Below are 229,920 nucleotides of genomic sequence, written 5' to 3'. Positions count from 1 at the left end.
CCGCCGGCTACGCCCGCTCGACCGGCACCGTGCGCGCCCTCACCCTGATGATCGACTTCTCGGACGCGCCCGGCGAGGGCAGGGCGCTCGACCGTTACGCGGAGTTCTTCCCGCAGACCGAGGAATGGTTCCGCACCAGTTCCTACGGCCGCCTCGACTACCGCCCCGACACGCCGATCCGGGACTGGCTGCGCATGCCGAAGCCGTTCGCCGAGTACGGCATAGAGCGCGGCGCCCCCTTCGACCCCGGCTACCGGAACCTGGTCCAGGACCTGGTGGCGGCGGCCGACACGAAGGTGGACTTCCGGTCGTACGACCTCCTGAACGTGCTGGTCACGCCCAACGCGGGCCCCTCGGCCCTGGACACGGTCCTGTCCGTCACCTTCGCCGGCAACGCCGAGGCCCCGGTCGCCGACGGCGTCCCGGTGGCCAACGCGTCCTTCGTCTACTCCCGCCAGGACGACGGCTCCGGCTCCTACGGCGAGACCGGCTACCGGGTCCTGCCCCACGAGAACGGTCACGTCTTCGGCCTCCCGGACCTCTACACCCAGGAGGGCGGAGGAGCCGTCGGCCACTGGGACATCATGAGCGAGGACTGGGGCGCCAACAACGACCTCCTCGGCTGGCACAAATGGAAGCTGGGCTGGCTGGATCCCTCCCAGGTGCACTGCTCCCCGGCGACCGGAACGACGGAGTACACGCTGACTCCGCTGGCCCGCGAGGGCGGCGACAAGCTGGTGGTCGTACCGCTGGACGGCACGTCGGGCTACGCCGTGGAACTGCGCACCCGCGAGGGCAACGACGAGACGGTGTGCCGGCCGGGTGTGCTGATCTACAAGGTCGACGCGGACGTGGACACCGGGATGGGCCCGGTGACGGTCTTCGACTCCCGCCGGGACAGCGGCGGCTGCACCCGCAGCCCGAACGTCCACGCCGAACTGTCGGACGCCGCCTTCACCCCGGGCGAGACCTTCGAGGATCCGCGCCGGGGCATCACGATCGCGGTGTCCGGAGCGGGCCTGAAGGGCGATCACCAGGTGCGGGTCACCCGCAGGTGACGGCCGGCCCCGACCCGCGGCGGCATTACGGTAGGCCTGCCGCGACCGCCGTACCGGAGAGCCGATGCCCGCCAACACCACGAACGACGCCGCCCACGGAGAGGCCGCCGCCGCACCGGACGCCGAGAACACCGGCACCCGCGACCCGGCTAAGGCGTCCCAGGCCGTCCCGCCGGCCGAGGCACCTCGGCCCGTCCCACTGACCGCGGCATCCCGAACCGCCCCGCCGGCCGCGGCGCCCCCGACCACCCCACCGACCGCTCCCCCGACCACTCCACCGACCGTCCCGCCGGCCGAGGCGGTCGCACCGCTGCTGCGCGGCATCGCCGTACTGCGGCGGCTGACCGAGGCGGGCCACGACGGCACCCTCAGCCTCAGTCGACTGGAGAAGGCCACCGGCCTGGCCCGCGCCACGGTCGACCGGGTCACGGCGACCCTCGCCCACATGGGGTACGTCCGCCTGGACGGCCGCGACGTGACCCTCGCCCCCCGCCTGACGGAACTCGGCAACGCCTACCTCGCCGCCCTCCGCCTCCCCGACCTCCTGTCCGCCCGTGCCGACGCCCTGGCCGACGAACTGGACGAGTCGGTCTCCCTCGCGGTCGGCGACCGGGACGGTGTCCGGTTCATCCACCAGGCCACCCGCCGCCGCGCGATGTCCCTGAGCTTCCGCATCGGCGACCTGCTGCCCGCCGAACGCACCGCGCCCGGCCCGCTGTTCGCCACGGAGTGGACGGAGACCGACTGGCGCCACTGGCACGACCGCCGGGCGGCGGACCCGCAGGACCGCACCTTCCCCGCCGTCCCCCCACGCGACCGCACCCCCCAGGGCGAGGGCGCCGACGACGGGGGCGACGACGAGGGCGAGGACTTCAAGCGCCGCACGGCCGCCGCCGCGGCCGACGACTGCTCCCTGGACGACCAACTGATCGAGCCGGGCCTGGTCGCGGTCTCGGCCCCGGTACGAGACCCCGGCACCGGCCGGGTGGCATGCGTGGCCAGCGTGGTGAGCCACACCAGCCGCCACACGGCCGAGGACCTGCGCACCACCTTGCTTCCCCGCCTGCGCTCGACGGTCGCCCTGATGGAGAACGACCTGCGCACCGCCCCACCGCCCCAACCGGGCACCCCCCGCTCGGGCCTGGCCGCCTGGACGACCGCGTCGAAACACGAACTGGGCCGGGAGTTCGTCGAATCCCTCGCCCGCGGCCTCACCGTACTGACGGCGTTCGGCGAAGGCCGCAGCGCGCTGACCCTCACGGAGGTCGCCAAGGCGACGGGCCTGGCCCGCGCGACAGCCCGCCGGGCCCTGATCACCCACGAACACGCGGGCCTGGTACGGCAGAACCCCGATCACACCTTCACCCTCACCCCCCGGGTCCTCTCCCTCGGCTTCCCGCCCCTGTCCCGCACCTCCCTCCCCCAGATCGCCCAGCACCACCTGACCGCCCTCGCCGACCGCGTCCACGAATCGGCCGCGCTGGCCGTCCTGTCGGACTCGGGCGAGGAGGTCCAGTACACGGCCCGCGCGTCGACGAGCCGCGTCATGAGCGCCCACATCACACTCGGCACCCGGCTCCCCGCCCACGCGACGTCACCGGGCCGCGTCCTCCTCGCCCTGCCGGAGGTCCGCTCCCGGGGCTACGCCCTGATCGACGAGGAACTGGAGGCCGGCCTGCGCTCCCTGGCGGTGCCGGTCCACGACCGCACGGGCCGGGTGGTGGCCGCGGTGAACGTCGCCATGCACGCGGCCCGCCGCACGGCGGCGGACTGCGTGACGGAGATCCTTCCGCCCCTGAAGGAGGCCGCCGCACACATCGAGGCGGACCTTCGTGTGGCGGGCCGCTTCCGGAAGGTGCCGACGACCTGACGCCGGACCGCCCCTCAGCCGGTCCCGGGTCCGGCCACCGCCCAGCACCCGCAGGTCCCCACCGAGGAGATCTGGGGTGCGCTCACGCGGTCGACCCGACACTGACCTGACCACGCCACGCCACGCCACGCGAGTGCACCCGGCCAGGCACCACCCCGGCCCGTGATCACGTCCACCTCCACCGAAGTCCCCCACCCGCTACACTGGCGTGCGGCGCGGTGTCACAACACGGCACCGCACGCCTTCGTAGCTCAGGGGATAGAGCACCGCTCTCCTAAAGCGGGTGTCGCAGGTTCGAATCCTGCCGGGGGCACAACGCAACAAGTCTCTGACCTGGGGGTTCCTCCAGGGAGGGGCTCTGATCGGCCTCGGACTTCTCGTCCGGGGCCGTTTGCGTGAGCGGTGCGTGAGCGGACGGAGAGTTGATCTCCGGAGTTTCTCCCAGCGGATCAGCCTCATCCGGCACGGGCTCCGGGCCGGGATGCTCCGCGTCGTCGGGCTCGACCTCCGCTTCCGACGCAGTGTTCTCGGAGGTGGCGCGGGCGCGCGGTACGAGCCGGGCTGCGGCCTCGGCGATGGCGAGATCGGCCTCCGGGGTCCACACGAGAGCCTTGGGTCGCTTGCCCGCGGTCCAACTCGACGTGCGCCGCCGGATCGAAGGTGATGAGCGGCTGGGGGATCGCAGCGTTCAGCGCGGCCCTCAGCGTGGAGCGGAGGCGTTGGTGCGTGGCCGGGCCCACGATACGACGGCAGGGCTCCGGCTCCGCGACGGCCGCCTTCATCACCCTGCGGCGTGCACGGTGCTCGCGGCCCTTCCAGGGGATCTGAGCGAGATCCTCGAACGCCTCGCGGGAGCTTGTACGGTGTCCGACTGTCTTCGTTCATCCACGGCGAGAAGGGCCCTGCTGTGCCCACTACCTTCACCGGTCTCATGCTGCTGGTCGTCCTGCTGCTACCAGGACTGACGTTCGTCACCATCCGCGAGCGTCGGGGCAGCGAGCACCGGCCTACGCCTTTCCGGGAGACCGGAGCGGTGGTGTTCTGCAGCGTTCTCACCGAACTGGTGACACTCGCGCTTTTCGCGGCAGTGCGCGGCCTCATGCCCGACCTGACGCCAGACGTCGGCCGCCTCGTGCGAGAAGGAGGCAGCTATGCCCGCGATCAGTATGTCCAACTCGGCTGGTGGGCCGGCGGTCTATTGCTGTTCTCATGTGCACTGGCGGCCGCGGCCGCAGCCGTCACAGGGAAGCGGCCTCATGCATCCGTGATGTCGGCGTGGTGGGTCATGTTCGACCGCTGGTTCCCCGGTGAAGACCCCATCGTCGGCTGCGTCCTGGAAGACGGCTCCTACATTGAGGGGCGGCAGGCGTCGTTCAACGTCAGCTCAGACGACTCCCCAGATAGGGACCTGGTGTTGGTGGAACCGTTGAAGTATCGCGCGCCCGGCGCGACCGGAGTGCAGGACTTCCCGTGGGGGGCGGCATGCATCTCGGCCCGCCGGATCGTGACCATGTTCGTCAGTTACCCCCACCCTGAGCGGGAGGCGGAGGAGGAGGCGGCGCAGGGGTCCGCCCCGGCTGCCTCGTAGGTTTGTGACCACGCGAATCGGATGAACCCGACGGCTCCGTCTGTGGCTGGCCACCTGAGCGGGGGGTACTGGGCGAATCGGCCATGGCGCATCCTTCCCCGGTCATCCACGTCCTGGCGATTGCCGTGACAACGCTCAGGACCTGTCTTCGAGGAGCCTACAGAGCTGCAGCCCTGTCCCGTACAGGTCCAGTGCAGTTCAAGCAGCCGCGCACAGGTGCTCGATCGAGGGGCGAAGCCGAACCATGGATGCCGCGTTTCGTGCCCGGAGGCTAGCTGTATGAGGCCAGGACGTTGGTTACGCCTGCGCGTAGTTGCTGGGCTGGTGGATTTCCTCCTGCTGCCCCGTGGGGCCGGTGGTAGTTGTAGTGGATGTTCCAGACGCCGAGGACGTCACGGCGTTGGTCCTCGGAAAGCCATCTGCGGGCGTGGAGGAACTCTTCGGCGATGATCCGGTTGTAGCGCTCCACCTTGCCGTTGTGGCGAGGCGTGTACGGCGTGATGCGCTGGTGGCGCGCGCCGAGCAGGGACCTGGCGAACGTGCCGGCCCGGTAGCAAGCACCGTTGTCCGTGACGACGCGTTCTATGCAGGTGATGCCGTGGGCTGCGAACCAGGCTCTCGCCCGGTGGAGGAACGCAACGGCGGTAGCGGATCTTTCGTCGGGCAGTGCTTTGGTGTAGGCGAGTCGACTGAATCCGTCTACGGCGGAGTGGAGGTAGACGTAGCCGCCGCGTGCACCTCTGTTCTTGCGACGCTCGACAGTCTTGGCTTGGGAGCTTCCGCGTCCGTGGACTCGCCAGCCGCCGCCGTCCGAGATCCGGCCGACCTTCTTCACATCGATGTGAACCATGTGCCCAGGGCGACTGGTGGTGATCTTCCGCGGTATCCGGTTCGTGTCGCCGCTGGGGTCGATGAATCGGCGCCGGTTCAGTCCGAGGGCGAGCAGAAGCCGCGATACGGTGCGACGGCTGACCGAGTGCCCCTCGGCCTGGAGCTCATATGCGATCCGGGATGCCGACCACTTCTGGTCGGGGCTTCGCGGGACAGGACGAGGCAGTTACACGAGCACGTCTCGTTGCGTGTCGGTGGCTGCCTGTCGGTTGACGGCCCAGATCATGAGTGCGCAGAGGGCGAAGGCGGCGCCGAGGAGACTGGATCCAGCCCACCCTGTGGCGGAGTACACCGCGGTGGTGCCGGTTGCTCCGACGGCGGAGCCGAAGGAGTAGAAAAGCATGTAGCCGCCGATGACGCTGCTCGTCTGGTGTGAATATGCGGCCGTGAGCAGGTGTTGATTGCTGACGTGTACTGCCTGCACCGCGAAGTCGAGGACGATCACGCCGGCGACGACCGCCCAGAGCGACCAGGACGCTTGTCCGGTCGCCAACCATGAAGCGGCCAGGAGCACAAGTGCACCGCCTGTGATGACGTCGACGCGGCCGGCGTCGGCCCCCCGCCCGGCTCGAGCGGCGCCCAGCGCCCCGGCGAGCCCGGCGATCCCGAAGAGGCCGATCTGAGTGGTGCTCAGGTGCCATGGCTCGGCTGCGAGCGGCAGAGCCAGGCCGCTCCACAACACGCCAAAGGAAGCAAACAGGAAGAATGCAATCAGTCCCCGCGAGACGAACAGGCGCTCACGGAACAGGCGCCCCAGCGAGATCAGCACCGCGCCATAAGTGGCCCGGACGGCGTGCGGGTCGGATGGCAGGAGCTTCAGCACGAAGCAGGTGAGCGCGATGAGGAGCACGGCGAATACCACGTAGATGCTTCGCCATCCCCAGAGTGCAGCGAGACTGCCCGCGAGCACGCGCGCTCCGAGAATGCCGATGATGACACCGGAGGTAACGGCGCCGAGTGTGCGGCCGCGTTCCGCTGCCGTGGACAGGTCGGCGGCGAAGGCCACAGTGGTCTGAACGACGACCGCGAACAAGCCTGCGGTGGCCAGCCCGGCAAGCAGGAGCCATAGATGGGCAGCGACTGCGGTCAGGGCCATGCCAACCGCAGCGAGGAGAAGATGCCCGGCAATGAGCTTGCGCCGGTCGAACATGTCCCCCAGAGGCACAAGAAGGGCCAAGCCGATCAGGTAGCCGAGCTGCCCCGTGGTGACGATCCATCCCAAGTCGGCTTCCGGCAGGCCCAGGTCGTCGCCGATCTGGGCCAGTACGGGTTGCGCAACGTAGATCGTCGCGACCGCGACCGCGCAGATCACGGCGAACAGCACCCTCCGGCCAGACGTAAGACTCACCAACACCCCTCCAATGAGTAGCAAATTGCAACCAAAATGAAGGTACGGCAGAATGGTTTCGATCCGCAACTCTTCAGGAGGAGTGATGGCTCGCACAGCGCCCCATGCCGAGGGGATGTCCTGGACCGACCCCGCCTGCCCCGTCGCGCGCACCCTCGACCTGGTCGGAGATCGATGGAGCCTGCTGATCATTCGTGACGCGATGGACGGTGCGCGAGCATTCACCGACTTCCAACACCGCACGGGAATCGCGCGCAACATCCTCACCGACCGGCTGCGTCGCTTGGTCGAACGAGGGCTCCTCGATCGGCAGACCGCCCCGACGGGGCGGCGACAGAACTACGTCCTCACAGAGGCGGGCCGAGACCTCTTCACCGTCATCGTGGCTGCGCGTCAGTGGGGCGAACGGCACGCCTTCGCGCCAGATGAAACTCACTCAGTTCTCGTTGATGAAAGCGGTCTCCCGCTCCCAGAGCTGCGTCCCACCGACGCGCACGGCAGGCCCGTGGATGTCGATACGACCTCTGTGCTGCACGATCGCTGACCACATGCACGATCGCTGACCACAAAGGAAGCCACCAGACACTCCCGGCGGCCGGCGACGTGTTCGGCCATCAACGCCGGGAGGCAGATCAAAGTCATAAAACGCCGCCGCGCTGTCATACCCGTCGCCTAGTGTGAGACTCCTTCGATCCTGCTCCGGAGCAAGGAAGAAACATGGCCAATCCGCGCGCATTCCTCAGCTTCGACTTTGATCACGACGAACCGCAGAAGAAGATGGCCGACACCCACATGTGCATCGTTCTGGTGGGCCGACACATGGCGACTGCCACTGGTGTGGCCAAGGAGATCGCCATGGCCAAGGAACTACTGGTCCCCGTCTTCGGTGTCTGCGTCGACGGCGCCGGAACCGGCAGCACCCCGCCGGCCGGCTCGCAGCAGAACCGCACCATGGCATGGAAGTGGGGCCGCATCGCCGCGACGGTTCGGCAGATGACGGGTGAGGGCAAGAACGGATGAAGCGGGCCATCATCGTAGGCATTGACCACTATCCGGAGGGTCAATCTCTGGGAGGCTGCGTCGCAGATGCGACAGCGCTCGAAAAGCTGCTCTCTGCCAACGCTGATGACAGCCCAAACTGGCGCACTCAATTGATCACAGGAGCGGAGGGAAGTCCTGAGGTCACGCGGGACGGTCTGCGTCACGCTCTCACCAAGCTGTTCGCTAATGCTCGTGACACGGACTTGCTCTTCTTCTTCGCTGGCCACGGGGCTCAGACGCCCTGGGGCGCTGATCTGGTCACCCAGGACGCTACAGACCATACGCTGGGTGTATCGATGAACGACCTGATCACTCTTGCCAATGATTCCCCCGCCCGTAGTGTCACATTGATACTCGACTGCTGCTTCAGCGGAGATCTGGGAAATACACCAGGGCAGCAAGCTGCAGCCGTTTCGGAGAACTTCCGCCTGAACAAGAGCATCTTGCGGGAGAACGTCACCATTATGGCCGCAAGCCGCGGAATCGAAGCATCGCAGGAGGTAGAGGGACACGGTGCCTTCACCCGCGTCCTCCTTGACGGACTCGAAGGAGGAGCCGCGGACCACCTAGGAAAGGTCACTGCGCTCAGCCTGTACGGGTTCATAAGTCCGGCCTTTGACGCGTGGCAGCAGCGCCCGGTCTTCAAGGCGAACCTCACCGAGCCCGTTGTTCTGCGTATCGGCCCGCCATGGCTGGACGCCACCATGCTGCGAAAGTTGCCTGCCCACTTCCCTGAAGCAGACAGTCGAGTACGCCTGAGCCCAGAACACGAGGGTGAAGGGAGACCTCTGCCTCCCGGAACTCCAGGCACTCCAAAACAGCAACAATTCGACTATTTCGGCCGGTTGCGCAACGCCAACCTTGTCACCACGGACGGTAAACGTGATCACTACTGGGTAGCCATGGAAAGCGGAGAGGTCTATTTGACTCCTATGGGCCGGTACTTTTGGAAGTTAGCCAAGCGGAAGGTGCTATGAAACGCATCGGGTGTACAGGACACCAGACGTTGAGCGTCGCCACACGGCAGCGTGTCGTCGAAGCCATGATGGTAGAGCTGAGCGACTTGCAAGAAGACGTCTTGGGGGTGACGTGCCTCGCAGAGGGGGCAGACCAGGCTTTCGCGCTGGCAATGCTGGCCAGAGGAGGACGGTTGCATGTTGTCATCCCGAGCAAAGACTACGAAAGCAGCTTCCGAAGCAACGAAGCGCGATCGGCCTACAATTCTCTACTCCAGCTCGCTACCTCTCGGTCAGAGATGGACTTCTCTACGGCTGGTGAAGACGCGTATTTGGCCGCAGGGCAAGAGGTAGCTGATCAGAGCGATATCCTGCTGGCAGTCTGGGACGGCAGACCAGCGGGCGGGAAAGGCGGCACCGCCGACATCGTGGCCTATGCCCGGCAGCGGGGTATGGACGTCCGCATCATTTGGCCACCGGGCTCGACAAGGCAGTAGCATAGAGGTTCGCGCAACTCACCGACGCGCCGCACGAAAATCTCATCGCTATACATACCACGGACGCACGGTTCATGATCGCGTCTCAGGTTGGCGTGGTCGGAACGGGCGCTCACCGCGATTCTGACCGCGCCGCTCACCCGGCGGGGCCAGGAACTCAAAATCTGCTGAGTTCCAGCGTCGCGGAGGTCACCGGATTCCTTGGCGCCCACTCCATCCCGGAGTACATCATCGAGTACTCCGGCGGCCAGATCCAACAGCAGTACGCGGACTTGTGGATCGGTCGCCCGTCGGAGGCCACGGCCCGCATCGCTTCGCCCAAGTCCCCTGAAAGGCAAGCTTTTCCACCTGCACAAGCACGTGCGGGCGTGCCAGACTGAACCAACGGGACTCTTCGCGAGACCGGTGTCTTGGTCGACGCCGTTCCACGCGGAGCTCTGCCCCTCTACGTCGACTTCCTCAAGCTGCTTGACACCCGGGCTGGAGGACAAACCTCACGGCATTGCTTCTACCGTCACCCCGACTCGGACATCGTCAACGGGCCGGCTACTGCGAGGGAGACAGATGCTCAAGGGTCTGCGAGCCGGCTTCGGCCGTATGAAATGCCGGGCGAGGATGCACGTCGGCGAGTGGGGGTACGTGACGGACGGCTCCTGCCAGGCGCGTCGTACGTGCCGGCGATGCGGCGATGTATCCACCAAGGAGCGTCACCGGCCCGGCGAATGGACCTACTTGGGCGGACCCGACTCGTGCGAGGCAACCCGGACCTGCCAGCGCTGCGCGCGAGTCGAGACACAGGAACGGCATCAACTCGGCTCGACCGTCTATGTTCGGGAACGGTCGTGTGAGGTCATGCAGGTCTGTCAGCGGTGTGGTTGGAAGTGCCGTGGCGCCTACTTTCAGGAGCACCAGTACGAGATCGCGTATCTCGAGGAACACTACGATCGGATCCGACCGACGGATACGTCCCTGATTCCCGACCGCTCAGGTCTCGGGCCGTGCCACTCCGCCGTGCTCTGCACCCGGTGCGGGGTCTTCACGGAGACCAGCGATGTCACGGTGCAGGTCCTGCACTCGTGGGGTGACTGGGGGCTGGGGCACCGGGGCCGACCCACGCGGGTGTGCAGCCGGTGCGGTGAACAACAGGTCGGAACCGATTCGACGACCCAATCCCCATAGGGAGAGCCGTGCCGTTCGACGCCCGAGTGATCCGCGTCATGGTCGCCTCGCCGGGTGACGTCGTCGCGGAGCGCGCGTTCATGCGTGAGCAGTGCTACCGATGGAACGCCGCCCACGCCGAGCGGGAGCGCACCGTCCTGCTCCCGCTCATGTGGGAGTACGACAGCGCACCGCTGCTGCACACCAACGGTGCGCAGGCGGCCATCAACGACCAGATGACCGGACGGGCCGACCTGCTGGTGGGAATCTTCTGGAGCCGGATGGGCACCCCCACCGCCGCCCACGACAGCGGCACCGTCGAGGAGATCACGGCGTTGCACGAGGCCGGGCGGCCGGTACTGCTGTACTTCAGCACCCGGCCGCTGCCGAGCGACGTCGACGTCGACCAGCTCACGAAGGTACGCGCGTTCCAGTCCCAGATGGAAAAGGCCGGGCTGGTACGTACCTTCGACTCACCGGAGGAATTCGGCGCCCTCACTTACGACCACCTGACCCGAGTGCTGCACGACCGGTTCGGCGCCGGCCCCGAACGTGCCGGTAACCCCACGACCGCCTCAGAGCCAGCAGCCAGGCTCGTGGCCGGCATGGAGGTGCGCGCCGACACGAAGGGCGAGCGGGTGCTGCTGGTCATCGAGAACACCGGAACCGGCGCGGCCGAGGCCGTGCGGTTCACCTTCAAGCATGGCTTCTTCGCCTCGCCGCTGGTTACCCACCGCGAACCGATGCACGGCCTGGAGGCAGGCCGCAAAGTGGCCATACCGTTGGCGTCACTGCCAGTGTCGCTATTCACCCGGGAACGCATTCCCCAACTCGAGGTGACGATGAGCTGGGTGGAACACGGCCATCGGTTCACCTCAATGCAGACGATCACAACGAGCTAGCCATACGACACAAACTCATGCAAACACCGGACGCCTTTGACCAACCTCAAAGGACATTCAGGGCTCGACTTCACTGCCAGCAAGAGCCGCGACTCGGAGCCTTCGGGAAATGGCCCACGGGAGGCCCTCAGCGAACGAGCAGGGTCGCAGCGTCCGGGGCGGTTCGTCCAGTCCCTACTGGTGGCGGGACTGGGCCAAAGTCTGCGCAAGAGCGCCGTCGTACAGCTTCGTGCCGATGATGCCCCGACGAGTCAGGACGGTCGACCACACCTTGACCACGTGCACCATCCGCCGCTGGTGGCCGAAACGTCCGCAGCATCAGACAGGACGAGGCGTCCGACGCGAGTATCGAGTCGATGACCTGAGCGCAGTCCAGACTGGTGCGGAGCCGCTTGTACCGCGACCACCACCGCAGCTCTCACTCCCCGCCCGCTGGTCGAGCACTCCCCGCCCGCTGGTCGAGAAGGACGTACGTGAGGAGAGGGAAGATCCGTAGAGCGGACAGCAGCAGACCGACCTCCCGGACGAACCTGAGGAAGCGCCATCTCAACGCGGACAGCCGCCTTCGGGTTCGGCGCCGCCCACGCGCCCGGTAGCGGGAGGGCCCTCCCCAGCACGCCGTGCGGTGCCGACATGCACCACTGCTCGCCCGGGCTCCGCAGGAGGGGCGAGCCTTCTGCGGTGGGCGCTCATACTTCTCGGCGTCTGTTGCGCCACGCATGGACGCCCGGCAGCAGCGAAGAGTCTTCGCCGACTCCTCGTCCCTCCAAGACGCCCTCAACGTTATCGAAAAAGCCGACAGCGAAGCGGCGTTGCCATGCCAGAAGGGCAGGTAGAGCTGCCAAAGAGAAGCCGTTGGTAAAAATCGCCAACGCGGCGGAAGCGCCGGCAACCGTCCCAGTCTTGACAGAAGGAAGCTTCAGCACCACGGTCGAGTGACCCGGGTCGGCATCGACGACCTCCGCGAAAACCGCGCCGCCACGACGAGCGTCGAAGGCCACCATCGCAGCTTCCGGTCTCACCTCGACGATTGGGTAACGCAACAACTCGACGGCCCCCGTCAGCGCGTCGAATGCCCGACGCCGGGTAGCCTGCAGCCGGCGCTCGTAGCGCCTGGTGGTCAGGATCGTCGACTCGCTGGGAGGAGCTGTATCTGCTTCAGAAGCGGGAAGTACCGCGTGCCGCTCAAGGGTCTCCAGGAGCCGGCCGAAGTCGTATGGCCAGTCCGGATCAGCGAGTCTGACGGCTTGCAGGTGTGAGAGCGTTTCGATCGAGGGAGGTACTTCGTGCCCAGGCGGCATCACCGCCCCTCCAACGAGCACCGGTATGAGAGCCTTACCGTTCCGGAGAGCGGTCTCCAGCTCGACGCGTACCAGGTCGCCTGGGTCATCCAGCCGCCGCTGGCCCCGGTCGTTCGGACTACCCAGCCACTGAGGCCCTAAGACCGCGATCACCACGCGAGACGCGAGTAACGCCTGCTCCAACTCCACTACGTAGTCCCGGGCGGGCAGGTTCGAATCGATGTCCAGGTAGACCCGGTCTTTTCCGAAATACCTCCGCAGGTCGGCAGCGAGCCGTCCGGTCCACGGAGCAGAGTCGGAACGTCGATAAGAAATGAAGATCGCCCGCCGCTCCTTCGCGGGCATCCGATCCTTAGGTGCTTGCACGACCGCTCCCGTCCGCGTCCCATCCGCCCGGCTCATGTGGAGGGGGCCACGAGGGCGCTGTACGAAGCCTTACGACAAGCACATCTGAAAACAAGGGGTGCAGAGGAGCGTACAGACGGCGCGCGCAAGCTCACCGCCTGCCTGCATGCGGCCGACTCACAGCATGCATCGAAGGCGTGTGCCGCTCTGGTTCGCCCCTTCGTCGGCGCCCTCGAACGGAGGGAACCACGGGTCCTGCTCGTCCAGGCGGTCCGGGAAGAAGTGACCGTACGTGTCCATGGCCAACGTCGCGGGCCGGACCCGGCGCACATCCGAGCGGGTCTCCCGGACAGCAGGCCGCCTCCGCCGCGCGCAAGACAGTGAGGCGTACGCACGGAAGCCGCCGATGCCTCTCCACCCCGCACGCGGGCGTTGCGCCCTACATGCGCCTTATGCCCCCGGTTCACTCCATCAGGGCCGACCGGCCCGTTTCGCTGCCCATCGTTCCTCCCCTCTCCCAGGATCGGTCTGCGGCAGATACGAGGGCGGCATCTTCTTTCCGATCCCCGGTGCTTGCCGCACGGGTGAAGTGACGAACAGGAGAGGGGGATCGGCATGCATCTGACTCCGCACGAGCAGGAGCGTCTGTTGATCCACGTGGCGGCCGACGTCGCCCAGCGGCGGCGTGAGCGCGGTCTGCTGTTGAACTATCCCGAGGCCATGGCGCTGTTGACGGCGCATGTCTTCGAGGAGGCACGGGCCGGGGCGACGGTCGACGCGGTGATGGAGTCCGGGCGCCATGTGCTGCAGCGTGGCGAGGTCATGGACGGCGTGCCGGAGATGATCGACAACGTCCAGGTCGAGGCGACGTTCCCGGACGGGACGAAGCTGGTGACCATCAGCGATCCGTTCGACGAGGCGCCCACCGAGGTGGACGTCCACCCCGGCAAGCCGGAACTGCTGCCGGACGAGGACGAATACCGGGTGGTCTTCAACGAAGGCGTGACGCCCGTGCCGCTGGTCGTGCGCAACCCCAAGGACCGTCCGATCCAGGTGGGATCCCACTTCCACTTCGCCGAGGCCAACGAGGGACTCAGGTTCCGCCGTGAGGCGGCCCACGGAATGCGGCTGCACATCCCGTCCGGCACCTCCGAACGGTTCGAGCCCGGTGACAAGCGCACCGTGATGCTGGTGCCGATCGCCGGTGAGCGGATCGTCCACGGGCTCCAGGCCGACAAGAGCGAAGAGGAGAAGCACCTCGATGCCGGACAAGGCTGAGAAGGACAGGCCCTGGGACCCGCTGTCGCGTTCCCGCTACGCCGACCTGTACGGCCCGACCGCCGGCGATCGGGTCCGGCTCGCCGACACCAGTCTCGTCCTGCGCATCGACGCGGACTGGTGCGGTGGCCCGGGGCGCAGCGGCGACGAGATGGTCTTCGGCGGCGGCAAGGTGATCCGGGAGTCGATGGGCCAGTCACACATCCCCCGTGACGACCCCCGCGAGCCGGTGGACACCGTGATCACCGGTGCGCTGATCCTGGACCACTGGGGGGTGGTCAAGGCCGACGTCGGGCTGCGCGACGGCCGCATCCAGGCCGTCGGCAAGGCGTACAACCCGGAGACCATGACGCCGCCCGACAACGACGACCCGCGCGCGTCGGCCTTCGTCGTGGGGCCCGAGACGGAGGTGATCTCTGGTAAGGGCCGCATTCTGACCGCGGGCGGCGTCGACACCCATGTGCACTTCCTGTGCCCGGAGCAGATCCACGAGGCGGTGGCATCGGGGGTGACGACGCTGATCGGCGGCGGCACCGGCCCGGCCGAGGGCAGCACGGCCACCACCGTCACGCCCGGCAAGTGGCACATCCAGCGGACCTTCGAAGCGCTGGACGCCTTTCCGGTGAACATCGGCCTGCTCGCCAAGGGCAGCACCGTCTCGAGGAAGGCACTGCACGACCAGGTCACGGCCGGTGCCCTCGGCCTCAAGATCCACGAGGACTGGGGTGCCACCCCGGCGGTGATCGACGCCGCGCTGACCGTGTGCGACGAGACCGGCGTCCAGGTCGCGCTGCACGCCGACTCGCTGAACGAGGCCGGCTTCGTCCAGAGCACCTTCGCCGCGACCAAGGAGGACCGCAAGGCCAAGAAGGCCAAGTACCGCAGCCTGCACATCTTCCACATCGAGGGCGCCGGCGGCGGCCACGCCCCCGACATGATCAGCCTCGCGAGCAAACCCAACGTGCTGCCCGCGTCGACGAACCCGACCCGGCCCCTCACGGTCAACACCGTCAAGGAGCACGTCGACATGATGATCGTGTGCCATCACCTCAATCCGGAGGTCGACGCGGACATGGCGTTCGCCGACTCCCGGATCCGGCCCTCCACCATGGCCGCCGAGGACCTGCTGCACGACATGGGCGCCATCTCGATGATGTCCTCCGACGCCCAGGCCATGGGCCGCATCGGTGAGATGATCATGAGGACCTGGCAGACCGCGCACGTCATGAAGTCCCGCTACGGCCACCTGCGCGAGGACGACGCGCACGCGGACAACTTCCGTGCCCGCCGCTACGTCGCCAAGTACACGATCAACCCGGCCATCACCCACGGCATCGACCACGAGGTCGGCTCCGTCGAGACCGGCAAACTCGCCGATCTGGTGTTGTGGGAACCGAAGTTCTTCGGCGTCAAGCCGCACATGGTCATCAAGGGCGGCCAGATCTCCTACGCCCAGATCGGCGACGCCAACGCGTCCATCCCCACCCCGCAGCCCTACCTCCCGCGCCCCGTCTGGGGCTTCCAGGGCCGCGCCCCGGCGGCGAACTCCTTCAACTTCGTGGCCGAGGCCGCCCTCGACGGTGAACTCTCCCGGACCGGGCTGCTCAAGCCCCTGCGCGCCATCCACTCCACACGGGAGGTCACCAAGGCCGACATGATCCACAACAACGGGGTCCCGAAGATCGACATCGACCCCGACACCTTCGACGTCACCATCGGCGGCGCCACCACTTCCGACGTCCGCACCACGGTCGACGGACAGGAAGTCGGACGCAACTACGCCACCGAACTTCCCCTGGCACAGCGCTACTTCCTGTTCTGAGCGTTCCGTCGGGTCGTGGCCCGCCCACCCGGCCGACCCCGGCACCTCCTCGCGAAAGGCGGTCCCGCCGTCCCATGAGCCGCACTGCCCTGCTCGTCCTGGCCGACGGCCGCTTCCCCGCCGGCGGGCACGCCCATTCCGGCGGGATGGAGGCCGCCATCGCCTCCGGCCGTGTCCACGACACCGCGAGCCTGGAGGCGTTCTGCCGGGGGCGGCTGCACACCGCCGGACTGGTCGCGGCCGGCCTCGCCGCAGCCGCCGCCGACGGCTACGACGCCCTCGCCCTGGACGAAGCCGCCGATACCCGCACCCCCGTACCGGCGTTGCGCCGCATCGCACGCCGCCTGGGCCGTCAACTGATGCGCGCGGCCCGGGCCACCTGGCCCAGCACCGACCTCGACCACCTCGCCCGACACCGGCCCCAGGGCGCCCACCAGCCGGTCGTGCTCGGCGTCGCCGCCCGTGCCGCCCGGCTCACTCCACTCGACGCCGCCCAGGCCGCCGCCTACGAGAGCGTCGGCGGTCCGGCGACCGCCGCGGTACGCCTGCTGAGCCTCGACCCGTTCGACGCCACCGGCGTCCTGGCGCGGCTCGCCGACGAACTCGACGCCGTCGCGGACGTCGCGACCGACGCGGCGGGGCGGACGGCGACGGAGGGGGTCGCCGCCCTGCCCGCCGCCTCGGCTCCCCTGCTGGACATCACCGGTGAACAGCACGCCGCCTGGGCCGTCCGGCTCTTCGCTTCCTGACCAGCCCTGACCGTTGCCTGGAGCATCCCTGTGCATCTCGACCACCCCGTGACCACGCCGCACCGCCACACCCACAGCGCCGAACCGCTGCTCGCCGACGGCAGCCGCCGGGCCCTGCGCATCGGCTTCGGCGGGCCCGTCGGCTCGGGCAAGACCGCGACCGTGGCCGCACTGTGCCGCACCCTGCGCGACCGGCTCTCCATCGCCGTGGTCACCAACGACATCTACACCCAGGAGGACGCCGCCTTCCTCCGCCGCGAGGCCGTACTGCCACCGGAGCGGATCACCGCCGTGGAAACCGGGGCCTGTCCGCACACCGCCATCCGCGACGACATCTCCGCCAACCTCGAAGCGGTCGAGCACCTGGAGCAGATCCTGCACCCGCTCGACCTGATCCTCATCGAGTCCGGCGGGGACAACCTCACCGCGACCTTCTCCCGCGGGCTCGTCGACACCCAGGTCTTCGTCATCGACGTGGCCAGCGGCGACGACATCCCGCGCAAGGGCGGTCCCGGCATCACCACCGCCGACCTCCTCGTCGTCAACAAGACCGACCTCGCCCCCTACGTCGGCGTCGACCTGGACACCATGAGGGCCGACACCCGCAAGCAGCGCAAGGACCTGCCGTACGCCTTCACCAGCCTCACCACCACCGACGGCGTCCAACCGGTCGCCGACTGGGTCACCGGCTGCCTCGCCGCCTGGTACGCCGCCGGAACCACCCGGTGAACGTCGCCACCGCGCAGACGCCGGCCGCGATCCCGGCGCCGGCCGGCGAACCCCTCGGGGCCGACGGCGGGCCACACGGCCGGCGCTCTGCCCAGTCCGCCCCGGCGCACCCGTCCGCAGTCGCCGCCACCGCCCGAATCCGGGCCACCCACAACGGCCGCGCCACGACGGTCCCCCTGCTGCACAGCGACGGCCCCTTCCACCTGCGCCGGCTACGGGCCCGCGGAGAACAGGCGCGTGTCTGCGTACTCGGCGCGATGAGCGGGCCGCTCGGCGGGGACCGGCTCGCCCTCGACATCACCGCCGAGACACACGCCCGGCTGGAGGTGACCAGCGCGGCCGCCACCATCGCCCTGCGCGGCCCCACCACCGCCCCGGCCACGTACGACCTACGGATCAGGGTGGGCGACCACGCGACCCTGCACTGGCTGCCCGAGCCCCTGATCAGCACCCGGAACAGCACCCTGCACCAGACGTTCACCGTCGACCTCGCCCCCACCTCCCACCTGCTCATGCGAGAAGAACAGCTCCTGGGCCGCTCGGGAGAACCGCCGGGTCACCTCACCACCCGCCTGACCGTCCGCCGCGGCGGACGACCGCTCCTCGACCAGCACACCGCCTACGGCGACCCGGCACCGGCATGGGACGGCCCCGCCGTCCTCGGAAGCCACCACGCCACCGGACAACTCCTCCTGGTCGACCCGGAGCTGGACACGCCCCAGGAACCGCACGTCATCGGCGACGACCCGGCAGAGGGATACGCGGTACTGACCCCCCTCGCCGGCCCCCAGGCCCTCATCGCCACCGCCGTCGCCCCGACACCGGCCCGACTGCGCCACCTCCTGAACACCGCCCTCGCGTACGTCCACGTGACGCCGAGGCCCAAGGCCGGAGGCGAGCAGTAGATCCGTGAAGAACGTGAACGCCGCACCGAAGGACAGGAACATGGGACGGGCACTGATCGTGGTGGACGTGCAGAACGACTTCTGCGAAGGCGGCAGTGCCGCCGTGGCAGGTGGAGCCGAAATCGCCGTGAAAGTCCGCGACCTGGTCGGGCGCGCGGCGGAAGCCGGGGCCTACGAGGCCGCCTACAGCGGTTTCGAGGGCGCCGACGAAAACGGGACGGGGCTGACCGCCGGCGTGAACCACGAAACGATCCAGCAGGCCCGCGACGAACTCCGGCGAGCGGGGGTTGATCTGTCCGGCACGCCGGTGGTCGCGGAAGCCCAGCGTCACCGCGAGGGCACACTCAGGGCACACGAGTCCAGAAAAATGAGCAGGTCACAGCCCCGCCCAGGGTGAACTCCCGAAGCGGGTGTCGCAGGTTCGCATCCTGCCGGGGGAACCAGGCAGAAGGCCCCGGACCGACCATGGATGCTGTCGGCTTCTCCGGGGCCTTCGACAGCCGCTTCCGACATCAGCGAGCGCGGTCGGCGTGCGCGCGGCCGGCGTGCGCGCGGTCGGCGCGGCTGAGCCGGAAGTAGCTGTCGGCTGCCGGGAGGAACATCAGCACCACGGCGGTGAGTACGGCGGCCACATGTACGACCCGGGAGGTCCCGAAGACCAGGTCCATCGCTCCGGCCTCAGCCAGTACCACGCCGGGAGTGCGGCCCTGAGTCAGGGCGTGGATCGGCTCGGCGACCATCGACGCCGTACCCAGCACGCCGAGGCCCAGCGCCAGAACGGTCCGGGCCCAGCCGTGGCCGCGGCGCATCCTGAGCGCGACCAGTAGCGCCCCGGCGAAGACGGGCAGCCGCACCGCGAGACCCACGGCGATCTCAGCCGCGGAACCCGAGCCGTCGGCCGCCACCCTGCCCACCGCCAGAACCGTCTCGACGGCGCCGGCGGCAACGGCCGTCACCCATAACGCGAACGCGACACGTACCGGCCCGGGTGGCATGCGGGCATCGGGCACCGCACACGTCGCGGCCGAGGCGCGGGCGTGGCCGACGGACGTGACTCCCGGCGAGGAGCGCGGCATCATGGCCTCGATTCGTGAGTTCGGGGGAACGGGTTCGATCAGCGCTCTCGATACTTCCGGCGCGGCACGGCCATGACCCGCCTGCTGGCCAGTGGAATCGTCCTGAGGCTGTCCCCACCGCCGCGGGTCTCCACCGCCGCGGGTCTCCTCCGCTGGGCTCCGCCGAGGCCCGGCGCTCCGGACGCCGCCGACTCGAAATAGACGAGGAGAGCGGGGCGTTGCGACGAGAGTTGCCCTGTGAGGAACCCTCGTTCCGGCAGGGGAGGCGTTCGCCGTGGTCCCCGAGTGGGACGGGATCACGGCGTCACGGATCAAGGGGGCTCGCTGAATGGTCAGTGTGAGTGTGGAGACCGCGGAGCAGACGGAGGAGCGGCTGCGTCGGGTGATTTCCGAGGCCGATCTCGTCGTCCACGACGGTGTCTGGTGTTTCGAGGAGTCTCCGGCCGACCAGCCGCCGGCGCTCACCGGCGACACCCTGGCGGTCGTCCGCGACCAGGAGAGTTGGAGCCGTCTGGTTCCGCTCACCCGGGAGGGCGACGGCGTCGAACGTTTCGGGATCTTCTCCTTCCACTTCGCCGGCCAGGCGGACAACAGCGGCTTCGTCGGCTGGCTGGCCACCCACCTCAAGGCCGAGCTGGGGACCGGCGTGTTCGTCATCTGCGGCAGCAACCGCGCCCGCGGCGGCATCTACGACTACTGGGGCTGCCCCGTCGACCTGCTGGACCGGGCCGTCGCGGTCGTCAGGGCGCTGCGGCCCGACTGAGAGGCCGGCGGCACGTTCCGCGGCTCCGGCTCAGGAGCGGCCGTACTCCGCCAGGGCCGGTGCCAGCAGGTCGAAGGCGCGTGGCGCCTCCCGCGTCAGCACCTCCGCGATCTCCGGGTTCGTGCGGCCGGCCAGCGTCAGTTCCTGGATGCGGTTGAACAGGACGCGGTGGACTCCGCCCAGCAGCGCCGCGGCCGTGCGGGGCGTGATGTCGTCGGGTGGGGTGGCCGTCGATTCGGCCAGCGCCGCGGTCAGCGCGTCCTCGCGCCGATCGTGGAGGCCCCGCAGGCAGGAGGTGAGGGTGGGACTGTCGGCGATCATGCGGGTGAAGGCCGGGCCGGCGAAGCCCGCGACCGGGTCCTGGGCCTCCACCGCCGCCAGGAAGGCACGGCGCAGGGCCGTCAGCGGCGTCTCGCCCGGTTCGCGCGCGGCCACGGTGCCGGCCAGGGCGGCGACGAACTGGTCCTGGTGGTCGAGGGCCAGGTCCTCCTTGCGCGGGAAGTAGTTCGTCACCGTCTTCTTGGCGACGCGCGCGGCGTCGGCGATCTCCGCGATCGTCGTGCGCTCGAAGCCCTGCTCGATGAAGAGTCTGGTCGCCTGGTCGGAGATCAACTGCCGCGTCTCGCGCTTCTTGGTCGCGCGGAGACCCAGCTCCGGTGTGTTCGGGTCCATGGGGAGAATCTTACCTTCGTAGTATTTTTATGTTGACAGTCAGAGTGCCCTCTACGTAAAGTTACTCTCGATGAACGAATTTATCGAGGGGAACGGCACCGGCGACGGCGCCGTCATCTACGTACACGGTGGCGGGTTCGCCCACACCGTGCCTGAGGCCGAGCGGGCCCTCGCCCGCCGGTTGTCGCGGGCCACCGGGCGCCCCGTTCTGCGGGTGGACTACCGGCTGGCGCCCGCCCATCCGTATCCGGCCGCCCTGGAGGACGTCCTCGCCGCCTGGCGCGGCGTGCTGGCGCGGGGCGTGCCCGCCGCACGCGTGGCGTTCTTCGGCGAGTCGGCCGGAGCGACGCTCGTTCTGTCCGCCCTGCTGGAGATCGAGCGGAGCGGCGGGCCCCGGCCCGGCGCCGCGGTCGTCGTCTCGCCCGTCACCGACCTGGCGCTCACCGGTGACTCCCTGGCGGCCAACGACGGCAAGGACGTCATCGACCGGACCGTCCTCACGTCCGTCTGCGCCCAGTACCTCGCCGGGGCGGACGCCACGAAGGCGCCGCAGTCGCCGCTGTACGGCGATCTGCGCGGGCTGCCGCCGCTGCTCGTCGCGGTCGGCGGGGACGAGGTGCTGCTGGACGACGCCCGTCGGTTCGCGCGGGCCGCACAGGCGGCCGGGGTGAGCGTCGACCTGCACGTCCACGAGGGGATGAAGCACGCCTTCCACCTCTCCGAGGAGGACGGCGCCGCACTGTTCGAGGAGGTCGGGCGCCGACTCGCCGACACCGGGACGGACCCCGATACGGACGCCGGGACGGGCACCGGGACCGGGACCGGGACGGACACCGGCACAGACGCCGGGCCCGGCACCGAGACCGACGCCGGCACGGAGTCCGTCGCCGGCACCGACGCCGGCGCCGTACGGGAGTTCACCGTCAGCGGCCCCGACGCCGGCCCCTACGCCCTCGCCGAAGGACCGGACGGTGCCCTCTGGTTCACCCTCGTCCACCAGGGCGCCGTGGCCCGCCGGGACCCGGGCGACGGGAGTGTCACCGTCCACCCGGTCGGGGCCGGGCCGACCGTGATCACGCCGGGGCCGGACGGGGCGATGTGGTTCACCGAGTACCAGGCGCACCGCATCGGCCGTATCGCCCCCGACGGCTCCTACTCCTCCTTCGCGCCCCCGACCCCCGAGGGGGGACCGTTCGGGATCGTCGCCGGGCCGGACGGGGCCATGTGGTTCACGCTGTCCGGCGCCGACCGCGTCGGCCGCGTCACCATGGACGGCGAGATCACCGAGTACCCGGCGCCCGGTGCCTTCCCGTCGGCCCTCGCGGCCGGCCCGGACGGCGCACTGTGGTGCACCCTCAACCAGCAGAACGCCGTCGGACGGATCACCACCGACGGCCGCGGCACCGCCCACCCCCTGCCGACCGAGGGCGCCGCACCGGTGGGCATCGCCGCGGGGCCCGACGGCGCGCTGTGGTTCACCGAGATCGGCGCCGGGCGGATCGGCCGGATCACCGTGGACGGCGAGATCACCGAGTACCCCCTGCCCGACCCCGCGGCCCGGCCGCACGCGGTCACGGCCGGGCCCGACGGGGCGCTGTGGTTCACCGAGTGGGGCGGCGGGCGAGTCGGCCGGATCACCGTCGACGGCCGCATCACCTCGTACGCGCTCTCCCGCCCCGACAGCGAACCGCACGGCATCGCCCGGCACGGCGGCGCCGTGTGGTGCGCACTGGAAACCGGCTCCCTGGCCAGAATCGAGGTCTCCGCATGACCGTTCCCGGCGTCGCTCCCGACCCCGGCGTCCTGCACCCGCTCGCGCAGCACCCGCGGGTCGTCCTTTTGAAGCCGCTCGTCACCGACGAGCGCGTCCAGGTCGGCGACTTCACCTACTACGACGATCCCGACGACGCCACCGCCTTCGAGACCCGCAACGTGCTCTACGCCTACGGGCCGGAGAAGCTGATCATCGGCAAGTACTGCGCGATCGCCTCCGGCACCCGGTTCCTGATGGCCGGGGCCGAGCACCCGACCATGGGGGTGTCGACGTTCCCGTTCACCATGTTCGGCGGCGCCTGGGCCGAGGCCACGCTCGACCTCGTCACCGGCATGCCCAGCCGCGGCGACACGGTCGTCGGCAACGACGTGTGGTTCGGCTACGGCGCCACCGTCATGCCCGGTGTGCGCATCGGGGACGGGGCGATCGTCGCCGCGGGGTCGGTGGTCACCGGCGACGTCCCGCCGTACACGATCGTCGGCGGCAACCCGGCCCGGCCCATCCGCGGCAGGTACGACGCCGACGACGTCGCGCGGCTCCAGCGGGCCGCGTGGTGGGACTGGCCGGTCGAGCTGGTCACCCGCCATGTCCGCACGATCATGTCGGGCAGCCCGGCCGACATCGAGGCCATCGCGACGAAGGAGCTCTCCTGACCGACACCCGCGCCACCACCTCCGCCCGGCCCGCGCGAAACTCCACGGAAGGAACCCGCTTGACCGATCAGTCGCACCGCCCCGAGACCCCCGGCACCTCCGTCACTCCTGGCACCGCCAGCACCGCCGTCACTCCCGGCACCGCCAGCACCCCCGGCACCGCCAGCACCCCCGGCACACCCGGCATCCCCGCCTTCGACGCCGCCGCCGAGTTCGACCGGCAGGTCCGCACGCTCAACGCGCTCGGCTACCCCGCGCTCTCCGGGCGCACGGAGGAGCAGTTCGCCGAGCTGGTGGCGCCCCTGCGCGCCGAGGCCGTGGCCCACGCGGGTACCCCGGACGAGGCGGACGCTCCGTACGATCCCGCCGCCACCGGCCGGGTGCCGTTCGTCCTGGTCGTCACCCGCGCACTCGCCCCGATCGAGCGGACCATGCCGCTGACCGCGCTGCACGGCGGCAAACTGCCCGGGTTCGTCGACCGCACCTTCGAGCCCGGGTCCCTGGAACGGTTCGTCGCCACCGAGGAGGCCGAGCCGCCCGGCCGGGACGGTGTCCACCTGCTGTTCGACGTCGAGCGCGGGGAGGAGTTCTGCGGGGTCGTACCCAACGACGCGATGGCCGCCGTCGCCGAGCGGGGCCGCAGTCTGCTCACCATCGAGGAGGGCGTCGCGCTGATGACGCACGCGCCGCGGATCCTGGTCAAGAACAAGTGCTTCTCGCTGGGCGGTTCACGGTCCGGCGACCGCCGCGTGCCGGCGATCTGGATCAGCCGGAAGGCCCCGAAGCTCGGCTGGTGCTGGGCGGGCAACCCGCACACCTGGCTCGGCATGGCGTCCGCGGGCGCGCGCCGGGTCTGAGCGCGGCGCGCGTCGGCTCACGCCGGGCCGGCCGCTTCCTGGCCGCCGCCATGGCCCTGGTACCGCAGCAGCAGCATCGCGGCGTCGTCGTGGTGCGGTCCCGCCGCGTGCCGCACCAGGTCCTCGCGCAGGGCGTCCAGGGCGCGGTGGACGTCGGAGTCCCTCAGGAGGTCGGCGCGTTCGGCGAGCGGGTAGAAGCCGCCGTCCTCGTCCCGGGCCTCCGTGACGCCGTCGGTGTAGAGGAGTAGCTGGTCGCCGGGGGTGAAGGGCACCGGGAACGGCTCCGGGCCGGGCCCGCCGTGTGCGGCCAGGCCCAGCGGGAGGGCGTAGGAGGGGGGGTCCGGGAAGTCGGCGCTGCCGTCGGGGTGGACGATCATCGGGGCCGGGTGGCCGTAGTTGAGGAGGACGACCTGGTGGTCGTAGCCGATCTCGGCGAGGATCGCGGTCACGAACTTTTCGTCCTCCAGCTCGCGGGCGACGCTGCGTTCCAGCCGCTCGCCGAGTTTGACCAGGTCCTTCTCGTCGTACGCCGCCTCGCGGAAGGCACCGAGGACCCTGGCCGCGGTCTCCACCGCGGCCAGGCCCTTGCCCTGCACGTCGCCCACGATCACCCGGACGCCGTGCGGGGAGGCCACCACCTCGTACAGGTCGCCGCCGATCCGGGCCTCGGCGAGCGCCGAGGTGTACGAGACGGCCGCGTGCAGCGGGCCCGCGGTCAGCGGTACCGGGCGCAGCAGGACCCGCTGGGCCGCCTCCGCGATCGACCGCACGCTGGCCAGTTCCGCCTCCCGGCGGGAGCGCATCACCGCCGCCGCGATCCCGACACCGGTCACGCCGGCCACCGACGCCATGGCGGTGAAGCCGCGGGGGCGGTCGAAGAGCCCGTTGTACAGGCCGAGGCCCACGCAGAGCAGCGTCGCGACGAGTCCGATCACCGCCGTACGCCGCCAGCCGCCGACCAGGCCGGCGAAGGCCGGTCCCAGCGACACCAGGGGCAGGAGTCCGACATCCGGCCCGGCCGTGATGTCCACGAAGGCGACCACGGCCATGGCCGCCACGGGCATCCAGGACAGCATCACGGAACTGGATGGCGACTTCTTCACGGTCATGACTACTCCGGTGTCGCAGCGCTCAAGAGCCGCCCTCTCCCTGTTCCCAGGCGTCCCTCCCCAGTCTCTTAGACTATGCAACGGTTTGATCGCGCAGGAGTTCCCGAGCGGTCCTTAACCCAATCGAGGCCCGGCGACGCGCCGGCCGGCGGAACTCGCGGCGGGGCTAGCATCCGCTCATGACGACCTCACAGAACGCGCAGCACAGCGAAGGCCTTCCCCTCGACGTCCGGATCGGCGCCCTCCAGGGCGGGTCCGCCGACCTCGCCCGGTACGCGGGCCGGGTCGTACTGGTGGTCAACGTGGCCTCCAAGTGCGGGCTCACCCCGCAGTACGCCGGCCTGGAGCGGCTGCACGAGAGGTACGCGGAGCAGGGCTTCACCGTGCTCGGCGTGCCGTGCAACCAGTTCATGGGTCAGGAGCCGGGCAGCGCCGACGAGATCGCCGAGTTCTGCTCGGCGACGTACGGCGTCACCTTCCCGATGACCGAGAAGGTGGACGTCAACGGGGAGGACCGGCACCCGTTGTACGACCGGCTGACCGGCTTCCCCGACGCCGAGGGGCACAGCGGGGACGTCCGCTGGAACTTCGAGAAGTTCCTGATCGGGCGGGACGGCAAGGTCGCCGCCCGGTTCTCGCCGCAGACCGAGCCCGAGTCGGCCGAGGTCGTGGCGGCCGTGGAGGAGCGGCTGGCGGGCTGACCCCGCTCCGGCCGGTTGACCTTGCCCCCGGGGCAGGCCGCAGCGTCGTCGTCGCCGGGCGGAACAGGCCGCCCGGTGACGGAGGATGACGACGTGGACGATGCACGCGACGACGAGTTGCTGACCATCGGGGCGTTCGCCGCGCGGGCCCGGCTGTCGGCCAAGGCCCTCAGGCTGTACGACCGTATGGGCCTGCTCGTGCCCGACCAGGTGGACGAGGCGACCGGCTACCGCTACTACCGCCCCGGCCAGGCCGAGCGAGCCCGGCTCGTGGCGCTGCTGCGGCAGCTCGACATGCCGCTCGCGAAGGTCGCGGACGTGGTCCACGCGGACGGGCCCGAGGCCGCCGGTCTGCTCGACGCCTACTGGGCGGGAGTGGAGGCCCGGGTGGCCGGGCAGCGGACGCTCGCCGGCTACCTCCGTGGACGTCTTTCGGGGAGGAGCTCCGAGGTGTACGGAAAGTTCGCGGTCGAGACGGTGGACGTGCCCGAGCAGGTGGTGATCAGCGAGACCCGGCACACGCTGGCGGGGGAGCTGCCGGCGTGGATCGGTGCCTCGCTGGGACGGTTGGAGGAGGCGGCCCGGGAGTGCGGGGGTGTGACGGCGGCGCCGTTCGTCGTCTACCACGCCGAGGTGTCGATGGAGAGCGACGGACCGGCGGAGTCGTGCGTGCCGGTCGCCGACGAGGCGGCGGCCCGGGCGTGGAGCCGGGAGCGGGGGCGGGCTTGGCAGTCGCGGGTGCGGGTGGAGCCGGCCCGGCGGCTGGCCTACACCCGCATCACCAAGGCGCAGGTGGCCCATCCGCAGATCCTGGCCGCCTTCGAGGCGGTGGAGGAGTGGGTCGCCGCCCGGGGTTGGACGGTGACGGGTCCGTGCCGTGAGGTGTACTTCGCCGACTGGGAGGCGTCGGGCCCCGAGGACCCGGTGTGCGACATCGCCTTCCCCGTGAGCGGAGCCGGCGAAGGGCCGGAGCCGAACTGAGCAGAGCCCTCTCGGCAAGGTCGGCGAACTGGTCGAGAGGGCTCCGTCGGCCGTGCTGGTGGACGGCGCGTGGAGCGGTTACTCCTTGACCGAGGTCACGAAGGCGTTCCACGCGTCGGCGGGGAAGGCCAGCGTCGGCCCCCCGGGGACCTTGGAGTCGCGGACGGCGAGTGCCGCCACGACCGGTGACTTGACCTCGACGCACGCGCCGTTTCCTCCGGAGTGGGAGGACTTGGTCCACGATTCCTGGGCGCCCTGAAGAATTGCCATGTCTGCTCCGATGGCGAGTTGCTGAGTGCGGTTTACGCCAATGACGCTTGATCTTTGGCGTGATCGACGCTACTCGCTGACCTCGCCGATCGGAGCAGCCATTCACCCGACCGGATGGCATATTCCAGGCGACTCTTCCAGTACCGCGCACTAGGGGTGTAAGATCCGCCGCCACGTCAGCGGGCGTACTCCTTCGCCACGTCCTCGATGCGCTGCCGTGACTGCTCCACGTTCAGGGCCTGCGCCCGCAGGTGCTCGTACATCACCGTGTACTTCTGCACATCCTGCGCCTTCTCCAGGTACAGGTCGCTGGTCACGCCCTCGATGTACACGACGCTCGAGTCGGCGGCGTCGGCGAACTCCAGGATCGAGTACTGGCCGTTGATGCCGGGGTGCGCCCCGACGTCGAACGGCAGCACCTGCACGGTGATGTGCGGAAGCTGCGACATCTCGGCGACGTGCTCCAACTGCTCGCGCATCACCTGCCGGCTGCCCACCACCCGGCGCAGGCACGCCTCGTCGAGGACCACCCACAGCCGCAGCGGGTTGGTGTCGGCGGAGATGCGTTCCTGGCGCCGTATGCGGACCTGGACCCGTTTCTCGATGTCGGCGACGGACGTCTCGGGCAGGGCACCCTGGATGAGTGCCTCGGCGTACGAGCGGGTCTGCAACAGGCCGGTGATGATCTGGGGTTCGTAGGTCCGCAGCGACTCCGCGTCGGTCTCCAGGCCGATGTAGACGCTGTACGGGATGTCCCCGAAGGCGTGCCACCAGCCCTGCTGCCGCGAGTCCTTCGCCATCTGCATCAGCGAGTCGACGATCCGCTGGTCCTCGACCTCGTACACCCCGCACAGGTCGCGTACGTCACGCTGGCTGATGCTGCGCCGGCCGTTCTCCAGGCGGCTGATCTTCGACTGCGAGACCAGCAGCCGCTCCGCCACCTCCTCGGCCGTCATGCCTTTGAGCTCGCGGAGCCGGCGCAGCTCCTGGCCCAGTCGGCGCCGCCTGACGGTGAGATTGACATTGGACGCCACGGGACGTGCACCTCCGGCTGCGTGACTCATGCTTGCCACTTTGCGTATCTGCTGTTCAGCAGACTGCCACCAAGGTGGTTTCTACCGCTGGCAAACGGTCGATATGCGCCGCGTACACGCCAGTTCGGGTTCCCCCCCGTACACATGGCCGCGCGGGGCGTCGGGACCGTACCGCCGTCCGGGCATGCCGGACGGGCGGTCGGTCCCGTCGCCCCGCGCGGACCTGCGGCTCCCGTGACCGGGCATAGGGGACTGACGGTGCGGCGGTGCGGTAACGCTGTGACGTGCTGCGGTGGGGTGCGGCTCAGTGGGCCACCGCACGCGCCATGGATCCGTGGCGCGGTTGCGCCGGAACACCGCGGGCGGGTTCCGGGGCGGGCCTGGCTCCCGGTCCCGCGGCCTGGCGGCCGGCCGGGGCCGGATTGCGGCGCGGCTGGGCCGCCGCGCCGTTCTGGACGTCCATCACCGCGTGCGCCACCAGTCCGCCCATGGGGTCGTGCCTGATGAGGTCCCGCAGCCGGGACCGCGACGAGCGCCCTTCGTTGCCTGGGTAGAGGTGCTTGCCGAGGCCGACCGCGTGGGCCAGCGCGGCGAGCGCCGCGGTCCGCGGGTCCGGCGGTACGCCGGTGCGGATCGCCGAGTCCAGCCGGGCCTTGATCTCCCTGCTGATCGCCGTGTCCGTCGCCTGATAGCGAGTCGTCGGCAGCACCCCGCACATCTGGCCCTCCACGGCATGCACCATGCCGCATCGCTCCAGATGCGAGAGGTAGGTCTGGCGCAGCCCCAGGCGGGGCCCGCCAATCCAGTTGACCGCCCGTACGGGAGCGCCACGCCTTCGCAGCAACTCCAACGCGCAGTCCAGTGTTGGATCTCCTGTCGGCCGTGGTGCCACCACGGCGATACGATCCCCGTCTGGGGCTATCCGTCCGGCCAGCGCCAGCTCCACCAGCTGTGCTCCGGCCAGACCGAGGTCGAGCGACTGCGGCTGTGCGGTGGTACCCGTGGTCGGGTCCAACGCCAGCAGCAGAAGCTCCTCCGGAAGTGTTCTGCGGCTCCTGCCCATCCATGCCTCCCCGCGTGGATGAAAGACAGGGTGACCCCTCTCACATTGGTCTGTCGAGGGTGCGTGACCGGTTCGTAGTGGAACCAGTAGGTATGTCGTTCTCGTCTACCGCGTGGGTTCCACCCGTACACAGGACACTGGTACATGGTTTCGGTACGGGTTCGGTAGCGCGCACGAGGCGTGCGGCGCATGGAGGAGGCATCGGTGGCGGGCGAGTCCCCCGACAGGTCGAAGCAGCGCGAGTCGTCGGAAGAACCGACGTCGGGGAGCGCGGGTCCGGTTCCCGAAGCCAGGACCGAGGCGAGCGAGACGCGTGATCCGCGGCTGGCGGTGGCACGGGAGGACGCGAAGCCGGCGGCGTCCACCGGGGCCACCGGGTCCGCCGGATCCCGTGGGGGCGTCGATACGGCGACCCGGGTGCTGTCGGTCCGCGAGACGGAGGCGGAGGACGAAGCGGAGGCGGCCTCGGATTCCGAGGCCGCCGAAAACGCGGACGCCGAGGCCCAGGCCGCCGAGGACGCGGGCGCCGCCGTCGACGACGCGCGGCCGGAGGGCCCCGCCGAGGACGGCCCCTCCGAGACGCTCGAGGCGTCCGGCACGACGCCCGGTACGTCTGACGCACCCGACGTCTCCGACGCGTCCGAGGGCGGCGGCGCCGAACCCGTCGCCGCCGGTGACGTCCGGCTGCGGGACGCCGTCGCGGCCTGGGTGGCGACCGCGGACGAGCGGGCCGCCGCGAACGCGGGCAGCGAGGACGCGGGCAGCGAGGACGCGAAGGCCGGCGCCGAGGACACGCCGGGCACGGGGCCCGCGGAGGGCTCCCGGCCGGACACCACCGCGGACGCCGCCCCGACCGGGGACGGACGCGACGCGACCGCGACGGCCGCGGACACCGACCCGGCCCAGGACCGACGCGACACGACCTCGACGGCCACGGACACCCACCCGCCCCAGGACCGACGCGACGCGACCGCGACGGCCGCGGACACCGACCCGCCCCAGGACCGACGCGACACGACCCCGACGGCCACGGACACCCACCCGGCCCAGGACCGACGCGACACGACCGCGACGGCCGCGGACACCGACCCGGCCCAGGACCGACGCGACACGACCTCGACGGCCACGGACACCCACCCGCCCCAGGACGCCGAGGGGAGCGCGGGCGGCGAGTCCGACGGCGGCTCCGGCGAGCGGCGGGACGCGGAGGAGCGCGACGCCGAAGGCGCTGCCGCCCCCGCGGACTCCGGCGCGGCCGAGGATCCCGAAGAGCCCGAGAACCCCGCGGAGCCCGCGGAGCCCGCGGAGGGCGACGCCGGCGGCCGCTCCGGCCCGACCGGGGACGAGGGGCCTCCCGTCGATCAGCCCACCGCCGTCTTCAAGGCCCTGCGGCCCTCCGCGCCCGCCGTCGACCAGCCGACCACCATGCTGAAGCTGGGCGACGCCGCCACCGCGCCCGGGAAGTCCGGCGGGAACGACAAGAAGGACAAGACCGGCAAGGACGAAGACGCCCCCGCCCGGGCCGCCGAGACCGACGCCGAGCGGACCAGCAAGTTCGTCGCCCTCCGGCACCCGGACGACCCGGCGTCCCGCAAGCCCCCGCGGGCCCCACAGGCACCGCAGGCCTCACAAGCCCCACAGACCCCAGAGATCCCACGGTCCCCGCAGCCCCCCGCCGAGGCCCCCAAGGCCGCCCCCAAGGCCGCCCCCAAGGCCGCCCCCAAGGCACCGCAGGCACCCCGTACCGGGGTCACCGCCGCCGTGCCGCAGGTCGGGCCCGAGCGGACGACGCAGCAGCCGCTGCCGCCGAAGCCGCCGCTGGACCTGCTGGCGGAGCTGACGAACACACCGCCGCCGCCGGAGACCCCGCTGCGGACGACGGTGCGCCGGGTCAAGATCTGGACCCCTCTGGTCATCCTGCTGGTGATCGTCTTCGGCGTCGTGCAGTCCATGCGCCCGCTGCCCGCGCCGGAGCTCGACCTCACGGCACAGGACAGCTTCACCTTCGAGGGCGGCAAGCCCGAGATCCCGTGGCCGTCCAGTGGACAGGCCGCGCTCGACGTGCAGGGCATCGGCACCTTCGGCTCGTCCGGCGACCAGAAGCCCGTGCCGATCGCGAGTGTCGCCAAGGTCATGACCGCGTACGTCGTTCTGCGCGACCACCCGCTCGAGAGCGGCGCCGAGGGACCGAAGATCGAGATCGACCAGACGGCCGAGGACCAGTCCGAGGCCGGCCAGGAGTCGACGGTCGACGTGTTCGCGGGCGACTCGATCTCCCAGCGCGAGGCCCTGGAAGCCATCCTGATCGCGTCCGCGAACAATGTGGCGCGACTGCTCGCCCGCTGGGACGCGGGGTCGGAGAAGGCGTTCGTGGAGAAGATGAACGCCGCCGCGAAGGACCTCGGCATGACGAACACCACGTACACCGACCCGTCGGGCCTGAACGACACCACGGTGAGCACGGCCGTGGACCAGGTGAAGCTGGCCAAGGAGGCGATGAAGTCCCCCGCCTTCCGCGAGGTCGCCGCGAAGATGTCGTACGACGACTACAAGGGCGTCAACCACTCCAACTGGAACCACCTGGTCGGCCACAACAACGTCGTCGGCATCAAGACCGGCACCACCACCTCCGCTCTCGGCAACCTCGTCTTCGCGGCGAAGAAGGAGGTCGGCGGCGAGACCCGGACCATCGTCGGTGCCGTGGTGCGCCAGCCGGCCGGCGGCAAGGACAACACCATCCTCGGTGCCGCGCTGGACTCCAGCGACAAGCTGATCCGGGCCGCGCAGGACACGCTGGAGTCGTCGGCGATCCTGAAGAAGGGGAGCGTCGTCGGGTACGTCGACGACGGGCTCGGCGGCCGGACTCCGGTCGTCGCCACGCAGGACGTCAAGGCCGTCGGCTGGCCGGGGCTGACCGTCAAGCTGACGTTCGAGGCGGACGAGGTGCCGCACACGGCCGCGGCCGGCACGAAGGTCGGCACGCTCACGGTGGGCGACGGCGAGGCGGCAGGCGCGGTGAAGGTGCCGGTCGCCCTGCAGGAGGACCTCGTGGAGCCCGCCCTCACGGCCAAGCTGACCCGCCTGGGCTGACGACCGGCCCGTGCGGGCCCCACCGACGCGGACGCTCCCGCGGGCCACCCGGCCGCGGGGGCGTTCGCGTCCCGGAAGCTCCCGGAAGGCCCCGGACGGTCCCCGCGAGGTCCCGCAGGGGAGGGAGCCAGGGCGCGGGAGTGCGTGCTAGCGTCACGAATCGGGGCAGGTCGCCGGTCGCGGAAACGGGACACGGCCGAAGCAGAAGACGGGACACGGGGAGTGCCTTCAGGTGGCCACTGCGGAGCCGACACGCGCCGACGACACCGATCCGGGCCAGGGTGCCGGCCCGCGACCACAGGTGCCCGCGCCCCGCGGGGACGCCGGGCGGAGCGGGGAGAACGGGAGGGCCGGCGACGGCCCGGCGGACGGCGGCCGTGAGCCGGACCGCGCCGGACCCGACCGCGCCGGACCCGACCGCGCCGGACCCGACCCCGCCGCAGCGGAAACCCCGTCCGCGGTGAAGGGCGCGTTCCTGGCCCTGCGCGAGCGCATGCTGCGCTACCCCGTGCTGTCCGTGACCGCCCTGGCCGGGGTCCTCCACATCGTCTGGTTCTTCACGTTCGCGAACAGTGGCGGCGACCTCGCCGCACAGGACGCGTGGGCGGAGTTCGTCGGCCGGCATCCGGACTCGGCGTACAACCTCGCCTGGTACGGCGGCATGCACCCGGTGTCGTACAGCGTCGTCTCGCCGTATCTGATGTCGATGCTCGGCGTGCGTACGACGATGATGATCGCGGGAACGCTGTCGGCCGGGCTGCTGACGATGATCCTGATCCGCAGCCGGGTGGTCCGCAATCCGCTGTGGGCGTCGCTGGCGGGCCTGTTCGGGCTGCTGGGCAACGCGGCGTCGGGGCGGGTGACGTTCGGGCTGGGCATGATGTTCGGTCTCGGCGCGGTGGCGGTGGTGTTCTGCTGGCCCTACCGCTGGCGGTACGAGCGGTGGGCCAAGGGGCTGTGCGCGGCGCCGCTGGCCGCGCTGTCCACGATGGCCTCGCCGGTCTCGGGGCTGTTCGTGGGCCTGGTGGCGGTCGCGCTGTTCCTCCAGAAGCGCCGCCCGGGCGCCTGGTCGCTGGGCCTGGCCCCGAGCGCGGTCGTCGCCCTGTCGGCCGTGCTGTTCCCCTTCTCCGGCACGCAGCCGATGGCCTTCGGCTCGGCGGTCCTGCCGGTCCTGTACGCGGCTCTGGTGTACGTGTTCGTGCCGCCCACCTGGCGCACCGTACGGATCACGTCGGCGGTCTACGGCCTGTCCGTGCTGCTGGTCTGGCTGATCAGCTCCCAGATCGGCTCCAACATCACGCGCCTCGCGATGCTCTTCGCCGGGGTGGCGCTGGTGGCCGCGCTGCCGTTCACGGTGGCGCGGACGCGCAAGTGGTACGCGCTCGTGCTCTCCCTCGTCGGCTTCGTCGGCTGGATCGGCTTCAAGTCGGCCGACGACGTCATCCACACCCAGCCGACCGCGTCCTGGGCACGCGAGCTGGCGCCGCTCCTGAACGAGTTGCAGGAGGTCGGCGCGGAGAGGGGCCGGGTCGAGGCCGTGCCCGCCCGCTCCCACCGGGAGGCGTCGGCGCTGGCGCCGTACGTGAACCTGGCCCGCGGCTGGACCCGCCAGGCCGACATGGAGCGCAACCCGCTCTTCTACGACGACACGCTCAACTCGGCGAACTACCGCGAGTGGCTGAAGCGCTGGGCCGTGCACTACGTGGTGCTGCCCAAGGGCGAGCCGGACGGTGACGGCGGCAAACGCGAGCGGGAGCTGCTGCAACGGGGGCTGCCGTATTTGAAGCAGGTCTGGGGCGACGCCAACTGGCAGCTCTTCGAGGTGCTCGACCCGACGCCGCTGGCGGAGCCGGACGCGGTCGTCCAGCGGGCCGAGCAGGACGAGTGGATCATCGACGTGAAGCAGCCGGGCCGCATCCTGATCCGGATGCCGTACTCGCCGTGGCTGAGCCTCGTCGACGCCGAGGGCAACAAGCTCGAGCCGCCCCAGGAGACCGAGGCCTCCGAGAACAGCCCGGAGGGCACGCCGAAGACGTACGAGAACGTCAACGGCTGCCTGATGGAGACGGAGGAGACCGCCGACGGCGACAAGTGGACGACGCTGATCGCGCCCGAGGCGGGCACCTACCGGCTGGCGTCCCCGTACGGCCTGAAGCGGGGTACGCCGTGCCCGGACGAGCTGAAGTAGGCGGCTTCCGGACCCCCGCGGCGTTGTTCATGTAGGTGAACCGAGGTCAGTGAGCCGAACCTTTTTACCGGCTCTTGACCCTCCCCTTCCTTGTCGTGCCCGCGTCGACGCACCCACGATGAGCGGGCACTTCGCGGCCTGCCTCGCCCTTACACCGCTCGTGCGAAGTGTCAGCGAGCTGAGCGGTGTTCACAAGGCGGACCCCGGAAGGGGGCACATGAACGGTCTCGACTGGTCCGTGCTCATCGGCTACTTCGCCGTCATGGTGGCGATCGGCGTCTGGTCGCACAAACGCGTGGACGACGTCAGCGACTTCTTCACGGCCGGCGGCAAGATGCCCTGGTGGCTCTCCGGCATCTCCCACCACATGTCGGGCTACAGCGCGGTGATGTTCACCGGGTACGCGGGCATCGCCTACACCTACGGCGTCACGTCCTTCGTCACCTGGTCCTTCCCCATCGCGCTCGGTATCGCCATCGGGTCCAGGCTGTTCGCGCCGCGCATCAACCGGCTGCGCTCACGGCTGCACGTGGCCTCTCCCCTGGAGTACCTGAAGAACCGGTACAACCTGCCCACCCAGCAGGCCCTGGCCTGGTCCGGCATGCTGCTGAAGATCGTGGACGTGGCCGCGAAGTGGGCGGCCATCGCCACGCTGCTGTCGGTCTTCACCGGCCTCTCCCTCAACCAGGGCATCCTGATCACCGGCATCGTCACGGGCGTCTACTGCACGATCGGCGGCCTGTGGGCGGACGCGCTGACCGAGCTGGGCCAGTTCGTCATCCAGTTGCTGGCCGGCATCGCGATGTTCGTCGCGGTCGTCATGAAGCTCGGCGACCACGGCGGCTTCTTCGGGGTCTGGGACGAGCCCGAACTCCAGGGCCACGCCGAACCGCTGGTCGGCCCGTACGGAGCGGTGTTCCTGCTCGCCTACCTGTTCATCAAGCTCTTCGAGTACAACGGCGGCATGCTCAACCAGGCCCAGCGCTACATGGCCACGAGCAACGCCCGCGAGGCCGAGCGGTCGGCGCGGCTGTCGGCGGTGCTGTGGCTGGTCTGGCCGCTGGTGCTGTTCTTCCCGATGTGGATGGCCCCGCTGCTGGTGGAGTCGCAGAAGGCGGACGGCTCCGACTCCTACGCCCTGATGACCGAGCAACTGCTGCCGCACGGCCTGCTGGGCCTGGTCATCGTCGGCTTCTTCTCGCACACCATGGCCATGTGCTCCTCGGACGCCAACGCCATCGCGGCCGTGTTCACCCGTGACGTGGCGCCGGTGCTGTCGACCCGGGCGCGGGCGTGGGGCCGGCGTTCCGGGCTGCTGGCGGCGCGGCTGACGACGGTCGTCTTCCTCGGGCTGTCGATGGCGGTGGCGACGCAGGTCGACTCGCCGACGTTCAAGGACATCATCACGGTCGTGATCAAGTGGGTCGCCGGTCTGATGGGCCCGATCGCGATCCCGATGATGCTCGGTCTGCTCCGGCCCTTCCGCCGCTCGGGCCCGACGGCCGCGCTGACGAGCTGGGCGATGGGTCTGCTCGCCTTCTGGCTGGTCAACTACCCGATCAACTGGAGCGTGGAGGGCGGGGTGCCGCTGGAGTACCAGGTGTCGATCCCGCTGGCCGTGTCGCTGGTCCTGTACGTCCTGATCGGCTTCCTGAAGCCGGAGGACACCCCGGAACGGCTCGCCATCATCGAGCGGGTCAACACGGACGGCGACGACGACGCCTCCGGCGCGGCGGCCGCGATCCCGACGCCCTCGGGCGGGGTGGAGGACGCGGTGGGACGGACCCGGGTGGGTGACTAGGACCGCGGCCGGTCCCCCCCCCCCGGGCGGGGGTGAGTGACCGGTGCCCCCGCCTGCCGGGGGCGCCGGTCGGGCTCAGCGCACTTCCTGGATGCGGACCTGGTTGCCGGCGGGGTCGCGGAAGGCGCAGTCGCGCACACCGTACGGCTGCTCGGTCGGCTCCTGGACGATCTCGGCGTTCTCGGCCCTCACCCGCTCGAAGACGCCGTCGAGGTCCTTGGTGGCCAGCAGGATCCAGCCGTAGGTGCCCTTGGCCATCATCTCGGCGATGGTGCGGCGCTCGGCGTCGGTGACGCCGGGGTCGACGGCGGGCGGCGCGAGGAGGAGGGAGGTGTCGGGCTGGTCGGCCGGGCCGACCGTGATCCAGCGCATCTTGCCGTTCCCGACGTCCTGGCGGACCTCGAAGCCGAGGACGTCGCGGTAGAAGGCCACGGCCGCGTCCGGGTCGTCGTGCGGGAGGACGCTCGTGTGAATGGTGATGTCCATGGCCGCCACGCTAGCCGCGGCCCGGTGACGGGCGCTCGTCGAATCCTGAAGCGTCTGCCCGACTCGCCCTTCCCGCCCCGTCCTCCCGCTGCCCGCCCGCCCCGTTTTCCGCTTCCCCCGCCCGACCCGTTTCCCGGCCGGTCGGCTAGGCCCGCGGGTAGCGGGTCAGCCACCCCGGTGACGACCCCGCGGGGCCGTGCAGCGCGGGGCCCTGGGTCATCTCCATGGCGAAGTCGTCGGCCAGTTCCAGGATCGTCGGGCGGCCCTCCAGCTCGGCCAGCCAGGCCGGCGGGAGGGCCGTCTCCCCGTGCAGCGCGCCGAGCAGTCCGCCGGTGAGGGCGCCGGTCGTGGCGGAGGGCCCGCCGTGGTTGACGGCGAGCCGCAACCCGTGCCGTACGTCCTCGCCGACGAGGGCGCAGTACACGGCGGCGGCCACCAGTCCTTCCGCCGTTCCCCGGCCGATCAGTTCGGTCACCCGTCCCGGGCCCGGCAGCCCTTGCCGTACCGCGCCGAGCGCGTGCTGGAGGGCGTCCGACACGGGCTGGTGCCCCGGTCTGGCGGCGAACAGGGCGAGTCCCCGCTGCACGGCACCGTCCAGGCTCTCCCCGCGCGCCAGCCCGTGCACGATCACCGCGTACGCGCCCGCCGCCAGGTAGCCGGTGGGGTGGCCGTGGGTCTGCGCCGCGCACTCCACGGCGAGCTGGGCGACCAGTTGCGGCTCCCAGCCGACCAGGAGTCCGAACGGCGCGGACCTGGCGGCGGCCTCGGGCCCGCGCTCGCCGGGGTTCTTCGGCGCTTCCGGCGTACCCATCGTCTCGTCGCCGAGTCCGAGCAGCAGCGCGCGTGACGCGTCCCGGCGGGCGTACAGCCACTCCTCGTGGGCCAGCCAGCCGTCGTCCTTGCGCCGCAGATCGGGCCCCCAGTCGCGCTGGGTGGCGGCCCAGCGCCGGTACGCCCGGTGCAGGTCGGTCGGCGGATGCCAGGCGCCGGTGTCCCGCCGTACCTGCGCGCGGATCAGCCCGTCCACGGAGAACAGGGTGAGCTGCGTGAGGTGGGTGACGGCACCGCGCCGGCCGTACGCGGAGGCCAGGTCGGCGAGGCCCTCCGCGCCGTGCGCCGCCCGGATGGCGTCGAGGTCCAGCCCGTCGACGGGCGCGCCGAGGGCGTCCCCGACGGCCGCCCCGAGCAGCGTCCCGCGTACCCGGCTGCGGAAGTCCTGCTGCTCGGCACGCCCCCAGACGGCACCGGCTGTCGCGCCCAACTGGACCTCCCCTCGGCACTGCCCACACGGCTGTCCTACGTACGACGTCCAGCACTGTATTCGAACGAGGGCGGTTGGTTCAGGGCCCGACGGGTGTGTAGACGTTCACGTGGCGATGTGTGCCTCGCGGCAGCAGTGGACGAAGTCCTGGACGACGGGGTCGGTGTCGTCGGCGGGTGCCCAGGCGACACCGACCGTGCTGGGGCTCACTGCGGTGACGGGACGGTAGACGACGCCGGGGCGGGTGTAGAAGCGGGCCGCGGATTCGGGGGCGAGGGCGATGCCGTATCCGTTGGCGATGGCGCTGAGCCAGTCGTCCGGCTGTTCGGTGACCGCGCCGATGCGCACCGGGTGGCCGTCGCGCTCGTCTGCGGCCAGCCAGTGCTCCCGCCACGGGCCCGTTTCGGGTGGGGCCGCCACGAACGGCTCGTCCCACAGGTCCCGGAAGGCAATCACCTCGCGAGCGGCGAGGGGGTGCGCCTCGGGCAGGGCGACGCAGCGGGGTTCGCTGAACAGCACCGTCACCCGCAGCGCGTCCTGACCCGGGAACGGCAGCCGCACGAGGGCGACGTCGACGTCCGAGTCCGCGAGCCCGGCGGCGGGGTTCGACCAGGAGGCCTGGCGCATCTCGGCTCGCCAGCCCGGCCGGCGCCGGGCGAACTCGGCGATGATCGGCTGCGTCGCCTCGTTGGCGGCGCTGGCGAGGAACCCGACCCGCAGGACGCGGGCCGCCCGGCTCGCCGCGGACCTCGTCTCCCGCAGCGCCGCCTGCCACCCGGCCAGCAGGGCGGGGACCCGGTCCGCGAGGGCCCGGCCCGGCCCGGTGAGGGTCATGCCCGTCCTCGACCGCGTGAACAGGTCCACTCCGAGCCCGGCCTCCAACTGCCGGATCTGCTTGGTCAGCGCGGGCTGGGAGACGAACAGCCGCTCGGCGGCCCGGGTGAGGCTCCCTTCCTCCGCCACGGCCACGAAGTACCGCAGCAGCCGCGTGTCGACATCCATGCCGCCAGGTTATAGGCGCAGGTATTGGACGTCGCGGCGGGACGGGACCGAGGCTTGACCCAGGGAAAACGAGTGGGAGGTAAGGCACGTGTTCACGGCCTACGTCATCGTCACCGTCGTCGCGGTCGCGGCGAACGCCGGAATCGCCGTCGCGGACCTGACGGGGGCCCGGTTCGTCCTCGCCAACTCGGCCGAGGTGAAGGTCCCGGCGTCGTGGATCCCGGGACTCGCCGTGCTCAAGGCCGCCGGAGCCGCCGGGCTCCTCATCGGTCTCCTGGGCCCGCGGTCCCTCGGCGTCGCCGCGGCGGTGGGTCTCGTCCTCTTCTTCGTCGGCGCGGTCGTCGCGCACCTGCGCACGCGGGTCTTCCACAACATCGCCTTCCCCGCCGGCTACCTGGTCCTGAACGCGGCCGCGCTCTTCCTGGCCGCCGCGGAGGGCCCTGTCGTGCCGTAAAGCGTGAACACTTCGGGCCTGACTGTTCACGGGAGGCTCATTTGAGCGACTGGAGGACATTCTCCCGTCGAGTGTTCACGCAAAAGGGCGGTGGGTGGGCTACGCGACCCTCCCGGCCGCACGGGACCCGGTCGCCCCGGGCGTCGGCCGCCTGCCCGTGCCGGACGGCATTCGCCGCCATCTCGGCCACGACCTGTGCCGCCTCCTCGGACGGCAGTCCCAGTCGTCGAGTCGGCGCTCCGTGAGCGGCCGAACGAGCCGGACACCTCGCCGCGTCGCGGACCACCGGATCGCGGACCACCGGATCGCGGACGCCTCGCGGACGGGTTCCGCGACGTTCACGGGCGGCGGGGCCGGCCGCGGCGGAGGGACTCGCGGTAGGCGTCGGCCAGCGCGTCGAGGTCTCGGCGCCGCTCGTCCCGCAGGGCGCGTGCTTCGCCGCTCCCGGGGTCCAGGAGGTGGCCGAGCGGACTGACGTGGCGCCGGAAGCCGACGCTCTCCCACGGATGCGTGCCGGTGGCGACCGCGCTGCAGCCGTCGGCGAGGTGCCAGATCGCCTCGGAGGCGAGGATCGGCCCCAGACCGAAGCCCCGCCAGGCCTCCTCCAGCCGTACGTCGAAGAGGACGAGCAGGTCGCCGTCGGGGCACGTCATGGCGTCCCGGAACTCCTGGCGGTAGCCGCCCCCGCCCAGGTCGTAGACGCCCAGGACCAGGTTGGAGAGCCCCGTGTCGTAGCTTTCGGCGTCGGCGAACGGGAAGGGGCTGAACCTGTCGTCCATCCGCAGCCGGAAGAACCGCATCGAACCGATGTCGTCCTGGACGGTCTTCGTCGCGGACCACTTGGGCCGGTCCAGGAACCGGTTCGCCCAGACGGACACGTGCCATTCGTCGAGGCCTTGCCGGTCACCCTCCGAGCTGACGAAGTGCCACGACCGGTACTCCAGGTTCAGTCGCCGCGGGTCGCCGGGCAGGTCGTCGACGGAGCGCTTCGGGGAGATCACGTTTTCCGACCCTAGCCACCTGGAACGGCGCGCGCTCCGAGATAGTGCTTCCATGGCCAACATCCCACGCACGCTCCCTCTCGCAGCCACCGCCCTGACCGCGGTCCTCGCCCTCTACATCGCCCTCGTGGCCCTGGGGAACATCACGGACTTCGACAGCAACCAGCAGTTCGTGCACCACGTCCTGGCGATGGACACGACCTTCAAGGACGACGACCTGATGTGGCGGGCGATCACGAACACGGGCGTACAGGACGCCGCCTACGTCGCGATCATCGCCTGGGAGACGGTCGCCGCACTCGTGCTGGTCTACGCGACCTGGCTCTGGATACGCCGGGACCACACCCCCGCACGGCGCATGACCACGTACGGCACGCTCATGCTGATGCTGCTCTTCGGGGCCGGGTTCATCGCGATCGGCGGGGAGTGGTTCGCGATGTGGCAGTCGGAGGACTGGAACGGCCTGGACGCGGCGACGCGGGTCTTCCTGCTCAGCGGTGTCGTGCTGATCGTCGCCAACATGCCGTTCGGGCAGGCGGAGGCTACTCGACCACAGTGACCGTCGTCCCGGAGGTGCCGAACGCCCAGAGCGCGTCACCGTCCGCCTTGGGCAGCCGTATGCCGCCCGTCTTCGCGCCGGCGGAGGCCGGAGGCGGCGAGGAGCCGTCCACGGCGTTGGAGAAGGCGACCCAGACGCCGTCCTCCTGGGCGAAGTACATGATCTGCTCGACCTGAACCCCGTCGGAGCCCGTCGTCGGATCCTGGCGGCGGGTGCCGACGCTGTACTTGCCGGGGTCGGGGTCGACCGTGCCCGGCCACACCGTGAAGGACCGCCGGGCGGCGTCGCTGGCGTCGACCAGCCACACCCGGTCCTGCCCGACCGAGTAGACGACGCGCCGCCCGGTGCCGGAGCCGTCCGGTACCGGAGCCGGCGCGGTCTCCTTCGGTGCCGGGTGCGCGTCGGCCGAGGCCGACGGGCTCGGCTCGGCGGCCGCGGCGGTGGGACGGGGACCCTGGTCCGCCTGTACGGCCAGGGCGGTCACCGCCGCGACCGCCCCCACGGTCAGACCGGAGACCCAGGCCCATGAGGGAAGTCGGGCAGGCACGGGCACGCATCTCCTCAGCTACGAGAACCCCGACACACCGGGGGCCCGATCATCGTACTGCGGGCGGCCCGTGCCCCTGCCCCGGCCGGGTGTCAGTCCAGTACCGGCAGCAGCTCCGGCAGGTGACCGTCCGACGCCGTCGCCGCGCGCTGCCGCTCCTCGGGCACCGGGCCGTACAGCGTCGTCCGGGGCCTGGCCGGGCGGCCCGCCGCGTCCGCGACCGCGATCAGGTCCTTGACCGACTTGTACGAGCCGTAGGACGAGCCCGCCATGCGGGAGATCGTCTCCTCCATCAGGGTGCCGCCGAGGTCGTTCGCGCCGGAACGGAGCATCTCCGCCGCACCCTCCGTGCCCAGTTTCACCCAACTCGTCTGGATGTTGGGGATGTACGGGTGCAGGAGGAGGCGGGCCATCGCCGTGACCGCGCGGTTGTCGCGGACCGTCGGACCGGGGCGGGCGATCCCGGCGAGGTAGACCGGCGCGTTGGTGTGGATGAAGGGGAGCGTCACGAACTCCGTGAAACCGCCCGTGCGCTGCTGGATGCGGGCCAGGGTGCGCAGGTGGCCGAGCCAGTGGCGGGGCTGGTCGACGTGGCCGTACATCATCGTGGAGCTGGAACGGATGCCCAGTTCGTGCGCCGTCTCGATGACCTCGATCCACGTCGCCGTCGGCAGCTTGCCCTTGGTCAGGATCCAGCGGACCTCGTCGTCGAGGATCTCCGCCGCCGTGCCCGGGATCGAGTCCAGGCCCGCCTCCCTGGCCGCGCTCAGCCACTCGCGGACGGACATCCCGGTGCGGGTGGCGCCGTTGACGACCTCCATGGGCGAGAAGGCGTGCACGTGCATGCCGGGGACGCGTTCCTTGACGGCCTTCGCGATGTCGAAGTACGCCGTGCCGGGCAGGTCCGGGTGGATGCCGCCCTGCATGCAGACCTCGACCGCGCCCACGTCCCAGGCCTGCTGCGCGCGGTCGGCGACCTGCTCCAGGGAGAGCGTGTACGCGTCGGCGTCGGTGCGGCGCTGGGCAAAGGCGCAGAAGCGGCAGCCGGTGTAGCAGACGTTCGTGAAGTTGATGTTCCGGGTGACGATGTATGTCACGTCGTCGCCGGTCACCGACTTGCGGACGTCGTCGGCCACCTTGCACAGGGCGTCCAGCGCCGGGCCGTCGGCGTGCAGCAGGGCGAGGGCCTCGTCGTCCGTCAGCCGCGTCGGGTCGTCGGCCGCCGTCGCCAGCGCCTGGCGTACGTCGGTGTCGATGCGCTCCGGTGCCATGCCGGGGGCGGCGGCCTCGCGCAGGGCGCCCCAGTCGCCGTACACCTCGTCGAAGTCGTCGCGGCGGTCCGAGGTACGGCCCTCGGTGTCGATGGCCGTGTGCAGGTCGGTGCGGCCGGTCGCGGTGAACGCCTCGTCCGGTTCCTGCCACGGGTGGCCCTCGACCGTGGCGTCCGGGCGGGCCAGGCCGGTGGCCGGGTCGGCGAGGGCCGCCACGTGCGGGCGCAGCCGCGGGTCCAGCCAGGGCTCGCCGCGCTGGACGAACTCCGGGTAGACGCAGAGACGTTCACGCAGCTCGAAGCCGGCCGTCCGGGACCGCTCGGCGAGTTCGTCGATCCGCGGCCAGGGGCGCTCGGGGTTGACGTGGTCGATGGTGAGCGGGGAGACCCCGCCCCAGTCGTCGACGCCCGCGCCGATCAGCCGCTCGTACTCCGAGTCGACCAAATTCGGCGGGGCCTGGAGGCAGGCGGACGGGCCCATGATGTGCCGCGCGACGGCCACCGTGGCGACCAGCTCGTCCAGTTCCGCGTCCGGCATGCCGCGCATCGCCGTGTCCGGTTTGGCGCGGAAGTTCTGGATGATCAGTTCCTGGACGCCGTGGTAGGCGCGGGAGACCTTGCGGAGGGCGAACAGCGACTCCGCGCGCTCCTCGTAGGTCTCGCCGATGCCGATGAGGATGCCGGAGGTGAAGGGGACCGAGGAGCGGCCGGCGTCCTCCAGGACGCGCAGCCGTACGGCGGGTTCCTTGTCCGGGGAGCCGTGGTGCGGGCCGCCGGGCTCGGACCACAGGCGGGTGGCGGTGGTCTCCAGCATCATGCCCATGGAGGGCGCCACGGGCTTGAGCCGCTGGAAGTCCGTCCAGGTCATGACGCCGGGGTTGAGATGCGGCAGGAGGCCCGTCTCCTCCAGGATCCGGATCGAGATGGCGCGGACGTAGGCGATCGTGTCGTCGTAGCCGTGCGCGTCGAGCCATTCGCGGGCCTCGGGCCAGCGGTCCTCGGGCTTGTCGCCGAGGGTGATGAGGGCTTCCTTGCAGCCGAGGGCGGCGCCGCGCCGGGCGATGTCGAGGACCTCGTCGGGGGACATGAACATCCCGTGGCCCTCGCGGCGCAGCTTGCCGGGGACGGTGACGAAGGTGCAGTAGTGGCACTTGTCCCGGCACAGCCGGGTCAGCGGGACGAAGACGCTCTTCGAGTAGGTGATGACGCCGGGGCGCCCGGCCGCCGCCAGGCCCGCGTCCCGGACCCGGGCGGCGGACTCGGTGAGCGCGTCGAGGTGCACGCCGCGGGCCTGGAGCAGCACCGCGGCCTCGGACACGTCGAGGGCGACACCGTCCCGCGCGCGTTTGAGGGCGCGACGCAGGGAGTTCTCGGTGGGACCCGTGGGGTCGGTGGGTCCGGTTCCGGGGGTCGCGGAAGTCGTCATCCTTCGAGCATACGAGCGGGGTGATCAGGACGCCGGGCCCGTCCCGCCGGCCACCGCGGCGGTCCGCGTCCCCACCGCGCCGTTTCCGGCCCTCAATCCGTCGAACCCCTTTCCTTGCACGGGAGTTCACGGCTCAATACGAGGGTTGCACGCACCACCCCTGCACCACCGATGTCATGTCACTGACGACACCTGGGAGCAGCAGCATGTGCGAGGACGACCACGCCGGCACCGGCCCGGGCAGACGCGCCCTGTTCGTGACGGGAGCCGCCGCCGCGCTTACCTTGGGAAGCGTGAGCTTCGCCTCGGCGTCGGACCGGAGCAGCCCGGATCCGCGGACCAGGACCGTGCGCGGCACCCTTCCGCCCGGTTCCCCCGACTTCGTGTACGTCCCGGTCGAAGTCCCCTCGGGGGTCCGGGAGATCCACGTCGCCTACACCTACGACCGCCCCGCCGTCCCGGCCGGCACCCAGGGCAACGCCCTCGACATCGGCCTCTTCGACGAGCGCGGCACCGCCCTGGGCGGCCGGGGCTTCCGCGGCTGGTCGGGCGGGGCGCGCACGGAGTTCTTCGTCCGGGCCGACGAGGCGACACCGGGGTACGTGCCGGGGCCCGTGCGGGCGGGTGTGTGGCACATCGCGCTCGGCCCGTACACGGTGGCCCCGCAGGGGCTGTCGTACGAGATCACGATCACGCTGACGTACGGGGAGGAGGGCAGGGCCGTACGGCCGGTGTATCCGCCCGAGCGCGCCAAGGGGCGGGGGCGTGCCTGGTACCGGGGCGACTGCCACCTGCACTCCGTGTACTCCGACGGCCGCTACACCCTCGCCGAGATCGCGGCGCTCGCGCGGGCGGCGGGACTGGACTACATCAACTCCTCCGAGCACAACACGCACTCGGCGCACGCGCACTGGGCGAAGGAGGCCGGGGACGACCTGCTGATCCTGCTCGGCGAGGAGGTGACGACCCGCAACGGCCACGTCGTCGCCCTCGGCACCGATCCCGGCACCTTCGTCGACTGGCGCTACCGGGCGCGCGACAACCGCTTCGGCCGTTTCGCCCGCCAGATCCGCCGCGCCGGGGGCCTGGTCGTCCCGGCCCATCCGCACGCCACCTGCATCGGCTGCAACTGGAAGTTCGGGTTCGGGGAGGCGGACGCGGTCGAGGTGTGGAACGGGGCCTACACGCCCGACGACGAGGTGGCGCTGGCGGACTGGGACGGCATGCTGGTCGCCTCCGTGCGGGACGGGCGGGACGGGCGGGACGGGCGGGACGGCCGCGGCTGGATCCCGGCGATGGGCAGCAGCGACTCGCACCGCGCCCCGGACGTGATCGGCCGCCCGCAGACCGTGGTTTTCGCCGACGACCTGACCCGGGAGGCCATCCAGGAGGGCATCCGGGCGGGACGGTCGTACGTCGCCGAGTCGGCGAAGGTGTCGCTGGCCTTCACCGCGTCCGGCGGTCGGGGCGAGCACGCCGGCATCGGCGAGCGGCTGCGCGTGGACGCCGACACCCCGGTGACCGTCCGCCTGGAGGTGACGGGCGCCCCGCGCTGCACGGTGCGCTTCGTGACGGACCAGGGCGTGCTGTTCACCGGCGCACCGCTGCCGGTGTCCGGCGAGGGCGTCGTGGAGTGGCGGACGACCGCCTCGTACGCGGCGTACGTACGGGCGGAACTGCGCCACGAGGCGGCGGCGGGCCCCCTGCCGGGGGCACTGGCGGCGTTCACGAACCCGATCTTCCTGGGGCGGAGGTAGCCCGGGTTCCTGGGCGAGGGCGGACCCGTTTCCTGGAACGGGGCGGACCGGTGTCCGGGGCGGGGGCAGACCGGTCTCCCGGGGCGGCGGCAGACCGATCCGCCGGGGCGGGGGCAGACAGGCCTCCCACGGCGGGAGGGCAGACATGCCTCCAATGCGGGAGACAGACCGGCCCCCCACGGCGGAAGGCCAGACATGCCTCCAAAGCGGGAGACAGACCGGCCCCCCACGGCGGAAGGCCAGACATGCCTCCAAAGCGGGAGACAGACCGGCCCCCCACGGCGGAAGGCCAGACAGGCCTCCTTGGCGAGGCGGACCGGTTTCCCGGGGGCGGGGGAGGCCGGCCGTCCGGTCGCCGGCTCCTCGCGTCAGCTTCCGGCGAGGTCGGCGACGACCGCCGCGTGGTCGGAGGGCCACACACCGTCCACGGGACCGTCGCCCGCCCGCCGCACGGCACGTACGCGGCCGAGCCCGTCCGGCCCGGGCGGCCCCACGTGGACGTAGTCGATCCGCGTGCCCGGCACCGGCCCGTCGGGGATGTACGGGTTGGCGCCGTCCCAGGTGGCGGACGGGGCCGACGGGTCGGCGTACTCCCAGGCGTCCAGCAGGGCGGCCCGTCCGGGGGCGGCGGGCGCCGCCCGGGTGAGGAGCCGGACCTCGGCGGATTCGGGGCGCGCGTTGAAGTCCCCGGTCACGACGGGTGGGAAGCCGGTGCCGTGCCGGTGGGCGGCGACGAAGTCCGCGAGCGCGGCGGCCTGTTCGAGACGCACCGCCGAGGCATGGCGGCCCGAGTTCAGGTGGGCGGTGAAGAACGGCACCGGGTGGCCGGGCGCGTCCAGGCGGGCGTAGAGCGCGAGGCGCCCGTCGTCGAGTTCCCCGGGGGCGGGCAGACGCAGCGCCGCCCGCTCCACGACGGGCCACCGGCTGAGCACCGCGGTGCCGATGCCGACCGTGTCGTCGCCGATCCGCCGCTGCCAACGCTCAGGGGCCTCGCAGGCGGCCCAGGCGCAGTGCAGGCCGAGTTCGCCGGCCAGCCACTCGGCGAGGTTCGCGCCGTCGTCGGCGGCCCACACCTCCTGCAGGCCGACGACATCGGGCCGCAGCTCCCCCAGCACGGCGAGGATCGCCTTCTGCCGGTCGGCCCAAGGCCCGAACCGCCACCACACGTTCCAGGTCACGACCCGCACGACCACACCACCCGTCTCTTGAGCCCGCCCTCGCCCTCCCCTTGAGGTTTTCCGGGGAACATGGAGACATACGAGACGGGAGCGTGAACGAACGATGTCGAAGCCGTCCAACGCCGGGAACAAGGCCGAGAAGAAGTACCGGGCCGTCACGGCCTTCCAGCGCCGCCTCAACGCCGTGACGCGCCGTCTGCCGGCCCAGACCCTGCTGGAGACCACCGGCCGCACCTCCGGCCTCCCCCGCCGCACACCGGTCGGCGGACGCCGGGTCGACGACTCCTTCTGGTTGGTGTCGGAGTTCGGCGAGCGGTCCCAGTACGTCCGCAACATCAGGGCCGACGCGCGGGTACGGGTACGCATCCGGGGCCGCTGGCACCCGGGCACGGCCCACCTCCTCCCCGACGACGACCCGGTCGCGCGCCTGCGGCGCCTGCCCCGGCTCAACAGCGCGGCGGTGCGGGCCATGGGGGTCGGCACGGGGCTGCTGACGGTGCGGGTGGACCTGGAGGGATGAGGGAGCAGGTGAGGGACCTGTGATCGGTGTCTCCCACGGCTGACGAGGTCGGCATGAACAAGGCAAACTGACGTAGTTGCTCAGGATGTCTAGGGGGACTGCATGGACGGTGTACCGCGGGTTCCGGAGCAGCGGCGTCCCGGATCCCCGGCGGAACCGGAGAATACGACGGCGCTGCGCTTCGGTGTGCTCGGACCCGTGCGCGCCTGGCGCGGCGACGAACCGCTGGCCACCGGCTCCCCCCAGCAGCGGGCCCTGCTGGCCGCGCTGCTGCTCCGCGAGGGCCGTACGGCCACGGCCGCCGAGCTGATCGACGCCCTGTGGGGCGAGGAACCGCCGTCGCAGGCGCTGGCGGCGGTACGCACCTACGCGTCCCGGCTGCGGAAGATCCTGGACCCCGGCGTCCTGGTGAGCGAGTCGGGCGGATACGCCGTGCGGGGCCTGGCCGACGGGACGCTGGACCTGACCGCCGCCCAGGACCTGGCCGCCGAGGCGGAGAAGGCGCGGACCACCGGGGACCTGTGCCACGCCCGCGACGTACTGCGCCGCGCGCTGGCGCTGTGGGACGGCGAGGTACTGGCCGGCGTCCCGGGCCCCTACGCGGAGGCGCAACGCGTCCGCCTGGAGGAGTGGCGGCTCCAACTCCTGGAGACCTGCCTCGACATGGACCTGGAGCAGGGCTGCCACGCGGAGGCGGTCTCGGAACTGACGGCCCTCACGGCGGCGCACCCGCTGCGCGAACGCCTGCGCGAGCTGCTCATGCTGGCCCTCTACCGCAGCGGACGCCAGGCGGAGGCCCTCGCCGTCTACGCGGACACGCGGCGCCTGCTCGCCGACGAACTCGGCGTCGACCCGCGTCCCGGCCTCCAGGAACTCCAGCAGCGCATCCTCCGGGCCGACCCGGGCCTGGCCGAACCGTCGGCACCCGCCGCGGAGACGGCGCCGGCCCCGGTACGCCCGGCCCAGCTCCCCGCCACCGTCCCGGACTTCACGGGACGCGCGTCCTTCGTCCGCGAACTGAGCGACGTACTGTCCTCGGCCTCGGGGGACGGCGCCACCGCGGGCCGCGTCATGGCGGTCTCCGCCCTCGCGGGCATCGGCGGCGTCGGCAAGACCACCCTCGCGGTGCACGTCGCCCACCTGGCGCGGGCCACCTTCCCGGACGGGCAGCTCTACGTCGACCTCCAGGGCGCGGGCGCGCGGGCGGCGGAACCGGAGACGGTACTGGGCTCCTTCCTGCGCGCCCTGGGCACGGCCGACTCGGCCATCCCCGACTCCCTGGAGGAGCGAGCCGCCCTCTACCGCTCCGTCCTCGACGGCCGCCGTGTCCTCGTCCTCCTCGACAACGCCCGGGACGCCGCCCAGGTACGCCCGCTGCTGCCCGGCGCGGACGGCTGCGCGGCGCTGGTCACGTCGCGGGTGCGGATGCTGGACCTCGCCGGGGCGCACCTGGTCGACCTGGACGTGATGTCCCCGGACGAGGCGCTGGCCCTCTTCACGAGGATCGTGGGCGAGGAGCGGGTGGCCTCGGAGCGGGAGGCGGCGCTGGACGTGGCCGGGGCGTGCGGCTTCCTGCCCCTGGCCATCCGCATCGCCGCGTCCCGGCTGGCGGCCCGCCGCACGTGGACGGTGTCCGTCCTCGCCGCCAAGCTGGCCGACGAACGCCGCCGGCTCGACGAACTCCAGGCCGGCGACCTGGCGGTCAAGGCCACCTTCGAACTGGGCTACGGCCAACTGGAACCGGCCCAGGCACGGGCGTTCCGGCTCCTCGGCCTGGCCGACGGACCGGACATCTCCGTCGCGGCGGCGGCGGCGGTGCTGGACCTGCCCGCCGAGGACACCGAGGAGCTCCTGGAGTCCCTGGTCGACACGTCGCTGCTCGAATCGGCGGCACCGGGCCGGTACCGGTTCCACGACCTGGTCCGCCTCTACGCGCGTGCGTGCGCGGAACGGGACGAGCACCCGCCGAGCGAGCGGGGGGCCGCGCTGTCGCGGCTGCTGGACTTCTACCTGGCCACGGCGGCTGGGGTCTACGCGATCGAGCGGCCCGGGGACCGGTTGGTGGACGGTCTGGAGCCGACGGAGTACCCGGGGCTGACGTTCACCGACGGCTCGGCGGCACTGGACTGGCTGTACAGCGAGGCGGCGCCGCTGCTGGCCTGCGTACGGCAGTCCGTGGGGACGAGCAGGCTGCGGCGCGCGGTGGACCTGCTGTGGGCGGCCAAGGACCTGACGGAGTCCGGCGCCAACTCCCACCAGTACGAGACGACGGCCCGGGCGATGTGTGACGCCACGGGAGCCGCCGAGGACCCGCGCGCGGAAGGCAGGGCGCGGACGACCCTCACCAACGTCCTCCTGGTCTCAGGCCGCATCCAACAGGCCGCCGAGCAGGCGGAGCGGGCCATGACGCTCGCGGAGTCCGTGCGGGACGCGACCGCCGTGAGCTGGGTCGCCAACGACCGGGGACTGATCTCACTGCACCAGGGCCGGTACGCGGACGGGCGGGCCTTCCTGGAACAGGCCATCGAGGGCTACCGCGCGGCCGACAACCGTGCCGGCGAAGCACTCAGCCTGTGCAACCTCTCCCGCGCCCACCTGGGCATGGGCAACATCGCGAAGGCGGTGACCATCGCGCACCGCGGGCTGACCGCCCAGCTCGACATCGGCCGGACCATGCGCCTCGCCAACGGGCACTTCACCCTGGGCATCGCGCTGACCAAGGCCGACCGGCACAGCGACGCGCTCCACCAGTTCTCCGAAGCACTGCGCATCTTCGAGGACCACCGCCAGCGCCTCTGGCAGGGAACGACCAACTTCCGTATCGCCGAGGTGCATCTGGCGGCCCGCCGGCCGGCGCAGTCGGCCCGGCACGCCGAACAGGCGCTGGCGCTGGGCTGCATCGGCGGTGACCGCATGCGAGGGCACGTCCTGACGCTCCTGGGACGCTCGCTCTCCGGGCTCGGACAGGTCGACCGGGCCACGGCCTGCTGGCGAGAAGCGCTCAACCTCTTCCAGCAGTGCGGCGCGCCACAGGCCGAGGAGGTACGGGCGCTCCTCTCCCCCGCGACGGCCGCCTGAACCACCGCGTACCGGCGGGCCGGCGGGGGCGTTCAGCATTCGTTTATCGCCCTGGTGCACTGTCTTTCCTGTCACACCGTCGCGTCGGGGGGCAGGCGGGGTGGCCAGGAGCCCGGGGAAGTATCGTGCGGCTCCGAACGCCCGTCCGGCCGCCCACGGGGGAGCTTCCGGACGGGCGTTGCTCACTCGCCGACTTCGCAGCAGAGGATTGAACATGAGCGACAAGATGAAGGACGCGGAGGCCACTCCGCAGGACAACGCGATGCCGACGCCGCCGGCGAACGACGAGACTCTCACCACGCTCGACAACGCCATGCCCAGTGGGCCCGCCAAGGACACCATCACGACGATGGACAACGCCATGCCCGCCCCGCCCGCCCTGGACCCGGACGGCAAGTAGACCTTCCTGCACACGGGGATCGACCGCGGCGGCGCGGAGGGGAGCCGCCGCGGTCGACGCGTGTCCGGGGTCGTTCGCGGACCACCGGGCGGGTGTCGTCCACAGGCCTGGGACAGGCCCGCCGCCCCACGGCGGACTGACGCCGTGGAGGACGAGGGCGAGGACCTCGCGCGCGCTCGCCGCTTCTGCCTCTCCCACCCGCCCGGCGGACGCCCTGGAGAACGGGCGTCCCACGCGGGAGAAACGCTCCGGTCCCTACGTCGTACGGGCCGTGCCCGTGCCCTTCTCCGCGTCCAGGGCGTAGACGCAGCGGTCCTTGCTGCACGCGTAGACGATGCCGTCCCGCACCACCGGGGAACCGGTGATCTCGCCGCCGGTGGCGAGCTTCCAGCGGAGGCGGCCGTCGTCGGACTTGAGGGTGTAGAGGAGGTGGTCCGTGGAGCCGAAGTGGATGCGGCCCTCGGCCACCGCGGGGGCGCCCACGATGTCGCCGCCCGCCTGGAAGCGCCACTTGGGAGTGCCGGTCACCGCGTCCAGGGTGTAGAGGCCCTTGCCGCTGCCCACGTGGACGTGGCCGGCGGCGACCAGGACCGGGTCGGTCGAGGAACGGGCCTCGGTCGCGATGCGCCAGCGGTCGCGGCCGTCGGTGGCGTCCAGGGCGTAGACCGTGCCGAGGTAGGAGGTAGTCGGCCAGGTAGACGCCGCCGCCGGTCACCGCGGGGCCCGGCACGAAGGCCGGCGGGGCGAGGAAGACCGCCGGGGCCTCGAAGTGCCAGCGGACGTGGCCGGTGGTGACCTCCAGGGCGAGGACCCGGGTACCGGCGCAGACGTAGACGTAGCCGTCGGGTGCCTGGGTGACGCGGACCGGCACCCCGCCGCAGGAGGCGGCGTCGCCGATCGGGTACGACCAGCGCTCGTCGCCGGTACGGGCGTCCAGGGCGCGCAGCCGGGCGTCCTGCCAGACGTACGCCGTGCCGTCGTGGAGCGCCGCGCCCGCCTCCGGGGACTCGAAGTCGGTCTGGGCGCCGGTGATCTCCCACAGTTTCTGCCCACTCGAGGCCTCCCGGCCCTGGACGCCGCCGCCGCGGGTGGCGGTGAGGACCGTGCCCCGGTCGGCCCGGAGGCAGTACACCCAGGCGTCGGTCTGCAGGCGCCACAGGTCGGTGCCCTCGCGGGCGTCCAGGGCGTAGAGGGTCGGGCCGTCGGAGGCGTGGATACGGCCGTCCGCGACCGCCATCGACCAGGCGACGTCCCGGGTCTTGAAGCGACGGCGCCCCGTGGCCACGTCCAGGGCGTGCACCTCGAAGGAGGTGACGTAGACGAGGTCCCCGGCGACGGACGGCGTGCCCCAGACGTCGTTGGACATGCGGAAGCGCCAGGGGCGCCAGCCCGCCGGGGACGCCTCGGGAGGCGCGGCGGGGGCGGGCTGGGCCGCCGCCACGGAGGGGTCGGCGCCGTTGACGCCGGGGCGCGGGCGGGACCAGGACGCCGCGAGGGCGGACTCCGGCGGGGGTGCCGCGACGGCCGCGGAACGCATGTCGGCGACGCGCGGGCCGGGGCCGATGGGCACCGAGACGCCGGCCAGCCGGACCGGGCCGGCGTCGGGGGCGCCGACGGGCGCGGGCACCGGCGGGCGGTGCGCCGGGGGCGCCGGTACGACGGGGTCGTGCGAGGGCGGGGGCGGGAGCGGGGGCGCGGGGACCGCGGGGCGGGCGCCGGCCGATCCGCCGCCCCGGCCGCCGGACGCCGCCGCGGGCTTGGCCGGGGGCCGGCCGCCCCGGCGGCTCTCGATCAGGCCCACCGCCCGCTCGGGCAGCCACGCCGACGCCGTACCGCTGTCGTCGGAGCCGGAGCCGAACAGGTGCGGGGCGAGCTGGGCCTGGAGGTCGGCGGGATTGGGGCGGGCGGTCGCCTCCATCTGCATGCAGGACTCGATGAGCGGGCGCAGCTCGTCCGGCAGGCCCTCCAGGTCGGGGCCCTCGCGCAGCAGCATGAAGACCGTCTCGACCGGGTTGGCGCCGTGGAAGGGCGGGTGTCCGGTGGCGGCGAAGACCAGCATGGAGCCGAGCGAGAACACGTCGCTCGCGCCGGTGACGCTGCGGGAGTCCTTCGCCTGCTCCGGGGACATGTAGGCGGGGGTGCCGACGGCGACGTTCGTCATCGTCAGACGGGTGTTCGAGACGCCGGACGCGATGCCGAAGTCGATCACCCGGGGGCCGTCCTCGACCACGAGGACGTTGGAGGGCTTGAGGTCGCGGTGGACGAGCCCGGCACCGTGGATCGACTGGAGCGCCTCCGCGACGCCGGCCGCCAGCCAGCGCACCGCCTGGGCCGGGAGCGGCCCGCACTCGTTCACTATCTCCTCGAGGGAGGGCGCGGGCACGTAGGCCGTGGCCAGCCACGGGACCGCCGCACGCGGGTCGGCGTCGACCACCGCCGCCGTGTAGAAGCCGGAGACGGCGCGGGCCGCCTCCACCTCGCGCGTGAAGCGGACGCGGAAGAGCTGGTCCTCCGCCAGCTCCGTCCGGACCGTCTTGATCGCCACCCGCCGGCCGGACGCCGAACGCGCGAGATAGACCAGCCCCATGCCGCCGGCGCCGAGCCGGCCCAGCACCTCGAACGGCCCGATCCGCCGCGGATCGTGCTGCGTCAGCTGATCCACCACTTGCCTGCCACCTCCCCGTACGGGCCGCGCCATCCACATATGTACGCGACCGAAGTGCAGCGTCTCACCACCGCACCTCCGTGGCGCCACGCACCCCGATTCTTCCTGTCCGAGGCGCCGGTGGCGAACCTGGCGACAATCGGGGTGTCTCGTACGATCCCGGGCAAAGTGGCGCGCTTCCCGAGTGTCGATCAGCGTTGCAGCAGGGCGAACGACGCCCCCTGGTCGTCCGAGACCACGGCCACCCCTCCGTACGACGTCTCGAAGGGTGGCACCCGCACCCGCCCCCCGAGCCGGGCCACCATGCCGAGCGCGGCCTCGACGTCCCCGACCAGGAAGTGGACGAGGAAGTGCGGCGGCATCTGCGCGGGGAAGACGCTGGAGACCGGGGCGCGGCCGAAGTCGGGGGCGGCGTCCGGACCGAAGAGGGCGTCGTGGAAGAGGTCGCCGTAGAAGGCGTTGGCGGCCTCGGTGTCCCGGGTGTACAGCTCGGCCCAGGTGAAGGTGCCCGGTTCGTGCCGGCGTCCGAAGCCGGGGTGGCCGGCCGGCTGCCACAGGGCGAACACGGCTCCGTCGGGATCTGCGGCGAGCGCGGTGGTGCCCAGGCCGCCGACCGGGTGGGGCGGGGTGACGACCTGGCCGCCGCCCGCCCGGATCCGCTCGGCCAGCGCCGCCGCGTCCGGGGTGTGGAAGTACACCGACCACACGGTGGGCATCCGGCCGTCCGTCTTGCGGACCAGGGCTGCGACGGGTTCGCCGTCCAGCCGCGCCCATACGGATACGCCCGCCGGCCCACCTGCCGGCTCCCCTGCCGACTCCCCTGCCGGCTCCGTGAAGGTCCAGCCGAAGAGCTCGCCGTAGAAGCGCTTGCCCGCCTCCACGTCGGAGAGCTGTGCGTCCACCCAGCAGGGAACGCCTTCCGGGTGTGCGGACACGTCGCCCGGACCGTCGGATGTCCGCTTCGCTGATGCCCCGTTTTCGGCCATGCCGTCAAAGTAACCGCGTCGCCCGCACCGCGCAGACCAGGCACACCAGCCTCGCTCCGCCCGCGCACCCCATTTGCAGTCGGCCGAATCGCGCTCGGATCACCCGTCGGTAAGCTGACGGCATGACAGGACAAGTGCGTACCGTCGACGGCCGCGTGGCCGGTCGACGTGGGCAGGCGACCCGGCAGAAACTGCTCGACTGCCTCAGCGAAATGCTCAGCTCCTCCCCCTATCGCGATGTCAAAGTCATCGATGTCGCCCGCAAGGCGGGCACCTCGCCCGCGACCTTCTACCAGTACTTCCCGGACGTCGAGGGCGCCGTCCTGGAGCTCGCCGAGCAAATGGCCGCCGAGAGTGCCGGGTTGGCCGAGCTGACGGCGGGCCGCTCCTGGGTCGGCAAGGCCGGCTGGCAGACGGCGCAGGAACTCGTCGACGGCTTCCTGGAGTTCTGGCGGAAGAACGACGCGATCCTCCGGGTCATCGATCTGGGCGCGGCGGAGGGAGACAAACGTTTCTCCAAGATCCGCATGAAGATCCTCAACTCGGTGAACTCCTCCCTCGCGGAGTCCGTCGCCGAACTGCAGGCCAAGGGCAAGGTCGACAAGGACGTGAACCCCGCGGCGATCGCCGGTTCACTGGTCGTGATGCTCGCGGCCGCCGCGTCGCACCAGAAGGGGTTCTCCTCCTGGGGCGTCAAGCAGGCCGAACTCAAACCGAACCTGGCCCTGTTGATGTACCTGGGCGTCACCGGCAAGAAGCCCACCAAGTAGCACCCCCGGCAGCACGCCAAGCAGCACCCCCGGCAGCACGCCAAGCAGAACGCCCGACGGCACACCAAGCGGCACGCCCGGCGGCATACCGCCCGCAGCGCGCCTCGCAGCCTGTCATCCTCGCCGGGCCCGCACCGGGCCCACACCCGGCACCGCGCCCCTCGCCCCGCGTCCGGCGCCACCCGTCCCGCGCTACGCCGGCAGTGGCCGGTCCCGCACCACGTGCTTCATCACCAGCGTCGACGTCAGCCGCTGCACCCCGGGCAGGGTGCCGAGCCGCTCGTCGTAGAGCCGCTGGTAGGCGGCCAGGTCGGCGGCGACCACCCGCAGCAGGTAGTCCGGCTCCCCGAAGAGCCGCTGCGCCTCCACCACCTCCGCCACCTCGCTGACCGCCCGCTCGAACTCGGCGACCGTGTCCCGGTCCTCCTGCCGCATCGACACGAAGACCAGCGCCTCGAAGTCCAGCCCCACGGCGGCGGGGTCCACGACCGCCCGGTAACCGCCGATCGCCCCCGACCGCTCCAGCTCACGCAGCCGCCGGTGACACGGCGAGACGCTCAGCCGCACCCGCGCGGCCAGTTCGGTGACGGTCAGCCGCCCGTCCTGCTGCAGCTCGGCAAGAATCTTCCGATCCATGTCATCCATGGGGGAAATTCTTCCACTACAGGCCCTGACCTGGGTAGATTACGGGAACACCTTCGGGGTGAATGCGCCTAATCTTCCCGTCATGGACTCGGGACTCCTCATCTCCTTCCTCGCCCTGGACCTCCTGCTGGTGTGCGTGCCGGGCGCGGACTGGGCGTACGCCATCGCGGCCGGGCTGCGCGACCGGTCGGTGGCGTGGGCCGTGGGCGGCCTGGTCGCCGGGTACGCGCTGCACACGCTGCTGGCGGCGGCCGGACTGGCGGTGCTGGTGGCCGGGTCGCCGGGTCTGCTCACGGTGCTGACGGTGGCGGGGGCCGCGTACCTGGTGTGGCTGGGGTGGTCGGTGCTGCGCCGGCCCGGCGTCCCGGACGCCGCGCAGGACACCCCGGCCACCGCGCAGGGCGGCTCCCGGGCCCGGGACTTCCTGCGCGGCGCCACGATCAGCGGCCTCAACCCCAAGGGCCTGCTGCTCTACCTGTCCGTGCTGCCGCAGTTCCTGGTCACCCGGGGTGCGCACCTGCCGGTGCCCGTGCAGACTGTCGTCCTGGGACTGCTGCACATGGCGTGCTGTGCCGCCGTCTACCTCACGGTCGGTCTGGCCGCCCGTGCCGTCCTGGGCGCGCGTCCGGCCGCGGCACGCGCGGTCACCCGTACGTCGGGCGCCGCGATGCTGGGCATCGGCGCGTTCTTGTTGGTGCAGCGGCTGGCGCTGTCCTGACGGACGTCCGGCGAAATACCCGCGGGACGGGGAACAGCCCTGTGGCCGACCGGTGTTGAGAAAGGCACCGACGCCGTCCGTACCGCTGGAGGAGACCGGAATGGCCCTGACCCGCGAAGAGCGTGAGAAGTTCCTGGCCGAGCCCCACATCGCCGCGCTCGCGGTCGACGCGGGAGCGGGGCGCGCCCCTCTGACCGTGCCGATCTGGTACCAGTACGAGCCCGGCGGCGACGTATGGATCATGACCGGGCTCGACAGCCGCAAGAACGAACTGATCAAGGCGGCGGGCCGGTTCTCCCTGATGGCCGACCGGCTGGAGCCCACCATCCGGTACGTGTCGGTGGAGGGGCCGGTGGTCGAGACGGTCACCGCCACCGAGGAGCATCTGCGGGAGATGGCCGCCCGCTACCTCCCGGCCGAGAAGGTCGACGGCTACGTGGCCTTCGCCACCGCGAACCACGGCGAGCAGGTCATCGTCCGCATGCGGCCGGAGCGTTGGGTCTCCTCCGACCTCGGGTCGGTGTGATCCCCCGGCACCCGTGACAATCGGGACATGGGATCCGATCTGCACGAGTCACTGAGGTCGCTGCGGGTGTGGGACCCCGCGGTCACCGAACTGCCGCCCTTCGACCCGGCCACCGCGCCCGGCGACCCCGTGGCCCTGTTCACGGCGTGGTTCGCCGAGGCGGTGGCGGCCGGCCAGACCGAACCGCACACCGTGTCGCTGGCGACGGCGGACGCGGAGGGCCTGCCGGACGCGCGCGTCGTGATGCTGCACGGCGCGGACGCGGACGGCTGGTCCTTCGCCACGCACGCCGACAGCCGCAAGGGCCGCCACCTCGCCGCCCGTCCCTACGCCGCGCTCGTCTTCTACTGGCCGGTGCTGGGCCGCCAGGTGCGCGTCCGCGGCCCGGTCGCCGTCGCCCCGGCCGAGGCGGCGCACGCCGACCTGCACGCCCGGTCGACCGGTGCGCTGGCCGCCGCCCTCACCGGACGGCAGAGCGCGGACCTCGACTCGCCGGACGAGCTGGCCCGCGCCTCGGAGGCCGCCTGGGAACGGGCCGCCCGGGAGCCGGACGCGCCCGTCCCGTCCTGGACGCTGTACCGGCTGCTCCCCGACGAAGTGGAGTTCTTCCAGGGGGACGCCCGCCGCCGCCACGTACGGCTGGCCTACCGCCGGACGGACGACGGGGACTGGGACACGCGGCTGCTGTGGCCGTGAACGCCCCTCACCGCCCGCTGGGCGCCGCGGGCTCGGCGGGCTCGGCGTCCGTCGCCAACCGCGCGTGCAGATGCGCGTCCCGGAACACGTCGTGCCGGCCGGCCTCGAACATCGCCCCGCGCATCGTGCCCTCGTAGGCGTACCCGCAGCGTTCGGCGATCCGGCAGGAGGCGTCGTGCCCCACCGCGTGACCCAGTTCCAGGCGGTACAGGCCGAGTTCCGCGAAGGCCCAGCGCGAGGCGAGGAGCAGGGCGCGGGTGGCGACGCCCCGGCCGCGGGCCTCGGGGAGCACCCAGTAGCCGACCCGGGCCAGCTTCAGCGGCCGGTTGATCTCGTTGACGCCGATGTGGCCCAGCGTCGTGCCGGTCACCCGGTCCGTGATCCGGAACGACGCGGACCTGCCCTCCCCGGCATCCCGGGCGCGTGCGCGCAGCGACTCGCGGGCGCCGCCGAGGTCCGTCCACAGTCTGAGCGGTGTGTTCCAGCGCTGGAACTCGGGGTCAAGACAGCCGCGCAGCCAGGTCTCGGCGTCGGCGTCGGAGCCGGCGTCCCAGGACTTGAGGTGGAGGCCGTGTCCGCGCGGTTCGGTGAGGGAGGGCGCGAGGGTGCGCATGCGTGTGTGGGCCATCGAGCCATTCAATCCGACCGGTGAGGCGGCGGGCGGCGGACGGCTCGGCGGCGGTCACGACCGTGGTCGTGACCACGGTCGTGACCGATCCGCAACCGATTCCGGTCTTGACCGAGACCCATCAAGCATCAGCCTGATTACGCTCGCGGCATGGCCGACTCCACAACGTCCGCTGAACCGCGGGCCGCGCACCCCGCGGACCGCCCCGTGTACGTCATCGGCGCCGGCCCCGGCGGCCTCGCCGTCGCCCACGCCCTGCGCGCACGGGGTCTGCGGGCCGTCGTCCTGGAGCGGACCGAGCACGTCGGCGCCTCCTGGCGGCGCCACTACGACCGGCTGCGCCTGCACACCACCCGCCGCCTGTCGGCGCTGCCCGGCCTGCCGATGCCGCGCCGCTTCGGGCGGTGGGTGGCCCGGGACGACGTGGTGCGGTACCTGGAGACGTACGCCGAGCACCACCAACTGGAGATCGTCACCGGCGTCGAGGTCTTCCGCGTCGAACGCGCACCCGACGGCGCCGGCTGGCTGCTGCACGCCTCGGGCGGTCGTGAGCTGACCGGCGCCGCGGTGGTGGTCGCCACCGGCCACAACCACACCCCGCGCCTGCCGGACTGGCCCGGCCGGGACACGTACACCGGCGAGGTCCGGCACGCCGCCGAGTACCGGAACGCGGCCCCGTACGCCGGCCGGGACGTCCTGGTCGTCGGCGTCGGCAACACCGGCGCCGAGATAGCCGTGGACCTGGTGGAGGGCGGGGCCGCCCGGGTCCGGCTGTCCGTGCGCACCGCGCCCCACATCGTCCGCCGCTCCACCGCCGGCTGGCCCGCCCAGTACAGCGGCGTCCTCGTACGGCGGCTGCCGGCCCGTCTCGTCGACCGGCTCGCCCGGCCGCTGGCCAGGATCAGCACGCCCGACCTGTCGGCGCGGGGGCTGCCCCGCCCGGACACCGGCCTCCTCACCCGGGTCGCCGAGGGCGCCGTCCCGGTGCAGGACGTCGGCCTGATCGACGCGGTGCGCGGCGGCCGGGTGGAGATCGTGGCCGCCGTGGACGGCTTCGAGGACGGCAAGGTGGTCCTCGCCGACGGCACCCGCGTCGCACCGGACGCGGTCGTCGCCGCGACCGGCTATCTGCGGGGTCTGGAAGGGCTGGTCGGCCACCTCGGCGTACTCGACGCACGCGGCCGGCCGGTCGTGCGGGGCGCCCGCTCCCCCGAGAACGCCCCCGGTCTGTACTTCACGGGCTTCACCAACCCGGTCAGCGGCATGCTCCGCGAGCTGGCGATCGACGCGGTGCGCATCGCCAGGGCGGTGGCGCGCGAAGAGGCGGGACGGGTCTCGCGGCTTCCGGGCTGAGCGGCGGCGGGTACGCGGTTCAGGTCCGGGTCAGGATGCGCAGGTCCCCGGAGTCCGGGTCTCCGAAGAGCACGAACAGCTCGGGGTCCCGCTCGCTCCCGCCGATCGTCCAGTACGTCTCCTGCCCGCATCCGCCGTCGAGGCGTACGAGGACGCCGTCGCGCTCCGGGGCGTACGCGAGGCCGTCCCGGCCGACCGACCACGTGCCGGTCCCGTCGCACACGGTGAAGTCGCCGGCCCCGCCGTCCGCACGCGTGGCCGGCAGCCCGGCCGACTCCGCCCGGCCGCCCGCGCGCAGCACCAGTACCGCCCCGTCCCGGCCGCGCCATTCCCCGGCGAGCTGCCCGGCGGACAGCGCCGGGGGCTCGTAGTCGCCGACGAGCACGCTCCCGGACACGCCGACGACGGCGAGCAGGGCGACCGAGGCGCCCGCCGAGCGGAGCCAGACGCCCCACGGCCCCGCCCCGCGCCCGCGCAGGCGGGCGAGGCCGAGCACGGGCAGTACGCCGAGGCCCGCGAACCACAGGAGGGTGGCGGTGAAGGGCCACTCCCACAGCACGGCACCCGCCGCCGACCAGGCCGTCCCGGCCAGGACGGACATCACCAGGTGCCGGACCCACTCGGGGCCGCCCGAGGGGCGAAGCCGCAGGCGTGCCAGGGTGGCGGCGGGCATGATCTGCGCGGTCGCGTGGAGTACGCCGAGGAACGGCAGGACCAGCGGCGCGGCCAGCAGCGCGACGGCCATGCCGAACGAGCCGCTGTGGCCGCGGCCGTAGTCGTCGCTTCCCGCCACCTCGGCGAACCACCACACCAGCCACGCCACCGGCAACTGCCCCGCGCACAGCGCCGCCGCCCGGTTCCACTCGTCGTTCGGCCAGGTCAGCCGCGTACGTCCGGTCCCTGGTTCCGTCGTCCCCCACCCCATACGGGGCAGCCTACGAGCCGGTCAGCACGGGGCGGTCACCGGCACCGGTCGCCGCCGGATCACCAGCGCCATCAGCGCCGCCGCCGCGCACAGGGCACCGGACGCGTACCAGACCACGTCGTAGGAGCCGAAGACGTCGCGGGCGACGCCGCCGAGGAAGGCGACGAGGGCGGCGCCGACCTGGTGGGAGGCGAGGACCCAGCCGAAGACGATCGCGCTGTCGTCGCCGTAGTGCTCGCGGCACAGGGCGAGGGTGGGCGGGACGGTGGCGACCCAGTCGAGGCCGTAGAAGACGATGAAGAAGATCATCGGAGGGTGGACGGTCGGCGCGAGCAGGATGGGGAGGAAGAGGAGGGAGACGCCGCGCAGGGCGTAGTAGACGGCGAGCAGGCGGCGCGGCTCGAAGCGGTCGGTGAACCAGCCGGAGGCGATCGTGCCGACCACGTCGAACACGCCGATCACGGCCAGCAGCGAGGCGGCGGCCGTCAGCGGCATGTGGTGGTCGTGGGCGGCGGGGATGAAGTGGGTCTGGATCAGGCCGTTGGTCGAGGCACCGCAGATCGCGAAGGTGCCGGCCAGCAGCCAGAACGGGCCGGTGCGGGCGGCGGAGAGGAGCACCGTGAGCGCGCGGCGTGCGGCGCCGGGCACGGGGGCGGGCTTGGGCACGAACTCCTCGGCGCCGTAGGGCTTTTGGCCCACGTCCGCCGGATGGTCGCGCAGGAGGAGCCAGACGAAGGGGACGACGGCCAGTGCGGCGAGGGCGACCGTGACGGCCGCCGGTCGCCACTCGTACGTCTCCACGATCCAGGACAGCAGCGGCAGGAAGATCAACTGCCCGGAGGCCGAGGCGGCGGTGAGGACGCCGGTGACCAGGCCGCGCCGCTCGGTGAACCAGCGGTTGGTGACGGTGGCCGCGAAGGCCAGCGCCATCGAGCCGGAGCCGAGGCCGACCAGCAGACCCCAGCAGAGGATGAGCTGCCAGGCGGAGTCCATCCACACCGTGAGGCCCGAGCCCAGCGCGATGACGATCAGGGCCACGGCGACCACGCGGCGGATGCCGAAGCGGTCCATCAGCGCCGCGGCGAAGGGAGCGGTCAGCCCGTAGAGCGCGAGGTTGACGGAGACGGCGGCGCCGATCGTGCCGCGCGACCAGCCGAACTCCTGGTGGAGCGGGTCGATCAGGATGCCGGGCAGGGAGCGGAAGGCCGCGGCACTGATGATCGTCACGAACGTGACCGCGGCGACCCACCAGGCACGGTGCACCCGGGCGCGGCGGCGCGGGCGGGCGGGCTCCGGCTGGTGTGCGGCCGCTGCGGCGGCGTCGGTTGTCTGGGTCACGTCATCGAGCTTCCGATGCGCGATACGCCCGATCCAGTGGCCCGGAAGACAGTGTTCGCTAGGATCGGGCCATGACGTCCGACCTCGCGTACCGCGCGCACCGGCCGCACCGGGTCGCCGTTCTCGCCCTCGACGGCCTGCTCCCCTTCGAACTGGGCATACCGCAGCGGATCCTCGGGCGCGCCCGGGATGAGCGGGGCGACCCGCTGTACGAGGTCGTCACCTGCTCGGTCCGCCCGCCCGGGCCGGTCGGGACCGACGCGGACTTCGCGATCCTGGTGGAGAACGGCCCGGAGGCCCTCGCCACCGCCGACACGGTCGTCGTCCCCTCCTCCTACGAGCTGGGTCCGGTGTACGAGGAGGGCGTGCTGACCGAGGAGCTCGCCGCCGCGCTCGCGCTCGTCCGGCCCGGCACCCGGCTCGTCGCGATCTGCACCGGCGGCTACGTCCTGGCCGCCGCCGGGTGTCTCGACGGACGGCCGGCGACCACGCACTGGGCCTCCGCGGACCACTTCCAGCGGCTGTTCCCGAAGGTGCGGGTGGATCCCGGCGTGCTGTTCGTCGACGACGGCGACGTGCTCACCTCGGCCGGGGTCGCGGCCGGGATCGACCTGTGCGTGCACATCGTGCGCCGGGACCACGGCACCGCCGTCGCCAACGACGTGGCCCGCCGCACCGTCGTACCGCCGCACCGCGACGGCGGCCAGGCGCAGTACATCGAGCGGCCGGTGCCCGATCCGCAGCAGTCCTCGACGGCCAACGCCCGCGCCTGGGCGCTCGGCCGTCTCCAGGAACCGATCCAGCTACGGGACATGGCCGCCCGCGAGTCGATGTCCGTACGCACCTTCACCCGCCGTTTCCGCGAGGAGGTCGGCGTCAGCCCGGGCCAGTGGCTCACCGGGCAGCGCGTCGAACGGGCCCGGCATCTGCTGGAGTCCACCACGCTCTCCGTCGACCGGGTGGCCCGCGCCGCGGGCTTCGGCACGGCCCAGTCGATGCGGCAGCACTTGCAGACGGCCCTCGGGGTCACGCCGACCGCGTACCGGCGGACCTTCCGGAGTGAGTTGTCCACAGCCTGTGGAGGGTGACGGGAAAGTCGTCGGCCGGCGGCGCGGCGCTGTCCGCCCCGAGCATGGCATCGCGCGCGCCGCCACCCGACTCCGGCGCTCCCGCCCGGCTCCCGTCGCCCCCCAGGGAACCGCCGCCGACACACGACCCACGCTCGTCGAGGGCTCCGTCACCGAGGCCTCGTCGTCCCCTCGCGGCGAATCGTTGCCTTCCAGCGTGAGGAGGCGGTCACGAACCGTCAACCGGCGAAGGGGGATTCACCACTTACGTCCTGTTCGCACGGGACGCGCACGGAAGCACACCACGGCGCACCGCCGCATCGGGCCCGGGAGAAGCGGGGGCTCGTGCACCGGGCGCATCCCCCGCCGCCGGCCGCTACACCACTTCGTACGCGAACCCCTCGTACGCCACCGTGCCGCCGCCGCTCCCGCAGACCGGCGCGACGTCCTCGCGCTCGGCGCAGCGGTCCAGTTCGCACCAGATGCGCTTGCCGGCGCCCTCCCGGCTCCAGCCCCAGCGGTCGGCGAGGCCGTCGACGAGGGCGAGGCCCCGGCCGCCCGTCGCCTCGCCGCCCACACAGCGGGGCACCGGGGCCCGGTCGCTGGCGTCGTCCACCTCGAGGCGGACGGTCGCCTCCTCGGTCCCCTCGGTCGCCGCGCCCGGCAGCACCAGCCGCAGGACGGCCGGACACCCGGTGTGCACCACGGCGTTGGTGACGAGCTCGGAGACGAGCAGGACCAGCGTCTCGGCGAGTGGTTCATCGGCCTGTATCCCGGACCCGGCGAGCCGTGAGCGCGCCCACCGCCGGGCTCGCCCCACTTCCGAGGGGTCGGGCCGGACCTCCAGTTGCACTTGAAGCACCTGCACCGCTCACACCATCCGAACCGGCGGACACAAAGGCTCGCGCCTCATGAGGGCCACGATCGTAGCCATTTTCTGCATGGCCAGGACAAAGACCGGGTGGGGGATCACGGAACGTGAATCCCTTGTGGGCCAGCATGGTTGACGTAAAGTCACCCCAACAAGCGCTTCGGGCATATTCCAGCGCGAAGGAGTACCCGTGCGGCATACTGTGCGACGCTCGTTCCGGGGAGTCGAACAGGCGGTGGCCGACGGCCGTTCCACCCTGCGGGGCAAGGCGCACACCGTCGGTTCCGGAGCCGCCTCGGGGGCGACTCCGGCACGGTCGGCGCTCGGGACCACTCGCATCCCAGACAAGGTACCGGAGTGTGGCACCGACTCCGGGCCGTGACGGGTCACACGGCGGACACGACCCGGTATCAACGCTCCGTGATGCCGCCCCGCCACGATCCGCGACATCTGTTCGGGGGGCCGGTGGCGGCCGTCGGCGCGGGGCGCGTCACTCGGGGCGCGTCACTCGGGCACGGTGAAGTACCGGGCGAAGGCCGGGACGATCTCCGCCTCCCCCACCTTGCCGTCGCCGTCCGTGTCGAGCGCCTCGGCGACCGACCGGGCGGTGTCCCCGGGCACACCGAGCGCGGTGAGCACCCGGGCGGCGGCCTCGACGGTGGCGGCCCCGTCGCCTTCGGTGTCGGCGACGTCCAGCACCGCGTGCAGGAAGGGCCGGGCGATCTCGGCGAACCGGTCCGGGTTGTCGCGCAGCCGCTTGACCGCCGCGGTGACGAACTCCCCGCGGGTGATGCGCTGGTCGCCGTCCCGGTCGGCGATGCCCGCCATGCCCTGCCAGAGCGCCTCCGCGCCGCCGTACAGGGCCTGCCCCTTCTCGGACCGGGCGGCGGTGCCGAACTCGGCGAGCACCGCCTTGGCCGCCCCGCTGAAGTCCGAACGGTCGATGTACCCGTTGCCGTCCTGGTCGAAGGTGGCGAACCGCGCGGCGATCCTGCGCTCGTACTCGCTGTTGACCATGGTCTTCTCCGGCCGCCTCACGTCGTCGGTGTCGGTGGGTGCGCACCGCTCGTGCGCACCGCTCGGAGCGTACGACCCCGGACGCGGCCGCGGGCGGGATCTACGCGGAGAGGGACCGCGTGGAGAGGGATCCACGCGGAGCGGGACCTACGCGGACAGGGGCCGCGGCTCGTCGCCGGTCGCCGAGGCGAGGTCGGGGTGGACGTCGAAGAGCCGGCGCACCCCGAGCGCGCCGAGGACGCGGTTGACGTGGGAGCCGTCGACGGCGCCCTGCGCCGGCAGTATCAGGCGCAGCCGGCCCTGACAGGAGCGGATGAGCCGCCGGGAGGCGATGAGGACGCCGACCCCGCTGGAGTCGCAGAACAGGACCTCGGAGAGATCCAGGACCAGACTGTGCCGCCCCTCGGCCACCTCGTCGTGCACGCGCTGCCGCAGCACCGGTGACGTCACCAGGTCAAGCTCGCCCGACACCTGGAGCACGGCCCACCGGCCCCGCTCTCCGCCGGTCACTTTGAACGTCACCACCATGCCCCTCATCCGTCGGAACGTCCGGAATCACCCAAAACGGAAGCCACGCTTACGCTTCTTGGGCGCGCGCCTGCCCACCGGCCGTTCCCGCAAACGCCCGACCGGAAACGGAGCCCGGCCGGAAGAGGCTTGTTTCAGACGGTTTCGATCCTGTTCGATCCAAACCAATCGAATCCGGTCGCACGTTAGAGGGTAGGCGAGGCGGGTCGGGGGCGTTTACCACCTGGGGGCCGGCAGGGGCGCGCATTGACACAAAGGGGCGTGCGGTCTCGGACGTGCCGACTACATTCGGGGAGACGGTGGCCCCAGGCTGGGGACCGGCCCGGCGGAGACACGCACGGCAATGAGCACGGAACGAGCACTGAACGAGCACGGAACGAGCAGAGGACCGTACAGGGGGTGAAGGGGCCGTATGGCGAAGAGGGACGCACCACTGCGCTGGGACCGCAAGATGCATCAGCGGCTCGCACGCGGGGAGGCCGCCGCCCTGGGCGAGCTCTACGACCGGTTCGCCTCGCTCGTGCACGGCCAGGCGCACCGCGTGCTCGGTGACGACCGGGCCGCCGACCGCATCACGCGCGACGTCTTCGCGCACGTCTGGGAGCATCCGGACGCCTACGACCCCCGGCAGGGCCCGCTGCGCACGTGGGTCGCCACGCTGACCCACCGCCTGGCCGTGCAGCGGCTGCGCGCCACCGAGACGGCCGCCCTCGCCCGCGGCGGCCCCGGCACCACCGAGGAGCTGGAGAGCAAGGTGCGCCACGCCTCGGTCGCCGCCCGCGCCGACTACATCGTCCAGTCCATGCCCGCCCCGCTGCGGGCCGCCCTGGAACTGGCCTACTTCCAGCGCCGCGACTACCGCCAGACCGCCGCCGACCTCGGCGTCACGGAGGACGAGGCCCGCCGCCGCCTGCGTCTGGGCCTCCAGCTCCTGTCCACCGCCCGCCACGCGGGCGCCCCGGAACCGCCCGGGGCGCCGCCGGGGTACGGGGGCGCGGCGTGAAGGGGGCCTACGACGAGAACGGGATCCCCGGGGACCCCGACGGGCCGGCGCCGGGCGGCGGGGGCGGTGCGGGCGAGGGCGGTGCGGGCGGCGGGGACCGCCCCGGTCCGCGTATACCGCTGCCCCGCGTGTCCGTGGAGGACGGTGGGCGGGAGCTGCCCGATGCGGTACCGGACGGGGCGGTCGCACTGGAGCACCAGACGCTGACGTCGCTGCTCGGGGCGTGGGCGCTGGCCGCCTGCTCGGCCGAGGAGGCCGCGGCCGTCGAGGAGCATCTCGGTGAGTGCGAGGCCTGTGCCGACGAGGCGCTGCGGCTGCGCGAGGCCGTCGGGCTGCTCCAGCGCCCGGAGACCCTCGACCTGGACCCCGCCCTGCGCACCCGGGTCCTGGACGGGTGCCTGGAGCGGCGCCCGCCGCGCATCCCGGTGCCCGAGTGGGCCACGCCGTACGACGCCGAGACCGCGCGGCTGGACGCGCTGCTCCAGGACATCGGCGACGCCGAGTGGCACGCGCCGGTGCGGCTGCGCTGGTTCGAGGCCGACGCGGCCGCGAGCCGCCGCACCACCGTCGCCGGGGTCATCGCCCACCTGCTGACGGTCGACGGGCTGGTCGCGGCCGCCCTGGGCCTGTCCGACCCGCTGGGCGACATCGCCGCCCCCGCCCCCGCGCCCGCCGGCCGCACCGAGGCGTACTGGCGGGCCTCGCACTACCCGCCCACCCGCGCGGTGCGGGCACCCTGGCGCGAGCAGACCCACGGCATCGTCCGCACCGTGTCGTTCACCGGCGACGCGGGCCGGATGCCGGTGTCGTACGGCGACTTCGAGCTGCCGCTGCACGACGCGATGCTGGACCGGGCGTTCGAGTGCTGGGTGCACGCCGAGGACATCGCCGACGCGGTGGACTACCCGTACGAGCCGCCCTCCGCGCGACATCTGAACCGCATGATCGACCTCGCGGCGCGGCTGCTGCCGGGCGTGCTGGCGACCCGCCGCCGGGCCGGGCCGGCGGCACCCGGCGCGCGCCCGCACCTGGTCACGGCGGGTGAGCCGGGGCGCAGTCTGCGGCTGGAGATCGAGGGCTCGGGCGGCGGCGAGTGGCTCATCCCGCTCGACTCCCCGGGCGCGGTGGGCTCCGCCGAGCACGAGGTGGCCCATGTCGCCCTGGACGGCGTGGAGTTCTGCCGGCTGGCCGCGGGCCACGTGCCTCCGGCGGATGCGGCGGCGGGACAGGTCGGGGACCGGGACGCGATCCGCGACGTGCTGTTCGCCGCGGCGAGCCTGAGCCGGATGTAGGGACGGGTGACGGTTCGCCGGCGGGTGCGGGCGGTGGGCGGTCGCTCGCGCGGTTCCCCGCGCCCCTCGGGGAACGCGCAGTGAACGCCCCACTGGGGACGCGTGGTGAACGCCCCTCAGGGGCACGGCGAACCGCGCGACCGGCCGACGACGGCCCGCGGCCGCCCGCGGAACCGAACGCCCCCGAGCCGCTGGGCGAAGACCACCGGCCGAACGCCCCCCGAGCCGCTAGGCGAAGACCACCGTCCGCCGTCCGTTCAGCAGAATCCTCCGCTCCGCGTGCCACTTCACGGCCCGCGCCAGCGCCTGGCACTCCACGTCCCGCCCCACCGCGACCAACTGGTCCGGCGTGACGTCGTGGCCGACCCGCTCGACCTCCTGCTCGATGATCGGCCCCTCGTCGAGGTCGGCCGTCACGTAGTGCGCGGTCGCGCCGATCAGCTTCACGCCTCGCGCGTGCGCCTGGTGGTACGGCTTCGCGCCCTTGAAGCTCGGCAGGAAGGAGTGGTGGATGTTGATGATCCGGCCGCTGAGCTGCTTGCACAGGTCGTCCGAGAGGACCTGCATGTAGCGGGCCAGCACGACCAGCTCGACGTTCTCCTCGCGCACGATCTCCAGGACGCGCGCCTCGGCCTGGGCCTTGGTGTCCTTCGTCACGGGGATGTGGTGGAACGGGATGCCGTAGGACCCCACCAGCTCGGCGAAGTCGGTGTGGTTGGACACCACGGCCGCGATCTCCACGGGCAGCGCGCCGATCCGCGCCCGGAAGAGCAGGTCGTTCAGGCAGTGCCCGAACCTGCTGACCATGAGCACGACGCGCATCTTCTCGTCGGCCCGGTTGATCTGCCAGTCCATGTGGAAGGCGTCACCGATCGCCGTGAAGCTGGCGCGCAGCTTGTCCACGGTCACCGGCTCGTCGGCCGAGAAGTGGACGCGCATGAAGAACAGTCCCGTGTCGTGGTCGCCGAACTGCTGGCTGTCCTCGATGTTGCAGCCGGTCATGAACAGGTAGCTCGACACGGCGTGCACGATGCCCTGCTTGTCGGGGCAGGACAGGGTGAGGACGTACTGGTCGGCCTGGGCGGCGGCCTGGGGGACGGCCGCGGAGGACTGCTCGTTCATGCGAGACAGGGTCCCACATCCGGGGCCGCTCCCGGCGGGCGTCCCGTCAGGCGGACCGGGTCAGGATCTGCAGCACCTCGAGCGTGCGCGGCTCCGCCTCCGGGTCCTCGCCGTCACTGGTGGCCAGCCGCACGTGCGCGTCGCGCGCCGCCCGCACCGCCTCGGGCCAGTCCGGGTGGTCGAGGTAGGCGTGCACGGGCGCGTCCGGCCCCACCTGGTGCATGATCCGCAGTACCCGCAGTACGGCGCTGTCGACGAGCGCCGCCTCCTGCGAGTCACGGAAGACCGTGCCCACGTACTTCTCGGCGGACCAGTGATCCAGCCAGGTGTCCTCCACCAGCCGGTACACCGCGTCGGTGACGTCGCCGTAGCCGTCCACACCGGCCAGCCAGACGTCCCGCTGGAAGGCGGGGGCGGAGAGCATGTGCAGCGCGGAGCGCACATTGCTGCGCCAGCGCCACCACGGCATGTCGTTGAGGGGCATGCCGCCCATGGTGGTGGAGCGACGGCCGCGACGGGAAGAGTTCTCCGAACCTTGCACGGTCATCGATCGTACGTTCCCCTCCATCGGTGCCTCACCTGCCCCCGCAATTCACCCGCGTGTCACCACGCGTTGACCGCAGGTCACTTCCAGGTTAGCCGCGTGACGGAATCGTGCGGATACATGACCGGCAGGCGACCCACCCGCAGCACCTTCCTCCGCGGTCCGAGCGGCCGCTCCCGGGCCACCCGCACCGGCGCTCTCGCCGCGGGCGCCCTGGTGGCGTGTGCGTCGCTCGCCGCCGGCTGCGGGGTCGTCCCCGGGAGCACGGGGGGATCCGGGGACGACCCGATCACCGTCATGACCTGGGCGCCGCAGGACACCGGCGCGACCAACAAGCCGGGCATGCCCGCCTTCGCGCAGGCATACGCCCGCTGGATCAACGACCGGGGCGGCCTCGGCGGCCGCAAGCTCAACGTCCTGACCTGCAACGAACACAACGACGGCATCACCGCCGCGAAGTGCGCCCGCCGCGCCGTCAAGGAGAACGCGGTCGCCGTCGTCGGCTCGTACAGCCAGCACGCCGACTCGTTCTTCCCCGTGCTGGAGGGCGCCGGGATCCCGTACATCGGCGGCTACGGCATCACCAACACGGAGTTCACCAGCCCGCTGTCCTACCCGGTCAACGGCGGGCAGCCCGCCCTGCTCGCCGGCCTCGGCAGCGCGCTCGCCGACTCCTGCGGGCCCGTCACGCTCATCCGGCCCGACACCATCGCGGGCGACCAGTTGCCCGTGCTGCTCGACTCGGGACTGACCACGGGCGGGCACGAGCGGGCCCGGGACCAGCGTGCGGCGGAGGACGCCACCGCGTACGACGGACAGTCCCAGCGGGCACTGGAGCGGACGACCACCGACCCGGCGGAACCGGGGTGCGTGGTGCCGGTCCTCGGGGACCGCACCGGCACCTTCATGGACTCCTTCCGGCGCGCCCGCGAGGACTACCCCGAGGTGCGCACCGCGACGGTGCTCGGCAGCGTCGACCAGACCACGGTGAACGCGAGCGGCGGGGCGTCCGGGCCCTACGAGGGGGCGTACGTCACCGGCTGGTACCCGGCGGTGAGCGACCCGGCCTGGGGCGGGATGAAGCGGGTGATCAAGGAGCAGGCGTTCGGCGACAACGACGTCGACGCGGCGGACGCCGGGGTGCAGACCACCTGGATCGCGTACACCGTCCTCAAGGCGGCCGTCGAGTCGCTCGGCGACGGCGAGGTCAGCGCCCACACCCTCACCCGCGCCCTGGACGACGGCCTGAAGGTCGGCACGGGCGGACTGACCCCGCCCCTCCAGTGGAAGTTCGCGGACAAGCTGGCGTCGGTCGGCTTCCCACGCCTGGTCAACGCCGAGGTCACCCTCCAGGTCGTACGGCGGGGCCGCCTGGTGTCGGCCAGCGAGGACGCCGTGGACACCACCCGCACCCTGCGGAACGCCGACCTGGCCTGACCCGGGCCATAGACCTGACCGGGCCTGACCGGGCCTGACCTGGCCGGGCCGGGCCTGACCGGGCCTGACCTGATCCGCCGCCCGGGCGGGTCATAGCTGGGTCGGTTCGCGTTCCGTCAGGCCGTACTTCTTGGCGATGCTGTTCCAGAGCTTGGCGGCCTCGGCCTTCTGCTTGCTCGCCGTGCCGCTCGCCCGGTTCCCGGCCTGATGCTGGCCGGTGGTGCGGGCTTTGCCCTTCTTGCAGCCCTTCTTGCCGGCCGTCTGGTCGGCCCAGGCCGCGTAGTGGTTGTCGGCCGACGCCGAGGCCTGCCACGCCTTGGTGAGGGCGGTGGTCAGCTCGGTGTGCCGCGGCAGTTGGTCCACGGACAGTTTCGAGAGGCTGGTGACCAGCCCGGTGCGCTGCTTGGCGGCGTCGCGCAGGTCCTTGGCCGCCTGGGACAGGTTGTCGCACGACTTCACGTCCTCCACGGCGCTGATCACCGTGGCCCGTCCGGTGCCGCTCTCGGCCAGCAGCTTGTCCAGCTCGACGGCCTGCTGCCGGACCGGGTCGACGGACGGCGAGGCGGAGGCCGACGCGGACTCGGAGGCCGGAGCCGTGGCGGACACGGGCTGGTTGTCGCCCTTGTCCTCCTCACCGCCCCCGCCGGCCATCATCGCGCCGGCGCCGACACCGACGACGGCGATGCCGACGCCCACGGCCGCGAGGAGCGGCAGGCGCGAACCGCTCCGCCCGCCGCGGCCGCCCCGGCCGCCGCCGCTGTCGTGCCCGCGCCGCCTGCCGCCGCCACCGCCGTCCGGGCCCTGCGGGGCGTACATGGGCCGGCCGCCGGGGCGCGGGGCCTGCGGCTCGTCGAAGCGGGGCATCTGCTGGGTGGCCGAAGCCTGGCCGTCGGCGCCCGGCGCGCCGCGGAAGAGGTTGTCGAACTCGGCGGGCGGCTGCCGCTCCTCGTCACCGCCGGGCGCGGCACCGAACGGGGCCGGGGCGGGGCCGCCGGGCACGGGCGCGATGAACTGGGTGGCCTCGGCGTCGGGGTCGGGGGCGGGCGCGGCGGGGGCGGGCTGGTGCCCGGTCGCGGGCTGCGCGGGGTACTGCGGTGCCCGGCCGAGGAACCGCGTCGACTCGGCGTGCGACTGGGCGGGTCTCTCCGGAGGCAGCGCCCCGGGGGCCACGGGAGGTATGTACTGCGTCGCGCCCTCGTCGGCGGGCACCCCGACCGGCGGGAGGTACTGGGTGGCCCCCTCGTCGGCGGGCGCGGGCGGCTGGTCCGACTGCGGCGCGGGCGGCTGGTGGCCGTAAGACTGCTGACCGTAGGACTGCTGACCGTACGGCTGCTGACCGTGCGACTGCTGACCGTGCGACTGCTGACCGTGCGACTGATACGGCTGCGGATAGGGCGCGGGCGGCTGGTGCCCGTACGGCTCATGCGACTGGTGCGGCTGCTGCTGCGACTGGTGCGGCTGCTGCGACGCGTGCGACTGCGGCGTGGACTCCTGGCCGTGCTGACCGTACGGCGACCGCGCGCCGTACGCCCGGCCGTCGGCCGGTCCGCCGTACGCCGGGGCCTGCGCGCCCTCCGGGGGCAGCGGGCCCGGCCCCGCCTGGGGCGGCAGGACGCCGGGGGCCTGTGCCGGGCCGCTCGGCGCGGGCCAGGCGTGCGGGTCGGCCGGCTGGGCGGGCGGGTGCCCGGCCTCCTGGGACCCCCAGGGCTGGGCTCCGGGCGGCGTGGGCCAGCTCTGGTCCTGGGACGGGCTCTGCTGCTGCTCGGGCCCCCACGGCCGGTCCCAGGCCTGGCCGCCGGGCGGCGCCGAGGCGGGCGCGGGCCGGCCGGCCTGCGGCCCGGCGGATCCGCCCGCCGGGCCCGGCAGCAAGGGCTCGCCGCCGTCCGAGGGCAGCACGATGCCTTCGTGCGCTTGCCGCGCCGAGGGCTCCTCGCCCTGTCCACTCTGCGTCACCAAGACTCCTACGAATGGGGGACCTTCGGAATCGTCGGCTCACGCTACCGGGTCCCCGGAGCCCGCTGCCACGCAGCACCGGGCGCGCACTCCTTCCCTGTGACCGCAGTAACAAAACCGGACCGCGGCACGCTGTTCACGACACTTCCCGCTCACCGTGGCGGAGTTTCCGCGCCGTTCACGCGTGCGCGGCCCGTTCGTTCACGCGGCGGCCTGCAGGTCGAGCCGCGCCCCGAACTCCCGCACCACCGCCTCCGCCCGGTACGGCTCCAGCCGCGCCTGGAAGTCCTCCAGGTACTCGGCGCCCCGGTTCGAGCGCAGCGTCTCCAGGAGCTCCACGGCCTTCGTCGCGGTGTTGCAGGCCTGTTCGACCTCGCGCTGCTGCACCTGCGCGGTGGCGAGCAGCACGTGGCCGATGGCCCGCCTGCGGGCCCGCGACTCAGGATGCCCGTCGAGGGACTGGCGCGCGTACCGTGCCGCCGCGTCGGCCTGCCCGAGGTCCCGGTGGCAGTGGGCCAACTCGTCCGCCAGGTAGGCCCCGTCGAAGTGCGCGATCCACACCGGGTCGTCCCCGGAGGCCGGATCGGCCGTCTCCATCGCGCCGACCGCCCGCCCGGCCGCCGTATGGGCCGCCCGTACGTCGCCCAGCAGGGCGTGGCCGCGGGCCTCGGCCGCGTGGAACATCGCCTCCGCTCGCGGGGTCACCCGCCCGCGCGCCCCCTCCTGCGCCGCGCGCGCCAACTGCGCGATCTCGCGCGGGTTCCCGAGCTGCGCGGCCAGGTGGCTCATGGACGCGGCGAGGACGTACCCGCCGTAGCCGCGGTCCCCGGCCGCCTGCGCCAGCCGCAGCGACTGGATGTAGTACCGCTGAGCGAGGCCGGGCTGCCCCGTGTCGACGGCCATGTATCCGGCCAGTTCCGTCAGCCGGGCGACCGTGGCGAACAGCTCCCGCCCCACCGCCTCCCGGTACGAGCCCGCGAGCAGGCCGGAGACGACGCTGTTCAGGTAGTGCACGACGACCGGGCGCACGTGCCCGCTGCCGTACTGGTGGTCCAGGTCCACCAGCGCCTGCGTCATCGCCCGCACCGCCGCCACGTCGGACCGGCCCACCCGGGGCCCGGCCGCGCGCGACACCTGCGAGTCGGGGGCGGAGATCAGCCAGTCGCGGCTGGGCTCGACGAGCGCGGACGCGGCGACGGAGGAGCCGGACAGGAAGTCCCGGCGTCCCACGTCGCTGCGCCACAGCTCGCAGACCTGCTCGATGGCCCCCAGTACCGTCGGCGAGAACTGGAGGCCGACGCCCGACGCGAGGTTCTTGCCGTTGGCCATGCCGATCTCGTCGATGGTGACCGTGCGGCCGAGCTTGCGTCCGAGCGCCTCGGCGATGATCGCCGGTGCCCGGCCCCGGGGTTGCTGCCCCCGCAGCCAGCGGGCCACCGACGTCTTGTCGTACCGCAGGTCGAGACCGTGCTCGACCCCGCACACGTTGACCCGGCGGGCCAGGCCCGCGTTCGAGCAGCCCGCTTCCTGAATGAGCGCCTGCAGTCGTTCGTTCGGCTGCCGCGCGACGAGAGGCCTTGCGGCCATGGCGTAACCCCCATGCGGTCTCATGCGGTCTCGATGCTGTCCCGGCGGACGAAAAGATCCGGCCGGGAAGATCAATGCCCCGTCGTTGTGCCGACAATGCGAGACTTGCGAAGCTTGTAGTGCTTGCGAGGATTGCCGGGGAAACGGCCCACGCCGGCCCCAGACGTGGCTACCCAGCTCCCGCGGCGATTCCTCCCGCGCGCCCCCGTACATGCACCCATGCGCCCCGGATGCGGAATCGATGCTCCTCCCCCGCGCAGAGGGGAAGGCGCGGACCCGGCGGCTCTCGCCGGGAACATGGTGGTGGGAGACGGGCGGGCGCCCGTAACCCCCGGTGAGCACGGGAGTTGAGTTCCACGTGGAAGAGACCATCCCCGGCACCGAAGCCGCTCAGATCCCCCAGCAGCGCGGCGCGTCGCTGCTGGAGACCGCCGTACGCTATGCCGAGGAGCGCCACTGGGACGTGTTTCCCGGCACCTGGCTGGAAGCCGCCGACGGGGTGCAGCGCTGTTCCTGCGCGGACCCCGGATGCGCCGCCCCGGGCGCTCACCCGGCGCGTGAGGACTGGGCGACGCAGGCGACGGGCAGCGCGACCGTGGCCCGCCGGATGTGGCAGAAGCAGCCGACGGCGTCGATCCTGCTGCCCACGGGGCGGACGTTCGACGCGATCGACGTGCCCGAGACCGCGGGGTTCCTGGCCCTGGCCCGGATGGAGCGGATGGAGCTGACCCTCGGGCCGGTCACGCTGACGCCGGACCGGCGGATGCGGTTCCTCGTCCTTCCGGGGGCCGCCGTGAAGGTGCCGGATCTCGTGCGGCGGCTGGGGTGGTCGCCGCTGTCCCTGGATCTGACGGCGCTGGGCGAGGGCACGTACGTCGCCGCCCCGCCCACGCGGTACGGGACGCGGGGGGCCGTGCAGTGGGCGTGCCGGCCCACGCCGGCGAACCGGTGGCTGCCGGACGTGGAGGAGTTGATCTCGCCGTTGGCGTACGCGTGCGGCAGGGAACGTCAGGAACGCCCCTTCACCACCCCTTGATCGGCGTCGCCGCCCCCGTAGGGTTCGACTCGACGGAGGGAGACGTGGTGACTGGTAGCGCCGTACGTGTGCGGGGGCTGTGGAAGCGGTTCGGGCAGCAGGTCGCCGTGGGCGGGATCGATCTGGAGCTGCCCGCGGGCAAGTTCATCGGGCTCGTCGGGCCGAACGGGGCCGGGAAGACCACCACCCTCTCGATGGTGACCGGGCTGCTCAGGCCGGACCAGGGGGCGGTCGAGGTCGTCGGGCACGACGTGTGGCGTGATCCGGCGGAGGTCAAGGCCCGCATCGGGGTGCTGCCCGAGGGACTGCGACTGTTCGAGCGGCTGTCGGGGCGGGAACTCCTCGGTTACACGGGCCGGTTGCGCGGGCTGCCCGGAGCCGAGGTGGACAAGCGGGCCACGCAGTTGCTCGACGTGCTCGACCTGTCCGGGGCCCAGCACCAACTGGTCGTCGACTACTCGACCGGCATGCGGAAGAAGACCGGGCTGGCGGCCGCGCTGCTGCACAATCCCGAAGTGCTTTTCCTGGACGAGCCGTTCGAGGGCGTCGACCCGGTCTCCGCCCAGACGATCCGGGGCGTACTGGAGCGCTACACGGCCTCCGGAGCCACCGTCGTCTTCTCCTCCCACGTCATGGAGCTGGTGGAGTCGCTGTGCGACTGGGTGGCCGTCATGGCCGCCGGCCGCATCCGCGCCACCGGCACGCTCGCCGAGGTGCGCGGCGAGTCGGCGTCGTTGCAGCAGGCGTTCCTCGAACTCGTCGGTGCCGGCGGCCGGGACGCCGGGTCCGACCTGGACTGGCTGGGCGGCGGGACCCGATGAGCACGCGGGCCGAACCGGTGACACCGGGCACTGCGGGCACGACGGGCGCCTCTGCCGCTTCCGCCACGTCCGTCACGTCGGTCTTCGTACGGTTGAAACTGTCCCTGCTGCGCAACGGACTGCGGCAGTCCGGCGGACGGCGGGCCGCCTACATCGCCTCGGCCGTCCTCGTCCTGCTCTTCACCGCGCTCCAGTTGGCCGGCCTGGTCGCGCTGCGCGGATACGCGCACGTGGACTCACTCGTCGTCCTGCTGGCGGCCGTGCTGGGCCTGGGCTGGGCGGTGATGCCGCTGTTCTTCCCCGGCGGCGACGAGACGCTCGACCCGACCCGGCTGGTGATGCTGCCGCTGCGGCCCCGCCCGCTGGTCCGGGCCCTGCTCACCGCGTCGCTGGTGGGTATCGGGCCGCTGTTCACGCTGTGCCTGTTCGCCGGTTCCGTGGTCGCGGTGGCGCACGGCGGGGCGGCGTACGCCGTCGGCGTCGTCGGTGCCGTACTCGCGCTGCTGGTGTGCGTGACCCTCGCCCGGGCCGTGGCCGCCGCCAACGTGCGGCTGCTGACCAGCCGCAAGGGGCGCGACCTCGCGGTGCTGAGCGGACTGGTCGTCGCGGTCGGGGCGCAGCTCGTCAACTTCGGCGTGCAGCGGCTGGGCTCGTCGGGGCTCGAGCAGCTCGACCCGGCGGCCGGCGTACTGCGCTGGGTGCCGCCCGCGACGGCGGTCGGCGCCATGGACGCGGCGAGCGACGGGGCGTACGGCGTCGCGCTCGCCCAACTGGCGCTGACCGCGGCGGCCCTGGTGCTGCTGCTGTGGGTGTGGGAGCGCCACCTGACGCGGCTGATGACCACGCCCGACGGGTCCACCCTCCAGAGCGACACCCGGCCGGTGCGCGAGCGCGGCTCGGCGGGGCTCGCCCGGCTGCTGCCCGCGGGCCGCACCGGCACCACCATGGAGCGCACGCTGCGCTACGTGTGGCGCGACCCCAAGACCAAGGCTGCCTGGGTGACCGCGCTCGCCATCGGGCTCATCGTGCCCGTGTTCAACGCCTGGCAGGGCACCGGCTCGGTCTACTTCTCCTGCTTCGCCGCCGGGATGCTCGGCATCCAGATGTACAACCAGTTCGGGCAGGACACGTCCGCGTTCTGGATGGTCGCGATGACGATCTCCTCGACCCGGGACGCCTACGTCGAGCTGCGCGCCCGCGCGCTGGCCCTGCTGCTGATCACGCTGCCGTACGCCACCCTCGTCACCGTCCTGACCGCCGCCGTACTCGACGACTGGCGGACGCTGCCCGAGGCGCTGGGCCTGTCCTTCGCGCTGCTCGGCGCGATGCTGGCGACCGGCGCGTGGACCTCGGCGCGCTTCCCGTACTCCATCCCGCAGGAGGGGTACAAGAACGTCGCCCCGGGCCAGGCCGGGCTGGCCTGGATCTCGATCCTCGGCGGCATGGTCGGCGCGGCCCTGCTGTGCGCGCCCGTGATCGCGCTGACGATCTGGGTGAACGTGCGCGAGGGCGGCGGCCCGGGTCCCCTGTTGCTCCCGGTGGGCGCCGGGTACGGCGCGGTGCTGACGGCGCTCGGTCTGCGGCTGGCCGCCCCGCGCACGGCGGAGCGGCTGCCGGAGATCCTCACGGCGGTCAGCAGGGGCTGACCACCGGACCGGGGCGCGGGCCGGTCAGCTCTCCCTGAGGGTGTCCAGGAAGGGCTCGATGGCCGCCCGCCACGCCTCCGGCTGGTCATAGTGGACGAGGTGGCCGGCGTCGGCGACCTCCGCGTACTGGCCGTGCGGCAGTACCCGGACCATCTCCTGCGCCTCGGCGCGGCCCAGCTCGCCGTCCAGACCGCGCACGACCAGGGTCGGGCAGCGCACCTGGGCCAGCTCCTCCCAGTGGGCGTCGTAGACCCAGGTCTCGCGGGACCTGAGCATCTGCTCCGGCTCGAAGACGGGCCGCCAGCCGTCCGGGGACTCGGCCATCACCTCGGCGTAGAACTCGCCCCGGGCCGGGTTCGGGCGCTCCACCCACGGGTCGTCCTCGCCGAACCACTTGCGTACGTCCGCGAGCGTGGCGAAGGGGACCGGCCAGGCACGGAACCACTCGGTCCAGGTGTGCTGGGAGGCGGCGCCGAGGGCGGAGGCCCGCATGTCGCAGATGATCAGGCCGCGGACCAGGTCGGGGCGTTTGGCGGCGAGCTGCCAGGCGGTCAGCGCGCCCATGGCGTGGCCGATCAGCACGGCGGGGCCGAGACCGAGCTGTTCGAGGGCGGCCTCGACGTCCTCGACGTAGGCCTCCCGGGTGTAGGCGGCCCGCGGGGGCTTGTCGCTGCGGCCGTGGCCGCGCTGGTCGAGGGCGACGGCCCGGTGACGGGCGGAGAGCCAGCGGGCGGTGGGTGCCCAGTGCGAGGCCCGGCCCATCAGGCCGTGCAGTAACAGCACACCCGGGAGGTGACCGGCCGCGTCGTGCGCCGGGTCGTGCGTCCCCCCGTACGCCCCGTCCCGCGTCCCCTCGTACGCCCCGTCCCGCGTCCGGGCGGTCTTGGGAGGGTCGCCGAACTCCCAGGCCGCGAGGCGTACGCCGCCCGCGCCCCTCACGTCGATGCGCCGCGCCATAGGTCCTGGCACCCCCAAGCTCCGCTCGCACCGCCCGCCCCTGCGGGCCGGCCGGTCCTGTGAACCGTGTCCTGCCTGCCGTGCCTTGCCGTACCCGTCGTGTGTCCGCGACCGATCGACGCCGCCCGCAGAGTATCGAATCTGCATTCGATAAGGCCGTTCCGGCGAGCAACACCCCTCATTCGAGTGACACCCCTCAGGGATTGATCGCCGTCGTCGAGGGGAGATCTTCAACGGGAGGCGGACCGCTCGGGGAAATCGGTCCGAGGGGATTGACCCTGAGAGCTCGGGGCTCCGGGTCAGCACAGGGGAGGACAGGCCCCGGCGCCACACGGCGCCGGGGCCCTCTCCGTCTCTCCGGCACGCCACTCCCCCTCTCCGGTCGGGGCCGGCCCCGACCGGCCGACATCGCTGTCGGACCACGGCCGGGAGCCCCTTACGTCATATGCCTCACGCCACAGCCTCGCACGCGATGCGCCGGGGCGCTGCGGTTCGGCTCACGGAAATCCGGAAACGACGGGATCGGCTCGGTGGCGCGAACGCCTCCCGCGCGACGGGACGTTGACGCCTGCCGTCCGGCGGACGCTCAGCGCTTGGCGACGAACACGTGGGAGGCGACCTCCGCCTCCAGCTCGGCCGCCTCTCCGCCGCTGCCCACCAGCACACCGCCCGCCGACTCCGTCACACTCACCACCGAACCGGGCTGCACACCCGCCCGGCGCAGCGTGTACATGAGCTGCGCGTCCGTCTGGATCGGCTCGCCGATGCGGCGCACGACGACCGTCTTGCCCTCCGGCCCCGGGTCCAGGTCGGCCAGCGACACCATGCCCTCGTCCAGGAAGGGGTCGGCGCCGTCCGTCTCGCCCAGCTCCTCCAGGCCCGGGATCGGGTTGCCGTACGGCGACTCGGTCGGGTGGCGCAGCAGCTCCAGCACGCGGCGCTCGACGGCCTCGCTCATCACGTGCTCCCAGCGGCAGGCCTCGGCGTGCACCTGCTCCCACTCCAGGCCGATCACGTCGACGAGCAGGCACTCCGCGAGCCGGTGCTTGCGCATCACGCGGGTGGCCAGCCGACGGCCCTCGTCGGTCAGCTCCAGGTGCCGGTCGGCCGCCACGGACACCAGGCCGTCGCGCTCCATCCGCGCCACCGTCTGGCTGACCGTCGGGCCGCTCTGGTCGAGCCGCTCGGCGATCCGGGCGCGCATCGGGACCACACCTTCCTCCTCCAGCTCGAGGATGGTGCGGAGATACATCTCCGTGGTGTCGATCAGTCCGGACATACGTGCCCCTTGATGAGATTGCCGGAGGCTACGGCCCACCGGCGCGTGCGCTGGCCCTGAAGTCAATTCTGACGCATACCACCGACAACCGTGCCTCGCCGCGGAAACCCGCCCGCGCGGCTCACCGCGGCGGGGCCGACGCCGTATTGACACCACACTGGTCCAGACCGCACCGTGATCCGCGACGCAGCCACACCGAAGGGGCCCCGCATGAGCGACCGCAAGCCGGCCGGCCAGTTCATCGACGCCGCGATCGGCCTCCTGCGACGGGTCCGCGACGAGGAGGCCGACACCGTCGAGGCGGCCGGCACGCTGCTCGCCGACACCGTGCAGGACGGCGGCCGGCTCTTCGCCTTCGGCGCCGGTCACTCGTCCCTCGCCGCCCAGGACGTCGTCTACCGCGCCGGCGGGCTCGCCCTGATGAACCTGCTCGCCGTGCCCGGCGTCGTCGGCGTGGACGTCATGCCGGCCACCCTCGGCTCCGCGCTGGAGCGCGTCGCCGGCCTCGCGAGCGTCGTACTGGACTCCTCGCCGCTGCGCGAGGGCGACGCCCTGGTGATCGTCTCCCTCTCCGGCCGCAACGCCCTGCCGGTGGAGATGGCCCTGAACGCCCGCGCGCTCGGGGTGCGGGTCATCGGCGTGACCTCGGTGGCGTACGCCTCCGAGACCACGTCGCGGCACTCCTCCGGCACCTTCCTCAAGGACCACTGCGACATCGTGCTGGACTCCAAGATCGCCGTCGGCGACGCGGAGCTCACCCTCGACACCGCCCCGGTGCCCTTCGCACCCGCTTCCACGGTCGTCACCAGCGCCCTCCTCCAGGCCGTGATGGCCACGGCGGCCGCCGCCCTCGCCGACCGCGGCATCGAACCGCCCCTGCTGCGCTCGGGCAACGTGGACGGCGGCCACGAGTGGAACGGGCGCGTGCTGGAGCAGTACCGGGACCGGATCTTCTACCGCCGCTGAGCGGGCCGTACGGCACGGGCCGGGACCGCCGGCGGCCCCTCCCCCCGGCACCCGCTACCGCTCGTCCACCGCGCCCGCCAGGTCCAGCGCCGTCGCGATGCGGACCGCCACGTCCTCGGCGTACATCGCGTCGGACCGCTCGAAGGCGCTCCGTCCGGAGCCCCGCAGAAACGTGACGACGCCCAGCGTCCGGCCCCGGCTGCGCAGTACCGCGCACAGGCCGTGCACCGTGTCCGCCGGCCACTGCCGGGCCGCGGCCCACTCGCGCACCCGCTCGGCCGGCACCGCCCGGACACCCGCGCTGGCCCGCACCGAGCCGGCCCGCTCCACGCACTGCACCGCCGGATGCCCCTCGCCGTACCGCACCGGCATCCCCGTCGTCCCGGTCGGCACGCTCGGCCCCGGCGCGCCGGACGGCGTGGCCGCGACCCGGACCAGCCGGACCGGGTCGGACGCGTCGGTGTCGGTCACCGCCCCGCCCACGACCCGGTCGATCAGGGCGTGGTCGGCGAACCCGGCGAGCGCGAAGTCCAGGTGGACGACCGCCGCCTCCGCCGGGTCCTCGCACTCGGCCGCCGCACGCGCCGCCCGGTGCAGTTGATTGGCCCGGAACCGCAGCAGCGCCGCCTCCTGCTCGGCCTGCTTGCTCTCCGTGACGTCCTGGAACAGCCAGCCGACGCCCAGCGGCACCGGCTCCTCCGCCAGCGGCGAGGCCAGCCGCACGAACCCGCTGCGCCAGCACCGGCGCCGCTCACCCTCCTTGGTGCGCACGCTCACCCAGACCTCGGCGGGCGCGGGCGGCGCGCCCTCCGCCAGCACGTGCGTCAGCGCGTTCTCCAGCTCCTCGACGCCCTGGGCGAGCAGATCGCCGAGCGGCCGGCCCAGTACGGCCGTACGCCCGGTGCCCAGCGCACGCGCCGCGTGGGCGTTCACGACGGCGGGGCGCAGATCCACGTCCACCAGGACGACGCCCCAGCTCGCGTCCTCCAGCAGGGCCTCGCTCAGCGCGATGGACCGCTCCAGGTCGATCTGCGTGTGCACCTCGCTGAACGCGCAGTACACCCCGGCGGGCCTGCCGTCGGGACCGCGTACGGCCGCGGACTGCATGCGCACCAGCACCCGCCCGCCGTCCTTGGTGAGCAGCGCGAACTCGTGCACCTGCCGCCCCGGGGCCCGCATCGCGGACAGCAGCCGCTCCTCGACCTCCCCGGCGTCCGCCCGGCGCACGGCCCACCCGGCGAAGCCCTGCCGCCCCACGGCCTCGGCCGCGGTCCAGCCCAGGATCCGCTCCGCCTCGCGGTTCCAATGCGTGACGACGCCCTGGCCGTCGAAGGCGCACAGGGCGGCGTCCATCCCGTCGAGGAGCGCGGCCAACAGGTCCGCGCCGTCCCGCTCGGGCTGCTCCGGCTCGTCCGGCCCCAGCTCGTCGGTGGTCCCACTACGCCGGGAAGCACTCACCTGGACCCCCTGCAGGCTGCGTCCGCCGTACGGTACGTCGGTTCGCTCACTGGCCTTCATTCAACTCGAACGTGATGCAGCACACATCGAGTTCCCGCAAGATTGCGGAAATCGTTGTACCGCGGAAACCCGGCATACGCCCCCGTCATGAGGGGTGGGCGAGCCGCGGAGCGACCCATTCGCCGCTTCCGCGCCGCGGCCCCGTCCCTTGCCCGTAGTCGCTCATGGTGCCCCTCACCCGCGCGTCGTCGGTCCGCGGCAGATGTTCTCACCGGATGGACGCGCTCGGGGGCGGGTGCGGAGAAAAAAAGGGGTTGAACGAGCCCGGACGGCTTCCTAATGTGGCTGTTACTTCAGAAGGGAGGTGGTTCGGCAGATGTATGAATACCGGACGGAAGAGGTGGCTGCGGGCTAGCGGCCCGCCACCACACTCAGTGCGGTGCCGGACCAGCGCGTGACAGCGCGCGCAGCCGGCCCAATCCCGAGCAGTCACCCGACCCGCGAGTCGCCGGTACGTCCGGCCGGCCCCTCCAGTGGAGGAACCAGACTCGCGGGTCGTCTGCGTGCACGGGCCCCTGGAGGTCAGTTCACGATGCCGGCGTAGCCCTCGATCTCGCGCGGGTCGCGGGAGCCGGGGCCCACGTAGCGGGCCGAGGGGCGCACCAGGCGGCCGGTGCGCTTCTGCTCGAGGATGTGGGCCGACCAGCCGGCGGTGCGGGCACAGGTGAACATCGAGGTGAACATGTGGGCCGGGACCTCGGCGAAGTCCAGCATGATCGCGGCCCAGAACTCGACGTTGGTGGCCAGTACGCGGTCGGGGCGGCGGGCGTGGAGTTCCGCCAGGGCGGCCTTCTCCAGGGCTTCGGCGACCTCGAAGCGCGGGGCGCCCAGTTCGCGGGCGGTGCGGCGCAGGACGCGGGCGCGGGGGTCCTCCGCGCGGTAGACGCGGTGGCCGAAGCCCATGAGGCGTTCGCCGGCGTCGAGGGTCTTCCTGACGTAGGCCTCGGCGTCCCCGGTGCGCTCGATCTCCTCGATCATGTGCAGGACGCGGGAGGGGGCGCCGCCGTGCAGCGGGCCGGACATGGCGCCCACGGCACCGGAGAGGGCGGCCGCCACGTCGGCGCCGGTGGAGGCGATGACGCGGGCGGTGAAGGTGGACGCGTTCATGCCGTGCTCGGCGGCGGAGGTCCAGTAGGCGTCGACCGCGGCGACGTGCTTGGGGTCGGGCTCGCCGCGCCAGCGGATCATGAAGCGTTCGGTGATCGAGTTCGCCTTGTCGATCTCGCGCTGCGGGACCATGGGCCGGCCCTGGCCGCGGGCCGACTGGGCGACGTAGGACAGGGCCATGACGGCGGCGCGGGCGAGGTCGGCGCGGGCCTGCTCGGCGTCGATGTCCAGGAGGGGTTCGAGGCCCCAGACGGGTGCGAGCATGGCGAGCGCGGACTGCACGTCGACGCGGATGTCGCCGGAGTGGACCGGGATCGGGAAGGGCTCCGCGGGCGGCAGGCCGGGGTTGAAGGCTCCGTCGACGAGCAGGCCCCAGACGTTGCCGAAGGAGACCTGCCCGACCAGGTCCTCGATGTCGACGCCGCGGTAGCGGAGGGCGCCGCCCTCCTTGTCGGGTTCGGCGATCTCCGTTTCGAACGCGACGACTCCCTCGAGCCCGGGTACGAAGTCGGACATCAGGCGGCTCCTCGTGATCGTGACGTGTGGCGACCGGTGCGGGGGCGGTGCGGTCGTCCCCATGGACCCACCGGGTCCGTCGGATCCACGGTCGTGTCGTCGACTCGCGGTCCTGGCGGTCCCCCTGTGACGCCCCGTACGGCCGGCGGTCGTCCAACCGGACCGGGAGCAAGCACGATATCCCCGAGTGCCACGCTTGGGGAGCCCCCGCGGCACTCAGTGCCACTGGGTGACAAAGGACACGGAGGCACCGGCCCGGATGCGGCAGGATGGCCGACGTGACCGATCGCGAAGCCGACTCCCCCGTCCCCTTCGATCTCCCCTCGATGCGCAAGCAGTACCGGGCCGAAGGGCTCCTGGAAACCGAGCTGGCCGCGACTCCCGTGGAGCAGTTCGCGCGCTGGTTCAAGCAGGCCGCGACGGAGGGCGGGCTGTTCGAGCCGAACGCCATGGTCGTCTCCACGGCGGACGCGGAGGGCCGGCCCGGCTCCCGCACGGTGCTGCTGAAGCACTTCGACGAGCAGGGGTTCGTCTTCTACACCAACTACGACTCCCGCAAGGCGCGGGACCTGGGCGAGAACCCGTACGTCTCGCTGCTGTTCCCCTGGCATCCGATGGCCCGGCAGGTGATCGTGACGGGCGTCGCGCGGCGTACCGGGCGGAACGAGACCGCCGCGTACTTCCGGACCCGGCCGCACGGCTCCCAGTTGGGCGCCTGGGCGAGCGTCCAGTCCGCGGTGGTGGCGGGGCGGGACGCCCTGGACGCCGCGTACGCCGAGCTGGCGGCGCGCTACCCGGAGGGCGAGCAGGTGCCGGTGCCGCCGCACTGGGGCGGGTTCCGGGTGGTGCCGCGGGCCGTGGAGTTCTGGCAGGGGCGGGAGAACCGCCTGCACGACCGGCTGCGGTACGTGGCCGAGGCGGGCGGGGGCTGGCGGGTGGAGCGGCTCGGTCCGTGACGGCGCGCCCGCCCGCTAGTACGCGCCCCAGACGTACGCCGTGCGGTGGCCGTCCAGGAGCGCGGCCAGGCGGGCGCGGAAGCCGTCGGTGAGCTCGGGCCAGTTCCAGAACTCGAAACCGAGGTGACCGAAGGCGAGCGGTGCCTCGTCCCAGGACCAGTCGGGGACGGGGACGGCGGTGGCGCAGGCGGCGCAGCCGACGGACGCGGCGCCCGTGTCGTGCCAGACCCGCATGGCGGCGCGGAAGCGCCGCCAGGTCGCGTCGTCGTCCAGCGGGGCGGGTGCCCCGCAGCGCGGGCAGAGGGCCGCGCCGGGCAGGTCCGCGCCGCTGGTGAAGCCGGTACGCCGGGTGTGGACGGCGAGTCCGTCCCAGGGCTCGAAGTCCCAGTCGTCACCGACCGCGCGCTGCCAGTGCGGGCCGGGCGGGTGCCCCAGCGGCTGCCCGAGGACGCACGGGGTGCGTTCGGCGAGGACGACGCCCTCCGCCACCAGCCACTCCAGCGCCCGCCGGGCGAGCCGCTCGGCGTCGGTCCCGCCCGCGTCGAGGTCCACGATCACCTGGAAACGGTCCCCCACGGCGTCAGCCCGGCGTCCCGTCCAGCGCCGCGTCCAGCAGCCGGGCCCACTGCTCGACCACCCGTTCCCGGCGGCCCGCGTCGTCGGTGAGGAGGTTGGCGAGGCCCAGGCCGCGGGCCATGTCCATGAGGCCCTGGACGGTTTCCCGGGCGCCGGGGCGGGTCTCGTCGGCGCCGAGGAGGTCGACCGCGATGCGGTGGGTCTCGCGGCCGACACGGGCCTCCAGCTCGGTCACCCGGCCGCGCAACTGCTCCTCGTTGGAGGCGGCCACCCACAGGTGCAGGGCGGCGCGGAAGAGCGGGCCGGTGTAGAGGTCCACCAGGGCGGCGACCACGGCCCTGCGGTCGTCCGCCGCCGCGCCCTCGGGGAACAGGGCCCGCAGCGCGACCGAGCGCTCCTCCGCCACGTACTCCACGGCCGCCGTGAAGAGGTCCTCGCGGGTCGGGAAGTGGTGCTGGGCCGCGCCCCGGGAGACGCCGGCGTGTTCGGCGACGACGGAGACCGTGGAACCCGTCCAGCCGCGTTCGGCGAGGCAGGCCACGGCGGCTTCGAGGAGCCGTTGCCGGGTGGCCCGGCTGCGGTCCTGCTTGGGAACGCGCTCCGTGCGGTCGGCCGTGTGCACGGCGCCGCTCACACCACCCATTGCGGATCCCGTCGTTCGAGGAAGGCCGTCATCCCCTCGCGGGCCTGCGGGGAGGCGAACAGCTTGGCCGAGAGCGCGGTCAGGCCGGCCGCGTCCCGGTCGAAGGCCTCCAGCACCCTAGCCGTGAGCAGCCGTTTCGTCTCGGCCAGAGCCTGTGGTGAGGCGCGACGCACACCGTCCAGCACGGGTTCCAGTACGGCGTCCACGTCGTCGCCCGCCGCGGTGACCAGGCCGATGCGGGCGGCCTCGGCGGCGTCGAAGCGTTCACCGGTGAGGCAGTAGCGGGCGAGGGCGCGGGGGTCGGTGCGGGGCAGGAGCGGGAGGGAGATGACGGCCGGGGCCACGCCGACGCGTACCTCGGTGAAGGCGAACGTGGCCGCCGGGGACGCCGCCGCGATGTCGCACACCGCCAGCAGGCCGAGGCCGCCCGCGCGGACGTGCCCGGTGACGCGGGCGACGACGGGTTTGGGCAGCTCGGCGATCTGCCGGAGCAGGCCGACCAGGGCGTCCGGGTCGGGCGGGTCGCGCAGGTCGGCACCGGCGCTGAAGGTGTTGCCGGCGTGGGTGAGGACGACGGCGCGGACGTCGCTGTCCTCCCCGGCTTCGGTGAGGGCGGTGGCCAGGTCGCCCACGAGGGCCGCGGAGAGGGCGTTGCGGTTGTGCGGGGAGTCGAGGGTGAGGGCTTCGACGCCCCGCGCGCGCGTGCGGGCGATCAGGGTCACCGGCGCTCCCTCAGCTCGCGCCGCAGGATCTTCCCGCTGGCCGCCCTGGGCACGCCGTCGGTGAAGGTGACCCGGCGGACGCGTTTGTAGGGGGCGACGCGTTCGGCGACGTACATCATGACCTCGCCCTCCGAGAGGCCGGGCGCGGCCGGCCGGCGCACCACGTGGGCGTGCGGCACCTCGTTGCCGTCGTCGTCGTAGGCGCCGACGACGGCCGCGTCGGCGATGCCCGGGTGGGTGAGCAGGAGGGCCTCCAGTTCGGCGGGGGCGACCTGGAAGCCCTTGTACTTGATCAGCTCCTTGACGCGGTCGACGACGAACAGCCAACCTCCCCCACTCTCGGCTTCGCTCGAGCGGGAGGTGCCCCCACCGTCGACGTGTCCGACGTCCCCGGTGTGCAGCCAGCCGTCCTCGTCGATCACGGCGGCGGTGGCGTCGGGGCGGCCCAGGTAGCCCTTCATGACCTGGGGCCCGCGGATGAGGATCTCGCCGGACTCACCGGCGGGGAGGTCCTCGCCGGGGTCGTCGAGGGAGACGATGCGCATCTCGGTGCCGGCGATGAGCTTGCCGACGGTGCCGGGCGGCGCGGTGCTCATGGCGTCCAGGGGGACGACGTGGGTGCCCGGGGACAGTTCCGTCATGCCGTACGCCTGGCCGACCGGCGGCAGGCCCAGCCGCCGCGAGCAGGCGGCGGCGAGCTTCGCGTCCAGGGGGGCGGCGGCGCTGACGACGTACTTCAGGGAGGAGAGGTCGTAGTCGGCGACCAGGGGGTGCTTGGCGAGGGCGAGGACGATCGGCGGGGCGACGTACAGGCTGGTGATGCGGTGGTTCTGGATGGCCGCGAGGAACTGCTCCAGGTCGAAGCGGGGCAGCACGACGACGGTGGCGCCGAGCCGCAGCGGGGCGTTCATGAGGGCGGTCAAGCCGTAGATGTGGAAAAAGGGCAACACCGCCAGGACGCGGTCGCCCGGCGCGGCCGGCATCAGCGGTTCGAGCTGGGCGAGGTTGGTGGCGATCTGCCGGTGGGTGAGCATCACGCCCTTCGGGGTGCCGGTGGTGCCCGAGGAGTACGGCAGCACGGCGACGTCCTCGGCGGGGTCGACGGTGACGGACGGTTCGGGCGCGGTGGACACCAGCATGTCGATGAGCGACCGGTGGCCGGGCGCGCTGTCGCAGACGAAGACCTCCTGGACGCCGCCCGCGAGTTCGGCGGCCCTGCGGGCGGTGTCCAGCAGGGGGGAGACGGTGACGATCCAGCGGGCCCGCGAGTCGCCGAGCTGCCCCGCGAACTCCTCCGCCGTGGCGAGCGGGTGCACGGTGGTGACCGAGGCACCCGCGCGCGTGGCGGCGTAGAAGGCCGGCGGGAAGGCGACGGTGTTGGGGCTGTGCAGGGCGAGGACGTCGCCCTTGCGTACGCCGGCCTCGGCGAGGGCGGCGGCGACGCGCCGGTGGAACCGGTCCACCTGCTCGTACGTGAGGGTGGTGCCGTCGGTGCCGTCGATCAGCGCCGGGGCGTCGCCGAACTCGGCGGCGCGGCCGAGCACGGCGTCGTGGATGGGCAGGTCGACGGGCGGGACGTCTGCGTACTCGCTGCGGAACACGGTTCCTCCAACTCGGGCCGACGCGCGGCCTAGTACGACTTGGGCAGGCCCAGGGTCTGGTGGGAGACGTAGTTGAGGATCATCTCCCGGCTCACCGGGGCGATCCGGGCCACGCGGGACGCCGTTATCAGCGAGGCGAGCCCGAACTCGCGGGTGAGGCCGTTGCCGCCGAGGGTGTGCACGGCCTGGTCGACGGCCTTCACGCAGGCCTCCCCGGCGGCGTACTTGGCCATGTTGGCGGCCTCGCCGGCGCCCGTGTCGTCGCCGGCGTCGTAGAGGTGGGCCGCCTTCTGCGTCATCAGGCGGGCCAGTTCCAGGTCGATGTGCGCCTGGGCGAGGGGGTGGGCGATGGCCTGGTGGGCGCCGATGGGGGTCTTCCAGACGGTGCGTTCGCGGGCGTACTCCAGGGCGCGGGAGAGCGCGTAGCGCCCCATGCCGATGCCGAACGCCGCCGTCATGACGCGCTCGGGGTTGAGCCCGGCGAAGAGCTGGAGGAGGCCCGCGTCCTCGTCGCCGACGAGCGCGTCGGCGGGCAGCCGTACGTCGTCCAGGGTCAGCTCGAACTGCTTCTCGGCGGCGTTCAGTTCCATGTCGATCCGGCGGCGCTCGAAGCCGGGGGTGTCGCGGGGGACGATGAACAGGCAGGGCTTGAGCTTGCCGGTGCGGGCGTCCTCGGTGCGGCCGACGACGAGGGTGGCGTCGGAGATGTCGACGCCGCTGATGAAGACCTTGCGGCCGGTGAGGATCCAGTCGGTGCCGTCGCGGCGGGCGGTCGTGGTGATGCGGTGGCTGTTGGAGCCGGCGTCGGGTTCGGTGATGCCGAAGGACATCATGCGGGTTCCGTCGGCGAGGGTGGGGAGCCAGTCCTGTTTCTGCGCCTCGGTGCCGAAGCGGGAGATGACGGTGCCGCAGATCGCCGGGGAGACGATCATCATCAGCAGGGGGTTGCCGGCGGCGCCCATCTCTTCGAGGACCAGGGAGAGTTCGGTGATGCCGCCGCCGCCACCGCCGTACGCCTCCGGCAGGTTCACGCCGATGTAGCCGAGCTTGGCCGCGGCCTGCCAGAACTGCTCGGTGTCGGCGCCGAGGGTGCGCGGGTGGCTCTTGGCGAAGGTGGATACCGCTGCGCGGAGGGACTTGTGCTCTTCGGATTCGATCATGGTGGGCATGGGGCCCCTTCTCGAGTGCGAGTGTGTCCTGACTGGTCGCGCCCACGCGGCCGAGCCGCGTGTTCCATGCGGTCCCGCGCCCCTAGGCGGCTCGCACCACCGCCAGCAGAGAGCCCACCGCGACCTGCTGCCCGGGTACGGCCCTCAGCGCCGTCAGCGTGCCGGTGGCCGGGGCGGTGATCTTGTGTTCCATCTTCATCGCCTCCAGCCACAGCAGGGGTTGACCGGCCTGGACGCTCGTGCCCTCCGTCAGCCCCTCCGCGACGCGGACGACCGTGCCCGGCATGGGGGCGAGGAGGGAGCCCGGGGCGTGCTGGGCGGTGGGGTCGGGGAAGCGGGGCAGGGCGGTGAGGGTGGCGGTGCCGACGTGGATCCGGTCGCCGTGGCGGGCGACCTCGTAGCGGCGCCGTACGCCGTCGGATTCCAGGACGACGAGCCGGGCGTCGGCGTGGACGACGCGTACGCCCTCGGCGGTGAGGCCGGCGCGGGTGTGGTGGTAGCGGACCTCGTGCTCCCCGCCCGCCGTGGCGTAGCGCTTCACCTGCGGTTGCGAGGGCAGGTTGCGCCAGCCGCCGAACCGGCCCGCGTGGGCGCTCGCGTCGGCGAGGGCGGCGGCCAGCGGGACGAGGGGGTCGTGGGCGGGCTCGGTGAGGGCGGCCAGGTGGCGGTCGTAGAAGCCGGTGTCCATCCGGGCGGAGGTGAACTCCTCGTGGCGCAGGGAGCGGACGAGGAGGTCCCGGTTGGTGACCGGACCGTGGACCGCCGCCCGTTCCAGGGCGCCGGCGAGTCGGCGGACGGCCTCCGCGCGCGTGGGTGCGTGGGCGACGGCCTTGGCGAGCATCGGGTCGTAGTGGACGCCGATGTCGTCGCCGTCGGTGTAGCCGGTGTCCAGGCGGATGCCGTCGGGCACGGTGAGGCGGTGCAGGCGGCCGGTCTGCGGGGCCCAGCTCCGCGCCGGGTCCTCGGCGTACAGGCGGGCCTCGACGGCGTGGCCACGCGCGCGCGGGGGATCGTTTTCGAGGGCGTGGCCTTCGGCGACGCGGAGTTGGAGGGCGACGAGGTCGAGGCCGAAGACCGCCTCCGTGACCGGGTGCTCGACCTGGAGGCGGGTGTTCATCTCCAGGAAGTGCGCCCTGCCGTCCGCGACGAGGAACTCGACGGTCCCGGCGCCCACGTAGTCGACGGCGCGGGCGGCGCGCACCGCCTGCTCGTACAGGTCCCGGGTGAGCGATGCGCCCAGGCCCGGTGCGGGCGCCTCCTCGATCACCTTCTGGTGGCGGCGCTGGAGGGAGCAGTCCCGGGTGCCCAGCGCCCACACCGTGCCGTGGGTGTCGGCGAGGATCTGCACCTCGACGTGGCGCCCGTTCTCGACGTACGGCTCGACGAACACCTCGCCGTCGCCGAAGGCGCTCGCCGCCTCCGCGCGCGCGGCGGTCAGTTCGGCGTCGAGGTCGGCGAGGCGCCGTACGACGCGCATGCCGCGTCCGCCGCCACCCGCCGAGGCCTTCACCAGGACCGGCAGGTCGGCCTCGGTGACGTGCGTGAGGGGCGCGATGCCCATCAGTTCCTTGGCGCGCGTCTTGGACGCCATCGCCTCGATCGCCTGCGGCGGCGGTCCGATCCAGGTCAGGCCCGCGTCGGTGACGGCGCGGGCGAAGCCGGCGTGCTCGGAGAGGAATCCGTAGCCGGGGTGCACGGCGTCGGCGCCGGCGGCGGCCGCGGCCTTCACGATCAGGTCGCCGCGCAGATACGTGTCGGCGGAGGCCGCGCCCGGCAGCCGTACCGCAGCGTCGGCCACGCGCGCGTGGAGGGCGTTCTCGTCGGCGTCCGAGTACACGGCGACCGTCCGGATGCCCGCCTCGCGGCAGGTGCGGAAGATCCGGCAGGCGATCTCGCCCCGGTTGGCGACGAGGACGGTGCTGATCGAGGTCGGACTGATCGAGGTCGGGCTGTTCGAGGTCGGGCTGTTCGAGGTCGGGCTGATCAAGGTGATCCCCTCACATCCGGAAGACGCCGAAGCCTCCGCGCGCACCCTCGTAGGGCGCGGTGTGGATGGCGGACAGGCACACGCCGAGGACGGTCCGGGTGTCGCGCGGGTCGATGACGCCGTCGTCGTAGAGCCGCCCGGACAGGAACATGGGCAGCGACTCGGACTCGATCTGCTGCTCCACCATGGCGCGCAGCGCCGCGTCGCCCTCGTCGTCGTACGGCTGTCCCTTGGCGGCGGCGGACTGGCGGGCGACGATGGAGAGCACGCCGGCGAGCTGCTGCGGGCCCATGACGGCCGACTTGGCGCTGGGCCAGGCGAAGAGGAAGCGCGGGTCGTAGGCGCGGCCGCACATGCCGTAGTGGCCGGCTCCGTACGAGGCGCCGAGGAGGACGGACAGGTGGGGCACGCGGCTGTTGCCGACCGCGTTGATCATCATCGCGCCGTGCTTGATGATGCCGCCCTGCTCGTACTCCTTGCCGACCATGTAGCCGGTGGTGTTGTGCAGGAAGAGCAACGGGATGTCGCGCTGGTTGGCGAGCTGGATGAACTGGGCGGCCTTCTGCGACTCCTCGCTGAACAGCACCCCCTGGGCGTTGGCGAGGATGCCGACCGGATAGCCGTGCAGGGCCGCCCATCCCGTCGTCAGGCTCGTGCCGTACAGGGGCTTGAACTCGTCGAAGTCGGAGGCGTCGACGATCCGGGCGATGACCTCGCGCGGGTCGAAGGGGGACTTGAGGTCGCCGGGGACGATGCCCAGGAGCTCCTCGGGGTCGTACTTCGGCGGCTCGGCCGGCCCCGGATCGGGGTGTGCCTTGCGGTGGTTGAGGCGGGCGACGACGCGGCGGGCCTGGCGCAGCGCGTCCGGTTCGTCCACGGCGAAGTGGTCGGCGAGACCGGACGTGCGCGCGTGCATCTCGGCGCCGCCCAGCGACTCGTCGTCGCTCTCCTCGCCGGTCGCCATCTTGACCAGCGGCGGCCCGCCGAGGAACACCTTCGCGCGCTCCTTGACCATGATCACGTGGTCGGACATGCCGGGGATGTAGGCGCCCCCGGCGGTCGAGTTGCCGAAGACGACGGCGATGGTGGGGATGCCGGCCGCCGACAGCCGGGTCAGGTCCCGGAAGATCGCACCGCCCGGGATGAAGATCTCCTTCTGGGAGGGCAGGTCGGCGCCGCCGGACTCGACCAGGCTGACGCAGGGCAACCGGTTGGCGAGCGCGATGTCGTTGGCGCGCAGGGCCTTCTTCAGCGACCAGGGGTTGCTGGCGCCGCCGCGCACGGTCGGGTCGTTGGCGGTGATCAGGCACTCGACGCCCTCGACGACCCCGATGCCGGTGACGAGCGATCCGCCGACGGTGTACTCGCTCCCCCAGGCGGCGAGCGGAGACAGCTCCAGGAAGGGCGTGTCGGGGTCGAGGAGCAGCTCGATGCGTTCGCGGGCGAGGAGTTTGCCGCGCTTCCGGTGCCGGGCGACGTACTTGTCGCCGCCGCCCGCCAGCGCCTTGGCGTGCTCGGCGTCCAGGTCGGCGAGTCTGGCGAGCATCGCCTCGTGGTTGGCCCGGTGGTCGGGGGCACAGGGGTCGAGGGCGGAGGCGAGGACGGTCACAGCAGGCTCCCCGGGACGTATGGCGGGACGGTCACTGCGGAACCTCCGGGACGTATGGCGAGACGGTCACCGCAGAACCTCCGGGACGTATGGCGAGACGGTCACCGCAGAACCTCCGGGACGTATGGCGAGACGGTCACCGCAGAACCTCCGGGATGTCCAGGTGGCGGGCGCGCAGCCATTCGCCGAGCGCCTTGGCCTGCGGGTCGAAGCGGGCCTGCGCGGCGACGCCCGCGCCGAGGAGGCCCTCGACGACGAAGTTGAGGGCGCGCAGGTTGGGGAGCGTGTGCCGGGTGACGGGCAGGTCGCGGGCCTCCGGGAGCAGCTCCCGGAACCGGTCGGCGGTCAGCTCGTGCGCGAGCCAGCGCCAGGCCTCGTCGGTCCGCGCCCAGACGCCGACGTTGGCGTTCCCGCCCTTGTCTCCGCTGCGGGCGCCGGCGACGAGCCCGAGGGGGGCGCGGCGTGCGGGCCCCGGCGGGAGCGGCTTCGGCAGCGGTGGTTCCGGTACTTCCGCCAGTACGGCGGTGTCCTGGGCGCCGGGTACGGGAATCCGTTGCCCGTCGTGTAGGACGGCCACATGGTCGACGGCGCCATGGGGGACGTACACGTCCTCGAAGACCCCATAGGGCGCGCCCTTTCCGGGTGGCGCCAGCACATGGAAGCCGGGGTAGCTGGCGAGGGCCAGCTCGATGGCGGCCCCGCTCAGCGCCCGCCCGACGACCTGCTGGTCGGCGTCCCGGACGACGAGCCGCAGCAGGGCGCTGGCCGTCTCCTCGGTCGGGGCGTCGGGCCGGTCGGTGCGCACGAGGTCCCAGCGGACGTCGGCGACCTTGCCGAGGGCGGGTTCCATCTGCGCCCGCACCAGCGCGGCCTTGGCCTCGATACCGAGGCCGGTGAGCACGAAGGCGACCTCGTTGCGGAAGCCGCCGAGACGGTTCAGGCCGACCTTGAGGGTGGGCGGCGGGGCCTCACCGCGCACGCCCTCGACGCGGACGCGGTCCGGGCCGTCCTGGGCGATCCGTACGGTGTCCAGCCGGGCGGTGACGTCGGGCCCCGCGTACCGGGCGCCGCCCGTCTCGTACAGCAGTTGGGCCGTCACCGTGCCGACGTCGACGAAGCCGCCGGTGCCCTCGTGCTTGGTGATGACGCAACTGCCGTCGGCGTGCAGCTCGGCGAGCGGGAAGCCGGGGCGGCGGACGTCACCGTCTTCGAAGAAGGCGTAGTTGCCGCCGGTCGCCTGCGCCCCGCACTCCAGCACATGTCCGGCGACGACCGCGCCCGCGAGCCGGTCGTACTCCGCCGGCGCCCAGCCGAAGTGCGCGGCGGCGGGCCCGGTGACCAGGGCGGCGTCGGTGACCCGGCCGGTGACGACCACGTCGGCGCCCGCCCGCAGGGACTCGGCGATGCCGAAACCGCCGAGGTAGGCGTGGGCGGCCAGCGCTCCCGGGTGCCCGGCGGTGAGGTCGTCGCCCTCGACGTGCGCGACCCGTACGGGGATGCCGAGCCGTTCGGCGAGAGCGCGTACGGCGTCGGCGAGTCCGGCGGGGTTGAGCCCGCCGGCGTTGGCGACGATCCTGACGCCCCGCTCGTGGGCGAGGCCGAGGCACTCCTCCAGTTGCCGCAGGAAGGTGCGGGCGTACCCGGCGGCCGGGTCCTTCAGCCGGTCCCGGCCCAGGATGAGCATGGTCAGCTCGGCGAGGTAGTCGCCGGTGAGGACGTCCAGGGGGCCGCCGGTGAGCATCTCGCGCATGGCGTCGAAGCGGTCGCCGTAGAAGCCGGAGGCGTTGCCTATGCGGAGCGGCCCGTTCACTGCCGGGTTCCCTTCGGCTTCCGCCCCGCCCCCGGCGGCCCCGCGAAGGCCTGGGCGATGTCCAGCCAGCGGTCGGCGTCCGGTCCCTCGGCGGTGAGGGCGAGGTCGGCGCGGTGGGCGCGCTGGGTGGCGAGGAGGCAGAAGTCGAGGGCGGGGCCGGTGACGCGCTGCCCCGCGCCCTCGGGGCCGTAGGTCCACAGCTCCCCGCCGGGGGCGGTGAGCTCGACGCGGAACGGCTCGGCGGGCGGGGTGCGGCCGTGGGCCGCGTAGGCGAAGTCACGGGCGCGGACGCCGATGCGGGCGATGTGCCTCAGGCGGTCGGTGGGCGGGCGCGTCACGCCGATGGTCTCCGCGATGTCGAGGCCGTGGGCCCAGGTCTCCATCAGGCGGGCGGTGGCCATGGAGGCGGCGGCCATGGGTGGGCCGTACCAGGGGAAGCGGGTGCCCGGGGCCGACTCGCGCAGCGCCTCGTCGAGGGCGGCGCGGCCCTCCCGCCAGGCGGCCAGGAGCTCGGCGGGGGCCTGCCGGGCGCCTTCCTCGGCGCCGTCGTCGACGTAGCGGTCGGGCGCGGCGAGGGCCTGTTCCACCAGGGCGCGGAAGCCGTCCTCGTCGGTGACGGCGAGCAGGGCGGACCGGTCGGTCCAGGCCAGGTGCGCGATCTGGTGGGCGATCGTCCAGCCGGGCGCCGGAGTGGCGAGGCGCCACTGTCCGGGGCTCAGCCGGGCGACCAGCGCGTCGAGTTCCTCGCTCTCCTCGCGCAGGTCGTCGATCACGGGCGTCGGGTCGGACACGGGCGCTCCCCTCGGGCACGGCGGTGTGCGGCGCGGTGTGGGGTGGAGCATGGCAGGGGCACCGGTAACAATCAAGCACGCTTGCATGATTTTTGCCCGAGGACGACCGCGGACGACCGCGTCCTCCGTGGACGCCTGCGGGGGCTCTCGGAGGACGGAGGGCGCCCGGACGGCGGGGGACGTCGGGTCTCCTGGCCGGGCTCGGACCTCAGTCCGCGCGCCAGGCCGTCATGTCCGCGGTGACGAAGCCGACCTCCGGCACGGCGGTCGACTTCACCTGGACGACCAGCAGCATGATGTCGCCGTTGCGGTGCTTGGCGCAGATCTCGGTCCCTGCCGAGGCGGCGGCCAGCGGGAGGCGGTGGCCGTCGATGTCGGCATCGGCCTCGACGTCGGCCATCCTCTGACGGCAGTCCTCGTACGTGGCGCCCGGCTCGCCGAACATCATGGAGAAGACGCTGGTGTCGCTCTCCAGTGCGCAGGTCTGCGCGCAGGTGAAGCGGATGTCTCCCTTGCGGTCGTCGCGGGTCCTCCCGTCACTGACGCTGAGTGAGTTCTCGGCGTTCAGATACTGGGGGCCGTAGGCGTGGGCCACCGGAGTGGTGGAACCGGCGGCGGCACCGTCGGCCGCCGCATCCGGCGCGGCCGGCCCGCCGGCCCCCGACGCAGCCCCCTCCGTGGCCACCGTTCCGGGCGCCGGGCCTCCGGACGCCGCATCGCCGGATGCCGACGAGCGTGCCGTCGGGCCGGGGCTCCCGGACTCGGACGCGGACGCGGCCGTGTCCCGGTCGCGGTCTCGGTCCATCGCGTCCCGCAGCGTCCACGCCGCCGTGAGTACCAGCCCGCCCGCGGCCAGGGCGGCGGCCGCGAGCAGGGCGGCGCGTCTCCTGCGGCGCTTCCGCTCGTCCGGCCCGGCCGGCCGCTGCGGCGCGGTCGTGCCGTACGGAGCGGCGGGCCAGGGCGCGGCGCCCGGACCGTACGGGGTGGCGCCCGGACCGTACGGGGCGCCCGGACCCTGAGCGGTGGCGGACCACTGCCCGGTGCCCGGCTCCTGACCGGTGGCGGGCCACTGCGGGGCGGCTGCCGATTGCGGGGCGGCTGCCGACTGCGGGGCGGTCCACGGCCGCGTGTGTACCGCGGTGGAAGCCGGCGACGACTCCGGAGCCGGTGGGGCAGGCGGCGGAACCGTCGCCTCCGACCCCGCGAACTCCCGCCAGACGTCCGGCCCCGCCCCCGTCTCGGCGTCCCGCCCCAGTTCCCGCCGGCACCACTCGACGACCTCCGCCGGGGTGACCCGCTCCCCCGGTTCCGCGGCCAGGCACCGGGTGAGCAGCCCGCGCAGTTGCTCGGGCAGCCCGGACAGGTCGGGTTCGGAGTGCACGATCCGGTACAGCACGCTGACCGCGGGCCCGTCCCCGTAGAGCGGCCTGCCCAGCGCCGCGAACGCCGCCGTCTGGCCGAGCGCGAAGACGTCGGTCGCCGCCGTGACGTCACCCGCGGACGCCTGCTCGGGAGCCATGTACTGGGGCGTGCCGATGGCGGTGCCCGTGGCGGTGTGCGCGGTGCTGTCGGCGGCGATCGAGATCCCGAAGTCGATCACCCGCGGTCCGTCCGCGGCGAGCAGCACGTTCGACGGCTTCAGGTCCCGGTGCACGATCCCCGCACCGTGGATGGCCTGCAGCGCCTCGGCGACCCCCGCCATCAGCCACAGGACCGCCGGCACCGGCAGCGGTCCGCTCCGGGCGACGGCGTCCGACAGGGAGGGGCCCGGCACGTACAGCGTGGCCAGCCAGGGCGGTACGCCCGACGGGTCGGCGTCGATCAGTTCGGCGGTGTAGGCGCCCTTCACCTCCCGGGCCGCCTTGATCTCCCGGCTGAAGCGCCGCCGGAAGACCGGATCGTCGGCCAGTTCCGACCGTACGACCTTGATGGCCACCGGCCGGCCCCCCTGGGTGTGGGACAGGTAGACCCGCCCCATGCCGCCCGCGCCGAGCCGCGCCGCGAGGCGGTAACCGGCCACTGTGCGTGGATCGTCGTCCTGCAAAGGCTGGAAGACCTCGGCCGTGTGGTTCATCGGTTCCCTCCCCGTGATCCCGATGAGATGACCAGGTCCGCAGCCTATGCGTTGCGGGTGACCGCCTGCCCGGCCGGGTCCCTGGCGGCCCGGGCGTCGCGGGAGCCCTTCAGGGCACGTCCGGGAGCGCCTTGGCCCGGCGCCGCCCCATCTGCGTACGCACCGCCCCCATGCTGGCCGCGATGACCAGGGCGATGGCGGCGGCCTGGGTGGCGGACAGGGCCTGGTCGAGGATGAGGAAACCGGCCGCCGCGGCGATGGCGGGTTCCAGGCTCATGAGGATGGCGAAGGTGGGCGCGGGCAGCCGGCGCAGGGCGAGGAGTTCGAGGGTGTAGGGCAGGACGGAGGAGAGCAGGGCCACCCCGGCGCCCAGCGCCAGTGTCACCGGGTCGAGGAGCTTGCCGCCCGACTCGGCGATGCCCAGCGGCAGGAACAGCACGGCCCCGACCGCCATGGCGAGGGCCAGCCCGTCGGCCTGTGGGAAGCGGCGCCCGGTGCGTGAGCTGAAGACGATGTACGCCGCCCACATCGCGCCCGCCCCCAGCGCGAAGGCGGCACCGGCCGGGTCGAGGCTGTCGAAGCCGCCGCCCCCGAGGAGGAAGACGCCGGCCAGGGCGAGCGCGGCCCAGACCAGGTTGACGGCGCGCCGGGAGGCGACGACGGACAGGGCGAGCGGGCCGAGCACCTCCAGGGTGACGGCGGGGCCGAGCGGGATGCGGTCGACGGCCTGGTAGAAGAGGCCGTTCATGCCGGCCATGGCGATGCCGAAGGCGACGACCGTGCCCCAGTCGGCCCGGGAGTGGCCGCGCAGCCGGGGCCGGCAGATGAGGAGCAGTACGACGGCGGCCACGACCAGCCGCAGGGTCACCACGCCGAGCGCGCCGGCCCGGGGCATGAGACTCACCGCCAGCGCGGCGCCGAACTGCACGGAGAAGCCGCCGGCGAGGACCAGGCCGACCGGCCCCAGGGAGCCCCGCCCGCGCGGGTTGCCCGCCTGGCCGGACGCGGGCCCCGGGTCCGCCGCGGACGCGGCGGCGGAGGTGGACGGGGTGGCGGCGCTGGGGGTGGTCACGGGGCCTTCCTCGGTCTTGGCGCGGGGACGGAGCCCCTGTCGGACATCGCGCGTCGGGCGTCGGGCATCGCGTATCGCACTGCGCCGACCGGTCCAGAGTAATGACCTCCGTACAGGACCGTGCAACGTTTACACACCTGACGATGAGTCCGGCGCCCCGCCTTGGTCAACTCCGTCCGGCATGCGGACCGACCACCACCGACGGCCGGTCGGCAGGGGCGGGTGGCGGCCGGTCGGCCGGGTCGGCGCGGCGGGTACCGTCCCCATGGCGAATCCTGTACGCCGCCGCCCCTCCACCGCGTCTCCCACATCTCCCACATCCCCGCCTCTCCCACATCTCCCAACATCTCCCGAGGTCCCGTGCGACGACTCCTCACCCGCCTCTGGCGGCTCCTGCGCCCCTTCCAGAGCCGCGTCATGTGGTTCCTGAACGCCAAGTTCGTGGTCGGAGTGACCGGCGTCGTGCGCGACGACGAGGGACGGGTCCTGCTGCTCCGGCACCGGATGTGGCCGCCGGGCCGCCAGTGGGGGTTGCCGAGCGGCTTCGCGCACAAGGGCGAGGACTTCCGGGAGACCGTGGTGCGCGAGGTCAGGGAGGAGACGAACCTCGACGTGGAGGTGGGCCGCCTGGTCATGCTGAACAGCGGCCTCCGCACCCGCCTGGAGGTGGCCTACGAGGCCCGCCTGCTGGGCGGCGAGCTGCGCATCGACCCGTTCGAGATCCTCGAGGCCCGCTGGTGCCGCCCGGACGAGTTGCCCGAGGGCGTCCAGCCGGTGTGCCATCCGCTGGTGCGGGGCGATACGGCGCCCTGAGTCACGTTCCGGGGCCGGTGTCGAAAACGCGGGCTCCCGATCGACGCGGAAGTGAAGGCGGTGCGCGGTACACCCGTACCGGGCACCGCCCGCGCACCCGATCACCCGCGACCTCAGGAGCCCCCATCATGACCGTGACCGCGGACATGGCCATCACCCTCGACGGCTACATCGCCGGCCCGAACGTCACCGTCGACAACCCGGGAGGCGACGGCGCCGAGCCGATCTTCGACTGGATCCACACCCTGGCGAGCTGGCGGGAGCGCCAGGGCATGACCGGCGGGGCGGACAACCGCGACTCCGAGCTGATCCGCGAGTGGTTCGACGCCACCGGAGCGGTGGTCATGGGCCGGATGATGTACGACACGGGCGAGGAGTTCTGGGGCGACAACCCGCCGTTCCGCACCCCGGTCTTCGTCCTCACCAACCGCCCCCGGCCGACCCTGGTGAAGGAGGGCGGCACCACCTTCACCTTCGTCACCGACGGCATCCACAACGCCCTCGACCGGGCCAAGGCCGCCGCCGGGGACAGGAACGTCGACATCGCGGGCGGCGCGAGCACGGTGCGGCAGTACCTCGGCGCGGGGCTCATCGACGAACTCCAGCTCCACGTGGTGCCGGTGCTCCTCGGGGACGGGCTGCGGCTCTTCGAGGGACCCGGCGCCGTCCGACGCGACCTCGAACCGGTCAGGGTCGTCGGCACGCCCCTGGCCACCCACCTGAAGTACCGCTTTCCGAAGTGACCCGGCTGGATCGGCCGGGCGTCTTCCAGACGCCGTAGGACCGGACGCCGCAGGTCAGCCCATGCTTTTGGCACCGTCCAGGGACTCGCGGATGATGTCGGCATGGCCGGCGTGCTGAGCGGTCTCGGCGACGATGTGCATCAGCACCCGGCGGGCCGACCACTGCCTGTCGGCCTCGAACCACGGGGCCTTCGGCAACGGCTGCGTGACCCCCAGGTCGGGCAGCGTGGCGACCAGGCCGTCGGTCCGGCGAGCCGCCTCGGCGTAGTCGGCCAGGACACCGGCCAGCGTCTCACCGGGCAGCATCCGGAACTCGTCGGCCCGCTGGGCCCAGTCGGCCTCGGTCATGGCCGTGAAGTCTCCCATCGCCGACGGGCCGTTCACGATGAAGTTCGCCCAGCTCCGCTCGACCGAGGACACGTGCTTGATCAAGCCGCCCAGGCAGAGCTCGCTCGCGGTGGTCCGGAGTCCGGCCTGCTCGTCGGTGAGGTCACGGGTGGTGAAGCGCAGGAAGTGCCGTTGGTTGGCCAGCATCTCCAGCAGGTCGGCGCGCTCACCGGTGACGGCCGGGGCCTCGGTCTGGTCGCCGGTGGTCAGGTCGCGGGTGGTCGACTCGTCGAGAGTGGTCATGGTCTCCGCCTTCCGGTGTTCTGCTCCGTCGGTCGAGACCACGCTATGAGCCATAGAGGTCAGACCATGTCCTAGATCACCCACGGCAGGATACGGAGGGCCTAGAGGGCGATCTCACCGCCGCCGATCAGCAGGCCCAGCCCCTCGGTGTCGTCGAAGGTGTCCCCGGACAGCCGGGTGACGCCCTCGGTGGCAGGTCCCTTCGCCGTGCCGGGCAGCAGCCACGCGACGCCGCCGACCGTGTCGCTGCCCGGCGCGGTCACCACGAGGTCGGCACGGCCGTCGCCGTCCAGATCGGTGAGGCCCACCGCGGCGCCGAAGTCGGCGTCCCCGCCCGGGGCGGCACCGAGGTCGTCCCCGTCGAACAACCGGGCCACCTCACCGCTGAGCCCGTCCGGTCCGCCCGCCAGGAACAGCACCTGCTCCGGGCCCGGCTCCCCGTACACGTCCCACCGGGGCGCCCCGGCCACCACGTCCGCGTATCCGTCTCCGTTGACGTCCCCGGTGTCCAGGGTGAAGAAGACGGCGTCCTCGTCGAGGGGTTCCTCGCCGGGCACGCCGGGAGTGTCCCGGTCCACGGTCGTCGTCCGCTTCCCCGGCCCGGACTCGGAGCCGTACACCACCGTCACCGAGCTGCGGCTTGCGTCACCGCCCCGGGGGCTGAGGACCAGGTCGTCGTAGCCGTCGCCGTCCACGTCGCCGATCGCCCCCTCCCCCGCGTCGGGGAGTCGGGTGCCCTCCGGCTGCGTGAAGCCGGCCCGGCCGCCGCGCAGGTAGCTCACCGGCCGGTCCAGCTCGGACCAGAGCGCCTCGGGATCCGGATCGGCGTCGTGAAAGCTCACCAGGTCGTCGATGCCGTCGCCGTCGAGGTCCCCGGCGACGAGGTCGCCGTAGTTCGCAGTGGCCATGTCCGGCGCGGGACGACGGGGTGCGGGGACGCGGCCCGTCCCGGCCGGGGTGCCGTCCCGCCCGAAGGGCCCCTTGAGCAGCCCCTTGTCGGAGCCGAGCCCGAAAACCAGGTCGGGGTGCCCGTCACCGTCGAAGTCACCGGCGGCGAGCTGCTCGGCCAGGATCGGGTTGTTGTCCCAGGCGACGCGACTGACGTCCGTCCCCGGCACCCGGGTGGCGCGCGACAGCCCGTCCTCGGAGCCCCACATGACGATCACGCTCGGCTTCCAGTCGAAGACGGAGGCGGCGAGGTCGGTGTACCCGTCCCCGTCGAAGTCGCGGGCCACCACGTCCGACCCGAAGAACGCCTCGTCGCGGTTGTCCCCGGGAATGCCGGCATCGTCCTGGGTGAGGTACTGGCACCGACCGATCTCCGTCCCGTCCCCCGCCCCGTACGCGACCTCGATACTCCCGCCCCCGCTCCCGCCCTTCACACTCCCCATCGACCCGAAGGCCAGGTCGGGGTGACCGTCACCGTCGAAATCGGCGGCCCCCTCCGGGGCGGACCGCCCCGACGCGGGCGCGGCGGTGCCGTGGGCCGGGGTCCGGCACGCGTACGGCGCGGCGATGTCGGCCGGCTCGTCGTTCGCGATCACCACACCCACGGCGACCGCCAACGCGACGACGGCCGCGCCACCGCCGATCACCCGGGGTCGCTTGCCGACCCGTCGCCGTGGCGCTTCCGCCTGGCCATCCGAACCGTCCATGGAAACGATCACGCGAGGGCCACCCCACGCGGTTCCGGTGGGTCAGGCCGATCGGCGCCCGACGGCCGGCAGATGCGAACTCGCCACCGGCGACTCCGGGGACTCGGCCATTCGGGCAGCGGCGGGAACCGACTCGAACAGACTCGACTCACGGAACGACGCGGCACGAACGCGTCGCTACGCCTCGCCGTCGCCATCCGGCCGACGGGCGACGAAGGAGCCGAGGCCCACTTCGGCGCGGATCAGCCCCTCCCCCTTCAGGTGAGCGAGGGCCTTCTGCGCGGTCGACGCCGCGATCGCGAACTCGGCCGACAACTCGACCACCGACGGAACCCGGGCATCAACGGGATAAGTACCGTCCGCGATGCGCGTCTCAATGGCAGCTGCGACCTGCCGCCAGACGGGCCGGGTGCGATCGAGTTCGGGAGTCATGCGGTGGACGCTAAAACCCTGCGGTAGACCGCGCGACCGCAGTAGACTGCGGTAGACCATGGTGACCACTCCAGTTGAAGACCCCCGCGACGGGTGGAGCCGTCCGGGGGCGTGGCCACCAGCCAAACCCAAAGGAACTGATGACATGACCGAGCCTATCGGCCGCCTCATCACGTGGATGAGCCTGCTGCTCACACCCCGAGGCGCCCACCGCCGCACCGGCCCGCACCCGGCGGCATGCCCCACACCGCGCCATCCGGCCGCAATCGGCGTGGTCCCCCTTCCCACCCACCGCAGCCCCTACGGCCTGCCCGCCGTTCTCGACGGCACCGCGACCGTGGCCGTACGCCCGTACGTCCTCGCCCACACGCCGTACGAGCTGGAGGCAGCCGCATGACGGAACCGCGCGAGCCCCGCCTGCTCCCCTGGTCCGGCCTCGAGGGCAAGCCCTGTTATCTGATCACCGACGGCAACGGTGGGCCCCTCTCACGGCTGGCCGACACCACCGAGTCCACCCAGCTCGGCATGGGCGCCGAACTCCTCGGTCACGCCCGAGCCCTCCTCCCGGACGCCCCGCACGGCGAGCTCCGCTTCCTCGCCGAGCGCCTCGCCGAAGCCCTCGCGGACGCGCTGCGGGTGGCCGAGAGCCGAGGACGGAGGCTGCGCGGGCTCAACTGAGCGGACCGAGGACACCCGGGGCGGTTCTGTCCTCCGTTTTTCAGGACCGCCCCAAACCGTCCGCCAGCACCTCCGCCAAGTGCCGCCCCCGCACCCCCGCCAACTGCTCGAGCTGCGTCCGGCACGAGAAGCCGTCCGCCAGGACCACCGCCCCGTCCGGTGCCTCGCGCACCGCCGGGAGGAGCCGGTCCTCGGCGCAGGCGGCCGACACCTCGTAGTGGCCCTCCTCGAAACCGAAGTTGCCCGCGAGGCCGCAGCAGCCGCCGGTCAGCTCACCGGTGAGGCCGGCCGCCTCACGCAGGCGGCGGTCGGCCGCGTCGCCCAGGACCGCGTGCTGGTGGCAGTGGGTCTGGCCGGTGGCCGGGCGGTTCACGGCGGGCGGGGTCCAGTCGGGGGCGTGGCGCTCCAAAACCTCCGCGAAGGTCACCACGCGGTCGGCGAGTCGAGCCGCCCGTGGGTCGTCGTGCAGCAGCTCGGGAAGGTCCGTGCGCAGGGCGGCGGCACAGCTCGGCTCCAGGACGACGACCGGCGCGGACGTCTCCAGCACCGGGGTCATCAGGTCCAGCGTGCGGCGCATCACCGCGCGGGCACGGTCCAGTTGGCCCGTCGACACGTACGTCAGTCCGCAGCAGACCCGGCCCCGGCGGGCGGTCAGCAGCGCCATAGCCGACTTCGCCGTACCGTCCCCGATCACGGCACGCCCCCGCAGCGTCGGCGGCAACGCCACCCGCAGCCCCGCCGCCTCCAGCACCCGTACGGCCGCGCGGCCCACGGACGGTGACAGGTGCTCGGTGAAGGTGTCCGGCCAGAGGACGACCAGGTCACCGGACGGGGACCCGGGCCCGGACCGTCCGGTGCCCGGACGCCGCCTGCGCCACCACCGACTGAACGGCTCCCCCGCCAGCCTCGGCACCTCCCGCTCGCCCGCGATGCCGCCCACCCGTTTCGCCACCGCCGCCAACGGCCGGACGGAGGACAGGGCATTGACGACCGGAGCCGCCCGGGTCCGCGCCGCCCAGCGCAGCCACACCGGCAGCCACCCCATCGCGTAGTGGGCGGCGGGGCGGCGGCGTCCCGCGTAGTGGTGGTGCAGGAACTCCGCCTTGTACGTGGCCATGTCGACCTCGACCGGGCAGTCGGAGCGGCAGCCCTTGCAGGACAGGCACAGGTCGAGGGCGTCCCGGACCTCCGTGGAGCGCCAACCGTCCGTCACCAGCTCCCCGGCGAGCATCTCGTGCAGCAGCCGGGCGCGCCCGCGCGTGGAGTGCGCCTCGTCTCCCGTCGCCCGGAACGACGGGCACATCACCCCGGACCCCGCCGCCGACGTCGTACGGCACTTGGCGACCCCGACACAGCGCCGGACCGCCGCCGAGAAGTCGCCGCCGTCGGACGGGTAGCCGAACGCCACGTCCACCGGCTCGCGCGGCAGGACGGAGAAGCGGAGGTTCGCGTCGAGCGGCGCCGGGCGGACCAGCATGCCCGGGTTGAGGAGGTCGTCCGGGTCCCAGACGGACTTCGCGCGCTCGAAGAGGGCGACCGTCTCCTCGCCGTACATCCTCGGCAGCAGTTCCGCCCGCGCCTGCCCGTCCCCGTGCTCCCCGGACAACGAGCCCCCGTGCGCCACGACCACGTCCGCCAGTTCCTCCGAGAAGCTTCGAAAGCGGGCCACCCCGGCATCCGTCAGCAGGTCGAAGTCGATGCGTACGTGGATGCAGCCGTCCCCGAAGTGCCCGTACGGCGTGCCGCGCAGACCGTGGGCGGTGAGCAGGCCCCGGAAGTCCCGCAGATAAGCCCCGAGCCGCGCCGGCGGCACCGCGCAGTCCTCCCAGCCGGGCCACGCCTCCGATCCGTCCGGCATCCGCGTCGCCGTACCGCTGGCGTCCTCCCGGACACGCCACAGCGTCCGCTGCCCGGCCGGGTCGGTCACCACGAGCGCGTCCACGACATCCGCCGCCCGCACGACCGCCTCCGCACGCGCGCGGGCCTCCGCCGCCGTGTCGCCGCCCGTCTCCACGAACAGCCACGCGCCACCCCGTGGCAGCCCTTCCGTGGAGGGCACCAGGTCCACCGCCATGCCCTCCACCGTCAGCGGCCCGAGCGGCAGCAGCCCGGCCGCCGCCTGAGCCGCCCCGGCCTCGTCGGCGTAACCGAGCACCGCCAGCACCCGCGCGCGCGGAGACTCGACCAGCCGCACCACCGCCTCGGTCAGCACGCCCAGCGTGCCCTCCGAACCGCAGAAGGAACGGGCCACGTCCGCGCCCTTCTCCGGCAGCAGCGCGTCCAGCGCGTAGCCGGAGATGCGGCGGGGCAGGTCGGGGAAGCCGGTGCGCAGCCGTGCCGGGTCGCCGTCGACCAGCTCACGCAGGCCCTCCGGGGCCCCGGCCCACTCCTGCCCGAGCCGGAGCCGCTCCCCCCGCGCGGTGAGGACCGTCAGCTCTCGCACGCTGTCCGCCGTCGTGCCCCACGCCACCGAGTGGGAGCCGCACGAGTTGTTGCCGATCATGCCGCCGAGCGTGCAGCGGCTGTGGGTGGAGGGGTCGGGGCCGAAGCGCAGGCCGTGCGGGGCGGCGGCCTGCTGGAGGCGGTCGAGGACCAGGCCCGGCTGGACGACGGCCGTTCGCGCCTCCCGGTCGAGCGAGACCAGCCGGTTCATGTGCCGGGTGAAGTCCAGGACGACGCCCGTGCCGGTCGCCTGTCCCGCGATCGACGTGCCACCGCCCCGCGCCACGACCGGCACCCCGCGCGCCCGGCACACCTCCAGCACGGCCGCCACGTCGTCGGCGTCTCTCGGTGCCACCACCCCCAGCGGGACCCGCCGGTAGTTGGACGCGTCCATCGTCGTCAGGGCCCGGGAGGTGACGTCGAAGCCGACCTCGCCGCGTACGGCCGTGCGCAGTGCTGCCTCCAGATCGGTCATGCCTCCAGCATGGCTCTTGTAGCTCGGCACAGGTCCGCAAGGCGGAGATCTCGTCTCATCGGACGGACATGGCTTCGCCCGGTTTGGCCGACGGGATACCCTCCGGCACGTGGCTGAGATCCAGATTCCTGCTGACATGAAGCCCGCCGACGGTCGTTTCGGCGCTGGTCCCTCCAAGGTGCGGGTGGAGGCGCTGGACGCCCTGGCCGCCACCGGTACGTCCCTGCTCGGCACCTCCCACCGCCAGGCGCCCGTCAAGAACCTGGTCGGCAAGGTCCGTGAGGGCATCTCCGAGCTGTTCCGGCTCCCCGACGGCTACGAGGTGATCCTCGGCAACGGCGGCTCCACCGCGTTCTGGGACGTCGCGACCCACGGCCTGATCGAGAACAAGTCGCAGCACCTGAGTTTCGGCGAGTTCTCCTCCAAGTTCGCCAAGGCCGCCAAGCTGGCGCCCTGGCTGGCCGAGCCGACGGTCGTCTCCTCCGACCCGGGCACCCACCCCGAGGCGCGGGCCGAGGCCGGCGTGGACGTGTACGCGTTCACGCACAACGAGACCTCGACCGGCGTCGCCATGCCCATCAAGCGTGTCGCCGGCGCGGACGAGGGCTCCCTCGTGCTGGTCGACGCCACCTCCGGCGCCGGCGGCCTGCCCGTCGACATCGCCGAGACCGACGTCTACTACTTCGCCCCGCAGAAGTCCTTCGCCTCCGACGGCGGCCTGTGGATCGGCGTGTTCTCCCCGGCCGCCATCGAGCGCGCCGAGCGGATCCACGCGAGCGGCCGGCACGTCCCGGAGTTCTTCTCGCTGCCGACCGCGATCGACAACTCCCGCAAGAACCAGACGTACAACACCCCGGCGCTGGCCACCCTGTTCCTGCTGGGCGAGCAGCTCGACTGGATGAACGGCCAGGGCGGCCTGGACTTCACCACCGGCCGCACCAAGGACTCCTCGACCCGCCTGTACACCTGGGCGGAGGAGGCCAAGTACGCCACGCCGTTCGTCTCGGACCCGGCCAAGCGCTCGCAGGTCATCGGCACGATCGACTTCGCCGACGACATCGACGCCGCCGCCGTCGCCAAGGTGCTGCGCGCCAACGGCGTCGTCGACACCGAGCCGTACCGCAAGCTCGGCCGCAACCAGTTGCGCGTCGCGATGTTCCCGGCGATCGACCCGGCGGACGTCGAGGCACTCACGAAGTGCGTCGACTACGTGATCGAGAAGCTCTGAGCACCACCACTTCCGCAGCACGTCGATGAGGGGCGCCCGGCACTCGCCGGGCGCCCCTCATCCGCTCCCCGCTCCTACCTGCTGAGCCGCTGGAAGCGCCGCACCGCCAGCGGCAGGAAGAGCGCCGTCAGTACCACCGGCCACACGCCCGCCATCAGCAGCGCGTGCTGCTCGACCCACGAGTCACCGCCGCCGACCGGCGTGCCGAACAGTTCGCGGGCCGCCGCCGCCGTGGACGAGATGGGGTTCCAGGCGGCCACCCAGCCCAGCCAGTCGGGCATGAGCTGCGGAGCGACGAAGATGCTGGAGATCATGGTCAGCGGGAACGCCACCGCGAACAGGCCGCCCGCCGCCTCCGGGTTGGGGACCAGCAGCCCGAGCCACACGCCGAGCCAGATCAGCGCGAACCGCAGCCACAGCAGCAGACCGAACGCCGCCACGAAGCCCCAGCCGCCGTCCGGGCGCCAGCCCATGGCCAGCGCCGTCAGCATCAGGATCGTCAACTCGGCACAGGCGACCACGAGATCGGTCACCCCACGCCCCGCCACCACCGCGGAGGAGGCCATCGGCATGGAGCGGAACCGGTCGATGACGCCCTTGGTCGAGTCGTAGACGACGACGGTCGCGGTGTTGATGAAGCCGAACGCCATGGTCATCACGAACATGCCCGGCATCAGGAAGTCCTTGTAGTCCCCGCCGCCCGGCACCGTCATCGCGCTGCCGAAGACGTAGCCGTAGAGGAGGACGGACAGGATCGGGAAGCCGAGCTGCCAGGCGATGTTGACGGGCTGGCGCTGGTAGTGGGTCAGGCCGCGGCGGACGACGTTGCCGCAGTCGGAGATCAGCCAGTAGAGGCGGCCGCGCTCGGGCGGGGCCGTCGTCAGGTCCAGGTCGAGAGCGCTCATGCCGCCGCCTCCTCCTTCTCCTTCGCCTCCGCACTCGTGCGGTGGCCGGTCAAACGCAGGAACACGTCGTCCAGGCTCGGCCTGCGCAGTCCGATGTCCTCCACGGCCACGCCCTCGTCCTGGAGGGTGCGCGCCACCTCGGTCAGGGCCGGCACCCGGTCGGTGACCGGGGCGTGCACCCGCAGCCCCTCCTCGTCGGCCTCGGGTTCGCCGTCGCAGACCCGGGCGACCACCTTGACCACCCTCGGGATCTCCGAACGCTCGGCCACCACGACCTCGATACGGTCGCCGCCGACCAGGTTCTTCAGCCCGTCCGGGGTGTCGTCGGCGATGGACCCGCCCTGGTCGATGACGGTGATGTGCGAGGCGAGCTTGTCGGCCTCCTCCAGGTACTGCGTGGTCAGCAGCACGGTCGTACCGCTCGCCACCAGCGCGCGGACGGAGTCCCAGACCTCGCCGCGGCTGCGGGGGTCGAGGCCCGTCGTCGGCTCGTCCAGGAACAGCACGGACGGGGCGAGGATCATCGACGCGGCGAGGTCGAGGCGGCGCCGCATGCCGCCGCTGTACTTGCCGACGCCCCGGTCGGCGGCGTCGGTCAGGTCGAACTGCTCCAGCAGTTCGACGGCCCGGGCACGGGCCCGCCTGCCGCCCAGGTGGAACAGGCGCCCGAACATCTCCAGGTTCTGCCGGCCGGTGAGCACCTCGTCCACGGCCGCGTACTGCCCGGTGAGGCCGATCCGCGCCCGCACCTCGCGCGCCTGCCGGGCGACGTCGAGACCCGCCACCTCGGCCCGTCCCCCGTCCAGCCGGATCAGCGTGGACAGGATGCGCACGGCGGTGGTCTTGCCGGCGCCGTTCGGCCCCAGCAGGCCGTGCACGGTGCCCTCGCGGACGGCCAGGTCGAAGCCGTCGAGGGCGCGTTTCCCGCGGTACCTCTTCTCCAGCCCCTCGGCCCGTACCGCGTATGCGTCGCTCATGGGTCCCCCTCTCCACTCCCTAACTGAGTACACCGTACCCTATTGCGCGTACACCGTACCCAGTTAATTTCCGCGGACTTAGACTGACCTCATGGCAAGCGGTACGGAGACCAGCGGCAGCGGTGACATCGGCCGCACCCTCGAACTGTTGTGGGACACCGGCAGGCGGCCCAGCCGGGGGCCCAAGCCGGGCCTGACGCTGGAGCGGATCGTCGAGGTCGCCGTCGAGGTCGCGGACCGGGAGGGGCTGGGCGCGGTCTCGATGCGCCGGATCGCCACCGAGCTGGGCACCGGGACCATGTCCCTGTACCGCTACGTCCCCGGCAAGGGCGAGCTGATCGACCTGATGCTGGACCGCGTGCAGCGCCCGTCCGAGAACCCCGGCGACTTCGGCGACGACGGCTGGCGCGCGGCGCTGGAGGCGCTCGGCCGCGCCGCACTCGCCCTCTACCGCCGCCACACGTGGCTGCTGGAGGTCAACCAGTCCCGCCCGGTGCTCGGCCCGAGCGCCCTGGACGGCCTGGAAAGGGTCCTCGACCGGATCAAGCCGATGGGCCTGACCGACCCCGAGCTGGTGTCGGCGATCATCATGGTCGACGGATACGTCGTCGGGGCCGCCCGCACCCAGGTGTACGCGGAGGAGGCCGAGCGCACCTCCGGGCTGACGGACGCGCAGTTCTGGGCCGCCCAGCAGCCGGCGCTGGAGAAGGCCATGAGCAGCGGACGCTACCCCGTTCTGGCCTCCCTCTCGGAGGACACCTTCGGCACCGACTTCGACCACTTCGAGTTCGGGCTGCAACGCATCCTGGACGGGCTGGAGGTGCTGGTGTCCGCGCGGCGTGCGGCGGACGGCCCAGCGGCGGACGGCCCAGCGGCGCACGGCTCAGCGGCGCACGGCTCAGCGGCGGCGGAACAGCCGTCGTAGCCCGAAGAACGCGACGGCGCACGCGACGAGCAGCCCGACCGCCCCGACCCCGAGGGTGCTCCCGCCCGGACCGTCGGCCCCTGCGGAGCCCTCCCCCGAGGCGTCGGAGCCGCCCCCCGCCGACCCGCCGCCCCCGGGCGCGTCCTCGGCCTTCACGGGGCTGCCCGCGCCCTCCATCCCGAGCAGCAGCTTCTCGCCGTCGGTGGTGTAGGTGACGGACTCCCCCTGCCCGAGCGGGACGCTGATCCGCCCCTTGCGCTGGATCTGCCCGCCGTTCCAGTCGTACCAGATGCCCCCGAGGTAGCCGCGGACGGCGAGCCGCTCGCCGTCCGGGGAGAAGGCGGCATCGGTGGCCCAGAGTCCGACGGGGGCTGCACGCCGGAAGACGTTGGTGCCGGAGGCGGAAAGCCTCGCAGGCCCCTCGTACAGGTGCCCGCCGTCCTCGTGCTTGTCGATGATGTAGACCCGCCCGGTCTTCGGGTGGACGGCCATCGACTCGGCGTCACGGGAGCCGTCCGCGTACTTCACGACGTACTGCGTCGCCTTGACCGTCTGGTCCTTCAGTTCCGTCGGCTCGGGCAGCTCGTAGATCCACACGTAGGGCCAGGTCACGCCGTCGTTGTCCCCGATGTCGCCGACGAAGATCCGGTTGTCCGGCCCGATGGAGATCGCCTCGACGTCCCGGGGCGTGCCGACGCCCGAGAGCGCGACCCGGGCGACGGTCTCGCCGGTGGAGCCGTCCACGGCGTACAGGTAGGGCCCGTTGTCCTGGTCGTTGTGCGTCCAGTAGACGCCGGGGTGCAGGCGGGAGGCGGCGAGGCCGCTGGACTCGGTGATGCGCGGGTCCTTGATCGTGAAGCCGTCGCTCCCGTCGCCCCCGTCGGCGGCGGAGGCGGGCACGGCGAACGCGCCCACGAGAAGGGCCGAGGCGAGGACGGCGAAAGATCGGCGCATGCGCCAAGCCTGCCATCCCGTACGGGCGTTCACGCCGCCGGTCACGCTGCGTGGCCGGGCTCACATCGCGCCGGCCAGGCGGATCGTCCATGATGAGCGGATGCTCAGGTTCATGTTCGTCGGTGACTCCATGACGATCGGAAGCGCCGGCGAACACACGTGGCGCTACCGCCTGTGGCAGCACCTGCGCGACTCCTGCGGTCGCCCCTTCACGTTCGTCGGCCCCCGCGAGACGCTGCACGACCAGTCGGCGGACGCCCCCACCTCGTACGCCTACGCCGACCCGGACTTCCCCCGCGCCCACCTGGCCGGCTGGGGGGAGGGCTGGCACCACATGGTCCCGCTGATCGGCGAGACGGTACGGGCCTGCCGCGCGGACGTGCTCCTGGTCTCGCTCGGCCTGATCGACCTCGGCTTCTACACGAACGCGGAGCAGACCGCCGACAACGTCCGTGCCTTCGTGGCCGAGGCCCGATCGGCGAACCCGCGCGTGCGCATGGCCGTGATGCCGGTGCTGCACAACATCCGGGTGGAGGCGGACGAGACCTTCGCCGAGCAGGTCACCCGGTTCAACGGACTCCTCGCGAAGACGATCGCCGACGTCGACGACCCGCGCTCCTCGCTGCTCCTCGTCCCCCCGCCCGCGTCGTACGACTTCCACGTGGACACCTACGACGGCACGCATCCCAACGAGAGCGGCGAGCACAGGATCGCGGAAGCGTTCGCGGAGGCGATGGACGAGGAGTGGGGGCTGGGCGGCCCCTACTCCGCCACCTGGTAGGACGCGGCCCGGACCGCCCGGACCGCCCGGACCATGTGGCGTTCTGGCATATGCGCGTTCTCCCGCGCCCTGGTCACCGTGCGTATCGTTGTACCGCGCGGCTGTACTCGTCGTTGGGTCAGCCGGGGAGGAGCGCCACGATGACCGTCCTCGACGACAGGATCGCGATGGCCGAGAGCGACAACACGCGTCGGCTCGACGAGGTGTTCGAGCGACTCGAGAAGATGCCCGTCCCCGAGGGTTACAAGGTCGAGATCGTCGGGGGGGTTGTCTACATGGCACCACAGCGGGACATCCGCTGGGAAACCATCCGCGAGATCCTTTGGGCCCTGGAGGATCACTTCGGACGGCGGCAGGCCAGGATCCTCTCGGACGTCCGCATCGACTTCCCCGGTCACGAGAACGGGTTCTGCCCGGACGTCGCCAAGATCAAGGGCGGGGCGCAGAAGAACGACGACGGCAAGTGGCGTTACGAGGACGTCGAGTTCGTCGCCGAAGTCATCTCGAAGGGCACGGCGCGGAACGACTACGAAGCCAAGAAGACCGCCTACGCCCTCGCGGAAGTCCCGGTCTATCTCATCGCCGATCCGTATGTCGGCAGGTGCCGCTTGTTCACCCAGCCCAAGGACGGTATCTACGTGACCGACACCTCCGTCGAGTACGGCGGAGACGTCGACATGACGACCACCCACCTGGGCCTCACCCTCCCCACCGCCGACTTCCCCCGCGACTGACCGCACGAACCCGCTTGCCTGGAGCGCACTCCAAGTCGTTGGCTTGGGGACCATGAAGTACACGCAGCTCGGACGCACAGGACTCAAGGTCAGCCGGCTCGTCCTCGGGACCATGAACTTCGGCCCGCAGACCGACGAGGCCGACAGCCACGCCATCATGGACGCGGCGCTGGACGCCGGCATCAACTTCTTCGACACCGCCAACGTGTACGGCTGGGGCGAGAACAAGGGCCGTACCGAGGAGATCATCGGCAACTGGTTCGCCAAGGGCGGCGACCGGCGGGACAGGACCGTCCTCGCCACCAAGGTCTACGGCAACATGGGCGCCGACGGCGAGGCCTGGCCCAACCACGACAAGCTCTCCGCCGTGAACATGCGGCGAGCGGTCGACGCCAGCCTGAAGCGGCTCCAGACGGACCACATCGACCTGTACCAGTTCCACCACATCGACCGCGACACCGGATTCGACGAGATCTGGCAGGCCATCGACGTATTGGTCCAGCAGGGCAAGATCCTCTACGCCGGGTCCTCGAACTTCCCCGGGTACAAGATCGCCCAGGCCAACGAGACCGCCGCCCGGCGCGGCGGCACCATCGGGCTGGTCAGCGAGCAGTGCCTGTACAACCTGGCCGAGCGCCGCGCCGAGATGGAGGTCGTCCCGGCCGCTCAGGACTACGGCCTCGGGGTCATCCCCTGGTCGCCGCTGCACGGCGGGCTGCTCGGCGGGGTCCTGAAGAAGGAGGTCCAGGGCGGACGCCGCGCCTCCGGCCGGGCGGCCGACACCCTGGCCGACCCGGCGAAGCGGGCGCAGATCCAGGCCTACGAGGACCTGCTCGACAAGCACGGCGTCGAGCCCGGCGAGGCCGCGCTGGCCTGGCTGCTGACCCGGCCCGGCGTGACCGGCCCGATCGTCGGCCCGCGCACCGCGGAGCAGCTCGCGTCGGCGCTGCGGGCCGTGGAGCTGGAGCTGTCACAGGAGCTGCTGACCGGGCTGGACGAGATCTTCCCGGGCCCGGGTCCTTCGCCGGAGGCGTTCGCCTGGTAGCGGCGTGAGCGGGGCGGCGGTCGCCTCACTGCCTGCTCACGGCCGCTTATCCGAGCGCCGCCGCCACCGCCACCACGACGAGCATCAGCACGAGCACACCGGCCATGATCCGGTTACGGGTCTTCGGGTCCACGCCCCGAGCCTAACCGGACGCGCCCAGCGGGCTGCGGGCGACCGTCTCGTAACGGGGCTGCTCGCCCGGCACCCCGGACCTCGGCAGGTCGCTGCGCACCAGGGCCAGGTGCGTCACGGTCCAGGCGGGGCTGGTGAAGCCGTCCAGGGCTTCGACGTAGGGCCGGACGTCGTAGGCCGCCCGGCTGCGGGCCACCGTCAGGTGAGGCTTGTACCGCCGGTGCCCGCCCATCTCGACGCCCGCCTTGCGCCCCGCCGACTCCGCGCGGTCGGCCAGCAGCCGCAGGGCCGCGAGATCACCCTCCGCGCCCGCCCACAGCGCCCGCCCGTGCCCGAACTGGCCGCCCCCGCGCAACGCCAGCCCGAAGGGCGCGCTCCGGTGGGCCGCCCGCTCCAGGCGGGCCGACAGGTCCGGTACGAGGTCGTCGTCCACCTCGCCGTAGAAGGCGAGCGTGAAGTGCCAGTCAGCGGCTCCGCCGCGGGGCCGGCCGGGGCGGCCGGTCCAGCGCAGCCTCTCCGCGCCGGGCAGCTTCCGCAGCGCTGCCACCTCGGCGGCGAGGGCGGCGGTGACGTCCTCGGGGGGCAGTACGGCGGCGAACAGTCTCATGCCGGTCAGTCTCCCCCGGGAACGCCTGTGCGTCCGCGCGTGTCCCCGTCACCGTGCGTATCGTTGTACCGCGCGGCTGTACTCGTCGTTGGGGCAGCCGGGGAGGAGCGCCACGATGACCGTCCTTGACGACAGGATCGAGATGGCCGAGGAGAGCGCCGAGCTGACTCTGGACGTCATGTTCGAGTGGCTGGAGAAGATGCCCGTCCCCGAGGGATACAAGACCGAGATCGTCGGGGGTCACATCTTCATGACGCCGCAGCGGGACACCCACTGGGACATCATCGCGGACATCTACGACCAGCTACGCACCAAGTACCCGCGCAAGCGCGTGAAGTCCGACGTCCGCATGGACTACCCGGGGCATCTCAACGGCTTCGCCTCCGACGTCGTGGCCCTGGCCGAGGGCTCCCGGCGGAACGACAAGGGCCTCTGGCTCCCCGAGGACGTCGAGTTCGTCGCCGAGGTCCTCTCCAGGAGCACGGCCGGCAACGACCACGGCCCGAAGAAGGACGCCTATGCCGCCGCCGGCGTCCCGGTCTACCTGATCGTGGACCCGTACGCGGGGGAATGGCACCTGCACACCCTGCCGGAGGACGGCAAGTACCACGCGTGCGTCGGCTTCGGCTTCGGCGAGGACATCGACCTGACCGGCACCGTCGTCGGCCTCACTCTCAAGACCGACGACTTCCCCCGCGACTGACCGGCTCCGGCTACGCCGCCGGCGCCAGCTCCTCGCGCCGCTCCCGGGGCACGAACCGGACCCGCGGGTGGCCGCGGTGCCAGCCGAACGACAGGCGCAGGTTGCCGACGCGGGCCAGGACCAGGCCGATGACGATCGCGGCGGTGGCGGCCACGGCGCCGCCCGCGGCGAAGCCGGCCCGGGCGCCGTAGGTGTCCGTGACCCAGCCGACGATCGGGGCGCCGACCGGGGAACCGCCGAGGAAGACCATCATGTACAAAGCCATGACGCGGCCCCGCATGGCCGGGTCGGTGGACATCTGGATGCTGGTGTTGGCGGTGACGTTGACCGTCATGCTGAAGACGCCGATCGGGACCATCAGCAGCGCGAACAGCCACAGCTCGGGTGCCGTGGCCGCCACCATCTCCAGGGCACCGAAGGCGAGCGCCGCCGCGATCAGCACCCGCAGCCGCGCCGTGCCGCGCCGGGCGGCGAGCAGGGCTCCGGCGAGTGAGCCGACGGCCATGAGGGTGTTGAAGAGGCTGTAGGCGCCGGCCCCCGCGTCGAAGACGTCGTCGGCGAAGGCGGACAGGAAGACCGGGAAGTTGAAGCCGAAGGTGCCGATGAAGCCGACCAGCACGATGGTCCAGATCAGCTCGGGGCGGCCGGCGACGTAGTGCAGGCCCTCGCGCAACTGTCCCTTGCCGCGCGGGGCGCGCCGGACGGCGTGCAGGTCGCGGGCGCGCATCAGCAGCAGGCAGCTCAGCGGCGCGACGAAGGACAGGCCGTTGGCGAGGAACGCCCAGCCGGTGCCCACCCCGGTGATCATCAGCCCGGCGACGGCGGGACCGACCAGGCGGGCGGACTGGAAGTTGGCCGAGTTGAGGCTGACCGCGTTCTGCAGTTGGTCCCGGTCGACCAGCTCGGCGACGAAGGACTGGCGGGCGGGGTTGTCGACGACCGTGGCCAGGCCCATCGCGAAGGCGGCGACGTAGACGTGCCAGACCTGGACGTGGCCCGTCAGGGTCAGGACGGCGAGGAAGAGCGCGGTCAGGGCCATCGCGGACTGGGTGACCAGCAGCGTGGGCCGCTTGCGCAGACGGTCGACGAGGACGCCGCCGTAGAGGCCGAAGAGCAGCATCGGCAGGAACTGCAGGGCCGTGGTGATGCCGACGGCCGCCGAGGAGCCGGTCAGGCTGAGCACCAGCCAGTCCTGGGCGATGCGCTGCATCCAGGTGCCGATGTTGGAGACGACCTGGCCCAGGAAGAACAGGCGGTAGTTGCGGACCCTCAGGGAGGCGAACATCGAGGTCTTGCGAGGGGTGTCGGTGATCGTCGGGTCGTCGTGGCCGTCGGGTGCGGGGGCGGAAGCTGCTCCGGGTCCCGTACTCAAAAGGGTTCGCCTCCTCGTGAACGCTGCTTACCGGTGCGCGAGCTTCTCCAGTACGGGGGCGGCGGCGCGCAGTTTCGCCCACTCGTCCTCGTCGAGTCCCTCGACCAGCGTGGCCAGGAACGCGTTCCGCTTGCGGCGGCTCTCCTCGAGCATCACCACGGCCTGCTCGGTCTGCGTCACGACCTTCTGGCGCCGGTCCTCGGGATGCGGCTCCAGCCGGACCAGTCCCTTCGCCTCCAGGAGCGCCACGATGCGGGTCATCGAGGGCGGCTGGACGTGTTCCTTGCGGGCGAGCTCGCCCGGGGTCGCACTGCCGCAGTTGGACAGGGTGCCCAGCACCGACATCTCGGTCGGACTGAGCGACTCGTCGACCCGCTGGTGCTTGAGCCGACGGGACAACCGCATCACGGCGGAGCGCAGGGAGTTCACGGCGGCGGCGTCGTCGCCATGCTTGAGGTCCGGCATGTTCCTTAGCGTAACTCATTAGTCTCGCGAAATACCACCGCTCGTTCGTCCGCGTGCCCGTGACGCCCGCCACGGAAACCCGGATTTCACCCGAACGAGTGAGCTGTTTCCGGAAAGCGGAGCATCACCCGGCCGGTGGGGGCGACCCTCGTGCGCATGGGGACCAGCGTGCTCAGCCTGCGGATGGACGGGGAGCTGCTCGACCGGCTCCGGCACCATGCGGCGAAAAGGGGAATGAGCGTCCAGGACTATGTCGTCCGGACGCTCATTCGGGATGACTTCGACGAGCGGTTCCAGTCCGCCGTGGAGGAGACGGAACGGTTCTACGGGGTCACGTGAGCCCCACCGGTCAGGTGAGACCCAGGGCCGGCATCAGGTAGTAGAAGGCGAACACCGCCGAGACCACGTACATCGTGACCGGGACCTCCCGGCCCCGCCCGGCCGCCAGGCGCAGCACCGAGAAGGTGATGAAGCCCATGCCGATGCCGTTGGTGATCGAGTAGGTGAACGGCATCATCAGCATCGTCACGAAGGCCGGGACGGCGATCGTGAAGTCGGCCCAGTCGATCTCCCGGATCGAGCCGGCCAGGATGAGGAAGCCGACCGCGACCAGCGCCGGGGTGGCCGCCTGGGACGGCACCATGGTGGCGACCGGCGTGAGGAACAGCGCCACGGCGAACAGCGCGCCGGTGACGATGTTCGCGAAACCGGTGCGCGCGCCCTCGCCGACGCCGGCCGTGGACTCCACGAAGCAGGTCGTCGCCGAGGCGGAGCCGGCACCGCCCGCCGCGACCGCGATACCGTCCACGAACAGGACCTTGTTGATGCCCGGCATCTGGCCCTCGCCGTCGGTCAGCTTCGCCTCGTCGCTGACGGCCATGATCGTGCCCATCGCGTCGAAGAAGCACGACAGCAGGACGGTGAAGACGAACAGCACGCCGGTCAGGATGCCGACCTTCCCGAACCCGCCGAACAGGCTGACCTCGCCGACCAGGCCGAAGTCGGGGGTGGCGACGGGGTTGCCGGGCCACTCGGGGGTGGTCAGGCCCCAGGAGGGGATGTCGGCGACCGCGTTGACGACCATCGCGACGACGGTCATCACGACGATGGAGATCAGGATCGCGCCGGGGGTCCTGCGGACGATCAGCGCCAGGGTCAGCAGCACACCGAGGGCGAAGACCAGCACCGGCCAGCCGAGCAGATGACCGCCGGTGCCCAACTGGAGGGGGACGGTGGTCTGGGCGGCGTCCGGCATCCGGGTGACGAACCCGGAGTCGACGAGGCCGATCAGCATGATGAACAGGCCGATACCGATGGCGATGGCCTTGCGCAGACCGTAGGGCACGGCGTTCATCACGCGCTCCCGCAGGCCCGTGGCGACCAGCAGCATGACGATGAAACCGGCCAGCACCACCATGCCCATGGCGTCCGGCCAGGACATCCGCGGGGCGAGCTGGAGGGCGACGACGGAGTTCACGCCGAGGCCGGCGGCGAGCGCGATCGGGACGTTGCCGATGACGCCCATCAGGAGCGTGGTGAACGCCGCCGTCAGGGCGGTCGCGGTGACCAACTGACCGTTGTCGAGCTGGTGGCCGTACATGTCCTTCGCGCTGCCCAGGATGATCGGGTTCAGCACGATGATGTAGGCCATCGCGAAGAAGGTGGCGAGACCGCCCCGGATCTCCCGGGGCAGCGTGCTGCCGCGCTCGGAGATCCTGAAGTAGCGGTCGAGGCCGTTTCGCGGGGGACGCCTGTCTTCGGGCGACTCGGGGGACGGGGGGACCTGGGCGGAGGCCGAGGTGGACATGCGGGACCTCATCACCAACAGGTTCCCCCACGGCCTTATTGGTGTTTTCTACGAATGAAAGCGGTCAGAGACAAACGGATTCAGTATGAACGTATGAGCCCCCGAGCGCTATCTCCGCGCGTAGACCCGTGGGGTGCGGTTCGGTGAACACGCGGGCGGCCTCCTCGTAAGCTGTACGCATGACGAAGTGGACACCCACGCACGAGGCGCCGGAGCCCCTGGAGGGCCCCGTGGTGTCGACCATCATCGGCGGCACCGTCCTGTGGTTCGTCCTCTTCCTCGTGCAGTTGCCGTTCTACGGCTGGTTCGAGGACCACGGGCACACCTGGTGGGTGTGGACCTGCCTGGCCGGCGCCGGGCTCGGCCTGATCGGCATCTGGTACGTACGCAGGCGCGAGGCCGCACTCGAGCGGGCGGAGCACGACACCGCCTGACGCCCGCGCCCCGAGGCCCGCGCCCCGGGTCCCGGGTCCGACATACCGGTGCCCTCCGTAGTACCAGGGCATCACCGGGCGGATCACCCCCTCCTACGCAGGTCGGATCTTCCCCGCACGCGGCGGGTGAAGCCGTGAGTCCGCACGTACCGTCGATCGCATGACGCATCTCGACGCGGGCGACCGACTCGGACCCGCGGACTCCGTCCACGCCCTCTCCCCGGCGACCGGGCTGACCGCCGCCGGGGTCGCCGAACGGGTCGCGCGCGGTCAGGTCAACGACGTGCCGGTGCGCAGCAGCCGCTCGCCGGCCGACATCGTCCGCGCCAACGTCTTCACCCGGTTCAACGCGATCATCGGCGTGCTCTGGGTGATCATGCTGTTCGTCGCGCCGATCCAGGACAGCCTGTTCGGCTTCGTGATCCTCGCCAACACCGGCATCGGCATCGTCCAGGAGTGGCGGGCGAAGAAGACCCTCGACTCCCTGGCCCTGATCGGCGAGGTCCGGCCGACCGTGCGCCGGGACGGGACGGCCGTCGAGGTCGGCACCTCGGACCTCGTACTGGACGACGTCATCGAGATCGGCCCCGGCGACAAGGTCGTCGTCGACGGGGTGTGCGTCGAGGCGGACGGCCTGGAGATCGACGAGTCCCTGCTGACCGGCGAGGCCGACCCGGTCGTCAAGCAGCCGGGGGACCAGGTCATGTCCGGCAGCTTCGTGGTCGCGGGCGGCGGCGCGTTCCAGGCGACGAAGGTGGGGCGCGAGGCGTACGCCGCGCAGCTCGCCGAGGAGGCATCCCGCTTCACCCTGGTCCAGTCCGAGCTGCGCTCCGGCATCTCCACGATCCTGAAGTACGTCACCTGGATGATGGTCCCGAGCGCGATCGGCCTGATCCTCAGCCAGTTGGTCGCCAAGGACAACGAACTGGACGACTCCGTCGCGCGGACGGTCGGCGGCATCGTGCCCATGGTCCCCGAGGGCCTCGTCCTGCTCACCTCCGTCGCCTTCGCGATCGGCGTCATCCGCCTCGGCCGCAAGCAGTGCCTCGTCCAGGAACTGCCCGCCATCGAAGGTCTCGCCCGCGTCGACACCGTCTGCCTGGACAAGACCGGCACCCTCACCGAGGGCGGCGTGGACGTCACCGAACTGCGCCCGCTCGACGGTGCCGACGAGGGGTACGTCCGCACGGTGCTCGGCGCCCTCGGCGAGTCCGACCCGCGTCCGAACGCCTCCCTGCGGGCGATCGTCGACGCCTACCCGGTCGGCGAGTTCACCGAGGAGTGGCGCTGCACGGAGTCGCTGCCCTTCTCCTCCGCCCGCAAGTACAGCGGCGCCGCCTTCAGCGAGGGCGACGGCGTCTCCAGCACCTGGCTGCTGGGCGCGCCCGACGTGCTGCTGGCCGAGGACCATCCCGCCCTCGCCGAGACCACCCTCCTCAACGAGCGGGGCCTGCGGGTGCTGCTGCTCGCCCGCGCCACCCGCGACCTGGACGACCCCCGGGTGGCCGAGGACGTCACGCCCACCGCCCTGGTCGTCCTGGAGCAGCGGCTGCGCCCGGACGCCGCCGACACCCTGCGCTACTTCGCCGACCAGGACGTCCGCGCCAAGGTCATCTCCGGCGACAACGCGGTGTCGGTCGGCGCGGTGGCCGCCAAGCTCGGGCTGTCCGGCGCGACCGTCGACGCGCGCCGGCTGCCCGCCGAACGGGAGGAGATGGCCGAGGCGCTCGACGGGGGCACGGTCTTCGGGCGGGTCACGCCGCAGCAGAAGCGGGACATGGTGGGCGCCCTCCAGTCGCGCGGCCACACGGTCGCGATGACCGGCGACGGGGTGAACGACGTCCTCGCACTCAAGGACGCCGACATCGGCGTGGCGATGGGCTCGGGGTCGGAGGCCACCCGGGCGGTCGCGCAGATCGTGCTGCTCGACAACAGCTTCGCCACACTGCCGTCGGTGGTGGCCGAGGGCCGCCGGGTCATCGGCAACATCACCCGGGTCGCGACCCTGTTCCTGGTGAAGACCGTGTACTCGGTGCTGCTGGCGATCCTGGTGGTCTGCTCGCAGGTCGAGTACCCGTTCCTGCCCCGGCACCTCACGCTGCTCTCCACGCTCACCATCGGCGTCCCGGCCTTCTTCCTCGCCCTCGCCCCGAACAAGGAGCGGGCCAAGCCGCACTTCGTACGGCGCGTGATGCGGTACGCGATCCCGGGCGGGGCGGTGGCCGGGGTGGCGACCTTCGCGACGTACCTCCTCGCCCGGCAGCACTACGCGGGTCCGGGGGCGCTGGACGCGGAGACGAGCGCGGCGACGCTGACGCTGTTCCTGACCTCGATGTGGGTGCTGGCGATCGTCGCCCGCCCCTACACCTGGTGGCGGGTGGTGCTGGTGGCGGCGATGGGCGCGGCCTTCCTGGTGGTGCTGGTGGTGCCGTGGCTCCAGGACTTCTTCGCGCTGAAGCTGGTGGGCGTGACGATGCCGTGGACCGCCGTCGGCATCGCGGCGGTGGCGGCGACCGTGCTGGAACTTCTGTGGAGGTGGGTCGACCGCCGCGTACCGGCCTAGCCGGAATGCCGGGCGGTTCCGGCGCGGGGAGGACACCCGGTCCGAAAAGCGTGAGCATTCCGGCGCCAAGTGTCCTCGCGGCGCTCATCTGAGCGTACGGAGGACACTCGGCCGCCAAGTGCTCACGTCCGCGACGAAGGCCCTAGTCGAACCACCGGTCCCGGGCCATTTCCTCGGTGCGCGACTCGTCCTCCAGCAGTGCCGCGACCTCGAAGCGGCGCGGCCACTGACCGGCCGCCCAGGCGAGCCCGGCGGCGACGCCCTCCAGCGTCGCGGCGTGCAGCACTCCGTCGTCCGTCAGCCGCCAGTCGATCTCCACTCCGTCGACGACCAGCTCCTCGTGCTCCGTGTACGACGCGGGGGTCCGCGCCCCGAGCAGCACCCGCACCGGCTCGGGTACGTCGTGCTCGGTGCCCTCGGAGTCCACCCCGCCGGTGACGGACTCGCTCAGCCGCCGCACCTGGAACAGCTCCGCCAGCTCGGCGGCCCGGGCCGGCCGTACGGGCAGCAGCGGCACGCCCGAGGTGAAGGGCAGCAGGTCCGGCGAGTCCACCACCACGGCGTCGGCGGCGTCCACCACCGCCACCCGGCCGTCGACCACGGCCCGCACCTCGTCCGGCAGGGTGACCTGTTCCGGGTCCAGCTCGGCCAGCGCGCCGTACAGGGCGTGCAGTTGGGCGGCCGTGACCGGGCGGCCGGGGTCGGCGAGGCGGTCCAGCAGCTCGGCCGCGCCGCCGGGCTCGTCGAGCAGGGCGGCCACCGAGGTGCGTACGCCCAGTGCCCGCAGCACCTGCTCGTCCTCGAAGCCGGTCGCGTCGGCCTCGTCGTACAGGCCGCGCAGCAGCGGGTCGCCGCCCGCCGCGCGCAGACCCGCCGGGCGGCGTCCGCCGAGCACCGGGTGCCCGCGCAGCCACCACGCGGTGTAGGGCCGTACGACCTCGTGGGTGCCGTCGTGCAGCAGGATGCGCACCGGCTGGACCAGCGCGTCCCGCAGCGGCGGCCGCGACAGCAGGGCGAGGGCCTCGGGCCAACGGTCGTCGTCGACCAGGTCCAGGTCGCGCACGGCGACGATCTCGGTGGCGACCGGCGGGACGGGGCTGTCCGGGAAGCGGTCGAGGACGTCCTCGCTCCACACGTCCACGGCGTCCAGCAGGCCCGCGTCGTCCGGTTCGGCGAAGTCGCCCTCGCGGGGCTCCAGTTCGTCCGGGTCCAGGACGACGTCGGTGGCGCGGACCAGCGCGAAGGTGACGAGTACGCCGCAGGCGGCCAGCGGCTCCGCGCCCCACCTCTCGGCCAGCTCCGCGTCCACGGCGGCGAGTTCGTCCTCGCGCATGACCCGGGCGAACGGGCCGCCGGGGAAGACCAGTTCGCCCGCCGGGGAGAGTTCGCCGTCCTCGTCGGGCAGGGCGAGCGCGCCGAGCCAGGGCTCGTCCCCGGCGTCGAGTCCGGCGTCGCGGACCAGACCGAGGACGGTGTCGGCCAGTTCGTCGGCGTCGAGGGCGTCCTCCTCCCAGTTGGTGCCGCCCTCGTCCGCCAGGGACGCGGCGACGGCGGCCCGGACCTGCGGGGTGGTGAGCACGGCGCGCGGGGTGGCCGGGAGGGCGCCGAGCTTCTCCAGGAGGCCGTGGGCGGCGTCCGGGTGGGCGACCTTCAGGCCGAGGCGGGTGAGGACCTCCGGGTCGAGGGAGGCGGCCTCCGCGGAGGGCAGGAGCACCTGGCGGGGCCCGATGGTGGTGCGGCCGTCCGCCAGGGGGACGGGCAGGCCGGACAGCCGGTCGGGGTCTACCCCGGCGAGGCTGTCGTAGAGCCGCCGCCACCAGCCGGGGGCCTTCTCCAGCCCCGCCAGCCGGTCGATCGCGTCGGCCAGCGGCACCCGGGCCACCCCGAGCGTGCGCAGCTCCGCGCGGCGCTCCAGCCCGGCGGGGAGCAGGGTCGGCAGCACCTCGGCGAGGACGCGCACGGTCTCGGTGCCCGCGCCCTCCACCACCTCGGCGTCGCGGGGGCGCAGCGACTCGGGCAGGTCGGGGTCGTCCTCGCGCGGCCCGGCGGCGGGCGGCAGGAACGAGGTGCGCGGCAGCCGTTCGAGGATCGCCTGCCGCAGCGCCCCGTCCAGCTCGCCCTTGCCCAGCGGGCCGGGTACGAGGTCGATGAGGCCGGCGGCGACCGGGCGCCAGTCGGCGAGCAGCCCCGCGTAGGCGTCCGCCGCGCGTTCCGTCAGGAAGTCGGTCAGCGGGCCGCGCGCGGCGTGCCGGCGGGTGGAGTCCAGCGGGAAGGAGGCGATGAGCAGCGCGGGCACGCCGAGGGGCTCGTCACTGGGCGTGGGCGCGTGGACGACGGGGCTGGTGCGGGGCCGCGCGGGGCCGCCGTCGGCGTCCACGGGCACCGCCCACGTCACCGACCAGTGGGGGCGCAGCCGCTCCTCCACGGGCCGGTCGGCGAGGAGGCCGGGGGTGAGGGGGCCGTGCGCGGCGGCGGTGCGCCAGCGGGTGACACCTTCCCGGGAGTCCTCGACGACGGTCAGGTCGCCCTCGGCGCGGCGCGACAGCGTGCGCGCGTCGTCGGCCACCTCCACCACGACCTCCTCGAGGCCCGGCAGGGCGAGGAGCAGGGCGTCGTCCACGGCGTGCAGGAGCCGTTCGGCGAGGTCGGCGGCGGCCGTGTCGCGCAACGGGAGGATGACGGCCGTGTCGTACGGGTCGGGGGCGGTGCCCTCGGCCGGGAACGGCAGCCGCAGCAGCGGGACGTGTCCGTCGCGGCGCCGGACCTCGTCCCCCAGGCCGGGACTGTGCCGCGCGGTGTCGGCGGCCAGGCCCCGGGCCTCGACCAGGGACCAGCGCACCCCGCCGTGCCGGCCGACGACGGCGGGCTCGTCGGTGACGGCCAGGACGGCGGCGAAGCCGACCCCGAACCGGCCGACCGTGCTGTCCCCGGCGTCCCGCTTGGCGGAGGCGCGCAGGGTGGACAGCGACTCGACGCCGGCCGCGTCCAGCGGGGCGCCGGTGTTGGCGGCGACCAGCACACCGTCGCGCAGGGTGAGACGGAGCCGGCCGGGCACACCGGCCCGTGCGGCGGCGTCGGCGGCGTTCTGCGCCAGCTCGACGACCAGCCGGTCGCGGTAGCCGCCGAGGACGAGGTCCTCCTCCGCGTTGGCGTCCTCACGGAAGCGGGCCGGGCTCGTCGCCCAGGCGTCCAGCACCCCGCGCCGCAGACGTGCCGTACCGAACGGATCGGCGCCCTCGGCGGCAGGCCGCACGAACATGCTCACGGTGACTCTCCTCATCGACGGACCACGAAGGTACCGCCTCACCCGGCCCGCCCGGCGCTCGAGGACGAGGCCGTCAGAGGCCGTCAAGGCCGAAAGGGGGTGCGGGGGCGAGGCCCCCCGGGGGCCAGGGGCCACCCGCGCCCGCGCCGGTCCTCACCGGCGCGCTCTACGAATGCCCCAGCTCCGCCGACGCCTCGTCCTCGGTCACCGGGACCGAACCGGAGTCCGACGCCGGCCGCAGCGGGAACGGGTCCACCCGCGTCTCGTCGATCACCGGCGGAGCCACCCGCGGCGGCTTCGGCATGACCGCGGCCTCGGAGTGCCCACCGCACCCGTAGGCCAGCGACACCACCCGGCCGTCCGCCGGAGAGAACTCGTTGGCGCACACTCCGAAGGCCTGCCCCAGCGAGCCGCCGATACGCGCCAGGAAGCCGCAGCTCACGCAGGACGCGGGGGCTGCCTGGGCCATCGCGGTCTTCGGGCCGAAGTCCTCCTCCCAGCGGTCCGCGGCGACATGCAGCCCGTACCTGGAGAGCACCCGCGTGCGGCGCAGGCCCAGTTCCTCGGCGACGGCCGAGATCGTGCCGCGGGCCGGGACGGTGGACAGCTCGGCGGCCGGCCCGGCCGTGACCTCGGCGTCCTCCGCCTCCACCAGGTCGGCCATCTCGTGGGAGACGGCGGAGTTCGGCGGCGGCTCGTCCTCGCCCGTCCAGCCGGGCTCCAGCCGGAGGTCCTCCGCGTCGGTCGGCAGCAGGTCGCCGGGGCCCATGTCGCCGGGGCGCAGCCGCTCACTCCACGGCACCCACTCGGGGGCGAGGAGGGCGTCCGGGCCGGGCAGCAGCACCGCCTCGTCCACCGTGACGATCTTGGCGCGGGAGGCGCGGGCCACGGTCACGGCCCAGCGCCAGCCGCGGTACCCCAGCTCCTTGCAGGCGAAGTAGTGCGTGACGACCCGGTCGCCCTCCGACACCAGCCCCTCGCGCTCGCCGACGACGCCGGGGGCGGCGGCCTCCTCGGCTGCCGCGCGGGCGAGGTCGACGGCCTCGGCGCACAGACGGTCAGGGGTGCGGCTTCGCGTTGTCGCTGCGCTCACAGGTATCGCTTCTCTCCATACGCCGTCTCACGAGTGCGCCGCTGCCTGCGAGGGGCGGACGGAGCGGACCTGTGGACCGCGTCGACGTCCGCGCCCGATCGCGCTCGGGCACACCTACGTCATCCATTCTGCGGGATGGCCGTAAGGCGCGCGGCCGAGAACGTTCGCCACGGCGCGCTAGGCACGCTACCTGCTCATGTGCGCTGGGCCTACACCGACGGGACTTTCGGCGGGGTACGGTCCCGGGTTCCCGGGTGCCGTCGGCGCCGGTGTCACCCGACTCGATCACCGCCATCCGCGTCGTATCGACGCTATAGCCCCCGCTCTCGGGGCACTATGACGGGGTGGCAGCCGCACGGACGGACTTCAGGGGCGGGAGCCGGAGGCGCGGCCCCGGCTCCCGGTTCCGCGCGGTCGGCCGGGTCCTGCGCCTGCCGGTGACCAAGACCGCGCGCGGCATCCGCCGGGCGACGCACGCGCACGGGGCGGGCGAGTCCGGCCTCGGCAAGCTGATCGAGCTGCACGGGGTGAACGGCGCCGGCGATGTCATGATCACCGTAGCCCTCGCCTCCACCGTCTTCTTCTCCGTCCCCACCGACGAGGCACGCGGCCGGGTCGCGCTCTACCTCGCCATCACCATGGCGCCGTTCACGCTCCTCGCGCCGGTGATCGGCCCGCTCCTGGACCGCCTGCCGCACGGCCGCCGCGCGGCGATGGCGGCCGCGATGGGCGCCCGGGCGCTGCTCGCGCTGGTGCTGTCCGGGGCGGTGATCGGCGGCAGCATCGAGCTGTATCCGGCCGCGCTCGGGGTGCTGGTCGCCTCGAAGGCGTACGGCGTGGTCAGAAGCGCGGTGGTGCCGCGGCTGCTGCCGCCCCGTTTCTCCCTGGTGAAGGCGAACTCGCGGGTCACGCTGTGCGGGCTGCTGGCCACCGGCGCCGCCGCGCCGATCGCGGTGGCACTCCAGCAGGTCGGGCCGCGCTGGCCGCTGTACGGCGCTTTCGTGATCTTCGTCGCGGGTACCGTCCTGTCGTTCACGCTGCCGCCGAAGGTGGACTCGGCGCGCGGCGAGGACCGGGCGCTGCTCGCGGCGGACGAGCACCATCTGCACGGGCCGCTGCGCAAGCCGGGCAGGCGCCCGGGGCTGCGCACGGTGGGCCCGGCGGTGACGCACGCGCTGACCGCCAACGCCGGCATCCGCTGCCTGTCCGGCTTCCTGATCTTCTTCCTGGCCTTCCTGCTGCGGGTGCATCCGCTGTCCGGGCAGAGCGCCGCCGTCTCGCTGGGGATCGTCGGCGTCGCGGCCGGTACGGGCAACGCGCTGGGCACGGCGGTCGGGGCCTGGCTGCGGGCGCGGGCACCGGAGATCATCATCGTGACGGTCGTCGCGATCGTGCTGGGCACGGCGGTCACGGCCGCGGTGTTCTTCAGCACCGTGCTGGTGGCGTGCCTGGCCGCGGTCGCCGGGTTCGCGCAGGCGCTGGCCAAGCTGTCCCTGGACGCGCTGATCCAGCGGGACGTGCCCGAGCAGGTCCGCACCTCGGCCTTCGCGCGCTCCGAGACGCTGCTCCAGGTCTCCTGGGTGTTCGGCGGGGCGGTGGGCATCGTGCTGCCGCTGAACGGGACGCTGGGCCTGTCGGTGGCCGCCGCGATCATCGCCGCCGGCTGGCTGACGACCGTACGGGGGCTGGTCGACTCGGCACGGCGCGGGGGACCGGCCCGGCCGGGGGTGGCGTGACCACGCCACGCCGTACCCAGGTGGGGGGAGGACCGGAGGCGCCGTATAGCCTTCGGCCATGACCACGTTGCCCCGCGGCGCAGCCGCTGATCAACACGGCGCTGTGCGTCGCCGCCGCGCCGTCGCCGCCGCCGGCGCCGTTTCCGCCGGATTGCTCCTGCTCTCCGCCTGCGACCAGCCGACGCCCATGGCCACGGTCACGGTCGGCAGTGACTCGGTCAGCTCCGATGCCACCTGTGGCGGCGAGGGCGAGACCCTGGAGACCGCCGAGATCCAGAAGTGCCTGCAGAAGGACGACGTCGAGTCCATCACGGTCAACCCCGACGACACGGTGCGCTTCGGCGTGGACCCGGAGGTCGCGGACGAGCGCTGGACGATCCTGATGAACGGTCAGCAGCTCACCGACGACACGGACAACACGTACCGGACGGTCCCGGGCAGCGTGTTCTTCAACGCCCAGTACGGCGCCCAGGGGGACTCGACGCTCGTCACCATCAAGGCCGGCGACGGCAAGGACGACAGCGAGGAGGCCACCGGTCTGTGGTCCTTCAAGCTGAAGAAGGACGACTGACCACGTCCTCCGTGCGCGTCCTCGTGGCCACCGCGGCCCCCGTCGAACGGGACGCGGTGGCTCGGGCGTTCCCGGGCCCGGGTGCGCAGGTGCCTCGCCCCGGGGTCGCCCTCCACCGGCTCCCGGGCGGCTGGGACCTGCTGGCGGCCGGTGTCGGCCCCGCACTCGCCGCCGCCTCCACCGCCGCCGCCCTGACCGCCGCGGCCCTCGACTCCGCGCCCTACGGCCTGGTCGTCTCGACCGGCATCGGCGGCGGCTTCGCGCCCGGGGCGCCCGTCGGCTCGCTCGTCGTCGCCGACGAGATCACCGCGGCCGACCTGGGGGCCGAGACCGCCGACGGTTTCCTGCCGGTCACCGAACTCGGCTTCGGGACCGTCACCCATCATCCGCCGGCCGGCCTCGTCGCCGCCGTGGCCACCGCGACCGGGGCCCGCCCCGGCACCGTCCTGACCGGGTCCACCGTCACCGGCACCGCCGAACGCGCCGCGCTGCTGCGCACCCGCCACCCGCGCGCGCTGGCCGAGGCCATGGAGGGCTTCGGCGTCGCCGAGGCCGCCGCCGCGCACGGGGTACCCGTGCTGGAGCTGCGCGCGGTCTCCAACCCGGTCGGCCCGCGCGACCGCGCCGCCTGGCGGGTCGGCGACGCGCTCGGAGCGCTGACGGACGCCTTCGGGAAGCTCGCACCCGTCCTCAGGAGTTGGAACCCACATGACCGCTGAGCCCTTGCAGATCGCGTACTCCCCCTGCCCGAACGACACCTTCGTCTTCGACGCCCTCGCCCACGGCCGCGTCCCGGGCGCGCCCGCCGTCGACGTGACGTTCGCGGACATCGACATCACCAACGGCATGGCCGAGCGCGGCGAGTTCGACGTGCTGAAGGTGTCGTACGCCGTGCTGCCGTACGTCCTGGGCGCATACGCCCTGCTGCCCTGCGGGGGCGCGCTGGGCCGGGGCTGCGGGCCGCTGGTGCTGACCCGGGAGGCGGACGCCGGGGGCACCTCCCACGCTTTCGGCAGTGGGGGACTGCGGGGCCGTACGGTCGCGGTGCCGAGCGAGACGTCGACGGCGTACCTGCTGTTCAGGCTGTGGGCGGCGGCCACGGTGCCCGGCGGGGTCGGCGAGATCGTCGTCATGCCGTTCCACGAGATCATGCCGGCCGTGCGGGACGGGAAGGCCGACGCGGGTCTGGTGATCCACGAGGCGCGCTTCACCTACCGGAACTACGGCCTGCACAAGCTCGCCGACATGGGCGAGCACTGGGAGCGGACCACCGGGCTGCCGATCCCGCTCGGCGCGATCATCGCCAAGCGGTCGCTGGGCGAGGAGACGCTGACCCGCCTCGCCGACTCGGTCGTCGCGTCCGTACGCGCGGCCTGGGACGACCCGCAGGTGTCCCGGCCGTACGTCATGGAGCACGCCCAGGAGATGGACCCGGCCGTCGCCGACCAGCACATCGGGCTGTACGTCAACGAGTTCACCGCCGGCCTCGGCGAGGACGGCTACGCGGCGGTCCGGGGCCTGCTCACCCGCGCGGCGGCCGAGGGACTGGTACCGGCCCTCGGCCCGGACGCGCTGGCGTTTCCGTAACTGGTGACGCGTGGGACGCGCGGGTCAGACGTCCAGTTGGTCGGCCACCGCGCGCAGCAGGCCGGCGATCTTCTTGCCGGCCGTCTTCTCGGGGTAACGGCCGCGCTCCAGCATCGGGGTGATGTTCTCCAGGAGGGTGGTCAGGTCCTGGACGATGGAGGCCAGCTCGTCGGGTTTCTTGCGCTGCGCGGCCGCGACCGAGGGGGCCGGGTCCAGCAGGGTGAGGGACAGTGCCTGGTCGCCGCGCTGCCCGGCGACGACGCCGAACTCCACGCGCTGGCCCGGCTTCAGTGCCTCGACTCCGGCGGGGAGGACCGAGGAATGGACGAAGACGTCGCCGCCGTCGTCGCGGGAGAGAAAGCCGAAGCCCTTCTCACTGTTGAACCACTTGACCTTGCCGGTAGGCACGTCTGTCCTCGTCCTCGTACTCGTCGGAAAACTGCTCGGAAACGGCTCTTGATAGCACTTGGGCGGGTCGTCCGGACCCGCCGGTACCAAGGCTAATGGTCTTCAGGCCGGTGACAAGACGTCCCCCGGTTGTTCCCCAGGGCTGGGAACTACCCTGGTCGGGTGCGTGACAAAACCCGAACGAATTCCGCCGCGCCCGGTGACGGTCTGATCCGCGCCGGTGCGATCGTCTTCTTCATCGGCACCGTGGCCACTCTGGTCACGGTGGCCCCGCTGTTTCTGGGGACGACGCCCTTTCCCACCTACATGTTCGGCTTGAGCATGCTGATGGGAGTGGGCTTCCTGATCGCCGGTGCGGGGGTGTTCCGGTCGATCGCGGCGGGCCGGGCTCAGGCGCGCTCCGCGGCCCGTCCGTCGGCGTCGCCGTCGCGGTAGCCCGCGAGCCATTGCGGGAACCGGGTCAGGTCGGCGAGGACCACGTCGGCGCCGGCCGCGCGCAGTTCGTCGGCGCTGCACGGTCCGCTGGCCACGGCCACGGAGTGGGCCCCGGCGGCGCGTGCGCCGCGTACGTCGCCGAGGTGGTCGCCGACGTACACGTCCGCGCCCTGCTCGCGCAGCGCCACGGCCTTCTGCTCGGCCCACAGGTCGCCGATCACGGCGTCCGGCTCGATGCCGAGGTGGGCCAGGTGCAGCTTGGCGTTCGGTTCGTACTTGGCGGTGACGACGATCGCCCGTCCGCCCGCGTCGCGCACGGCCGTTATGGCCTCCCGGGCGCCGGGCAGCGCGGGCGTGGCGGCGACGGCGTACGTCGGGTACATCTCGCGGTACAGGTCGGCGGTGGCCGCGATCTCGTCGGCCGGGAACCAGTTGGCCAGCTCCTCCTCCAGCGGCGGCCCGAGCCGTGTGACGGCCAGGTCGGCGTCGACGTACGTCCCCGTCCGCTCGGTCAGCGCCAGGTAGCAGGCGCGGATGCCGGGTCGTGAGTCGATCAGCGTCATGTCGAGATCGAAGCCGACGGTGAGCGCGGGACGGGTCGAGTAGGCCATGGACCCCATTGTGCCGGGAGCCCCGACGAAACCGGCCCCCCACCGACCCCGGCCCGACCCCACGCCCGGCCCCACGCCGACCCCGACCCGACCCCACACCGGCCCCGGGCCGACCCCACACCGGCCCCGGCCCCGGCCCGACCCCACACCGGCCCCGACCCGACCCCACACCCGGCCCCACGCCGACCTCGACCCGACCCCACACCGGCCCCGGCCCCGGCCCCGGCCCCACACCGGCCCCGGCCCGACCCCACACCGGCCCCGGCCCCGGCCCCGGCCCCACACCCGGCCCCACACCGACCCCGACCCGACCCCACACCGGCCCCGGCCCCGGCCCCGGCCCCACACCGGCCCCGGCCCGACCCCACACCGGCCCCGGCCCCGACCCGACCCCACACCCGGCCCTACGCCCGGCCCCGGCCCGCCGGACGGCTCCGGCGAGCGGCTCCGGCGGGGTGGGCCGCCGACGCGACCGTGCCGCCCGCCCTCGGACCGGCCACCGGTGCCCGACGCGCACGGTGCGGGGGCGGGTGGGCGAGGACGCCACGCCCCCGGTCGACGAGGGCGCCGGGACCGGCCCGGGACGCCACTCCGCCGGAATACTGACTTCGGCTCGTCAGGGTGAGGCAGGTTCGTCGAGAGTCAGGCCGGTGCCGGCTATGAAGCCGTCGAGGGTGCCGGGCCGGTACTGAAGGCGCTTGAGTCGGTTACGGACGAGTGCTTCGAGCCGGTCGAGCGCGACGACGGCGAGGTTGGCCAGGCTGCGTTTGATGTGTGCCCATACCCATTCGACGGGGTTGAGGTCGGGTGAGTAGGCGGGCAGCAGGAACACTGTCAGCCATGCGCGCTCGGCGATCAACTTGCGCATGGCGTGAGAGACGTGGGTGTTGAGGCGGTCCCAGACCAGCACGATAGGTGCCTTGAGGAGCTGGTGGACGCCGTCGACGAGCGCGATGAAGTCACGCTCGCCCATGCTGCGGCGTTTGCCTCTGCCCGCCCGGTGGGCGCGCAGGCGGTGGCACAGCCGGGTACGGGAGCCGGGCCGCATGGCGATCAGTCCGGCCACCGACAGCCGCCCCGAGCGTCGCCCGCTGACGGTCACGACCGGGGTGTGCCCGCGCCGGCCCCAGGTTCGTCCCCGGGGCGGCTTCCGCGTGAACCCTGCTTCGTCCTCGAAGCAGATGTAGCCCCCGCAGGCCGCCCGGGCTCTTTTACCTCCGCCCAGGTCACCTCCTTCCACACGGTGACGGCCCTCTCGTCGCGCTCGGCGACCCGCCGTGCGGGGACCTGCGGGCTGAAGCCGAGCCGGTGCATCAGCCTCGTGGCACCGGAGACGCTGTAGGAGACGTGGAACTTCCGGCCGATCAGCGTGGCCACCCTCGCCGCGGTCCACACCTGGTCCTCCACCCAGCCGTGGGCGGCCGGGCCCTCATCGAGGTACGCAGCCAGTTTCTCCAGACAGCGCGGGGACAGCCGGCAACGGGATCCGCTCGGGCCGCGGGAGGCCAGAGCCTCATGACCACCGTCCCGCCACAGCTGGTGCCACTGGTAGGCCGATTTCAGGCTCACCCGCAGTCGCCGTGCCACCTCCGGCGGCTTGATCTCCTGCTCGAACAGCTCGGCCGCCTGCATCCGCACCGACTCCCGGCGCCGACGTCCCGCAGCGGTCAGCCCGCCCCCATCCGCATATCTCACACACCACGGAATACAGCCACCGCTCCAGACCCATCAGGGACTTCGCAAAGATTCACCCTGGCGAGCCGAAGTCAGTAAGGCCCGCAACGCCACTCCGCCGGGACCGTCCCCGGGCGCCATCCGGCCGGGTCAGGTTCGGGACGCCACTCCACCGCATCGACGCCGCTCCGCCGGATAAGGCCCGCAACGCCACTCCGCCGGGACCGTCCCCGGGACGCCGCTCCACCACAGCAGACCCGCGACGCCACTCCGCCAGGACCGTCCCCGGGCGCCATCCGGCCGGGTCAGGCTCGGGACGCCACTCCACCGCATCGACGCCGCTCCGCCGGATCACCCCGCGACGCCACTCCGCCGAGACCGGACCGGGACGCCGTTCGGCCGGGACCGGCCCGGCGCGCCGTTTCGCCGGGACCGGCCCGGTGCGCCGTTTCGCCGGGTCAGGTCCGGGGGCGGCGGGAGCGCCACAGGAGGTACAGGGCCGTGGCGACGGCGGCGGTGCGCAGGATCCAGGGCCAGGTCTCGGTGACGGCGTCGTTCATGTGGCCCTCGGCGATCGGTTCGCCCCAGCGGCCCTCCGTGCGGCCCCACAGCCACACGACGCCGGCGGCGGCGACCGTGCCGGGCAGACCCAGTACCGCCCACTTCGACTGGGCCGGAGTCAGGCGGCGGGAGAGGTAGGCGATCAGCCAGCCCAGGCCCAGCGGGACGAGGCTGCCGAGGACCGCGCCGGCGACCAGCAGCGCGGCGGCGAGCAGCAGCAGCGGGTTGTTCCAGCCGCCCTCGGGCCACAGACGGGGCAGGCGGCGGCGCGAGGCCCCGCCCGGCTTCCCGGCGACCGGCTCCGCGGCCTCCCCGGCCGCCTCCTCCACCACCTCCGCGGCCGCCTTCCCGGCGGTACCGTCCTCCTTCGCCCCGTCCGCCCCGCCCTTGGCCCGCGGCGGGGGCCTGAGCAGCTCCGGGATCTCCACGCCGCCGACGAACCCCGGCACACTGTCGCCGCCGCCCCCGAACGGGCCGCTGTCCACCCGCCACCAGTCCGGCTGTACGACGCCGCCGTCCCCCAGCTCGTGCGCGCTCGCCAGGTGCGGCGGGGAGGGAGCAGGCGCGGGCGCGGACTCGGGCGCTGCCGGGCGGGGGCGCGGGACGGCGCGCCGCAGGCCCTTGGGCCGGTCCGTCTTCCGCGGCCCGCCCTCCGGCTGAAGGGGGACGGCGGTGGGCGGCGGCACCGACGGCCGCGGGGCACCGCTCGTGCCGCCCGCCGCGTCGACGATGTCGTCCGGGCTGCCGAGCCGGTCCAGGATGCGGCGGACGGCGGCGGGACTGTCCACGGTGGTCCTGGCGCGGTGCCGGTCGATCTCGTCGCGCAGCTCGGAGACCAGCCGCATGCGGGTGGCCGACGGCAACTGCCGTTGCTGGGCCACGTCGCCGACACGGCTCAGGTACTCGTAGACGACCTGGTCGCTCTCGATCCCCACGGACCCCTCCGGGGCGGTGTGTTGTGGTACGCCGTCGCACGAAGGTACCGAATCCTCGCGGGTGCGGCGGACGCGCACCGCGCCACCGCACGCGCACCCCGCCGTCGCACCCACCCGCTAACGTGGACCGGATGAGCACCGAGGAGAAGTCCGCGGCCCCCCGGTCCCTCGCGGAGGCGCTCCGCGTCAGGGACGACGTCTCGCTGGCCGCCCTCCTGCGCAGCCGTCCCGACCTCGTCACCCCCGTGCCCACGGATCTCACGCAGCTCGCCACCCGGGCCGGCACCCGCGCCTCGGTCGTACGGGCGCTGGAGCGGCTGGACCGGTTCACGCTCCAGACGGCGGAGGCGCTGGCGGTGGCGGCGGACCCGGCGCCGTACGACGAGCTGCTCGGGCTCATGGCCGGTGACGAGCGGGACCCCGTCGTCGCGGCGGCCGTGCCGCGGGCGGTCGCCCTGCTGCGCGAGCAGGCCCTGGTGTGGGGTGCCGACGACCGACTGCGGCTGGTGCGCACCGCCCGTGAGCTGCTCGCGCCGTCCCCGCAGCACCCGTCCCCGACGGGGCTCGGTCCCACCGTGCGGGAGGCGACGGCGGGCATGTCGCCGGGCCGGATCCAGGAGATCCTGGCCGCCGTCGGCCTGCCCTCGACCCACGACTCCGTCTCCGCCGTGTCGGCGCTCGGTGCCCTGTTCGCCGACCGGCCCCGGATGGCGGCGCTCCTCGCCGGCCTGCCCGGGGAGTCCCGCGAGGTGCTGGACCGGCTGGTGTGGGGCCCGCCGTACGGCCAGGTCACCCACGATCCGGCGACGCACCTGCGCCGGCTGCTGGACGGCGGCCTGCTGCTGCCGACCGCCCCCGGCACGGTCGTCCTGCCCCGCGAGGTCGCCCTGCACCTGCGCGCGGGCCGCGCGCACCGCACGCCCGAGCCGGTGCCGCCGCCGGTGGAGGCCGCCGCCACGCACCGTCCACAGATCGTGGACGCCACCGCGGCCGGGCAGGCCCTGACGGCGCTGGCGACCGTCGAGGAGCTCCTGAAGGAGTGGGACGAGGGCGGCCCGGCGGTGCTGCGGGCCGGCGGGCTGAGCGTGCGCGACCTGAAGCGGACGGCCGTCGCCCTGGACGTGCCCGAGCCGGTGGCCGCCTTCTGGGTCGAGCTGGCCTACGCGTCCGGACTGATCGCCTCCGACGGGGAGGCCGACGAGCGGTACGCGGCGACCCCGGCGTACGACGAGTGGCGGGAGCTGCCTCCCGCGGAGCGCTGGGCAGGGCTCGCCGGGACGTGGCTGACGGCCACCCGCACGCCGGGTGTGGTGGGCGGGCGGGACGCGAAGGACCGCACGCTCTCGGCGCTGGGCCCGAACCTGGACCGTTCGGCGGCGCCGGAGGTACGGCACCGGGTGCTGGCCCTGCTGGCGGGACTGCCCGAGGGCGCCTCGCCCACCGAGGAGTCGGTGCTGGCCCGGCTGCGCTGGGAGCGTCCGCTGCGCGGGCCCCGGCGGGACGGGCGGGACGGCCAGGACGACGACCTGCGTACGAGGCTCGCCCGGTGGACGCTCTCCGAGGCCGAGCTGCTGGGCATCACCGGGCGCGGCGCGCTGGCGGCGCCGGGGCGGGCGCTGATCGGGGCGCCCGAGTCGGCTCGTCCGGCAAAGGCACCCGAGGCCGCCGAGGGTCCCGGTGACAAACTCCCCGTCCACCACCGCACGCCGCCCGCCCCCGCTCCCCCGAGCCCCGCCGAGCACGCCGCCGCCACCGCGCGGGCCGCCCGGCTGCTGGCGCCGCTGTTCCCCGAGCCGCTGGACCACGTCCTGCTCCAGGCCGACCTGACGGCGGTGGCGCCGGGGCCGCTGGAGCCTGCGCTGGCCGACGTGCTCGGGGTGCTCGCGGACGTGGAGTCGAAGGGCGGGGCGACCGTCTACCGGTTCACGCCGGGCTCGGTGCGCCGCGCGCTGGACGCCGGGCAGACCGCCGCCGACCTGCACGCCTTCCTCGCCCGGCACTCCCGCACGCCGGTGCCGCAGCCGCTCACGTACCTGATCGACGACGTGGCCCGGCGGCACGGGCGGCTGCGGGTGGGCGCGGCCTCGGCGTACGTGCGCTGCGACGACGACGCGACCCTGGACGAGATCCTCGCCGACAAGCGGGCCGCCGGTCTCGGCCTGCGCCGGCTCGCGCCGACCGTGCTGGCCGCGCAGGCCGACCCGGCGGCGCTGCTGGAGGGGCTGCGCGGGATGGGGTTCGCGCCGGCCGCCGAGTCCGCCGCGGGCGATGTGCTGATCGCCCGTGCCGACGCCCGCCGCACGCCGCCGCGGGCGGCACCGGAGCCGGTTCCGGACGGTCCGCCGGTTCCCGACGACACGCTCCTGACGGCGGCGATCCGCGCCGTCCGGGCCGGTGACCTGGCCGCCACGGCCCCGCGCAAGCCGGGCGCCGGGAGCGAGGCGGGCGACGCCCCGGCGGCGGGCGGCCAACTGCCGCGCACGGCTGCCGCCGAGACCCTCGCCACCATGCAGGCGGCCGTCATGACCGGCGAGGCGCTGTGGATCGGCTACGTGAACGCCGAGGGCGCCGCCAGCCAGCGCGTCATCGCGCCGATCCGGGTCGAGGGCGGTTTCGTGACGGCGTACGACCACACGGCGGACGAGGTGCGCACGTATCCGCTGCACCGGGTCACCGGCGTGGCCGAACTCGCCGACGACGCCACGTGAGGTGACGTGCGGCGCGGCCTGCTGTGACGTGGGCCCCCGGGTTTTACGCGTCCCGTCCCGCGATTCCGGTCGCTTGCGCACTTTCGGGCGTACGCGGTGGTTCATGCACGCCACGCCGGGTGATTCGCACCTGAGAGGGAGCTTTCTTCATATTCCGCATCGAGTCGTCGGCGGTCGGGCAGCCACCGGGTGCCCTGCAATCGAACCGAAAGGGAGAACCCGATGCGTACTGCCGTTCGCTGTGTCGCCACCGTCCTGACCTCCACCGCCGCGCTGGTCGCGGCGTTCGCCGCCGAGGCGGCCGCGGTCGGCATCGACCTCGGCGGAGGCCTGACCCTCTGATTCCTGCCTGACCCCTCCGTTTCGGCGTCCCCGTCGGCGGGCCGGGTCCCCAGCCCCCCTGGGCCCGGCCCGCCGCGGGTCCCCCTGGCTCTCTCTCACTCCCCCGGGGAGCACTCCTCCTGACTCCCCCCGGGAAGCACTCCTCCGAAAGGCCGGCACCCCCCATGCGTTCCGAGCTCCCCGACCCCACCCGCTCCGCCGCCCGTTCCGCCGCCCGTTCCGCCGTCGCCGTCTCCGTCGCGGCCCTGATCACCGCCGCGGCGCTGTTCGGCGCCCTCGCCCCCGAGGCCACCGCGCTGCCGCTGCCCCGGCCGGCCACCGGCGTGGAGTCCCTGGTCACGGAGGCGGTCACCGCCGAGGGACCGCTGATCAACAACCTCACTCCCCGGTAGCCCGGCCCCGCGATCAGGCACACTGGACGTTTGGCCGAGCCGTCGTCGGCCGTACGCACGCGAAAGGGTGCCGCCCGTGAATGGTCCGCTGATCGTCCAGTCCGACAAGACCCTGCTCCTCGAGGTCGACCACGAGCGGGCCGGCGACTGCCGTCGTGCCATCGCGCCGTTCGCCGAACTGGAGCGGGCCCCGGAGCACATCCACACCTACCGGGTGACCCCGCTCGGCCTGTGGAACGCGCGCGCGGCGGGCCACGACGCCGAGCAGGTCGTGGACGCGCTCGTCGAGTACAGCCGCTACCCGGTCCCGCACGCGCTGCTCGTCGACATCGCCGAGACGATGGACCGCTACGGCCGCCTCACCCTCTCCAAGCACCCGGCGCACGGACTGGTCCTGACGACCACCGACCGGCCGGTGCTGGAGGAGGTCCTGAAGTCGAAGCGGATCGCTCCGCTGGTCGGCAACCGCATCGACCCCGACACGGTGGCCGTGCACCCCTCCGAGCGCGGGCAGATCAAGCAGACGCTGCTGAAGCTGGGCTGGCCGGCCGAGGACCTCGCCGGGTACGTCGACGGCGAGGCGCACCCGATCGAGCTGGCCGAGGACGGGTGGGCGCTGCGGCCGTACCAGAAGCAGGCGGTGGAGAACTTCTGGCACGGCGGCAGCGGTGTCGTCGTGCTCCCCTGCGGCGCCGGCAAGACGCTGGTCGGGGCGGGTTCGATGGCGCAGGCCAAGTCGACGACGCTGATCCTGGTCACCAACACCGTCTCCGCCCGGCAGTGGAAGCACGAGCTGGTCAAGCGGACCAGCCTGACCGAGGACGAGATCGGCGAGTACAGCGGGACCAGGAAGGAGATCCGGCCCGTCACCATCGCCACGTACCAGGTGCTGACGACGAAGCGGAAGGGCGTCTACCCGCACCTGGAGCTGTTCGACTCCCGGGACTGGGGTCTGGTCGTCTACGACGAGGTGCACCTGCTGCCGGCGCCGGTCTTCAAGTTCACCGCCGACCTCCAGGCCCGGCGGCGGCTCGGCCTGACCGCGACGCTCGTCCGCGAGGACGGCCGCGAGTCGGACGTGTTCTCCCTCATCGGCCCGAAGCGGTTCGACGCGCCGTGGAAGGAGATCGAGGCGCAGGGCTACATCGCGCCCGCCGACTGCGTGGAGGTCCGGGTCAACCTCACCGACTCCGAGCGCCTCGCGTACGCCACCGCCGAGACGGAGGAGAAGTACCGCTTCTGCGCGACGACCGCGACCAAGCGGAAGGTGACCGAGGCGATCGTGCGGCGCTTCGCCGGGCAGCAGATCCTCGTCATCGGCCAGTACATCGACCAGCTCGACGAACTGGGCGAGCACCTGGGCGCGCCGGTCATCAAGGGCGAGACGTCCAACGCCCAGCGGGAGAAGCTCTTCGAGTCCTTCCGCCAGGGCGAGATCAGCGTCCTGGTCGTCTCCAAGGTCGCGAACTTCTCGATCGACCTGCCGGAGGCGACGGTCGCCATCCAGGTGTCGGGCACCTTCGGGTCCCGGCAGGAGGAGGCCCAGCGCCTCGGCCGGGTGCTGCGCCCGAAGGCCGACGGCCACCAGGCGCACTTCTACTCGGTCGTCGCCCGCGACACGCTCGACCAGGACTTCGCCGCCCACCGGCAGCGCTTCCTGGCGGAGCAGGGCTACGCCTACCGGATCATGGACGCGGACGAGCTGCTGGCGGAGAGCTGAGCGGACGCCCCGGTCAGGACCCCGGGAGGGTGAACACCAGGGTCAGGACGAACACCGGCGGCAGCAGCGACAGCCCGGCCAGCCAGGCCCGCGGGACCGACCAGCGGCGGGTCCAGGGAAGCGCCCAGGCGGTGATCCAGGCTCCGTGGGTGAGGAAGGCGCCGAAGAAGAGGGTCCCGTAGATCAGCTTCAGCGAGGTCGTCATCGCCCGCGAGCAGTCGTTGCCGCAGCCGTCGGTGGCCATGACCGACATGCCGCCGAGGAGCGCCGCCGCCGGTACCAGGACCGCCAGGAGCACGGTGGCGACGGTCGGTGCGATCCACGCCGTGCGGTCCCGCGGGTCCCGGCGGAGGGCCGGGTGCGGCGGCCACGTCGCGCGGTGCTGTGGGCTCATGCGGCCAGTCAAGCCGCACAATCGTGCCCGCGCACCGGCCCGGGTACTCAGACCGGCACGTGCGGGTACTCAGTCCGCACGGCCCGGGACGCCGACGTCACCGGCGGCGGACGCCGGCCTCCTCGCCGTACTCACCGAGCACGACCACGTCGAAGGCGGCGCCCGCGAACACCCTGACGGCGCGCAGGGCGTCACCGATCCGGTGCCGGTGGCTGCCGGCCACGGGCGTGGCACCGGACACGCGGCGCGGTGCCGGGTGGGGGGAGATGGTTGCTGCGCTCATGTCTCCATGGTGCGACTACGGGCCCCGGACCGGCATCGGTCTGCGGGTCGAACCCCCTCCACCCCCGCTACGCCTGCGGGCGGACGCCGTCCCCTCAGGTCGGAGGGGTCCGACCCCTAGGGGTCGGAAAACCCGTTGACCCGCCCGGCCCACGCTCCCCTACACTCTCCGCTCTTGCCCGCCTCCCCACGGAGCGCCGCCGTCCGGACGGAAACCGGTCGGCCCACCGCGCGAAGCCCGCGCCCACCACACCGCAGGTCCTTGGTCATCCGGAGGCACCCCCTTGTCCACGCCCGTCCACGACGACCCCCTCTCCGAAGAGCGCTCCCACCTGGCCGCCTCCCGTTCCGCCCTGCGCGCCATGCGCGAGGACGTGGAGTCCCTCGACATCACCGACGTCACCGCGAACTGGGTCAACGCCGCGGTCCTGGGGAGCCAGATCGAGCAGCGCGTCAAGGCCCTGGCCGACCTCAGCGGGACCCCGCTGTTCTTCGGCCGGCTCGACTACCTGCACGCTCCTGGCGCGGAGCAGGCGGAGGGCGGGGAGGGGGAGCGCTTCTACGTGGGGCGGCGGCACGTGCACGACGCGGACGGTGACCCGATGGTGATCGACTGGCGGGCACCGGTCTCGCAGCCGTTCTACCGCGCGTCGAAGAAGGACCCGCTGGACATCTCGCTGCGCCGCCGCTTCGGTTACACCGGCGGGGACCTCACGGCCTACGAGGACGAGCACCTGTCCGACCCGGCCGAGGCGGCGGTCACCAGCAAGCTGCTCCAGCAGGAGATCGAGCGGCCCCGCGTCGGCCCGATGCGCGACATCGTGGCGACCATCCAGCCCGAGCAGGACGAGATCGTGCGCGCCGGGCTGACCGGTTCGGTCTGTGTGCAGGGCGGCCCCGGCACCGGGAAGACCGCCGTCGGCCTGCACCGGGTCGCCTACCTCCTCTACGCCCACCGCGAGCGCCTCGCCCGCACCGGCACCCTGGTCATCGGGCCGAACAAGTCCTTCCTGCACTACATCGAGCAAGTCCTGCCGGCCCTCGGCGAGCTGACGGTCCGCCAGGCCACCGTCGACGACCTGGTGGCACACGTCGAGGTGCGCGGCGCGGACGAGGCGACGGCGGCGGTGATCAAGGGGGACGCGCGGATGGCGGAGGTCCTGCGCAAGGCCCTCTACTCGCACGTCACCCCGCCCACCGAGGGCGTCGTCGTGGTGCGCGGCTCGCGCCGCTGGCGGGTGGCCGCGTACGAGGTGGAGGAGATCGTCCGCGAACTGCTCGCCCGCGACATCCGCTACGGCGCCGCCCGCGAGGCCCTCCCCCAGCGCATCGCGCACGCCGTGCTGGTGCAGATGGAGCGGGCCGGGGAGGCGCCGGACGACCGGGTGCAGAACGCGGTGGCGCGCAACGCGGCCGTGAAGGCGGCGGTGAAGACCGTCTGGCCGCAGGTGAACCCCGCGCAACTGGTCCTGCGCCTCCTGTCCGACGCGGACTTCCTCGCCGAGCACGCCGAGGGCGTCCTCACGGAGGACGAGCGGAAGGCGGTGCTGTGGGTGAAGCCGCCGCGCTCCGTGAGGTCCGCCACGTGGTCACCCGCCGACGCCGTGCTGATCGACGAGGCCACCGACCTGATCGAGCGCACCCACTCCCTCGGGCACGTGGTCCTCGACGAGGCGCAGGACCTCTCCCCGATGCAGTACCGCGCGGTGGGCCGGCGCTGCAGCACCGGCTCGGTGACGGTCCTCGGCGACCTGGCGCAGGGCACCACGCCGTGGGCGACCCGCAGTTGGGACGAGGCGCTGGCCCACCTGGGCAAGGGCGAGGCCGTGGTCGAGGAGCTGACGGCCGGTTTCCGCGTGCCGACGGACGTCATCGCGTACGCCTCCCGGCTGCTGCCGCACATCGCGCCGGGCCTGACGCCGGTGGCGTCCATCCGTGAGAGCCCGGGATTCTTCGACATCCGGGGGACCGGCGAGGGGGTGTCGGACGTGGTGTCCGCGTGCCGCGAGCTGCTGGAGCGCGAGGGCTCGGTCGGTCTGATCGCCGCCGACGCGCGGGCGGCGGAGCTGGCGGAGGCCCTCGGGGCGGCGGGGATCGGCTTCATCGGCCCGGGCGAGGAGACGACCGGCGCCACCCGCCTGACCCTGGTGCCGGCCTCGCTGGCCAAGGGCCTGGAGTACGACTACGTGGTCCTGGACGAGCCGCAGGCCGTGGTGGACGGCGAACCGGACGAACGGACGGGACTGCGGCGACTGTACGTGGCGCTGACCCGCGCGGTGTCGGGATTGATCGTGACCCACGGGGCCGAGCTGCCGCCGCAACTGGCGTAGCGCGGCCGCGTCCCCCCAGCGCCTGAACGGAGCGTGAACGGCCCGGGAGATACCCGGAGGCGGCCCGGGTGGGCACGGGGGGACCCAGTGGGGGACCCGAGCGGGGGACCCAACGGGGGACCCGAGCCGGGGACCCAACGGGAGACCCGAGCCGGGGACCCAACGGGAGACCCGAGCCGGGGACCCAACGGGAGACCCGAGCCGGGGACCCAACGGGGGAAGGTCAGCCGAGGGCAGCCGGGGAGGTCAGCGGGGCAGGCACCGCGATGCCGGGCCGGGCCGCGCCACCCACCCCCCGCGAGCCGCGACGCCGGTCTCCACCCGAACGACGCTCAGTGCCCGAGCACCCGTCGCCACTCCCCCACCGCCGCCGCCGACACCGGCCCGGACCACCCGGAGGGCCGCGCCGCTCCGCCGATGTGGAAGCCGTCGATTCCCGCGTCCAGCAGGCCGGGCACGTGGTCCAGCCGCAGGCCGCCGCCGACCAGGAGCTGCTGCTCGTAGCCGGGTTCCCCGCGCCGCCGCGCCTCGGCGAGCAGGACGGTCAGTCCGTCGTCGACACCCCCGGCCGCCCCGGCGGTCAGATACGTGTCCAGCCCGGGGAAGTCCGCGAGCTGCTTGCGCAGCGCGTCCCGGTCGGCGGCGCGGTCGATCGCTCGGTGGAACGTCCACCGGCAACCGTCCAGCACCCCGGCGACCCGCTCCACCGCGCCCAGGTCCACGTCACCGTCCGCGTCGAGGAACCCGAGCACGAACTGGGTGGCCCCGGCCTCCCGCATCTGACCGGCGGTCCGCGCCAGCCGTTCGGCGTCCCCTGCGGCGAACCCGTCCGCGAGCCGCAGCATCACCCGTACGTCGATGTCGACGGCGGCGCGGATCGCGGCGACGGTCGCGGCCGACGGGGTGAGTCCGTCGGCCGCCATGTCGGTGACCAGTTCGAGGCGATCCGCGCCTCCGGCCTGGGCGGCGACCGCGTCCTCGACGTCGAGGGCGATCACCTCCAGGACTGCACGCTTGCTCATGGGACCCCATTCGTCGGCCTGCTACAGGTCTAGTCCAATCCAAGACTACGCCCAGACAGCCGGCCGGGGCTCCCCTTCACGCCCGCTCAGCCACCGAAGAGGTTCAGCTCCGCCGCCGTCACCCCGGCCAGCTCGTACCGGGCCGCGTCGTCCACCGGCCGGCCCGCGTACAGCCGTACGAGGGTGGCGGCGTCCCCGATGAACCGCCCCGGCGGCCGCTCCCCGCTCACCTCGCCCAGCTTCAGGGGCTCGTCCACGTCGTCGAGGTCGGCGTGCAGCGGCACGTGGCCGCGGTCGCGGGTGAGCGTGCCGAGCAGCGCCAGCGCGTCCGGCAGCCCGCGCCCCGCGTAGGCCCCCGGCTCACCGAGAGCCACCCGCACATCACCCGCGTGCACCCACTCGCCCAGCGCGATCGCGTCCAGGGCACCGCCCGCGCGGCCGATCACCGGGCCGGCCTCGGTCATGCCGCGCTCCAGCTCGTCCACGACCCGGGCGTTGGTCCAGCCGGCGCGTTCGGCGATGTCGCGGTCGTTGGAGGAGGGGGAGAAGACACCGTCCTCGAAGCGGTTGTCCACCACCCGGATCAGCGCGCTGGAGCAGTGCGCCAGCACGTCCCGCACGGTCCAGCCCGGACACGCGGCCACCGGCAGCGCGAAGTCCCCGTCCGCCCGGGAGCGCAGCAGCGGGACCAGTTCGTCCCGCTCCACGGCCAGCAGCCGTCCGGGCACCTCGGGGTCGCGTACGTCGTGCACGTCTGCAGGAGTCGTCATGGCTCCACGGTAGGGCCCGGCCCGGCTCCCGGTCAGCGTTCCAGCAGGTCGTCCAGTTCGGCGGCGTAGAGCCGTGCGGGGTCGAACGCCATGCCGGTGAAGTGGCCCGCGAGTTCCAGGGACAGGACACCGTGCAGCCGGGTCCAGACGGTCAGGGCGCGACGGAGGACGGCGGGTGCGGCGGGGTGGCCGGCCGCCCACTCCCGGTGGCCTTCGATGTGCGCGTCGAACGGCGCCGCGGGCCGGTCCGAGGGGAGCGCGGCGCAGGCGTCGAGGATCACCGCCATGGTCTCGGAGGCGATCTCGGTGACGTCGTCGGGCGCGTGGTAGCCCGGGACGGGGGTGCCGAAGACGAGGAAGTAGCGCTGGGGGTCGTCGAGGGCCCACGCCCGCAGGGCGTGCGCCAGACCGGCCAGGTCGGCACCGGCACCGGCACCGGCGACCGTCCGGAAGGTGTCGGCGAGGCTCCGGTAGGCGTCCCTGACGAGTTCGGTGATCAGCTCGTCGCGGCCGGCGAAGTACCGGTAGAGCGCGGGTCCGCTCATGCCCATCCGCTTGGCGATCGCGTTGAGCGAGAGCGCGGAGGCGCCCGCCGCGGCGATCTGCTCCCACGCGTGTTCCTTGATCTCGGCGCGCACCTGCGTGCGGTAGCGCTCGCGCGGCGTCTTCGTGCGCGTGTCCGTCATGATCCGCCCTCTCACGATTCGGTTAGAGGGTATCACGAACGCTATTGCCACCACCTTCGCCGTCTCGCCGTCTCGTCACGCTCGCCGGGCCCGTTCCCGAAGCCGGTGCCCCGTCCCCGCTGGAAGAATGGGGCCATGGCCGATCCCGACGCCCTGCGCTCCCGTTTCGCCCGCGCCCTGGACGGGGTCGCCGCGCCCGCCCCCGGCCGTCCCGATCCGGCGCCGTACGCCGACCACCTGCTCGCCCGCTGGCAGGAGCCCCAGCGGCGGTACCACACGCTCGCGCACCTCACCGCGGTGCTGGACCACATCGACGTACTGCAGGAGTACGCCGACGACGCCGACGTCGTACGACTCGCCGCCTGGTTCCACGACGCCGTCTACCTCCCCGAGCGCTCCGAGAACGAGGAGCGCTCGGCCCGCCTCGCCGAGCGCGCGCTGCCCGAGGCCGGGGTCCCGGGCGAGAAGACCGCCGAGGTGGCCCGGCTGGTCCGCCTCACCGTCACCCACGCCCCGGCCGGCGACGACCGGGACGGTCAGGTGCTGTGCGACGCGGACCTGGCCGTCCTCGCCTCGCCGCCGTCGGTGTACGCGGCGTACACGGCGGCCGTCCGCGAGGAGTACCACTTCGTGCCGAACGAGGCCTTCCGTGAGGGCCGGGCCGCGATCCTCCGCCGACTGCTCGGCCTGCCGCGGCTGTTCCACACCCCGCACGGGCGGCGCGAATGGGAGGCGACCGCCCGCTACAACCTCACCGGCGAGCTGGAAATGCTCTCGCTCGGCAACGGCCCGGCCACGTAGCCTGCCCGGCATGCGGTACATGGGTGGGGAACAGGTGGAAGAGGCCGTCGCGGGCGCCGTCGCGCTGCTGCGGACGGCGACGGACCGGGACTGGGAGGGGATGCCGGCCGGACGGCTGGAGTGGAGCTGCCGCTACACGGCGGAGCACATCGCCGGCGACCTGATCACCTACGCGGGCCAGCTCGCCGGACGCGCCACCGAGGCCTACGTCCCCTTCGAGATCACCCTGGACGACGGCACGGACAACGACGGCGTCCTGCACGTCATCGAGACGACCGGCGCCCTGCTCGCCGCCACCCTCCGCACCACCCCGCGCGAGGTCCGCGCCTTCCACCCGTACCCCTTCCGCGGCGCGAACCGCGAGGGCTTCGCCGCCATGGGGGTCACCGAGGTACTCGCGCACACGCACGACATCGCCGAAGGCCTCGGACTGGCCTACGAACCGCCCGCCGAGCTGTGCGCGGACGTCCTCGCCCGGATCTTCCCGCACGTCCAGCCCGGCGCCGACCCCTGGCGCACCCTGCTGTGGGCCACCGGCCGCGGCGAACTGCCCGGCCGCGCCCCGGTCACCGGGTGGCGCTGGCGCAACAACCTGGTGATCGAGGCCGAGCGCCTCACCCTCCAGGGCGTCACCCCCGCCGCCGCCACCGACCTGGCCGCGGGCGGCGACGGGGGCTTCGCGTGGGTGGAGAGCGGCCCGTTCCAGGGCACGCGGGACGCCGCGGGGATGCTGCTGAAGGCGTACGAGGCGGGCGTACACCGGCCGGAGTGGGGCGTGTTCGTACTCGTGCGGCGCCAGGACGGCCGCGCGGTCGGCGGCATGGGCTTCCACGGGGCGCCGGACGAGGACGGCCGGGTGGAGATCGGCTACGACCTCGCCGAGGCCGCCCGCGGCCACGGCTACGCCACCGAGGGCCTGCGGGCGCTGTCCGCGTGGGCGCTGGCCCGCGAGGAGGTGACGTCCGTGTTCGCGACGACCGAGCACGCCAACCTCGCCTCCCAGGCCGTGATCGTCCGCGCCGGTTTCCGCCAGGTCGCCGGGGACGGGGAGCAGCTCGCCTACGAACTCCGCGACCCGCGCGGCTGATCCCCGCCCTTCCTGCGCCGCAGCCCCGCCCCGTGCAGCAGCCGCACCACCTCGCGGCTGCTGACCTCCAGCGCACCGGCGGACACGGCCTCGGCGTACCGCTGGGCGGGGATGTCGTAGTGGTCGCGTTCGAAGGCGCGGCGCGGCACGCCCAGGGCCGCGGCGAACGCGTGCAGTTCGGCGTAGGAGACGTCGCTGACGAGGTGCGACCACATGCGGCCGTGGCCCGGCCAGGCCGGCGGGTCGATGTAGACGGTCACCGTGTCGTCGTCCTCACGAGAGCGTGCCGCCGGTGGCCGCGCCCAGCGAGCCCACCGCCGCGACCTTGACGCCCGCCTTGCCGCACACCCAGTGCGGGTCGGGGCCGAGTTCGGGCTCGACGTCCAGCGCGTGCGGGTCGCCGGAGCCGCACACCGGGCACAGCGGCCAGCGGCCGTACCGCTCCAGCAGGGCGTCCTGCACGTCCTGCGCGACCAGTCCGGCCACGAACTCGACGCCCTCGGGCCACTGCTCGACCCACCAGCGCCGCTGCACGACGGACTCCTCGACCAGCGACACGACGTCCGGCTCGGCCACCTGGCCCGCCACCAGGTCGGCGAGCACGAGGGCGCGCGCGGCGTGCAGCGCCTGCTCCAGGGGGCTGATGGGGTCCATGCACCCATTGTGCGCACTCTTGACCCGTGGACCGAAACGAAAATATCTTTCATGAGTGACCGATGACGTGAAGGAAACTTTCGGCAGCGCGGGTGGCGACGCGACCGGTGGCCGCCGCGGCGCCGGAGGCGGCGGCGCACCCCCCGCGCCCGCCGCCCTCGCGGCCAAGGTGCGCACGCTGGCGCCGTCGATGACCCGCTCCATGCAGCGGGTCGCCGAGGCCGTCGCGGGCGACCCGGCCGGCTGCGCGGCGCTCACGGTCACCGGCCTCGCCGAGCTGACCGGCACCAGCGAGGCGACCGTCGTACGCACCGCCCGGCTGCTCGGCTACCCCGGCTACCGGGACCTGCGCCTCGCGCTGGCCGGACTCGCCGCCCAGCAGCAGTCCGGCCGCGCGCCCGCCATCACGACCGACATCGCGGTCGACGACCCGATCGCCGACGTCGTCGCCAAACTCGCCTACGACGAGCAGCAGACCCTCGCCGACACCGCCGCCGCGCTGGACACCGTCCAGCTCGGCGCGGCCGTCGCCGCGCTCGCCGCCGCCCGCCGCACCGACGTGTACGGCATCGGCGCCTCCGGCCTGGTCGCGCAGGACCTCACCCAGAAACTCCTGCGCATAGGGCTCATAGCCCACGCCCCCGGCGATCCGCACCTCGCCGTCACCAACGCGGTGCAACTGCGCGCCGGGGACGTCGCCCTCGCCATCACGCACTCCGGGTCGACGGGCGACGTCATCGAACCGCTGCGGGTCGCCTTCGAACGCGGCGCGACGACCGTCGCCATCACCGGCCGCCCCGACAGTCCCGTCACGCAGTACGCCGACCACGTGCTGACCACGTCCACGTCGCGGGAGAGCGAGCTGCGGCCGGCCGCGATGTCGTCGCGGACCAGTCAGCTCCTGGTGGTGGACTGCCTGTTCGTGGGGGTGGCGCAGCGGACGTACGAGTCGGCGGCGCCGGCTCTGGCGGCCTCGTACGAGGCGCTGGCGCATCGGCACGGGTCGCGTGGCAGACCGTAGGACCCGCTCGCCGCGGGCGGCCGCGGGCGGCCGCGCCCACGCGGCGGGGCCGCACGCCGGCACGGCCCCGCGCCCCTGGGTAAGTACAGACACCGAAGCTGAAAAGAGCCGCTTCCTCATGACCGCAACCCCCCGCCACCCCGACCTCCGTTCCCAGTTGGAGAGCCTCACCACCGAGGCCTTCCGGCCCGAGCTGGCCGAGATCGACCGGATGTCCACCCTCGACATCGCCCGGGTGATGAACGGCGAGGACACCGCCGTGCCCGCCGCCGTCGCCGAGCGGCTGCCCGAGATCGCCGCCGCGGTCGACGCCGTCGCCGCCCGGATGGCGCGCGGCGGACGGCTGGTCTACGCGGGCGCGGGCACGGCGGGCCGCCTCGGCGTGCTGGACGCCTCCGAATGCCCGCCCACCTTCAACACCGCCCCCGGACAGGTCGTCGGCCTCATCGCGGGCGGTCCGGACGCCATGGTCACCTCCGTCGAGGGCGCCGAGGACTCGGCCGAGCTGGCCCGCGCCGACCTGGACGCCCTCACCCTGACCGCCGACGACACGGTGGTCGGCGTCTCCGCCTCCGGCCGCACGCCGTACGCCGTCGGCGCCGTCGAGCACGCCCGCGCCCTCGGCGCCCTGACCATCGGCCTCGCCTGCAACCGGGGCAGCGCCCTGGCCGCCGCCGCCGAGCACGGCATCGAGGTCGTCACCGGGCCCGAGCTGATCACCGGCTCCACCCGCCTGAAGGCCGGTACGGCGCAGAAGCTGGTCCTGAACATGCTGTCGACGATGACGATGATCCGCCTCGGCAAGACGTACGGGAACCTGATGGTGGACGTCCGCGCCTCCAACGAGAAGCTGCGCGCCCGCTCGCGCCGCATCGTCGCGCTCGCCACCGGTGCCGCCGACGACGAGATCGAGCGTGCGTTGACCGCCACCGACGGCGAGGTCAAGCACGCGATCCTGACCCTGCTGGCCGATGTGGACGGCCCGACGGCGGCCCGCCTTCTGGAGGACTCCGGCGGCCACCTGCGCGCCGCGCTGGCGGCGGCGAAGGGCTGACCGCACGCTCGGGGAGTGCACAAGGACACCCACGACGACCCCGCCACCACGGCCGCCGCCCTCCTCCGCCTCGTAGGCGGCCCCGCGAACGTCACCTCCGTCGCCCACTGCATGACCCGCCTCCGCCTGGGCCTGGCCCACCGCTCCGGGGTCGAGGACCCGGCGCTGCGCGCCCTGCCGGGCGTGCTCGGGGTGGTGGAGGACGGCGACTCGTACCAGATCGTGCTGGGGCCGGGGGTGGTCGGACGGGTGACGGCGGCGTTCGAGGCGCTGCTGGCGGGCGACGGCACGCCGACCGGTGACCGCACACCGACCGGTGACCACACGCCGACCGGTGACGGCAGAACGCCCGCCGGTGACGGCGGCACGGCCGACACTCCCGTCGGCACGGCGGACGTCCCCGCCGTCACCGCCGGCACTCCCGTCCGCGCGGCGGGCGCCCGCGCGGACACGGCGGACGTCCTCGCCCTGCGCGGTGCCGAGCTGAAGGCACGGCAGAAGCGGCGCAACGCCACCCCCCTCAAGACGGCCCTGCGCCGCGTCGCGGACGTCTTCGTCCCGCTCGTCCCCGCCCTGATCGGCTGCGGCATCCTGGCGGGCGTCGCCGGTCTGCTGGCCAACCTCGGGTGGCTCCCCGGCGTCACCCCCGCCCTGGCCGCCCTCTCCTCCGCCTTCATGGCGCTGATCGCGGTGTTCGTCGGGCACAACACGGCGAAGGAGTTCGGCGGCACCCCCGTGCTGGGCGGCGCGGTCGCCGCCGTCGTCGTCTACCCGGGCGTGGCGAAGGTGACCGCGTTCGGCGTCGCGCTCGCCCCCGGCCAGGGCGGCGTCCTGGGCGCACTGGCCGCCGCGCTCCTCGGCACCCGCGTGGAGAAGTGGTGCCGCGCCCGCCTCCCCGGCACCCTGGACGTCCTGCTCACCCCGGCCCTGACGGTCCTGGTCTCCGGCCTGGTCACCCTCTACGTCCTCATGTACGCGGCCGGCGAGGTCGCCACGGCCATCGGCACGGCCTCGGACTGGCTCCTGGCGACGACGGGCGCCCTGGCCGGCCTGGTCCTCGGCGGCCTCTTCCTCCCCCTGGTGATGCTGGGCCTGCACCAGGCACTCATCCCCATCCACACCACCCTCATCGAACAGCAGGGCCACACCGTCCTGCTGCCCATCCTGGCCATGGCGGGCGCGGGCCAGGTGGGCGCGGCGGCGGCGGTGTACGTCCGCCTGCGCCACGACACGTCCGTCCGTACGACGATCAGGTCCGCGCTCCCGGCGGGCCTGCTGGGTGTGGGCGAGCCGTTGCTCTACGGCGTGTCACTGCCCCTCGGCCGCCCCTTCCTCACGGCCTGCGTGGGCGGGGCGGCGGGCGGCGCCTTCGCAGGCCTGTTCGCGATGCTCGGCACCGACGTGGGGGCGACGGCGATCGGCCCGTCGGGCTGGGCGCTGTTCCCGCTCCTCGCGGGCGGCGGAGGCTGGGCGGCGACGGCGGCGGTGTACGGCGGCGGGCTGCTCACCGGGTACGTGGTCGGCTTCGCGGCGACGTACTTCCTCGGCCTCGGCCCCGTCCTGCGGGCGGCGGAACCGGGCGGGCCCGTCGGTCCCGTGTGCGACCCTGAGGAACATGAACCACGCCCAGTCGACCGCCCTGGGCCGCGCCCTGCGTCTCCTCGGTGAGCACGGCGAGGCCCTGACCGCCGACACCTCCGACGCGAAGCTGCACGAGGTCCGCGCGGACCTCAAGCGCGCGATGGACCAGCTCGAGGAGAGCGTCTCGACGGCCGTCCCCAGCACCCGCTGCCCGGAACACCCGAACGGCCCGGTCGACAAGGCCGCCCCCGACCTGTGCCTCCTGTGCGAGACCCGCCGCCGCACCGCCCGCCGCGCCGAGTACAACGGCGGCCCGCTCCCCGCCCGGACCACCGAGCCGGTCCAGTCCCGCTACGGCGTCCGTGGCGACCGGCCGCAGCCCCAGCAGCGCTGGCTGCCCGAGCTGTGGAACGGGCAGGCGTGGCAACTGTGCGGCACCCCGCGCCGCGACCGCCGCGAGGCCGAGCTGTACATCGCGGCCCAACTGCGCGCCCCCCGCGCGGCCATGGCGTACCGGCTCGTCCACGAGTTCACGGACTACGAGGTGCTGCGGGTGTGGGGGACGCCGGTACGGGTGGACATCGAGCCGATGGGCGGCCTCTGAGCCGGGTCGCCCTCCTACCGGCGGGTGAAGCGGGTCAGCGTGACGCCGTTCTCGAAGGCGGTGCGACTGGCGACGTCGAACAGAGTGGGGTCGAAGTCACCGTCGACCAGCGGGACACCGGCGCCGGCGATCACCGGGTAGCTCTTGATCACCAGTTCGTCGATCTCGGGCAGCAGGGCCCCGGCGAGCCTGCCCCCGCCGCAGAGCCAGATGTCCAGCTCGCCGCCCTCCTCCGCCTTGAGTGCCCGGACGAGACCGAGCGGGTCGCCCGGCACCACCGTGACGGCGGGGTCGGCCTCGTCGGCTTTCAGGGTGCTCGAGACCACGTACTGGCGCAGGTGGGTGTACGGGCTGGCGTACCCCTCGTCGAGGCCGGGACGGTAGCTGCCGAGCCCCATCAGCACCGTGTCGAAGTTCCGGTTGGGTACGTCGGTGAGACCGACGGCGGCACGGTAGGCGGTCGGCACGGTCTCGGGGTACAGCGTGTTCGTCCAGGACGAGTACTCGGCGGCCCGCCGTTCGTCGCCGAGCGGGAAGAAGTCGAACTCACCGCCGGGACCGGCGATGCGTCCGTCGAGGGTGACGGCGACGTAGTACACGAGTTTGCGCAACTGAACTCCCCACGTAGTACTCTGCTTGAAGTGGTTTGACCGTAGTACTACACACGGAGTGGTGTCAATGGAGTTGTGCTCATGGTGAGAAGGAACGACCAGCGCCGCGCCGCCCTCGTCGACGCCGCGATCGAGGTACTGGCCGAGGAAGGCGCCCGGGGCCTGACCTTCCGGGCGGTGGACACGGCGGCCGCCGTCCCGGGCGGCACCGCGTCCAACTACTTCGCCAACCGCGACGACCTGCTCACCCAGGCCGGCGCCCGCGTCTACGAGCGGCTCCACCCGGACGAGGCCACGATCGCCCGCCAGCGGTCGGCCGGCCGCGACCGGGAGACCTACGTCGTCCTGATGCGCGAACTGGTCGACCGCGTCGCGTCGTTCCGCACCGGCTATCTCGCCCTCCTGGAACTCCGCCTGGAGGCCACCCGCCGCCCCGAGCTGCGCGCCGTCCTCACCGAACGCGTCCGCGCCGACCTCGCCGCCAACGTCTCCTACCACGAGGCGTCCGGCCTCCCCGGCGACGCGACGGCCGTCAAGCTCCTCTACCTGGCCCTGAACTGGCTGATCGTCGAACAGCTCACACTGCCGGACGTGCTCACCCCGGCCGAGCGCGACGAGCTGGTGGCGGCGGCGGTCGAACGGATCGTGGCGCCGGACTAGGCACTGACCCCGGACGCTCTCGTGGTTGGTCCTGCGCAGCCGGGCCCGCATCACTTCCTCCGGCTGCGCGTCCACCACCGCCCCCTTCGGGCAGTCCCACTCCCGGCCCCCGCCGACCGGCCGCAGCCGCACACCGCCGCCGACATGCGCCATCACCTCCCCCACGCGCCCGTCCCGCGCGTCCACGGCATGCGTCCCGACCGCCGGCCGCTCACCCCGCACCACCGACGCCGGCCGCTCGGCGACACGGACGTTGCACCGGCCCAGGTCCACCAGGGCGAACGGCTCGCCGCTCGCGCCGGTCACCGGATCGACGCACAGGGACGGCAGCACGACCCGGAGCCGGAACACGCGATCGCCCACACGCGTACGCGGAGATCTGGCGCCGCGTGCAACCCCCAGGCCGGCAACGGGAGTAGGAGTGGATGGAGAGGCGCCCTCCGGTCCATCGACCCCACTTCCCGTAGGAGCAACGTGTCCAGCAGCATCAAGAAGCTCGCGGTCGCCGTCGGCGCGGTCGCCATCGTGGTCAGTACACCGGTAGCCGGTGCCTGGGCGGCCGACGACTGGTCCGGTGACGCGTCCGGCAAGGGGCTGCGGACGCAGTCAGCCGTGCAGGGGGACCAGCACCCGACTCGCCACACGCAGGACGGGGAACAGCGGAGCGTGACCCGTTCCGCCGGCTCCGGAATCATCGACGGCAAGGAGTGGTCGGTGACGCTGCAGTTCTATCCGGAGGTTCCGGAGGGCTTCCCCTCCGATGACTGGACCTCCGGCTTCGGTGGCTCCCGGCCCGTGGATCCCTCGCTGCTCTGTCAGCGGGTGTTCATCGGCGGGGTCCAGGTCGATCACCAGGCGGGACCGTGGGCGGGTTGCGCCGTCGTGGACGGACGGGACGACTTCGTCGAAGGCGCCGGGCTGCACGGTCTGTCCGGCAAGGGCACGTCCGGGACCCGGATCTTCGTCGGCAACCCCGCTCCGGGTACGGCCACGGCCCGGTTGACTCTCGACGGCGGTACGGTCCGTACCGCCGAGGTGGTGACGCTGCCGGGGACCTCGTACCGCGCGTTCGCCCTGCCCGTCGCCGACGGGGAGACCATCGCGTCCGTCGACACCTTCGACGGACAGGGAAACCGGCTGACCCACGAGACGTACTGGGACTGACCCGCCGGTCCCCGGTCCCCGGGTGCCGCCCGCACCCGGGGACCAGACCGTACCTCCTGCCCGCCCACACACCCGCAGGGACAGACCCTTCGTGCACATCGGACCGGCCCTCGCCGCCGAAGACGATTTTACGGCGTTCGCCTCGGCCTACTGGAGCCGCCTGGTCAAGACCGCCTACATGCTGACCGGGGATTTCCACGAGGCGGAAGATCTGGTGCAAACGACCCTGATCAAGGTGTACGCGCGGTGGGACCGGGTGCGACGGGAGGACGCCGGCGCCTATGTACGGCGCGCGCTGGTGAACAACAACCGCAGCCGCCACCGCCGCAGACGGGTCGTCCACCTGCTCACCCCTCTGCTTCCGGACCGTCCGCAGCGGTCCGGCGAGACCGAACGTCTGGAGGAGCGCAACGTGCTGATGGAGGCCCTGGCCGAACTCCCCGAACGGCAACGCGCTGTGGTCGTCCTCCGTTATTGGGAGGACCTCGGGGAGGACGAGGTGGCACGGACCCTCGGGTGCACGCCCGGCACGGTCAAGAGCCAGGCTTCCCGCGCTCTCGCCAAGCTGAGGGCGCACCCCGCGCTGACATCGCACGACCGCGCGGATCTAGGAGGTGCCGCATGACCGCCTCCCACACACCCGGCGGACAACCGGACGCCTCGAGTGCCACGGACGCTTCCGTGCCGGACCGGCTCAACCCACCGCACGCTGCCGATTCCGCACAGGATGTGCGGCATGCGCTGGCCCGGGCGGCCGGGCGGAAGACGCCCGGACCAGCACCTGTGCAGGCCATCCTGGACGGTGCCCGTGCCCGGAGGTCGCGCCGCACCACCGTGAACGCGGCGGCCGGGGTACTGGTGGCCGCGGTCACGGCAGCCGTCGTCCTGCCGCTTCTGTCCGGCCCGCCGCAGGACGCCGGCCCGCGCCCCGCGGCCTCGCCCCCCTCCGAATCACCGGTTCCCGACGCGCTGGAAGCCGGAGAACGCAGCAGGGTGGTCCGCTCCGGCAGCATAGACGGCAAGGAGTGGTCGGTGACGCTGACGTTCTACCCGGACGCACCGGTCGGCTATCCCTCCGCTGACGCCGACACCGGCGACAAGGCCGACCGCGACGCCGACGGGAGCTCCGGCTTCGGCGGCGGTTCCCGGCCGGAGGGCCTCTCGCTGCTCTGTCAGCGGGTGTTCATCGGCGGGGTCCAGGTCGATCACCAGGCGGGGCCGTGGGCGGGTTGCGCCGTCGTGGACGGACGGGACGACTTCGTCGAAGGCGCCGGGCTGCACGGTCTGTCCGGCAAGGGCACGTCCGGGACCCGGATCTTCGTCGGCAACCCCGCTCCGGGTACGGCCACGGCCCGGTTGACTCTCGACGGCGGTACGGTCCGTACCGCCGAGGTGGTGACGCTGCCGGGGACCTCGTACCGCGCGTTCGCCCTGCCCGTCGCCGACGGGGAGACCATCGCGTCCGTCGACACCTTCGACGGACAGGGAAACCGGCTGACCCACGAGACGTACTGGGACTGAAGCCGTCGCCTGACGGCGGCCTGGGCACCGGACACCGAGCGGCCAGGGCTACGCCGCTGCCTGCACCGACGTCCGCCCCGCCCGCCCGCCTGGCCCAGGGCGTCGGCGACGCCGGCAACGCCGGGTTCCCGCGGGGGCGGCGGTCCGAAGGCGTACGCCAGCGAACCGGGCCTCCCTCGCGGTGCGCGACCGGATCAGGCCGGGGCGGGGCGGGCCGGGGCGGGCCGGGTCAGCTAAGGGTCTTCAACGACTCCGCGTCGAACGGCGCCAGCTCGTCGAAGCGGCCGGCCAGCACCTTACGGGCCCACTGCGGGTCCTGGAGCAGCGCGCGGCCGATGGCGACCATGTCGAACTCGTCGCGCTCGAACCGGTCCAGGAGGTTGTCGAGGCTGCCGAGCGCCGCGCCCACGCCCTGGAAGGAGTCGGTGAACTCGCCCTCCAGGCCGACCGAGCCGACCGTGATGGCGGTCCTGCCGGTGAGCTTCTTGGTCCAACCGGCGAGGTTGAGGTCGGAATCGTCGAACTCGGGCTGCCAGTAGCGGCGGGTGGAGGCGTGGAAGGCGTCGACGCCGGCCGAGGCGAGCGGGGCGAGGATCGCTTCCAGCTCCTCGGGGGTCTCGGCGAGGCGGGCGCCGTAGGCCTCCTGCTTCCACTGGGAGTAGCGGAAGATCACGGGGAACTCGGCCGAGACCTTCTCCCGTACGGCGGCCACGATCTCGGCGGCGAAGCGGGTGCGGGCCACCGGGTCGCCGCCGTAGGCGTCGGTGCGGCGGTTGGTGCCCGCCCACAGGAACTGGTCGACCAGGTAGCCGTGGGCGCCGTGGATCTCCACGCCGTCGAAGCCGATGCGCTCGGCGGCCGCGGCGGCCTCCGCGAAGGCGCCGATGACGTCGTCCAGGTCGCGCTGGGTCATCGCCTTGCCGGTGACCTCGTCCTCGCCGATGCGCAGGCCGGAGGGGCCGACGGCGGGGGCGTCCGCGAAGGGCGGCTCGCCCTGCTTGCGGACCATGCCGATGTGCCAGAGCTGCGGCACGATCGTGCCCCCCGCCGCGTGCACCGCCTCGGCGACCTTCGCCCAGCCGGCCAGTTGCTCCTCGCCGTGGAAGCGCGGCACGCGGTCGCTCTGCCCGGCGGAGTCGTGGCCGACGTAGGTGCCCTCGGTGACGATCAGACCGACGCCGGCGGCGGCGCGGCGGGAGTAGTACGAGACCACGTCCTCGCCGGGGATGCCGCCCGGCGAGAACATCCGGGTCATCGGGGCCATCGCGATGCGGTTCGGGACGGTCAGGCCGTTGATGGTGGCCGGGCGGGCGAGGATCTGAGCGGCGCGCGTGGCGGCGTCGGAGGCGGTGGTACTCACGTGGGGGGCTCCTTTAGGCGATACCAGTCGGTATGTGCGCATGCATTGACCGCACTCCAGCGACAACCGGCCCACCCCGCGCCACCATTCCGTCCGACCCTGCCCGCCTGGTGTGATCCGGGGCACACCCGGGCGTCCGCCGGGCGCCCGGGAACGCCCGAGGGCGGCACCCCCTGCCGGAACAGGGGGTGCCGCCCTCGGTACGTGACGGACGGTCGATCAGCCGGAGGCCGATCAGAAGTCCATGTCACCGCCCGGCATGCCGCCCGGAGCGCCGCCCGCGGCGGCCTTCTCCGGCTTGTCGGCGATGACGGCCTCGGTGGTGAGGAACAGCGCGGCGATGGAGGCGGCGTTCTGCAGGGCAGAGCGGGTCACCTTCGCCGGGTCGATGATGCCCTCGGCGATCATGTCGACGTACTCACCGGTCGCGGCGTTCAGGCCGTGGCCGACGGTCAGGTTGCGGACCTTCTCCACGACGACGCCGCCCTCGAGACCACCGTTGACGGCGATCTGCTTCAGCGGGGCCTCCAGGGCGAGCTTCACGGCGTTGGCGCCGGTCGCCTCGTCACCCGACAGCTCCAGCTTCTCGAAGACCTGGGAGGCCTGGAGCAGGGCCACGCCACCACCGGCGACGATGCCCTCCTCGACGGCCGCCTTCGCGTTGCGAACGGCGTCCTCGATGCGGTGCTTGCGCTCCTTGAGCTCGACCTCGGTGGCGGCACCGGCCTTGATGACGGCCACGCCGCCGGCCAGCTTCGCCAGACGCTCCTGGAGCTTCTCGCGGTCGTAGTCCGAGTCGCTGTTCTCGATCTCGGCGCGGATCTGGTTGACGCGGCCCTGGACCTGGTCGGCCGAACCGGCGCCGTCCACGATCGTGGTCTCGTCCTTGGTGATGACGACCTTGCGCGCGCTGCCCAGCAGGTCGAGCGTCGCGTTCTCCAGCTTGAGGCCGACCTCCTCGGAGATGACCTCGCCGCCCGTGAGGATGGCGATGTCGCCGAGCATGGCCTTGCGGCGGTCGCCGAAGCCCGGGGCCTTGACGGCGACGGACTTGAAGGTGCCGCGGATCTTGTTGACGACCAGGGTCGACAGGGCCTCGCCCTCGACGTCCTCGGCGATGATCAGCAGCGGCTTGCCCGACTGCATGACCTTCTCCAGGAGCGGCAGCAGGTCCTTGACGTTGCCGATCTTGGAGTTGGCGATCAGGATGTACGGGTCGTCCAGGGACGCCTCCATACGCTCCATGTCGGTGGCGAAGTACGCCGAGATGTAGCCCTTGTCGAAGCGCATACCCTCGGTGAGCTCCAGCTCCAGACCGAAGGTCTGGGACTCCTCGACGGTGATGACGCCTTCCTTGCCGACCTTGTCCATGGCCTCGGCGATGAGCTCGCCGATCTGGGTGTCGGCGGCGGAGATGGAGGCCGTGGAGGCGATCTGCTCCTTGGTCTCGACGTCCTTCGCCTGCTCCAGCAGGGCGGCGGAGACGGCCTCGACGGCCTTCTCGATACCGCGCTTCAGGGCCATCGGGTTGGCGCCGGCCGCGACGTTGCGCAGGCCTTCCTTGACCAGGGCCTGGGCGAGAACGGTCGCGGTGGTCGTACCGTCACCGGCGACGTCGTCCGTCTTCTTGGCGACTTCCTTGACCAGCTCGGCGCCGATCTTCTCGTACGGGTCCTCGAGCTCGATCTCCTTGGCGATGGAGACACCATCGTTGGTGATCGTGGGGGCGCCCCACTTCTTCTCGAGGACGACGTTGCGGCCCTTGGGGCCGAGCGTCACCTTGACGGCGTCCGCGAGCTGGTTCATGCCGCGCTCGAGGCCGCGCCGCGCCTCCTCGTCGAACGCGATGATCTTGGCCATGTGAAGTGGTCCCTCCAGGACTGGGGGTGATTCCTTCGGACCGCGCCCGCGCCCGCGACGGACGGCTCGCCTGCCTGGCGGTTCCTTCCCCACCCGGCCTGCGGGCCTCACCGACCCGGTCCTTCGTTGTCACTCTCACCTTCAGAGTGCTAACGCAATGATTAGCACTCGCCCCTGTCGAGTGCAAGCGCCTTCCGGGGATCGGCGCCGGGGACCGCCCTTCGGGACCGCCCTTCGGGACCGGCGTCCGGGCGGGAGCCCGGGCAGCAGTCCGGGCAGGAGTCCGGGCAGACCGAAGGGCCCGCACCCCCGGGGGGATGCGAGCCCTTCAGAGAAGACCTTCGCTTGCGGTGGCCGCGCGTCTCAGGCGCTGAGGCGAACCATGTCGGCCTGCGGGCCCTTCTGACCCTGCGAGATCTCGAACTCGACCCGCTGGCCTTCTTCGAGGGTGCGGTAGCCGTCCATCTGAATCGCGCTGTAGTGGACGAAAACATCCGCACCACCGTCGACCGCGATGAAGCCGTACCCCTTCTCCGCGTTGAACCACTTGACGGTGCCCTGAGCCATGCCTAACTCCCCTATTACTGGCCCTTGCACAGATCCGCACTTCGCGGACCCGGGTCAGACCTCACCCCCCACGACTGGGGGCGTGCGCCGGAACGCGTCGACCGCGGCTGAATGTATCTGTCCAACTGCCGTCTGCAACAGGTCAATCGGACGAGAAATCTGGACGCACCCGGCCCGGAATGTGGCGAGAATTCGCCTGAATTCGGGTCAAGTCGGGGCACACAAAGGGAACAAAAGCCGCGAAATACGCCCACACTTTGGCTACATCTTGTCGGACGGGCGGCAGGAATTCAGGGTTCCCGATCTTCCGATCGGGAGCGCGTTCCCCAACTCTACCGCGCTCAACCACATGGAATTGCCCCCTCCGCTTCTCTTACGGAGGGGGCAATTCGACAAACCGAGCGTTACCGCGATTACCGAAGGTAACGGAGAGGCGGGTCAGCCACCCGCGACCGCGGGGATGATGGAGACGCCGGCGCCGTCCGGGGTCGCGGTCTCCAGGCCCTGCTCGAAGCGGACGTCGTCGTCGTTGACGTAGACGTTGACGAAGCGGCGCAGCTTGCCCTGGTCGTCCAGGACACGGGCGGCGATGCCGGTGTGGTTCTTCTCCAGGTCGGAGATGACCTCGCCCAGGTTGACGCCCTCGGCGGGCACCTCGGCCTTGCCGCCGGTGTAGGTGCGCAGGATGGTCGGGATGCGAACGGTCACGCTCATGCGAGGCCAGCCTCTCGGAAGGAGTCCAGGTTGGGACGGATCGTGGCGCTGAGGCCGGTGCCGGCCACCGCGTCGAGGGTCTTCAGTCCGTCGCCGGTGTTGAGGACGACGGTGGTGAGCGACGGGTCCAGGACGCCGTCCTCGATCAGCTTCTTGGTCACGCCGACCGTCACGCCGCCCGCCGTCTCCGCGAAGATGCCCTCGGTGCGGGCGAGCAGCTTGATGGCCTCGACGACCTGCTCGTCGGTCACGTCCTCCACCGCGCCGCCGGTGCGGCGCGCGATGTCGAGGACGTAGGGGCCGTCGGCCGGGTTGCCGATCGCCAGGGACTTGGCGATGGTGTCCGGCTTCTGGGGGCGGACGACGTCGTGGCCGGCCTTGTACGCGGTGGACACCGGCGAGCAGCCCTCGGCCTGGGCGCCGAAGATCTTGTACGGCTTGTCCTCGACCAGACCGAGCCTGATCAGCTCCTGCAGGCCCTTGTCGATCTTCGTGAGCTGGGAGCCGGACGCGATCGGGACGACGATCTGGTCGGGCAGCCGCCAGCCGAGCTGCTCGCAGACCTCGTAGGCGAGGGTCTTGGAGCCCTCCGCGTAGTACGGCCGCAGGTTGACGTTGACGAAGCCCCAGCCCTCGCCCGCCGGGTCGCCGATCAGCTCGGAGCAGAAGCGGTTCACGTCGTCGTAGTTGCCCTCGATGCCGACCAGCTCACCGCCGTAGACGGCGGCCATGACGACCTTGCCCTGCTCCAGGTCGTGCGGGATGAACACGCAGGAGCGGAAGCCGGCGCGGGCGGCGGCGGCGCCGACGGCACCCGCGAGGTTGCCGGTGGAGGAGCAGGACAGGGTGGTGAAACCGAAGGCGCGGGCGGCCTCGATGGCCTGCGCGACGACGCGGTCCTTGAAGGAGTGCGTCGGGTTGCCGGAGTCGTCCTTGACGTACAGGCCGCCGGTGACGCCGAGCTCGCGGGCCAGGTTGTCGGCCTTGACCAGCTTGGTCCAGCCCGGGTTGATGTTCGGCTTGTCGGCCACGTCGGCGGGGACGGGCAGCAGCGGGGCGTAGCGCCAGATGTTCGCGGGGCCCGCCTCGATGCGCGCGCGGAGCTCCTCGGTGTCGTAGGTCGAGAAGTCGTAGGCGATCTCCAGCGGGCCGAAACACTCCTCGCAGGCGAAGACGGGGCCGAGCGGCACGCGGTGGCCGCACTCGCGGCAGGAGAGCGCCGCGGCGGGACCGAGGTCGACCGGGGAGGCGGCAAGGGTGGGGGAAGCGGCGGTGTCGGTGTTGCTTGCGACAGTCTGCACAGCCATGTGAGGCGAGGCCCTTTCTCCTCATCTTCCTCACGACGCATCTCGCCGTGAGACGGATTTGGCACCTTCCCTAGTCGGGAGCCTCGCCACGTCCGCGTGACAAGAACCGACTGGAGGGTTGCCGGGGCTTCAACGGGCCGTATCCCTCTGCCCCTCTGGATGAGCGGTATGTGGTTGTTTTTCGGTGGTACGCGCGTGACCCCGGCATGCGGTGGTCCGCCGCGTTGTTCAAGACTGTAACCGAAGGCCACGACGGTTGAGATAGTCGTCCGTACCGCGAGATGGATCACAAAGGAGCCACCGAACGTGCTGGAAGAAGTCGAGCGCTGGCTGAGCGCACGCTCCTGGTCCGTGTCGGACCGGCCGATCCAGCGGATCCTGACCGCCAAACAGGCCACCGGGCAGTCGGTCAGCGTGGTACTCCCCGCCCTCGACGAGGAGGCGACCGTCGGCGACATCGTCTCGGTGATCCGCCGGGACCTGATGGGCCGGGTGCCGCTCGTCGACGAGGTCGTGGTCGTGGACTCCGGTTCGGGCGACCGCACGTCGGAGGTGGCCGCGGCGGCGGGCGCGCGGGTGGTGCACCGGGACACGATCCTCCCCCGCGTCCCGGCCGTGCCCGGCAAGGGCGAGGTGCTGTGGCGCTCGCTGCTGGTCACCGGCGGCGACATCGTCTGCTTCGTCGACGCCGACCTGCGCGAGTTCACCGCCGACTTCGTCTCCGGCATCGTGGGCCCGCTGCTCACCGACCCGGACGTGCACCTCGTCAAGGCGATGTACGACCGCCCGCTCGGCGCCGCGCCCGGCCAGGGCGGCCGGGTCACGGAGCTGATGGCCCGCCCGCTGCTCAACCTGCACTGGCCGCAGTTGGCCGGCTTCGTCCAGCCGCTCGGCGGCGAGTACGCGGCCCGCCGCACCCTGCTCGAGCAGCTCCCCTTCCCCGTCGGCTACGGCGTCGAACTGGGCATGCTGGTCGACGCCCTGCACCTGGTGGGCCTGGACGCCCTCGCACAGGTCGACGTCGGCGTCCGCCGGCACCGGCACCAGGACGGCCAGGCGCTGGGCCGCATGTCCGCCGCGATCTACCGCACCGCCCAGCTCCGGCTGGCCCGCGGCCACCTGGTGCGGCCGTCCCTCACCCAGTTCGAACGGGGCGCCGACGGTTTCGAGCCGCGCACGTACTCCGTGGACACCGAGGAACGGCCCCCGATGGCGGAGATCGCGGAGTACGCGGCCCGGAGGGTGGCCTGAGGGTCAGCCGGGGCCTGAGGGTCAGCCGGGGACGCCGTCCGACCAGCGCCAGATGCCGCCGGAGTCCTGCTCGCAGGTCAGGTACTCGCCGCCCCGGCCGTGGGTGCTCAGGCCGCGGTGCTTCTTGGCGCAGAACTGGCCGTCGGCGTAGCAGTTGCCCGCGGGGCTGGTGAGCTCGCAGGCGCCGGTGCCGCTTCCGGTACCGGTGCCGGGGCCCGTGCCGGGGTCCGCCGTCCGTGCCGGCTCGGGCTCCGGTTCCGGGGTGTACAGCGGGTCTCCGGAGCAGTCGTGGCCGGTGCGCGGGACGGTGAACGCCACGTCGCGGGAGCCACCGGGGTCGTCGGTCTGCTCGCAGACCTCCTCGCCCGCGGACCAGGAGGAGGCCTGCCTCCCGCCCGTGCCCTGGAGCTGGACGACGTAGGCGAGCCCGGCCCGCTCCGCCGCGCCGACCGCCTTGCCGATGGTGGCGCCGGTGTGGTCGTCCAGCGTGACGACGGTGGGTGTGGGCGTCGGCGTGGGCGTCGGAGTCGGTGTGGGCGTGGGCGTCGGCGTGGGTGTCGGGCTCGGGGTCGCGGTGGCCGAGGCCGGTCGCTCGTCCGCCGTCCGCGTACCGGCGCTCCCGTCGCCGCAGCCGGCCAGGGCCAGCGCGGAGGCCGCGACCAGTGCCGCGGCGCCCGCGAGTCCACGCATACGTATGGGCATGGCACCCACCCCCCAGAAGGTTGAAATGTGCACCGCACATCCTCATTCCATTCACACCGCCCACACAAGGCACGTGACGCAATCGACGCCGCGGGGCCGTCCGTCCACGTTTGAGGGTTTCGGGGCCGGGCTAGGTTGAGGCGTATGGCTTCAAGCTTCGGTGCTGCTCAGGTACTGGTCGCCTCCAACCGGGGGCCGGTCTCGTACGAGGTGCGTCAGGACGGTTCGCTGCACGCCAAACGCGGCGGCGGCGGGCTGGTCTCCGGACTGTCGGCCATCGGGCCGGACGCGGGGGCGCTGTGGGTGTGTTCCGCGCTCGGCGACGGCGACCGCGAGGCGGTGCGGCGCGGGGTCGGCGAGGACGGCGTACGGATGCTGGACGTACCGGCCGACGTGCACGCGGACGCGTACAACGGGATCGCCAACAGCGTGCTGTGGTTCGTGCACCACATGCTCTACCAGACGCCCCTGGAGCCGGTCTTCGACGCGGAGTTCCGGCGGCGGTGGGCCTCCTACGAGGCGTACAACCGGGCCTTCGCCGAGGCGCTGGCCGAGGAGGCGGCCGAGGGCGCGGTCGCGATCGTGCAGGACTACCACCTGACGCTGGTGCCGGGGATGCTGCGGGAGCTGCGGCCCGACCTGCGCATCGGGCACTTCTCGCACACGCCGTGGGCGCCGGTCGACTACTTCCGGGTGCTGCCGGACGACATCGCCGAGCAGGTGCTGCGCGGCATGCTCGGCGCCGACCGGCTCGGATTCCTCACCCGGCGCTGGGCCGACGCGTTCACCGCGTGCTGCGACGCCCTGGTGGGCGGGCCCGGCGGCACGGAGATCGGCGTGCACGGGCTCGGCGCGGACGCGGACTTCCTGCGGCAGCGGTCGCACGAGGCCGACGTGGACGAGCGGATGGCGGCGCTGCGGGCGGAGATCGGGCGGGGCCCGGACGGGAGCGCGCGCAGGACCATCGTGCGGGTGGACCGGACCGAGCTGTCGAAGAACATCGTGCGGGGGCTGCTGGCGTACCGGGAACTGCTGGTGGGGCGGCCCGAGTGGCGGGAGCGGGTCGTGCACGTCGCGTTCGCGTACCCGTCGCGGCAGGATCTCGCCGTGTACCGGGATTACACCGCCGAGGTGCGGCGGGTGGCCGATTCGGTCAACGCCGAGTTCGGGACGGCGGACTGGACGCCGGTCGTCCTGCACGTGGAGGACGACTTCGCACGGTCGCTGGCGGCGTACCGGCTGGCGGACGTGGCGCTGGTCAATCCCGTCCGGGACGGGATGAACCTCGTCGCGAAGGAGGTGCCGGTCGTCTCCGACGGGGGGTGTGTGCTGGTGCTCTCGCGAGAGGCGGGGGCCTTCGAGGAGCTGGGTGAGGACGCGGTCGCCGTGAACCCGTACGACGTGGTCGGTACGGCGGACGCGCTGCACGAGGCGCTGTCGGTCGGGCCCGGGGAGCGGGCGGAGCGGTCGAAGCGGTTGGCCGCGGCGGGGACGGCGCTGCCCCCGGCGCGGTGGTTCCTCGAGCAGTTGACGGCGTTGCGGGACTGAAGGGGCCCGCCGGGCTGAAGGGGGCCGGGGGCGGCGGCCGGCGGCTACGCGAGCCGCACGGCCAGGGAGCGCAGCAGCCGCACCACTCCCGCCGGGCCGTCGACCACCACGTCGGCTCGTTCGCGCAGCTCCGGGACCTCGTCGCTGCCGCTGCACACCAGCAGGCCGGGGGTACCCTCCGCGCGGAGGGTGTCGACGGCCGTGAAGGCGGGGAGGTCGCCGAGGTCGTCGCCGGCGTAGAGGACGGAGCCCGCGTCGACTCCGCGGGCGTACTCCCGCAGGGCGGCGCCCTTGTCCATGCCGGGCGGGCGCAGTTCCAGGACCATGCGGCCGGGTTCGACGATGAGGCCGTGGCGGGAGGCGAGGGCGGTGAGGGGGGCGCGCAGGGTGTCGAAGGCCGCCTGGGGATCGGGGGCGCGACGGGTGTGGACGGCGACCGCGTGGCCCTTCTCCTCGGTCCACGTGCCCTGCCCGGCCCCGGAGTGCTCCAGCAGGCCCGGCAGTTCGGCGCGGACGGCGGCGACGCCGGGGTGCGGTTCGGGCGTGGTGAGGGTGCCGGTGGCGGCGTCCCAGCGCTCCGCGCCGTAGTGGCCGAGGACGACGAGGTGGTCCAGGCCGGGGACGTCCGCGAAGCCGCCGTGGCGGACGGCGACCTCGGCCGGGCGGCCGGTGATCACCGCGACGGCGGCGACCTTCGGGGCCAGGCCCGCGAGCGCCGGTACGGCGTCCGGGTGGGCGCGGGCCCGGTCGGGGTCGGCGACGATCGGGGCGAGTGTCCCGTCGAAGTCGAGGGCGATCACCGCGCGGCCGGGGCCGGCGAGGAGGGCGTCGAGCCCTTCGCGTCCGGCCGCCGTCGCGGGCGTCGGCAGGTGGTCCGGGGTGTCGTCACGGGTGGAGTCCTGGTGGCTGCCCATACCGCGAACCTATCCCGCCGGGGCGCGAGGCATTCTCATCGCTCCGAGCGACGCGACTCCCGTACCCGGCGCAGGCGGTTGACCGTCACCGGGTCGGCGGCCAGGGCGCGGGGGTCGTCCAGGAGGGCGTTGAGGAGCTGGTAGTAGCGGACGGGGGCCAGGCCCAGCTCCTCGCGGATCGCTCGCTCCTTCGCGCCGGGGCCGGGGAAGCCGCGGCGCTCCAGCGCGAGGATGTCGCGCTCCCTTCGTCCCAGGTCCATGTACGGCACCGTAGCGCCCGCCACCGACAGCGGGACGCGCTCCGCTACTCCGCGCTGCCCGCCCGCATCGCCGTCGTCTGGATCCGGCCGAGTACCTCCTCGGGGCTGCCGCCGGAGGCGACCGCCTGGCCGATGCGCTTCTTGACGTCCGCGCTGACGGCGGCCCAGGAGGTCTTGCCGACCGGGTAGAGCTCGGAGAGCAGCAGCTCGTCCAGGAAGGGCTTGAGGTTCTCGTCCTCCTTCGCGGTGCTCATGACCTGGGACGCGGAGGTGGTCACCGGCAGCAGGTCGTACCGGCGGGAGAAGTCGAGGACGTTCTCGTCGCTGTAGACGAAGTCGAGGAAGTCGCCGATCTCCTCCTGGTGGCCGTTCTCCTTGAAGGCCGTCATCCAGTCGGTGACACCGAGCGTGTTCCGGCTCGCGCCGTCGATGCCGGGCGTGGTCACCATGCCGTACTTCACCCCCTTGTCGGAGGCCATCTTCATCAGCGAGGGGTGCCCGTTGAGCATGCCGACGTCGCCGGCGGCGAAGGCGGCGAAGGCGTCGGCGCGGTTGAGCTCGCCGGGGGCGACGGGGCCGGTGAGGCCCTTGCCGACCAGCTCGTCCTTGAGCCAGGTGAAGGTGGTGACGTTCTGCGGCGAGTCGACGGAGTAGGTGCCTACGTCGTCGGTGTAGCCGCCCCCGCCGCTGAGCATCCACTGCATCGTCTCGGCCTGCGCCTCCTCGGCGCCCAGCGGCAGCGCGTACGGGTACTTCACGCCCTCCGCCTTGAGCGCTTCGGCGGCGTCGGCGAGGTCGTCCCAGCTCTTGGGCGGGGTGATGCCGGCCTCGTCGAACAGGGTCTTGTTGTAGAAGAGCACGCGCGTGGAGGCCGCGAAGGGCAGGCCGTACTGAACGCCGTTGACCTGGCCCGCGCGGGCGAGCTGGGAGACGAAGCCGGCCTGGACCGGGATGGAGAGCACGTCGTCGGCCCGGTAGAGCAGGTCCTTGTCCGCGTAGTCGGAGTAGGCGCCGATCTGCGCCATGTCGGGCGCGTCGCCGGCCTCGACCATCTCGCGGACCTCGCGGTCGACGTCGTTCCAGGAGTGCACGGTGACGTCCACGTGTACGTCGGGGTGCTTGGCCTCGAACGCCCTGGCCAGGTCGTCCCAGTAGTTCTGGGAGCTGTTGGCCTCGCTGTCACCGTAGTCGGCGGCGACCAGCTCGAGGGTCACCTCTTCCGAGTCACCGGTGAGCCCACAGCCGCCGAGGACCGCCGTCATGCCCAGTGCGGACACCACCGCGATCGTTCCTGTCCTACGCCGCTGCACCTGATTCCCCAACCCTGCCGACGACACGTCGTTCGCTGCTCGCTGTTGCTGTTGCCGCTTGTTCGCTTGTTCGCTTGTTCGTTTAACGGATTAAGGTCTACACCACGACAGTGGACTAGACCTCTCCCGGGTCAACGGGCCACACTGTCCCCCGTGAGACATGTCATCGCCCTCGATGTGGGCGGCACCGGGATGAAGGCCGCCCTCGCGGGACCGGGGGGCGAGCTGCTGCACCGGGCCCGCCGGGCCACCGGCCGCGACCGCGGGCCCGAGGCGGTCGTCGCGGGCATCCTGGACTTCGCCTCCGAGCTGCGCGCCTACGGTGCCGACCGGTTCGGCGAGCCCGCCCGCGCCGCCGGGGTGGCCGTCCCCGGCATCATCGACGAGGAGCACGGCACCGCCGTCTACGCGGCCAACCTCGGCTGGCGCGACGTACCGCTGCGGGCGCTGCTCGGCGAGCGGCTCGGCGGCATTCCGGTCGCTCTCGGCCACGACGTGCGCACCGGCGGCCTCGCCGAGGGGCGGATCGGGGCCGGACAGGGCACCGACCGGTTCCTGTTCGTGCCGCTGGGCACCGGGATCGCGGGCGCCATCGGCATCGACGGCCGGGTGGAGTCGGGCGCCCACGGCTTCGCCGGCGAGATCGGCCACGTCGTCGTGCGCCCCGGCGGCACCCCGTGCCCGTGCGGGCAGCGCGGCTGTCTGGAGCGGTACGCGTCCGCGTCGGCGGTCAGCCAGGCGTGGGGCGAGGCGTGCGGCGACCCGGACGCGGACGCCGCCGACTGCGCCGAGGCCGTGGAGTCGGGCGACGCCCGCGCCCTCGCCGTGTGGCAGGAGGCCGTGGACGCGCTCGCCGACGGGCTGGTCACCGCGCTCACTCTGCTGGACCCGCGCGTCCTGATCATCGGTGGCGGTCTCGCCGAGGCGGGGGAAACCTTGTTCACACCGCTGCGGGACGCGGTCCGGCGGCGCGTCACCTTCCAGAGGCTGCCGGAAATCGTCCCCGCGGCGCTGGGGGACACCGCCGGCTGCCTGGGTGCCGGGCTCCTGGCCTGGGACCTGCTCGGCACCATCCCCACAACCGCGACTCCCCGGAGGTAACCACCTGATGGCCCCATGCAAGGTTCTCGCCGGTGCCCGGGTGGTACTGCCCACCGGGACCGTGGACGACGGCCGCGTGATCGTCGACGGCACGCGGATCGCGGACACGGCGCCCCCGCAGGCCGAAGTCGTCGACGCGTCGGGCCACTGGGTGGTCCCCGGCTTCGTCGACATCCACAATCACGGCGGCGGCGGAGCCTCCTTCGCCGGCGGCACCCCCGAGGACATCCTCAAGGGCGTCGGCACCCACCGCCGGCACGGCACCACCACGCTGGTCGCCTCCGCCGTCACCGGTGACCTGGACTTCCTCGCCCGGCACGCCGGAGTGCTCGCCGAACTGGCCCAGCAGGGCGACATCGCCGGCATCCACTTCGAGGGACCGTTCATCTCCCCGTGCCGCAAGGGCGCGCACGACGAGCAGCTACTGCGCGACCCCGACCCGGCCGAGGTCCGCAAGCTGATCGACGCCGCGCACGGCCACGCGAGGATGATGACGCTGGCCACCGAGCTGCCGGGCGGCCTGGATTCCGTACGGCTGCTCGCGGAGCACGGCGTGATCGCGGCGGTGGGGCACACCGACGCGACGTACGAGCAGACGCTCCAGGCCATCGACGCGGGCGCGACCGTCGCCACGCACCTGTTCAACGCGATGCCGCCGCTCGGTCACCGCTCCCCCGGTCCGATCGCCGCGCTGCTGGAGGACGAGCGGATCACCGTCGAGCTGATCAACGACGGCACGCACCTGCACCCGGCCGCGCTCCGGCTCGCCTTCCACCACGCGGGCGCCGCCCGGGTCGCCTTCGTCACCGACGCGATGGACGCGGCCGGTTTCGGCGACGGCCGCTACCTGCTCGGCCCGATGGAGGTCGAGGTCGCGGACGGGGTGGCCCGCCTGGTGGAGGGCGGCTCGATCGCGGGCTCCACGCTCACCCTGGACCGCGCCTTCAAGCGGGCGGTGACGGTGGACGAGCTGCCCGTCGAGGACGTCGTCGCGGCGATCTCCGCCAACCCGGCGAAGCTGCTCGGCCTGGACGGCCGGGTCGGCTCCCTGGAACCCGGCAAGGACGCCGACCTCGTGGTCCTGGACGCCGCCTTCGACGTGGTGGGCGTGATGCGCCGGGGCGAATGGGTGGTCGATCCCCAACTGGGCTGATCCGTTCGGAGTCCGGCGCCGAGCCCGGCCCCGGGCCGGTCCACGGCGGCCTGCCCCGGGGGTGGGCCGACCGCCGTCCTTTTGGCATGATCGTGTCCATGGAAGGCCGCCACAGGCGTCGGGGGAGGTCGGCACAGGTGACACAGGCCACACGGATGATCCTCACCGTCACGCTGAACACCGCTCTCGACATCACCTACCGCGTCCCGCGCCTCAGGCCGCACGCCTCCCACCGCGTCACCGGGGTGACTCAGCGGCCCGGCGGCAAGGGGCTGAACGTGGCCCGGGTGCTGGCGGCCCTCGGCCACGAGGTGACGGTCACCGGCTTCGCGGGCGGCGGCACCGGGGACGCCGTGCGCGAGGGGCTCACCGGCGTGCGCGGGGTGAGAGACGCGCTGCTGCCGGTCGCCGGGCCGACCCGGCGCACCATAGCCGTCGTCGACGAGCGCACCGGCGACACCACCCAGCTCAACGAGCCGGGCCCGGCCGTCGCCCCCGCCGAGTGGAACGCCTTCCAGGAGGCCTACGAGGACCTGCTCGCCGGCGCCGGCGCGGTGGCCCTGTGCGGCAGCCTGCCGCCGGGCGTACCGGTGGGCGCCTACGCCGGGCTGGTGCGCACCGCGCGCGCCGCGGGCGTGCCGGTGCTGCTGGACACCAGTGGGGAGCCGCTGCGCCGGGGGGTCGCCGCCCGTCCGGACCTGATCAAGCCGAACGCCGACGAGCTGGCCGAGCTGACCGGCTCGCACGAGCCGCTGCGGGCCACCCAGGCCGCCCGGCGCCGCGGCGCCCGCTCGGTGGTCGCCTCGCTCGGCGCCGAGGGGCTGCTCGCGGTGACCGCGGAGGGCCGCTGGCGTGCCACCCCGCCCGCCCGTGTCCACGGCAACCCGACGGGCGCGGGCGACTCGGCGGTCGCGGGGCTGCTCTCCGGCCTGGTCGAGCACCTGCCATGGCCGGAGAGCCTGGGCCGCGCGGTCGCCCTGTCGGCGGCGACGGTGGCGGCACCGGTGGCGGGCGAGTTCGACCGGGCGGCGTACGAGGAGCTGCTCGGGCGCGGGGTCGCGGTGACGGCGGAGGCGGACGCGGCGTGAGGCCGACGGCCCGCGCTGCGGCCCGCCGACCAGGGCCTAGTCCTTGACCTGGCCCTTCTTCAGGGAGAACTGGTCGAGCAGGACGTCGCACTTGTCGCCGTCGCCGCAGGAGAGTGTGATCGTGTTGGTGCCCTTGTTCAGGGTGGGCCAGGCGTAGGTCTTGGTCCAGCCCTTGGCGAAGTCGCCGTCCTTGGCGCCGGTGAAGTTGCCCAGGTTCAGCTTGCTGCCGAACTCCTTGCCGTTGACCGTCAGGGTCATCGACTGGTCCTCGCCGGCCGCGCTGTACCCGGCGAAGAGGGTGTAGAGGCCGTCCTCGGGGATGCCGTTCACGGTCCAGGTGACCGAGGCACCGGGCTGGTTGAGGTTCGTCACATAGACGCCGCCGTCCGACCGGGCGCCCTCGATCTCCGAGGCCGTCGCCACACCGGGCGACAGCCGCAGCGCCTTCGCCTCGACCGCCGGGAGCTCGACCTCCTCCTCGGCGCCGTCACTCGCCGACGGGCTCGGGTCGGTGGACTCGGACTGGGTGGGAGCGGTGCCGCCGCCGGCCTCGTTGCCGCCCTTGTCGTCGTCCGAGCCGCTGCTCGTCATGGCCACGGCGATGCCGATGACCACGGCGGCGACGACCGCGACCGCCCCGATCAGCAGGCCCTTGGTGTTGGGGCCGCGGCGTCCGCCGCCCCCGCCCGCGCCGCGTCCCGGCTGCTGCGGTCCGTTCGGGGCGCCGCCGCCGGGGAGCGTCTCCGGCGCCGCGTAGTGCGCGTTGGGCCGGCCGTAGGCACCCTGCTGCTGCGGGGCGGCCTGGCCGTAGGCGGCGGCCGAGGCGGCCTGGCCCTGCGGCGCCCCGTACTGCCGTGTGCCGACGGGACGCACCCGGTTGACGGAGTTCGGGTAGCCGTAGCCACCGGACGGCGGCTGGGCTCCGTTGGCCTGCCCGTCGGCGTAGAGGTAGCCGAAGGGGTCGTCGTCCTCGGGCGTGCTCGCGCCGTTGTTGCCGGGCGTCATCCCTAGGTCTCCTAACCAGATGCGGTGCGTGTGCGGTACGGGTCGTGAGAGGGCGAGCCTACCCGCTCCCACTGACCCGAAAGGGTGACTCACACCGCATCAGCTCGCCGACCTGCTGATCATCCGGCTCGGCGGTGCTGTTTGGGACGAGATCGTTTCTCGACGTACATCCGTTCGTCAGCCGACTTCAACACCTCGTCCGCCGTCATGCCGCAGTGGGCCCATCCGATGCCGAAGCTGGCACCCACGCGGACGGCCCGTCCCTCGGCCCGGATCGGCTGGATGATCTCGTTGCGCAGCCGTACGGCGAGGTCCTGGGCGTCGGCCCGGCCGAGCCCGTTGGCGAGGATCACGAACTCGTCGCCGCCGAGCCGGGCCACCGTGTCGCCGTCGCGGACGCCGCCGCTGAGCCTGCGGGCGACCTCGATGAGCACGGCGTCGCCGGCGTTGTGCCCGAACCGGTCGTTGATCGACTTGAAGCCGTCCAGGTCGCAGAAGAGGACCGCGAGCCCCTTGGCGCCGTCGTCGCGGCCGTCCTCGGGGGCGACGGCGTGCACGTGGTGGTCGTAGGCGCCGTACGGCTCGGTGACCGCGCCGAAGTCGAAGGTGTGGCCGCCGGAGTCGAAGACGGCGGAGTGCCCGTAGGCGGCGTCCATGGCGTCGGCCACGTCCGCGTGCGCGGACTGCGGGCGCTGGCACAGCCGGGCGGCGAGGCGGGAGCGCAGCTCGGCGGAGTTCGGCAGGCCGGTGAGGGAGTCGTGGGAGGCGCGGTGGGCGAGCTGGAGCTCGCGGCGCTTGCGCTCCTCGATGTCCTCGACGTGGGTGAGCAGGAAGCGGGGCCCGTCGGCGGCGTCGGCGACGACGCTGTTGCGCAGGGAGACCCAGACGTAGGTGCCGTCGCGGCGGCCCAGGCGCAGCTCGGCCCGGCCGCCCTCGGCGGAGGTGCGCAGCAGGGTGCCGATGTCCTCGGGGTGGACGAGGTCGGAGAAGGCGTAGCGGCGCATCGCGGAGGCGGGGCGGCCCAGCAGGCGGCACAGGGCGTCGTTGGTGCGCAGGATCCGGCCGTGCTGGTCGCCGCCCATCTCGGCGATGGCCATGCCGGAGGGTGCGTACTCGAAGGCCTGCCGGAAGCTCTCCTCGCTCGCCCTGAGCGCCTGCTGGTCGCGCTCCAGGCGGACCAGTGCGCGCTGCATGTTGGAGCGGAGCCGGGCGTTGCTGATCGCGATGGCGGCCTGGAACGCGTACATCTGCAAAGCCTCGCGGCCCCAGGCGCCGGGACGGCGGCCGTTGCGCGGCCGGTCCACGGACAGGACGCCGACCAGCTCGCCGCTGTTGCCGCCGCCCTGCGGGCCGGGCGCGTACATCGGGGCGAAGAGCCGGTCCGAGGGGTGCCACTCGTCCTCGAAGCGGGGCGCGGGCCCGTCGGTGTACCACTGCGGGACGTCGTCCTCGTCGAGGATCCAGCCCTCGGTGTGGGGTATGAAGATCAGGTCGCCCCACTGCTCGCCCATGCCGAGCCGGCGCTCCCAGGAGTCGCGCGAGCCGACCCGGCCGGTGATCAGCGCCTCGGCGGCCTGGTTGCCGGCGAAGGCGGCGACGACGAGGTCGCCGTCGGGGCGGACCAGGTTGACGCACGCCAGCTCGTACCCGAGGGCCTGGACGACGCCGTCGGCCACGGTCTGCAGGGTGTCGGCCAGGCTGCGGGCCGTGTTCATGTCGGCCATGGCCTGGTGCAGTTGACGCAGGGACGCAAGACGGACGTAGGGCTCCGACTCGGTCTCCATGCTCGCCCTCCCCCCGAGACCTCGCAGCGAATCAAGGGTTCTCTTCGGCGCCTTTGCTGATGGTGCCCTTCCAGGTTCCCCGCCACTGAATCACAGCGCGCTCCCCACTCGGTACACAGGGTCAACAATTACCGCTTCTTGTGACTCAAGTCACAGCGAAAGATGAACAATTGAGTGGTGTTTCTGCGCTTTCCCTGTGTGTTTACTGAACGCAAAGTTTGTAGGTATGCGCACGTCTCCTCCCGGGCCCGCCCGGGACTTGTTCCAGAGCCCGCCCGGGACTTCTTCCAGGGCCGGCCGGGGCCTCCTTCTGTGGTCCTAGGTCCCGGTTGGGACCGGGGCCCGATGCCCCCTCGGCGGCCCGCCGATTAGCGTGGCGGGGTGCCGAACACTCCTTCCCTCACGCCCCCCGCGTCCCCCGCGCTCCCGCTGCCGTCGCCCGCCGCCGGGCATGCTGAGGGGGTGAGCAACGAGGAGTTCCGTGCCGCCATGTCCAGGCTGGCCTCGGGCGTGGTCCTGGTGACCGCGCAGGAGCCGCCGCTCGACCCCGACGACCCGCAGGCGCCGGCCGGCGAGGACGTCGGGATGACCGCCACGGCTTTCATGTCGGTCTCCCTGGACCCGCCGCTGGTCCTGGTCAGCCTGCGCGAGGGCTCCCGCATGGACGACCTGCTCGACGAGCAGCCCCTGTGGGCGGTCTCCGTCCTGTCCGAGAGCCAGCGGCACATCGCGGGCCGCTTCGCGATGAAGGGCCGCGTCAGCGACCGGCTCCTCTTCGCGGACCTCTCCTGCCTGCGGGGCGAGGCGAGCGGGGCGCCTCTGGTGGGCGGCGCCCTGGCGACCCTGGAGTGCCGCACCGAGCAGCGGGTGCCGGCCGGGGACCACACCCTGGTGATCGGCCGCGTGCTGACCGCCTCGCTGCCGAGCGCGGACGGGGGGCCGCTGGCGTACTTCAAGGGGCGGTACCGGCAGTTGGGGTGAGCGGATATTCGCTCGTCCCTCGTGAGGCGCCCGCCTAGGGTGCGCGCATGACGACCAGCTCGACGCTCCGCCTCGAAGAGATCACCTCCGCGAACTTCGAGGCCGCCACCGGCATACGGGTGCGCCCCGACCAGGAGTTCGCGGTCGACCCGGTGGTGAAGTCCCTCGCCGAGGCCTACGTCCATCACGAGACCGCCTGGCCCCGCCTGATCCTCGACGGCGACCGGCCCGTCGGCTTCCTCATGGCCTTCTTCGACATCGACTGGTACGAGGACGGCAGCGTGCGGCGCTCCGGGCTGTGGCGGCTGAACATCGCGGCCGGCGAGCAGGGCCGGGGCTACGGCCGCTTCGCCGTGGACTCGGTGACGGCGGAGATCCGGCGCCGCGGCGGCAAGGAGTGCCACGTGACGTGGCACCCGGGCCCGAACGGCCCCGAGGGCTTCTATCTGGGCCTGGGCTTCCGGCCCGACGGGACGACGAGCGAGGGCGAGACGGTGGGCGTGCTCGAGCTGGACTAGCCGGGGCCTGTCCTAGTCCCAGTTCTTCGGGGAGCGGCCCCGCTTGGTCTGCGAGCGCTGCTTCTTCTCCCGCAGCCGGCGTTCGTTGATACCGCGCGGGACGCGGGTCGCCCTGCGGGGCCTGGGCGGGGGCGCGGTGGCCTCGGCCAGGAGGGCGGCGAGGCGTACGGCGGCGGTCTCGCGGTTGCGCCACTGCGAGCGGTGCTCGGAGGCGCGGACGGTGACGACCCCGTCGGTCAGGCGCCCGGCCAGCCGCTCCAGCGCCCGCCGCTTCCACACCTCGGGCAGCACCTCGGTCCGCGCCAGGTCGAAGCGGAGCTCCACCGCCGTGTCCGTGGTGTTGACGTGCTGCCCGCCCGGCCCGGAGGAGCGCGAGAAACGCCAGACGAGCTCGGCCTCGGGCAGGGAGACGGAGCCGCGGATGACATGGGGACCGGACATGCCGTCCATGTTCCCGTCCCCGGGCGGCCCACGTCACCCCAATATCCTGACCCCGGCCTCGGTAAAGAAAGTAAAGAGAGCTGGAACCTTGTGTACCCCCCTCGTCGTTCATGGGGGTAGCTGTAGCTTTCTTGCCGTACGTAAACGAGGGAAGGGACTCCCAACAATGGCTGTAAGCCTGTCCAAGGGTGGCAACGTCTCGCTCACCAAGGAGGCTCCGGGCCTGACCGAAGTCACCGTGGGGCTCGGCTGGGACGTCCGTACCACCACCGGCACCGACTTCGACCTCGACGCCTCCGCGATCGCGGTCAACACGCAGGGCAAGGTCTACTCCGACGGCCACTTCGTGTTCTTCAACAACAAGCAGACGCCGGACAACACGATCGTCCACACCGGTGACAACCGCACCGGCGAGGGCGCCGGCGACGACGAGGCGATCAACGTCAACCTGGCAGGCCTCCCGGCCGACATCGAGAAGATCGTCTTCCCGGTGTCGATCTACGACGCCGAGAACCGTTCGCAGAATTTCGGCCAGGTGCGCAACGCCTACATCCGCATCCTCAACCAGGCCGGCGGCGCCGAGATCGCCCGCTACGACCTGTCCGAGGACGCGGCCACCGAGACCGCCATGGTCTTCGGCGAGCTGTACCGCAACGGCGCCGAGTGGAAGTTCCGCGCCGTCGGCCAGGGCTACGCCTCGGGCCTGGTGGGCATCGCCCAGGACTTCGGTGTGAACGTCTGACGTTCACCCGCCCGTTCGTTCCGTACGAAGGCCTCCCGGCCGTGCGCCGGGGGGCCTTCGGCGTCGTCACGGCAGGGTTCACGGCCACGGCGTCACGGCGGCGGGGTGTCACGGCGGGCGTCGCGGCGGGCGGGGGCAACGGGTGGGCGTCGCGACGGGCAGGTGGCGTGGGCGGGCGTCGCGACGGGCGGAGGCACGGGAGGGCGTCGCGGCGGGCAGGTGGCACGGGAGGGTTTACGGCCGGCAAGAGCTTCACGGCAGCAGACGCTGCTCCTTCGCCACCGCGGCCGCGCCCGCGCGGGTGTCGACGCCCAGCTTCTCGTAGCTGCGTCGCAGGTGGGTCTTCACCGTGGCCTCGCCGATGAACAGGGCGCGGGCGAGGTCGGCGGGGGCGAGGTCGTGGACGAAGCGGCGGGCCTCGGTGAGGTTGTGCTCGGCGACGGTGGCGGCGCCCCGGACGTGGGCGCGGGCCTTGTGAGTCCTCCGCCCTCTCCGGGGTTCTCGGGAGCCTCTCCTCGGGGTCCCTGGAGCCCTTCGGAAAGACCCACCGGAGTCCCCCGACAGGCCTCAACAACCGGTCCCAACGGGCGTTTCACGTGAAACGCCTCATAGGATCATGACGTGCGCATCACCCGCCCGCTCGTAGCCGCCGCCATCGTCACCGCCCTCGCGGCGTGCAGCGGTGCCGGCGGGGTCGACGGCACCCCCGGCGGCTCGGGCGTGCGCGACCCGTACTTCCCCAAGGCGGGCAACGGCGGCTACGACGTCGGCCACTACGACCTGACCCTGACCTACGACCCCGACGCCGAGCACCTCACGGGCAGCGCGACGATCACCGCCCGCGCCACCCGGGAACTGTCCGCCTTCAACCTCGACCTCAAGGGGCTGGACGTCGAGAAGGTCGCCGTGGAGGGCCGGGACGCCCGCTTCAACCGGGCCGGACAGGAGCTGACCGTCCGCCCGGCCGACGAGCTGGACGAAGGGGAGACGTTCCGCGTGACGGTCCGCTACACCGGCGACCCGGTGACGGTGACCGACCCCGACGGCTCCGAGGAGGGCTGGCTGCCCACCGAGGACGGCGCGGTCGGACTCGGCCAGCCGACGGGCTCGATGGCCTGGTTCCCCGGCAGCCACCACCCCTCCGACAAGGCCACGTACGACCTCGCGGTGACCGTGCCGGAGGGGCTCGGGGCCGTCTCGAACGGCGAGCTGACGGACGAGGACACCCGCGACGGCCGTACGACGTTCACCTGGCACACCGCCGAGCCGATGTCGAGCCACGTGGTCACGGTCGCCGTCGGCGAGTGGAAGACCGACCGCTACACCACCGGCGACGGCCTGCCGGTGTACACGGCCGTCGACCCGGAGCAGGCAGGTGCGAGCCGGCAGGTCCTGGGGCGGATCCCCGAGGTCGTGGAGTGGGCCGAGGAGAACTTCGGCCCGTATCCCTTCTCCTCCACCGGCGCGATCGTCGACCGGGTGGAGGACGCCGGTTACGCCCTGGAGACCCAGAACCGGCCCTACTTCCCCGGCGCCCCCGACACCGTCCTGCTCGTCCACGAACTCGCCCACCAGTGGTACGGCAACTCCGTCAGCCCCGTGACCTGGCGGGACATGTGGCTCAACGAGGGTTTCGCCACCTACGCCGAGTGGCTGTGGGAGGAGGACGAGGGCGGCGACACCGCGCAGGAGACCTTCGACGCGCTCTACGACGGGACCTACTACCCCGACGAGGACGCGAACGCCTCGATCTGGGCCTTCCCGCCCGCGGACCCGCCGGACGCGGCACGCATCTCCGCGAGCCCGGTCTACCAGCGCGGCGCGATGGTCCTGCACAAGATCCGCCAGACGGTCGGCGACGAGGCCTTCCTCGACCTCCTGCGGGGCTGGGCCGCCGCTCACCGCCACGGCAACGCGGACACCGAGGACTTCACGGCGTACGTGGAGAAGTCGGAGCCGGACGAGGACTTCACGGAGATCTGGGAGGACTGGCTGTACGGGGAGGGCCGGCCGGAGAGCCCGTGAGACACCGCCCCGTCTCAGGCGCGCCCCTCGGGTGCCCACGGGGCCTCGAACGCGTCGAGCAGCCGGGCCAGGTCCGGCGGCCAGAGCGCCTCGGAGGCCTCGTCGAGTTCCTTCCGGGTCCACCAGCGCCAGGTGAGGAAGCCGTCCGCGGCGTGGGCCGCGGCGAGATGGGGGCCGGGTGCCGGGCGAGCGCGACCCCGACCAGCCGGCCCGCGTCCCTGGCGAGCAGTACCTCGGCCCCCGGCCGCGCCAACTCGTCGGCCAGCGCCGCCGCCACCTGCTCCGGACGGACGTCGTCCGGGTCGGGGAACTCGCCGCCGAGCGCGTGGAAGGCGCGGTTCGAGGCGTAGAGGACGGTGAGCTCGGTGAGGAGGGGGCCCGGGATGTCGTGGTCCGGGGCGAGCGGGAGGGGAGCGAGGATCACCGGGGCGACCTACCCGCTCACGAGCGCTGTTGGGCCGCCGCCCAGGGCCGGGCCGGGTCAGTCCAGGTCGGACATGTCGAGCACGAAGCGGTAGCGGACGTCGTTGCGCCCGAGGCGCTCGAGGGCCTCGTTCACGCGGGCCGAGGGGAGGAGTTCGATGTCGGCCGTGACACGGTGTTCGGCGCAGAAGGCCAGCATGTCGGCGGTGGACCCGCAACCGCCGCTGCCCGCGGAGCTGAGTTTCTTGCGGCCGATGAGCAGGTCGAGGGTCTCCACGGTGACCGGTCCCAGGTGCCCGACGTGGCTGAGCGTGCCGTCCAGGGCGACCAGGCGGAGGTAGGGGCCGAGGTCGTGCGGGGCGGAGATCGTGTCGACGACGATGTCGAAGCGATCGCGGGCGGCGGCCATCTGTTCCGGGTCCGTGGAGACCACGACGCCGTGGGCGCCGAGACGACGGGCGTCCCCGGCCTTGTCCGGTGACCGGGTGATCACCGTCGTGTCGGCGCCGAGGGCGACGGCCAGCTTCACCGCGAGGTGGCCCAGTCCGCCCAGTCCCGCCACGGCGACGCGGGTGCCCGGTCCGGCTCCGAGGGCGCGCAGGGGCTCCCAGACGGTGACTCCGGCACAGAGCAGCGGTGCGGCGGCGGCCGGGTCCAGGCCGGCGGGCAGGGCGTGGGCGAACCGCTCGCGGACCACGTACTCGCGGGAGTAGCCCCCGAGGGTGGCCGTACCGTCGACGCGGTCGGTGCCGCCGTAGGTCAGGGTGGGGAACGCGTGGCAGAAGTTCTCCTGTCCGGCCCGGCACATGGCGCACGCGCCGCAGGAGTCGACGATGTTGCCGACCGCGACCGGGTCACCGACGCGCAAGCCGGTGACCTCGGGCCCGGTCTCGGTGACCACGCCCGTGAACTCGTGTCCCGGCACCAAGGGGTGCGGGCCTCCGGGGTACGGGTCTCCCCCGGCGGCACGGGACCGGACGGAGTGCAGGTCGGTGTGGCAGACGCCGCAGTAGTCCACCCGGACGGCGAGGTCGTCGGGGCGCAGGTCGCGCCGGTGCAGCGGCACCCGCCGCAGCGGCGCCACCGCCGTGCCCGCCGTGCCCGCCATGCCCGCCGTGCCGTCCTCCGCCTGCCAGCCAGTCGTGGTCCTCATGACGACGCTCCTTCCAAACAGACTGTTCTGTCTGTTTGACCGTAACGCGGATCGGCGGCTGAGTAAACCAACTGTTCTGTTTGGTAGCCTGCGGGTATGCCCGACCAGCCCCTGACCCCGCGCGGAGCCGCGACCTACCGGCGCATCCTCGAGGAGGCGACGCGGGAGTTCGCCGAGCACGGGATCGCCGGAGCGCGGATCGAACGGATCGTGGCCGCCGCGCGCACCAACAAGGCGCAGCTCTACGCCTACTTCGGCAACAAGGAAGGGCTGTTCGACGCGATCTTCTTCGGCTCGCTGGAACGGATCGTGAACGTCGTCCCGATCGACGCCGCCGACCTCGCCGACTGGGCCGTGCGCCTCTACGACGAGTACCTCCGCCGGCCCGACCTGATCCGCCTGGCCACCTGGGCACGCCTGGAACGGCGCCCCTCGGGTCACCTCGTCGACGACCCCGACCGCCTCGACGACGCCAAGCTGCGCGCCATCGCCGCGGCCCAGGCGGCGGGGCGGGTGCGGCAGGGGGACCCGTTCGATGTGATGGCACTGGTCATCGCGATGTCCATGGCCTGGTCACCGGTCAGCAACGTCTACGCGGCGACCGCCGACGAGCCCCCTCAGTCGCACGAGCGGCGCCGCGACCTGCTGCGGGAGAGCGTCCGCCGGGCCGTGGCCCCGGACTGACCCGCCACGAAGCGGCGACGACCTCCCGACCGGCCCCCTCCCCGACGACACGGCGACGACCTCCCGACCGGCCCCCCGACGACACGGCGACGATTTCCTGGCCGGCCCCCGACGACACGGCGGCGACTCCCGGTCGGCCCCCGGCGGCCCGGCGGCGACTGCCGGCCGGCCCCCGGCCTACCCGCGGCGACGCGGCCGGGCCCGGTGCCGTGACACCATCACCTGCGTGCTCGACATCGGCTACGCCCTCTCCAACCGCTTCCCCGACCCGCCGCAAACGGACTACCGCCGCGCGGACGTCCGCGCGCTGCGGCACGACCTGTTCTGCGGAGACGTGTATCTCGCCGACACCAAGGCGGACCGGGAGTTCTCCACAGCCTGGGGATGGGTGCCGGTGCTGGACTTCGCCTGGGCGCTGTGCGACATCGTGGAGCGTGTCGACCGGGATCCGGCGGGCTCCCGGGCGGCCCGGCCGCAGCGGGCGGAGCTGGACTTCACCGAGTCCACCGACCGCCTGCTCTTCGAGCGCCGCTTCGGCTGGGTCGACATCGAGGCGGAGTGGCTGCCGGAGACCGAGCCCCCGCTCTCCTTCTCCCACGCCGAACTGCGCCGGGAGGCCCGCGACTTCCTGCACGACGTGATCGCCGACCTCACCGACATGCACGACGACCTGGCGGACAACCCGGCGATCTGGACCCTCCAGGCCCGCTTCCCGCGGGTCTCCTGAGCGCCGCGGACCGCCGCCCGCTCCCCTGCCGGCTCCCGCACGCCTACTCTCCCGCCAGCACCCGCAGCCCCAGCTCCGCCGCCAGCACCGGCGCCAGGTCCAGTAGCTGGTCCGGGCTGATCACCGCGCCCGACAGCCGGTCCACGCCCCGGGCCAGCTCCAGCGGGGCGGCGCCGCGCAGGTCCACGTCGGTGAGGGTCGCCGCGCTGAGGTCCGCCGCCTTCAGGGCGCAGTCCACGAACTCGACGCGCTCCAGGCGGGCGCCCCCGAAGTCCGGCTCGACCAGGACACAGCTCTCGAAGACGACGTCCTTGAGCCGGGCCCGCCGCAGGTTCAGATAGTCGATCTTGCCGCCGCGGATCAGTACCCGTTCCAGGACGGCGCCGTGCAACTGGGTGCCGCCCAGGCGGGCGTCGACCAGCTCGACGTCGCGCAGGGTCGCCTCGGCGAGGTCCACACCGACGCCCCGGACGCCGGTGAGGACCGAGTCGAGCAGCCGGGCCCGGCGCAGGGACGCCTCGTCCAGCGCGCACCCCGTCAGCGCGCAGTCCATGAAACGGGCGCCCACGCCGTCCTGGCCGGCGAGGTCCGTGTCCCGGAACTCCAGCCCGTCGTAGTCCCCGTCCGGTTCCAGCCCGCTTCCCTCGTACGGCTCCAGCGGCGGCAGCCGCAGCTCCGGGCGCCGCGCCGCCCGCACCTTCGCCGCGGCCCCGCCGCCGCCCGCCGCTCTCCTCGCCGTGCCCCCGCCGCCGCCCGCCGCTCTCCTCGCCATGCCCCCATGCTGCACCCCACCACTGACAACCCGCGGTGAGCTGCGCGGACGCCCGTCCGCCCGGCTCCATGTCACATACGGCGCCCGCCGGTCCGTCGTACCGGCAGACAGGCACCACGCAAGGCGCCCCGACCCGAGGGAGATCCCAGCCATGCAGCGCATCACCGTCATCGGCGGCGGCTTCGCCGGACTCACCGCGGCCATCACCGCCGCCGAGGCGGGGGCCGAGGTCACCGTCCACGAGGCACACCACACGCTCGGCGGACGGGCCCGGACGGCCGACGGCCCCTACCGGACCAACGACGGCCCGCACGCCCTCTACAACGGCGGCCCGCACTGGGCGTGGCTCAAGCAGCGCGACCTGATCGGTCCGCTCGCGCCCATCCCCCCGCTGGAGGCGGCCCGGCTGCGACTGCGGCACAAGGGAGCGCTGCGCCGCACCCCGCCCTTCGCCATGCTCAAGCTGCTGCGCCGGGGCGTGGGACCGGCCCCCGTCGACGCCGACTTCCTGACCTGGGCGACCGGCATCGCGGGTGAGGAGGGTGCCCGGGCCGCCGCGCACTACTGCGCCGTCGCCCTCTTCCACCACGACCCCGGCTCGCTGTCCGCCGCCTTCGTGCAGGAGCGGCTGCGCCGGGCCGCCAAGCTGCCACCCGAGGCGCACTACCCGCGCGGCGGCTGGTCCGGGGTGATCGACCGGATGGCCGCCCTCGCGTGGAACCTCGGGGTCCGGGTGGAGACGCTCTCCCGCGTCGACGCGCTCCCGGCCGGCGCCCCGGTCGTCGTCGCCACCTCCCTCGACGCCGCCCGGCGCCTGCTGGGCGAGTCCACACCGACCTGGCCGAGCGGGCGCACCACCCTGATCGACCTGGCGCTGCGAACCCGGCGCGGTGACGCCTTCGCGGTCTCCGACCTGGACGCGCCGGGCTGGATCGAGCGGTTCACCGCACAGGACCGCACCCTGGCGCCGGCGGGCGAGGAGCTGATCCAGGGGCAGATCCCCATCGCGCCCCACGAGTCCAGGGCCGACGGCACCGCCCGCGCCGAGGAACTGCTCGACCTGGGCTTCCCCGGCTGGCGCGAGCGCGTCGCCTGGCGGCGCGAGGCGGTCGCGAACGGCCGTACCGGCGCCGTCGACCTGCCCGGCACCACCTGGCGCGACCGGCCCGCCGTCGACCGCGGCGACGGTGTCTACCTCGCCGGTGACCAGGTCGCCGCGCCGGGGCTGCTGTCGGAGGTGTCCTTCAACAGCGCCCTGACGGCGGTGTCCCTGGCCCTCGGCCGGCGGGAGCTTGACCTCAAGCATGCTTGAGGCCGTCGGGCGGGGCGGGCGCGGCCCACCACAGCCTGGCGACGACGGGCGGAAGCGGCCGCGGAACAGGATGCGATACGTCCGCATTCATGGTCTTCTGGCCAGATGAGTGGCACCCGGACAGGTCAGCCGGCCGCGCCCGCGGAAGCCGATCCCCGCCGCTGGTGGGGGCTGGTGGTGATCGCCCTGGCCCAACTGATGGTCGTCCTCGACGCGACCATCGTGAACATCGCGCTGCCCTCCGCGCAGCGCGACCTGGGCATGTCCGACAGCAACCGCCAGTGGGTGATCACCGCCTACACCCTCGCCTTCGGCGGTCTGCTGCTGCTCGGCGGCCGGGTCGCGGACCTGGTGGGCCGCAAACGCACCTTCGTCATCGGCCTGATCGGCTTCGCCGCCGCCTCCGCGATCGGCGGCGCCGCCACCACCCCGGCGATGCTCTTCGGCGCCCGTGCCCTCCAGGGGGTCTTCGCCGCCGTACTCGCGCCGTCCGCGCTGTCGCTGCTGGCGACCACGTTCACCGAACCGAAGGAACGCGGGAAGGCCTTCGGCATCTACGGCACGCTGGCGGGCAGTGGCGCCGCGGTCGGTTTCGTCGTCGGCGGTGTGCTCACGGAGTACCTGAACTGGCGCTGGTGCCTGTACGTCAACGTTCCCATCGCCGTCGCCGCCGTGATCGGCGCCTTCGTGCTGCTGCACGACCGCCCCGGCCACACCGGCGCCCGCCTCGACGTCCCCGGCGTGTTCCTCGGCTGCGGCGGCCTGGTCTCGCTCGTCTACGGCTTCAGCGAGGCGCAGCCCCGCGGCTGGACCGACCCGCTGGTGCTGGCGCTGTTCGCCGCGGGCGTCGTACTCCTCGCGGTCTTCGTGTGGTGGCAGACCCGTGCCCCGAGCCCCCTGCTGCCGCTGCACGTCATCCGCGACCGCAACCGCGCCGGCTGCTTCCTCACGATGATGCTGGCCGTCATCGGCATGTTCGGGATGTTCCTGTTCATGACCTATTACCTCCAGACCATCCTCGGATACTCCCCCGTGCGGACCGGCCTGGCGTTCCTGCCGATGACCGTCATGATCGTCATCGGCTCCACCCAGATCTCGGCCCGGCTGCTGCGCCGCGTGGGCCCGCGCATGCTGATGGTCCCCGGCATGCTCCTCGCCTCCGGCGGGATGGTGATCCTCACCCAGATGACCGTGGACTCGGCGTACGCCACCGAGATCCTGCCCGCGCTGATCCTGATGGGCCTCGGCATGGGCCTGACCTTCATGCCGGTCTTCTCCACGGCCACCGCCGGGGTGGCCCCGCGGGACTCCGGCGTGACCTCGGCGACGGTCAACACCTCGCAGCAGGTGGGCGGCTCCATCGGCACGGCACTGCTCAACACGATCGCCACCAGCACCAGCGCCTCCTACATCGCCTCCCACCTCACCGACCCGTCGCAGCGGGAGTCGGTCGTCAGGGAGGGCATCGTCCACGGCTACACGGTCGCCATCTGGCTGGCCGCCGGCGTCATGCTGCTGGCGGGCCTGATCGCGGGCCTGATGGTGACGGCGAAGGCCCCCGAACACGGCACCCCGGCCGACCGGCCGGTGCCGGAACCGGTGGCCTAGGGGCGGGGCCCCACCGCACGCGGGACCCCCGACAAGCGCGTCCCGACAAGCGCGTCCCGACAAGCGCGTCCCGACAAGCGCGTCCCGACAAGCGCGTCCCGGCAAGTCGACACCTACGGGCGCCACCCCGGCGGACTTCACCCCGACGGAGCTCACCCCGGCGGAGCTCACCCCAGCGGACTTCACCCCAGCGGACTTCACCCCGACGGAGCTCACCCCAGCGGACTTCACCCCGACGGACTTCACCCCAGCGGACTTCACCCCGGCGGGCTCAGCCCGTCCGGCTCAGCCCGTCCGGCTCAGCCCGTCCGGCTCGATCCCGGCGGGCTCAACCCCGGCTCGACCCCGCCCGGCTCAACTCCGTCCGGCCACCCGGTCGGCGATCCGTGCCAGCCGGGACGACCCGGCGCGGTGGCTCGTGCGTTCGCGCCGGTCGGCCTCGCGGTAGACGGCGTACATGCCCTGGACGCCGAGCCAGCGCAGCGGCTCCGGTTCCCATCGGCGCACCCGGTGGTTCACCCAGGGCAGGCCGGTGAGGTCGGTGCGGCCGCCCTGTCCCGAGTCCTGCTGGACCAGGTCGCACAGGGTGCGCGCGGCGAGGTTGGCGGTGGCGACGCCGGAGCCGACGTAGCCGCCCGCCCAGCCGAGGCCCGTGGAACGGTCCAGGGTGACGGTCGCGCACCAGTCGCGGGGCACGCCCAGGACACCCGACCAGGCGTGCTCGACGCGCAGTCCGGCGAGGGAGGGGAAGAAGCGGACCAGGATCGCGCGCAGGGCCTCGACGGACGCCGCCTGCGTGGTGCCGTCGTTGTCGGTGCGGGAGCCGAAGCGGTACGGCACGCCGCGCCCGCCCAGCGCGATCCGGCCGTCGGCGGTGCGCTGGGCGTACATGTAGGCGTGCGCCATGTCGCCGAGGGTCTGGCGGTCCGCCCAGCCGACCGACTCCCACTGCGCGTCGGTCAGCGGCTCGGTGGCGATCATCGAGGAGTTCATGGGCAGCCAGGTCCGCCGCTGGCCCTTGAGGGAGGCGGTGAAGCCCTCCGTGCAGCGCAGGACGTAGGGCGCGCGGACGGTGCCGTACGGGGTCACCGCGTGCCGGGGCCGGATCTCCGTCACCGGCGTCGACTCGTGGAGGGTCACGCCGAGGCGCTCCACGGCCGCCGCGAGGCCCTTCACCAGTTTCACCGGGTGCAGCCGGGCCCCGTGCGGCGTCCAGGTCGAGCCGACCGCGTCGGCGACCCTGATCCGCTCGGCCGTCTCCCGGGCGCCGTACAGCTCGCGGTCCTTCTCGCCGAAGGCCAGTTCGGCCTCGTGGAAGGCCTTCAGCCGGGCGGCCTGCGCGGGCGTGCGGGCCACTTCGAGGACCCCGCCCTTGTGGACGTCGGCGTCGATGCCCTCGGCCCCGGCGGCGCGGATCACCTCGTCGACGGTGTCGTTCATGGCCCGCTGGAGGCGGACGGCCGCCTCGTGGCCGTGCAGCTTCGCGTACCGGCCGCGGCCCGCGACGCCGTTGTAGAGCCAGCCGCCGTTGCGGCCGGAGGCGCCGTAGCCGCAGAACTTCTGCTCCAGGACGGTGATCCGCAGGAAGGGGGCGGCCTGCTTGAGGTAGAACGCCGTCCACAGTCCCGTGTATCCGCCGCCGACGATCACCACGTCCGCCGACGCGTCACCGGCCAGCGGCTCCCGCACCGCCGCCGGGAGACCGTCGTCCGCGTACCAGAAGGAGATGCCACCGTTGACGACGCCGCTGGTCGAGCTGCTCATGGTCAGGACGTTAGCCCCGGTGGACGGCGCATGTCTCCTTCGGATTCCGTCGAGTTTCCGGGCCCCGGGGCCCGCCGGGAGCCGGATACTCCCGTGACCGCCGGGCCGGCCACCGGTAGCGTCGGCCGACGTGATCGACGTACCGGACGCCCTCGCCGCCTCCCAGGCGAAGTACAACGGCGCGGCGGGCCGCGCCTTCGTCGACGGGCTGCCCGCGCTGGCGGCCGGCTTCCTGGACCGCTGGGAGCTGCGTCTCGACGGGCCCTCGATGCACGGCTGGGCGGCCCTCGTGCTGCCCGTCGTACGCCGTGACGGCACACCGGCCGTGCTGAAGCTCCAGATCCTCGACGAGGAGACCGAGGGCGAACCCGTCGCCCTGCGGCTGTGGGACGGCGACGGGGCGGTGCGGCTGCTCGATCACGACGCGGCCACCGGCACCATGCTCCTGGAGCGCCTCGACGCGGCCCGCATGCTCAGCCGCGTCCAGGACTCCCGCGAGGCCGTCCTCGTCATCGCCCGGCTGCTCGCCCACCTCACCGCCACCCCCGCGCCGCCCGGCGTGCGCCGCCTCGGCGACATCGCGCGGGGCATGCTGGAGCGGACACCGCGGGTCCTGGAGCGCGTCCCGGACCCGGCGGACCGCCGGCTGGTCGCCGACTGCGCCGCCGCCGTGCGCGAGGTCGTCGACGAGCCCGGCGACCGGCTGCTGCACTGGGACCTGCACTACGACAACGTCCTCGCCGCGGACCGCGCCCCCTGGCTCGCCATCGACCCGAAACCGCTGGCCGGCGACCCCGGGTTCGACCTGCTCCCCGCCCTCGACAACCGCTACGACCCGGCCGAGACCCGGTGGCGCTTCGACGCCATGACCGACGTCCTCGGGCTGGACCGGGAGCGGGCCCGCGCCTGGTCCCTCGGCCGCGTCCTGCAGAACTGCCTGTGGAACGTGGCGGACGGCGACCCGCTCGAGCCCGGGCAACTGGAGATCGGGCGGCTGCTGCGGACGGTGTGACCTGTCAAGGCCCCCTGAATGCCGGGTGGTTGAACAACGGAAGAGTTCTCGTCGACGATCTTCCCGAACCCGGTCACGGGCCCCGTGCGGCCGCTTCCGCGTCCATACGCTGACGCGGGTGCGAGGACAGCGGCAGAGGCGGCGGCAGACGGACGAGCGCCAGGACGGCGCCCGTGGGCCGACGCCCTCGGTCCCCCGGGCGGAACGCGCGCCCGGCCGGACTCCGGCCGACGGCCCCGGACCGCGCTCCATGCTCGCGCTCCAGCAGAGCGCCGGCAATCTGCGGGCCACGCGGGCCACGCGGGCGATGCGGCCGGGCGCGGCGGACAGCGCCCCCGCGCCGGGCGGGCCGGGCCTCGGCACGGTGCCGGAGGCCGCCGAGCGCGGCCTGACCCTCCCCACGTACCTGCTGGGCCTCCAGGCCCCGGGACTGTCCTCGACGTACGGGCTGACCGGACACGAGTTCGTCCGCACCGTCGTGGCCGGCGCCGTCGCGCGCGGCGACGGCACGGTCGCCGAGATCGCCGCGGAGCTGGCCGCGAGGCCCGAGTCGTTCTACGGGCGGGGCCGCGCGTTCGCCGTCGAGGGAGGCGAGGGGAGGGGCTGGTTCGACGTGACCGTCACCATCTCCGCCGCCCCCGACGAACGGCCCCCGGAGATCGAGCCGGCCGCCCTCGCGCGGGCCGTGGAGGAGGCCGCCAAGGTCGACGTCCACCACAACTCGGCCGCCACGGTGGGCTCCAGCTCGGGCGGCTCGACCAGCTACGGCGCGGGCGGCACCTTCTTCGGGCTGGCACCCGTCGCACCGGGCCTCTACCTGGGCGGCGTGGGCATGGCCCAGGCCCAGCCCTGGCAGTCCTCCCAGGAGAGCCGCGGCCACAAGGGCGTGGCCGAACCGCGCGTGCTGCGCAGCGAGTCGGGATCGGTCGAGGTGCCGCGCAGGGTGCGGTACGGCGTACGGATCCGGCAGCAGGACGCGGCACCCGCGCCGCCCGTGTACGGCGCCGGCACGCTGACCATGCGGGTGCCGACCGAGAGCCTGGTGCCGTACGACACCGCCGCGCCGCCACCGGCGCGGCGCTTCGACGACCCGGCCCTGGCGAAGCGGCTGCGGCACGCCGGTTCCCTCGCCCCGGTCGCCGTCACCGACGACGCCGGACCGCGCGCCGACGACGCCGGGCCGCACGCGGGCGGCGGTGGGCTGTTCGACGCGGTCGCCTCCGTGCTGCACCCCTCGCTCACCGCGCCCGGCTCCCCCGGGCGGGCCCGCCTGTACGCGGCGACCTCCACCACGACCGTGCTGGAGGACATGCCCCGGCTGCTGGGCAACGGCGTCGTCAGCGACGACCTGACCGGGCCCGACCCCCGTACGGCCGGCGCCTACCGGATGAGCGCCCGCATCGCGGGCCTCACCCCGGGCTGGGCCGCCGGCGAGACCCAGCTCCGCACCCACGCCCACGCCCAGCACACGGCGGCCGACGCCGCGGGCAAGGGACGTTCCGGGGCGGTCGGCGCGGGACCGGCCGTCGGTGCCGGCGTGGCCGTGAACGCCGCCGTCGTGCGGGCCGGGGCGATGCCCACCGCCGCCGCGCGCAAGGCCCGCTTCACCCAGTACGACCAGACGACGGCCCGCCGGGTGGGCGCGGAGGTCAGGGGCGACAAGGTGCTCTACCTGGCCACCGTGGACCTCACGGTGGAGGGCACGGGGACCTCGTCCGCCCAGATGCTGCTGGGCCGGGCCTCCCGGGTGGCCCACCACTCCCTGCGGATGTGGCTGACCCTGCGGGCGGACGAGGCGCGGGACTTGGGCCTGCCGCTGCCGCCCGGGGTGACCGCCGGCCCGCTCGTCACCAAGCCGAAACGGCGGCGGGAGGACGCCGGGGACGGGCCGGGGACGGAGGAGGACGTCGAGCGTCACCTCCCGTTCGGGGCGATGGGGGCGAGCGTGGCGCTCGACCGGCTGGACACCACGGGGATGATCGCGTCCATCGAGAAGATGTTCGCCGCCGACCCCCGGCTCGAGGGCTTCCTGCCACCCTTCGGCGACCAGCGGAAGCCGGGCACTGATCCGGCGGACGCCGAGGCCCAGCGGCACAACTACCAGGAGCTGGTAACCCGGCTCTCGGAGACCAACCTGAAGGCGAACAAGGACCAGTTGCTGTCCACGGGCGTCCCGGTGCGGCTGCGCCGCAAGAGCCGTATGCACGCCCACGACGTGCAGATACGGGTCACCGGCACGCTCGGCGACGCCGAGTACGCCGGTGACATCCGCAAGTGGCTGGTGCGCAGCCACTCCGGCGTCAGCAGCAACCTCCAGAGCGGACGGAGCAGTTCCCGGTCGGCCGGCTGGTCGGCGATCGGCCAGGTGCGGATCGTCCCCGGCGTCCTGACCGGCTCGGCCCGCCGCGACCGCAACCACATCAGCGCCCGCCGCAACCAGGCCGGCCCCACCACCCGCAGCGACGTCCTCACCAACGGTTCCGAGGACGCCAGTGTCTTCTCGGCGCCGCTCAACCTCCAGGTGCAGGTCACCATGGTGCACCGGCAGCGCAAGGCGCGGCGCTCGGTGCTGCCCGGCTCCCCGGGGCGCGACGTGCCCGAACCGGAGCGCATCGCCCGGATGGACGTGGAGCGGCAGGACGTACGGCTGGTCACTCCGACGGAGTTCACCCTGGACGGCGACGAGAAGCAGCGGCTCGACGCGGAGACCGCGGCGCGCGGCGCGCGGGCCCGACGGCCGGAGTGGCGGGTGGACGCCACCGGCATCGGGGACCTGGCCGCGCTGACACCGCGCCCGGCGAGCGGCCGGGCCCTGCGGAACTGGACGCTGGTGGAGACCGTCGGCTCCGGCGCACCGATCCGGGAGCTGGCCTTCGGCCTGCTGGCCGGGGCGGCGGCCAGGGACAAGGGCGTCCGCGAGGACCGGGCGCTGCAGACCGAGGGTCTCGCCCCCCGGCAGGCGATCGAGGAGCGGCTCGGTCCGGGGGCGATCACGGGGGCGCTGCGGCAGGCGGTGTCCTCGGGGTGGGTGGTGAAGAAGCTGAGGTACCCGCGCCGGCTGGCCGCGCTGGACGGGGCGGTGGGCATGCGGCTGACGCTGGCCAATCCCCGGGTGATGCACGAGGGTTCGGGCCCCGGTACGGAGACCTTCCTGCTCGGCGGGCACCAGGCCGGCGGCCAGCAGGGGCACGGCACCACCACCACGTACCAGGGCGGGCTGATGGGCCTGCAGAACGGCGCCGAGTGGCGCACCGGCCAGGGCGCGGCGGTCACCCGGAGCAAGGGCGAGAGCACCGCCGGGGCGGTCACGGTGTCCGGCACGGTGGAGCGCAACGCCCACACCCCGCGCAAGGCCCCGCTCTACCTGGTCCAGTGCGACCTGCTGGTCACCATGGTCGCCGAGGTCAAGGTCACGGGCGGCGGCCCCTACGTGACCGGTCAGGCACGGACGCTGCCGGGCGAGGTGGGGGTGTGGCTGACGGCGGAGCAGCTCTCCGCACAGGGGCTGCGACCGCCGAAGCCGGCGGCCGAGGCGCTGGGGACCGGGGGCGTGCCCGCACCCGGGCAGGGCCGGACGGGAGCGGGCGCGCAGGGGGCCGGGTCCCCCCGGGCTGGCGAGCGGACGGCGGACCGGCGGACCGACGCGCCGATGGTCCCGCCCGCCGACCCCGCCCGCACTCCCGCGGAGCCCGTGCCCGACCTCGACGCCCGTCTGCCGCTCGGTATGGGCATGATCGAGAACCTGCCGGCCTTCGTGCCGCTGCTGACGGAGCTGCGCGCCGCCCTCGCCCGCCGCGACAAGGCCCTGGCGGCGGACCTGCTGCCGCACCGGCAGCTCGACGACCCCCACGACAACGTGCAGCGGCTGCTGCGCGTCCTGGACCGGGACGGCTCCGAGGGGCTGCTGTCGAGCGCCATGGACGGCGGCGTCACCGTGGAGCTGTTCGACGGCCGCAGGACGCCGTACTGGGCGGTGTTCCGGGTCCGCCGGTCGGGTCCCGGCAGGTTCGCCGGGATGGCGACCGACAAGCGGGACATGGAGTACATCACCTCGGCCACCACGCAGCGGACGGACTCCCGGGAGCAGGGCGGCTCGCTCGGCGCGGAAGGCGTCTTCGCGGGCTCCGCCAAACCGGACGGCGGCGCCGGGGTGCTGAAGAGCACGGGCGGTGTCGCGGGCCTGGGCGCCGCCGCGAACGACTCGCGGCGCGAGGGCTCGGCCTCCCGCGCCCAGGTGGGCATGAAGCTGGTCGCCGACTCCTCGACGGGCCCGGCGAGGATGCGCGTGCCGGTCGACGCCTCGCTGGAGCTGCACTCGGCGAAGGGCCGGGTGGCGCTCGCCCGGCTGGGCCGCAAGGAACTGGTACACCGCGTACCGAAGGACGACCTGACGGCCCTGGCCCGGCTCGAGCCCACCACCCCCCGCCCGGACGGCGAAAGGCCGCCCGCCGCCGCGGACGCCGACCCGGCACGGCTCGGCGCCTGGCGCGACGGCGGTGTACGGCTGCCGATGGAGGCCCAGGTCAACGGCTTCCAGGGGGCGGCGCGGGTACGGCAGTTGGTGGACGCGGCGGTGCGGGAGGCCGGGGGCGGGCGCCGTTACCGCGACACGGGGCAGTCCGCCGCGTACACCCTCCAGGAGGCCGTCTCCACCGAGTGGATGATCTCGGCGCTGCCGCTGCTGACCAGCGCGGGGGCGGAGCTGCCGCCGGTGCACGCCAGTGGGCTCCAGGGCCAGGACCTCCGGGCGTCGGTGCACGCGCGGCTGCGCGCCGGGAAGGTGCTCGGCACCGGCGCCAGGATGTCGTTCGAGACGGTCGCGCCCAGCGGCCCGGACGGCCCCAGGCCCACCCAGGAGGACGGCCAGTACGCGGCGGACCACGGGCGGGCGGGGCGCGGACTGTTCGGCGCGGGCCTGCTCAACGCCACCGAGTTCCGGCTCAACCAGGCCCTGGCCAACGCCGACAGTGCGGGCGGCGCGGCGGACATGACGGCGAACGGCTCCGGCTCGATGCCGGTGCACAAGCCCAAGCAGCGGTCGGTGCTCGTCCAGTTCACGGTGGACGTACGGGTGGTGGCGCGGGTCGTGGCCCGCGGCACGCACCGGACCGGGACGGCCGTACGGGAGGTCACCCTGCCCACGCCGGTGGTGGTCCGGATGCCCGAGCCGGTCGTGCGGCGGCTGCTCGCCGAGACGGCGGACGAGACCAGGCTGCGGGCCGCGCGGGGACGTCTGGCGCCCGCCGGCCCTCAGTCCTGAGCGGTGTCCCGCGCGACGGGGTGCGCGTCGCCGGGCCGGACCCGGCCCCGGCCCCGGTCCAGCGCACCGGGCAGCTCGGTCCTGCGGCGTATCCGCAGCTTCCGGTAGGTGCTGGTCAGGTGGGTCTCCACGGTGCGCCGGGCCACGTGCAGCAGGGCGGCGATCTCGGTGTTCGTGCGGCCGTCGGCGGCCAGTTCGGCGATGCGGCGCTCGCTGCCGGTCAGCGCCCCCGACCCGGTCCGGGCCGTCACCGGGCCCCGGGCGCCGCTCCCGCGCAGGGCCTGCCCGACCAGGGTGAGCAGCCGCACGGCGCCCTTGCGTTCGGCCAGCTCCGCCGCCTCGCGCAGGCAGTCGCGGGCGCGGCCGCGTTCGCCGGCGGCGGTGAGCTGACGGCCCTGCGCGAGCAGCGCCGGGACCAGCTCCATCTCGGCGTCGGCGGGCGCGTCCCGCAGGGTGCGTACGGCCTCCTCGGCCAGTTCCAGGCCGCGCCGCCCACCGGTCGCGGTGCCCAGCACGCTCAGGGCGCGGCCCACCGTGCGCGGGGTGTTCCACACCCGGGCCAGCCGCAGTTCCTCCGTCGCCAGGGCCAGTGCCTCCTGGCCGGCGCCCAGTGCCAGCCGGCACTCCGCGATCGCCGTGCGCCACGGGGTGACGACCGGGCTGACGACCTCTCGTGCGGTCTGGCGCCGTCCGCACTCCAGGAAGTCGTGGAGCGCGCCCGCCGGGTCGCCGGTGGCGGCGCGCAGCACGCCCCGGGCGTACAGGAAGCGGTTCAGCTCCCAGTTCTCCGGCACCTCGCGCAGGTCGAACCGGTCGGCGAGGCGCAGCGCCTCGTCGGTGCGGCCGGTGTGGACGAGCGCCATCAGGGCGTGGGCGTCCCGGTTGGAGGGCCCGGTGCGGGACGGTGCCGGGTCCCCCGCCGCGTCGCCGGTGGCGAGCAGACGGGCGTGGTCGCCGCGGGCCGCGGCGATGTCCGCCCGGGTGTTGAGGAGCGCGTGCTGCATCGGGTGCAGCAGGGCGGGGTGCTGCCCGGCCAGGCCGCGTTCCACTAGCCGGTCCGCCTCGTCGAGTTCGTCGGCCCACTGGGCGACCGCGGCGGCCGTGCCCAGCAGGAAGGGTTCGGCGAGCGGGTCGGTGGGCTGCGCCAGCAGGGCCCGTACGCGGGTCATCGCCTCCTCGGCCGAGATCAGCGCGGCCGTCGCCGCGTACCGCACCAGCAGGGCCTGACCGGCGGTGCCCACCAGTTCCGGGGACTGTTCGCCGGTCTCGCACAGCCACCGGTACACCTCCCGCCGGGTCGCCAGGTCCTCGTCGGACAGCAGCGCGCCGGCGGTCTGCACGGTGCGGGTCAGGTCCGGGTGCCCGGACAGCCTGCCCTCCGTACGGCGCAGCACCTCCATGGCCGTACGGATCTCGCCGCGGCCGGCCAGGGCGGTGCCGAGGGCGACGGCCGTACGCACCCGGTCGCGGGGGTCGGCGGGCAGGTGCTGGGCCTCGGCGAGGCGCGCGATGGCCGCCGGGGTGTCGGCCGACGCGTACTCCAGGGAGCCCAGTTCGGTCAGCAGCCGCTGGCGCAGGTCGTCCGGCAGCGGCTCGTCGAGGACCCGGCGCAGATAGCCGACGGCGTCGTCGGGCCGGGCGTCGTGCACGGCGACCGTGACCGCGTCGCGCAGGACGCGCAGCGCCCAGGGCAGGCCTACGGCCGGCGTCCGCAGCAGATGCCGGGCGATCGCCTCGACCCGGTCGCCCCGGCGCAGCATCGCCTCCGCCGCCGCCCGGTGCGCCGCCTCGCGGCGGGACGTCGGCCAGCCGGTGAGCACGGCGTCGCGCAGCAGCGGATGCGCGTAGCGGGGGCGGCCGGCGGCGTCCGGCCGCAGCAGTCCCAGCCGGGTCATGGCGGCGAGCCACCCGGCGACCCGGGCGGGGTCGGCCCCGGCCGCCTCGGCGAGCAGGCCGACCGGGTCCCCGGTCCCCGCCTCGGCCGCACGGCCCCGGGCGGGAACCGGGCTTCGCCCCGGCGCCGCCCGGTGCGGTACGCCGGGTGGCGGACAGCAACGTCCACGCTGAGCGTGCGGCGCGGACCCCGGATCCGGGCCTTGGCCCCGTCCCACGGCCGACGTGGACCGCGCGCCCTGGGCATGCTCGGCGTACTGAGCACGCCGACCGGGCTGCGCCGGCTGCGGGTCCGGGGCGCGAGGGGTGGGCTGCGGGTCCGGGGCGTGACGCGGGGGCTGCCCGTCCGTGGCGTGACGCGGGGGTTGCGCGTCCAGGTCGTGGCGAGTGGGCTGCTCCTCCACGTCATCACGGGCGGGCTGCGCGTCCGGATCGTGGCGAACGGACTGCGCCTCCGAGACGTGAAAGGTGGGCTGCCCGCCCGGATCGCGCCGCGCGGACCGCCCGCCCGCATCGCGCCGCGCGGACTGCACGCCCAGGTCGTGGCGAACGGGCTGCCCCTCCACGTCAGCACGGGCGGGCTGCGCGTCCGGATCGTGGCGAACGGACTGCGCCTCCGAGACGTGAAAGGTGGGCTGCCCGCCCGGATCGCGCCGCGCGGACCGCCCGCCCGCATCGTGACGCGCAGGTTGCGCGTACTCGTCGGGCTCCACGCCCCGCCCGTACTCGTCACGCGCCACGCCCCACTCGTCCCGGGCGGGCCCCGCACCCCCCGCGGACCGGGCCCACCGGTCGTATCGGGTGTCGTTCTGGGCGTGCGGCGCGGACCGCGTGTCCTGTGCGGCCTCCTCGTGCTCCGCGTACCGCTCGCGCCCCGCACACGGCGCGTCCTGGCCGGGTCGGGCCGGCTGTGCGTACCCGGCTGCGGCGGTGCGGCCCGCCTCCGTGCCGGGCGGTACCGGGGCGTGCCCGGCCTCCCCGCGTCCGACCGGCGGGTTTGCCGGACCGGCGACCGTGCCCGGCCAGGCCTGTTCCAGTGCCGCGAGGCAGCGGGCCACGTCGGCCGTGGCGGGGCCGGCGCTGTTCAGCCACCAGGAGACGGCCGCCGGGTACGTCCCGGGATACAGCGCGGCGCAGGTGTCGGGCAGGTGCGGGGCGCAGTCGGGTGCGGCGCCGGCCTGCGGCGGGACGCCCCCGAGGTCGTCGAGCAGGGCATGCAGCAGCAGCGGACTGCCGGCGCCGGCCCGTACGCACTCCTGCGTCCAGCGCGGTCCGGCCGCGGGAAAGGCGGCGTGGACCAGCCCGGCCGCCGCCGCGTCGCTGAGCGGGGCGAGGGTGTGGGTGCGCACGAGGGAGGGGGACAGGGCCTGGGTGAGTCCGTCGGGCCGCGGTTCGATGTCGTACTGGCTGCGCTCGGTGGCCGCCAGCAGCACCGGTAATCGGTCGACGCGCCGCGCCGCCTCCACCAGCCAGCGCCGCGAGGCGTCGTCGGCCAGGTGGACGTCGTCCACGGCCACCATCAGCGGACCCTCGTCCGCGTACGAGCGCAGCAGCCGCCACAGCCGGGCCGCACTGCCGCGGTCGTCGCCGCCCGGCGCCCGGTCCGTGAACTCCGGTACCGGGCCGAGGAGCTGGAGGACGGCGGCGAAGGACACACCGGTGTCCTCGGGTGAGCAGCGCGCACGCAGCACCCGCAGGCCGCGGTCCGCGGCGTGCCGGGCGGCGGCCTCCAGTACGGCCGTGCGACCGGTGCCGGTGGCCCCGCGCAGCAGGACGAGGCCCCCGGTGCCGGCCCGGGCGCGCTCGGTCTCGGCCGCGAACAGCGCCAGGGCGTCGTCGCGTTCGCGGAGCGGTCCGGTCATCGGTGCCTCCTGTGGTGGATGGTGGTCCCCCGGTCTGTGAGACGTGGGAATGCCGGCCCGGGTGGTGTGAGGTGGCCCACGAAGAGGAACACCCTTCCTCGGGCCGGCCGGTGGTTGTGGCGAGGCTCACGGTGGCGCGCGCCCGGCGCCACGGACCCGCGGTTTTTCCGCAATGCCCCTCTGACCTGCTGGAACGGCCGCTCAGGTGGCCCGTTCGTGGCGGTGCCCGCGCTGGTCTCGTGGTGTGCCTCGTGGTGCTCCACGATTGCGCCGTCCCGGCAGTCCCAGAAGTGTGGAACACGCTCATCCGCCACCGGCCCGCGCCGGACGGCGGGCTCGTGAACAGGGGGGAAACGGTTGCTCAACTCACCCCGGAACACCACCATCTCCATCCTCGGCGCCGACGGAGCCGTCGGCGCCGCCGACCGGCGCGTCCCGGTGGCGGTGACCGCTCCGGACCCGATCAGCCGCGAGGGCGCGGTCAGCCAGTTGCGCCGCCACCCGGAGATCGACCTGCGTGAGGAGTCCGGCCCCGGCACGGTGGCCCTGCTCATCGAGGACGCGCTCGACGAGGCGGCGCTCACCCGGCTGCGCAGGATCGTGCGCAGCGAGGGCGCGCGCGCCGTGCTCGTGGTCGGCGCGATCCGGGAGAGCGAACTGCTGGACGTCGTCGAGTGCGGCGTCGGTGCCATCGTCTGGCGGCACGAGGCCACCGCGCACAAGCTGGTGCAGGCGGTGCTGGCCGCCTCCCGCGGCGACGGCGACCTGCCCGCCGACCTGCTGGGCCGGCTCATCAGCCAGGTGGGCACGCTGCACCGGGGCGCGGCGGGCCGCCCCGGCGCCCCCTCGCTGGGTCTCGCACCCCGCGAGGTGGACGTCCTGCGACTGGTCGCCGAGGGCCTCGACACCGGAGAGATCGCCGGCAAGCTGTCCTACTCCGAACGGACCGTCAAGAACGTCATGCACGGACTGACCACGCGACTTCACCTGCGCAACCGCGCGCACGCCGTGGCCTATGCCCTGCGGGAAGGCTACATCTGACCGAACGGGCAATCGAAGGCGACCCCTTGGGCCCGTGCGGGCAGGGCGGCCTGCCCGGCCGCCGTCCCCGGCGCGCGTGCGGGCGGGACGGCTCCCGGGGCACGATCGGTGACGCAGGGCGGCGGGCGAGACGGCAGGGCGGGAGCGCGAGAGTGATCCACGAGGTGGACGAGGTCCTCAAGAGCCTCCTCGGCGGCGGAGCGCTGACGGGCTCGGGCATCGACGTGTCCTTCGAGGCACCCACCCGTGACTGGGCGGCCCGGCGCAACGCTCCCGTCGTGAACGCCTACCTGTACGACATCCGGGAGGACGTGGCCCGGCGTCAGAGCGGTCGGGTGTCGGTGCGCGACGAGCGGGACATCGAGGTGCGGCGCCGCCGGCCGCCCCGCTGGTTCCGGCTGTCGTACCTGGTGACGGCCTGGACCAAGACCCCGCAGGACGAACACCGGCTGCTGTCCGCCGTACTGGCGACCCTGCTGCCGCGCGAGGTCCTGGCCCCCTCCGAACTCCCGCCCGCCCTGCGGGCGCTGGAGCTGTCGGTGCCGCTCACGGTGGCCGGTACCCAGACGGAGTCCCGTTCCCTCGCCGAGATCTGGTCCGCCCTCGGCGGCGAGCTGAAACCGTCCCTCGACCTGGTGGTGTCCGCACCCTTCCCCGCCTTCCCGGAGTACGACGCCGGGCCTCCGGTCACCGAGGGCGCGATGGTCCGGGTGCGCGAACTGCCCGGCGAACCGGAACAGTCCAGCGAGCGCTCCCACCGGCCCCACCAGGTGGCCGCCGCCCGCGCCGCCCGCAAGGACGCGCCGGGCCGTCGCCCGGACCAGCGGTGAGCGCCTCCGCCGAGGAGACGCCGGCGGCCGTACCCGGCTCCCCGTCGTTCGACCCGTACGACTCACGGAACCCGCACGCCTCGCCGGACTCGCCGGACCCGTACGACTCGCCTGACGCCCACGACTCGCAGAACCCGCACGCCTCGCAGAACCCGCACGCCTCGCAGAACGCCCACGACTCATACGACTCTTACGACTCGCAGGACGCGCAGGACGCGCAGGACGCGCAGGACGCGTACGACGGTCCCGCCCACGCGCTGCTCGCCCGCCTCGCCGCCCTGCGGGGGCGGGTGACCGCGCTGGTCGAGCACCGCGCCGCCACCGATCCCACGGCCGACGACCCGCTGCGCGGCCTGTACCTGTCCGACGACGCCGTACACCACCTGCTCCGCACCTGGCCCTCCGCCGACGACTTGGAGACCGCCGAAGCCCTCGGAGGCGCCCCTCCGCACGTGTCCGCGGCCGACCCGGCCGGTCCCGGTGACCGGCTGGCGCTGCTGGCCGGGCGGACGGGGCTGACCGAGCTGGACGCCGCCGTCCTGCTCACCGCCCTCGCCCCCGACGTCGACCGCACCTTCGAGCCGCTCTACGGCTACCTCAACGACGACGTGAGCCGCCGCCGCGCCACCGTGAGCCTCGCGCTCGACCTGTGCGGGGTGCCCGCCCACCTGGCGGCGGTCCGCGCCCGTTTCCACGCCTCGGCACCGCTGCGCGCCCTCGGTCTGCTGGAGGTCGAGGAGCCGGAGCGGCCCTTCCTCACCCGCTCGTTGCGGGTCCCGGACCGGCTGGCCGGCCATCTGCTCGGTGACGACACCCCGGACGCCGCGCTCCTCGGCCGGCTGCACCCGATGCCGGAGCCGTTGCCGGCGGGCCCCGCTGCCGAGGGCTTCGTGCGCCGCCTGGCCGCCCGTCTGCACGACGGACCACTCACCGTCTACCTGCGCGAACAGCGTGAGGGGGACGGCCTGGCCGCCCTCGCCTCCGTCCTGCGCGCGGCGGGACTCGACGCGCTGTGCTGCTCGGCACCCGAGGACGACGTCCCGGAGCTGCTGCGCGAGGCACGCCTCAGTGGCCGGGCCGTCGTGGTGTCCGGCCTGCCCGACCGGCCGGGCCCGCTGGTGCGGGCGCTGACCGCGGCGATGGACGTGACCGTGCTGCTGACGGATCCCCGCCCCTACGACCCGCACTGGTCCCCGGCCGACCCGCTGGTCCTGGACGCGCCGGGCCGCCGGGCCGGTGGAACGGCCGCCTGGCAGGCGGCGCTGGGCCCGGACGCCGACGGGTTCGACCTGGCCACCGCGGTCGCCCCCTACCGCCTGGGCGGCGACCGGATCCAGCGCGCCGCGCACGCCGCCCGCGCCCTCGCCGCCTTCGACGGCGGCCCGGTCACCGCCGACCACGTCCGGCTCGCGGCGCGCCGCCAGTCGGCCTCCGGCCTGGAGAGCCACGCGCGGCGTATCCGTCCCGCCGTGGACTGGCGGGACCTGGTCCTGCCCGAAGCGCCCCTCGTCCAGCTCCGCGAACTCGCCCTGCGCGCCCGCCACCGCGACCGCGTCCTCGGCGACTGGCGGCTCAGCGCGGGCGGCGGGCGCGGCCGGGGCGTCCTCGGCCTGTTCGCGGGCGAGTCCGGCACCGGCAAGACCCTGTCGGCGGAGGTGGTCGCGGCCGACCTGGGGCTCGACCTCTACGTCGTCCAGTTGTCGTCGATCGTGGACAAGTACGTCGGCGAGACCGAGAAGAACCTGGAGCGGATCTTCACGGAGGCCGACCGCACCGACGCCGTGCTCCTCTTCGACGAGGCCGACGCCGTCTTCGGCAAGCGCTCCGAGGTCAAGGACTCGCACGACCGGTACGCCAACATGGAGAGCGCCTACCTGCTCCAGCGCCTGGAGTCCTTCGACGGCATCGCCCTGCTCACCACCAACCTGCGGGCCAACATCGACGAGGCCTTCACCCGGCGCCTGGACCTGGTGGTCGACTTCCCGTTCCCGGACGCCGGCCAGCGGCTGGCGCTGTGGCGGCACGGCCTGTCGCACGTCCCGTCCGCCGACGGCATCGACCCGGCGCCGCTGGCCCGGGACTTCGAGCTGGCCGGCGGGTCGATCCGCAGCGCGGTGGTCACCGCCGCCTACCTCGCCGCCGGACGCGGGGACCGCGTGACGGCGGGCGACCTCCTGGAGGGCGCCCGCCGCGAGTACCGCAAGGCCGGGCGGCTGGTGCCCGGCGAAGGCGGCTGGTGACCGTCGGTCCTCGGCCGGCTGTCAGTCCTTGGCCGGCTGTCAGTCCGTGCCCGACCGGCGGCCCTTGCCCGTCCGTCAGCCCTTGCCCGTCCGTCAGCCCTTGCCCGTCCGTCAGCCCTTGCCCGTCCGTCAGTCCTTGTCCAGCCGGATGATCTTCCACTCCTGGTCGTCGGAGTTGGTGCAGTTGAAGATCGTCAGTTGGGCGAAGAGGCCGCCGTTGTTGGCGCCGTCGATGTCCAGGCACTTGTTGTTGCTGGCGAAGTTGCGGATCCAGTAGTCGCCGCTCTGCTGCTTGTCGACCCACCAGAGCTGGTTGTCGGCGGTCGTGCCGTCGCAGTGGAACTCGGCGACGGGCGTTCCGACGGGCCGGGCACCGTAGTCGCCCAGGTCCATGCAGAGCTTGTCCTTGACGTTCCGGATCTGGAAGAGAGCCGCCCCGCCGGGGCCGCCCTTCTCGTACTTCACCTCGAGGTCCCAGATCTGGTTGTCCCCGTCGGTCTCGTCGCAGACGGCCTGCTGGACGGGCCCGTTGATCTTCCCCTTCTCCCGCCCGGGGAGTTCGGCGCACATGTCGCTGGTGGTGTTGCGCAGCAGGACGTTCTCGGCGGGCACCACGGACTTCTTCTCCACGGGCTTCTTGGACGCCCCGCCACCGCCACCGCCACCACCGCCGCCACCCGCGCCGGCGTCGGTCTCGGGTTCCTCGGAGGCCGGCTGTTCGGGCGCCTCGGGTACCTCCGGAGCCGACTCGGCCGCGCTGGGCAGCGCCTGTGCGCTGGCGGACGGACTCGGCGCCAACGCACTGCCCGCCTGCTCGATCTGCTCCGTCGCACTCGTGCGGACCTGCGGCTTGTAAGCGATCCAGATCATCACGAACGCGATCGTCAACGCCAGCGCGATACCGAAGAACGCCGCGATCCACCCGGGCAGGAACCCCCGCTGGACATACGTCCCCTCCACCTCGTCCGGCTCGACCCCCGACCGCCGCACCGCCAACGAGTACGGCCGCTCCTCCTTCGAACCGAACCAGATGATCTGCCGCGGCTTCAGCGTCGCCTCCACGAACGCCGCACGACCCGGCTCGATCTGCACATTCCCCGGACGAATCTCGTACGACAGATGATCCCCGGCATCACTGCCCGCGACCGACGCCGTCACCTTCGTATTGCCGAGGTTGTCCACCGCCAGCCGGGGCCGCCCCCGGAACCGGCCCTTCACCGTCGGCGGCACCAACTCCGCCCGCACCTCCGTGAACGGGGTGATCGTCAGGTTCCCCTCCGGAACCGTCACCGCGTCCGGATGCTCCGTCGGCGTGATCCGCACCGCATACGGATTCGGACCCGCCGCCGCATCCGGCGTACGCGGCGGCGCGAACGTCAACTCGACCGTCCCCGTCGTCCCCGGATACAACCGCAAGGTCTGCGGCTCCACCGTCGTCCACGGCGCCACGTCCCCCACGGGCTCGAACCGGTACTCGTCGACGACATCACCGGTATTGCGCACCCGCAGCCGCACACGCGTGCTGCTGCCGGGGTCGACGGTGGCGGACGCGGGCTCGAGGGAAGTCCAAAGGCTCACACACCGACGCTACGGGGGCGTCGATGTCACGTCAGGAGTCGCTCGGGCAGACCGGGTTGCCCCGGCGGACCCGGTCACACGGTGAACCGGACGGCCTCGAGCCGGAGCTCCTCACCCGTCTCGCCGCCGAAGTACCGCCAGTCCGCGGGCTCGGTGGCCGCCCGGGGCCGGACCGCATGCCCTCACGTCCCCGCGCGGACCGCTCTCACCTGTGGTGCCACTCGCTGACCCGCAGACCGTTGGGCACCTTGAGTTCGAAGGCTCCGCCGATCGCGGTGTCCAGTGCCGCCGCCGGTTCGTTGCCCGCTCCGAACGCCGAGGCCGCCAGCAGTTCCTTCAGCTTCGTGCCGGAACCCCTGAACGCGTGGGCTCCCTTGAGCGCCTCCCGGGCTCCGTCCGCGTCCATGTCCTTGTTCATTCGCTCCAGCAGGTCCGCGGAGACCCAGCAGTCCTCGATGCTGTCCAGGTCCCACTCCGCGTACCAGTGCTTGTTGTTGAGCCAGTTGCGGTCGGGCACCTTGCCGTCGACGGCCACCAGGTAGAACGAGAACTTGATGTTGCCCAGCGAGCGCCAGTCCGCGACGTTCGTGTTCGCGCTCACCCCTCCGGCCTTCGCGTTGTCGTACGTCGACATGATGTCCCGGAAGGTCGGCGGGTTCTTCGGGTCGTCGCCCGTGTAGTGGCGGATCGTCCACCGCTTGGCCAGCAGACCCTGGGACCCCGTCTTGCGGACAGCGGAGATCTTGTGCTTCTCCACGTCCTTGATGTGGGAAAGCATGTCGAAGTCCGTCTGGCCCTCGCCGGCGGGGAACTGCTGCTTTCCCATGTATCGCATCAGCTCCCAGGCGTCGTCCTTGGAGTGGCCCGACTTCTCCAGGGCGGCGATCATCTCCGCCGGGTTCCGGGCAGCGCGCAGCGCGTCGTCCCCCGCCCGCTGCACCGTGTCGGTGCCACCCCTGCCGCCCGTGCTGCGCTGGACGGCCGTGTCCGCGTCGTCCGCGTTCCCCGCGACCCGTCGCTGGGCGACGACGGACGGGGCGGTGCCGGCCCCGGACATGAAGGCGTCGCTGTCGGTGTCCGCCGCCCGCTCCGAGCCCTGCCCGGGGTCCGTGACGGTGAGGCCGCCACCGTGGTCGTTGCCCGTCTCGGGGATGCCCCTGATGTTCTTGTCGAGGTGGCTGGCCTCGTGGACGAGGGTCTTCGTGTTACCGACGGCCTTCGGACCGAGGAAGATGTGCTTGCCGACCGTCATGGCCTCGGCGCCCAGCGCCGCGGTGGCGCGCTGAGCTATCGGATTGTCGTGCACGCGCCCCTCGGAGAGCCGGTCGTTCTGGAAGAACGGCTTCGCCTTGGCGAGGAAGGCCCCGGGGAGCGACGTGCTCGGCGTGTTCCTGGCGGCGTCGAGGAGGCTGCGCTGGGCCGTCGGGCCGGTGTCCTCCACCCCTGCGTGACCGCAGCCGGGCCCGTGCTCGTGCGGGGCGGCCTCCCGGCGCTGCACGGCCGGGCCGGTGTGCCCGCACCCCGGGCCGTGCTGATGCCGCTCCGCCTCGACGGACCGGGCCACGGCCGCGTTCCCCGCCAGGCGCTGGAGGGTCAGCATCCGCTGGACGGGCGCGCTCGGCGCCGCCACCTGGCGGGTCGCCGCGTCCCGCTCGTCGGACGATCGGCTCCGCGTTCCGTGCGCGCGCACGACGCTCCCTTCGACACCGGACGGTTGACCATCCAGCCTTACCGGAGCACCCCTGCCTCCGACAGGTCCACGAGGGCAGCGACGAGGGCAACGACCGGGGCGGCACCGGCCGGCCGGGCCTACCCGTCCGCGGCGAACCGGCGCGCCTCGGACGCCGGCATCCGGATCACCACCGGGGTCGGCAGGACGCCGTCCCGCACACCGACGGCGGCCTCGGCTCCCCGCAGCCCCCGGGTGTGCCGGTGACGGGTCCGGGCCACGGCCCGGAACTCCAGGGTGAACTGGACGAGCGCCGAGGTCTCCTTGGGCTTGCGGAGCGGGACGGTGCCGGCCGCGTTGCCCACCGTCCCGGCCGCGCCGCCCTCGCCGCCGACCCCGCCCGGCGCGTTGGTCATGCCGGACTGCTCCGCCCGTACCGGGCCGACACCGCCCGAGAAGCCCCCCGACCGGCCGTGCCGTGCCGCCTGCCGGTGCTCGGCACCCGCGGGACGGGAGGCGTCCGGCGCGCTCTGGAACACCGTCTCGAACGTCATCTCGTCGCTCTCGCCCAGGAGCCGGGCGTCGAGCAGCCGCGCGTGCAGCGCGCAGTCGATGTCGTGGCCCTTGGCGCCGGAGACGTGCACGGGCGGCAGTTCGGCACCACCGGACACCAGCAGCGGCAGGGCGGCCAGCAGCCACTCCGTGGAGACCGCCTCGCCCTGTGCGTAGTGCGCGGCGCTCCCCGGCTTGCGGAAGCCCGTGTTCACGTCGGCCGCCGCCATCGCCCGGCCGATCACCTCCCGCACCTGGGGCGCGCCCCTGAATCCGTTGGCCTGCGCCTCCAGCGGCAGCCGGGCCCCCGCCGCGTGCCACGCGCGCAGGGCGGCCGGGTCCGCGCCGCTCGGGGGCGGCGAGACCACCGGCTCCATCCCGGGCCGGCGCTCCCCCGGTACCGGCGAGATGCCGGCCAGGGCCTCCATGTCCTTCGACAGGGCGCGGTGGACCAGTGCGCCGCCGAGGCCGACGGTGGCCAGCCGGCCGTCGGCGGAGCGCAGTTCCAGCTCGGCGCGGACCGGGACGCGTACCCGCACCGACGCCGCGTCGCCCACGATGGCCCGCAGACCGGTCTGGCCGCGCCCGGCCACGGTCCGGCTCGTGGCCGCGGACCGGCCGGCCGCCGGGCCGAAGACCCCTCCGTTCCGGTTGGTGGCCGCCTCACCGGACGACTCGGAGCCGGTCAGCGCACCGCCCACGCCGTCGGACCGGCTCTCCTGGTGGGTGTCGGCGCGCTGCGCGGCCGCCACGGTCGCGTACTCCATCTCCCGGTCGCCACCGGACGGCCCGACGATCGCACCGGGCCCGGTCCGCCTGACGTGGAACACGGCCCAGTACGGCTTCGCCCGGCGGCCGGGCCGGCTGCTGTTGCGCAGCAGTTCCACGGGCACGCCGCCGTCCATGGCGCCGGCGAGCAGGCCGGTGGCGCCGTCCCGGTCCAGGACGCGCAGCAGCCGCTGCACGTTGTCGAAGCGGTCGTCGAGCCGGTGCGCCGGCAGCAGGTCCGCCGCCAGGCCCCGGTCCTCCACGGCCGAGCGCAGCCGCTTCAGGAGGGGGACGAAATCGGGCAGTTCGTCGATCAGGCCGAAGCCGACGGGCATGTCCCCGGCGTGCTCGGGGAGGGGTGTGGGGGCGGGGGCCGCGGTGGTCGTGGTGGTGGCCGTTTCCGTGCCCTGCTCCCGCTCCCCTTCCTGCCCTTGCCCCCGGTTCCGGCCCTGGCCTTGGTTCTGGCCCTGGCTCTGGCTCTGGCCCTGGCCGTCGCCGTGGCCCGCTCCCCGCTCCTCCGCCCTGCCGGTGTTCTTGCCCTTGCCCGTCCCCTGGTCCGCCGCCGGGGCGGCGGAGCCGAACAGTCCGGTCGGCCCCATCTGCGCGAGCGCGTCCCGCTGTTCGCGTTCCCGTTCCTCCGGGTCCCGCAGTCCGGCCGCCGCGAGTTGGGCCCCGGTCAGCCAGAGGCCGACGCTGCCCGGGATCGTCTGCTTCCTGGCCGCCGTATAGGGGCCGGAGCCGTTGACCGCGACCTCGGCGACCATGCTGACGGCCAGGTCGCACTGGACGAGGTAGAGGGGGCGGCTGCGCGGGTTGACCGCGTTGCGTTCCACGGTGCCGCTCAGCGTCATGCTCCGGGCGTCCGTCCTCGCCTTGGTGCGGCGGTAGGCCGCGGTCTCCCACAGCGACCAGTCCTGGCCGGACTCCATCCCCCTGGCGTCCGCCGAGTAGGTCCTGCTCGTGGTCCGCGCCCGTTGTCCGGAGCCCTGGTGTCCGCCCAGGGACATGTTCTCCATGCCCGCCCCGGTGGCCTTGTGCCGCACATGGGGGTTGGTGAGTGCGAACCGGGTGCCGACCGCGCCGTCCAGCGCGGTGAGCCGCCGGGGGTGGCGCAGGCCGGCCACCACCCAGCCCGAGGTGACGCCCTGCCGCAGCGCCGCCGTGACGGCCTGCGGGCTGAAGCGGTCCTCGACCGCCAGGCGCGGGGCCAGGCCCTCCGTCTCGAACGCGGTGTCGCCGGGCTTGTCCGTGCTGCCCCGCCGCGCCGCCTGGGAGAGCAGCCGGAAGGCCAGGTCCCGGATCTGCTCGGCATCGCCGACGGTCTCCACGAAGTCCCAGTCGCGCAGACCGCCGCCCGCGGGCCGGGTGGTCAGGTCGGTGATGCCGGTGGCGTCGAGGCGACCGGACCGGCTCATGCGCCCCGCGCCCCGGCGCCGGGTGAGCTTCTCGTGGGCGTCGTCGTCCAGGGTGGTCGCGGTCGGTGCGCTCAGCCGGACGTCCTGCCGCTGTTCGCTCAGCTCGCGCAGCGGGTTGTCCTCGCCGGTGCGGTCGTCCGAACTGGCGATCACCTCGGCCACCGGCTGGTGGCGCCCGGGACGTCCGGGGGTGACGGCCCGCTTCCCGGTGCGCTCCCGGCTGGTCATGGTGACGTGCACGGCGAGCGACAGGCTGGTGCCGAACGTACTGGTCGAGACGTCACCGCTGTTCAGCGAGTCGGTACGGGTCACCGGACCGCCCTGGGCACTGCGGCTGCTCTCCAGCGCCGCCTCGGCCGCCACCTGCGCCGACAGCGCGCCGGGCACCAGGGTGGCCCGGACGCCGCCCTGCACGCCCGCCTTGCGGGCGGTGACGCCTCCCGTCTGCCCGCTCGACCCGACGCCCGAACTGCTGCGCACCAGCCAGTCCGGGGTGTCGCCGAGATAGGTGAGCGCGCCGATCCTCCCCCGGACCCGGATCTGTACGTCGTCGGAGCGCAGCGCGGCCTTGCGGCGCAGCCGCACGGGAACCCCCGCGGACAGCAACTGGTCCTTGTTGGCGCGCAGGTTGGTCTCCGACAGGACGGTCACCAGTTCCCGGTAGTTGCGCCGCTGGGCCTCGGCGTCCGCGCGGGCGACGCGCCCGGTGGCCTGCTCGCCGAACGGCGGCAGGTAGCCGGCCAGTTCGGGGTTGGTGGCGAACAGTCGCTCCAGCACGTCGATCAGCGGCCGGGTGTCCAGGTGGGTGAGGGCGGCGCTGGAGCCCATCGCGCCGAAGGGCAGATGGCGTTCGGCCTTGCGGGGTGTGCCGTCGGCGTTCGTCTCGGGCGTGCCGTCGGGCCGCTCGCGGTCCGCCTTGGTGTACAGCTCGCCGGGTTCCATGGCGGCCGGCAGCGGCAGCCCGAGGTGGCGGGCCTCCTCGGCCCGCATGCTGATCCAGGCGTCGAGGGTGTGCCGCACCGAGCGGCCGCCGGGCGTACGGGTGTGCCGCGGCGCGGCGGGCCCGGTGCCCTCGACGGTGAGCAGGACCCGGCCCAGGTAGAGCGCCTTGTCCCCCCGGACCTCGGCCCCCTGCCGGGTCGCCGCCGTCTGGTCGGCCGAGGCGAACCGCATCCGCCTGAAGCTCGCCGCGGGCATCCCCTTGAAGCGCACGGCCGGGCCCGCGCCGGGAGCCCCGAGGCCCAGGGCGGGGCCGGCCCCCGCCACCCCGCTCATGCCCTTGCCCATAGAGGCGCCCGCGCCGTGCTGTGCCTGCTGGTGGGTGCGGAGCTGCGTCTGGCCGGCCTGCCACGCCGGGGCCAGGGAGACGATGTCGGCCCGCATCCGGTAGGCGCTCTCGGCACCGGCGGCGCCGGCCGACAGGTCCTCGCTCGCGACCCAGCCGGTCAGCAGGCGCGGCAGGTCCTGGAGGATCGTCGCGGCGCCGGTGGCCTCGTAGAGCCGGGTGCGGTCGGCCGATCCCGGGGCGGCCGCCTGGGGGTGCAGTACGGAGTTCACCGCGTCGAACAGGCCCCCGCCACCACCGTGCGGGGCGCCCGGGGTCTCGACTCCGACGACCGCCAGCGACGTGGCCTGCCGTACGTCCTTCTGCTGCTCCCCGGTGAGCGCGGGGCCCGGGTCGGGCCGCACCGTGCCGCGCGGCACGAGGTGCTCGTGCGGCACGCGCATGGTGAGGGTGCCGTCGGCCGACGCCACCCGCTCGGTGCCGTAGGGGCCCTGCGGTCTGATCCGCACGGTGTAGCGCACGTGCCGCAGCGCCCGGACCGTGCCGCCCGAACTGCGCAGGACGCGCGGCTCGGACACCGTTCTGGTGCTGTGCACGTCGTGGTCGCTGCGCAGCGCGAGACCGGCCGCGAGCTGCGCGCCGGCCCACACGGCGGGCGCGGGCGTCGGGACCAGGACCGTACCGCCGCCGGTGAGGCCGGCCTGCCGCGAGCGGGTGGCGTCGGTCACCACGGTGGCGGCCGAGGAGTGCTGCTGGTCCACCTTGGTCGTGCCGTCCTGGGCGGCCGCCGCGCCCCGCGCCAGGTCGTCCGGCAGGACGGGCGAGGCGGCTTCGGGGTTCTCGTACATCGAGGGCTCGGGCCCGGGGCGGCCCGGGTTTGGGCGGACGGACACCGTGACGTCGTACGCGCCGCCGCTCCCGCGCACGGAGAAGACCCGGCCGTGGCCGTAGAAGGTCTCCGGCCGCCCCGCCAACTCCCGCCCCACCGTGGCCACGTCGGCGTCCGCAGCGCCCTCGATCGCGGCCACGGCGCGTCCCACCGCCTCGTGTCCGGTCAGCCCCGAGGCGGTGGAGAGCCCCGCGGACGTCATGTCCCGCAGATACGGCGGCAGCACCAGCGGCGGGTGCTGCATGGCCTTGCCCGGCCTCGTCGCGTCGGGTCCCGCCCGCCGGCCGGCCACGGGCGGGTTCCGCCGGGCGCTTCGGGCCGGACCGCGCCGCTTCGGGGCCGGGGCGGACACCCGGTCCGCCGGTTCCCTGGCGCTCCCGCTGTCGCCCCTGCTCCCGCTCTCCTCCTCGACGATCGGCGCCAGTGGCGTCCGCGCCACCACGGGCGGTCCGGAGCCGTCCGGCGGCGGGGCGGGGCGGTTGCCGAGGACGCGGGAGGCGGCGCTGTTCCCGGCGGCGCCCTGCATGGCCAGCAGTTCGCGTGGGCCGAGCGCGGCCGCGGATCCGGCCGCCGCCGTGGCGAGCGGGACACCGCCCGCCGGCTCCCGCGCACCGGCCGCCGCGACGCCGGCGAACCCGGCACCGGCGGACCTGACGCCGTCGGACGCGGACCTGACCGGCGGGGGCACCGCCGCCGCGCGGCCCGTCCCGCCGCCGTCCGGGCCGGGCTTGTCCTGTCGTCCCCGCATCGCACGCCCCTGCCCGACGATGTGTCGGCCCCGCCCTCCTCGTCGCCGGCCGCCGGGAACCGGAGCCGGCCCGGCGTGGTGCGGAGCCCGGCCAGGCCGGGAGGCTAACGCATGAACGGGACCCGGCCACAGGGTGAAGATCGAACGAGGTCTTCCGCAACAGGCCCGCGTGGGCGCGGTGTCGGGCCTCCCATCAGGGGCCGGCCGCCCTCCGCTGCCCCAACGGGCACAGCCGGGGGCAGGGTCCGTGCCCCCGCTCCGGCCCCCCGGGACGTTTCGGGGGGAGCAACGCGCGCGCGAGGGTGAGGGGCGTCCTGTCTCGTACCCCGAGGAGAGCAGAGCATGCCGTCCTACCTGTCGCCCGGCGTCTACGTCGAGGAGGTGGCCAGCGGCTCGCGCCCGATCGAGGGGGTGGGCACCTCGGTGGCGGCCTTCGTCGGTCTCGCGCCGACCGGCCCGCTGAACGAGCCCACGCTGGTGACCAACTGGACGCAGTACGTCGCGGCCTTCGGTGACTTCACCGACGGGTACTACCTCGCGCACTCCGTCTACGGGTTCTTCAACAACGGCGGCAGCGCCGCGTACGTCGTCCGCGTCGGCGGCTCCGCCGACGACGCCGCCGCCGGTTCGAACGGGGCCTCCGCTCCCGCCGCGGTGACGGGTGCCGCCGCCCCGGCCGCGCTGCCGGCCGCCGAGCCGAAGCAGCTCGGCACGTTCGCCGTGACGGCCAACGCCGCCGGGCAGCAGGGCCCGCTGACCGTCGAGGTCGCCGACCCCGAGGGCGAGGGTCCCGCCGAGCGCTTCAAGCTGATCGTCAAGGACGGCGACAAGCCGGTCGAGACGTTCGACGTGAGCGCCAAGAAGGGCAACCGCTCCTACGTCGTCACCCAGGTGAAGGAGCGCTCCAAGCTCATCACCGTGACGGAGGCCGCGCCCGCCGCGCAGCTCGCCCGCCCGGAGAACCAGACCCTGACGCTGCCGGCGCCGCCCGCCGCCGCCCCCGCCGCCCCGGTCGAGAAGGCCGGCAGCCCGGACCCCGGCCCGGCCCAGTACCTCGGCGACTCCGCGGACCGCACGGGCTTCGGCGGCCTGGAGGCCATCGACGAGATCTCCATGGTCGCGGTGCCCGACCTGATGGCCGCCTACCAGCGCGGCGCGATCGACCTGGAGGCCGTCAAGGCCGTCCAGCTCGGCCTCATCGCGCACTGCGAGCTGATGGGCGACCGCGTCGCCATCATCGACCCGCCGCCCGGCCAGAACGCCCGTCAGATACGGGTCTGGCGCCAGGAGACGGCCGGCTACGACTCCAAGTACGCGGCCCTGTACTACCCCTGGATCAAGTCGTTCGACCCGGCCTCCGGCCAGTCCCGCCTGATCCCGCCGAGCGGCCACGTCGCCGGCATCTGGGCCCGCAACGACACCGAGCGCGGCGTGCACAAGGCTCCCGCGAACGAGGTCGTCCGCGGTGCCGTCGACCTGGAGATCCAGATCACGCGCGGTGAGCAGGACCTGCTCAACCCGATCGGCGTCAACTGCATCCGCGCCTTCCCCGGCCGCGGCATCCGCGTGTGGGGTGCCCGCACCCTCTCCTCCGACCCGGCGTGGCGCTACCTGAACATCCGCCGGTACTTCAACTACCTGGAGGAGTCGATCCTGATCGGCACCCAGTGGGTGGTGTTCGAGCCGAACGACCACAACCTCTGGGCCCGCATCCGCCGCAACGTCTCGGCGTTCCTGGTCAACGAGTGGCGCAGCGGCGCCCTCTTCGGCCAGAGCCCGGCGGAGGCCTACTACGTCAAGTGCGACGAGGAGACCAACCCGCCGGAGTCGGTCGACCTCGGCCGGGTCATCTGCGAGATCGGCATCGCGCCGGTCAAGCCCGCCGAGTTCGTGATCTTCCGGCTGGCCCAGTTCTCCAGCGGCAGCGGGGAACTGGAGGAGTAGGACACGCGTCCTGCGCCGCTCCGGGCTCCCGCCGCCCCCTCCCTCCTCTCACAGATCCTTAGAAGGACAGCGAACACATGGCTCTGATGCCGGGTGACTCCCTCACAGCGAACAACTTCGGGCTCCAGATCGACGGGGTGATGGTCGAGTACCTCGCCGAGGTCAACGGCCTCACCCTCGAGCAGGACGTCATCAAGTACCCGCAGAACAACAGCACCACCGGCAAGCACGAGACGGCCGTGCTCCCGGGCAACAAGAAGGACGGGCAGTGCACCGTCGTGCGGGGCATGACCCAGTCGTCGTCGTTCACCCAGTGGATCAACGACTCCATGAACGGCCGGATGTCCACGGCGCGTAAGAACGCCTCGATCATCCTGATGGACTCCGAGGACACCCCGGTGAAGCGGTACAACCTGCGCAACGCCTGGTGCAGCAAGATCGACGCGAGCGCGGTCAAGGCGGGCGACACCTCCGCGCTGACCGAGACGGTCACCATCGTGTTCGAAGAACTGGTCATCGAATAATGCGGCGTGCGGCTGCCGGGGCGCCCGCGGCGGCCCCCGACGACCCCCAGACCGCGGCGGCGGGAGCGGACTTCCCCCGTTCGGCTCCCGCCGTCGCACCCACGGAGACACCGGCCGAGGCACCGCGCCAGCAGCTACGCACCGAGTTCCCCTTCGAGCTGCCGCGCGGCTACGTCGACGACTCGGGCACGGTGCACCGGGACGGTGTGATGCGGCTGTCGACGGCACGGGACGAACTGATCCCGCTGCGCGACGTGCGGGTGCAGGAGAACCCGGCGTACCTGTCGGTGGTGCTGCTCGGCCGGGTCATCACCCGGCTGGGCACGCTGCCGATGGTGCACGACGGGATCGTGGAGAACATGTTCGCCTCCGACCTGGCGTTCCTCCAGGACTTCTACCGCCAGATCAACGCGGAGGGCCACACCCGCGCGGCCGTTCAGTGCCCGCACTGCACGGAGCCGTTCGAGGTGGAGCTCGGCGGGAGCCGCCTGGGGGAATCGTGACGTACGCGACCGACCGGCTGCACGAGGAGATCGCGTACGTCGCCTACCACTTCCACTGGAGTCTGGAGGCGATCCTGGACCTGGAGCACCAGGACCGCCGCCGGTACACGGACCAGATCGCGTCCCTCGTGACGCGTGGCGCGGCGGAGGGCTGATCGGTGGGATTCCTGGACCGGCTGCGAGGCCGTCGTGACGGGCTCCGGGACGGGCCACGGGACGGCACCGGCGAGCCCGCGCCCACACCCGGTGCCCGGGCCGCCGAGGCGGGCGACCCGGGCACGGGCGACCCGGGCACGGGCGGCCGGGGCGCGAGTGGCCGAAGTGTGAGTGGCCCGGGCGCGAGTGGCCAGGGCGTGAGCGCGTCGCCTGCGACCGGCTCCGCGCCCGTGGCCGTCGCCGCCTGGACGGGCCTGCCGCCGATCCAGCGGGCGACGGGCGACACGCGTACGGGAGTCGCGGACGCCGGGTTCGGCGGCCGGCTGCCGACGTGGCAGAACCCGTCGTTCACGGGGGCGCCGTCCCCCGCGGTACTGAACCCGGCGGCGGGCAGCAGCATGCTGTCGGGCGCGTTCGGCGAGTCGGCACCGCCGGTGGCGGGGTCCGGGCGTTCCGGGCAGTCGCCGCCGTCGGCCTCACCGGCCGCCGCGGCTCCGGTGCAGCGGATGCCGGTCGCGCCCCTGCGGGCGATACCGGCGGCCACGGAGCCGTCGTCCGCGCCCGCGGCTCCCGCGAGCGGCACGGGGGCCGGACCGGCCGCCTCCCCCGCGACGGTGCCCGGCGCCGCGTCCACGTCACCGGCCGCGCCGGTCCAGCGGGCGCGCTCCGCCGGGCCGGCGTCGCCCGCGGCACCGGTGAGCGCTCCGCCCCAGGCCCCGCGCGGAGTCCGCGTGGCACCGGTGCCGGCCGCCGCGCCCCGCCCGCGGCCCCCGCTGACCAAGGCCCCGTCCGGCTCGGCGGCCGTGCAGCGCCGGTCCCTGCCCGCGACCCGCCGGGCCGCGAACGGCCTGCCGGGCTCCTCGGGGACGGCACCGTCGTCCCCGGACGGTGACCGAGCGGAACCCGGCGCGGCCCCGGGCCCGGCCGCCTCCCCGGCACGCCCGTCCGGCGCCGGGGCCGCCCCGTCCACGGCACCGGCCGGCACCACGACCACCGGTGCTCCGGTGCAACGGGCGGTGCCCCCTCACCAGCCCCCGCCGACCAGCACCGACACCACGGCGGCGACCACGTCCGGGGGCGGCATCACGGCGGCGACCACGTCCGGGGGCGACACCACGGCCGGCCTTCCGGTGCAGCGCGCCGCGCTCCGCCCCGGCTCCGCCCCGACCGCTTCCGGCGGCCGTACGGCACCCGCCCCCGCCACCACCGACGGCGGCGGCGCGGCAGCAGGCACCCCCGTACAACGCGCGACAACACGCCCCGGCCCCACCCCGACGACCGCCGCCCGGCCCACCGCCCCGGCATCCGCACCCTCGGCCTCAGGCGACGGCACGGCAGCCGGTGCCCCCGTACAACGCGCGGTGCCGCGCTCCCGCCCGGCCATCCGTACCGGCTCCGCCCGCGGGGCCGATGCCACGGGTGGCCGCCGGACCACCTCACCGGACGCCCAGGGCGCACCGGCACAGCGCGCCGTACCGCGGTCCGGCCCCGCCGCGTCCGCCCGCACCGCTCCCCGGCCCGGCGCCGCCCCGACCGGCAACCGGGCAACGCCCGCACCCGGCGCCGACACGGCGACCGGCACACCGGTACAGCGACCCGTACCGCAGCCCGGCTCCACACCGACCGGCACGACCGGCCAACCTCCGGCACAGCGCACCCCCGTACAACGAGCGACAACCGGCACCACCACCAACACCCCCCGCAACACCCCCGCACCCGGCACCACCCCCACCACCGGCCGGTCGTCCACCGCAGCCGACGGCGCGTCCAGCGGCCTCCCGGTCCAGCGAGCGGCGGCTCGTCCCACCACCGGCACGCCCGCCACCGGCACCGGCGCCTCGCACACCGGCCGTACACCTGCGGCATCGTCACGGCCATCGTCGGCATCGGCGTCGGCATCGGCATCGGCGCCGCCATCCGCGCCTCCGTCTCCGTCAGGAGCCACCCCGCCCACCGACCGGCCGACGCCATCGACCGGGGGTGGCGCGACGGCCGGCGCCCCGCCGCAGCGGACCATGCCGCCGCTCAACCGCCCCTCCGCCACCGCCGCCGGCACACCGGCCGCCCCCGGCCGCACCGCCGCCACCCCGGTCCAGCGAGCGGTCCCTTCGCCCGACCGCTCCGCCGCGGGCCCCGGGAAGCGCGACGCCGGTCGCGGCGACACGGCACCCGGCGGCGACGCCCGGGCGCCCCACGGCAACGCCCCCCGGACCAGCCCGCCGGCCCAGTCCGCCTCCACGCCCCCACCGGTACAGCGAGCCGCGGCCCGGCCCGCCCCCGGCAGCGGCGCAGGCACACCCACCGCGTCCCGGCCGGCCGGAACCGACCCGGCATCAGGCGGCCCTGCGGGCGGGGGAAGCGGCGCGGGCGCCCCCGGAGTCACCAGCGCCCCCGGAGCCGGCGGCGCGGAGGCGGCGCAGCGGCCCTCGTCCCCTCCCGTCGCCCCCAGCCGTCCCGCCGGTCCGACCGGCGTACAGCCCTCCGTCCAACGGCGAGCGGCAAACCCCGGCCCCTCGAAAACACCCCGAACCACTCAGACATCGCAGGCCGCACCGCCTCCGCGGGCCGCCCCGACCCGCGGCGCTCACCACGCCCCCGCGCCCCCCGGCAGCGCCCCCCACTCGCCCACCGGCACCTCCGCCGCGAGCCCGCGCACGGCGCCGCCCCCGGTCCAGCGCGCAACGGAACGGCCCGCCCCGGCACCGGTCGCACCCGCCGCCGAACCGACCGACGCCGCCCACCGCGACGCCCCCGCCGGCTCCGCGCCGCCCCCCGTCCAGCGGTCGCTTCCGGGGAACACCGGGCCGGCCGCCGTGCCCCTCGCCCGCCCGGGGACCGAGAAGTCGGCCGACCCCGCGCACGCACACCCGGTGCAGCGCACCGCCAGGGCGCCGCGTCCGGGTCTCGGCGCCCCCATGGCGTCCAGGCCCGCCACCGTCGTACGCCCGCACACGGAACCCGCCGCCGCCCCGCACGCGCGCCCGGCCCCCGGCCCGGCACCGTCCGCACCCGCGCCGGCCCCGCGCCGCTCTCCCCTCGGCGCTCCCTTCCGCACACCGCCGGCCGACACCACGTCGCTCACCGCACCGGCCTCCGCCGCCCCCCGCGCCCTCGGCCGTACGCTCCCACCGGTCCAGCGGGCCATCGCCCCGGGCACCGCCTCCGCGACACCCGTGCCCCCCACCGAGGCGGTACCGGTGTCACCCCCGCCGCCCCCGCACCGCACCACGGCCACCGGTACGGCGGGGCGGGACGCGATGGGCGTGCCCGCGGCCCCGCCCGGTCCCGCGTCCGCCCCGACCGGTCCCGCGTCCGCCCCGACCGGCCCCGCGCCCGCCCCGCTCCAGCCCGCTCCCCCCGTCCAGCGCTCGAGGCGGACCACGCCCGCCAAGGCCGTACCGCTGCGCCGGCCCGCGTCCCCGGGCGCCACCGCCGCCGGGGCCCCGCTCCCCGTGTCCCCCCTCACGCCGCCCACGCCGACACCGCCCGGCCCGCCGCACCCCGTCAGCGCACCGGCGGCGCCGCCGGCGGCGGACGCCGACACCACGTCCGCGCCCACCGTCCAGCGCCTCTTCGGGCGACACTCCGGGCGCCACTCCGCCACCGGCGCCCTCGCCGCGCACGCGGCGGCCTCCGTCTCCACGGCCCTGAACCGCTTGCTGCCCCCGGCGCCCCAGCAAGCCCCGGCCGACCCGCCGCCGCCCTACAGCCCGCCGCAGTCCCAGAGCGCGTCGCCGCCCGGCAACCCGCCCCCGTACTCGGCGAGTCCGGCCGCCGCGGCGGAGGGGGACCCGCCCCCCGCGTACACGGCGGTCCCGGCCGGCGGGTTCGACCCGCGCGAGCTCACCGACTTCCAGTTGGACGAACTGGTGCACCGGATCATCGGCCGCGTCACCCGCCACGTCCGCACCGAACTGCGCATGGACCGCGAACGGGTCGGCAGACTCCGCGATCCCCGCCACTGACCGGCCCTCCGCCCACCGGCCCCCCCGGTCCGCCCACCCGCCCACCCGCCCACCGCGCACACAACCCACCTGATCCATCTGATCCACCTGATCCATCTGACCCTCTGACCCTATGACCCTCTGACCCGCCTGATCCCCACCTGACGCACCCGACAGAAAGGCCCACCCTCGATGCCCCGCCAGGACCCGGGCTCCACGATCTGGTTCACCCTCACCATCGACGGCGAGAGCCTCGGCTACTGGAACGGGTGCGAAGGCCTGTCGTCCCAGGTGGAGATCGAGCAGCGCCAGGAGGGCGGCAACAACGGGTTCGTGTGGCAACTGCCCACCCGCGTGTCCTTCTCCAACATCCGGCTGACCCGCCCCCTCACCCCGGACACGGCCAAGGTCGCCAAGTGGATCTCCTCCGTCCAGACGGGCATCAAGCGGCCGACCGCGCAGATCTCCGCCCTGCGCGCGGACGGGTCACTGGTCGCCCGCTGGGGGCTCATCGACGTACTGCCCGTCAGTTGGCAGGGCCCCAGCCTCGACCCCGGCAATCCGGCCGTGGCCAACGAGGTCCTGGAAATCACCCACCACGGCTTCACCGACTGACGGCGCCGCGGAGCAGAGAGGAAGACCCATGGCAAAGAGCGGCAAGGGCGCCGGCAAGAGCCTCGTACGCGCCAACCTCGCCATCCACCAGCCCCCCACCGGCACGACCACCACCCCCGGCGCGCTGATGCGCAGGTTCGGCTTCGAGTTCAACCCGGCCCAGTTGTCCCTCACCCAGCGGACCCAGTGGAACGCCACCCCGACGGCGGCCGTGCGCAAGGCCGCGAAGCCCCAGTTCATGGGCGCCGAGCCGCGGGAGATGACCCTGGAGGTCTTTCTGGACTCCTCCACCAAGCCGGGCGGCAACACGGTGCTGAAGAAGGTCGAGTCGCTGCTGAGCTGCTGCGAGGTGACCGCCGAGAGCCTCGCCGCCGACCAGCCGTCGCCGCCCTGGGTGGTCTTCGAGTGGGGGTCGTTCTCCACGGCACGGTTCACCGCGTACGTCGCGTCCGTCGAGGCGTCGTACACCCTCTTCGGCACCACCGGCGTGCCCATCCGCGCCACCTGCCAGGTGCACCTGGTCGAGATCCCCGGACCGACCCGGGGTCAGAACCCGACCTCCGGCGCGCTCACCGCCCAGCGCGTGCACCGGGTCGTCGCCGGGGACTCGCTGCAGTCGCTGGCCTGGCGGGAGTACGGCAGCGCGGGCGCGTGGCGGGCGATCGCCGAGGCCAACGGCATCGACGACCCGTCCCGCCTGCCGACCGGCACCGAACTCATGCTGCCCGCCTCCGAGGAGGTGCCTCACTGATGGTGCGTCCCGCGTTCTCCAGCATCGTCCAGGTCCGGATCGGCGCCGCGAAGCTGCCCGACGACATCGCCCTGATGCTCGTCGACGGCTGGGTCGACCAGGGCATCGGCGTGCCCGCGGCCTTCCGCATCACCTTCCGCGACCCCGACCACCTGGTCCTCGGCAAACTGAACGTGCAGTTCGGCACCAGGGTGGTCATCACCCCGGTGGCCGACGGCCAGGGCGTCGGCAAACCCCTGCTGACCGGCGAGGTCACCGCCATGGAGGCCGACTACGACGGCACCGGCAGCTACACCGTGATCCGCGGCTACGACTTCGGGCACCGCATGATGCGCCAGCGCCGCGTGGCCGCGTACCGCAACCAGAAGGCCTCCGACATCGCCCGCAAACTCGCCGCCATGGACGGCGTGTCCATCGGGCGGATCGTGCCGACGAAGGGCGCGTACGGGTTCATCAGCCAGTCGAACGTCACCGACTGGGACTTCCTCGCCCGGCTCGCCGACGAGAACAACATGGTGATGTACGTCGACGCCAAGGGGAAGTTCCGGTTCGTCAAGCCGAACCCGTCGGCCGGTGCGCCCTCCCCGAACACGGACGGCGACCAGAGCGCCTTCGTCCTCCAGGCCCGCCACGACATCATGCGGCTGCGGGCCGCGGTGACCGCCGCCGACCAGGTCGGCAAGGTCGAGTCGCGCGGCTGGAACGTCACCACCAAGAAGAAGATCACCGAGATCGCGCCCGCCAGGACCGACCCGGGCATCGCCATCGGCTCCACACCGGGCGAGGCGGCCGGCAAGTTCAAGGCCGCCAAACTCGTCGAGACCGCCAACCCCTACGACCGGCAGGACGAGGTCCGGCACGCGGCGAAGTCCCTCGCCGCCGACGTCACGTCCTCCTTCGCCGAACTGGAGATCGCGGTCAAGGGCAGCCCCGACCTGCGGCCCGGTGTGCCCGTGGCGCTCAGCGACGTCGGCAAGCCCTTCGAGGGCAAGTACACCGTCACCTCGGTACGCCACCACTTCGGCGACAGCGAGCCCTACCAGTCCTGGATCACGGTCAGCGGACGCCAGTGGCGTTCCCTGTACGGGCTGGCCTCGGGCGGCGGCGGTGGCACGGACCCCGCGAGCGCGGCCCGGCTGCCCAGCGTCGCCAACGCCATCGTCACCGACGTACAGGACCCGCTGAAGCAGGGCAGGGTCAAGCTCCAGTTCCCGTGGCTGGACGACGCCTACGTCAGCGACTGGGCGCGCAGCGTGCAGATGGGCGGCGTGGGCGGCGGCGGCGTCTTCCCCATGGACGTCGGCGACGAGGTGCTGGTGGCCTTCGACCGGGGGGCGCTGGACCACCCGTTCGTGATCGGCGGGCTCTACAACGGCCGGGACCTGCCGACCAAGGTCGACGTCCCGCTGCACGACGGCCTGAAGAAGAAGGCCGCCCGGCACACCCTGTCCGACCGCCAGGGCAACCGCGTCGACCTGCTCAGCCAGCGGACCGGCATGCGCAAGCAGGGCGTCCGGATCGCCAGCGGCAACGACAGGCTGACCATCAACCTCGACCGCACCAAGACCGAGATCACCATCGACAGCGCCGGCTCGGTCAGCATCACCGGCAGCCGCTCGGTGTCGGTGGAGGCGGGCATGAACCTCACCCTGGAAGGACGCCGGTCGGTGACGATCAGGAGTGGCGGACCGCTCACCCTCGAGGGCAAGGGCATCGTCAACCTCAAGTCGCTGGGCGGCGTGGTCGCGGTGAACGCGCTGGGCGGCGCCCTGAACATGACGTCGACCGGCGCCGCGACCCTCACCGCCACGGGTCTGGCGACGATCACGGCCGCCAACACGAAGATCACCGGCGCCAAGCTCGACCTGTACGGCGGCTTCTTCGTCAACGAGATCAAGTACCCGTTCGGATGACCGGACGACCGCGCCGACGCCCCGGGTGCGTCGGCAGAAGGCAACGGGAAAGGCAGGTGGCCCTCTGATGGCCGAACAGTTCGTCGGATCCGGCTGGTCGTTCCCCCTGCGCATCGGGCCCACCGGCGGCATCGCCCTGGTCAGCGGCGAGCGGGAGATCGAGGAGGCCATGCAGTTGGTCCTGGCCACCGCCCCCGGCGAGCGGCCGATGCGCCCCGAGTTCGGCTGCGCCATCCACGACCTCGTCTTCGCCCCGGTCAACGAGCAGACCGCCGGCCGCATCCAGCACGAGGTGCACGTGAGCCTCGACCGCTGGGAGCCGCGCATCGAGGTCCAGGAGGTCGAGGTCACCGCCGGTGACGACCAGAGCGTCCTCTACATCGACGTGCGCTACTCGATCCGCGGCACCAACAACCCGCGCAGCCTGGTCTTCCCGTTCTACGTCATCCCCTCCCACGACGAGCCGGACCTCGACGGCCGCGCCGGCCTCCCGGGCTCCTTCGAAAGCGACCGCTGATGTCCCTGCCCTCCCCCAACCTCGACGACCGCCGGTTCCAGCAGTTCGTCGACGACGCCAAGCGCTACATCCAGCAGCGCGCCCCGGAGTGGACCGACCACAACGTCTCCGACCCCGGCGTCACCCTCGTCGAGACGGTCGCCCACATGGCCGACCAGATCGTCTACCGGCTCAACCGGGTACCGGAGAAGAACCACCTCGCCTTCCTCGACCTGGTCGGCATCACGCTCTTCCCGCCGTCCGCCGCGCGCACGGACGTCACCTTCTGGCTGTCCGCGCCGCAGGAGGACGCGGTCCTGGTCCCGGTCGGCACCGAGGTCGCCACCCTGCGCACCGAGCGGGACGAGGCCGTCGTCTTCTCCACCGTCGGCGACCTGACCGTCGTACCGTGCTCGCTCGGCCACCTGATGGTGCAGCACCGTGGCGAGGCCGTCACCGACCGGACCACGGACCTCGCCGAGGGCGAGCACCTGATGTGCTTCTCCGAGGCCCCGGCCCCCGGCGACTGCATGCTCATCGGCCTCACCGCCGCCACCCCGCACTGCGCGCTCGCCCTGGAACTCGACAGCCGCGTCGACGGTGTCGGCGTCGACCCCCGGCAGCCGCCCCTGGTCTGGGAGGCCTGGACCGAGGACGGCTGGCAGCCCTGCGAGGTCGACCGGGACGGCACCGGCGGCCTCAACCGCCCCGGCGACATCGTGCTCCACGTGCCCGGCGGGCACGTGCTGTCCCGCAACGGCGGCCACGAGGCCGGCTGGATACGCTGCCGGGTCACCGACCCCCTGCCCGGCCAGCCCTTCTACACGACCTCGCCGACCATCCACTCCGCCGAGGCGTACACCATCGGCGGCACCACCGGCGCCGTCCACGCCGAGACCGTGTACGACGAGGTCCTCGGCGAGTCCACCGGCCTGCCCGGCCAGCGGCTTCGGCTCGAGCACGCCCCCGTCGTCGCCGACGACCCGCCCGTCCTCCTCCAGACCGCCGCCGACGACGGCTGGCAGGACTGGCAGGTCGTCCCGCACTTCGCGGGCTCCGGACCCGGCGACCACCACATCACGCTGGACGCCGCGACCGGTGCGATCGCCTTCGGCCCCGCCGTCCGCGAGGCCGACGGCACCCTGCGCCAGTACGGCACCGTCGCCCCCAAGGGCGCCGTCATCCGCGCCCGCCGCTACCGCACCGGCGGCGGCAGGTCCGGCAACGTGGCCCGCGGCGCCGTACAGGTGCTGCGCACCTCCATCCCGTACGTCTCGGAGGTCGTCAACCGCGAGGCCGCGCGTGGCGGCGTCGACGGCGAGACCGTCGAGGAGGCGAAGCTCCGGGCGCCGATCACCCTGCGCGCCCAGGAGCGCGCCGTGACCCTGCGCGACTACGAGGAGCTCGCCCGCCGGGCCGCCCCCGAGACCGCCCGGATCACCTGCCTGGAGGGCGAGGAGGGCGACCACGGGGCCTACGCGGTCCGGGTCCTGGTCGTCCCGCAGGCCGTGCCCGACCCCGGCGGACGGCTCCGCTTCGAGCAACTCGTCCCCGGCGACGCCCTGCTGGACCGCATCACCCGACACCTCGACGAGCGCCGCCTGATCGGCACCCGCCTCGCCGTCGGCCCGCCGTACTACCAGGGCGTCACCGTCGTCGCGACCGTGCACGCCTTCCGCGGCGTCGACACCGACCGCGTGCGCCGCCAGGCCCACGACGCCCTCTACCGGCACCTCGACCCGCTCACCGGCGGCACGGACGGCAAGGGCTGGCCCTTCGGGCGTCCCGTGCAGGCCGGCGAGGTCTTCGCCGTGCTCCAGCGCGTGCCCGGCGTCGAACTCGTCGACGAGGTCGTGCTGCACCCCGCCGACCCCCTCACCGGCAAGCGCGGCGACCCCACCGACCGCATCGACCTCGAGGCGCCCGCGCTGGTCTTCTCCTTCGACCACCGCGTCCGAGTGATCGGGGACAACGCGTGACGGCCACCTCCCACCGGGGTTCCGTCGACGGCCTCGGCTCCTCGCTGCCCATCGGCTCGATGCTCCCGGCCGTCTTCGCCGACGACGACCTCGCGCAGCGCTTCGTCGGCGGCCTCGACGACGTCCTGGCCCCGATCCTGAACGTCCTGGACTGCCTGGACACCTACTTCGACCCGGCCCTCACCCCGGCCGACTTCGCCCGGTGGCTCGGCACCTGGGTCGGCGCCGAGACCGACGGCACCGAGCCCGAGGACCGGCTGCGCGACGCCGTCGCCGCCGCGGCCCGCCTGCACCGCGTACGCGGCACCCGGCGCGGCCTGGCCGAGGCGGTACGGCTCGCGTTCGGCGTCGAGCCCGAGATCACCGAGAGCGGCGGCGCCGCGTGGAACGCCCGCCCGCTGGGCCCGTTCCCCGGCACCCCGCGCCCCCGCCTCCACGTCGCCCTCCGGCTGCCCGACCCGTCCCCGGCCGACACCCATCGCCTGGACGGCCTCGTCGCCGCCGCCCGCCCCGCCCACATGCCCTACACGGTCGAAGTGACCGCCTCCGAAAGGACCCCGGAGAGATGACCACGCAGAATTGCGCCGAGTGCGGAACCCGCGCGGAACCGGGCCAGTCCTTCTGCGACGCGTGCGGCGCCGTACTCCGCTGGGAACAGGCCGGCGCCCGCACGACGCGACCCGCGGCCGCCCCGCCCGACCAGGGCCCCGGCTGGGACGCCTTCGGCGGTGCGGGCGTGCCCCCCGCCCGGCACGACCGCACGGCGCCCGCCGCCGGCGGACCGGACGACGACACCGAGGAGACCCCGGCCGTGCCCCACCCGCGCCACCCGGCGGACGCGACCGGCCCCACGGGGACGGACAGGACCGGCGCCGACGGAACCGGAACGGACGGGACCGGCACCCCGGAGACGAACGACGCCACGCGTCGCGGTGACTACGGGGCACAGGGCGCGGCCGGCGCGGCCGGTGTAGCCGGTGCAGCCGGTGCAGCCGGTGCAGCCGGTGCAGCCGGTGCAGCCGGTGCAGCCGGTGCCGGGAACGCGGCGGGCGCTGCTGGTGCCTCCGGTTCCTCCGGTGCCTCGAGCGCACCCGGAACCGCGGCTGCCGCGCGTACCGCCGGAACCGCCGGAGCGGGGGCCGCCGCAGGAGCCGCCGGAGCCGCGGGCGCGGCAGGCTCCGCGGGCGCGGGCGGCACCGCGGGCGGCACGGGAGCCGCGGGCCACGCCGCTTCCGCAGGCCCCGCCGGTCCCACGGGTCCCACCGGTTCTCCCAGCGGCACCGGAAGCACCGGGCCGACGGGCACCACCGGAAGCCCGGGCACCCACGCGAACGCGGGCACCGCCCGAGCCTCCCGTACCCCCGGCGTGGACGAGACCGCCCCCACCACCCCGATGGCGTCCGCCCCGGCCCCGAACGCCCTCTCCGACACGATGTCCGACCGGGCCCGCTCCCTCCTCGTCCCCGTCGCCGAACCGGAGGCCCCCGCTCCGGCCCCGCCCCCCACCGTCGCCCCGGTCCTGCCCGGCCGCCCCGACGCCGACCGGCCGCAGGTGCGCGCCCCCGGCCACCAGCCGGACATCGCCAACGGCCCGCCCTGCCCGTGGTGTTCCACCCCCAACCGTCCCGACCGGCACTACTGCGCGCGCTGTGCGATGCCCCTCACCCGCACCGGCGACGCCGACACCGCGCCCGCCCCCTGGTGGCGCCGGCTCTTCGGCGGCCGGCGCCGCGAGACCCCGTGGGCCGGCGACCGCCCGCGCCTGCGCCGTGTCTTCGACCGCATCGGCACCTGGATCACCGTCGTCGTGGTCATCACCCTGGTGGTCCTCGGCTTCGTCTACATCCCCGACGGGATCCAGGCCACCCGCGACCACTTCGCCAAGCGCGCCCCGGTCTCTCCGGACCGGATCACGGCCTCGCGCTCCTTCACCGGTCACAAGCCGGAGCTGCTCATCGACAAGCGCAGCAACACCTGGTGGGGCCCGGGCATCTCGCAGTCCGGCCAGGGCCAGTGGATCGAGGTCAGCTTCACCGAGCCGACCCGTCTGCTGGACCTGATCATCACCCCGGGCACCTCCACCAAGGCCGACCAGCTCAGCAAGTCGGCCCTGCCGCACCGGGTGCAGGCGACCATCACGACGAAGGACGGCAAGACCGAGATCCGCGACCTCACCCTGGACCAGGGCGCCGGCGGCCAGCGGCGCCCCTTCCGCGTCGGCGAGGTCACCAAGGTCCGCTTCACCATCGAGTCGGCCCACGCGGCCGCCGAGAACAAGCAGGTGGCCATCGCGGAGATCGAGTTCTTCGGCCCGTCCAGCGCCAACCGCACCTGACCCACGCCCCGGGACCACCTGGCAACGGCCTCCGCCCCGCACCGGCGGAGGCCTTTTCCACCGTATGGACGCCACACCGCGCGTACCCGGACGGCCCGCCGGAGGCTGAGGCCATGCCCTCAGCACGAGCGATATCCACCGCTGTCCTGCTGTCCACCGCCACCCTGCTCTCCTGTTCCCTGACGGCCTGCGCGCCGGCGGCTCAGGACGGCGGCCGGGGCGGTGACGGCGGCGGCACGGCAACCGACGCACAGGACGAAGACCGGCTCCGGGAGCAGTCCCTGGACTGGCGGGACTGCCCCGCCCCCTCCCCCGTCCAGGGCGGCGGCGAGGCCCCCGCGCCCCTCCCCGACGGCACCCGGTGGCAGTGCGCCACCATGCGGGCGCCGCTGGACTGGAAGGAGCCCGCCGGGAAGTCGATCGGCATCGAGCTGATCCGGGCCCGCTCCAGCGGCGACGCGGACGACCGGATCGGCTCCCTGCTCTTCAACTTCGGCGGCCCCGGAGGCTCCGGAGTCACCGCCCTGCCCGGTCTCGCCCCCGACTACGACAAGCTCCGCTCCCGGTACGACCTGGTGAGCTTCGACCCGCGCGGCGTCGGCGACAGCCAAGGCGTGCGGTGCATGGACCCCGACGCCGCCGAGGAGGCCGAGGGGGACACCACGCCCGACGACGGGCGGGCCGAGACCGAGGCGCTGACCGACTTCCTCCGGGAGATCGCCGCGGCGTGCGAGCGCAACTCCGGCGACGTCCTGCCGTTCGTCGGCACCACCGAGGCCGCCCGGGACATGGACCTGATGCGGCACCTCCTCGGCGACGAGAAGCTCCACTACTTCGGGATCTCGTACGGCACCCAACTCGGCGGCGTGTACGCCCACCTGTTCCCCGAGAGGGTCGGCCGGGCCGTACTGGACGGCGTCGTCGACCCCACCCACGACATGATGGAGAAGGCCCTCGGGCAGGCCGAAGGGTTCCAGCTCGCCTTCGAGCACTTCGCCGCCTGGTGCACCCGGCAACGCTGCACGCTGGGGGACGACGTCCAGGCGATCGTGGACACCGCCGTGGAGCTCGGGGCCGACCTGGACGACGCTCCGCTGACCACCTCGGGCGGCGGCGAACTGGACGGCGACGAGTTCACCGACGCCATCACCGGCGCGCTCTACAAGCGGGACTACTGGCCCGCGCTCCTCGTCGGCCTGGAAGCGGCGGCGCGCGGCGACGGCGACGTCATGCTGGATCTGGCGCAGGAACTGGCACAGCGCGGCGCCGGCGGCGACACCGACGACGGCGGTACGGACGACGACACCGACGAAAGCAATGAGAACGACGCGTTCCGGGCCATCACCTGCGACGACTCGAGCGACCGCTACACCCTGGCGGACGTGGCGGAGCGGCTGCCCGAGTTCGTGGCGGCGTCCCCCCTGTTCGGGCCGAGCCTGGCGTGGGGCACGCTCGCCTGCACCGGCTGGCCGGTGCCGGGAGAGGCCGAGCACCCCGAGGTGAGTGCGCCGGACGCACCCCCGATCCTGCTGGTCGGCAACACCGGCGACCCCGCCACCCCCTACGCGGGCGCCGCCCGTATGGCGGAGCGGCTCGGCGAGGGCGTGGGCTTCGAGCTCACCTACGACGGTGAGGGCCACGGCGCCTTCGACAGCGGGAACCCCTGCGTGCGGCGCGCCGTCACCTCGTACCTGATCGACGGAAAGCTCCCGACGAGCGGCACGGTGTGCGAGGCGGAGCCGATGCCGGAAGGCAAGTAGCACCCGCGCAACCGCGTGAAGCCCTGCCGTCCGGTGGACGGCAGGGCTTCATCTCGCTTCCGAGCCCCCTGTCGGATTCGAACCGACGACCTTCGCTTTACAAGAGCGGCGCTCTGACCAACTGAGCTAAGGAGGCACTCGCGCGGCGTCACGCGCGGAGGCTGCTCCACTGTACACAGAGCCGGTGAACGATGGGATTCGAAAATTTCGGCGAAGTTCACAGTCCCCCAGGTACTGACAGACCAGGTGAACGCCGGGTACCGTCCTGCCCAGCTTCACCTGTGTGGACTACACCACACCACCTTCCTACAACGGATCGTCCGGCACGTTCCTGCCGGTAGAAGGGGGCCCATTCACCATGGCCACTGTTACGTTCGACAAGGCGACCCGCGTCTACCCGGGTTCCACGAAGCCCGCCGTCGACGGCCTCGACATCGACATCGAGGACGGCGAGTTCCTCGTCCTGGTCGGCCCGTCCGGCTGTGGCAAGTCCACCTCGCTGCGCATGCTCGCCGGCCTGGAGGACGTGAACGGCGGTGCCATCCGCATCGGTGACCGCGACGTCACGCACCTGCCGCCGAAGGACCGGGACATCGCCATGGTGTTCCAGAACTACGCGCTCTACCCGCACATGACGGTCGCCGACAACATGGGCTTCGCGCTCAAGATCGCCGGCGTCAACAAGGCGGAGATCCGGCAGAAGGTCGAGGAGGCCGCGAAGATCCTCGACCTCACCGAGTACCTGGACCGCAAGCCGAAGGCCCTCTCCGGTGGTCAGCGCCAGCGTGTGGCGATGGGCCGCGCGATCGTGCGTGAGCCGCAGGTGTTCCTCATGGACGAGCCGCTGTCCAACCTGGACGCCAAGCTCCGCGTCTCCACCCGTACGCAGATCGCCTCGCTCCAGCGCCGCCTGGGCATCACCACCGTCTACGTCACCCACGACCAGGTCGAGGCCATGACGATGGGCGACCGCGTGGCGGTCCTGAAGGACGGTCTGCTCCAGCAGGTCGACAGCCCGCGCAACATGTACGACAAGCCCGCGAACCTCTTCGTCGCCGGCTTCATCGGTTCCCCGGCCATGAACCTGGTTGAGGTCCCGATCACCGACGGCGGCGTGAAGTTCGGCAACAGCGTCGTGCCGGTCAGCCGCGAGGCCCTGGCGGCCGCC

The 229,920-nt window shown here is 73.1% G+C and carries 191 protein-coding genes, 2 tRNA genes, 8 pseudogenes and 1 riboswitch (2 of these 202 only partly in view); of the genes and pseudogenes, 109 read left to right on the top strand and 92 right to left on the bottom strand.

Going from position 1 to position 229,920, the window contains the following annotated elements:
- The 4 genes from B1H29_RS21375 to B1H29_RS21355 form a co-directional block, all read left to right on the top strand.
- Positions 1-1,058 carry the 3' portion of a M6 family metalloprotease domain-containing protein gene (locus B1H29_RS21375; RefSeq protein WP_055417403.1) on the top strand. It extends 241 nt beyond the left edge of the window, so the window shows 1,058 of its 1,299 coding nt (coding positions 242-1,299); its start codon lies beyond the left edge, outside the window; it ends in the stop codon at positions 1,056-1,058.
- 64 nt (positions 1,059-1,122) lie between these two features.
- Positions 1,123-2,928 (top strand): IclR family transcriptional regulator domain-containing protein, encoded by a 1,806-nt coding sequence (locus B1H29_RS21370; protein ID WP_234392965.1) that lies wholly within the window; start codon positions 1,123-1,125, stop codon positions 2,926-2,928.
- Positions 2,929-3,168: 240 nt separating this feature from the next.
- Positions 3,169-3,241: transfer RNA gene (locus B1H29_RS21365), tRNA-Arg, on the top strand.
- Between the two features lie 480 nt (positions 3,242-3,721).
- Positions 3,722-4,516, top strand: coding sequence for a DUF6338 family protein (locus tag B1H29_RS21355; RefSeq protein WP_348273493.1), 795 nt, complete (start codon positions 3,722-3,724; stop codon positions 4,514-4,516).
- A gap of 271 nt (positions 4,517-4,787) precedes the next feature.
- On the opposite strand, the pseudogene B1H29_RS21350 reads toward B1H29_RS21355, so the two are convergent.
- Positions 4,788-5,540 (bottom strand): annotated as a pseudogene (locus tag B1H29_RS21350) (integrase core domain-containing protein); the annotation flags it as partial.
- 33 nt (positions 5,541-5,573) lie between these two features.
- Positions 5,574-6,731: an MFS transporter gene (locus tag B1H29_RS21345; RefSeq protein WP_234392966.1), complete on the bottom strand. Its 1,158-nt coding sequence runs from the start codon at positions 6,729-6,731 to the stop codon at positions 5,574-5,576.
- A gap of 109 nt (positions 6,732-6,840) precedes the next feature.
- Here B1H29_RS21345 and B1H29_RS21340 point away from each other — a divergent pair, with 109 nt between their 5' ends.
- The 5 genes from B1H29_RS21340 to B1H29_RS21315 all read left to right on the top strand — a co-directional run bounded on the left by B1H29_RS21340 (position 6,841) and on the right by B1H29_RS21315 (position 11,309).
- The gene (locus B1H29_RS21340; RefSeq protein WP_055417405.1) at positions 6,841-7,299 is read left to right on the top strand and encodes a winged helix-turn-helix transcriptional regulator; all 459 of its coding nucleotides are present in this window, start codon (positions 6,841-6,843) and stop codon (positions 7,297-7,299) included.
- A gap of 173 nt (positions 7,300-7,472) precedes the next feature.
- On the top strand, positions 7,473-7,775 hold the full coding sequence (locus B1H29_RS21335; protein ID WP_055417406.1) for a TIR domain-containing protein: 303 nt from the start codon (positions 7,473-7,475) through the stop codon (positions 7,773-7,775).
- Positions 7,772-8,773 (top strand): caspase family protein, encoded by a 1,002-nt coding sequence (locus B1H29_RS21330; RefSeq protein WP_079160365.1) that lies wholly within the window; start codon positions 7,772-7,774, stop codon positions 8,771-8,773. The genes B1H29_RS21335 and B1H29_RS21330 overlap by 4 nt, the downstream gene beginning before the upstream one ends.
- Positions 8,770-9,249, top strand: a complete 480-nt coding sequence (locus B1H29_RS21325) for a hypothetical protein (protein ID WP_055417407.1) — start codon at positions 8,770-8,772, stop codon at positions 9,247-9,249. The genes B1H29_RS21330 and B1H29_RS21325 overlap by 4 nt, the downstream gene beginning before the upstream one ends.
- Positions 9,250-10,436: 1,187 nt before the next feature.
- Positions 10,437-11,309 (top strand): hypothetical protein, encoded by an 873-nt coding sequence (locus tag B1H29_RS21315; RefSeq protein ID WP_055417409.1) that lies wholly within the window; start codon positions 10,437-10,439, stop codon positions 11,307-11,309.
- A 689-nt stretch (positions 11,310-11,998) separates the two neighbouring features.
- On the opposite strand, the gene B1H29_RS21310 is transcribed toward B1H29_RS21315, so the two are convergent.
- On the bottom strand, positions 11,999-12,955 hold the full coding sequence (locus tag B1H29_RS21310) for a toll/interleukin-1 receptor domain-containing protein (RefSeq protein ID WP_055417410.1): 957 nt from the start codon (positions 12,953-12,955) through the stop codon (positions 11,999-12,001).
- A 615-nt stretch (positions 12,956-13,570) separates the two neighbouring features.
- Here B1H29_RS21310 and B1H29_RS21305 point away from each other — a divergent pair.
- From B1H29_RS21305 to B1H29_RS21280, 6 genes are all read left to right on the top strand, one after another.
- A complete protein-coding gene (locus B1H29_RS21305) occupies positions 13,571-14,233 on the top strand; it encodes an urease subunit gamma (RefSeq protein ID WP_055417411.1) in 663 nt (220 codons plus the stop codon).
- Positions 14,217-16,055, top strand: a complete 1,839-nt coding sequence (locus B1H29_RS21300) for an urease subunit alpha (RefSeq protein WP_055417412.1) — start codon at positions 14,217-14,219, stop codon at positions 16,053-16,055. The genes B1H29_RS21305 and B1H29_RS21300 overlap by 17 nt, the downstream gene beginning before the upstream one ends.
- 74 nt (positions 16,056-16,129) lie before the next feature.
- Positions 16,130-16,804: an urease accessory protein UreF gene (locus tag B1H29_RS21295; protein WP_055417413.1), complete on the top strand. Its 675-nt coding sequence runs from the start codon at positions 16,130-16,132 to the stop codon at positions 16,802-16,804.
- A gap of 30 nt (positions 16,805-16,834) precedes the next feature.
- Positions 16,835-17,533 carry an urease accessory protein UreG gene (gene ureG / locus B1H29_RS21290; RefSeq protein ID WP_055417414.1) on the top strand — a complete coding sequence of 233 codons (699 nt, stop codon included), beginning with the start codon at positions 16,835-16,837 and terminating at the stop codon, positions 17,531-17,533.
- On the top strand, positions 17,530-18,438 hold the full coding sequence (locus B1H29_RS21285; protein WP_234392967.1) for an urease accessory protein UreD: 909 nt from the start codon (positions 17,530-17,532) through the stop codon (positions 18,436-18,438). Before ureG ends, B1H29_RS21285 begins: the two co-directional genes overlap by 4 nt.
- Positions 18,439-18,478: 40 nt before the next feature.
- The gene (locus B1H29_RS21280; RefSeq protein ID WP_055417415.1) at positions 18,479-18,835 is read left to right on the top strand and encodes a hypothetical protein; all 357 of its coding nucleotides are present in this window, start codon (positions 18,479-18,481) and stop codon (positions 18,833-18,835) included.
- 115 nt (positions 18,836-18,950) lie between these two features.
- On the opposite strand, the gene B1H29_RS21275 is transcribed toward B1H29_RS21280, so the two are convergent.
- A complete protein-coding gene (locus B1H29_RS21275; protein WP_055417416.1) occupies positions 18,951-19,394 on the bottom strand; it encodes a hypothetical protein in 444 nt (147 codons plus the stop codon).
- Positions 19,395-19,842: 448 nt separating this feature from the next.
- Here B1H29_RS21275 and B1H29_RS21270 point away from each other — a divergent pair, with 448 nt between their 5' ends.
- Positions 19,843-20,277: a DUF6196 family protein gene (locus tag B1H29_RS21270; protein ID WP_055417417.1), complete on the top strand. Its 435-nt coding sequence runs from the start codon at positions 19,843-19,845 to the stop codon at positions 20,275-20,277.
- A gap of 30 nt (positions 20,278-20,307) precedes the next feature.
- Here the strand turns inward: B1H29_RS21270 and B1H29_RS21265 are convergent, their stop codons facing one another.
- Positions 20,308-20,949: a TetR/AcrR family transcriptional regulator gene (locus B1H29_RS21265; RefSeq protein ID WP_055417418.1), complete on the bottom strand. Its 642-nt coding sequence runs from the start codon at positions 20,947-20,949 to the stop codon at positions 20,308-20,310.
- Positions 20,950-21,019: 70 nt separating this feature from the next.
- Here B1H29_RS21265 and B1H29_RS39450 point away from each other — a divergent pair.
- The 4 genes and pseudogenes from B1H29_RS39450 to B1H29_RS21250 all read left to right on the top strand — a co-directional run.
- Positions 21,020-21,652: pseudogene (locus B1H29_RS39450) on the top strand (alpha/beta hydrolase); the annotation flags it as partial.
- A 192-nt stretch (positions 21,653-21,844) separates the two neighbouring features.
- Positions 21,845-22,720, top strand: a pseudogene (locus B1H29_RS39445) (Vgb family protein); the annotation flags it as partial.
- On the top strand, positions 22,717-23,376 hold the full coding sequence (locus B1H29_RS21255; RefSeq protein ID WP_055417419.1) for a CatB-related O-acetyltransferase: 660 nt from the start codon (positions 22,717-22,719) through the stop codon (positions 23,374-23,376). The pseudogene B1H29_RS39445 and the gene B1H29_RS21255, both read left to right, overlap by 4 nt.
- 185 nt (positions 23,377-23,561) lie before the next feature.
- The gene (locus B1H29_RS21250) at positions 23,562-24,233 is read left to right on the top strand and encodes a DUF5701 family protein (protein WP_055417796.1); all 672 of its coding nucleotides are present in this window, start codon (positions 23,562-23,564) and stop codon (positions 24,231-24,233) included.
- A gap of 17 nt (positions 24,234-24,250) precedes the next feature.
- Here B1H29_RS21250 and B1H29_RS21245 read toward each other — a convergent pair whose 3' ends face one another.
- Positions 24,251-25,342 carry a PP2C family protein-serine/threonine phosphatase gene (locus tag B1H29_RS21245; RefSeq protein ID WP_055417420.1) on the bottom strand — a complete coding sequence of 364 codons (1,092 nt, stop codon included), beginning with the start codon at positions 25,340-25,342 and terminating at the stop codon, positions 24,251-24,253.
- A gap of 179 nt (positions 25,343-25,521) precedes the next feature.
- Between B1H29_RS21245 and B1H29_RS21240 the strand changes: the two genes are divergently transcribed.
- Positions 25,522-26,043 (top strand): glutathione peroxidase, encoded by a 522-nt coding sequence (locus B1H29_RS21240; protein ID WP_055417421.1) that lies wholly within the window; start codon positions 25,522-25,524, stop codon positions 26,041-26,043.
- A 93-nt stretch (positions 26,044-26,136) separates the two neighbouring features.
- Positions 26,137-27,024 carry a MerR family transcriptional regulator gene (locus B1H29_RS21235; RefSeq protein WP_234392969.1) on the top strand — a complete coding sequence of 296 codons (888 nt, stop codon included), beginning with the start codon at positions 26,137-26,139 and terminating at the stop codon, positions 27,022-27,024.
- Between the two features lie 78 nt (positions 27,025-27,102).
- Here the strand turns inward: B1H29_RS21235 and B1H29_RS21230 are convergent, their stop codons facing one another.
- The 3 genes from B1H29_RS21230 to B1H29_RS21220 all read right to left on the bottom strand — a co-directional run bounded on the left by B1H29_RS21230 (position 27,103) and on the right by B1H29_RS21220 (position 29,391).
- Positions 27,103-27,294, bottom strand: a complete 192-nt coding sequence (locus tag B1H29_RS21230) for a DUF397 domain-containing protein (RefSeq protein ID WP_055417423.1) — start codon at positions 27,292-27,294, stop codon at positions 27,103-27,105.
- Between the two features lie 176 nt (positions 27,295-27,470).
- Positions 27,471-28,328, bottom strand: a complete 858-nt coding sequence (locus tag B1H29_RS21225) for a helix-turn-helix domain-containing protein (protein ID WP_055417424.1) — start codon at positions 28,326-28,328, stop codon at positions 27,471-27,473.
- Positions 28,329-28,632: 304 nt separating this feature from the next.
- Entirely contained in the window at positions 28,633-29,391 is a 759-nt protein-coding gene (locus B1H29_RS21220) for a GOLPH3/VPS74 family protein (RefSeq protein ID WP_055417425.1), read from the bottom strand.
- A gap of 189 nt (positions 29,392-29,580) precedes the next feature.
- Between B1H29_RS21220 and B1H29_RS21215 the strand changes: the two genes are divergently transcribed.
- The 3 genes from B1H29_RS21215 to B1H29_RS21205 all read left to right on the top strand — a co-directional run bounded on the left by B1H29_RS21215 (position 29,581) and on the right by B1H29_RS21205 (position 36,470).
- Positions 29,581-32,481, top strand: coding sequence for a D-alanyl-D-alanine carboxypeptidase (locus B1H29_RS21215; RefSeq protein WP_244209032.1), 2,901 nt, complete (start codon positions 29,581-29,583; stop codon positions 32,479-32,481).
- A gap of 232 nt (positions 32,482-32,713) precedes the next feature.
- The gene (locus B1H29_RS21210) at positions 32,714-34,669 is read left to right on the top strand and encodes a hypothetical protein (RefSeq protein ID WP_055417426.1); all 1,956 of its coding nucleotides are present in this window, start codon (positions 32,714-32,716) and stop codon (positions 34,667-34,669) included.
- A 217-nt stretch (positions 34,670-34,886) separates the two neighbouring features.
- Positions 34,887-36,470 carry a sodium:solute symporter family protein gene (locus B1H29_RS21205; protein ID WP_055417427.1) on the top strand — a complete coding sequence of 528 codons (1,584 nt, stop codon included), beginning with the start codon at positions 34,887-34,889 and terminating at the stop codon, positions 36,468-36,470.
- A gap of 75 nt (positions 36,471-36,545) precedes the next feature.
- Here B1H29_RS21205 and B1H29_RS21200 read toward each other — a convergent pair whose 3' ends face one another.
- The 3 genes from B1H29_RS21200 to B1H29_RS21190 all read right to left on the bottom strand — a co-directional run bounded on the left by B1H29_RS21200 (position 36,546) and on the right by B1H29_RS21190 (position 39,219).
- Positions 36,546-36,956 carry a VOC family protein gene (locus B1H29_RS21200; RefSeq protein WP_055417798.1) on the bottom strand — a complete coding sequence of 137 codons (411 nt, stop codon included), beginning with the start codon at positions 36,954-36,956 and terminating at the stop codon, positions 36,546-36,548.
- 145 nt (positions 36,957-37,101) lie between these two features.
- Complete coding sequence (locus B1H29_RS21195) at positions 37,102-38,217, bottom strand: ADP-ribosylglycohydrolase family protein (RefSeq protein ID WP_055417428.1); 1,116 nt, start codon at positions 38,215-38,217, stop codon at positions 37,102-37,104.
- A 105-nt stretch (positions 38,218-38,322) separates the two neighbouring features.
- Positions 38,323-39,219, bottom strand: coding sequence for a LysR family transcriptional regulator (locus B1H29_RS21190; protein WP_055417429.1), 897 nt, complete (start codon positions 39,217-39,219; stop codon positions 38,323-38,325).
- Positions 39,220-39,307: 88 nt separating this feature from the next.
- On the opposite strand from B1H29_RS21190, the gene B1H29_RS21185 reads away from it, so the two are divergent.
- Positions 39,308-39,673 (top strand): DoxX family protein, encoded by a 366-nt coding sequence (locus B1H29_RS21185; RefSeq protein ID WP_055417430.1) that lies wholly within the window; start codon positions 39,308-39,310, stop codon positions 39,671-39,673.
- Between the two features lie 338 nt (positions 39,674-40,011).
- On the opposite strand, the gene B1H29_RS21180 is transcribed toward B1H29_RS21185, so the two are convergent.
- Entirely contained in the window at positions 40,012-40,674 is a 663-nt protein-coding gene (locus B1H29_RS21180; protein WP_055417431.1) for a hypothetical protein, read from the bottom strand.
- A 52-nt stretch (positions 40,675-40,726) separates the two neighbouring features.
- On the opposite strand from B1H29_RS21180, the gene B1H29_RS21175 reads away from it, so the two are divergent.
- Positions 40,727-41,233, top strand: a complete 507-nt coding sequence (locus tag B1H29_RS21175) for a DUF2165 domain-containing protein (RefSeq protein WP_055417432.1) — start codon at positions 40,727-40,729, stop codon at positions 41,231-41,233.
- Here B1H29_RS21175 and B1H29_RS21170 read toward each other — a convergent pair.
- Positions 41,217-41,780, bottom strand: coding sequence for a hypothetical protein (locus B1H29_RS21170; protein ID WP_167392551.1), 564 nt, complete (start codon positions 41,778-41,780; stop codon positions 41,217-41,219). The genes B1H29_RS21175 and B1H29_RS21170 overlap by 17 nt on opposite strands.
- Positions 41,781-41,872: 92 nt before the next feature.
- Positions 41,873-44,476: a bifunctional FO biosynthesis protein CofGH gene (locus tag B1H29_RS21165; RefSeq protein ID WP_055417434.1), complete on the bottom strand. Its 2,604-nt coding sequence runs from the start codon at positions 44,474-44,476 to the stop codon at positions 41,873-41,875.
- A gap of 206 nt (positions 44,477-44,682) precedes the next feature.
- Between B1H29_RS21165 and B1H29_RS21160 the strand changes: the two genes are divergently transcribed.
- Positions 44,683-46,233, top strand: a complete 1,551-nt coding sequence (locus B1H29_RS21160) for a CehA/McbA family metallohydrolase (RefSeq protein ID WP_055417435.1) — start codon at positions 44,683-44,685, stop codon at positions 46,231-46,233.
- A gap of 368 nt (positions 46,234-46,601) precedes the next feature.
- Here the strand turns inward: B1H29_RS21160 and B1H29_RS21155 are convergent, their stop codons facing one another.
- The gene (locus B1H29_RS21155; protein WP_055417799.1) at positions 46,602-47,420 is read right to left on the bottom strand and encodes an endonuclease/exonuclease/phosphatase family protein; all 819 of its coding nucleotides are present in this window, start codon (positions 47,418-47,420) and stop codon (positions 46,602-46,604) included.
- Between the two features lie 94 nt (positions 47,421-47,514).
- On the opposite strand from B1H29_RS21155, the gene B1H29_RS21150 reads away from it, so the two are divergent.
- From B1H29_RS21150 to B1H29_RS21140, 3 genes are all read left to right on the top strand, one after another.
- Positions 47,515-47,931 (top strand): nitroreductase family deazaflavin-dependent oxidoreductase, encoded by a 417-nt coding sequence (locus B1H29_RS21150; RefSeq protein ID WP_055417436.1) that lies wholly within the window; start codon positions 47,515-47,517, stop codon positions 47,929-47,931.
- Between the two features lie 102 nt (positions 47,932-48,033).
- Positions 48,034-51,009, top strand: coding sequence for an AfsR/SARP family transcriptional regulator (locus B1H29_RS21145; protein WP_055417437.1), 2,976 nt, complete (start codon positions 48,034-48,036; stop codon positions 51,007-51,009).
- 214 nt (positions 51,010-51,223) lie between these two features.
- Positions 51,224-51,409, top strand: coding sequence for a hypothetical protein (locus tag B1H29_RS21140; protein WP_055417438.1), 186 nt, complete (start codon positions 51,224-51,226; stop codon positions 51,407-51,409).
- Between the two features lie 255 nt (positions 51,410-51,664).
- Here the strand turns inward: B1H29_RS21140 and B1H29_RS21135 are convergent.
- Both B1H29_RS21135 and B1H29_RS21125 read right to left on the bottom strand, forming a co-directional pair.
- Positions 51,665-54,074 (bottom strand): annotated as a pseudogene (locus B1H29_RS21135) (PQQ-binding-like beta-propeller repeat protein).
- A 191-nt stretch (positions 54,075-54,265) separates the two neighbouring features.
- On the bottom strand, positions 54,266-55,060 hold the full coding sequence (locus B1H29_RS21125) for a VOC family protein (RefSeq protein ID WP_055417439.1): 795 nt from the start codon (positions 55,058-55,060) through the stop codon (positions 54,266-54,268).
- A gap of 134 nt (positions 55,061-55,194) precedes the next feature.
- Between B1H29_RS21125 and B1H29_RS21120 the strand changes: the two genes are divergently transcribed.
- The gene (locus B1H29_RS21120; protein ID WP_055417440.1) at positions 55,195-55,830 is read left to right on the top strand and encodes a TetR family transcriptional regulator; all 636 of its coding nucleotides are present in this window, start codon (positions 55,195-55,197) and stop codon (positions 55,828-55,830) included.
- Between the two features lie 192 nt (positions 55,831-56,022).
- Here the strand turns inward: B1H29_RS21120 and B1H29_RS21115 are convergent, their stop codons facing one another.
- The gene (locus tag B1H29_RS21115) at positions 56,023-56,475 is read right to left on the bottom strand and encodes an Lrp/AsnC family transcriptional regulator (RefSeq protein WP_055417441.1); all 453 of its coding nucleotides are present in this window, start codon (positions 56,473-56,475) and stop codon (positions 56,023-56,025) included.
- Positions 56,476-56,557: 82 nt separating this feature from the next.
- Between B1H29_RS21115 and B1H29_RS21110 the strand changes: the two genes are divergently transcribed.
- From B1H29_RS21110 to B1H29_RS21100, 3 genes are all read left to right on the top strand, one after another.
- A complete protein-coding gene (locus tag B1H29_RS21110) occupies positions 56,558-57,193 on the top strand; it encodes a LysE family translocator (RefSeq protein ID WP_055417442.1) in 636 nt (211 codons plus the stop codon).
- Between the two features lie 100 nt (positions 57,194-57,293).
- Entirely contained in the window at positions 57,294-57,719 is a 426-nt protein-coding gene (locus B1H29_RS21105; protein WP_055417443.1) for a pyridoxamine 5'-phosphate oxidase family protein, read from the top strand.
- A 27-nt stretch (positions 57,720-57,746) separates the two neighbouring features.
- Complete coding sequence (locus B1H29_RS21100; protein ID WP_055417444.1) at positions 57,747-58,415, top strand: pyridoxine/pyridoxamine 5'-phosphate oxidase; 669 nt, start codon at positions 57,747-57,749, stop codon at positions 58,413-58,415.
- Positions 58,416-58,422: 7 nt separating this feature from the next.
- Here the strand turns inward: B1H29_RS21100 and B1H29_RS21095 are convergent, their stop codons facing one another.
- Positions 58,423-59,043, bottom strand: a complete 621-nt coding sequence (locus tag B1H29_RS21095) for a GNAT family N-acetyltransferase (protein WP_079160360.1) — start codon at positions 59,041-59,043, stop codon at positions 58,423-58,425.
- Between the two features lie 150 nt (positions 59,044-59,193).
- On the opposite strand from B1H29_RS21095, the gene B1H29_RS21090 reads away from it, so the two are divergent.
- Positions 59,194-60,396, top strand: coding sequence for a flavin-containing monooxygenase (locus tag B1H29_RS21090; protein ID WP_055417445.1), 1,203 nt, complete (start codon positions 59,194-59,196; stop codon positions 60,394-60,396).
- Positions 60,397-60,415: 19 nt separating this feature from the next.
- Here the strand turns inward: B1H29_RS21090 and B1H29_RS21085 are convergent, their stop codons facing one another.
- Both B1H29_RS21085 and B1H29_RS21080 read right to left on the bottom strand, forming a co-directional pair.
- Entirely contained in the window at positions 60,416-61,321 is a 906-nt protein-coding gene (locus tag B1H29_RS21085; RefSeq protein ID WP_055417446.1) for a hypothetical protein, read from the bottom strand.
- Between the two features lie 21 nt (positions 61,322-61,342).
- The gene (locus tag B1H29_RS21080; RefSeq protein WP_055417447.1) at positions 61,343-62,659 is read right to left on the bottom strand and encodes an MFS transporter; all 1,317 of its coding nucleotides are present in this window, start codon (positions 62,657-62,659) and stop codon (positions 61,343-61,345) included.
- 71 nt (positions 62,660-62,730) lie between these two features.
- Here B1H29_RS21080 and B1H29_RS21075 point away from each other — a divergent pair, with 71 nt between their 5' ends.
- Complete coding sequence (locus tag B1H29_RS21075) at positions 62,731-63,747, top strand: GlxA family transcriptional regulator (RefSeq protein ID WP_055417448.1); 1,017 nt, start codon at positions 62,731-62,733, stop codon at positions 63,745-63,747.
- Between the two features lie 355 nt (positions 63,748-64,102).
- On the opposite strand, the gene B1H29_RS21070 is transcribed toward B1H29_RS21075, so the two are convergent.
- From B1H29_RS21070 to B1H29_RS21055, 3 genes are all read right to left on the bottom strand, one after another.
- Positions 64,103-64,579, bottom strand: a complete 477-nt coding sequence (locus B1H29_RS21070) for an ATP-binding protein (RefSeq protein WP_055417449.1) — start codon at positions 64,577-64,579, stop codon at positions 64,103-64,105.
- Between the two features lie 522 nt (positions 64,580-65,101).
- Entirely contained in the window at positions 65,102-65,614 is a 513-nt protein-coding gene (locus B1H29_RS21060) for an EF-hand domain-containing protein (protein ID WP_055417450.1), read from the bottom strand.
- A gap of 147 nt (positions 65,615-65,761) precedes the next feature.
- Entirely contained in the window at positions 65,762-66,142 is a 381-nt protein-coding gene (locus B1H29_RS21055) for an STAS domain-containing protein (RefSeq protein WP_055417451.1), read from the bottom strand.
- A gap of 412 nt (positions 66,143-66,554) precedes the next feature.
- Between B1H29_RS21055 and B1H29_RS21050 the strand changes: the two genes are divergently transcribed.
- Complete coding sequence (locus B1H29_RS21050) at positions 66,555-67,145, top strand: sigma-70 family RNA polymerase sigma factor (RefSeq protein ID WP_055417452.1); 591 nt, start codon at positions 66,555-66,557, stop codon at positions 67,143-67,145.
- Positions 67,142-68,437 (top strand): zf-HC2 domain-containing protein, encoded by a 1,296-nt coding sequence (locus B1H29_RS21045; RefSeq protein WP_055417453.1) that lies wholly within the window; start codon positions 67,142-67,144, stop codon positions 68,435-68,437. The genes B1H29_RS21050 and B1H29_RS21045 overlap by 4 nt, the downstream gene beginning before the upstream one ends.
- 228 nt (positions 68,438-68,665) lie before the next feature.
- On the opposite strand, the gene purU is transcribed toward B1H29_RS21045, so the two are convergent.
- Both purU and B1H29_RS21035 read right to left on the bottom strand, forming a co-directional pair.
- Positions 68,666-69,559: a formyltetrahydrofolate deformylase gene (gene purU / locus B1H29_RS21040; protein WP_055417454.1), complete on the bottom strand. Its 894-nt coding sequence runs from the start codon at positions 69,557-69,559 to the stop codon at positions 68,666-68,668.
- A 46-nt stretch (positions 69,560-69,605) separates the two neighbouring features.
- The gene (locus B1H29_RS21035; RefSeq protein ID WP_055417455.1) at positions 69,606-70,106 is read right to left on the bottom strand and encodes an SCO4402 family protein; all 501 of its coding nucleotides are present in this window, start codon (positions 70,104-70,106) and stop codon (positions 69,606-69,608) included.
- Between the two features lie 117 nt (positions 70,107-70,223).
- Here B1H29_RS21035 and B1H29_RS21030 point away from each other — a divergent pair, with 117 nt between their 5' ends.
- Complete coding sequence (locus B1H29_RS21030; RefSeq protein ID WP_055417456.1) at positions 70,224-71,540, top strand: ABC transporter substrate-binding protein; 1,317 nt, start codon at positions 70,224-70,226, stop codon at positions 71,538-71,540.
- A 90-nt stretch (positions 71,541-71,630) separates the two neighbouring features.
- On the opposite strand, the gene B1H29_RS21025 is transcribed toward B1H29_RS21030, so the two are convergent.
- Complete coding sequence (locus B1H29_RS21025) at positions 71,631-73,493, bottom strand: hypothetical protein (protein ID WP_055417457.1); 1,863 nt, start codon at positions 73,491-73,493, stop codon at positions 71,631-71,633.
- 201 nt (positions 73,494-73,694) lie between these two features.
- Positions 73,695-75,080 carry a hypothetical protein gene (locus tag B1H29_RS21020; protein ID WP_055417458.1) on the bottom strand — a complete coding sequence of 462 codons (1,386 nt, stop codon included), beginning with the start codon at positions 75,078-75,080 and terminating at the stop codon, positions 73,695-73,697.
- 358 nt (positions 75,081-75,438) lie between these two features.
- Here B1H29_RS21020 and B1H29_RS21015 point away from each other — a divergent pair, with 358 nt between their 5' ends.
- The 3 genes from B1H29_RS21015 to B1H29_RS21005 are packed head-to-tail and all read left to right on the top strand — an operon-like array spanning position 75,439 to position 78,583.
- Positions 75,439-76,116: a bifunctional DNA primase/polymerase gene (locus B1H29_RS21015; RefSeq protein WP_055417459.1), complete on the top strand. Its 678-nt coding sequence runs from the start codon at positions 75,439-75,441 to the stop codon at positions 76,114-76,116.
- 44 nt (positions 76,117-76,160) lie between these two features.
- Positions 76,161-76,937, top strand: coding sequence for an ABC transporter ATP-binding protein (locus B1H29_RS21010; protein WP_199832299.1), 777 nt, complete (start codon positions 76,161-76,163; stop codon positions 76,935-76,937).
- Positions 76,934-78,583, top strand: a complete 1,650-nt coding sequence (locus B1H29_RS21005; protein ID WP_055417460.1) for a hypothetical protein — start codon at positions 76,934-76,936, stop codon at positions 78,581-78,583. The genes B1H29_RS21010 and B1H29_RS21005 overlap by 4 nt, the downstream gene beginning before the upstream one ends.
- A gap of 24 nt (positions 78,584-78,607) precedes the next feature.
- Here B1H29_RS21005 and B1H29_RS21000 read toward each other — a convergent pair whose 3' ends face one another.
- Both B1H29_RS21000 and B1H29_RS20995 read right to left on the bottom strand, forming a co-directional pair.
- Positions 78,608-79,540, bottom strand: a complete 933-nt coding sequence (locus B1H29_RS21000; RefSeq protein WP_055417461.1) for an alpha/beta fold hydrolase — start codon at positions 79,538-79,540, stop codon at positions 78,608-78,610.
- Between the two features lie 586 nt (positions 79,541-80,126).
- A complete protein-coding gene (locus B1H29_RS20995; RefSeq protein WP_055417462.1) occupies positions 80,127-80,819 on the bottom strand; it encodes a metal-dependent transcriptional regulator in 693 nt (230 codons plus the stop codon).
- Positions 80,820-81,029: 210 nt separating this feature from the next.
- Between B1H29_RS20995 and B1H29_RS20990 the strand changes: the two genes are divergently transcribed.
- A complete protein-coding gene (locus B1H29_RS20990) occupies positions 81,030-81,785 on the top strand; it encodes an SIS domain-containing protein (protein WP_055417463.1) in 756 nt (251 codons plus the stop codon).
- Between the two features lie 54 nt (positions 81,786-81,839).
- On the opposite strand, the gene B1H29_RS20985 is transcribed toward B1H29_RS20990, so the two are convergent.
- Both B1H29_RS20985 and B1H29_RS20980 read right to left on the bottom strand, forming a co-directional pair.
- On the bottom strand, positions 81,840-83,243 hold the full coding sequence (locus B1H29_RS20985) for a PAS domain S-box protein (protein ID WP_079160804.1): 1,404 nt from the start codon (positions 83,241-83,243) through the stop codon (positions 81,840-81,842).
- A 582-nt stretch (positions 83,244-83,825) separates the two neighbouring features.
- A complete protein-coding gene (locus B1H29_RS20980) occupies positions 83,826-84,926 on the bottom strand; it encodes a citrate synthase 2 (RefSeq protein WP_055417465.1) in 1,101 nt (366 codons plus the stop codon).
- Positions 84,927-85,195: 269 nt separating this feature from the next.
- Between B1H29_RS20980 and pdxH the strand changes: the two genes are divergently transcribed.
- A complete protein-coding gene (pdxH, locus tag B1H29_RS20975; RefSeq protein ID WP_079160356.1) occupies positions 85,196-85,882 on the top strand; it encodes a pyridoxamine 5'-phosphate oxidase in 687 nt (228 codons plus the stop codon).
- A 15-nt stretch (positions 85,883-85,897) separates the two neighbouring features.
- Here the strand turns inward: pdxH and B1H29_RS20970 are convergent, their stop codons facing one another.
- The 11 genes from B1H29_RS20970 to B1H29_RS20920 form a co-directional block, all read right to left on the bottom strand.
- Entirely contained in the window at positions 85,898-86,458 is a 561-nt protein-coding gene (locus B1H29_RS20970; RefSeq protein WP_055417466.1) for a hypothetical protein, read from the bottom strand.
- 4 nt (positions 86,459-86,462) lie between these two features.
- Positions 86,463-87,101 (bottom strand): TetR/AcrR family transcriptional regulator, encoded by a 639-nt coding sequence (locus B1H29_RS20965; protein ID WP_199832300.1) that lies wholly within the window; start codon positions 87,099-87,101, stop codon positions 86,463-86,465.
- Positions 87,089-87,823 (bottom strand): enoyl-CoA hydratase family protein, encoded by a 735-nt coding sequence (locus B1H29_RS20960; RefSeq protein WP_055417467.1) that lies wholly within the window; start codon positions 87,821-87,823, stop codon positions 87,089-87,091. The genes B1H29_RS20965 and B1H29_RS20960 overlap by 13 nt, the downstream gene beginning before the upstream one ends.
- Positions 87,820-89,424 (bottom strand): 4-coumarate--CoA ligase family protein, encoded by a 1,605-nt coding sequence (locus B1H29_RS20955; protein WP_055417468.1) that lies wholly within the window; start codon positions 89,422-89,424, stop codon positions 87,820-87,822. Before B1H29_RS20955 ends, B1H29_RS20960 begins: the two co-directional genes overlap by 4 nt.
- Before the next feature lie 29 nt (positions 89,425-89,453).
- Positions 89,454-90,593 (bottom strand): acyl-CoA dehydrogenase family protein, encoded by a 1,140-nt coding sequence (locus tag B1H29_RS20950; protein WP_055417469.1) that lies wholly within the window; start codon positions 90,591-90,593, stop codon positions 89,454-89,456.
- 82 nt (positions 90,594-90,675) lie between these two features.
- Positions 90,676-92,577 (bottom strand): acetyl/propionyl/methylcrotonyl-CoA carboxylase subunit alpha, encoded by a 1,902-nt coding sequence (locus tag B1H29_RS20945; RefSeq protein ID WP_409350904.1) that lies wholly within the window; start codon positions 92,575-92,577, stop codon positions 90,676-90,678.
- Between the two features lie 13 nt (positions 92,578-92,590).
- Complete coding sequence (locus B1H29_RS20940; protein WP_055417470.1) at positions 92,591-94,189, bottom strand: acyl-CoA carboxylase subunit beta; 1,599 nt, start codon at positions 94,187-94,189, stop codon at positions 92,591-92,593.
- A 136-nt stretch (positions 94,190-94,325) separates the two neighbouring features.
- Complete coding sequence (locus B1H29_RS20935; protein WP_079160355.1) at positions 94,326-95,999, bottom strand: acyclic terpene utilization AtuA family protein; 1,674 nt, start codon at positions 95,997-95,999, stop codon at positions 94,326-94,328.
- On the bottom strand, positions 95,996-96,790 hold the full coding sequence (locus tag B1H29_RS20930; RefSeq protein WP_055417471.1) for a TIGR03084 family metal-binding protein: 795 nt from the start codon (positions 96,788-96,790) through the stop codon (positions 95,996-95,998). The genes B1H29_RS20935 and B1H29_RS20930 overlap by 4 nt, the downstream gene beginning before the upstream one ends.
- A gap of 208 nt (positions 96,791-96,998) precedes the next feature.
- Positions 96,999-98,864: a serine/threonine-protein kinase gene (locus tag B1H29_RS20925; RefSeq protein WP_055417472.1), complete on the bottom strand. Its 1,866-nt coding sequence runs from the start codon at positions 98,862-98,864 to the stop codon at positions 96,999-97,001.
- 109 nt (positions 98,865-98,973) lie between these two features.
- On the bottom strand, positions 98,974-99,936 hold the full coding sequence (locus B1H29_RS20920; RefSeq protein ID WP_055417473.1) for an EamA family transporter: 963 nt from the start codon (positions 99,934-99,936) through the stop codon (positions 98,974-98,976).
- A gap of 360 nt (positions 99,937-100,296) precedes the next feature.
- On the opposite strand from B1H29_RS20920, the gene B1H29_RS20915 reads away from it, so the two are divergent.
- Both B1H29_RS20915 and B1H29_RS20910 read left to right on the top strand, forming a co-directional pair.
- Entirely contained in the window at positions 100,297-100,749 is a 453-nt protein-coding gene (locus tag B1H29_RS20915) for an NUDIX hydrolase (RefSeq protein ID WP_055417474.1), read from the top strand.
- A 128-nt stretch (positions 100,750-100,877) separates the two neighbouring features.
- Positions 100,878-101,492, top strand: coding sequence for a dihydrofolate reductase family protein (locus B1H29_RS20910; RefSeq protein ID WP_055417475.1), 615 nt, complete (start codon positions 100,878-100,880; stop codon positions 101,490-101,492).
- 54 nt (positions 101,493-101,546) lie between these two features.
- Here B1H29_RS20910 and B1H29_RS20905 read toward each other — a convergent pair whose 3' ends face one another.
- The 3 genes from B1H29_RS20905 to B1H29_RS20895 form a co-directional block, all read right to left on the bottom strand.
- On the bottom strand, positions 101,547-102,122 hold the full coding sequence (locus B1H29_RS20905) for a DinB family protein (RefSeq protein ID WP_055417806.1): 576 nt from the start codon (positions 102,120-102,122) through the stop codon (positions 101,547-101,549).
- A 101-nt stretch (positions 102,123-102,223) separates the two neighbouring features.
- Positions 102,224-103,777, bottom strand: a complete 1,554-nt coding sequence (locus tag B1H29_RS20900) for an FG-GAP-like repeat-containing protein (protein ID WP_079160353.1) — start codon at positions 103,775-103,777, stop codon at positions 102,224-102,226.
- A gap of 177 nt (positions 103,778-103,954) precedes the next feature.
- Complete coding sequence (locus B1H29_RS20895; protein WP_055417807.1) at positions 103,955-104,209, bottom strand: GntR family transcriptional regulator; 255 nt, start codon at positions 104,207-104,209, stop codon at positions 103,955-103,957.
- Between the two features lie 145 nt (positions 104,210-104,354).
- On the opposite strand from B1H29_RS20895, the gene B1H29_RS20890 reads away from it, so the two are divergent.
- Together B1H29_RS20890 and B1H29_RS20885 are read left to right on the top strand one after the other, a co-directional pair.
- On the top strand, positions 104,355-104,606 hold the full coding sequence (locus tag B1H29_RS20890; protein ID WP_055417477.1) for a hypothetical protein: 252 nt from the start codon (positions 104,355-104,357) through the stop codon (positions 104,604-104,606).
- Positions 104,603-104,887 (top strand): hypothetical protein, encoded by a 285-nt coding sequence (locus tag B1H29_RS20885; RefSeq protein WP_055417478.1) that lies wholly within the window; start codon positions 104,603-104,605, stop codon positions 104,885-104,887. The genes B1H29_RS20890 and B1H29_RS20885 overlap by 4 nt, the downstream gene beginning before the upstream one ends.
- A 40-nt stretch (positions 104,888-104,927) precedes the next feature.
- On the opposite strand, the gene B1H29_RS20880 is transcribed toward B1H29_RS20885, so the two are convergent.
- The gene (locus B1H29_RS20880) at positions 104,928-107,804 is read right to left on the bottom strand and encodes an FAD-binding and (Fe-S)-binding domain-containing protein (protein WP_055417479.1); all 2,877 of its coding nucleotides are present in this window, start codon (positions 107,802-107,804) and stop codon (positions 104,928-104,930) included.
- Between the two features lie 109 nt (positions 107,805-107,913).
- On the opposite strand from B1H29_RS20880, the gene serC reads away from it, so the two are divergent.
- The gene (serC, locus tag B1H29_RS20875; protein WP_055417480.1) at positions 107,914-109,032 is read left to right on the top strand and encodes a phosphoserine transaminase; all 1,119 of its coding nucleotides are present in this window, start codon (positions 107,914-107,916) and stop codon (positions 109,030-109,032) included.
- 74 nt (positions 109,033-109,106) lie between these two features.
- On the opposite strand, the gene B1H29_RS20870 is transcribed toward serC, so the two are convergent.
- Together B1H29_RS20870 and B1H29_RS20865 are read right to left on the bottom strand one after the other, a co-directional pair.
- The gene (locus B1H29_RS20870) at positions 109,107-109,937 is read right to left on the bottom strand and encodes an ABC transporter permease (RefSeq protein WP_055417481.1); all 831 of its coding nucleotides are present in this window, start codon (positions 109,935-109,937) and stop codon (positions 109,107-109,109) included.
- Positions 109,934-110,914 (bottom strand): ATP-binding cassette domain-containing protein, encoded by a 981-nt coding sequence (locus B1H29_RS20865; protein WP_055417482.1) that lies wholly within the window; start codon positions 110,912-110,914, stop codon positions 109,934-109,936. Before B1H29_RS20865 ends, B1H29_RS20870 begins: the two co-directional genes overlap by 4 nt.
- A gap of 91 nt (positions 110,915-111,005) precedes the next feature.
- Between B1H29_RS20865 and B1H29_RS20860 the strand changes: the two genes are divergently transcribed.
- Positions 111,006-111,839: a TetR/AcrR family transcriptional regulator gene (locus tag B1H29_RS20860; protein WP_055417483.1), complete on the top strand. Its 834-nt coding sequence runs from the start codon at positions 111,006-111,008 to the stop codon at positions 111,837-111,839.
- Here the strand turns inward: B1H29_RS20860 and B1H29_RS20855 are convergent.
- Positions 111,813-112,793: a hypothetical protein gene (locus tag B1H29_RS20855; RefSeq protein ID WP_055417484.1), complete on the bottom strand. Its 981-nt coding sequence runs from the start codon at positions 112,791-112,793 to the stop codon at positions 111,813-111,815. The two genes, B1H29_RS20860 and B1H29_RS20855, sit on opposite strands and share 27 nt — an antisense overlap.
- 100 nt (positions 112,794-112,893) lie before the next feature.
- On the opposite strand from B1H29_RS20855, the gene B1H29_RS20850 reads away from it, so the two are divergent.
- From B1H29_RS20850 to B1H29_RS20840, 3 genes are all read left to right on the top strand, one after another.
- A complete protein-coding gene (locus B1H29_RS20850) occupies positions 112,894-113,574 on the top strand; it encodes a GDSL-type esterase/lipase family protein (protein WP_055417485.1) in 681 nt (226 codons plus the stop codon).
- Between the two features lie 140 nt (positions 113,575-113,714).
- A complete protein-coding gene (locus tag B1H29_RS20845; protein ID WP_055417486.1) occupies positions 113,715-114,308 on the top strand; it encodes a Uma2 family endonuclease in 594 nt (197 codons plus the stop codon).
- 52 nt (positions 114,309-114,360) lie between these two features.
- Positions 114,361-115,353 (top strand): aldo/keto reductase, encoded by a 993-nt coding sequence (locus B1H29_RS20840; RefSeq protein WP_055417487.1) that lies wholly within the window; start codon positions 114,361-114,363, stop codon positions 115,351-115,353.
- 142 nt (positions 115,354-115,495) lie between these two features.
- On the opposite strand, the gene thpR is transcribed toward B1H29_RS20840, so the two are convergent.
- Positions 115,496-116,092, bottom strand: coding sequence for an RNA 2',3'-cyclic phosphodiesterase (thpR, locus tag B1H29_RS20835; RefSeq protein ID WP_055417488.1), 597 nt, complete (start codon positions 116,090-116,092; stop codon positions 115,496-115,498).
- Positions 116,093-116,207: 115 nt separating this feature from the next.
- Between thpR and B1H29_RS20830 the strand changes: the two genes are divergently transcribed.
- Positions 116,208-116,795, top strand: coding sequence for a Uma2 family endonuclease (locus tag B1H29_RS20830; protein WP_055417489.1), 588 nt, complete (start codon positions 116,208-116,210; stop codon positions 116,793-116,795).
- Positions 116,796-116,805: 10 nt separating this feature from the next.
- On the opposite strand, the gene B1H29_RS20825 is transcribed toward B1H29_RS20830, so the two are convergent.
- Both B1H29_RS20825 and B1H29_RS20820 read right to left on the bottom strand, forming a co-directional pair.
- Positions 116,806-118,167, bottom strand: a complete 1,362-nt coding sequence (locus tag B1H29_RS20825; protein ID WP_055417490.1) for an MFS transporter — start codon at positions 118,165-118,167, stop codon at positions 116,806-116,808.
- Positions 118,168-118,194: 27 nt separating this feature from the next.
- Positions 118,195-118,632 carry a MarR family winged helix-turn-helix transcriptional regulator gene (locus tag B1H29_RS20820; RefSeq protein WP_007450858.1) on the bottom strand — a complete coding sequence of 146 codons (438 nt, stop codon included), beginning with the start codon at positions 118,630-118,632 and terminating at the stop codon, positions 118,195-118,197.
- 150 nt (positions 118,633-118,782) lie between these two features.
- Between B1H29_RS20820 and B1H29_RS20815 the strand changes: the two genes are divergently transcribed.
- Entirely contained in the window at positions 118,783-118,971 is a 189-nt protein-coding gene (locus B1H29_RS20815; protein ID WP_063787492.1) for a hypothetical protein, read from the top strand.
- 10 nt (positions 118,972-118,981) lie between these two features.
- On the opposite strand, the gene B1H29_RS20810 is transcribed toward B1H29_RS20815, so the two are convergent.
- Entirely contained in the window at positions 118,982-120,439 is a 1,458-nt protein-coding gene (locus B1H29_RS20810) for an NCS2 family permease (RefSeq protein ID WP_055417491.1), read from the bottom strand.
- A 179-nt stretch (positions 120,440-120,618) separates the two neighbouring features.
- Here B1H29_RS20810 and B1H29_RS20805 point away from each other — a divergent pair, with 179 nt between their 5' ends.
- Together B1H29_RS20805 and B1H29_RS20800 are read left to right on the top strand one after the other, a co-directional pair.
- Entirely contained in the window at positions 120,619-120,873 is a 255-nt protein-coding gene (locus B1H29_RS20805) for a DUF2530 domain-containing protein (RefSeq protein WP_055417492.1), read from the top strand.
- Between the two features lie 160 nt (positions 120,874-121,033).
- A complete protein-coding gene (locus tag B1H29_RS20800; protein WP_055417493.1) occupies positions 121,034-123,436 on the top strand; it encodes a cation-translocating P-type ATPase in 2,403 nt (800 codons plus the stop codon).
- Between the two features lie 142 nt (positions 123,437-123,578).
- On the opposite strand, the gene B1H29_RS20795 is transcribed toward B1H29_RS20800, so the two are convergent.
- A complete protein-coding gene (locus tag B1H29_RS20795) occupies positions 123,579-126,701 on the bottom strand; it encodes a sacsin N-terminal ATP-binding-like domain-containing protein (protein WP_055417494.1) in 3,123 nt (1,040 codons plus the stop codon).
- 166 nt (positions 126,702-126,867) lie between these two features.
- Positions 126,868-127,794 (bottom strand): DUF3027 domain-containing protein, encoded by a 927-nt coding sequence (locus B1H29_RS20790; protein ID WP_055417495.1) that lies wholly within the window; start codon positions 127,792-127,794, stop codon positions 126,868-126,870.
- A 344-nt stretch (positions 127,795-128,138) separates the two neighbouring features.
- Here B1H29_RS20790 and B1H29_RS20785 point away from each other — a divergent pair, with 344 nt between their 5' ends.
- The 4 genes from B1H29_RS20785 to B1H29_RS20770 are packed head-to-tail and all read left to right on the top strand — an operon-like array spanning position 128,139 to position 131,688.
- Positions 128,139-129,530: an MFS transporter gene (locus B1H29_RS20785; RefSeq protein WP_055417496.1), complete on the top strand. Its 1,392-nt coding sequence runs from the start codon at positions 128,139-128,141 to the stop codon at positions 129,528-129,530.
- Positions 129,531-129,588: 58 nt separating this feature from the next.
- Complete coding sequence (locus tag B1H29_RS20780; protein WP_079160351.1) at positions 129,589-130,101, top strand: DUF2771 domain-containing protein; 513 nt, start codon at positions 129,589-129,591, stop codon at positions 130,099-130,101.
- Between the two features lie 11 nt (positions 130,102-130,112).
- The gene (locus tag B1H29_RS20775; RefSeq protein WP_055417498.1) at positions 130,113-130,820 is read left to right on the top strand and encodes a futalosine hydrolase; all 708 of its coding nucleotides are present in this window, start codon (positions 130,113-130,115) and stop codon (positions 130,818-130,820) included.
- Positions 130,810-131,688: a 1,4-dihydroxy-6-naphthoate synthase gene (locus B1H29_RS20770; RefSeq protein ID WP_055417499.1), complete on the top strand. Its 879-nt coding sequence runs from the start codon at positions 130,810-130,812 to the stop codon at positions 131,686-131,688. Before B1H29_RS20775 ends, B1H29_RS20770 begins: the two co-directional genes overlap by 11 nt.
- 24 nt (positions 131,689-131,712) lie before the next feature.
- Here B1H29_RS20770 and B1H29_RS39875 read toward each other — a convergent pair whose 3' ends face one another.
- The gene (locus B1H29_RS39875) at positions 131,713-132,096 is read right to left on the bottom strand and encodes a cold-shock protein (RefSeq protein WP_053132946.1); all 384 of its coding nucleotides are present in this window, start codon (positions 132,094-132,096) and stop codon (positions 131,713-131,715) included.
- Between the two features lie 162 nt (positions 132,097-132,258).
- Between B1H29_RS39875 and B1H29_RS20760 the strand changes: the two genes are divergently transcribed.
- Positions 132,259-132,531: a hypothetical protein gene (locus tag B1H29_RS20760; RefSeq protein ID WP_055417500.1), complete on the top strand. Its 273-nt coding sequence runs from the start codon at positions 132,259-132,261 to the stop codon at positions 132,529-132,531.
- Here B1H29_RS20760 and B1H29_RS20755 read toward each other — a convergent pair.
- From B1H29_RS20755 to B1H29_RS20740, 3 genes are all read right to left on the bottom strand, one after another.
- Positions 132,486-133,142 (bottom strand): HAD family hydrolase, encoded by a 657-nt coding sequence (locus B1H29_RS20755; protein WP_079160350.1) that lies wholly within the window; start codon positions 133,140-133,142, stop codon positions 132,486-132,488. The genes B1H29_RS20760 and B1H29_RS20755 overlap by 46 nt on opposite strands.
- Positions 133,143-133,758: 616 nt before the next feature.
- Positions 133,759-134,837, bottom strand: a protein-coding gene (locus tag B1H29_RS40215; protein ID WP_432280061.1) for an IS630 family transposase whose coding sequence is annotated in 2 segments (ribosomal slippage) — positions 133,759-134,336 and positions 134,336-134,837 — 1,080 coding nt in all. Because the reading frame shifts where the segments join, the coding sequence is not laid out codon by codon here.
- Between the two features lie 437 nt (positions 134,838-135,274).
- A complete protein-coding gene (locus B1H29_RS20740; RefSeq protein WP_055417504.1) occupies positions 135,275-136,312 on the bottom strand; it encodes a hypothetical protein in 1,038 nt (345 codons plus the stop codon).
- A gap of 131 nt (positions 136,313-136,443) precedes the next feature.
- Between B1H29_RS20740 and B1H29_RS20735 the strand changes: the two genes are divergently transcribed.
- The 3 genes from B1H29_RS20735 (at position 136,444) to B1H29_RS20720 (ending at position 141,474) form a co-directional block, all read left to right on the top strand.
- Entirely contained in the window at positions 136,444-139,020 is a 2,577-nt protein-coding gene (locus B1H29_RS20735; RefSeq protein WP_055417505.1) for a helicase C-terminal domain-containing protein, read from the top strand.
- A 506-nt stretch (positions 139,021-139,526) separates the two neighbouring features.
- Positions 139,527-139,754, top strand: a complete 228-nt coding sequence (locus B1H29_RS20725) for a hypothetical protein (protein WP_055417506.1) — start codon at positions 139,527-139,529, stop codon at positions 139,752-139,754.
- Between the two features lie 76 nt (positions 139,755-139,830).
- A complete protein-coding gene (locus tag B1H29_RS20720) occupies positions 139,831-141,474 on the top strand; it encodes a DNA repair helicase XPB (RefSeq protein ID WP_055417507.1) in 1,644 nt (547 codons plus the stop codon).
- Positions 141,475-141,487: 13 nt separating this feature from the next.
- On the opposite strand, the gene B1H29_RS20715 is transcribed toward B1H29_RS20720, so the two are convergent.
- Together B1H29_RS20715 and B1H29_RS20710 are read right to left on the bottom strand one after the other, a co-directional pair.
- Positions 141,488-141,868, bottom strand: coding sequence for a hypothetical protein (locus tag B1H29_RS20715; RefSeq protein ID WP_055417508.1), 381 nt, complete (start codon positions 141,866-141,868; stop codon positions 141,488-141,490).
- A 97-nt stretch (positions 141,869-141,965) separates the two neighbouring features.
- Complete coding sequence (locus B1H29_RS20710) at positions 141,966-142,151, bottom strand: hypothetical protein (RefSeq protein ID WP_055417509.1); 186 nt, start codon at positions 142,149-142,151, stop codon at positions 141,966-141,968.
- Between the two features lie 283 nt (positions 142,152-142,434).
- Between B1H29_RS20710 and B1H29_RS20705 the strand changes: the two genes are divergently transcribed.
- Positions 142,435-144,480 carry a HelD family protein gene (locus tag B1H29_RS20705; RefSeq protein WP_055417510.1) on the top strand — a complete coding sequence of 682 codons (2,046 nt, stop codon included), beginning with the start codon at positions 142,435-142,437 and terminating at the stop codon, positions 144,478-144,480.
- Positions 144,481-144,812: 332 nt separating this feature from the next.
- Here the strand turns inward: B1H29_RS20705 and B1H29_RS20700 are convergent, their stop codons facing one another.
- The 3 genes from B1H29_RS20700 to B1H29_RS20690 all read right to left on the bottom strand — a co-directional run bounded on the left by B1H29_RS20700 (position 144,813) and on the right by B1H29_RS20690 (position 146,958).
- Entirely contained in the window at positions 144,813-145,502 is a 690-nt protein-coding gene (locus B1H29_RS20700; protein ID WP_055417511.1) for a copper homeostasis protein CutC, read from the bottom strand.
- Positions 145,503-145,588: 86 nt separating this feature from the next.
- Complete coding sequence (locus B1H29_RS20695) at positions 145,589-146,272, bottom strand: maleylpyruvate isomerase family mycothiol-dependent enzyme (protein ID WP_055417512.1); 684 nt, start codon at positions 146,270-146,272, stop codon at positions 145,589-145,591.
- Between the two features lie 32 nt (positions 146,273-146,304).
- Positions 146,305-146,958, bottom strand: a complete 654-nt coding sequence (locus B1H29_RS20690) for a TetR/AcrR family transcriptional regulator (RefSeq protein ID WP_055417513.1) — start codon at positions 146,956-146,958, stop codon at positions 146,305-146,307.
- Between the two features lie 135 nt (positions 146,959-147,093).
- Between B1H29_RS20690 and B1H29_RS20685 the strand changes: the two genes are divergently transcribed.
- Both B1H29_RS20685 and B1H29_RS20680 read left to right on the top strand, forming a co-directional pair.
- Positions 147,094-147,759, top strand: coding sequence for an HD domain-containing protein (locus B1H29_RS20685; RefSeq protein ID WP_055417514.1), 666 nt, complete (start codon positions 147,094-147,096; stop codon positions 147,757-147,759).
- A gap of 10 nt (positions 147,760-147,769) precedes the next feature.
- A complete protein-coding gene (locus B1H29_RS20680; RefSeq protein ID WP_079160347.1) occupies positions 147,770-148,846 on the top strand; it encodes a GNAT family N-acetyltransferase in 1,077 nt (358 codons plus the stop codon).
- On the opposite strand, the gene B1H29_RS20675 is transcribed toward B1H29_RS20680, so the two are convergent.
- Positions 148,819-149,106 carry a DUF4031 domain-containing protein gene (locus B1H29_RS20675; RefSeq protein WP_055417515.1) on the bottom strand — a complete coding sequence of 96 codons (288 nt, stop codon included), beginning with the start codon at positions 149,104-149,106 and terminating at the stop codon, positions 148,819-148,821. The two genes, B1H29_RS20680 and B1H29_RS20675, sit on opposite strands and share 28 nt — an antisense overlap.
- A gap of 13 nt (positions 149,107-149,119) precedes the next feature.
- Positions 149,120-149,500, bottom strand: a complete 381-nt coding sequence (locus tag B1H29_RS20670) for a hypothetical protein (protein WP_055417516.1) — start codon at positions 149,498-149,500, stop codon at positions 149,120-149,122.
- Positions 149,501-149,555: 55 nt separating this feature from the next.
- Between B1H29_RS20670 and B1H29_RS20665 the strand changes: the two genes are divergently transcribed.
- From B1H29_RS20665 to B1H29_RS20650, 4 genes are all read left to right on the top strand, one after another.
- Positions 149,556-150,521, top strand: a complete 966-nt coding sequence (locus B1H29_RS20665; protein WP_055417517.1) for a MurR/RpiR family transcriptional regulator — start codon at positions 149,556-149,558, stop codon at positions 150,519-150,521.
- A gap of 118 nt (positions 150,522-150,639) precedes the next feature.
- Entirely contained in the window at positions 150,640-151,575 is a 936-nt protein-coding gene (gene murQ, locus B1H29_RS20660; protein ID WP_055417518.1) for an N-acetylmuramic acid 6-phosphate etherase, read from the top strand.
- 15 nt (positions 151,576-151,590) lie between these two features.
- The gene (locus B1H29_RS20655) at positions 151,591-153,243 is read left to right on the top strand and encodes a PTS transporter subunit EIIC (protein ID WP_055417519.1); all 1,653 of its coding nucleotides are present in this window, start codon (positions 151,591-151,593) and stop codon (positions 153,241-153,243) included.
- Entirely contained in the window at positions 153,191-153,760 is a 570-nt protein-coding gene (locus B1H29_RS20650; protein ID WP_055417520.1) for a hypothetical protein, read from the top strand. The genes B1H29_RS20655 and B1H29_RS20650 overlap by 53 nt, the downstream gene beginning before the upstream one ends.
- A 14-nt stretch (positions 153,761-153,774) precedes the next feature.
- Here B1H29_RS20650 and B1H29_RS20645 read toward each other — a convergent pair whose 3' ends face one another.
- Positions 153,775-154,371: a dihydrofolate reductase family protein gene (locus B1H29_RS20645; RefSeq protein WP_055417521.1), complete on the bottom strand. Its 597-nt coding sequence runs from the start codon at positions 154,369-154,371 to the stop codon at positions 153,775-153,777.
- 81 nt (positions 154,372-154,452) lie between these two features.
- Between B1H29_RS20645 and B1H29_RS20640 the strand changes: the two genes are divergently transcribed.
- Positions 154,453-155,031 (top strand): TetR/AcrR family transcriptional regulator, encoded by a 579-nt coding sequence (locus tag B1H29_RS20640; RefSeq protein ID WP_055417522.1) that lies wholly within the window; start codon positions 154,453-154,455, stop codon positions 155,029-155,031.
- 15 nt (positions 155,032-155,046) lie between these two features.
- On the opposite strand, the pseudogene B1H29_RS39430 reads toward B1H29_RS20640, so the two are convergent.
- A pseudogene (locus B1H29_RS39430) lies at positions 155,047-155,394 on the bottom strand (hypothetical protein); the annotation flags it as partial.
- Positions 155,395-155,505: 111 nt separating this feature from the next.
- Between B1H29_RS39430 and B1H29_RS20630 the strand changes: the two are divergent.
- The 3 genes from B1H29_RS20630 (at position 155,506) to B1H29_RS20620 (ending at position 157,716) form a co-directional block, all read left to right on the top strand.
- Positions 155,506-156,195, top strand: a complete 690-nt coding sequence (locus tag B1H29_RS20630; protein WP_055417523.1) for a hypothetical protein — start codon at positions 155,506-155,508, stop codon at positions 156,193-156,195.
- 91 nt (positions 156,196-156,286) lie between these two features.
- Positions 156,287-156,820: a SigE family RNA polymerase sigma factor gene (locus B1H29_RS20625; protein ID WP_055417524.1), complete on the top strand. Its 534-nt coding sequence runs from the start codon at positions 156,287-156,289 to the stop codon at positions 156,818-156,820.
- Positions 156,821-156,978: 158 nt separating this feature from the next.
- Entirely contained in the window at positions 156,979-157,716 is a 738-nt protein-coding gene (locus B1H29_RS20620; protein ID WP_055417525.1) for a hypothetical protein, read from the top strand.
- A 229-nt stretch (positions 157,717-157,945) separates the two neighbouring features.
- On the opposite strand, the gene B1H29_RS20615 is transcribed toward B1H29_RS20620, so the two are convergent.
- The 5 genes from B1H29_RS20615 to thrC all read right to left on the bottom strand — a co-directional run bounded on the left by B1H29_RS20615 (position 157,946) and on the right by thrC (position 163,524).
- Entirely contained in the window at positions 157,946-159,076 is a 1,131-nt protein-coding gene (locus tag B1H29_RS20615) for an NADH:flavin oxidoreductase (protein WP_055417526.1), read from the bottom strand.
- Between the two features lie 234 nt (positions 159,077-159,310).
- Positions 159,311-160,936: a chaperonin GroEL gene (gene groL / locus B1H29_RS20610; protein ID WP_055417527.1), complete on the bottom strand. Its 1,626-nt coding sequence runs from the start codon at positions 160,934-160,936 to the stop codon at positions 159,311-159,313.
- A 363-nt stretch (positions 160,937-161,299) separates the two neighbouring features.
- A complete protein-coding gene (locus B1H29_RS20605) occupies positions 161,300-161,503 on the bottom strand; it encodes a cold-shock protein (protein WP_004929928.1) in 204 nt (67 codons plus the stop codon).
- Positions 161,504-161,941: 438 nt separating this feature from the next.
- Complete coding sequence (locus tag B1H29_RS20600; protein WP_055417528.1) at positions 161,942-162,217, bottom strand: MoaD/ThiS family protein; 276 nt, start codon at positions 162,215-162,217, stop codon at positions 161,942-161,944.
- Complete coding sequence (thrC, locus tag B1H29_RS20595; protein ID WP_055417529.1) at positions 162,214-163,524, bottom strand: threonine synthase; 1,311 nt, start codon at positions 163,522-163,524, stop codon at positions 162,214-162,216. Before thrC ends, B1H29_RS20600 begins: the two co-directional genes overlap by 4 nt.
- A gap of 18 nt (positions 163,525-163,542) precedes the next feature.
- Positions 163,543-163,690: riboswitch (SAM riboswitch) on the bottom strand.
- 140 nt (positions 163,691-163,830) lie between these two features.
- Here thrC and B1H29_RS20590 point away from each other — a divergent pair.
- Positions 163,831-164,775 (top strand): glucosyl-3-phosphoglycerate synthase, encoded by a 945-nt coding sequence (locus B1H29_RS20590; protein WP_055417530.1) that lies wholly within the window; start codon positions 163,831-163,833, stop codon positions 164,773-164,775.
- A 21-nt stretch (positions 164,776-164,796) separates the two neighbouring features.
- On the opposite strand, the gene B1H29_RS38180 is transcribed toward B1H29_RS20590, so the two are convergent.
- The gene (locus B1H29_RS38180) at positions 164,797-165,477 is read right to left on the bottom strand and encodes a hypothetical protein (RefSeq protein ID WP_055417810.1); all 681 of its coding nucleotides are present in this window, start codon (positions 165,475-165,477) and stop codon (positions 164,797-164,799) included.
- Positions 165,478-165,621: 144 nt separating this feature from the next.
- Here B1H29_RS38180 and B1H29_RS20575 point away from each other — a divergent pair, with 144 nt between their 5' ends.
- A complete protein-coding gene (locus B1H29_RS20575; RefSeq protein WP_055417531.1) occupies positions 165,622-167,025 on the top strand; it encodes an alpha,alpha-trehalose-phosphate synthase (UDP-forming) in 1,404 nt (467 codons plus the stop codon).
- 44 nt (positions 167,026-167,069) lie between these two features.
- Here the strand turns inward: B1H29_RS20575 and otsB are convergent, their stop codons facing one another.
- The 3 genes from otsB to B1H29_RS20560 are packed head-to-tail and all read right to left on the bottom strand — an operon-like array spanning position 167,070 to position 169,509.
- Positions 167,070-167,939, bottom strand: coding sequence for a trehalose-phosphatase (gene otsB, locus B1H29_RS20570; RefSeq protein WP_055417532.1), 870 nt, complete (start codon positions 167,937-167,939; stop codon positions 167,070-167,072).
- A 35-nt stretch (positions 167,940-167,974) separates the two neighbouring features.
- The gene (locus B1H29_RS20565) at positions 167,975-168,199 is read right to left on the bottom strand and encodes a DUF3263 domain-containing protein (protein ID WP_055417533.1); all 225 of its coding nucleotides are present in this window, start codon (positions 168,197-168,199) and stop codon (positions 167,975-167,977) included.
- Positions 168,200-168,243: 44 nt separating this feature from the next.
- The gene (locus B1H29_RS20560; protein WP_079160344.1) at positions 168,244-169,509 is read right to left on the bottom strand and encodes an ABC transporter substrate-binding protein; all 1,266 of its coding nucleotides are present in this window, start codon (positions 169,507-169,509) and stop codon (positions 168,244-168,246) included.
- A gap of 192 nt (positions 169,510-169,701) precedes the next feature.
- Here B1H29_RS20560 and B1H29_RS20555 point away from each other — a divergent pair, with 192 nt between their 5' ends.
- The 3 genes from B1H29_RS20555 (at position 169,702) to B1H29_RS20545 (ending at position 172,851) form a co-directional block, all read left to right on the top strand.
- Positions 169,702-170,610 carry an ROK family protein gene (locus B1H29_RS20555; RefSeq protein WP_055417811.1) on the top strand — a complete coding sequence of 303 codons (909 nt, stop codon included), beginning with the start codon at positions 169,702-169,704 and terminating at the stop codon, positions 170,608-170,610.
- A 7-nt stretch (positions 170,611-170,617) separates the two neighbouring features.
- On the top strand, positions 170,618-171,763 hold the full coding sequence (gene nagA / locus B1H29_RS20550; protein ID WP_055417535.1) for an N-acetylglucosamine-6-phosphate deacetylase: 1,146 nt from the start codon (positions 170,618-170,620) through the stop codon (positions 171,761-171,763).
- A gap of 155 nt (positions 171,764-171,918) precedes the next feature.
- Positions 171,919-172,851, top strand: a complete 933-nt coding sequence (locus B1H29_RS20545; RefSeq protein WP_055417536.1) for a 1-phosphofructokinase family hexose kinase — start codon at positions 171,919-171,921, stop codon at positions 172,849-172,851.
- Between the two features lie 36 nt (positions 172,852-172,887).
- Here B1H29_RS20545 and B1H29_RS20540 read toward each other — a convergent pair whose 3' ends face one another.
- Together B1H29_RS20540 and cdgB are read right to left on the bottom strand one after the other, a co-directional pair.
- Positions 172,888-173,856, bottom strand: a complete 969-nt coding sequence (locus B1H29_RS20540) for a hypothetical protein (RefSeq protein WP_055417537.1) — start codon at positions 173,854-173,856, stop codon at positions 172,888-172,890.
- Positions 173,857-173,975: 119 nt separating this feature from the next.
- On the bottom strand, positions 173,976-175,640 hold the full coding sequence (cdgB, locus tag B1H29_RS20535) for a diguanylate cyclase CdgB (protein WP_055417538.1): 1,665 nt from the start codon (positions 175,638-175,640) through the stop codon (positions 173,976-173,978).
- 381 nt (positions 175,641-176,021) lie between these two features.
- Here cdgB and B1H29_RS20530 point away from each other — a divergent pair, with 381 nt between their 5' ends.
- Together B1H29_RS20530 and B1H29_RS20525 are read left to right on the top strand one after the other, a co-directional pair.
- Positions 176,022-176,621, top strand: coding sequence for a flavin reductase family protein (locus tag B1H29_RS20530; protein ID WP_079160342.1), 600 nt, complete (start codon positions 176,022-176,024; stop codon positions 176,619-176,621).
- A gap of 47 nt (positions 176,622-176,668) precedes the next feature.
- Complete coding sequence (locus tag B1H29_RS20525) at positions 176,669-177,139, top strand: GNAT family N-acetyltransferase (protein WP_055417540.1); 471 nt, start codon at positions 176,669-176,671, stop codon at positions 177,137-177,139.
- 12 nt (positions 177,140-177,151) lie between these two features.
- On the opposite strand, the gene arfB is transcribed toward B1H29_RS20525, so the two are convergent.
- Positions 177,152-177,589, bottom strand: coding sequence for an alternative ribosome rescue aminoacyl-tRNA hydrolase ArfB (gene arfB, locus B1H29_RS20520; RefSeq protein ID WP_055417541.1), 438 nt, complete (start codon positions 177,587-177,589; stop codon positions 177,152-177,154).
- Between the two features lie 157 nt (positions 177,590-177,746).
- Between arfB and B1H29_RS20515 the strand changes: the two genes are divergently transcribed.
- Positions 177,747-178,322 (top strand): TerD family protein, encoded by a 576-nt coding sequence (locus B1H29_RS20515; RefSeq protein WP_055417542.1) that lies wholly within the window; start codon positions 177,747-177,749, stop codon positions 178,320-178,322.
- Between the two features lie 252 nt (positions 178,323-178,574).
- Here B1H29_RS20515 and B1H29_RS20510 read toward each other — a convergent pair.
- A pseudogene (locus B1H29_RS20510) lies at positions 178,575-178,709 on the bottom strand (LuxR C-terminal-related transcriptional regulator); the annotation flags it as partial.
- A 234-nt stretch (positions 178,710-178,943) separates the two neighbouring features.
- On the opposite strand from B1H29_RS20510, the gene B1H29_RS20505 reads away from it, so the two are divergent.
- The gene (locus B1H29_RS20505; RefSeq protein WP_055417543.1) at positions 178,944-180,347 is read left to right on the top strand and encodes a M1 family metallopeptidase; all 1,404 of its coding nucleotides are present in this window, start codon (positions 178,944-178,946) and stop codon (positions 180,345-180,347) included.
- 154 nt (positions 180,348-180,501) lie between these two features.
- Here B1H29_RS20505 and B1H29_RS39425 read toward each other — a convergent pair.
- Both B1H29_RS39425 and B1H29_RS20495 read right to left on the bottom strand, forming a co-directional pair.
- Positions 180,502-180,771: pseudogene (locus B1H29_RS39425) on the bottom strand (DNA mismatch repair protein MutT); the annotation flags it as partial.
- Between the two features lie 57 nt (positions 180,772-180,828).
- Positions 180,829-181,923: an NAD(P)-dependent alcohol dehydrogenase gene (locus B1H29_RS20495; protein ID WP_055417544.1), complete on the bottom strand. Its 1,095-nt coding sequence runs from the start codon at positions 181,921-181,923 to the stop codon at positions 180,829-180,831.
- Positions 181,924-182,019: 96 nt separating this feature from the next.
- Between B1H29_RS20495 and B1H29_RS20490 the strand changes: the two genes are divergently transcribed.
- Both B1H29_RS20490 and B1H29_RS20485 read left to right on the top strand, forming a co-directional pair.
- Entirely contained in the window at positions 182,020-182,607 is a 588-nt protein-coding gene (locus tag B1H29_RS20490) for a TetR family transcriptional regulator (protein ID WP_055417545.1), read from the top strand.
- A gap of 226 nt (positions 182,608-182,833) precedes the next feature.
- A complete protein-coding gene (locus B1H29_RS20485) occupies positions 182,834-183,334 on the top strand; it encodes a hypothetical protein (protein WP_055417546.1) in 501 nt (166 codons plus the stop codon).
- Positions 183,335-183,377: 43 nt separating this feature from the next.
- Here B1H29_RS20485 and B1H29_RS20480 read toward each other — a convergent pair whose 3' ends face one another.
- Positions 183,378-184,106 carry a pentapeptide repeat-containing protein gene (locus B1H29_RS20480; protein WP_079160341.1) on the bottom strand — a complete coding sequence of 243 codons (729 nt, stop codon included), beginning with the start codon at positions 184,104-184,106 and terminating at the stop codon, positions 183,378-183,380.
- Positions 184,107-184,257: 151 nt separating this feature from the next.
- On the opposite strand from B1H29_RS20480, the gene B1H29_RS20475 reads away from it, so the two are divergent.
- Positions 184,258-185,418 carry an NAD(P)-binding protein gene (locus B1H29_RS20475; protein ID WP_055417548.1) on the top strand — a complete coding sequence of 387 codons (1,161 nt, stop codon included), beginning with the start codon at positions 184,258-184,260 and terminating at the stop codon, positions 185,416-185,418.
- A gap of 105 nt (positions 185,419-185,523) precedes the next feature.
- Positions 185,524-187,026 (top strand): MFS transporter, encoded by a 1,503-nt coding sequence (locus B1H29_RS20470; RefSeq protein WP_055417549.1) that lies wholly within the window; start codon positions 185,524-185,526, stop codon positions 187,024-187,026.
- 354 nt (positions 187,027-187,380) lie between these two features.
- On the opposite strand, the gene B1H29_RS20465 is transcribed toward B1H29_RS20470, so the two are convergent.
- Entirely contained in the window at positions 187,381-188,790 is a 1,410-nt protein-coding gene (locus B1H29_RS20465; RefSeq protein ID WP_055417550.1) for an NAD(P)/FAD-dependent oxidoreductase, read from the bottom strand.
- 130 nt (positions 188,791-188,920) lie between these two features.
- On the opposite strand from B1H29_RS20465, the gene B1H29_RS20460 reads away from it, so the two are divergent.
- Both B1H29_RS20460 and B1H29_RS20455 read left to right on the top strand, forming a co-directional pair.
- A complete protein-coding gene (locus B1H29_RS20460; RefSeq protein WP_055417551.1) occupies positions 188,921-189,802 on the top strand; it encodes an aminoglycoside phosphotransferase family protein in 882 nt (293 codons plus the stop codon).
- Positions 189,803-189,920: 118 nt separating this feature from the next.
- Positions 189,921-195,062 (top strand): hypothetical protein, encoded by a 5,142-nt coding sequence (locus tag B1H29_RS20455; RefSeq protein ID WP_159027841.1) that lies wholly within the window; start codon positions 189,921-189,923, stop codon positions 195,060-195,062.
- Here B1H29_RS20455 and B1H29_RS20450 read toward each other — a convergent pair.
- Positions 195,053-198,817 (bottom strand): AAA family ATPase, encoded by a 3,765-nt coding sequence (locus tag B1H29_RS20450; protein ID WP_055417553.1) that lies wholly within the window; start codon positions 198,815-198,817, stop codon positions 195,053-195,055. The genes B1H29_RS20455 and B1H29_RS20450 overlap by 10 nt on opposite strands.
- A gap of 357 nt (positions 198,818-199,174) precedes the next feature.
- Here B1H29_RS20450 and B1H29_RS20440 point away from each other — a divergent pair, with 357 nt between their 5' ends.
- The 3 genes from B1H29_RS20440 (at position 199,175) to B1H29_RS20430 (ending at position 202,928) form a co-directional block, all read left to right on the top strand.
- Complete coding sequence (locus B1H29_RS20440; RefSeq protein ID WP_409350902.1) at positions 199,175-199,858, top strand: helix-turn-helix transcriptional regulator; 684 nt, start codon at positions 199,175-199,177, stop codon at positions 199,856-199,858.
- A 152-nt stretch (positions 199,859-200,010) separates the two neighbouring features.
- Entirely contained in the window at positions 200,011-200,688 is a 678-nt protein-coding gene (locus B1H29_RS20435; protein ID WP_055417554.1) for a DUF4255 domain-containing protein, read from the top strand.
- A gap of 257 nt (positions 200,689-200,945) precedes the next feature.
- Complete coding sequence (locus B1H29_RS20430) at positions 200,946-202,928, top strand: ATP-binding protein (protein ID WP_079160799.1); 1,983 nt, start codon at positions 200,946-200,948, stop codon at positions 202,926-202,928.
- Between the two features lie 129 nt (positions 202,929-203,057).
- Here B1H29_RS20430 and B1H29_RS20425 read toward each other — a convergent pair whose 3' ends face one another.
- From B1H29_RS20425 to B1H29_RS20415, 3 genes are all read right to left on the bottom strand, one after another.
- Positions 203,058-204,506 carry an RICIN domain-containing protein gene (locus B1H29_RS20425; RefSeq protein ID WP_055417555.1) on the bottom strand — a complete coding sequence of 483 codons (1,449 nt, stop codon included), beginning with the start codon at positions 204,504-204,506 and terminating at the stop codon, positions 203,058-203,060.
- A 205-nt stretch (positions 204,507-204,711) separates the two neighbouring features.
- Positions 204,712-206,196, bottom strand: a complete 1,485-nt coding sequence (locus B1H29_RS39420) for an eCIS core domain-containing protein (RefSeq protein WP_234392971.1) — start codon at positions 206,194-206,196, stop codon at positions 204,712-204,714.
- Positions 206,197-206,315: 119 nt separating this feature from the next.
- Positions 206,316-211,832: a hypothetical protein gene (locus tag B1H29_RS20415; protein WP_055417556.1), complete on the bottom strand. Its 5,517-nt coding sequence runs from the start codon at positions 211,830-211,832 to the stop codon at positions 206,316-206,318.
- Positions 211,833-212,174: 342 nt separating this feature from the next.
- On the opposite strand from B1H29_RS20415, the gene B1H29_RS20410 reads away from it, so the two are divergent.
- The 13 genes and pseudogenes from B1H29_RS20410 (at position 212,175) to B1H29_RS20355 (ending at position 228,752) form a co-directional block, all read left to right on the top strand.
- The gene (locus B1H29_RS20410) at positions 212,175-213,776 is read left to right on the top strand and encodes a phage tail sheath subtilisin-like domain-containing protein (protein WP_055417557.1); all 1,602 of its coding nucleotides are present in this window, start codon (positions 212,175-212,177) and stop codon (positions 213,774-213,776) included.
- A 77-nt stretch (positions 213,777-213,853) separates the two neighbouring features.
- Complete coding sequence (locus tag B1H29_RS20405; RefSeq protein ID WP_053133134.1) at positions 213,854-214,300, top strand: phage tail protein; 447 nt, start codon at positions 213,854-213,856, stop codon at positions 214,298-214,300.
- Complete coding sequence (locus B1H29_RS20400; protein WP_055417558.1) at positions 214,300-214,803, top strand: hypothetical protein; 504 nt, start codon at positions 214,300-214,302, stop codon at positions 214,801-214,803. Before B1H29_RS20405 ends, B1H29_RS20400 begins: the two co-directional genes overlap by 1 nt.
- Entirely contained in the window at positions 214,800-214,958 is a 159-nt protein-coding gene (locus tag B1H29_RS38625; RefSeq protein WP_167392550.1) for a DUF6760 family protein, read from the top strand. The genes B1H29_RS20400 and B1H29_RS38625 overlap by 4 nt, the downstream gene beginning before the upstream one ends.
- A 2,916-nt stretch (positions 214,959-217,874) precedes the next feature.
- Positions 217,875-218,924 (top strand): hypothetical protein, encoded by a 1,050-nt coding sequence (locus B1H29_RS20395; RefSeq protein ID WP_234392972.1) that lies wholly within the window; start codon positions 217,875-217,877, stop codon positions 218,922-218,924.
- Positions 218,925-219,095: 171 nt separating this feature from the next.
- Complete coding sequence (locus B1H29_RS20390; protein ID WP_055417559.1) at positions 219,096-219,518, top strand: phage tail protein; 423 nt, start codon at positions 219,096-219,098, stop codon at positions 219,516-219,518.
- Between the two features lie 28 nt (positions 219,519-219,546).
- Positions 219,547-220,269 (top strand): LysM peptidoglycan-binding domain-containing protein, encoded by a 723-nt coding sequence (locus B1H29_RS20385; protein ID WP_055417560.1) that lies wholly within the window; start codon positions 219,547-219,549, stop codon positions 220,267-220,269.
- On the top strand, positions 220,269-222,182 hold the full coding sequence (locus B1H29_RS20380) for a VgrG-related protein (protein WP_055417561.1): 1,914 nt from the start codon (positions 220,269-220,271) through the stop codon (positions 222,180-222,182). Before B1H29_RS20385 ends, B1H29_RS20380 begins: the two co-directional genes overlap by 1 nt.
- A 67-nt stretch (positions 222,183-222,249) precedes the next feature.
- Positions 222,250-222,699, top strand: a complete 450-nt coding sequence (locus B1H29_RS20375) for a GPW/gp25 family protein (RefSeq protein WP_055417562.1) — start codon at positions 222,250-222,252, stop codon at positions 222,697-222,699.
- Positions 222,699-224,657, top strand: a complete 1,959-nt coding sequence (locus B1H29_RS20370) for a putative baseplate assembly protein (RefSeq protein ID WP_055417563.1) — start codon at positions 222,699-222,701, stop codon at positions 224,655-224,657. Before B1H29_RS20375 ends, B1H29_RS20370 begins: the two co-directional genes overlap by 1 nt.
- Positions 224,658-224,716: 59 nt before the next feature.
- Positions 224,717-225,226 carry a phage tail protein gene (locus B1H29_RS20365; RefSeq protein WP_055417816.1) on the top strand — a complete coding sequence of 170 codons (510 nt, stop codon included), beginning with the start codon at positions 224,717-224,719 and terminating at the stop codon, positions 225,224-225,226.
- Between the two features lie 611 nt (positions 225,227-225,837).
- A pseudogene (locus B1H29_RS40045) lies at positions 225,838-226,992 on the top strand (discoidin domain-containing protein); the annotation flags it as partial.
- 113 nt (positions 226,993-227,105) lie between these two features.
- Positions 227,106-228,752 (top strand): alpha/beta hydrolase, encoded by a 1,647-nt coding sequence (locus B1H29_RS20355; RefSeq protein WP_055417564.1) that lies wholly within the window; start codon positions 227,106-227,108, stop codon positions 228,750-228,752.
- A gap of 62 nt (positions 228,753-228,814) precedes the next feature.
- Here the strand turns inward: B1H29_RS20355 and B1H29_RS20350 are convergent.
- A tRNA-Thr gene (locus tag B1H29_RS20350) sits at positions 228,815-228,888 on the bottom strand.
- A gap of 222 nt (positions 228,889-229,110) precedes the next feature.
- Between B1H29_RS20350 and msiK the strand changes: the two genes are divergently transcribed.
- A protein-coding gene (gene msiK, locus B1H29_RS20345; RefSeq protein ID WP_055417565.1) for a diacetylchitobiose ABC transporter ATP-binding protein MsiK crosses the window boundary here: on the top strand, positions 229,111-229,920 show its 5' portion. Its footprint extends 327 nt past the window's final position; only the first 810 of its 1,137 coding nucleotides appear in the window; it begins with the start codon at positions 229,111-229,113; its stop codon lies off the right edge, out of view.

This window comes from Streptomyces pactum (genome assembly GCF_002005225.1).
Lineage (GTDB): Bacteria > Actinomycetota > Actinomycetes > Streptomycetales > Streptomycetaceae > Streptomyces > Streptomyces pactum_A.
This window is presented reverse-complemented; position numbering and strand designations above follow the sequence as displayed.

Coding starts and splice junctions, on each gene's coding strand:
- B1H29_RS20980 (WP_055417465.1), bottom strand. CDS start 84,926: ATGTCCGACTTCGTACCCGGGCTCGAGGGAGTCGTCGCGTTCGAAACG.
- B1H29_RS20490 (WP_055417545.1), top strand. CDS start 182,020: ATGCCCGACCAGCCCCTGACCCCGCGCGGAGCCGCGACCTACCGGCGC.
- B1H29_RS21160 (WP_055417435.1), top strand. CDS start 44,683: ATGTGCGAGGACGACCACGCCGGCACCGGCCCGGGCAGACGCGCCCTG.
- B1H29_RS20695 (WP_055417512.1), bottom strand. CDS start 146,272: ATGACGACTCCTGCAGACGTGCACGACGTACGCGACCCCGAGGTGCCC.
- B1H29_RS20640 (WP_055417522.1), top strand. CDS start 154,453: ATGGTGAGAAGGAACGACCAGCGCCGCGCCGCCCTCGTCGACGCCGCG.
- pdxH (WP_079160356.1), top strand. CDS start 85,196: ATGGCCGACGTGACCGATCGCGAAGCCGACTCCCCCGTCCCCTTCGAT.
- B1H29_RS20690 (WP_055417513.1), bottom strand. CDS start 146,958: ATGACGGACACGCGCACGAAGACGCCGCGCGAGCGCTACCGCACGCAG.
- B1H29_RS21060 (WP_055417450.1), bottom strand. CDS start 65,614: ATGGTCAACAGCGAGTACGAGCGCAGGATCGCCGCGCGGTTCGCCACC.
- B1H29_RS20700 (WP_055417511.1), bottom strand. CDS start 145,502: ATGAGCAAGCGTGCAGTCCTGGAGGTGATCGCCCTCGACGTCGAGGAC.
- B1H29_RS20850 (WP_055417485.1), top strand. CDS start 112,894: ATGCTCAGGTTCATGTTCGTCGGTGACTCCATGACGATCGGAAGCGCC.
- B1H29_RS20370 (WP_055417563.1), top strand. CDS start 222,699: ATGTCCCTGCCCTCCCCCAACCTCGACGACCGCCGGTTCCAGCAGTTC.
- B1H29_RS21240 (WP_055417421.1), top strand. CDS start 25,522: ATGACGACCTCACAGAACGCGCAGCACAGCGAAGGCCTTCCCCTCGAC.
- B1H29_RS21205 (WP_055417427.1), top strand. CDS start 34,887: ATGAACGGTCTCGACTGGTCCGTGCTCATCGGCTACTTCGCCGTCATG.
- B1H29_RS20475 (WP_055417548.1), top strand. CDS start 184,258: ATGCAGCGCATCACCGTCATCGGCGGCGGCTTCGCCGGACTCACCGCG.
- B1H29_RS21090 (WP_055417445.1), top strand. CDS start 59,194: ATGGCCGACTCCACAACGTCCGCTGAACCGCGGGCCGCGCACCCCGCG.
- B1H29_RS20810 (WP_055417491.1), bottom strand. CDS start 120,439: ATGTCCACCTCGGCCTCCGCCCAGGTCCCCCCGTCCCCCGAGTCGCCC.
- B1H29_RS20840 (WP_055417487.1), top strand. CDS start 114,361: ATGAAGTACACGCAGCTCGGACGCACAGGACTCAAGGTCAGCCGGCTC.
- B1H29_RS21110 (WP_055417442.1), top strand. CDS start 56,558: ATGGACTCGGGACTCCTCATCTCCTTCCTCGCCCTGGACCTCCTGCTG.
- B1H29_RS21215 (WP_244209032.1), top strand. CDS start 29,581: ATGGAGGAGGCATCGGTGGCGGGCGAGTCCCCCGACAGGTCGAAGCAG.
- B1H29_RS21005 (WP_055417460.1), top strand. CDS start 76,934: ATGAGCACGCGGGCCGAACCGGTGACACCGGGCACTGCGGGCACGACG.
- B1H29_RS21265 (WP_055417418.1), bottom strand. CDS start 20,949: ATGGACCCGAACACACCGGAGCTGGGTCTCCGCGCGACCAAGAAGCGC.
- nagA (WP_055417535.1), top strand. CDS start 170,618: ATGGCCCCATGCAAGGTTCTCGCCGGTGCCCGGGTGGTACTGCCCACC.
- B1H29_RS20925 (WP_055417472.1), bottom strand. CDS start 98,864: ATGAACCACACGGCCGAGGTCTTCCAGCCTTTGCAGGACGACGATCCA.
- B1H29_RS20575 (WP_055417531.1), top strand. CDS start 165,622: ATGGCTTCAAGCTTCGGTGCTGCTCAGGTACTGGTCGCCTCCAACCGG.
- murQ (WP_055417518.1), top strand. CDS start 150,640: ATGACCGCAACCCCCCGCCACCCCGACCTCCGTTCCCAGTTGGAGAGC.
- B1H29_RS21145 (WP_055417437.1), top strand. CDS start 48,034: ATGGACGGTGTACCGCGGGTTCCGGAGCAGCGGCGTCCCGGATCCCCG.
- B1H29_RS21175 (WP_055417432.1), top strand. CDS start 40,727: ATGGCCAACATCCCACGCACGCTCCCTCTCGCAGCCACCGCCCTGACC.
- B1H29_RS20395 (WP_234392972.1), top strand. CDS start 217,875: ATGGCGTCCAGGCCCGCCACCGTCGTACGCCCGCACACGGAACCCGCC.
- B1H29_RS21085 (WP_055417446.1), bottom strand. CDS start 61,321: ATGGGGTGGGGGACGACGGAACCAGGGACCGGACGTACGCGGCTGACC.
- B1H29_RS21115 (WP_055417441.1), bottom strand. CDS start 56,475: ATGGATGACATGGATCGGAAGATTCTTGCCGAGCTGCAGCAGGACGGG.
- B1H29_RS20495 (WP_055417544.1), bottom strand. CDS start 181,923: ATGAGGACCACGACTGGCTGGCAGGCGGAGGACGGCACGGCGGGCATG.
- B1H29_RS21325 (WP_055417407.1), top strand. CDS start 8,770: ATGAAACGCATCGGGTGTACAGGACACCAGACGTTGAGCGTCGCCACA.
- B1H29_RS20870 (WP_055417481.1), bottom strand. CDS start 109,937: ATGAGCGCTCTCGACCTGGACCTGACGACGGCCCCGCCCGAGCGCGGC.
- B1H29_RS20480 (WP_079160341.1), bottom strand. CDS start 184,106: ATGGCGAGGAGAGCGGCGGGCGGCGGCGGGGGCACGGCGAGGAGAGCG.
- B1H29_RS21055 (WP_055417451.1), bottom strand. CDS start 66,142: ATGGTGGTGACGTTCAAAGTGACCGGCGGAGAGCGGGGCCGGTGGGCC.
- B1H29_RS21295 (WP_055417413.1), top strand. CDS start 16,130: ATGAGCCGCACTGCCCTGCTCGTCCTGGCCGACGGCCGCTTCCCCGCC.
- B1H29_RS20820 (WP_007450858.1), bottom strand. CDS start 118,632: ATGCCGGACCTCAAGCATGGCGACGACGCCGCCGCCGTGAACTCCCTG.
- B1H29_RS20865 (WP_055417482.1), bottom strand. CDS start 110,914: ATGAGCGACGCATACGCGGTACGGGCCGAGGGGCTGGAGAAGAGGTAC.
- B1H29_RS21105 (WP_055417443.1), top strand. CDS start 57,294: ATGGCCCTGACCCGCGAAGAGCGTGAGAAGTTCCTGGCCGAGCCCCAC.
- B1H29_RS20780 (WP_079160351.1), top strand. CDS start 129,589: ATGACCACGTTGCCCCGCGGCGCAGCCGCTGATCAACACGGCGCTGTG.
- B1H29_RS20715 (WP_055417508.1), bottom strand. CDS start 141,868: ATGAGCCCACAGCACCGCGCGACGTGGCCGCCGCACCCGGCCCTCCGC.
- B1H29_RS21100 (WP_055417444.1), top strand. CDS start 57,747: ATGGGATCCGATCTGCACGAGTCACTGAGGTCGCTGCGGGTGTGGGAC.
- B1H29_RS20845 (WP_055417486.1), top strand. CDS start 113,715: ATGACCGTCCTCGACGACAGGATCGCGATGGCCGAGAGCGACAACACG.
- B1H29_RS21150 (WP_055417436.1), top strand. CDS start 47,515: ATGTCGAAGCCGTCCAACGCCGGGAACAAGGCCGAGAAGAAGTACCGG.
- B1H29_RS20355 (WP_055417564.1), top strand. CDS start 227,106: ATGCCCTCAGCACGAGCGATATCCACCGCTGTCCTGCTGTCCACCGCC.
- B1H29_RS20900 (WP_079160353.1), bottom strand. CDS start 103,777: ATGGACGGTTCGGATGGCCAGGCGGAAGCGCCACGGCGACGGGTCGGC.
- B1H29_RS21310 (WP_055417410.1), bottom strand. CDS start 12,955: ATGCCCGCGAAGGAGCGGCGGGCGATCTTCATTTCTTATCGACGTTCC.
- B1H29_RS20735 (WP_055417505.1), top strand. CDS start 136,444: ATGAGCACCGAGGAGAAGTCCGCGGCCCCCCGGTCCCTCGCGGAGGCG.
- B1H29_RS20685 (WP_055417514.1), top strand. CDS start 147,094: ATGGCCGATCCCGACGCCCTGCGCTCCCGTTTCGCCCGCGCCCTGGAC.
- B1H29_RS21165 (WP_055417434.1), bottom strand. CDS start 44,476: ATGACGACTTCCGCGACCCCCGGAACCGGACCCACCGACCCCACGGGT.
- B1H29_RS20995 (WP_055417462.1), bottom strand. CDS start 80,819: ATGTCCGGACTGATCGACACCACGGAGATGTATCTCCGCACCATCCTC.
- B1H29_RS20830 (WP_055417489.1), top strand. CDS start 116,208: ATGACCGTCCTTGACGACAGGATCGAGATGGCCGAGGAGAGCGCCGAG.
- arfB (WP_055417541.1), bottom strand. CDS start 177,589: ATGGACGGCATGTCCGGTCCCCATGTCATCCGCGGCTCCGTCTCCCTG.
- B1H29_RS21305 (WP_055417411.1), top strand. CDS start 13,571: ATGCATCTGACTCCGCACGAGCAGGAGCGTCTGTTGATCCACGTGGCG.
- purU (WP_055417454.1), bottom strand. CDS start 69,559: ATGAACGAGCAGTCCTCCGCGGCCGTCCCCCAGGCCGCCGCCCAGGCC.
- B1H29_RS20390 (WP_055417559.1), top strand. CDS start 219,096: ATGCCCCGCCAGGACCCGGGCTCCACGATCTGGTTCACCCTCACCATC.
- B1H29_RS20990 (WP_055417463.1), top strand. CDS start 81,030: ATGAGCGACCGCAAGCCGGCCGGCCAGTTCATCGACGCCGCGATCGGC.
- B1H29_RS21030 (WP_055417456.1), top strand. CDS start 70,224: ATGACCGGCAGGCGACCCACCCGCAGCACCTTCCTCCGCGGTCCGAGC.
- B1H29_RS20555 (WP_055417811.1), top strand. CDS start 169,702: ATGAAGGCCGCCCTCGCGGGACCGGGGGGCGAGCTGCTGCACCGGGCC.
- B1H29_RS20415 (WP_055417556.1), bottom strand. CDS start 211,832: ATGCGGGGACGACAGGACAAGCCCGGCCCGGACGGCGGCGGGACGGGC.
- B1H29_RS38180 (WP_055417810.1), bottom strand. CDS start 165,477: ATGCCCATACGTATGCGTGGACTCGCGGGCGCCGCGGCACTGGTCGCG.
- B1H29_RS20770 (WP_055417499.1), top strand. CDS start 130,810: ATGACCGCTGAGCCCTTGCAGATCGCGTACTCCCCCTGCCCGAACGAC.
- B1H29_RS20540 (WP_055417537.1), bottom strand. CDS start 173,856: ATGACGCCCGGCAACAACGGCGCGAGCACGCCCGAGGACGACGACCCC.
- B1H29_RS20525 (WP_055417540.1), top strand. CDS start 176,669: ATGACGACCAGCTCGACGCTCCGCCTCGAAGAGATCACCTCCGCGAAC.
- B1H29_RS20470 (WP_055417549.1), top strand. CDS start 185,524: ATGAGTGGCACCCGGACAGGTCAGCCGGCCGCGCCCGCGGAAGCCGAT.
- B1H29_RS20855 (WP_055417484.1), bottom strand. CDS start 112,793: ATGCGCCGATCTTTCGCCGTCCTCGCCTCGGCCCTTCTCGTGGGCGCG.
- B1H29_RS21370 (WP_234392965.1), top strand. CDS start 1,123: ATGCCCGCCAACACCACGAACGACGCCGCCCACGGAGAGGCCGCCGCC.
- B1H29_RS21050 (WP_055417452.1), top strand. CDS start 66,555: ATGGCGAAGAGGGACGCACCACTGCGCTGGGACCGCAAGATGCATCAG.
- B1H29_RS20380 (WP_055417561.1), top strand. CDS start 220,269: ATGGTGCGTCCCGCGTTCTCCAGCATCGTCCAGGTCCGGATCGGCGCC.
- B1H29_RS20880 (WP_055417479.1), bottom strand. CDS start 107,804: ATGACCGATCTGGAGGCAGCACTGCGCACGGCCGTACGCGGCGAGGTC.
- B1H29_RS20905 (WP_055417806.1), bottom strand. CDS start 102,122: ATGACCACTCTCGACGAGTCGACCACCCGCGACCTGACCACCGGCGAC.
- B1H29_RS20375 (WP_055417562.1), top strand. CDS start 222,250: ATGGCCGAACAGTTCGTCGGATCCGGCTGGTCGTTCCCCCTGCGCATC.
- B1H29_RS21330 (WP_079160365.1), top strand. CDS start 7,772: ATGAAGCGGGCCATCATCGTAGGCATTGACCACTATCCGGAGGGTCAA.
- B1H29_RS20680 (WP_079160347.1), top strand. CDS start 147,770: ATGCGGTACATGGGTGGGGAACAGGTGGAAGAGGCCGTCGCGGGCGCC.
- B1H29_RS20565 (WP_055417533.1), bottom strand. CDS start 168,199: ATGGACCTGGGACGAAGGGAGCGCGACATCCTCGCGCTGGAGCGCCGC.
- B1H29_RS20450 (WP_055417553.1), bottom strand. CDS start 198,817: ATGACCGGACCGCTCCGCGAACGCGACGACGCCCTGGCGCTGTTCGCG.
- groL (WP_055417527.1), bottom strand. CDS start 160,936: ATGGCCAAGATCATCGCGTTCGACGAGGAGGCGCGGCGCGGCCTCGAG.
- B1H29_RS20545 (WP_055417536.1), top strand. CDS start 171,919: ATGATCCTCACCGTCACGCTGAACACCGCTCTCGACATCACCTACCGC.
- B1H29_RS20605 (WP_004929928.1), bottom strand. CDS start 161,503: ATGGCTCAGGGCACCGTCAAGTGGTTCAACGCGGAGAAGGGGTACGGC.
- thrC (WP_055417529.1), bottom strand. CDS start 163,524: ATGGCTGTGCAGACTGTCGCAAGCAACACCGACACCGCCGCTTCCCCC.
- B1H29_RS20410 (WP_055417557.1), top strand. CDS start 212,175: ATGCCGTCCTACCTGTCGCCCGGCGTCTACGTCGAGGAGGTGGCCAGC.
- B1H29_RS21000 (WP_055417461.1), bottom strand. CDS start 79,540: ATGGCGCGGCGCATCGACGTGAGGGGCGCGGGCGGCGTACGCCTCGCG.
- B1H29_RS20710 (WP_055417509.1), bottom strand. CDS start 142,151: ATGAGCGCAGCAACCATCTCCCCCCACCCGGCACCGCGCCGCGTGTCC.
- B1H29_RS21075 (WP_055417448.1), top strand. CDS start 62,731: ATGACGTCCGACCTCGCGTACCGCGCGCACCGGCCGCACCGGGTCGCC.
- B1H29_RS20890 (WP_055417477.1), top strand. CDS start 104,355: ATGACCGAGCCTATCGGCCGCCTCATCACGTGGATGAGCCTGCTGCTC.
- B1H29_RS21300 (WP_055417412.1), top strand. CDS start 14,217: ATGCCGGACAAGGCTGAGAAGGACAGGCCCTGGGACCCGCTGTCGCGT.
- B1H29_RS21255 (WP_055417419.1), top strand. CDS start 22,717: ATGACCGTTCCCGGCGTCGCTCCCGACCCCGGCGTCCTGCACCCGCTC.
- thpR (WP_055417488.1), bottom strand. CDS start 116,092: ATGAGACTGTTCGCCGCCGTACTGCCCCCCGAGGACGTCACCGCCGCC.
- B1H29_RS20885 (WP_055417478.1), top strand. CDS start 104,603: ATGACGGAACCGCGCGAGCCCCGCCTGCTCCCCTGGTCCGGCCTCGAG.
- B1H29_RS21095 (WP_079160360.1), bottom strand. CDS start 59,043: ATGGCCCACACACGCATGCGCACCCTCGCGCCCTCCCTCACCGAACCG.
- B1H29_RS20405 (WP_053133134.1), top strand. CDS start 213,854: ATGGCTCTGATGCCGGGTGACTCCCTCACAGCGAACAACTTCGGGCTC.
- B1H29_RS20725 (WP_055417506.1), top strand. CDS start 139,527: ATGCGTTCCGAGCTCCCCGACCCCACCCGCTCCGCCGCCCGTTCCGCC.
- B1H29_RS20805 (WP_055417492.1), top strand. CDS start 120,619: ATGACGAAGTGGACACCCACGCACGAGGCGCCGGAGCCCCTGGAGGGC.
- B1H29_RS21230 (WP_055417423.1), bottom strand. CDS start 27,294: ATGGCAATTCTTCAGGGCGCCCAGGAATCGTGGACCAAGTCCTCCCAC.
- B1H29_RS21140 (WP_055417438.1), top strand. CDS start 51,224: ATGAGCGACAAGATGAAGGACGCGGAGGCCACTCCGCAGGACAACGCG.
- B1H29_RS21270 (WP_055417417.1), top strand. CDS start 19,843: ATGGTCAGTGTGAGTGTGGAGACCGCGGAGCAGACGGAGGAGCGGCTG.
- B1H29_RS21035 (WP_055417455.1), bottom strand. CDS start 70,106: ATGACCGTGCAAGGTTCGGAGAACTCTTCCCGTCGCGGCCGTCGCTCC.
- B1H29_RS20465 (WP_055417550.1), bottom strand. CDS start 188,790: ATGAGCAGCTCGACCAGCGGCGTCGTCAACGGTGGCATCTCCTTCTGG.
- B1H29_RS21340 (WP_055417405.1), top strand. CDS start 6,841: ATGGCTCGCACAGCGCCCCATGCCGAGGGGATGTCCTGGACCGACCCC.
- B1H29_RS20895 (WP_055417807.1), bottom strand. CDS start 104,209: ATGACTCCCGAACTCGATCGCACCCGGCCCGTCTGGCGGCAGGTCGCA.
- B1H29_RS20965 (WP_199832300.1), bottom strand. CDS start 87,101: ATGGGTGGTGTGAGCGGCGCCGTGCACACGGCCGACCGCACGGAGCGC.
- B1H29_RS21200 (WP_055417798.1), bottom strand. CDS start 36,956: ATGGACATCACCATTCACACGAGCGTCCTCCCGCACGACGACCCGGAC.
- B1H29_RS20800 (WP_055417493.1), top strand. CDS start 121,034: ATGACGCATCTCGACGCGGGCGACCGACTCGGACCCGCGGACTCCGTC.
- B1H29_RS21020 (WP_055417458.1), bottom strand. CDS start 75,080: ATGGCCGCAAGGCCTCTCGTCGCGCGGCAGCCGAACGAACGACTGCAG.
- B1H29_RS21335 (WP_055417406.1), top strand. CDS start 7,473: ATGGCCAATCCGCGCGCATTCCTCAGCTTCGACTTTGATCACGACGAA.
- B1H29_RS20910 (WP_055417475.1), top strand. CDS start 100,878: ATGACCGTGACCGCGGACATGGCCATCACCCTCGACGGCTACATCGCC.
- B1H29_RS20400 (WP_055417558.1), top strand. CDS start 214,300: ATGCGGCGTGCGGCTGCCGGGGCGCCCGCGGCGGCCCCCGACGACCCC.
- B1H29_RS20755 (WP_079160350.1), bottom strand. CDS start 133,142: ATGGCCTACTCGACCCGTCCCGCGCTCACCGTCGGCTTCGATCTCGAC.
- B1H29_RS20600 (WP_055417528.1), bottom strand. CDS start 162,217: ATGAGCGTGACCGTTCGCATCCCGACCATCCTGCGCACCTACACCGGC.
- B1H29_RS20385 (WP_055417560.1), top strand. CDS start 219,547: ATGGCAAAGAGCGGCAAGGGCGCCGGCAAGAGCCTCGTACGCGCCAAC.
- B1H29_RS20650 (WP_055417520.1), top strand. CDS start 153,191: ATGAACCACGCCCAGTCGACCGCCCTGGGCCGCGCCCTGCGTCTCCTC.
- B1H29_RS21125 (WP_055417439.1), bottom strand. CDS start 55,060: ATGGCCGAAAACGGGGCATCAGCGAAGCGGACATCCGACGGTCCGGGC.
- otsB (WP_055417532.1), bottom strand. CDS start 167,939: ATGGGCAGCCACCAGGACTCCACCCGTGACGACACCCCGGACCACCTG.
- B1H29_RS20365 (WP_055417816.1), top strand. CDS start 224,717: ATGCTCCCGGCCGTCTTCGCCGACGACGACCTCGCGCAGCGCTTCGTC.
- B1H29_RS21220 (WP_055417425.1), bottom strand. CDS start 29,391: ATGGGCAGGAGCCGCAGAACACTTCCGGAGGAGCTTCTGCTGCTGGCG.
- B1H29_RS21245 (WP_055417420.1), bottom strand. CDS start 25,342: ATGACCGTGAAGAAGTCGCCATCCAGTTCCGTGATGCTGTCCTGGATG.
- B1H29_RS20860 (WP_055417483.1), top strand. CDS start 111,006: ATGGCAAGCGGTACGGAGACCAGCGGCAGCGGTGACATCGGCCGCACC.
- B1H29_RS20670 (WP_055417516.1), bottom strand. CDS start 149,500: ATGGACCCCATCAGCCCCCTGGAGCAGGCGCTGCACGCCGCGCGCGCC.
- B1H29_RS20950 (WP_055417469.1), bottom strand. CDS start 90,593: ATGCCCACCATGATCGAATCCGAAGAGCACAAGTCCCTCCGCGCAGCG.
- cdgB (WP_055417538.1), bottom strand. CDS start 175,640: ATGGAGACCGAGTCGGAGCCCTACGTCCGTCTTGCGTCCCTGCGTCAA.
- B1H29_RS21280 (WP_055417415.1), top strand. CDS start 18,479: ATGGGACGGGCACTGATCGTGGTGGACGTGCAGAACGACTTCTGCGAA.
- B1H29_RS20515 (WP_055417542.1), top strand. CDS start 177,747: ATGGCTGTAAGCCTGTCCAAGGGTGGCAACGTCTCGCTCACCAAGGAG.
- B1H29_RS21190 (WP_055417429.1), bottom strand. CDS start 39,219: ATGGATGTCGACACGCGGCTGCTGCGGTACTTCGTGGCCGTGGCGGAG.